This is a genomic window from Nostoc edaphicum CCNP1411 (assembly GCF_014023275.1).
Taxonomy (GTDB): Bacteria; Cyanobacteriota; Cyanobacteriia; order Cyanobacteriales; family Nostocaceae; genus Nostoc; species Nostoc edaphicum_A.
Genome location: NZ_CP054698.1, coordinates 4,208,282 through 4,438,967, shown reverse-complemented (window position 1 = coordinate 4,438,967; position 230,686 = coordinate 4,208,282). Strand labels below are relative to the sequence as shown.

Genomic DNA, 230,686 nt, shown 5'->3' with positions numbered 1-230,686 from the left:
ACTGATAGTTTTGCTCAAGTACTCGATCAGATGTTGGCAGATAGGCCTAACAAGCGATACCAAACAGCCAAGGAAGTTATCACAGATTTACAGCGTATTGGAGAACCACAAGTGGCAATGTCTCCTGCAATTATGTTTGATGATTTACCTGCCACGGTATTTAATCCGGAATTTCAGGCTATGTCGGCAATATCGCAGTCATACAACCAACCTGGAGAAACAATTTTTAGTTCACTTAGTTCACCTACTAGTCCACAAACTGGGCGAATTGAACAACAACAACCTTCCCTCCAACCAGCATTTATCAAAAGTTGTCACCAGGGGTTAGCCTACCACATCGGCCCAATGGCAAATGTGATTATAGAAGAAATATTAGATGAAAATCCTTATATCTCGCCTGAACAGTTTATTGAACTTATAGCTAGGCAAATTCCTGACTTTCAAGCAGCTATTGAATTCAGAAAAAGATTATTCTCATAAAGATTTCAAGGGGATAATATTTAATTTTGGATTGTTTAGTCCCCTGTACTTCCCTGAGTGCGTTTGATTCTTTTCATTGCCATTTCTAAACTTAACTGCATCCGTTTAAAGGCTTTAGCTAAATTACCGATTTCATCATTAGACATCTGCTCGAATTCAACTTCCATATGTCCAGTACTAACTTCTTCCGCTATGCGAGTCATGCGTTTGAGAGGCATAACAACTTGTCGATTCAAGAATAAGTTGACTAATAAGATAGTCACTATAAATATAGTTGATACAATTAGGATAATTAGTAAAGAAGACTGATTGGCTTTGTTAATGACATTATTTGCAGGTACTGATATAATCTGAGCGCCAACAATCTCATTAAGCTTCCACCCAAATCCATTAGCTGTGCCATAGAGATTAATCATACTTTGAGGTGCAACTTCGGGTATACTATGACACTTCAGACAGCTACCTTCAGAAACTGGTAAGGGACGAGCAATATAAAAGATATCCCCAGCAGGAATTGAACGAAATCCACTCACTTCTTTAAGGTCTGATTTATTTCTGAACCTTTCTACAATTTCCGTCTCAAAACCGTCAGCCTTATCTCGAAGATTAGTGGGATTGAGAGTTGCTTCTTTGTAAGAGAACTCACGGTAGTCTGTCGTTTTCCGTAAAATATCAAATACTTCCCGTGCTGAGTATGCAGGCACACTTTGCGGCAAAAACTCAGTAGCCAATTTATCGGCTAGCTCTGGATTCACTTGAGTACTAGTGTATTTACGAACAGAACTCATGGTTTCCATGAGCATGACACCTGTTGAGCTAATATCTTGTTTAGCATTCTCCCTAAGTAGAGAAGACAGAGCAAATCCACTCAAGCTCAGACCGAATGTCAAAATTATCAGTAGCAGAATTGTAAACTTTTGTTTCAGATTCAGATTCTTTAGCATAATTTTAGATTACCTACAAGTCAAATTATTATGAACAAATATGGCTAAAGTTACCGTTTACTCTAGCATGAGCAATTAACTTTCATATTTTGGTGTAAAGGCATAGTTTAGCTAAAACTATTAGGGTATATCCAACTTTATACTATTAGTAATTATTGAGGTTAATGAAAATGTTCTCTAAGTAACTAAGCTCCAAAAAGCTACAACAGCAATTCAAATGGAATTCCTAAAAATTCGTGTTGGCTGTTCTGATACCGTGCCAAAATAAATACCAGCAATTGTCAAATATTACTAATGGTGTGGAATGCAGGAAAGTCTTTATTCGGGGGACGCTACATTATCGAAAGCCAACTAGGTGAAGGTGGAATTGGCATTACTTATCTTGCCAGAAATCAACGGAATCAACAGCGAGTGATTAAAACCCTCAAAGAAGAAATCCTGAATCACCCCGCCTGGATACTTCACCGAAACAAGTTACGGCAAGACTTTCGTGATGAAGCAGTTCGGCTGGCTGTGTGTCACCATCCTCATATAGTACAGATAGAAACCATCTTTGATGAGGGAAATTTGCCCTGCATGGTGATGGATTACATTGAAGGCGAAGACTTAGGACAGCGCTTGAAACGGATAGGGATGCTATCAGAAGTAGAAGCGCTGTTGTACATCCGGCAAATTGGCGACGCTTTGACCCTAATCCATTCTAAAGGACTGTTGCATCGGGATCTCAAACCACGCAACATAATGATCCGCATTGATAAATCAGAAGCAGTGCTGATAGATTTTGGCATCGCTAGAGAATTTATTCCTAATATGATCCAAAGGCATACTGTGTATCGTACCCCTGGTTTTGCCCCACCTGAACAGTATGAATCAGAAGCGCCACGAGGAGAATACATTGACATCTATGCCCTAGCCGCTACTTTGTATAATTTACTTACCGCAGTTGTACCAACAAGTGCAGATGATAGACGTCACAATATCAATTTAGAACCACCACAATATTTTAATCCCAACATCAGCAACAGGGTAAATCAGGCTATTATGTGCGGCATGGATTTGGAGTCAACCTATCGTCCCCAGTCTGTGCAGGAGTGGTTGGATTTATTAGGCCCTGATAGAGGGGAAGATGTAACAGCAACATCATCTACCTTAGTGATAACGCCTAGACTTAAACTACCTCCACCTGTTTTACCACTTGTTGTATTAGATCAGCAGAACTGGCAATGTATACAGACCCTCAAAGGTCATTCTAGTATGGTTCATGCGATCGCCATTAGCCCAGATGGGCAATTTATTGCTAGTGGCAGTAATGACAACACCATCAAACTTTGGCAAGTAGGCACTGGCAAGTTAGTGCGTCAACTAGGTCGTTGGTCTTCTAGTCATTCCAATATGGTTAATTCCGTCGCCTTTAGCCCAATCTCTTCAAACCTTTCTTATCAAGGTGATTCCGGTAAATCTGCGGGAGTTGTAGACCTGAATCGCAGAATTTTAGCTAGCGGTAGTTGGGATAACACCATCAAATTGTGGGATGTCAACACAGGCAAAGAAATTCGTACTCTCATTGGTCATGCTAATTGGGTGAATTCCGTTGCCTTTAGTCCAGATGGTAAGTTTCTGGCTAGCGGTAGTGCTGATTGTACAATCAAACTGTGGCAGGTACACACAGGTATAGAAACCCAAACTTTCAGAGGTCATTCCGACTCAATTTCGTCAGTTGCCTACTCTCCGAAAACGCCTGCAACTAATAGCAAGGATAGACAGCTGGTGGCTAGTGGCAGTAATGATTACACTATCAAACTGTGGCAAGTATACACAGGCAGAAACATTTGCACATTATTAGGTCATTCCTTCTTCGTCAACTGTATTGCTTTTAGCAAGGACGGAGAAATTATTGCTAGTGGCAGTGGCGACAATACGATTAAACTGTGGCACGTACACAGTGGCAGAGAAATTCGTACTCTCATTGGTCATTCTGATTCAGTTTGGTCAGTTGCCTTTAGCCAGGATGGGCAATTTCTCGCTAGTGGCAGTTGGGACAACACTATCAAACTGTGGCACGTACACAGTGGCAGAGAAATCAGCACACTTACAGGGCATTCCAACTATGTTAGATGTGTTGCCTTCAGTCCTGATGGACAAACCCTAGTTAGTGGTGGTGATGATGACACTATCAAGATTTGGCGAAGAGGGTAGTCAATAATTCGTAATGATGTTCTCTACGAGAGGTTGCGCGTAGATTGCTTCCCTGTAGGGGTACGCGGACTCGCTAACATAATTTTGAATTTACATATCTCTGTGCTGAGTGTAGTTCGATACTTTTAAATCTACAGATAGAACTGCGATCGCACCAAATTTGCGACAATAATGACGGCAACCGTGATTCTTGAACAATAAATTAATATTATATGGGTTTTGGTATTGGTGATTTATTCTGGATTTTCCTGCTTCTGACTTCTTTGCAACCCCTTTGGCAAAAACGTCAAATAGAATATCGGCGCTTGCGTGCTTTGCAAGAATTCCAGCAGGAACGCGAAAGTCGGGTGATTTTGCTGATTCACCGCCAAGAGTCCATTAGTTTCCTGGGAATTCCCATATCTCGCTACATTACTATCGAAGACTCAGAACAAATATTGCGAGCAATTCGCCTCACACCCGCAGATGTGCCGATTGACTTAATTTTGCACACTCCTGGTGGCTTAGTTTTGGCTACAGAACAAATCGCCAGAGCATTAATTCGCCACCAAGCAAAAGTCACAGTCTTTGTACCCCACTACGCCATGAGTGGCGGTACTATGCTTGCCCTCGCCTCTGATGAAATTATTATGGATGCTAACGCTGTCTTAGGGCCAGTTGATCCCCAATTGGGTAATTACCCAGCAGCAAGCATCCTGAAAGTAATTGAAGATAAACCCATCAGTGAGATTGATGACCAAACTCTAATTATGGCCGACCTCTCACGCAAAGCAATACAACAAGTACAGCGGTTTGTACGAACTCTGCTGAAAGACAGTATACCCAAACAAAAAGTTCTGCCAGAAAATATCGAACCGATTATCGAAGCCTTAACAACTGGGCGCGTTACCCACGACTATCCCATCACTATTGAAGAAGCAACAGAAATGGGGCTGCCCGTAACCGTCGGACTGCCCCATTCCATTTATAATCTCATGGATCTTTACCCACAGTCACAAGGAGGACGACCCAGCGTGCAGTACATTCCTATGCCTTACAATGACCGCCGTTCAATTCTACCTACACCCAAAGGCAGACCCTTAGAAGAACCAAATCAGATGACTTGAGTCTTTGAGGTAGGAATTTTTTCTGATGACTAAGGTGTAGCTGTTGGTGTAGCTGTTGGTGTAGCTGTCGGTGTAGATGTTGGTGTAGCTGTCGGTGTAGCTGTCGGTGTAGATGTTGGCGTAGCTGTCGGTGTAGCTGTTGGCGTAGCTGTCGGTGTAGCTGTTGGCGTAGCTGTTGGTGTAGCTGTTGGCGTAGCTGTCGGTGTAGCTGTTGGCGTAGCTGTCGGTTTAGCTGTTGGTTTAGCTGTCGGTTTAGCTGTTGGTTTAGCTGTCGGCTGACCCAAAAGTGTCTTTGCTTCTTGATCGAGCTTTTGCCGGAGCGCTAAATTAGCAATTCCGGTTTCTTGCAACTGATTTTTCTTCTGGTATTCCTTCACCGCTGCTTCCATTTGGGGACCATAAAAATGATCGCGCGGTAAGGGAGGATTTGGCTTCAACACTGCATTCAAATTTGATTGCAGAATTTGAACGATGTTGGCAGCAAAATCTTGGGTTTTTGGCCCTGCTATCCCATCAACAGGCTTTAGCTTATAACCTGTCTGAAATTCACGAATTGCCTTTTTAGTTTCCTCATCCGTCAAAGCAGTATTTGTGACCTTGACGTTATAGCCTAATCCGCGCAATACAGAACGGAATTGCTGGGGCGTATAGCTACGTTGAGGGGCTGCGAAACCTGTGTCTACAACTAAACTAGCAGTTATCAGGCAAGTAACAGCAAAGGTTGCGCTTGATTTTCCAAACCCACACCACATATTTAAAACTCCTTTGGATTAAATCAGCAGGATTATAAATGTTAACAGCTGCATTTTAAGTTTGTTTAATAACTTTTTTTGCGATTATTTAATGATTTTTGAACAATTTTTGATTTATTTTTGTCAATTTTAACTAGAATTACAAAAAAAAGTTTGTGTCATCCATCCAAAGAAGTATCTTTGATTAGCAGAAATACAGCAGTTATCATTTGAATCGAATACACCCTTTGAACAGTAAATTACAGTAGGAGGTGCAAAGATATTCGCCCCTACTGGGGTCTAATCAACTGCAAATTACCGTAATTGATTGGAAAGAGCCGAAAATTCATAAATGAAAGAGCTTATGTTTCCAACAAACAAGAAACGTATAATACATTACAAAAAATGAAAAATATAAAATATTCTAAGCAGCGAAATATTTGGTTTGAAAGATTTATGGCAATTGCTGCCACCGTAAATTTAGGTTTAGTTTTGTTTGATTTAAGTTACGTACCTTGGCGGGATTTCTACTTGCGAAAAATTCCCCAAATTATTCAGATTTATGATCCAGTAAAGGGTATTGAACCCTATCGAGACACGAAAAATTATTTAGAAACAGTCAAGGCATTAGAAGAACAAGTCAGCCAAACAGGTTTAGAGTCATCTGAGGTAAAGAGCAAGCTAGAAGAAATAAGGCGTCTTAGCAACGAGATGATTGACACTAACCCGTTTGCGGGAGTGAATAAGAGTGGTACTCTGGAAAAAATCAAAAATCGGATGCGCGATCGCATCGGTAACGAATCTGCAAAACAATCCTTCGCCACTTTTTGGAGTCAGCCTTACCTATCACAAAATGGCTGGGTTCAAGAAATTAATTTTTTCAACGATAGAATCAGCCCTTTAATTGCTACTAACTACTACCGCCAAATCGGTGAAAATGGCGATTTTGTTGATAACTTCTGGATTCTTGACTTACCCTTTGTGATTTTATTTGGCGTAGAATTGCTGGGGCGTACCTTCTTAATCAGACGCCAACATCCTGGTTTAAACTGGTTTGAAGCACTATTGTGGCGTTGGTACGACCTATTTTTACTACTGCCATTTTGGCGATGGTTGAGAATCTTACCTGTATTAGTCCGCCTGGATCAAGCGCAATTATTGGATCTCCATCCAGTGCGAAAACAAATTCATCAAGGAATTGTCGCCAACTTTGCCGAAGAACTCACAGAAGTTGTAGTGGTAAGGGTAATTAATCAGGTTCAGGGTTCAATTCAGCGGGGCGAGCTAACAAGTTGGCTCTCACAACAAGAAAATTTACGTCCCTACATAGATATTAATAATGTAAATGAAGTAGAAGCGATCGCAGGTCTTTTGGTAAAAACAATTGTTTACCAAGTGCTACCCGAAATTCAACCTGCGATCGTTGCCATTTTGCGCCACAACATCGAAACCGTCTTCCATCAAGTCCCCGTCTACCGAAATCTCCAGAACCTTCCTGGCGTGGGACAGGCCCAAACCCAATTAAGCGAACAAATGGCGACTCAAATCACAACTAATCTTTATAAAACTTTAGTTAGCGCAGTTGAAGACCCAGTTGGTGCAAAACTCACCAGTCAACTTGTACAAAGCTTCAGCGACGCTTTGGGATCTCAAATGAAGGAAAAACACGTACTTTCAGAAATTCAGAGTTTACTTTTTGACTTCTTAGAAGAAATAAAAATCAACTACGTCCAGCGTTTGTCCCAAGAAGACATAGACCAAATTATCGAGCAAACCAGGCAGCTAAGAACACAAGTATCAGTTCCAGCAGTAGTTGATAAAGGCACTACTTTCCCCAAAATACGGGAAGGGTAGAGGGTGAGATGAGGGAGATGAGGGAGATGAGAGGACAAAGGGACAAGGTTAAAGGGAAAAGGATAAAGAAACAAACCCTTTCCCCCTTCCCCCTTACCCTTTTTCATAATCTTCTATGCCCAATGCCCAATGCCCGACTATCCCATAAATGCGCTAAACTCGATTTAGGCGAATCATGATTGGTTCGTCACAAGACTTCTTGGAAGATATACCTATCGCAGGAAGTGGGTCGAAGCCCACTTTTTTTATTGAATTCTCTCATGGCTCATCCTTTAGTTCCACAAATTATTGATTTAGCGACACCAGTGGCAGAAGAACTGGGATTGGAAGTGGTTGGCGTGGTTTTTCACACCAACCAAAGTCCACCAGTGTTGCGGATAGACATTCGCAATCCTCAGCAAGAAACCGGGTTGAACGATTGTGAGAGGATGAGCCGTGCTTTAGAAGCCTCCTTAGATGCTGCGGAAATCGTTCCAGATAAATACGTCTTGGAAGTGTCTAGTCCTGGTATTTCGCGACAACTGGTAACAGACAGGGAGTTCATTTCCTTTAAAGGATTTCCTGTCATCATCTCCACTTCGCCACCCTACGACGGACAACAAGAGTGGATTGGTCAGTTGATTCGCCGGGATGAGACAGCACTTTACTTAAACCAAAAAGGTCGTGTAGTCGAAATTCCCCGCTCCCTAATTACTAAGGTGCAGCTAGACGAGCGCCGATAAACAAAGGGTTATGGCTCAGGAGTTATAGACTAGAGCACCTTAGCTCAAGGCTAGAGATTAGGAACTAAGGGCTAGAGGTTAGAGGCTAAGAGCTAGAGGTTAGAGATTCGTGTAAAGCTATTCTCTAATCCCTGGCTCTAATGTGCAGTTTTCCATCCCCAGTCCCCACTCCCTACTCCCCACTCCCTACTCCCCACTCCCTAATTTTTAAAGGAGATTGCTTATGTCAATGGTTACTTTACCTGGATTAAAAGAATTAATTGAAAGTATAAGTCGCGAGCGGAATTTACCCCGGCTTGCAGTTCAATCAGCTATTAGAGAAGCACTACTCAAAGGCTATGAACGTTATCGTCGCGCCCAAAATTTAGAGCGCAAACAGTTTGACGAAGATTATTTTGAAAATTTTGAAGTAGAACTCGATATTGAAGGAGAAGGATTTCGCGTTCTTTCCACCAAAACCATTGTTGAAGAAGTAGATAACACAGACCACCAGATTTCTCTAGACGAAGTTCAACAAGTCGCTCCCGAAGCGCAGTTAGGGGACTCTGTGGTGCTGGATGTTACCCCCGACCAAGGAGAATTTGGTCGGATGGCGGCGATGCAAACTAAGCAGGTATTGGCGCAAAAATTACGGGATCAACAGCGCCAGATGGTGCAAGAAGAGTTCCAAGATTTAGAAGGAACTGTCCTGCAAGCAAGAGTCCTACGGTTTGAACGGCAATCCGTGGTTCTGGCAGTTAGTAGTGGGTTTGGTCAGCCAGAAGTAGAAGCAGAATTACCGAAGCGGGAACAGTTGCCCAACGATAATTATCGGGCAAATGCCACCTTCAAGGTATATCTCAAAAAAGTTTCCCAAGGTCAGCAACGAGGGCCACAGTTGCTTGTGTCTCGTGCGGATGCTGGTTTGGTGGTTTATCTTTTTGCCAACGAAGTCCCAGAAATCGAAGATGAAGTGGTACGGATTGTTGCCGTAGCTAGGGAGGCAAACCCCCCCTCTCGTTATGTCGGCCCCCGGACTAAAATAGCAGTAGATACTCTTGATCGCGACGTAGACCCGGTTGGTGCTTGTATTGGAGCCAGGGGATCACGAATTCAAGTGGTAGTCAACGAATTACGCGGTGAAAAAATAGATGTAATTCGCTGGTCACCAGATCCAGCAACATATATCGCCAATGCCTTAAGTCCAGCACGGGTAGATGAAGTACGCTTAATGGACCCTGAATCCCGACAAACTCACGTACTAGTCGCTGAAGATCAATTGAGTTTGGCCATAGGGAAAGAAGGGCAAAACGTCCGTTTAGCAGCCCGCCTGACTGGTTGGAAAATAGACATCAAAGACAAAGCTAAGTATGACTTCGCAGGAGAAGATGCCAAATTTGCAGCCGTCAGAACAAAATATCAATCAGAAGAAGATGCAGAGGAAGATGATCTCGACTATGAAGAAGAATTAGAGGATGAAAATCAGGACGAATTAGAAGAGGAGGATAGTTTTGACAATAACGATGACGAATAATTGATTAATTTTGTAAAGTTTTGATACTGTAGATTGTAGTCTCAGGCTCAAGGATTATTTTCTCAAAAGCTACTTGGTATAAGTAAAAAATAGTAATAATAAACTTCTTTTTACATCCCAAATCCTGGACTGAGATCATCAAAAACCGATGAAACCAAATTATCGGCGCTGTATTAGTTGCCGCAAAGTAGGCTCAAAAGATGAGTTTTGGCGGATTGTCCGCGTCTTTCCATCGGGAAAGGTACAATTAGATCAGGGCATGGGGCGTTCTGCCTACATTTGTCCAGAAACAAGTTGCCTACAAGCAGCTCAAAAAAAAAATCGACTAGGGCGATCGCTACATGCATCAGTGCCAGAAACACTGTACCAAAGCTTGTCGCAACGTCTAGCCCGCAGTAATACCCAAAACCAAAACCAAATTTAATTGGAACAACTTTGTGACCTAATCTCCAGAGGAATTGTGTCGAAAGCCCAAATCGCGCTTTCATCACACTCTCTGTTGATCGTCAAGGTTAGTGCCAAAATAGTAAATGGGTGTAAAAGGCATTCGCTTCTCTAATAACAAGAGGGGCGAGGCAAGATTCCCAGAACAAGATGTAATCGATTGTGTTGTGGAAGACTCAGAATCAACAAAACAAGAAACTACAAAATGGCAACCTGGTAACGCTCAGGCGCAGTTCGGCGTCAAGGGTTCCTATAAAAATCTTTTATTTAAGAAATTTTTATGGGTATCCCTCAACCATCATTCCTGGTGGGGATGCCACTATTAAACCGAAACATCTCTCTTTCCTGATTGGAGGCACCGGCAAAAACTGAACGGCAACCTAAAAACAGTAATCCAAGGATGGAGATGTCGCAAACCAGGCAGCCATCCGCTAAAACTGTAAATTAAAGGGGAAGAGTGGATGAACAACGGCAAAGTTAGAATCTATGAATTATCAAAGGAATTGAATTTGGATAACAAAGAGCTATTAGCAATTTGCGAGCAGCTCAGCATCTCGGTCAAAAGCCATAGCAGCACGATTTCAGAATCCGAGGCAGAAAACATCCGGGCGGCAGCAGAAAAGCTTGCAGCTACGAATGTGTCAGCCAAAAAGGAACTAGGTACAACCAGCCATAAGCCAAATTCACCACCCAACGGCGGACGTAACCGACCTGCTGCACCCCACAAACAGCAAATTTTGGAAATACGCAAACCCAAAATATTGAGAAATACTACTTCCAACGCCCCAGAGGCGTCACTTGCTACCAATACCCAAGCTGCCTTGTCTGAAGCTAATCCTCCCTCTCCTCCACGGCCTTTCGCTACACCGGTCTCACCCATGAAGCCGACGGTACCAACTCGACCTGTACCCCGGACTCAATCTGAGACTCAAGAGCAACCCACGATCGCTGACTTGGAACAAACGCCTAATCCAAATCAGGCACCGGAAAAAATAGCATCCCAAAAACCGGAAAAAATAGTTCCACCCAGACCGAAATCAGAAAAACCGATCAAACCACAACTAGTTGCTCCTCCAGCCAGACCTGCGGCAGAAGAAGCCCAGGTAGCAGATGAGCCAGTCTCTCAGGCAGATAAACCAATCCTTAAGCGCGACCAACGGCTGCGACCAGTGGAAGGCGGCGATCGCGAGCAAATTAAGCCGAGAGTTGCTAAACTACCAACTGACCAGTCTCCACCAGGTGCACCACAAAGAACAAGTCGTCCTACTCCTTCACCCACCAGACCAGAGCAGAGGGGCAATAGACCATCTGCACCATCACAATTGGGAGAAGGGCAACGACCCAGACCAGCCCGCCCAGGTGAAGGTGTAGCAGCCGCAATGCCCATCGCTACTCCACCCAGACAGATGTCAGGAATAGCGGGTAAATCTCAAGGTTCTGGTGATGAACCAGTCACACCTGATCTCCTCGATTTGAAACGCCCAAGTCCGCCTCGCCCGACCAAAGGCGGCAAAAAGTGGGTAGAAGAGGAAATAATTGACGAAGTTAAAGAGAAGGCTAAAGCCGGCGTCAAAGGCAAGCGGATCAAACCCATACTTGATGATGAGTTTGAAGAAGATTTGCTAGATGATGACGATATAGATTCACCAGCCACAGTCCAAGTTAGCCTTTCCATCGCTCGTCCTCCCAAACCTAAAGCGACTCGACCTGTACAGATGCCAGGTGCAACCCTTGCTAGCGCCCCAACTGCAAGAGCGAGAAAGCCTGGTTCTAAATCTGGTTCCAAGTCTGGTTCTGGCCGCGACCATCATCAAAACCGTCGCCAAGAAGCTGAAACCAAGCGCGATCGCCCCGAAAAAGTGACGATCACAGGGCCGTTGACTGTGCAAGAACTGTCTGACGTTTTAGCTGTCCCTGATACAGAGATTGTCAAAATCCTGTTCCTCAAAGGCATGGCGGTGAGTATCACCCAAAATCTGGATATTCCCACAATTACCCTGGTAGGAAAAGAACTAGAAATAGAAGTCGAAACCGCCGAGCGAGAAGCAGAAGCTCGGAAAATTACAGAAATGGTCGGCGCAGAAGACCTAGAATATCTCCACCGCCGTCCGCCTGTCGTGACAATTATGGGTCACGTAGACCACGGTAAAACAACCCTGCTCGACTCAATCCGCAAAACAAAAGTGGCTGCTGGCGAAGCTGGTGGTATCACTCAACACATTGGTGCATACCATGTGGATGTGGAACATGAGGGTAAACCGCAGCAGATAGTCTTCCTAGATACTCCTGGTCACGAAGCATTTACAGCTATGCGGGCCCGAGGAGCGCGGGTAACAGACATTGCCGTATTGGTCGTGGCTGCTGATGATGGTGTGCGTCCGCAAACTATTGAAGCTATTAGCCACGCCCAAGCTGCGGGAGTGCCAATTGTTGTTGCAATCAACAAAATTGATAAAGAAGGGGCACAGCCAGAACGCGTTAAACAAGAACTGACCCAGTATGGTCTGACCTCAGAAGACTGGGGTGGTGAGACGATTATGGTTCCCGTGAGTGCCATCAGGGGTGAAAACCTGGATACGCTCTTAGAGATGATTCTGCTGGTAGCAGAGGTTGGAGAACTATCTGCCAACCCAGACCGTACCGCCAAAGGAACTGTTATTGAAGCACATCTGGACAAAGCCAAGGGAGCAGTTGCTACCCTGCTAATTCAGAATGGCACCCTGCATGTGGGAGATATCTTGGTAGCTGGCTCGGCTTTCGGTAAAGTGAGGGCAATGGTGGATGACAGAGGCAAGAGAGTAGACATTGCTTCTCCTTCCTTTGCTGTCGAGGTACTAGGTTTAAGTGATGTGCCAGCAGCAGGCGACGAGTTCGAGGTCTTCCAGAACGAAAAAGAAGCCAGAGCACTCGCTAGCGATCGCGCAGACAGACAACGCCTATCCCGCCTGTTACAGGGTCGTGTTACCTTAACAACTCTCTCAGCTCAAGCACAAGAAGGCGAGTTGAAAGAACTCAACTTAATCTTGAAGGGAGACGTACAAGGTTCAGTGGAAGCCATTGTGGGAGCGCTCAAGCAAATCCCGCAAAACGAAGTCCAAATTCGGATGCTGTTGGCTACTGCTGGGGAAATCACCGAGACAGATATCGACTTAGCAGCTGCCAGTAACGCTGTAATTATTGGCTTCAACACCACCTTCGCTAGTGGCGCCAGACAAGCCGCCGATGAAGCAGGTGTAGATGTCCGGGAATACAACGTCATCTACAAACTCCTAGAAGATATCCAAGATGCCTTGGAAGGTCTTTTGGAACCAGAGTTGGTGGAAGAACCCTTGGGTCAAACCGAAGTCCGGGCCGTCTTCCCAGTCGGTCGCGGTGCTGTTGCCGGTTGCTACGTTCAATCTGGCAAACTAGTTCGCAACTGCAAAGTCAGGGTGCGACGCAACGGTAAGGTGATCTTTGAAGGCGTCCTTGACTCCCTAAAACGGATGAAAGAAGATGCCCGTGAGGTCAACGCCGGTTATGAATGCGGTGTCGGCATGGATAAATTCAATGATTGGGTTGAAGGTGACATCATCGAATCCTATCAGATGGTTACGAAGCGCCGCACTCTCACCTTAACGAGATAGTGTTAAGGGTAAAATGGTTAGAAGTTAGGAGTGATAAATTAGGAGTTAGGAGTTAAAGGCTGCTAATTCCTAACTCCTAACTCTTAACTCACAACTTTTTATAATATGCATTCATTTCGCTCTGAACCTATTTTGTGGATTCATGTCGCTGGATTGGCGACGTTGCCTATTTTTTTATTACTCTGCTTATTGTTCTTGTCTGTAGGTGAGCCGTTTTTACCAGTCTGGATGGAGCTATTTTTAGTTGCCGCCATTGGTATTCTCCCTTTGCTATGGATGCAGTTGCGTCGACCTTTTTATATATTTGCTCTTTTAGGAATAGCCCTAAAGCCAGAAAATCTGACTGAGCGGCAGCGAAAAATTCTCTGTTTAATTAATACAAAGTTAAATCGTATCTTGGCATTAGTGGCAGCAGTATTGTCGGTTTGGGTGCTGTGGCATCTTTACCAAATTGCCCCATTAGTAGCAAATTCAGCGAAATTTCTCCCACAATGGCGCAGCCTAGCACTACTGCTTGCGGGATTAGCTTTTTTAGGCAGCAATCTATTTTTACAAATACCTGTGAGTGTAATGCGAGTTTTAGTGACTAATGACACAGAATTCGCTGGCATAGAGCCATTATCTTTAGAAAAGATTAAGCAGGATTTCACAATTTTAGGTGTACGGGTTAATCAAATCGTCCCCCGATTGTTGCAATCCTTGTTTAGGATTAATACAGATTCATAGCAGCCCCAAAAGTAATTATTTCACTTTAAAGGGCTACAAGTGAGGAGCAGGGGGAGAAGAATTAATAATCAATGCCCCATGCCCTATTCCCAATACCCAGTTACCGTTGAAGTTAAAATAAAGGAATGAGAAACTATGGCTCAAATTCCAGCTTCTAGCGATCGCCAATTTTCTGCTGATACTGAAATTTGGTATAGCCTCAAATGCGCGATCTCCACTAGTTCCGGTTTTCAACGCTGGCAACTAGAACGCGATGCTCAATTACAAGGAATTCGCTTGGAACAGCAGGTACAGCGGTATTTAAGGGAAACTTTAGAAACTTTAGCATACTAAAAATTAAGTAAATCTTGTAGGCTTGTTTGCAAGCGACGGAGTTGACGGTATGCACTCTCCAAGCGATTGCCATCAACTTCAACTTCATTTGTGGGATAATTCTTAATAATTTCAATCAGCGACACTTGCCCGTCTTGACTCGCAGAAAGTACCAATGCGGCTCGTAAAGCCTGTCGGTCTGCTCTCCGAGACGGTGTATAAATAACTTGACTAATTTTATCCAAAAAAATATTACCAATCTGACTATTTAGCACTCTATCTAGAAAAACAGGGTTTATCTTCACTGGCTCCGTTAAATACTGACGAGTAGCTTTGGGATCTTGTCGCGCCAAAGCTAAATTGACTCTTAATGAACGTGAGAGTTGACCAGTTTGGGCAAAGGTGGATAGTTCCTCTACAGAAAGTGATTCACGGAAGACGCCATACTTCAGCACTATTTGTTCCGCAGCAAAGGCAGGAGTGGACAAAAAGAGAAGACAGGTAGTGCCTACTAAAACTAAAATGCGACGCAGCCCCAAAAAATTAAAGTGCATTTCTCCCTATTTCTCACAGATTTGCTTTTATTGTGATGATATTCCAGCAATATTATTTGCAGCATCTAACTTTAGGAAATACAAGAAATAAATCAGCCAAGGCAGGATGAGCGCTTAGACAAGGCAACAAGAGACTTGTTGATAGAACATCACTTCATCCCGAAAGCCTCTGTAGAGCTTGGCGAAAATCTATCTATCATCTCAATTAACGTGAGTTCGACAAGTCTTATTTGACCTCTCCCCCAGCCCCTCTCCGACGCCCAGAGGGGAGCAAAAAGCGGAATTTTTCTTGCTCCTCCCTTTCCGTTTCCCAGAGGCAGACTGGGAGGCAGAGGTTCATCGAACTCAAGTTCAATTAACAAGGTTTGGGGTCTACCCTTAATAATTTGCTCAAGCAAATTGTTAAGGGTAGGCAAACTTCGGCTACAGTGTACTAGTAGAATTTTCTGAATAAAAGAATATAACTAATGTATAAGTTCTGTGATCTATCTAAGGAATTTAGCTGAATCAGCGCTAATCATCCAGTATAGTTTTGCATAGATTTTACAGCAGCTACAAGGCTGCTACCTTCAATCTTGTTCGACACACCATAATTCAGCACATCACAGACGGAAAAAATGAAATACCGGGGTTTTCACATTTCTCTAGCGAAAAATTTTCGCCTTCTTTCTAGCAGTCATCTCAGATATACTTTGCGCGTAGGAGCTGGACTAACGGCTTTGCTAGTTGTTTCCGGCGGGTCAATACTACTACCTGGTGAAGTTAATGCTGGTGCTACTCAAGAAGGTATTGCTCCAACTCTCACAGCGCAAGCTCCTGCAACAGCCGCAGTGATTTACGTTAATCCCGCAACTGGTGCAGATAGTGCTGGTGCTGGCGCAACCTCAGCAGCACCCTACAGGAGCATCAGTTTCGCTCTGAGTCAAGCTCAACCAGGTGCAGTTATTCAACTAGCACCTGGGAACTATAACCAAGAAAGTGGCGAAACCTTCCCACTGTTGCTTAAACCAGGCGTGACGCTGCGGGGTGATGAAGCTACTAAAGGTCAGGCAATATTAATTACAGGTGGAGGTTTCTACACTAGTCGCACCTTTGCCAGACAGGACATTACCATCCTTGCCGAGCAAGATGCCACGATCGCTGGTGTCAGCGTCACCAACCCAAATAGCCGGGGTACAGCGGTGTGGGTGGAGTCAACTAATCCCATTATCAAAAACAGTACTTTTACTAACAGTGTTAGAGAGGGTGTTTTTGTCACAGGTACAGGCAATCCCAAAATCGAAGGTAACCTCTTTGTGCAAAACAAAGGCAATGGAATTTCAATTGCTAGAGCTGCTCAAGGAGAAATTCGGAGTAACTTATTTCAGGATACTGGTTTTGGTCTAGCGATCGGTGGCACTTCCACACCCCTAGTTGTGGAAAATCAAATTGTCGAAAATCAAGACGGTCTTTTTATCTCAGAGTCAGCAAAGCCTGTATTGCGTAAGAATGTCATTCAGAACAATAAGCGAGATGGCTTAGTTGCAACTGTCAGCGCTCTACCCGATCTTGGCACCAACGAAAATCCTGGTGGCAATCTTATTCGCAATAACACTCGTTATGATGTGAACAACGCCACCAAAACCAGTACAATTCTTGCTGTTGGCAACGATATCGATCAGAAAAAGATTTTTGGCTCAGTAGATTTTGTTGCGGCAAGTGTTGATCCACCTGGAGGGCCTGTTGCCTTTAAGGATGTGCCAGCAAATTACTGGGCAAAAACTTACATCGAAGCTTTAGCCTCCCAAAATATTATTGCTGGCTTTCCTGATGGCACCTTTAAACCCAATGAACCTGTAACCCGCGCTCAATTTGCCACTATTGTCACTAAAGCCTTAACACCACCAGTGAAACGCGCAGGTATTCAATTTAAGGATGTAGCAAGCAATTTCTGGGCTTATGCTGCAATTCAATCTGCTTACCAAAGTCAATTTGTTTCTGGTTATCCTGATGGCACTTTTAAACCACAGCAGCAAATTCCGAGAGTGCAGGCGTTAGTAGCTTTGGCTAATGGTTTGGGCTTAACTGCGAGTAATCAGAATGTCCTTTCCTTTTACACCGATGCTGCCCAGATTCCTAGTTATGCGATCGCTCCTGTTGCTGCGGCAACTGCACGGCAACTAGTAATTAACTATCCCACAGCCAAGCAACTTAATCCTAATCGTCAGGCGACTAGAGCCGAAGTTGCTGCCTTTGTTTACCAGGCACTCGTCAATGCTGGACGTGCTCAACCAATTCCTTCATCCTATTTGGTAACAGTTCAGTAAATGCCTAGTTAGCAAATTGAAAGCGCCTTACTAATTAGTTAGTCAGGCGCTTTCAATTAATGTGAATTTTTTATTTTAGGGTTTTTTAAACATAAAACTTGGGGTCTTTAAATATAGACGACCCCATTTGAATGTTATTGGGTTTATGGTCAGGGTCTTTATATTGGCTGACCCCGTTTCAACGATTTCTAGTTTCTCAGAAATTTTTACTTTTTGGAATTTCCTAATATTTTTTTTATTTTTTCTCTGTTGATATTTTAATCTTCATAACACCATTAATAAATTTGAAGAATATAAAGATATGCAAAAGGAAAGCAGTAAAAAATTAACAGCTAAATTTCTCGCTTCAGGAATTAGGATTTTTACCCGACTGGGGGCTTGGTTGCCGCCGCTGTTCCCAGCGCCAGAGGAAGACCATTAGGGCAACGATCGCTACTTGGAGAGCTAAACTAGGCAAAGCGCTCTCAACATTGCGCCCGGCAAGCACTTGGAAAAAAAAGATAAATGCGCCAATGGAGCCAGAAGCACCGAAAGCAATATAGATAAATTGTCGTAAGCCACGATAAGGAGCGGCTATTTCTGCTTTAAGGCTGGCATATTGTTTAGGGTTAAGACGATTTTTGGAATTTTGGTTTATCATGACTAAATCATGTTATACTCTTAGATTGTGAACGCCGATGTGGCTCAGTGGTAGAGCAGCTGATTCGTAATCAGCAGGCCGTGGGTTCAAATCCCATCATCGGCTTTGATAAAAGTATTGCTCAATAGTCAAGTTTGACATAAATCAAGTGTAGAGTGACTAATTATTCCTCGTCGGTGATAGATTAATGTCGTAGTGACAAATTATTGTCATCAAACCTAGTAATTTGCTTCTATATGTATTGGTGAAAAATTATCAAAACATAATTCAGGAGTCAGGAGGTCACTGAGCGTAGTCGAAGTGAGCCAGAATACCCTTTCAGGGAAGCAAGCTATAGAATTGAATTCTGTGATTTAACACTCCTACTCCCATTTTCAAGCCAGGTGGATTATTGCAGCAGAGGAGTTGTGCCATTACCGTTAGTTGAGGCATTTGCAATTGCAGCTTGAGTAGGTTGAGTAGTAAGAACCGCTACAAGTGGAGTAACTTTTGAACTAGAGTGTTTACTTCGTTTTCGATTGGAGCCGCCAGCCTTGGAATACTCCATACTGTTTTTGCCGTAGACAGTTGCAACTCCACTTAGCATTCGTTCAGACATTTCGGAGAGAGCTTTATCCATCTGGGTTACTGTTTTACGCGATTCTTCCAGATTGGAAACCAGCGTATTATTAGCTTCTAGCACAGCACGGGTAGTGTTGATTAGGTGGTTGTAAGCTTCAATGGTTAACCCATGTCCTAAATCTAGATTTTCATCAATAGATTTAAGCAAGGCGAGACGAAGTTGGGCTTTTTCAATAGCAGCAGAACCACGAGTTTTTAAAGACATAGCACATCCTTTTTTAATAATTCCTTTTTCAACATAGTGGAGTATCCTTTTGCCTGAGATGGGTAGTTTTGTGGATTTATTTCATTAAAAGTTCAACGAAATAATTACGAGTTTGCCTGTGTTTTTACTCATTTTTAATATCAATTTATTGTTTGAGAATAAGTACAATCAGCAACAGCAATCACAAAATCAATAAATGCGATCGCCAAAATAGCAATTGCGTACCCCGAAATAACAAATGAGTACCCCGAAATAACAAATGAGTATCCCGAAATAACAAATGAGTATCCCGAAATAACAAATGCGTACCCCGAAATAACAAATGAGTACCCCGAAATAACAAATGAGTACCCCGAAATAGCAAATGAGTATCCCGAAATAACAAATGCGTACCCCGAAATAACAAATGAGTATCCCGAAATTGAGTTAGATGATTGTTTTGATTACGGAGAAGACCGTTGGTTCGGTATAGGTTTTCTCGGCAACGGTGTAGCCGTTGTAGTTTGGACAGAACGCAAAAATAATGTGATTCGGATCATTTCAGCACGAAGGGCAAATCGGTATGAGCGACAAAAACTTGAGAAATACCTCTCGTACTAACTGGACAGCATTGGAGTCAATGAACGATGAAGAAATTGACTACTCTGATATTCCACCATTGACAGAAGATTTTTTTCAGAAAGCTACTCTCCGAGTTCCCGCACCTCAAGCACAGCAATTGGTACAGATTGAGCCAGATATACTAGAGTGGTTTCAAGCTCAAAGCGGAGAATATAAAACCTTAATCAACTCTGTTTTACGTCGTTACATCAAAAACTGCGACGAACACAGAGCAGTGTAACAATTTAAAATTCAATATTACACCGGAACTTCCCCCTCGATTAGATGACAATTTATATCGGGGGGTATTGCTTGATTATTTACTCAAAAGCTTCTTAGCAAAACGCGATCGCATCTTTTGGAAATCAAGCGATCGCAAAATCACTATATTGTCTGTTCACAAGTAAAAAATACTTATCCACGAGGTTCTTTCATTGGCAGACATACATCACCTGTGATGAAAATCTATCCGTTTCTGGAATCTAGGGCGCTGGTGTTGAATTTCTTTGATAATAAAATATGTGCGACTCTCACGCCCTTATCCATGAACGAACAGCGTCAACAAGCCTATTTCAACCTTATTCAAAACCTGTTGAATTGTCATAGTGACGATGAAGTACAAAAAATTTTGGCTGCAAACCAAGATTTAATTGATGCTGGTCTAGTACAAAAGATGCTGGAAATCGCAAGGAATCTACTAAGGCAGGGCGAATTAGACCAAGCTAATGGTTTGATGAATATAGCAGGACAGCAACTTGGGGTTTATAGTAAATTATCATCGACTGCCACAAAAAAAGAATGGTTAGATTTCTTAGAGCAAGCACTGAAAGTAACAGCAGATAGTATAAATAAGGTGCAAGTAGTTTACCCAATACTTAGAGCAAATATAAAAAAACTCAATAGTATTTCTGCAACAGTATTCAGAGATTGGGCAGAAAATAAACTGAGACAAGTACAATTAGATAAAGGCAAGGGTATTGCATCAGATATTGTTGATTTAAGTAAATTAATTCAAGAATTCACTTTGGGAGATAAACCCAACAATATAGAAATTGCTATTGCTGGCTATAAAGCAGCCCTTAATGTGTTTAATTACAATATATTTCCCTTACAGTGGGCAATGGTACAGAATAATTTGGGTATTGCTTACTGTCAGAGAATACTAGGAGATAAAGTAGAAAATCAAGAATACGCTATCCAATCTTTTAAGAGTTCATTAAAAATAATAGTCTGCTCTAAATTTCCACAACAGTGGGCAATAACGCAAAGTAATTTAGGGAATGCTTATTTTTACAGAGTAAAAGGAAATAGGGTTGAAAATGTTGAATTTGCCGTTAAAGCTTATACCGCAGCATTGGAAGTTATAACCCGCTCAACATTACCGTCAGAATGGGCAATGGTGCAAAATAACTTAGGAAATGCTTACCTTGAACGACAAGGGAAAGATAAAGAGAACATCGAAAATGCCATCATTGCTTATACAGCAGCTTTAGAAATATATACTCGCTTTGAATTTCCAGAACAATGGGCAATAACGCAAAATAATTTGGGTAATGCTTACCTTGATAGAGTTCAGCTTGATAGAGTTCAGGTATATAGAAATGAAAATATTGAAAATGCTATCACTATCTTTTCTGCTGCATTAGAAGTATTTAGTCGCACTGAATTTCCAGAACAATGGGCAATGATACAAAATAATTTGGGGAAAGCTTACCGTCAAAAAATAGGAGATAGAGTAGAAAATTTTGAAAAAGCCATCGAATTCTGTACCAGCGCTTTAGAAGTATTCACCCACACCAGCTTTCCGCAAAACCATGTATCAACTTTATCTAATATTGGTATTATCTACCAAGAAGCACAACAGTTAACTGAAGCTTATACAACCTTGAATTCAGCCATCACAATAGTCGAATCGTTACGTGGAGAAATTATTTCTGGCGATGAAAGCAAGCGCAAACAAGCAGAAGAATGGAACAAACTTTATCGCCACATAGTAGAAGTTTGCCTGGAATTAGGAAATATAATAAAAGCGATTGAATATGTTGAGCATAGTAAAACTCGCAATTTAGTTGAACAAATCCTAGAACGTGACGCTAAAACCATCTTCCCCCCAGATGTTGTCACGGAGTTAGAAAAATACAGAGATGAAATAGCTACAGGACAATATCAAATCCAAAATGGTAAAGCTGAAAATCCAAAAGTCCTAGCACAACATCTTCAAGAATTGCGACAGCAGCGTAATGAATTGCAAAACCGCTACTTACCTGTCGGTTATGGTTTCAAATTCGACTTCTTCCAAGGTTCTTTGGATGAGCATACAGCCATTATCGAGTGGTATCTTCTCAACGATAAAATTCTGGCGTTTATTGTCACAAAAAAAGGAGAGGTAACTGTTTGGCAATCCCAACCAGAAGACCAACAAGCTTTGTATGATTGGGTAAATCAATATTTGCAGAATTACTATGGTCAAAAAGACCAATGGCAAAATAACTTAGGGAAAGCACTCAAAGAATTAGCTTCGATTCTGCATATTGATGAAATACTAACCCAGATACCAAAGCACTGCGATCAACTCATCCTAATTCCCCATCAATTCCTGCATTTATTACCCCTTCATGCAATTCCAATAAATCAAAATTCTGAAAATTCATATTGTCTTCTGGATTTATTTGCTGGTGGTGTCAGCTATGCACCCAGTTGTCAACTACTGCAACAAGTACAACAGCGCAAACGTCCTGATTTTCAATCTCTATTTGCGATTCAAAATCCCACAGAAGACCTGAATTATACCAATTTGGAAGTAGAAAGCATATTATCTTACTTTCCCTCCCATCAAGTATTATCCAAAAACCAAGCCACAAAAGCTGCCTTATCCCAAGCAGCAACACAATTAAAAGAATCAAATTATCTCCACTTCTCTTGTCACGGCTCTTTTAACTTAAATTCTCCCCAAAATTCTTTTTTATTATTAGCAGATGCCTTTGTTTCCCCTATTCCTGATGAAGCTAACCCAGAAAAATATCTCAAAGTTTCCGATACGGAAGCTGTAGATTTAAGTAAATGTTTGACATTGGGTAATTTATTTGAACGAACCTTCGACTTTAGTCAAACTCGTCTCGTGGTTCTCTCTGCTTGCGAAACAGGTTTAATTGACTTCAATAATACCAGTGATGAATATATCGGCTTACCTAGTGGCTTTCTCTATGCAGGTAGTAGCAGTGTTGTAAGTAGTTTATGGACGGTAAACGATTTATCAACATCCTTTTTAATGATTAAATTCATTCAAATTTTAAAAGATGCTATAGATATGTCAATACCACTTGCTATGAATCAAGCCCAGCGTTGGTTGCGGGATGCTACTAAAGAAGAATTGCAGGAATGGGTAAAAAAATTGGCGTTAGATAACACTAAGAAAGGAAAGATACGTCGTCAAATTAATAATATTACTGGAGAGCAACCATTCAACTCTCCCTTTCATTGGGCTGCATTTACTGCTGTTGGCAAATAGGAGAATAATAATGTCTGATTATAAAATAACTGTTAATATTTTTATCCATCTGCTGAATACTCAATCTTCTCTATTTTCAGCAGAGGATAGAATTACACTAATGAAATTGATTAATAACCAACCTGATGACATTAAATCTTTATCCGATGCTATCTCAGATTGGCTGTCAGAACATCCTGAAGTAGATGAAGCTTTAGCAGAATTTGAGGAAATAGGAACAAGAGCACCAGGCGATAAGCAAGCAAATACAAATATTCCCAAATACGAACTTGATAAAAAGAATATACTTAATGAAATTCAACAAAGTTCGTCATCTGCTAAGGAGACAAAAAACCGACTTCGACTTAGATCCCCGACTTTTTAAAGAAGTCGAGGATCTGAACACTGCGACATTTATCTTTAATTTAAAATGGATTATTTTTCAACAGGAAAGATAGCTTATCCCAAACTAACTCTTTATGCCTTTCATCTGAAGCATAGCCAGTCACAAAAACCTAAAATACCTGTAAAAAATGTCAACGATTTATGGTTAAAATGCCAGCAGCTTGGTAAACAACTTGGTATTCCTAAACTAGAAACTTTACCTGAACTGATTGAAAAAGCAAATAATAAAAAAACTAGCATCACTGGAGAAATACTTCCCGAACGTTTTTTAAAATTTACCGCCATCCAACATCAACAAAATCTACACTTAAACGGTGAAGCTAATCCCTTAGAAATTCACGATACCTACGCCCTTGATTTAACTCTACGTTATCCCGATCCAGAAGTAAAACTTGCTGATTTAAGAGGGCTAAATTCAGATGATTGCTTACTTTCTAAAAATATCAAAGCTTCTCTAGGACAAACCCTAGTATTTTTTGCTCAACCTGTAGGAAAAATAGATGATGAACAAGCGTTCGCTGATGCTTGTGTCAAAGCATTATTATCAGAAGAAACTGTCCAAAAACTAAATGTTTATCGTCAGCATCAAGGGCAATTATTAGGTAATCCGATATTTGAATATAACAATGATGCTGATTTTCCTGAAACACAGTGTCATTTATTAATTTGGTTAAATACTCATGACATTACTACAGAATTAGAAAACAAGGGAGAATATTATTATCCTTTAATTGACCTTCTTCTTTGTCGCAGTAAAATTATTTATGCTCGTTCTGAAGCTATATGGTGTTATGAACAAGCTAGATCAGCTAATTATGATCTGGAAAAGTATAAACAAGAATTTAAAGAGCAAAAGAATAACTTGATAGATTCAAAATTTGATAATTTCAATCAATGGCTACAGGAAATACCAGAAATTTCATTTAATTATGTTGATTATTTAAGAGATTTAGAACTGCACAGAACTACAATTCAAACTAATAGTAAAAACTATCGTTTATATCTTGACAAGCTAAATAAAATAGGCATTGACTCAGATAATTTAGAATTTTTGTCCAACTTCCTAGAACTGGCTGAAGATACCTTTGTCGAACAAATTAACACCAACTTAGCTTATCTTACCCCCGGTCAAAACCTCTTTGACCAGATGATTAGTACAATTCGCGGCATAGTAGAAATAGAACAAGCTAAACGCGATCGCTCTTTAGAACGCACCATCCAAGTATTAGGTATAGCCTTTGGTGGCGGTGCAATAGTTTCTGGTGTTGTCACCGGACAAATAGATAAACCCTTTGCACCACAGATAAATTTCAAGTATCCACTTCACCCCTTGGTATCATCTTTACTTTGGAGTGTTTTAGCTACGGTGATCTTTGGTATGGTGGCGTGGTGGGTTACTCAACCGAAACCCAAGAGAACTAAGATATGATTCGTAAAGAAAATCTTAGAGGATGTTTTAAAAGTCCTTTCGTCGGTAGCAAAACGTTATCGATCCCCCCAACCCCCCTTAAAAAGGCTACGGTGTACACACAAATCGAAAAAAGATCAATTTCTCATTGTTCTCTCGTTTATCTCGTTCCTATGCAGAGCAATAGGAATGCCTAATTAGAGGCTCTGCTAGTCAGATATTGAGTCAGAGACTCAATGAATGCATTCCCAGTCGGAGACTGGGAACGAGGAAATGCTTATCAAGCTAGGTTTTTAGGACTTGTGTGTACACCGTAGAGGGGGGTTAGGGGGGATCTAAAAGTGTCTCTCAAACTCAGTTTCACAGAAAGCTTTTAACAAATCGATACAATTAGCGATCGCTCCTAAATGAGCAATTTCGTATCCATGTGTATTTTGGGTGGGAAACGCTAAACAAGCAGCACGTCCAACATGGCCAAATTTCATCGCAATCGAAGCATCACTGCCAAATCCGCTGAGAGTTGTGAATTGTATTGGCATATCGAGTTGCTTTGCACTATGGCGCAATTGACTATTTAACCCCTCATCATATATTCCATAGGCATCTTGAGATAAAAGTACAGGACTTTCCCCATCTTTAACGGGATATTCCTCAGATAATGGACAAATTTCTAAAGCAATTAAGGCATCCAAACGCTGATTTTGGGTGAAAAATAGCGCCCCAATTGCTCCTACTTCTTCTTTAGCTGACGCTACTAAATAAACATCAACAGCAGGCTGTTTCAGGTTTTCAGCCAAAGCTAGCAAAATGGCAACAGAAGCTTTGTTATCCAAGGTGTAACCGGCAATATGATTCTTTAACCGAATTGGACGCTTGCGATGTTTGCCGATTACCATTCTAGTTCCAGGTCGAATGCCAGCTGCTTCTAATTCCGCAGATGTCAGCTTCGTTTCAATCCAGGCATTTTCCCACTTAACAGTTGTATCTTCTTGCTGCACTTTTTGGGGCGATTCGTGGGAAACGTGGCGGGAACCAAAGCTGAGAATACCGCTAATGGTTTCGTTATCTCCGATTAAATCGACAACACCTTCGCCATAAACCCACGGGAAAGAACCGCCAAGTTTGCTGACTTTGACACGGCCTTCATCACCAAGATTCTTGACAATTGCGCCAATTTCGTCTTTGTGTGCGGTGATGGCGATCGCTCCATCTGGATTTTTCCCTGGAATTTTCGCAATAATATTATCGGCGCGATCGCACCAAACTTCTACACCCAGCGCCGCAAATCGTTCCATCAACAACTGATTAATCTCAGCTTCTACACCACTCGGAGAATGGTGCATGACTAATTCTTCAATAATTTCAAATAAGCGATCGTAATCCCACATCAATACAGTTAGTTTAGTTTTCAACTGTTGTATGAGACAATTGTGCATCAACAACCCGCACTACTGATACAACTGCTGCTCTTTTTTGTTGACGCTTCAGCATTCCTAGCGCACCAAAAGCACCCAGAGCTAAAATTCCCAAGTTTATCGCAGGTTCCGGGACAGACTTAGCATTAATCGCCGCCAGTGCAGTATTTGCTATCGCCTTATGAGCAGCGGTGGTTGGGTGGAAATCGTCCCAGAGGAGAAACTTGTTGTTACCGGGGTCACATATATCTAGCCTAGAGAGACAAGACTCGGTTACATTCGTAAAACCTAAAGCACTTGCCTGATTAAATAGAGAAAAAATGTCAATAGAGATGATGTTGAGATTGGGGTCTTGGCTCAAAGCACTCACAGTTGTTGCTAAACCCAAGTTAAACTCACTAGTCGATTTGCTTAGGGTTGCAGGATTGCGATCATCAATTGTAGCGGCTGGTATCTGTCCCAAATCTGACAAGTTAAACACCAAAATATTTTTCGCGCCAGATCCTATCAAAGTATTCAACGCCAGGGATATATTACTGATTGGCGTGGTAGAGTCTTCGGGGTTAAGAAAAAGGAAATCATTCGCACCTCCCCACAATGTATAAAGTGCATCTGGGTTAGCAGTTTGATTATTTGCTTGCAGAGTTCCAGCAAAACCAAGAACTTGTTGGAGTACTCCCGGTAAATTTGCATTGGGAACGACAGCGTTACCTGAACCAGAACTAGCACCACCGAAAGCGAAGTTTATCCCTTGGGTAGGCGGCGTGGAAGGAATAGTAGTTAATAAAGTAGGGTTTAACCCTAACTGATCTCCGAGATAATCCACCCATAGTGGCCCATCGGTAAAACGCCCTTCAAAGTAAGGTGGGCTTAAAGGAAATGTTTGAAGAGTAGCATTATATACATTGCCTTGGTCGGAAAGACTATCGCCAAATACATAAAGCTGATTAAAACTCGCAGCCAAGACTTTGGTTGGCAACATGAAAGAGAATAGAACAAATCCTGCTGCAAGAGCTTGTTTTTTCATATTTGTTTTACCCGTGGTATTTGTTCGTTTTAGTTAATTTACGTTGTTTTACTTAACTATGCACCAAAAATTCATCAAACATGGGTAAAAACGCTGAAAATACTTAGATTTACATTCTCTTGATAAAAAATAGTTATTTCACAAAGAAATGACAAACATTACCACCTTTTAGAAGGTAATTGCTCACTTTTATGCTACGAGAGACTAACCGCCTTTTAATTTCAAAACCTCAGCAGCTGATACACCCTCACCCTGAGTGCCGAAATACCACAAAGCTGTAGCAGCCTCAGCACGAGTTACTGGTTTTTTGGGTTGAAACAAAGTCGTATAACCAAACACCCGCCGAATATTTGATTGTTCACCATTTTGATAATCAGCCAACACCGCTCTTAAAGCCTTGGGGTCAATTCGCGCTGCATCTTGGAAACCCCAGGTTTGTTTAACTGCATCTAAGTTAGCAGAGGGTAAAGCTTGGCGAGTATCTAGAGGTAATTTCCACAACAGCAACTGTTCACGCGTTAGGGGTGCATCAGGACGAAACAAAACTACTGTAGAATCTCCAGACAACGGACTAGGAATTAACCCAGCTTCGGCTAATCCCTGAATTGCTGGAAAATCAGGGTCTTTTGCCGACACATCACTAAAAGCTGGTTGAGTAGTTTCTGATGCCAAGCGAATTTGTTTAGCTGGATTGCTGATATGCATAGTATTGTTAGCAGCAATTAGCCAACGAGCATATTCCCGATGTGTAATGATTTTACTGGGTTCAAACTGGTTAGTTGTGGTAGTAGAGTTACTCTTAGTTGTCTTTGGCTCTAAAGACAAAACACCTAATGCAGCCAAGTCTTGGATATATTGCCGCCATTCTTGCGGTGCTTTGTTCAGATCGTTAAATTCCTGAGATTCAGGTGTCGCTGTAGGAGTTATTTGATTATTAGCCGTGCTTGGTGGCTGTGCTGCCAAGTTTGCGGGTGGTGTCGGGCCAATAAACTGTGGATCTACTGGTTGAGGAACGGCGTTAGTAGTTTCGTTAGGATTTGCAGTTGGGGTAGATTGTGCCGTTGCAGTACTATTAGGTGTGTATTCAATCAGTAATTCGGTTGCTGTTTGGGGTTGATTAGGTGTGGCGTTAGTAACTGATTTAGGCTGAATGGAAACCTTCAACAGCAAATCGTTACGACGTGCCTCAAAAGCACCTCCCGCATCATCTGTTGGCTGTTGTAAAATCTGCCAGTTATTTGTTTGAAACTGGCTGCGATAAAAGCTAGCAATAAAGTTACTGGGGTCAGAACTCAACCAACGAGTTGAGACTCTATTTTCTGAACCGTTAGCAGGTGTAACTTCCTCTAGTTTGGCATTGGAGTATAGGGGGATATCTTTGGGAAAATCAGGTGGTAACTGAACTGTTGATTCGTTTGGCTGTGCTTGCGGTTGGTTAGTCTGAGATTCTCCAAAGACAGCTGGATTGCTTTGCAGCTTCGGATCTGCCGCCAAAGATTGCTCAAGGTTTTTGGCGACTGGACTGTTAGCACAGGCTGTTAAGGAAGTGAGTAGAACAGCCCAAATTAGAAATACAGCTGGACGTTTGCAGGGAAGCACAGGAAATCACAAATTGAGTTTCAATTCCTACCCTAGCGCAGACTGTTCATTAAATGGGAATGGGGCATTGGGCATGGTTTTCTCTTTTTCCCCTTATATCCCTTATATCCCTTGTATCCCTGCTTTTTCTGCTCTCTGACTATTTGTATCACCAAAACGACACTACCGACTCACGGCATCTTCTTCGTAAATGTCTCTGTTGGTGATGATGATATCTCCAAAAATGAGTAAACGGTAGCAAAAGCTACCGTATTGTCTTCGTTTTACAGCCATTAGGTTTTGATAATTCCCATGCTTATTTATAGAATTCCCTAAAATTCTGGCAAACTAACATTTTTGAAAAAAAACATCAATAAATCTGGAATGCTTGCTAGATAAGAGTTTTGTCATTTGGGTGATCTAATCTAGGACTCCACCACAAGGATTATCACAAATTTTCAGAGAGTTTTGGAAATATTCCATTCTTAGAGCGGATAACTGATTGATAACTAGCTAAACCGTTCTTTAGCTAGTAAAAGCTTTAAACTTCTTCCAGATACACTATAATAAGATGCCTACGGCGGGCAAAGCCTACGCCAAGCAACTGAAGTGATAGACTAGGATTAAATTCCCTCTTAGCCTCACCCAAGGAGGGGAATAGATAGATAAAGTTCGCTAACGCTGGCTTACAATCGATTTTGGCAATTATTCATCTGACGATGGTAAGCTGAGTAAGGCAATAGCTGGAAAATGCCAGTTTTAAGCAATTCCAGGGATTTAGCGTAAGTTCGTTATTCTTGGCGGCTGAGGTTATAGGTAAAACAGTCAAGTGTCGCAGCAGTTTCCCTAGTATCTCTAAATTGATTTTCTAGGGAAAGTGCTACTTGTGCTGTGGTCAAGAGTTTCTTGGCAGCCTCGAAAGCAGTGAGTGCTTCCTCTAAAAGTGCGTAGTTTACCGCCGTAGGCATCGCCTCTATGTTATCCAAAGCTTTCTCTCTGGCAACCCATCCCCTGTTCATCTGGGATAGGGCAGCGGTTCTTTTAGGAAAGCTGGGCACAAGATGCGCTTCGCAAGTTATAGAGGCAGTGCATAGTTAGCTATGGCTGTTTTCACAATCATTAGTCGGATTGAGTAGAGGCAAAGAAGACACTTCATCCAATGCACTGGCGGTTGAGAAAACCCTCTACAAACTTGGTCTGAACAGTTAACAGCTTCCTGATAAATTAGATACAATTAGCATCTGCGTTTGTTTGGAGATCGCTTGTTCAAAGCGAGTACTCAAATTGACAAGCTGCTGCACTAACCGATTTGACATAGTAATAACGTTTTCAGCTGATAACTCTGGCGAAAATTTTTAATTCAGGGCAAATTAAGACTTATATCCAAGGGGCTTGGGTGTTTCTTGGAGATGAAGTTAGCCAAAAGGGGGCAAAAGGCTGAAAAAGATATGTCTAATGTCAAAAACGCAGATCGGATAGGAATATGAAAATCTAAAATAGATATTAAGAAGAAAAACAACGACCATCGACAACCGTCAGTCCATTTTACTTTCTGTAAAGCGTCACCGGGTTGTTACCAGTGCTGAAACACGATTACATGCAAGTTTCCCAGGATCAGCCTATTTATTCTGAGGCTCCCCTCCAGCTGTTACTGTTTGTCGATGGACGCCCCAAGTCCCGCCAACAAGTGCAGCGAATACGTGCTTACTTAAAAGAGTTGCAGGCTGAGTATAGTTTTGAACTTCAAACTATCGATGTTGGACAACAACCTTACTTAGCAGAACACTTTAAATTGGTAGCAACGCCAGCTTTAATTAAAATTCATCCAGAACCACGACAGGTTTTGGCTGGGAGTAATATCATAGCGCAATTGAAAAATTGGTGGCCTCGGTGGCAAGCTGCTGTAGACGCCTACTTAAAATTACAGGAAGACTTACAAGAACGGATAGACGACAATGTTAGGGTGACATCACCCAAATCCACTATCCGTTCAGTTGCTGTTTCTGCTGAACTAATCCGACTCTCAGACGAAATTTTTCGCTTGAAACAGGAAAAAGATAACCTCCAAGAGCAGCTACAGTTTAAAGATCGGGTGATTGCGATGCTGGCGCACGATCTCCGCAATCCCCTAACTGCCGCCGCGATCGCTATAGAAACTCTCCAATCTAATTACAATTTAGAGACAGGCCAATTCCAGCGTCTCAAACCATCCTTGACAGCGCATCTATTAAAACAAGCCCGTAATCAAACTAAAGTCATTGATCGGATGATTGCCGACCTTTTACAGGTGGGTCGTGGAAAAGATACGGAGTTTCCAATTTTACCACAAAAAGTACAGCTAGGTAAACTATGTTTAGATGTACTGGAAGAATTGTGCGATCGCTACACCGCCAAATCCCAAGAAGTAGAAACGGATATTCCCAATGACTTGCCCTATGTATATGCTGACCCAGAACGCATCCGGCAAGTGCTAGTGAATCTGTTGGATAATGCCATCAAATACACCCCAGAAGGTGGCAAAATTAGCGTCGCCGGATTGCACCGCACTACGCAAAAAGTTCAGTTTAGTATTGGCGATACTGGGCCTGGTATTCCTGTAGAAAATCGCGATCGCATTTTTGAAAATCACTTCCGACTGCAACGGGATGAAGGCACAGAAGGTTACGGCATTGGTCTTTGTCTATGCCAACGCATCGTGCTAGCACATTATGGTCAAATTTGGGTGGACTCTGCTCCCAATAATGGAGCATGGTTTCACTTCACACTGCCAGTTTATCCTTCTTAGGTATTGGGTATTGACAAATGACCAATGACTAATGACAAATGACAATTAAGAACTTGAGATAAAGCGATCGCGCCCCCCAGCCTTTGCTTGATAAAGTGCCTTATCTGCCATCACGATCAAATCTGAAGGTGAGGATTCCCAATTAGGAACAACAGTCGCTACGCCCATACTAAGAGTGACATATTGACTCACCGCAGATCCGTCATGAACAATTTGCAAATCTTTAACTCCGGCTTGTATCACAGAGGCAACATGAACTGCACCAGATGCAGGGGTGTGTGGCATAATCACAGCAAATTCTTCGCCACCATAACGCGCTACTAAATCCTGATGTTTTTGTACCTTAAGGCTTAAGACAGCACCGACTTTTTGTAAACAGACATCCCCAGCCGGATGACCATATCTATCGTTATAAAATTTAAAAAAATCGATATCACACAAAATCATTGACAAAGGAGATCCCTCTTGTGCGAGGTTAATCCACTGAGTATTAAGATAATCGTCAAAGCGGCGACGATTAGCCAACTCAGTTAAGCCATCTACATTGGCAAGGTGATGCAAAGCTTGGTTTGCCGCCTCTAATTGTTTGTATACTTGCGCTTGCTGTAGCAGTCGGCGCAACCGCTGGCGCAATACAGGCCAGTGAATTGGCTTAGTTACATAATCAGTCGCCCCAGCGTCAAAAGCACGATTTACAGATTCCTCATCATCCAAGCATGTGATCATCAAGATGGGAGTGCGCTCCCATATCTTGGATATAACCGTATTTTTAAGTGTCGAGTTAGTATCAAAATTTGCAAGGGCTGATATTAAATTATTTCTGGCAATTTGGAGCAAGTGCTTACAGCAGGTAAAGCCATCCATTACAGGCATTACAGCATCTAGCAAAACTATATCTGGTTTGATAGCCTCGTAAGCATCTAAACATTGCTTACCATCATTGACTTCGACCACTCGATAACCTTCTTGTTCCATAGCTTTACGCAACAACACTCGGATGGTCTTGTCATCATCAGCCACTAGAATCAGTGGCGGTTGCTTTGTAGAAAGAGGAAATGGGCTTATGCCTGACATGAGTTGCCTTCCACTTGCGGGACTATCCTGAAAAAGGCTGTGCAACTCGATCGCATGGGGGCGATCGCTATTTTCCTCAATGCCGGGATTTGCGACAAAGGTGTGTCTGGCCTCAAAATCAACTGTTTTTTGACAATGGACTGCTCAATGTTCTTGAGCCAAGCAAGCGGTAGATAACTAAGTTGCATAGACAATCTATAATTGGAGCACGAAGGCAATTGTTACCTTTTTGTTCAGCTATGGTTTTGAGAGAAAATTGTTACTTTTATATTTCCCCATTGTTAAAGTCAAATTACAATTTTTTTGAGAATTGCAAATACATACCTGAATTATGTAGTTCTGTAGTTAGTTTAGAAACTTAGTAAGGCAGAGCAATGCAATTGCCAAAATCCGCTTAGAAGATAGCTAATAGTAAATTATTAATATCACCTGACTTAAATTTATTTAGTCTATTCGGGAAGGTTTGCTGAGATTTAGTATAATTACATAAGGATCAGATAAAGCTTAGTGCAAAGCTTTATTATCTAGTGAATCTAGGTTAGCAAATTAAGTAAAAGTTCTTATTTAATTCGATTTAGTATATCTAGTAATACTTGACATAAATCCACCTAAAATCTCAATTAATTAGATATTTGACTCAAACAACTTTTTAAAGATAGGAAGATTTCTACTACAATATATTAGTCAACTAAAAAATCGGTTGTTTATTCTAAAATTACTAAATTAAAATTAATAAATTCTTCAAATCAACACATTAAACCGCCATCTTTTGGACTATACAAACAACCGGAAAATCTTACAAAAAATCTAACCCTATTTACATCCACCAAATTTTTAAAATGCCAGACTCATTAATGTATCAGCAGGATAACTTTGTTGTTCTAGAAACAAATCAACCAGAACAATTTCTGACACTATCAGAGTTATTAGACAAGCTAAAAACAACTCTCCAACAACTCATAATTCAAGATTTGCCGCCTGACTTGCAAAAGTTTGATACTTTGGAGGCTCAAGCACAATATTTACTCGACACTAGTTGCGAATTAGATATTGGCCCTGGAAAATATTTACAGTGGTATGCAGTTCGTTTAGAAAAGTAACTTTTTAGTCAGTGGTTAAGAGAATCACAAAAAATAACTTAAAAGCCATAAAGATATGGAGTCTGGGTAACAATAATTTTTTTCTTGAGAGGATGTTTTAAAAGTGGTCGGATGTAATTTTAGTCACTTCTATATCCTCCCTGACCTCGAAAAAAAAGGGAACCAGAATAAAAGTCCCCCTTAGAGGATGTTTGAAAAGTCCTCTTGTCGGTATCAAAAATTTTAGTTCCCCCCTAAACCCCCCTTTGCAAGCTATCCATTATAAACATCTTTCTTAACAGAAAATTGGACAAAAGCCAGAGATTGTGTATTGTCTATACGAAGAGCCGGAAGCATCGCAAAGTCAGCAAATGGAACAATGGATCACACAGGAACTAGAAAGAACCGAATTAGGTGACACCAGAAGAACCAAACGGTTAATCAAAATAGTCGAAAATTTAAGTGCGAAACCGGAAGCCAGTGTTTTGCAAGCAAGTGAAACATGGGCGCAAACGAAAGCCACCTATGACTTCTGGGATTCACCGTACATCAAACCATCCATGATTAGACAAGGACATATCGATGCGACAGTAGAGCGAATTACCCAACATAGAGTAGTCTTGGCAATACAAGATACCACAGAACTTAACTACACCAGCCACAAAGCTCTATCGGGAACAGGATATCTCGATAGTTCTTATGCCAAAGGGTTAAAAGTCCACTCAGTCTTCACTGTCTCCCCACAGGGAATACCATTGGGCATCATCGAGCAAGATGTGTGGTCAAGAAACGAAGAAGAACTAGGAAAATCTGAACAAAGGAAACAAAAACCGACAAAAGAAAAAGAAAGTCAAAGATGGCTTGATGCTTTGAAAAAAACTGACTCAATCATTCCCGAATCAGTACAAGTAGTGACGATTGCTGACCGAGAAGCCGATTTTTATGACTTATTTGCTGATGCTCGTCGTCCTGGGTCAGATTTTCTGATTCGAGCTACTCAAAATCGCTGTCTAGTTGGCAGTGAGCAGCATTTATGGTCAACTTTAGAGTCTGTTGAGTCGGTTGGCACAATGACAGTAGAGGTAAAACGCTCTGCGACTCAAACGCCAAGAACAGCCATCTTGAAGATTCGTCATGCCACAATTACCATTGCACCACCGCAGAATCGCCCCCAAAACAGAACTTCTAGCAACTAAGTGACATTGCAGGCTATTTTAGTCACAGAAGTTGAGCCACCACCAGAGATCGAGCCGATTACCTGGTTACTGCTGACTACCTTAGAGATTACCTGTCTGGAAGATGTTCGAGCTGTATGTGCGATGGTATAGTTATCGCTGGTTGATTGAACGTTATCACTATGTTTTAAAAAAGTGGCTGTGGCATTGAGAAGTTACAACTCGAAACTGCCCACAGAATCGAGATGGCTTTGGCTACCTACAGTATCGTTGCTTGGCGTTTGCTGTGGCTGACTTACTTAGCTCGTTTTCAGCCTGATGCTAGTTGTGAACTAGTTTTAGCCACTCATGAGTGGCAAGTCCTCTACACCACTATTCATCATCAACTTTATCCTCATACTACACCACCGACTCTGGCTCAAGTGGTCAATTGGATTGCTCGACTTGGTGGGTTTTTAGGTCGCAAAAGCGATGGCTCTCCAGGTGTAAAAGTTCTCTGGCGTGGATTAAGTCGATTACATGATCTGGTTGAGGGTTGGCTGCTTTGCCAGTCTTTCAATAATTAATTATTGCTCCATCCTATCGTCGGTTTCTGCGGTGTTTTCCTTCTTCCACTACCGATAATTAGTTTTTTACACCAAAGTTGCCATGCGAAAATTTCACTTTTTCAAACTCTGTTGATTCTCGTGCCCATTTTCTCCTGTCACTTGTGATTTTTTGGCTTCCATCCTTCCCTACATAACTACTCTTTTTTGTCAATGTTCTTATTAAGAAAGATGTTTATAATGGATAGCTTAAAAAGGGGGGAACCAGAATTAAAGTCCCCCTTTTTAAGGGGGATTTAGGGGGATCTAAAAGTGATAAAAGTCACAGCGAAACACTTTTCAAACAACCTCTTAATAAGGGAGACTTTGGGGGATCTAAAACGTTTTACTCCCGATAAAAGGACTTTTAAAACATCCTCTGACTATTGACTGCTGACTAGTGACTCTTTTTGAGTATTGATCAACGCTAGCTCAATTGTATTTTCAGATGGCTGTGTTATTTGAATCTCCAATCCAGGGCCAAAATAGTTGGTCATTTTTTCCTGCTTTTTTTGCCACGCATCAAATGGTATTAGCGGTGAATCAAATTCTAAAATTAGGGCATAGTTCCCATTAACTTCTGTTTCTCGCAACCCTGTGACTGTTGGCCGCTCCTGGTCTGTAGGACTCAAACCCAGAAAAGAAAGTGTTGTATCTAAATGAGCATCTTGACCGTAGCAATATCGGGTAATATCTTTGCGAATTTTATTTTGAGTATCAGTTGCTTGCTGCTGGCGTAGCATCAGTGCTGAAGGTGACGTAGTTTGGCTAAAGGGTACTGGCTTAAGTTCATTAGCTTTCAGCGCTAGTCCTCCCAACAAGAGAGGAATGCCGTAAAAAAATCCGACAAGATTGAGTGTGGCATTATTATCAGCATAGGCGATGAAGCCAATAACCGTTAATATGCCGCCGATAGTTAAACCGAGTGTTCCCAAAGAGATTTGGCGTAGCATGAGCTTAAATTAGTATAAAGTCTGAATACGTCAGTTTTATTATCATCGGCTATGAGTAACAAATTAGGGAAGAAGATCGTTCCCAGTTAAAAGGGCGTATAGTGTCCCAGAAGGCAGGATTTTGAGTTAACTTTAAACTTAAAGGTAGTTAAAGATAGGAAAAAAATAATGGATCTACAGACTATAAAAGAGCGAATTGTCGCAGTTCAAAATAAACGCGAGTACCTGTTAAGCCTACTGGAGCAACCAAACCTGGGAACTTTGAGAGTTGACGTAAATCAGGCTTTGGAAGAACTGGATGAATTAATTGATGAATTTAGACGCACCATTCCGGTAGAGTAGAAATCATTAAAAATAGCGTCGGTTTAACCCTTAACTTCAGGTTATACCGACGCTCCTCACTATTATCATGTGCTCAAACCCCCAGAATTGAACTAAGCCTGAGTTGACGAAGCAATATTGCTGTATCATTTATCCTGCAAATGAACCATCTCCTGCACGCTGACCTAACTGCCTAACTAGGGCAATAAGTTCGCTTGTAGGCACATCTTTCTTACAAACATCATCAAAGCTAGACATTGCCTTTGTCCCCTGAAAATTTACGTCTTCTACTGAGGAGTAAGCAAGAATCTGGGTGTTCGGAGATATAGCTTTAATGTGACTAGACGCACTCCAGCCATCCATGACAGGCATTTGTAAATCTAGAACAATGACATCAGGATGGCAACGTTTAACCATTTCTATCGCTTCTTCACCATTGCTGGCTAAACCTACTACTTGAATATTTTCCTGGCAAGAGAAAACCAATTGCAAGGTTAAACGAGTCAGTTCGTGGTCGTCAACTACTAGAACACGCAAGGTAGAAAGCTCACAGGATAACATTAACATTGAGGGGCAAGACGAAATTATTCAAAATAACCCCTCTAGTTTATGGGAACAAGTGCCAGCCCTGACTCTATCCTATGGTTGAATAACTTGTGTGAACCCATGAAAAACAACTTAGACAACTGCTCAGAAGATTAAATTTTTCTAAAAAAAACTAAGTTGAGCTAGTTGTCAAGGTACAAGTAACTTATTTTTTAATCAATCAGGTTTGAGGCTACACCAGTTGAGCGTAATGCCATGTTCATAAGAATTTTTTGGGAATTTGCTTCTGGAGAATCATCATAGGGACGACGTTGAATATAAGTGCCATCGGCTTGTAATTCCCAAGCTTGGCGATTATCTGCGAGCATAATTCCCATAATTTCTTGCAAATCTTTAGCAATATCTGGGTCTTTGACTGGGGTAATTACTTCGACTCGGCGATCTAGGTTGCGGCGCATCCAGTCGGCACTGCCAATATAGATTTCCTCCTGTGTATTGTTATGAAAATAATAAATCCGAGAGTGTTCTAAAAAGCGACCGACAATGCTGATTATGCGAATATTTTCACTAATGTCTTTGAGTCCTGGGCGCAAACAGCAAACGCCCCTAATAATTAAGTCAATTTGCACTCCGGCGCGGGAAGCTTCATATAGTGTGGCGATAATTTGTGGATCGACTAGGGAATTCATTTTGGCAACTATGCGCCCAGAAAACCCGTTTTGAACATTTTCGATTTCGCGGTGAATTAGTGACAAAAAGCGATCGCGCATATTCACAGGCGCAACCAGCAACTCTCGATAAGATTTTTGTAAAGAGTAGCCTGTCAAGAAATTAAATAAATCTGTGATGTCAGCACCCAATTCTTCACGGCAACTAAACAATCCCAAATCTGTATACAGTCGTGCGGTTTTGGGGTTATAGTTACCAGTCCCAATATGCACGTAGCGACGTATCCGGTCTTTTTCGCGCCGTACTACCATGACGGTTTTACTATGGGTTTTCAGACCCACTAAACCATAGACAACATGAACTCCAACTCTTTCTAGTCGTCTTGCCCAGTAAATATTATTCTCCTCATCAAACCGCGCCTTTAATTCCACCAGCACGGATACCTGCTTACCATTTTCAGCAGCAGCAATTAAGGCGTTGACGATGGGTGAGTCGCCAGAAGTCCGGTAAAGGGTCATCTTGATGGCTAACACATTTGAATCGTAGGCGGCATGGGTAATAAAGCGCACGACTGTTTCTGAAAAGGATTGATAAGGATGGTGTACTAGTAAATCCTTTTCCCGAATCACAGCAAAAAAGTCTTTTCCTTCGTCCGTTTCTAGAACATCTGGATCTAAACTCGGTTCCCTCAGTCTTTGCAACCGTATTGGTACAACAGATTGGCGTGGTGGATCTTTGAGTTCTGGCAGTGGTAAGGACATGAAATACATTAAATCCCGCAGTCCCAAAAGTCCGTCTACTTCGTAGAGATCGCTTTCTGTTAATTCCAAATCTTGCAATAATCGCGATCGCACTATGTCAGGAGTCTGAGACTGAATTTCTAGCCGGACTGGACTCCCACCTAGTCGCCGTTTTCGCAATTCCTGTTCGATCGCTAACAATAAATCATCTGCTTCATCTTCTTCTAAGACCAAATCGGCATCACGGGTAATCCGGAACGGATGATATTCTTGAATATTCATCCCTGGAAATAGAGATTCCAAGTTATGAGCGATCGCCTGTTCTAAAGGTACTCCAGTCCAGTGGGCAGGTTTTTCGCTGTTCTGATCTCCCAACTCAGGCGGTATCGGTAAAAATCGTGGCAGAACACTGGGGACTTTGACTCTGGCAAAGAATTCTTCTTCGGTGTCTGGATTTTTGACCACAACAGCCAGATTCAGACTGAGATTAGAAATAAAAGGAAAGGGATGACTCGGATCAACAGCCAGAGGAGTCAAAACTGGAAAAACTTGTTCCTCAAAATAACTGTCGAGATGAGTCCGCTGTTTTTGATTCAAATCTATGTAATTCAGGATATGGATGCCATGATTTGCTAGTAGCGGACGAAGTACTTCTTCAAAATGTTGATGCTCTTTCTTTACATGGGGAATGAGGGTAGACCTAATATCGTCTAACTGTTGTTGTGGTGTCCGACCATCGGGAGTTAACAGGCTGACTTTCGCTTCTACTTGTTGCTTTAAACCAGCAACGCGCACCATGAAAAACTCATCTAAATTAGAGTTGAATATTCCCAAAAACTTCAGGCGTTCCAGAAGTGGGGTGCGATCGTCACAGGCTTCATGTAATACTCTGCCATTAAATTCTAGCCAGCTTAACTCTCGGTTAAGATAATATTGTGGATCGCTGAGATTGATGGGGGTAGAGCTTTTCTTAGATTTTGCCATAATGACCTAAGCGTAGGCAGATGTAGCCCATTGAACTGGGGGACAATAAACATAGTAAGTTAAATGGTGCTTGAGCATAACGCTGAAGTAATTTTTGGCTATATTGATTCTCTACCTCGCTACTGGTATGAGACAGAATAATCCATCAAAAATTGATTTCTATTTAAATAATTTCAGTTAAAGACTAAAAAAACTTGTGTAGGCGCGAAGAAAGTTAAGGGACTTCCAAATAAAAAATATCCAATTAACTCCTGTGGGGTGGGCGACACGAGATCGCAGTTTATATGGCGGGCAAGATGCCACCCCACAATATTGGATAATTTATTTCTTGGAGTTCCCTAACATTACCAAGAAATTTTGGGATTTTGCCATCAGATCGCTTCTGGTGGGTGCTTTGTGCGATCGCATAGCCGTTTCTTTCAGAGAATCACTCTACCAACCTATAACTAGATTTTATAGCCGTTTTCAATTGTGTGGAATATGGTAAAGGCTTACAGTTGTGCGCCTTTACAAAATATTGTGCATCCATACGAGAATCGCAATCAGTCTGGAGGTTCAAATCGTTGCCCACAGCATATTACCCATGAAGATGCACTTAAGATTTGGCAAAGATACAGCATGGGTATTGCTCAAAATGTGTGACTAATTATTAAGCTGAGTTTACAGAGAATTATGATGCTGGAAGCAGTCTAAAGCCTTACTTCTAGTACTTTTGGGATTTGATTGTCAAAATCCGAACTTGGTAACTATTACCACAATTTTTATCACGGTATTAAGTAAATAGAAGCCTTGCAGAATCTATGTTTTTATAGCTATTTGACTGCTGTTGTTCAGGTCTATACCAACAATCTCTTCTATTAGATTTTTTAATTTATCACCTCCGAAATTTTGAATAATTTCAGTGTTGTTACTGAAATATTCCTCCAAACTCAAGGTTATATTGAAAACGCAAAGATGAAAACACAAGGAGATTGTGAATCATGAAAATTTCTGCGATCGTTAAAGGAAGCATCTGCGTATTAGGTTTGGTTGGTGTTGGTAATTTATTCGCTGCACCTGCAAATGCTGGAGATGCTGCTGCTCGTGGCGCTGTTACAATCGTTAGACCATCAGGTTCTTCTATCAGCGTCAGTGGTGAGATCACTGCACCTACTGGTACACAATTTCCTGGTCCATTAACTATCACACCTACACCTGGTGCTGGTGTTGTAGGTGGCAACGATGAAGATATAGAAAGTCTTGAAATAAACCCAGGTACAGTTGAAGCCTCAGTGGCTACAGCTGGCAGTGGCTCAATCGAATCAGCTATTGCAGAACTAATTACTACCGGCGCTTTTGCAGAAGTTCAAGACCTAGCTGCTCTTGTCAGAGCAGCTAGCGCTGGTGGTTTAGAATAGACTGATTGTTACTTGACAGAAAATCACGATGGTGTAAAAAACTATCGGCTTTTAGTCTAGATGTTTTCACACCTTGCGTTTATTTGCAATGTTTTCTTGAGTTTCGTTTGAGAACGTGTTGTTAGTAGTTGACAAAAAACAACTGTGACATACACACACTAGACATTTGCATCAAAGTATTTGGTAATTCCCTAATTAACTCTCTAACTTACTTCCCTTCATCCATATCTAGTATTTATGGAGAATAAGGTAGGTAGCAAGTGAGAGGTAACAAATTGGAGAGATAATACAGCTCCTTGAGTGTAGTTGAGGAGCAGTATTTTCAGAATTCTGTACTATATTACCATAATAAACCCGGTTTCTATAAGAAACCGGGTTTTTGATCTTTGGTTAAATATCACTTCACGAAATCTTTTTTACCTCGTTTCCAGTCTCCGATTAGGAATGTCCATTGGGAGGTTATAAGTCAATACAAGTTCAGATAAGACCAAAACACTTGTAGAGACGGCGATTTATCGCGTATCGAGAACCCACAATAAATAAATTTTCTTCCTTTCCTGATAAGCAAGGGAGGCGGAGGGCTAAGTTAGAGTAAAGGTTGTACACGACAGCTATTCATAAAGTAGCCAAGCTGCTGAATGAATATAAAATTAAAATTTATTAAAAAAAGTTCATGAAAGCTGGACACATTGATACAGAAGCTGTGAGGTTAGAAGCCCTCCGCCAGTATCAAATTCTTGACACCGAACCCGAAGAAGCTTATGACAATCTTGCTCAGTTAGCGGCATTTATTTGTGGCACTCCTATCTCTTTAGTAAATTTCATTGATGAAAATCGTCAATGGTTTAAGGCAAAAGTAGGTTTAAATGTATCAGAAATGCCTCGGAGTGTTGGGTTGTCTTATCTTTGCCAAGAGCAGCGTAATGTTGTTGTGGTTCCTGATACGCTAGCTGATGAGAAGTTGGCAAATAATCCAGTAGTGACTGGCTACCCATATACACGGTTTTATGCAGGTGTACCATTAATTACTCCGAAGGGAGATATGCTGGGAACTCTGTGTGTAATTGACCGAGTTCCACGGCAACTAAGCCAAAAACAAGTGGAGGCGTTTGTAGGTTTAAGTCGCTTGGTAATCGACCAATTAGAACTCAGACGTTATGTAACTGAAGTATCTCAAATTACTGAGAAACTGATGGCACATGAGCAAGCAGCCCGCACCCAATCTGAAGCCGCTAGAACTCGTATCACTAATCTTCTAGAAAGCATCACTGATGGTTTTTTTGCCTTGGATAAAAAGTGGCGATTTACTTATATTAATGGTCAAGCAGAACGGCTGTTACAAAAAACCCAGAATGAGCTTTTAGGTAAAAACATCTGGGAGGCGTTTCCAGAAATTATCGACACAACATTCTATCGTGAGTATCACAGGGCAATCTTAGAACAGGTTAGCGTAGAATTTGAGGAGTTTTATCCGCTACTAAACTGCTGGCTTCAAGTCCACGCCTATCCGGCAAAAGACGGCTTGTCTGTTTATTTCCAAGACATTACTGAACGACGGCGAACAGCAGAAGCACTACGGGAAAGTGAAGAACGTTGGCAATTAGCATTACATGGTAATAATGATGGTATTTGGGATTGGAACCTCAAGACTAATGAAGTGTTCTTCTCAACTCGATGGAAGGAAATGCTCGGCTATAAAGACCACGAAGTTTCCAACCGTTGGGATGAATGGACAAAACGAATCCATCCCGATGAGCGAGATTGGGTACTTCAAGCTTTCCAAGACCACTTTGCCAAGAAAACACCGTTTTACGTCTGTGAATATCGAGTCCAGTGCCAAGACGGCAGCTATAAATGGATTCTAGATCGAGGACAGGCACTTTGGGACGCATTGGGTGATATTGTACGGATGGTGGGTTCTTATACAGATATCACAGATCGCAAGCAGGCAGATGAAGAATTAAAGCGACAAAATCTGCGATCGCAATTATTCGCAGAAATCACCCTGAAAATTCGAGAATCTTTACAAATAAACGAAATTCTCCAAACCACGGTGACAGAGGTACAAAAGTTACTCCAAGCTGACCGAGTTTTGATTTTTAGGCTGGAAACTGACGGTTCGGGAACAGTGGTACAAGAAGCAGTACTACCTGGTTGGCCGGTAATTTTAGGAGAAAATATTTTTGACCCTTGTTTTAAAGAAGAATATATAGAAAGATATCGCCAGGGAAGAGTGAGTGCTATTGAAGACATTGAAGCTGCTCATATTCAACCATGCCATCGAAAATTTCTTCAACAGTTTGCTGTCAGAGCTAACCTGGTAGTGCCAATTCTTGTCAGGGATAGCATTTGGGGCTTGTTGCTGGCTCATCAGTGTGGTGCGCCTCGACAGTGGAATAACTTTGAAACGGAGTTATTACAGCAATTAGCTAACCAAATTGGAATTGCTTTATCTCAAGCGCAACTCTTAGAAAAAGAAACCCAGCAAAGTCAAGAACTTGCACGTTCCAATGCGGAATTGGAACAGTTTGCATATATCGCTTCCCATGATTTGCAAGAGCCGTTGCGGATGGTGACAAGTTATTTACAACTACTAGAGCGAAGATACAAAAATCAGCTAGATGCCAATGCCGATCAATTTATCAACTATGCAGTAGATGGGGCCCGCCGGATGCAGACCTTGATCAACGACTTGTTGAACTATTCTCGCGTCAGCACCCGTGGACAACCCTTTAAGTTAGTTGATTGTAGTGTTGTATTACAGCAGGCGATCGCTAATCTCCAAATTGCGATCGCAGATAGTCAGGCAGTTGTCACTTATGAGACTCTACCTCAAGTAATGGCTGATCCTACCCAATTGACACAAGTATTTCAAAATCTCATCGCCAACGCGATCAAATTTTGCCAAAATCGGCAGCCACGAATTCATATCGGCTTCACGATAGCAGATGGGGGAGCAGAGGAGGCAGGGGAGCAGAGGAGGCAGGGGGAGCAGGGGGAGGAAGAAGAACCAATGCCCAATGCCCAATGCCCAATGCCCACTCAAAAGGAATATTTGTTCTCGGTGCGCGATAATGGAATTGGTTTGGAATCCCAGTATGCTGAACGTATTTTTATAATTTTTCAGCGCTTGCACGGTAGAGACAAGTATCCAGGTACTGGAATTGGTCTGGCAATTTGTAAGAAAATTATAGAACGCCACGGCGGCCGGATCTGGGTTGAGTCGAAACCTGGTCAAGGCTCGACTTTCTACTTCACAATTCCAGATATAGCAGGTAAGCAATGGTGAGAACCATAACAGCGATTATGCCTATTGAGGTTTTGTTAGTAGAGGATAATCCTGGCGATGCCCAACTCACACGCATCGCCCTGGAAGATAGCAAAATCTCGATTCACTTAAATGTGGTCGAAGATGGTGTAGAGGCAATGGCATTTTTGCGAAAACAGGATAAATATGCTAAGGCAGCCCATCCAGATATTATACTGCTGGATTTAAACCTCCCTAGAAAAGATGGGCGGGAGGTACTGGCAGAAATTAAAGGAGATGAAAACCTCAAACGGATTCCTGTAGTCGTCCTGACCACTTCTCAAGCTGAAGAAGATATCCTCAAAGCCTATAATCTTTCTGCCAACTGTTATATAACTAAGCCAGTAGACTTCGATCAATTCGTTAAAATTGTACAATCAATAGAAAATTTTTGGTTTGCGATCGTAAAACTGCCACCGGAGTAGTGGAAATGGCAGGTAAAAATATTAAAGTCTTGTTAGTAGAAGATAACCCTGGTGATGTCTTTTTATTACAGGAGTTGTTAAAGGAAGTTAGCACAGTTGTAGTTGAGTTGATGCCTGTTGAGCGGCTTGCCGAAGCCCTCAACTACCTAGCAAAGGAAGTTTTTGATGTAATTCTGTTAGACCTCTCCCTGCCAGATAGCCAGGGATTGGAAACCTTTGTCATGGCTCACCTTCAGGCAAAAGCCACTCCAATAATTGTGCTGACAGGTATAGATGATGAAACCCTGGCAACTAGGGCAATGCAGCAAGGAGCACAGGATTATTTGGTAAAAGGGCAAGTAACTGGCGACTTGCTGGTGCGTTCTATGCGTTATGCCATTGAGCGTCAACGGGCAGACGACGCACTGCGTCATAGTGAGGAGCGATTTCGGGTTGCCCTCAAAAACTCTCCAATCTTTGTCTACAACCAAGATCAGGAGTTACGCTATACCTGGGTTTACAATCCCCCATCTAGAGTGACTGTTGAAGAAATATTGGGCAAACAAGATTTAGATATCATGCCAGTAGAAGATGCTCAACATCTCATCAAAATTAAACGTGGGGTGCTAACCACGGGCATAGGAACGCGAGAGGAAGTGTCAATAACCATCAAAGATATAACTCGATATTATGATTTAACTATCGAGCCATTGCGAAATGAGGCGCAAGAAGTTGTCGGCGTGACATGCGCCAGTATCGATATTAGCGAACGGCAAGCCGCACTGCGCGACCAGCAAGCTGCGCTACGCGATCGCAAATTGGCAGAAGAAAAAATCCGCGAACAAGCAGCATTACTAGATGTCACCACAGATGCCATTTGCGTCCGAGATTTAAACAATCAAATTATTTTCTGGAACAAAGGTGCAGAAACACTTTACGGTTGGCAAGCGACAGAGGCTTGGGGCAAAAATGCTAGTGAGCTTTTGTATGACGAACCTTCGCCAGAAATCGAAGCTGCTCTGTTACAAACTCTTAGTAAAAGTAAGTGGCAGGGCGAGTTAACTAAACTTAGTAAAATGGGCAAGGAAATTCTCGTTGCTAGTCGCTGGAGTCTAGTATGCGATGAACAGGGCAAACCTAAATCAATTCTCACCGTTGACACAGATATTACCGATAAAAAACACCTAGAAGCCCAATTGTTTCGCGCTCAACGCCTGGAAAGTATTGGCACTTTAGCTAGTGGTATTGCTCATGACCTCAATAATATCCTGACACCGATTCTAGCAGGAGCGCAACTGCTACCGCTGAAATTTCCCGATGCAGATGAGCGGACTCGTCATCTACTGGAAATTCTGGAAATCAACGCTAGACGCGGCGCTGATTTAGTCAAACAGGTGCTATCCTTTGCACGTGGTGTAGAAGGGAAGCGCATCACTTTGCAACTCAAACATTTGATTATGGAAGTTGCCAAGATTCTTAAAGAGACATTTCCTAAATCTATAGAAATCAGCACTGATGTACCGCAGGATTTGTGGATGGTTTCTGGAGATAGCACTCAACTGCATCAAGTACTGATGAACCTCTGCGTTAACGCCCGCGATGCTATGGCCAATGGCGGTAATTTGAGTATCTCTGCCGAAAATCTGTTGATTGACGAAAATTATGCTCGGATGAACCTGGAAGCCAAAGAGGGGCCTTACACAGTGATTACAGTCTCCGATACTGGAGTTGGGATTCCTAGAGAAATATTAGATAGAATTTTTGAGCCATTCTTTACCACAAAAGATGTGGGACAAGGCACTGGTTTAGGACTTTCCACAGTCCTGGGTATTATTAAAAGCCACGGAGGTTTTGTGAACGTGTATAGCGAACCTGGAAGTGGCACTAGCTTTAAGGTTTACTTGCCAGCAGTGGAGGGAATGGAAACACTTAGCCCCGAAAATTTGCCACCACAGACAGGACATGGAGAATTGATTTTGGTTGTGGATGATGAAGTTGCCATTCAAGAGATTACGAAAACATCATTGGAAACTCACAACTACAAAACCCTAATTGCCAGTGATGGCATTGAGGCGATCGCGTTATACGCTAAAAATAGGGACAAAATTAGTGTCGTACTGATGGATATGATGCTGCCTTCGTTGGATGGTTTAACTGCTATCCGTACCCTGCAAAAAATCAATCCCCAAGTCAGAATTATTGCCAGTAGTGGACTTATGTCTGACAATAAGCTCAGTGCAGCAGCTGCCATTGGTATTAATACGTTTTTGTCGAAGCCTTATACTGTCAACGAATTATTGCTTTCTTTGCAGAAAGTACTATCTTGAGTCTATACCGTAGCCTTGCCAAGGCGAGACTTATTATCTGTATCTTAATACGGCATTAGTATAATTACTTAAATTACTCCATAGCTGTGAGTACAAAAAGCTGCTTTATTGAATGGTGCGATCGCCTGGATTTGATATGATTGAGCATCGGCTAACACACATCTCTTACCGATACTCAGAGCTTCGCTAAATCAATATGTCTCGATTTCTTAGGTTAATTATAAATATAGTAATCTTGAGTGCATTGTTACTCATATCCCAGCAAGTTGGGGCGCAAGATTGGCGTCCGGTTCGCGGTGGTATCCCTTTCGGTATCAGTGGTATGGCTTTGATAGAGCAGCAAAGCAATACGCTCGATTTTCTGATTGTCCATGACAACAAACAAAAAAATCAAGGTCGTGTAGCAATCATCAGCATTAAGGGTAAAAACCAACCTGAATATTTCCCCTTGAACTGGCCAAATAATACAGAGTTGCCCGTAGATTTAGAAGCTTTAACATCTGTTCCAGACAAAACAAAATCTTCTTTTATCGCTATAAGTAGTTCTGGAAAAGCTTATTACATCAAGTTAGAGCCTGCCAATAAGACCATTTCAGTTCTCAAGGAATTCAATCTTCCAGGAATTATTTCAGGAAATAATTTTGAAGCATTTGGATTACAAAATATAGACGGCAAATTAGTTGCTATTTGGGGACACCGAGGTGAAGGAGAACAACCAGCAACTATTTTTTGGGGATTTTTTGACTTAGCTAAATATCAAATTACTCTTGAAGGTTCTGCCAATCTGAAAGTACCGTTTCCATCTGGAAATGTTCGTCATATTTCAGATATTAAGATAGATCCCGTAGGAATTGTGTACATCACCTCAGCAAATGATGCCGGAGATGATGGTCCATTTCAGTCAGCTGTGTATGTCGCTGGTTATTTAGGATTGGATGGTAACAAAATTGCATGGCGACAAAATTCTCAACTTGTTCCCCTCTACCGCTCTGATTACCACAAAATTGAAGGTATGGAACTTGTTCCTGGTGCAAAAGGCGGTGTTATTGTTGGTACAGATGATGAAAATTTGGGTTCCTATATATACGTTTTGGGTGGAAGTAGCTACTAGATTTTGAGGATTGCTGGTTTATTTGCGATCGCTAGCAAGTTAATATACATATATCGAATATTTTGTCAAGATTTACAAGTGCGATGCCTACGGCGGGCAAAGCCTACGCAACTTGGTGTGGGTTGACCATTATCTGATTGATAACGGTCACTGATTAATTACCCCTACACATTAAATCGGAACAACATTACATCCCCTTCCTGCACAACATACTCTTTCCCTTCACTGCGAACCAACCCTTTCTCCTTCGCAGCATTCATCGAACCAGTTGTTACCAAATCTTTATAAGCGACTGTTTCGGCGCGGATAAATCCCCGCTCAAAGTCACTGTGGATTACACCAGCAGCTTGAGGCGCAGACATTCCGGCATTAATTGTCCAAGCACGGGTTTCTTTGGGGCCACAAGTGAAATATGTCCGCAAACCTAAAAGTGTGTAAGTTGCCCGAATCAATGATTTCAAACCGCCTTCTTCCACACCTAAAGACGCAAGAAAATCAGCTTTATCTTCCTCTGGTAACTCTACTAACTCCGCTTCAACTTGGGCAGAAACTATCACAACTTGGGCATTTTCTGTCGATGCAATTTGCCGTACTGTTTCTACAAAATGATTACCAGTTGCCAACTCATCCTCAGATACATTGGCGGCGTAGATAATCGGCTTATAAGTGAGCAGTTCTAATCCTTTAATAATTTCTGTTTCTTCTTCATTCAAGCTTACCTGACGCACCGATTTCCCTTCATTTAAAGCCGCAGCTAATTTTTCTAAGACTGTGATTTCAAACTGTGCATCTTTGCTGGTACGAGCTAGTTTACGAGTCCGGTCAATTCGTCGCTCAATTTGTGCTAAATCTGATAAACCCAGTTCTATATTAATGATTTCAATATCTCGCGCAGGGTCAACAGAACCAGCAACATGGATAATATCGTCATTTTCAAAACAACGTACCACATGGACGATCGCATCAACTTCTCGGATGTGGGACAGGAATTGATTCCCTAGTCCCTCACCCTGACTTGCACCCTTAACTAAACCGGCAATATCTACAAATTCAACCCGCGCCGGGATAGTTTGTACCGAACTGGCAATCTTAGCAAGAACATTTAACCGCTCATCCGGTACTGCGACAACGCCGACATTCGGTTCAATCGTGCAAAAAGGGAAGTTAGCTGCTTCTGCTTTAGCATTAGCAACTACAGCATTAAATAAAGTAGATTTTCCGACGTTGGGAAGTCCGACAATTCCGGCTCTTAGCATTTTGGATTTTAGATTTGAGATTTTAGATTACATTACCAAGTTAATCTAAACAGGTTCCGGTATGGTTTGGGGAATTGGCGCTGGAACTGTTTGAGGAATGGGAGCAGGTACTGGTTCTGGTGCAGGCCCCGGTAATGGTTGGGGTATAGCTGGCCCCGGTACAGGTTCGGGACTCGGTAGCGGATTCGGCTCAGGATTGGGACTAGGTAGCGGGTTTGGGCCAGGCGTAGGAATTTGTGGTTCTGGTATAGAAATTGCAATGGGATTAATCATGAGAAGTCTAAACTAAATTATTCAACCTTCCCAAGGTAGATGACAACCTCATCTGTTGACATCTCCCCAAATAGCTATACCCACGAACATATCCTTTAATAATTTTGTCATTCTCTGCATCCCTCTGCGCTTCCCTTTGCGCTCCTCTGCGTTTAAACTCCAATCTCAATTCGCCACCATTTGCACAAACCTACTCCTCCTTAACCTTTTCTACCACCTCTGGCACGGGGTCGTAACCACCTGGATGAAACGGATGACAGCGCAAAATCCGCAGGGTTGCCATCCAGCTACCACGCAATACTCCAAATCGTTCAATAGCTTCAATAGCATACATCGAACAAGTTGGTTGAAAGCGACAACTCGGAGGAAACAATGGCGAGATAAACATTCGGTAGCCCCGAATCGGCCAAATTAATAATAGTTTCATTACAGTTACCTAAATCTTATAAATTAGTTATAGAGGTAAAAATTTTCGTTTTGTCGCATCTTTGTTAATCACATTTTCTGATTTCACCTCAATTCCGGTTTTATGGCTGCAAATTGCGTTGGCTGCAATTTGGGTGTTACTCATTCTCCTGATTGCATGGGTGGTAAACCGCTTTGCCGACAAGCCAGAAATCGTGCGGAAGATAGTTCATATTGGCACTGGTAATGTGATTTTAATCGCTTGGTGGCTCGATATTCCCGCTAGCGTCGGGATTACAGCTTCTATTTTAGCGAGTGCAATCACCTTATTATCCTATCGATTGCCCATTCTTCCTGGTATTAATAGCGTTGGACGCCAAAGTTTAGGGACATTCTTTTACTCTGTCAGTTTCGGTATTTTAGTTGCCTGGTTCTGGTACTTGCAACAACCCCAGTACGCAGCACTAGGAATTTTGATTATGACTTGGGGAGATGGACTAGCAGCCTTAATTGGGCAACGCTTTGGTACACACAAATATAAAGTTTTTGGGACAGAGAAAAGTTGGGAAGGCTCCCTGACGATGATGCTCGTTAGCTATCTCGTCAGTAGTTTGATTTTAGCTGGAACTCAAGGAAATAATTGGCAAACTTGGGCAGTATCACTTTTAGTAGCAGTTATAGCTACAGCTTTAGAAGCTGTTTCATTTTTGGGTATTGACAATTTGACAGTTCCTTTAGGTAGTGCAGCCCTTGCGTACTTTTTAAGTCAGTTAGTCTTGAGGTGAAAAGTCAGATTGACCCATACCATAATGTACAGCTTGTGGTTGTAGCTATCCAAAATATGTGAATATATATTCATTTACTGTAAATACCTTCAAAAACACCAAATATTGACCATACCTGCTCTAGCGCATTGATATATCTAAAACAAATACAGGATTTTATATCTATCTTGAGAAACAAAAATGCAATTTTGTTTTATGTCTCCAGGTTTATGAAATCCTGACAAACAATCCTTATAGTTGGGTCTTAGGTGGTCAACCCACCTAATTTCGTAAGTGAGGCTAACAATCATGTCACATCAAATAATTACATCTGAGTTGCTTAACGAGTTATCTGATGAGCAACAACAGATGCTAGTAGGTGGTGCCGACTTTGAGTTAAGCGGCAGCAATTTCGGTAGCAGACGGAGTGCTTTAATCGGAAGAACCACTTCCGGCCCTCGCGGTAGCAGCGCCACCTCCATAGGCATTAATAGTGCTGTCAATACAGCTGCACGAGACTTCTTGGGCTTAGGTGGAAATCTTCCTAGAGGAGTTGGAGCCTTGGGTGCGTCATCAGTTCGTGGTTAGAACGTTGCTGGCAATGGTCTTGGAGATGACGGAGCATAGATAGCTTGAAAAATCAGCTGTTACATCAAAGTACTTTGCAAATTTAGGTAGGGAATAGTAAGTGGGGTTCTCAAAAAGTCAAAAGTGAAAAATAAATTTATTTTTTCATCAAACTTGTTCTCTTTTGCTACTTTCCTACCTAAAATGTCCAACTTTGAACAAAATAGCTGATATTGCAAGAGTCATCTTGTTCAATTCTCGATACGGTACCGCAATCTCCGCTATCGTGATAGTGCTGAGTAATATGGGTGCTTAAGGTTTCCCTTTTTTGGGTGCTGGAAACAGCCCTAGATTCCAGAGCTTTTCTATGATTTTCCCTTTTGTACAGCCGAATTATCTGGTTAAATGCTTTAGGGAATACTATCTCAGCGAGTTAGCCTCTGGAATCTTTTATCAAAGAGGTGCGTAAGTGAGGCTAACAATCATGTCACATCAAAGAATCACATTAATTTGGGTGGATCTGTTTCCACTAGGGAAATTACAGGCTTACCTGTCGTTTCTATTCTTCAACCATTCCTACAAATAACCTGCAAAAGTTGTCACTTAAGAGCGCTTCACCAATAAATTTCGGCGGGGAATGGCGAGTATGGGTTTTGAAACAGTTAAGAATGATGATTTGTTTAGTCAAATAGCAAACTTGACTGGGCGATTTGGGTGGTGTTGAACAATTTCGCCACTCAAGGTTTCTTCTCATTGATTTGTAGAAGCGATCGCAGATTTTATAAATCCCCTGTCTACAGATGTGCTGTCTATATAACCCAAATATCTAAAATCAAGACTTTCCGCAAAACTACATCCACCAATCAATCTCTGTAATGGTGATTTTTCATTAGGATCATGCTAGTGAGGCTAACAATAATGCCACATCAAATTGTCGCATTTTTGGGAATAAAAGGGGGATGGAGGAGACTATTATGACTCGCTCAACGTAAGTGAGGACTTTGAGGGAGTTTGAGCGTTCTCCTACATTTTTTTTAACGCGTTGCACACGTTAGAAATTTGAGGAAGGTGATTCTGGCGCGTCGCGCATACCTTTCTCTTCCCCCTTTTTCGATTATAGAACATTGTAAAGCATGATGTTTGTCACTGTTAGCAGCATCTGTTACTGTTTCACTTTTTAGCAAAGTATTTTTAGCAGATAAGCCGTAAACACCTTATTTAGAGGGATTTATCAATGCCTTTGTGTCAACGCAACAGGCTTGACTTTTAGATCACCTGATTTTTTCATGTATCCATTCACAACAAAAGGTGCAATGCCGTGAAATCCTTACGCACAGTGGAGGACTCTTCTTGGAATAGGTTTAATGAACTTAATCCAGACCAACTTCATTTAGTTGAAGTTAACGAGTTTCTCCCTCATCTCGGTAAATGGACAAACTTTGGAGGAGGAATTCTGCTAACTATTTTTGTGGCAGGAGTGAGTCTTACATCAGTTCTGAATTACAACGTCACGGTTAAAGTCCCTGCAAGTATTCGACCTGTTGGAGAACAGCGAATTGTTCAGTCTGCGATGAATGGAATCATTCAAAAGATAGATGTTCAAGAAAATCAGGTGGTAACTAAAGGACAAGCTATTGCTTACGTTGATGATTCTCAACTCCAGACCCAAAAAAGTCAATTAGAAAGCAGTATTCAACAGAGTCAATTACAACTAAATCAAATTGATGCTCAACTCGGTGAAATGAATGTCCAGATTGCGGCTCAGACAAACTTAATTAACCGCACAATTATGGCTGCACAAGCTGAGTTTGGTGGTATTCAACGCAACTATCAAGATCAGCAAATTAAAGCTACAGCTGATATGACAAAAGCAGAATCAGCCTTGACCTTAGCGAAGGTGCAAAAAGAGCGATTGCTGCGAGAAAAAGTCTTAATAGCAACGGTTCAAGAGGCGGAAGCAGCTTTGAAATTAACTCGGCTACAAAGAGAGCGATTGCAGCCGATAGTAGCATCAGGAGCAGTTCCTCGTAATCTGTTTGAGGAAAAAGAACAAGCGGTTAAGTCTGCTGAAGCGAAGCTAGAAGAAGCTAAAGCTAGCGCGAAAAATCTCATGGAGGAAAAAGAATACGCTTTTAAGGTTGCACAAACGGACTTAGAAAAGGCTAGAACCGCGATCAATCCTAGTAATGCTGTTGTAACGGTGGCATCTGAGCGGATTAAGCAGGAACAAGCAAAAGGTGAGGCGACCTTAGCTGCTTTGAACAAAGAAAGAGAGACTCTTCTACAGCAGCGCCTTGAATTGCAAAAGCAACTCGATCGCAGTGGTCAAGAACTACAACAAGTAAAAACCGATCTAAATAAGAGTGTAATTCGATCGCCAATCGCCGGAACCCTGCTGCAATTGCATCTTCGCAACCCAGGACAGGTAGTGCAACCCAGTGAAGCGATCGCTCAGATTGCTCCCCTCAAAGCTCCTTTGTTAATTAAAACTCGCGTGCAGGCTCAAGATATTGACAAGGTAAAAGCGGGTCAAAAAGTCCAAATGCAAGTTTCCGCTTGTCCCTATCCAGACTATGGGACTCTCCAAGGAATTGTCGAAACAGTTGCACCAGATGCTCTACCAACTTTAAAAAACAACGTAGATCAGAATGTGGCGCAGGTACTCGCTTATCAGGTAACTATTCAACCGCAAAAACCATATTTGGGTAGAGGCGATCGCCAGTGTCATCTAAAGTCGGGGATGGAAGGTAGAGCAGATATTATTTCTCGCCAAGAAACGGTACTTCATTTCATTCTCCGAAAAGCGCGATTAATTACAGATTTTTAATTCAAAATTGCTCTGCTGACTTTGTGTACCAATTTTAAAGTTCGGTAAATATGTTTGATCTATTTAAATTCCGTAAAAATTATCAGTGTGTTTCCCAGTTGAGTGAAGAAGACTGTGGAGCAGCTTGTCTAGCTTCGATTTCCAAGCATTACGGGCATTTTTTAAGCATCAATCGCAGTCGAGAAGCGGTAGGAACTGGACAGCTAGGAACAACTTTGCTGGGTTTAAAACGTGGATCTGAGAATCTGGGTTTCAATGCTAGAGCAGTTAAAGCTTCGCCTGCGATCGCAGACAGAATCACAGAAATAAACTTACCAGCAATTATTCATTGGCAGGGACACCACTGGGTTGTTTTATACGACAAACGGGGTAAAAAATATGTTATTGCCGATCCAGGTGTAGGTATCCGTTATATCAATCGAGAAGAGTTAACAGCAGCCTGGAATGGCGTCATGCTCTTACTAGAGCCAGATCCGGATCGCTTTTTTAAGCAGCCCAAAGAAAAAGCAAAAGCCGGCTTGGGGCGCTTTTTAATGCGGATCTTGCCTTATCGGGGATTGCTGAGTCAAGTCTTGATGATCAACATTGTCCTGGGTGTACTCGCTCTCAGTAGCCCAATCCTCATCCAACTGCTGACAGATGATGTTCTTGTGCGCGGTGATACCCAGTTACTCACTGTTGTGGTTCTGGCTGTTATCGTCATGAGCTTATTCAGCAGTGGTCTGCAAGCATTGCAATCCATCATGATTGCTCATTTTGGTCAACGACTACAATTAGGGCTAGTCTTGGAGTTTGGACGAAAAATTCTCCAATTGCCTTTAAATTACTACGAAGCTCGTCGCAGTGGCGAAATCATCAGCCGACTGCGAGATATCAACGAAATCAACCAATTGGTATCACAGATTGTAGTTCTTTTACCAAGTCAATTTTTCATTGCAGTAGTTTCTTTCAGCTTCATGCTGTTTTATAGCTGGCGGTTGACACTAGTAGTCATCTTCATTGTCTTTTTAATGACTCTATCTACTCTGCCTTTCTTGCCCATTCTCCAGCAAAAGACCCGCAGTCTCTTGGTCTTGGGGTCAGAAAATCAAGGCGTTTTAGTAGAAACCTTTAAGGGCGCACAGGTAGTCAAAACCACAAACGCCGCTCCCCAATTCTGGGATGAACTTCAAAGTCGTTTTGGTCGCCTAGCCAATCTCACTTATAGTACTATCCAAATTGGAATTATTAACGGTACTGTTGCGAGACTCATTTCCAGCATTGGTGGCATCATCATCCTTGGGCTAGGGAGCATTCTGGTAATTCAAGGTGAATTAAGCATAGGTCAAATGCTAGCTTTTAATATTTTACAGGTTAACGTCCTGGCTTTAATTAACTCGTTAGTTGGTTTAATGGATGAATATATTCACTCTCAAACAGCAATCTCTCGCCTTTTGGAAGTTATTGATGCTACACCAGAAGTAGTTGGGAGTGGTCAAAGGCCGACTGCACAAATCTCTGAAAATGCAGATATTCGTTGTTCCCACCTCCAATTTCACCACGCTGGCAGAGTTGATTTAATCGAAAATTTTTCTCTCAAGTTACCTGGAGGGAAAGTGATTGCTTTGATTGGTGAGTCAGGTTGTGGTAAAAGTACTTTGGCAAAATTGATCGCAGGCTTATATCAACCGAATTCTGGTAATATCCGCATTGGTTTTTTTAACATCCAAGACCTTTCTCTTGATTGCCTACGACAACAAGTAATTTATGTCCCTCAAGAACCTCACTTTTGGAGTCGTTCGATTTTAGATAATTTCCGCTTAGGAACGCCTTATATTTCCTTTGAGGAAATTGTCAAAGCCTGTCAAATTGCTGATGCAGACGGCTTTATCAGTCAACTACCCAATCAATATCAAACTGTTTTAGGGGAATTTGGGGCAAATCTTTCTGGTGGACAAAGACAACGATTAGCGATCGCTAGAGGCATCCTTACTAATCCACCTGTACTGATTTTAGACGAAGCAACTGCCGGACTTGATCCGGTAAGTGAATCTCACGTGCTAGATCGGCTATTGGAATACCGAAAAGACAAAACCACAATTTTGATTACCCATCGTCCCAGCGTCATCAATCGCGCTGATTGGATCGTACTACTAGAGAAAGGTGAGGTGAAACTACAAGGGACTTTAGAGACTTTTTTATCTCAACAAGGAGAGCATTTAAAGTTTATATCACTGTGAAAATTTTGCTTAGTGCGAGGAGATAACACCATGTCTGAAGATTATACATTCAACAATCCTGAGTTATTTAGGGATCTATCTGAAGAAGAACAACAAAGCCTAACTGCTGGACAAAGTATAAATTACCCAAGTGAAGGGAATTTTTTCTTCCAGAAAACTAATATCCAAAGCACGGCAGACAGCACATTAAATCTGGGAGGTGCTGATGTCTCTTCACAAAACACCAGATATAATTTTTCACAGATTACCATAGGTTCTTCTATAAAACTTGGCTTGCCAATTTTTAGCCCAGATGGAAATAGATGGCAGAATTATATAAGTAAAATTTTAAATAAGCTATTTTCATAATTGTAGCTTTTTGAATTTAAAATTTGATTTGTGATAATTGCAAACTCAGATCCCCGGCTTTTTTGATAAGTCGGGGATTTTGTTGCTCATAAATTATTTATTCTTGCTATATATACATATATATTAATATAAATAAACAAATGATTTTTCAATCAAACTTTATAGGCTAAAACAAAACTATTAAGAAAAAAACTCTCCAAAAAAGATAATCATTAAAAAACTGATAAATAAGTAAAATTGTTCACATAATAAAAACTAGATATTTTGTAGTTTAATTATTAAAAATCATTCAACCTGGGATAGGATTAAACATAAATCAAAAGCTATAGATTTATTATTTATCTTTCTAACTTTAGGATAGTTTAATATTTTTAGACTCTCGCTATAAATAAAAGTATAGGTATTACGAAATCTATTGTTGATGCATAGTTTGTAATATCTATACATTAGTAAGTGAGGTAATTAATTATGTCGATTCAAACCATGAAATCTGATTTACTTGTGGACTTATCCACAGAAGAACAACAGCTTCTATCTGGAGGGGAAAATGGCTTTATTAGAACTAGGGGCGTTTTAAGATACGGTGAAAAGAGGTATCCTGTTCAACTTTTCGGCATTGTTAGAGGACTTCCTGAGTCCAAGGATGAAAACAACGGAGAAAACGGAGGAGGAAAAGATTAATTAGTGCAGAATAAGTCTCATATAACTTGCTCAATATCAATCAGATTTTGAGATAGTTTGGCAGTTTCTTATGTTTTGTTAAGGCGCTAAATCACCAGACCAGAGACAAGCAAGGAAACTGCTAAGATTAGTGTTTACCTTTCTGTTACCGTATTGCTCCAGATGCAAGTAGTTTTGACTACTTAACGAGTAAATTTTTTCCGGGAAAAACTCAAGACAAGGCTTTAGCCGTGATTTTGCATCCATGAAGATATTGTGTCATCATGGATGCCTACCTATTTTTAACAATAGTTATAATTAATCATTACGCATTCAACAATATATTCTGCTTGTTTAATAAATTAGGGATCTCCGATTTGTAATTCTCATAAATCAAATAGAATTGCTAGAGAAATGTAGTTTATTAATTTATAACTTTTGGATAGTTGAATCTTTAAAAAAAAATATGTAGAAGTAAAAGCATAAGTATTACTCACCTAAATTGTTTATGGACAGGTGTGTAAAACCTATATCCAAAAGTGAGGCAAATAATCATGTCAAATCAAATGATCACACACGATTTACTTGTAGAGTTATCCACAGAAGAACAGGAACTTTTATCTGGGGGAAGATATGGTTTTTACATAGTTCCTTTGCGTAGGCATCGCTTCTATAGACCTCGCTTCTATAGACGCCTCTTCTTCTGATCTAAATTAGCAAAGCCTAAAGACTGTATAATCTCTTGATTTCAACTTTGCAATTAATTGGGATAGTACAAAACTCACATAACTCGCTCAGGATAAATCAAGTTATGAGAGAGTTTAAGCCGTCTCCTATATTCTATTAATGCATTGGAATCAGGGACTAGTCTTAAGAAAGATAGATGCTATTTTTAGCATCTATTTTCTCTTTAACTTATTTCAGCAGAAGAATCAATTGTCAATTATGATGCGTTATAAAAAATTTTGAGTTAGCTCGATGTAAATTATGCCTCTAATTTTGCTGCGATCGCTCCAAAATCCAATCGAGTAAAATCGGATTGACTAACTCCGGCGCTTCATCCTAGGGACAATGCCTAATACCCAGCCCCTAATACCTAGACTGGCTATTGGTTATTCATCTTCATCGGGTTCTAAATCGTCTGCTGTCAGTTCTTGATGGGGAATTGCGGCGATAATTGCATCTATTACTTTAGATACTGGTAATATCTCAATATTCAAGTCGGGAAATTTTGTCCCTTTGGGGACGATCGCTCGTTTAAATCCCAACTTAGCAGCTTCTTTCAATCGCAGTTCCATTTGGGAAACCGATCGCACTTGTCCGCCTAACCCAACTTCACCGATTAATACTGTACCGGGATCGACGATGCGATCGCGGAAACTGGCAACAATTGCGATCGCAATTCCCAAATCTACCGCCGGTTCTTCCACATTCAACCCACCCGCAGAAGCAACGTAGGAATCTAGCTTGGACATGGGAATTCCCACCCGTTTTTCTAAGACGGCGAGAATTTGCACCAGGCGGTTGTAATCTATACCAGTAGCAGCACGACGAGGGGAAGGGTAACTGGTGGGACTAACCAAAGCTTGCAATTCCACAACGATGGGGCGAGTGCCTTCACAAGCAACAACAATGGCAGTACCAGGAGCAGGATCGTCACGGTTGCCTAAAAATAGCTCTGAGGGATTGGAGACTTCCCGCAATCCATCTGCAACCATTTCAAAAATGCCGATTTCGTGAGTTGCGCCAAAGCGGTTTTTCACTGTGCGTAATAACCGATGAGAGGCAAAGCGATCGCCTTCAAAATACAACACTGTATCTACTAAATGTTCTAAAACTTTTGGCCCAGCGATCGCTCCTTCTTTAGTGACGTGCCCCACAATGAGCATGGTGACATCTTCATGCTTCGCCACCTTCATCAATGCTGCTGTACATTCCCGTACCTGAGCCACCGAACCTGGTGCAGAAGTCAGCGCCGGAAAGAACACCGTTTGAATACTATCAATCACCGCCACGTTTGGCTTAAGAGAATCTATTTCCCGTAAAATTTCTTCTAAATCTGTTTCCGGTAGTACATATAAATCTGCACCTATACTGTCAGGGTCTATAGGAAGTGTAGTATCTACTACTACTTCAACCTTCTCCTCATTAACCACGCTTAGAGTTTTTGATACTCCTAAACGAGAAGCTCGTAATTTTACCTGCTGTCCCGATTCTTCACCAGTTACGTAAAGGATGCGATATTTCTGTGCTAATTGATTAGAGACTTGCAGCAATAAAGTGGATTTACCAATACCCGGATCACCACCAATCAGCACCATAGAGCCAGGGACAACCCCACCCCCAAGCACCCGATCTAATTCTCCATAACCAGACTCCCAGCGGGCAATTTGGCGATCGGTAATTTGATCGAATGTCAAAGAGGCTCGCGCTTTAGCTGGTTTATTGTGAGATTTGCCATTGCCTTGAGCGGATTGCCAACTACTTACCCCCCCTCGACTGGGTACATCTACTGAGGATTGAATAGAAATTTGTTCTTCTAGAGAGTTGTAAGTACCGCAACCTGGACACTTACCAAACCACTGGGGCGATTCTGCTCCACATTCATTACAAGTGAAAAAGGTTTTTGGCTTTGCCATTCTTAAATCTTATTAAATAATCTTAATATTTACTTAATTCTTGAAAAAAACTAAAAACCAATAATAGTAGTATTTGGAGCTTTTTCCAAATCAATTGATGGAATGATATCTTAATAATATGGTATTAAAAATTAATCATGTAAATTTTTAGTCAAGGAGCGTTGAAAAACTTGGAAAGCCATAAAGAAAAAATCTTGGTGGTAGACGACGAAGCCAGCATTCGCCGGATTTTGGAAACGCGTCTTTCCATGATTGGCTACGATGTAGTGACGGCTGGCGATGGGGAAGAAGCTTTGGAAACTTTTCGCAAAACTGAGCCTGACCTGGTAGTTTTAGATGTAATGATGCCAAAGCTAGACGGCTATGGTGTATGTCAAGAATTACGAAAAGAATCAGATGTCCCCATTATTATGCTAACAGCCTTGGGTGATGTAGCTGATCGGATCACCGGTCTAGAATTGGGTGCTGATGACTACGTAGTTAAACCATTTTCCCCCAAGGAGCTAGAAGCCCGGATTCGCTCAGTGCTGCGGCGGGTAGATAAAAACGGTGCTTCTGGCATTCCCAGTTCTGGGGTAATCCATGTCGCTAATATTAAAATCGATACGAATAAGCGACAAGTCTACAAAGGCGATGAGCGAATTCGATTGACGGGTATGGAGTTCAGCTTGTTAGAGTTGTTAGTCAGTCGCTCTGGAGAAGCTTTTTCTCGTTCGGAAATTTTGCAGGAAGTTTGGGGTTATACACCAGAACGTCATGTGGATACCCGCGTAGTAGATGTACATATATCCCGTTTGCGGGCAAAGTTAGAAGACGATCCCAGTAACCCGGAATTGATTCTTACAGCGCGGGGTACTGGTTATCTTTTCCAGCGGATTATTGAACCAGGGGAGGAGTGAGGAGATGAGGCAGGGGGCAGGGAGCAGGGAGCAGGGGAAGTAAGGGAAGCAGGGGGAGAAGAACTTTAATTATTGTCCAATGCCCCATGCCCAATGACAAATGACAAATGACAAATGACAAATGACAATCGAGTTTTGCGGCGTCTACCCATTGTCGTGGGTGGGCTAGGCGCTGTGCTTTTGCTGATTAACCGTTTATTGACACCAGAATTAACTCAGTCTCAATCGCGTGGTGATGTGGTGGGCGTGATTTTGAGTGCGGTGTTAATTTTGACAGGTTTAATTTGGCAGCAAGTTCAGCCGCGATCGCCTGATATTGTAGAACTAATTGGAGAAGAAGGTTTTGTATTAGCAGCAGATTTACCAGATACAGTAAAAACAGAGCTAGCGTGGGCATCTCATTTATTGTTAACTAATACAGTCACGCGATCGCTTGTGGTTTTTTATCAAGGTAAAGTTTTGTTGCGTCGCGGTATTCTGGGTACTAAGTCTGAAGTTGTACCAGGAGTAATCTTAAAACAGGTACTCGAAAAACAAAAACCGATTTATCTAGTCGCTCTAAAAATATATCCAGGTAGGTTTGAATTTGATTATTTACCAGAGAATACTCAAGGTGTAATTTGTCAACCTATTGGCAACCAAGGTGCGCTAATTTTGGCAGCGAATGCTCCTCGTAGTTACACCAAACAAGATGAAAACTGGATTGCGGGAATTGCTGATAAATTAGCTGTTACTCTTAGCTCAACTTTATAGTGATTTCCAGAAACATAAAGTACACATCAAAACCTCATCTCCAGCCCCTCTCCTTACTAAGAAGAGGAGACATAAACCACAGATTTATAAAGGTGAGGTTAAGCTGTACCTCACTATACTAGGAAACATAAACACTTGTAGAGACGGCGATTTATCGCGTCTCAAAAACCCATGATTTTGTAGCGTCATTACGAATTACGAATTATTAAGTCACCAAGAAGTCAAAAAATTCCACCCTTCCTTTTCTTCTGGTGTCTTTTCTTCTTTTTCTTCCTTTTCTTCCGGTTCTTCGGATGTCTTTAAATTTGTCTGTTGAATTAAATTATTATATTCTCCTGAATCAACCCATTTTAATAACTCGCCAGCTCGCATAACTACCCAGGAAAGACTTGATTCTGTATAGCTTAATATTTTGGTGACTTTATCAACATTATCAAAGCTATTAGATGCAAATTCACGAGCTTGGACAAGGAAATCTTCAATTACAGCAGTAGTCAAATACTCATCTGGTAAACCTCCGAGTTTCATAAGTGTAGTAATTGCTACATCAATATCTTGACAAGCCAGTAAAGCAGCACGATCAGCAGTGAACCTAGCCATCATCCGCCAATTATACAAACCTAGTTCCATTCCACCAGCTACTAAGCCACCTACCCCCAGTGTGCCACTGCTCAACAAATTTTTTAAAGCTGGCATAACAATTGCCATTTGATGATAAACCATGTGCTGACTCTTGATGCGAGCGATTTCGTGTCCGAAAATGTAAAGCAACTCATCTGCGTCAAGCCACTCCATTGCATCTAAATTTATACCGACAAGGGATTTTTCCACCCCAACGATGTAGGTTTCAATATGACCTGTGCCTCGAAAGAGATACAATTCAGGAAGTGGAGCAACATCAAGAATTTGGCAGGTTTCTACAAATGCTTGATGTAATTCAGGAAAATTACGGGGCGAAATTCTGATTTCACTACCAAGGCTTTGCAGTCTGAGTAAGCGATCAATGCCGTATTCGTTAACTTTTTTGAGTAGCAAGGAGACACCAGGCATATTTTGCAAAGAAGCCAGGGCTTTGCGATCAAAGGGGTGTTCGTAGGCTTCTGAAATCAGTCCAGTTAATATTTTTCTCGTCATGGGGTTTGAGCTTTTAAATAGCAGTTTAGAAGTATTAGGCAAAGTTGTAACACTATGTACTAAGCATTTGTCGCTATCTTGCCCAGATAGAATATACAGTAGGTGCGTGCAGATGTGCGCCCATACTGAGAAATTTGGAAATTTACAATTGATCTATGCAAATTATTTATTGGTTATTAGTTGCTGTAATGGTTGTGGGTATTATTGGTGCTGTAGTTCCAGCCATTCCCGGTAGCAGCTTAATTTTAATTGCAATTATCGTTTGGGGAATCGTTAGTAGTTCCTTTGCAGCTATCAAGATTCCCCTAATTGTGACAATTGTCGTTTTATTCCTCAGTGTCGGAGTGGATTTTTTAGCTAGCTATGTGGGAGCAAAACAAGCTGGTGCTAGTAAGTGGGGGCAAATTGGCGCAATTGTTGGTTTGGTGGTGGGATTTTTGGGACTATTACCAACTTTGCCTTTTGGGGGCCCGCTGTTAGGAATTTTACTAGGGCCGCTTTTGGGAGCAATTATTGGTGAGTATCTTTACCGTCGTGAATTTGGGTTGGCGGTTAAAGCAGGTATAGGAATTGTAGTCGGGTCTTTGATTGGAAATTTGATTCAAGGGTTGTTAGCGATCGCAGCAGTTGTAGTTTTCGTTGTGACAACTTGGCCACAAGTATTTGGTTCTTAACATTTCAAAGGTCTGACACCTTTGAAAACAGCGGTAATAGTTAGCACTTAGCTAATTGTTACAAATATTCAATTTGAGACAATTAGCTATCCATACTAAATAGGACTTACGCAAACAATAGCCAAAACCCTGATTTGACGTTAGGGGCAATTCATGAATTGCCCCTAACGTATGTAGTTTTGCGTAAGTCCTACTAAATAAATGCAGCGGTTCCTTTTAATTATTCTCCGAGAGGAACCATTTCACTAAAGATTAGTAACTGAAGACAATAGATACACTGCATACTCGATTTATCTCAAAAATAGTTGAGCAGTGATAAGTGTCAAAAAGCACTTTAAAAGCGTTATACGTAAATCACTTTTCTTCAAGTCAGAGCTATTGCCAACAATTTAAAGCTTGTTAAATGAAAGATATACAAAGCGCAGATATATAAGGAATTAAGATTTCATGAAGGATAGTAATGCGTTGAAGATGTGATGAAGACCACTCAGTAAATATTGCAGGCTCTAAGTCTATGTGATTTTATGGAGATAAGAAATGCATTACGCAATTTTTGCTTTCACTGACAGTATTTTTCATAAATTACTGAGATTAAAAGTAAAGACATTACTCTGACTTACGGTTATTACTAGGAGCCTAAAACAACAATGATTGGTTTTAAATCTAAATTACTAAATGCAACTTTAGCTATTACTGCTGCACTACCCTTAGCTACTGCTGGGTTGTTCACCTCTGCTGGATCTGCACAAGCTGCTGCACTCATTGGTGAGATTCAGTTTAAGGGTGGCTTTACTGCTCCCTCTGGTAGTAGCCAAATCACATTTTCTCAAGATGCGCTAACTTTTACTCCTCAGCCAATCACTCCAATTGGAATTGATTCTACAACAGGAAACTTTTCAGCGTTTAACTCAGGCAACATAGGTAACATCATCTCATTTTCATCAAAAGTTGCAGACAATCCATTTATTGACTTTGGCTCTCTTACTTATCCTGGTTTCATTTTACCTGGAGAGAATACTAGTTCCATAACAGATGGATTGAATACTTTTACTTTGACATCTTCTAGCTACAAGCTAAATGAAAGCGGTCTTAATGTTGGTATAGATGTTGCACTTTTCGGATTTTTTACCAGTGCAACTGGGGAAATATCTAATGGAGGAGGAAACTTAACTTTCCAAGTCAACAATACGAGTGTTGCTAGCGTAAATACAATACTCACCGGTGGTGGTTCAATTAGTAATTTAAGTTTTTCTGGTGGTACATTTGCTACTGTTCCTGAACCAGCGGCTTTATTAGGCTTGGGTGCAGTAGGTGGAGTAATGGTTATGTCTCGCCGCCGCAAAAGTTTCGTTAAATAGACATATCCTGAATATAAAAAAAGTTACTTTTAGTTGCTAAAAGTAACTCTAATTTATCAATTCGACCTGGCTGGAATGCAAAATTTACCAACCAGGTCGAATTTTTTTATCCTGTAAGACAAATCTATTTAAGGGTGAATTTTCTTAACCTTAGATAAACTTAAACTGATTGCAAAGATTGTTTCGCTTCATTGGCGATCGCATCTACTTCATCATTAGCCAAAGTTTCTAAGATAGATTTGGCTTCTGCATTACCCAAACGAGCCAAGGCTTGTACAAGTCTATAACGAATTTGCCAATCTGGATTGGTAGCATAGGGAGCCAACAGCGGAACTGCTTGTACATCTCCCAAGTCACCCAAAGAACTAATAGCAGCAGTTTGGACTAATTCGTTTTCTGATGAGAGTGCCTCTTTGAGTAGTTCAAAGGCTCGTGGATCGCCTAATTCTCCTAATGTAGCAATGATACTGAATTGTATGAGCCATTCACCGGTTGTATGATAAAGTTGCTGCAAATCTTCAAAAGCTTCACGTAACTTCAGAGCGCCCAAACAGTCTGCTGCTGCTGCTTGTACATCTACTTCGGAGTCATTAAGCAAGCGATCGCGCAAGATATCCAAGGATAACTGTAAATCCTGCGTTCCGAGTGTATCCATTTGACTCACCGCTGAGTAACGGACACGGGAATTGCGATCGCCAATCGCACTTTGAATTAATTCAAAGCCAATGGCAGGTTCCAGTTGGCGAATTTGATTTACTGCACGTAAGCGATCGCCTAAATCCTCAGAACTGAGCAATTGCTTAACAGACTCCGGAGTAATACTCATTTAGTTATCCTTGATTTTCAAAGCTGTAAAAAACAGTCAAAAGTCAACAGTTAAGTGTTAAAAACTCTTGACAAATGACTAATGACCAATGACTAATGACAACTGACTAATCTTGACTAGCTGCCATAGCCCGAATAATATCACCACGAGTGAGGATACCAATCACTTGACCAGTGCCCTCAAGTACTGGCAAGCGGTGAACGCTGCGATCGTGCATGATTGTAGCTGCTTCTTTTAAAGTTTTATCAGGGGAAATAGCGATCGGGTTTTTACTCATCACTTCCCCAACAGTTTGCCCTAGTGCCTTGTGCAAATCACGTTCATAGGTAGCAGGGTTTTTTAAATAGATAACACTATCAAGAAACATAATGTACGCCGGTGGAGTAACACCAGTTTCTTGCCACATCAAATCGGTTTCCGAAATAATACCAACCAATTTCCCGACATCATCCACAACAGGTAGCCCGCTGATGTGGCGTTCTGCGAGAATTTGGATAGCTTCCTTCAGTGGAGTTTCCGCGTGGACGACAATCGGATCGCGGCTCATCACATCGGCAACGGTTTTAGGCATTTATTTACTGATAACTTTAATCAAAGTCCCTGCGCCTATTGTAGAAAATTGCGGGACTCAACCTGATGCAATTAATAGATTGTTACGGGATTAGTCATTAGTCATTGGTCATTTGTCATTAGGCATTGGTTATGAATTAACGCGATGTGCGACTTAGTTCTTGAAACCCCTCTCCAAACCTCTCCCCGAAACGGAGAGAGGCTTTGATTCTTGCTCCCCTTCCCTTGTAGGGAAGGGGTTGGGGGTTAGGTCTGAGAGAAAGTCGCACACGGCGTTAATTATGGTTCTACCGCTCCCTTTGCTTCTTTCCTAGCCCTGACTCCCTTTTAAGACAGCAATAATTTGAGTATTTGCTTTCGGAAAAGTAAACTGCTCCAGTTCTTCCAAAGTTACCCAGCGAATTTCATCGGATTCCAAAGGTTGGGGAACACCTGTAAGATGGCGGCAGTGATGTACTGTGAGGGTAACACGCAAGTTTGTATAGCTGTGGTCAATAGTAATCAGATGCTCTCCCACTTCAATTACTATTCCCAGTTCTTCAGAAATTTCCCGTTGAATACATTCTTGGATAGTTTCACCAGGCTCAATTTTACCACCAGGAAATTCCCACAAACCACCCATCCCTCCCTCTGGACGACGACGATCGATTAAAATTTGCTTTTGGTCATTCCAAATTACTGCAACACCAATAATTTTGTGGGGTGGGAAAGAACTGGTTTCACTCATAGTTGATTGGGGAAATAGGGAGTGGGGAGTAGGGAAGAATTATTGACTAATAACAAAACTCGGCAGACTAGTTGTAACTCTGCCGAGTTTAGATTTATTGCGAAGTTAGTCTACTGCTGTTAGTTTATCCACAAATGTATATTAATCATTTATAAACTCCGCGCTAGCCTCTGCATTCCTACCCTGTAGGAAGGCGTACCCCTACGGGGAAACAAGCTACGCGTAGCGTCTCGTAGAGAAGTGCCTATGGTTTAAACTTCAACCTCAATTTGTAACTATTTTGGATATTAAAAAAATTAGTTGATGCATGATTGGGAATTAGCGGCGAAGATTTCACAGAGGCTTATTTTCAATTCCTATCGCCGCGATTGTGATGAGCTATCAGCCCAATAATATTAAGTTTCCCAAATTTTACATTTCTAGTCAGTTTCGCTGTTGTTGGTTTCAGCCCCTTGTAGGGCAATTTCAAAATTCATTCTCTGTTCAGCGTTACGTAAAAAATAACCACTAATCATAGCAGAAGCCAGAAGCCGACCTAGACTTTCCCGACTGGTGCTTACGGTGATGCCAAAGTGTTCTGAAGGTAAATTACCCAATAGTCCTGTAATATTTCGTTCCATCACCTGAAATACTTCAGCAGATGTGGGTTTAGATAGCTGGGTAACTGTCTCTGGACTCAACGATTTAACGTACTGCCATAGTAAATCGTTAGTTTCTGATTCGCTATTAAAAAACTCTGAGACACGATTGGATGGGTTACTCATTTTTTAGCTCCTTAACTACCACTACTGGCTGCGGTGCTTGTGATTTGAATATTAAATGCCTGTTTTGGATTTGACTTAGTTATTTTGTCTTCCTGTCAACTAATGTAACAGCCTAGCTTGAGAGTGGAAGTAGGTGTAACCGTACCAAAGTCAGCGTATTTTCTCACCCATCGCTCATTAGTGATTGGTCACTCGTCCTTTGTAAATAACTAATAACAAAGGACTAATGACTAATGACTAACTTGCCAAATATTCATCCATGTTGGCTTTAGATTTGCGAAGTTTGGTTAAGGCTTCGCGCTCAATTTGCCTAACTCGTTCTCGGCTGATGTTTAGTATTTCGCCAATTCTAGCCAGAGTCAGCGCTTGCCCATCAGTTAAGCCAAAGCGTAGCGTGATTACTTCCCTTTGTTGTGGCGTTAGATCACCCATTAGGCGGTCTAAGTCATAAGATAGGGAAGATTGCATGACAAACTCTTCGGGAGATGCTCCTGGATCTTCCAGCATTTCTCCAAGTTCGGTATCGTAGTTATCACCCAGCCGCAAATCCAAGGAAAGAGGCAAACGCGCCTTTTCTAGATACTCTCGGACTTGTTTGGGGGTCAATTCCAATTCTTCAGCTAGCTCACCAGCTGTAGGAGCGCGTCCCAATTTTTGAGACAATTGACGCTGTGCTTTTTTAATCTTATTTAATTTTTCAGTAATATGGATAGGCAGCCGAATGGTGCGAGCTTTTTCGGCAATAGCACGAGTTATAGCTTGCCGAATCCACCAATAGGCATAAGTAGAAAATCTATATCCTTTGGTAGGGTCAAACTTTTCTACGCCCCGTTGCATACCAATACTACCTTCTTGGATCAAGTCCAGTAAATCGACGTTGCGCTTGATGTATTTTTTAGCAACGGACACTACCAGCCGCAAATTGGCTTCTACCATCTTGCGCTTGGCAATTTCGCCATCTGCGATCGCTTCGTTCAATTCTGTTGGTTCTAGGTTTGTCGCTTTGGCCCACTCTTCTAGAGTCGGTTGACGGTCTAGCTGGGTGGCAAGACTTTCCCTTGATTCGTGCAAAGCGCAGGAACGTTGCACTTGTTTACCATAGAAAATCTCTTCCTCGTGGGTTAAGAGTGGCACACGGCCAATCTCACGCAGGTAAGTCCGCACGAGGTCTGTGGCTGTCTGAGCGGTCTTCATGGCGCTACTCTTTGGTAATGATGGGGTTGGCGGTAGGGTCATTAACGGATAGATGCTTTATTTATTAGGGTGCTACCCAGTCTGGCTGGGAACCCATGCTATGGTTTGCAACTTACGCGCCCGAGAAACTCGGCTGCTCATAATAATCAAATTTAGGCTTCTTAACTGCTAAAACTACAGTTATTTCCTATTTTTCACAAGTATCTACAGTTAGATAAAAGGTCGCTTTTTAAACATTTTTCTATTGGAGCCTTGTTAATAATTGTAACATTTATGAGAATGTTTTGGCTAGATGGCGACATTAAATTTCCTGGTTGTTCCAGTTCATGCAACGTCGCCCTCTATCTTAAGGCTGACTAAAAGTCAATTTAAGAAATTATCTAGTTAAAATAATTTTCCTCATATTTGTTAAAGTATCTCAATGAGAACTATAGTCATTCTCTTATAACAATTACTTAATTTTCTTGGGCATTGGGCATTGGGCATTGGGCATTGGGCATTGGGCATTGGGCATTGGGCATTGGGGACTGGGGACTGGGTATTTGAAAAACTTTGTTCTAGTCCCAACCCTTAGTCGCCAATCCCTACTCCCTATTCCCTACTCCCTATTCCCTACTCCCTACTCCCTATTCCCTACTCCCTCACAATCGCGCAGTACTCTTGGATGGTTTTTACGTCCAAAGTCGTATTTTGTAAGGAACGGATGGCGGCGACGGTAGCTTTCGCGCCGGCAATGGTAGTAATGATGGGAATTTTGTAGGCTAAGGCTGTGCGGCGGATTAACCTAGCATCAGTCTGAGCTTCTTCCCCGGAAGGTGTGTTGATAATAAGTTGGATTTTTTGATTTTTGATTGCATCTAGGACGTGGGGACGACCTTCATGGAGTTTTAGGACTAATTCAATATTTAGCCCCTGTTCCAGAAGAACTCGGCGTGTACCAAGGGTAGCCATCACTGTAAAGCCCAAATCGATAAATTCCTTCACCACACCACTTGCAGCAGCTTTATCGCGATCGCTCATTGATACAAATACAGTTCCCGTCAGTGGTAAACGCTCCCCAGCACCCAATTCCGCTTTGGCAAAGGCCCGGCCAAAGTCGCTATCAATCCCCATTACCTCACCAGTGGATCTCATTTCTGGGCCCAATATTGTATCAGTTCCTGGGAATTTATTAAAGGGTAATACAGCTTCTTTTACTGCAATATGTGTGGGGATGATTTCCTCTGTGAAATTTAGCTCCTCTAAGGTTTTGCCCGACATAATTAAGGATGCTAATTTTGCTAACTGTACCCCCGTTGCTTTAGATACAAAGGGTACTGTGCGTGAGGCACGGGGATTAGCTTCCAGAATGTAAACTTGGGGAGAATAGCTACTTGCGCCGATAACGGCAAATTGGATATTCATCAACCCCACAACTGACAACGCTTGCGCTAGCTGCACTGTCCACGTGCGAATTTGATTGAGAACTGCTGGTGATAGGGAAATGGAAGGTAAGGAACAAGCAGAATCTCCTGAGTGAATCCCTGCTTGCTCGATGTGTTCCATGATGCCACCAATCACTACCCGTCCTGTGTGATCGGCGATCGCATCAACATCCACTTCAATGGCGTTTTCTAAAAACTTATCAATCAAAATCGGATGTTCTGGTTCCACTAGTACCGCAAAGGTCATGTAGCGTTCCAACTCAGCATCAGAATAAACGATTTCCATCGCCCGTCCCCCCAACACATAGCTGGGACGCACCACCACCGGATAGCCAATGCGTTTGGCGACAATCAGCGCATCTTCGTAACTCCGCGCAATCCCATTAGGCGGTTGGGCAATATTTAACTGTTGGAGAATCTTTTCAAACCGTTCCCGGTTTTCCGCCATATCGATGGAATCTGGCGATGTACCCCAAATTTTAGTGACCAGTCCAGAAGTGTTATTGGTAAGAAACTCTTGTAATGGGATAGCCAATTTTAGCGGTGTTTGTCCGCCAAACTGGATAATTACCCCAACTGGATTTTCAGTTTCGATGATGTTAAGGACATCTTCTTTTGTTAAAGGCTCAAAGTAAAGGCGATCGCTAGTATCGTAGTCTGTCGAAACTGTCTCTGGGTTCGAGTTGACCATAATCGTCTCATACCCCGCATCCTTCAAGGCATAAGCGGCGTGACAACAACAATAGTCAAACTCAATTCCCTGTCCAATGCGGTTGGGGCCACCACCCAAAATCAAAACTTTGGGCTTAGTTGCTGGCAAAACTTCTGTTTCTTCTTCGTAGGTAGAATAGTAGTAGGGCGTAAAGGCTTCAAACTCAGCCGCGCAGGTATCTACGGTTTTGTAAACTGGGATAATCCCTAGTGACTTGCGGTAAGCGCGAACTTCATCTTCGGTGGTTTTGGTGGCATAAGCAATTTGGCGATCGCTATATCCGTCCCGTTTCACTTCATAGAGTTGCTCTTTTGTCAATTGCTGTAAAGGTGTCCGCTTGAGGAATTTCTCGACATCTAGCAGTTGTTGCAATTTATCCAAGAACCATCGGTCAATACCAGTGAGTTCATAGATTTCCTCAATGGTCATCCCTTGCTGCAAGGCATGACGCACGGCGAAAATGCGATCGGGGTTAGGTGTCCGCAGTTGGGCGCGGATTTGTTCACCACTGGGCAATTTTTCGGCTTTGTCACAACCCCAACCAGCGCGTCCTGTTTCGAGCGATCGCAGTGCCTTTTGGAAGGATTCGTTGAAAGTCCGTCCAATAGCCATTGCTTCCCCGACAGACTTCATTTGAGTTGTCAGTACTGGGTCGGAACCGGGGAATTTTTCAAAGGCGAAGCGGGGAATTTTTGTCACCACATAGTCAATTGTCGGCTCAAAGGATGCGGGAGTTTTCTTGGTGATGTCATTTTTAATTTCATCCAAGGTGTAGCCCACAGCTAGCTTTGCTGCCATCTTGGCGATAGGGAAACCCGTCGCTTTGGAAGACAAAGCCGAACTGCGGGAAACGCGGGGGTTCATCTCAATTACAACCACATCACCATTCAGCGGATTGACGGCAAACTGGATATTAGAACCGCCAGTTTCCACACCGATCTCGCGGATGATTTTAATTGCCATATCCCGCAGCCTTTGATATTCTTTATCAGTGAGGGTTTGCGCGGGAGCGACGGTAATTGAGTCCCCGGTGTGAATGCCCATAGGGTCAAGGTTTTCGATGGAACAGATAATCACCACGTTATCTGCCAAGTCACGCATCACTTCAAGCTCATATTCTTTCCAGCCGAGTAAAGACTGGTCAATGAGAATTTGCGAAACAGGGCTGGCATCTATACCTACCTGTGCCATTTCTTCAAATTCTTCTTGGTTATAGGCAATACCGCCGCCGCTTCCACCCATTGTGAAAGCTGGACGAATAATTAGGGGATAACTACCAATTTGGCGGGCAACAGCTTTGGCTTCTTCCAAAGTTTCGGCTGTGTCGCTGGGACACACAGCTACCCCAATCCTTGCCATTGCCTCACCAAAAAGTTTTCGATCTTCGGCTTTTTCAATGGCTGGTAGTTTAGCGCCGATTAACTCAACGCCGTATTTTTCCAACACCCCATTTTTGGCTAAAGCAACGGCGAGGTTGAGGGCGGTTTGCCCTCCCATCGTTGGTAGTAAAGCATCGGGGCGTTCTTTCTCGATGACTTTTTCGACCAATTCCGGTGTCAGCGGCTCAATGTAAGTGCGATCGGCCGTTTCCGGGTCGGTCATAATCGTTGCAGGGTTGGAGTTGACCAAAACCACTTCATAGCCTTCTTCTCGGAGCGCTTTGCAGGCTTGAGTGCCAGAGTAGTCAAACTCACAGGCTTGTCCAATCACAATTGGGCCAGAGCCTAACAGTAGAATCTTCCGGAGGTCATCACGGCGGGGCATAGTCGTTGCCTTGGAGTACGAGAATACAAATCCTGATTATTTTAAGGGTCTTTACCCCCTGTCGTGCTTTTTATTATTAAGTTTTCTAAGTTTGATGACAGAAAGAGGCAGAGGGGCAGGGAGCAGGGGGCAGGGGGGCAGGGAACAGGGGAGGCAGGGGGAAATGAGGGAGATGAGGGGGACAAGGGAGAATTATTGAACAACTTTCTTCCTTGTCTTTTCCCAATGCCCAATGCCCAATGCCCAACAATTATTTTGTATTTCTAATTTTATTTAATTGTGATGCTCAAATTTTTAAAGCTTTTGCAAATCTTTGTTATTTAAGCTGATGATAACTTTCAACAATTGGTGATTTATTTTGGCATATATCTATTTGCTTATTCAGCACAAATAGATTACTTAGATAAAAATCTATCTTAACTAGCTAATTGCTAAAGGTTTTCAATATTAAATATTATATAAATATGTTTACTTAGATTAAAAATGGCAGAGAAATAGGGATACCATTCTCTGCCACTTTTAATAATATTTTAAGAGTTGGTGCTGCCAACTTTTTCTTTCAGTCTAGGTAGAAAAATCTAGATTATGAGAGTTTTAGCTTTGAGCAGCTTGGACAAATCCTAAAGTTAAGCTGTCTTTGGCGAGGAAGTGAGACAAATGATATGCACGTTCCTCAGTTTTCAACAAAATCTTTTCGTACAGATAGCGTGTGCCCCGATCGCCTAAACTCTCTGCCTGAGCAGCCTGACGACGAATTACGCCAATGATTGCTTGTTCGGCAGCGAGGTCATTTTCCACCATTTGGCGAGAAGAATATACGCCTTCGGATTCTTGCTCAAAAACAGTTAATTCTGCTAATTTGCTAAAGGTAGCTACTGGCACACCACCCAATCCATCCAAACGTTCTCCAATTTCATGGATGTGGTCTTGTACTTGGTTGTAGCTTTCGTTAAAAAACTCATGCAGAGAGTAAAATTCTGAGCCTTCAACTACAAAATGATGCTTTTGGTACTGCAAGTACAGTGCCTGGAAACTAGCTAATATAACGTTGAATCCTTCTGTGACTGGAGCAGTTACGCTGTGATCCAGCAACACGGGATTGTCATATACATGACCAAAATTCCGTAACAAAGTTTGCGTTTCAGACATTGTGTTCCTCTCTTTTCAACAGTTATAGATTTTAACTGCTTATTTTTAACATATTAACATTTTAATAATAAGAGCAAGCCAATTTGCCATCACAAGATTTTGTATTTTTACTTACAAAAAGTCTCAAGTTTATTGTTTGCTGAATGATGGCACACCCATGAAGTTGCATAAATATCTCATTAATATTGACATCCCAGTATAAATATGCATATTTTCCAACAGGAGCGGGGAGTGGTGAAGAAGCAAGGGAGCAGGGGTCAGGATGCAAGGGACAAGGGAGAGAATAAAAAATAAAAATTACCTCTTTCCCCTCTGCTCCCTGCTCCCTGCACCTCTGCCTCTTCCCCCTCTGAATATGGAATAGGTGTAAAAGTTTGATTTTTTTTCCAAAATTAATGAGAATTGTTTGCACTTAAGGTATGCTGGTTTTAAGAGGTTAGACTCCTAAGACTTTCAAAAAGCAGAAAGTTAAATCGCGGTAGTTACTGCAAGTTTGTTGCACTTTGAGGGCAATTTTCTTGAAATCGTTTAGTTCAGAATTAGAAAGCAACCACCTTGTAGAGGTGAATTGGGCAGACCGCTGGCAAGTCTATCAACGCCTAAAGGAGTTAGACATTCCCTGTAGTTGTAAGGCTAACCAGCCATTAGAAGTTGAAATTGGCTCTCCTATGACAGCTGTTCAACTTTGGAGTGTGATCCGGCGATTAACAGCTTCCCGTCAAGACCAGATTTTGACTCTTGAGTGCTGCTGGAAAAACCGCTACTAACAGTTCTAATCTTTGGCTGCTGAGAATATCTCGCTTGATAGCTTGTATTAGTTAAAAGGAGGTTAAAAAATGGGTGCATCTCACAATATGGAAATATCACAATTTTGTCTTGAAGGCAGGTTTATAAATTTTGTTATTAAAGATGGCTATAAGCTGAAAGGTTTATTGCTAGGTACTCATGAGGGTGAATGTTACGTTAAACTTGCTAAACATTTACGGGCTGCTTTTGACTTGCGGCTACCAGCCGGTACTTGGTTACAAGTTGTTGGTTATAAAGAATACGATATAAAAAAAGACAAAGTTACACTGAAAGCTGAACGTGTGATGGCGGCGCGTTCTGAAATGGCGGCAGTTAAAACCATCGCGGCACCACAAAAACCCCCATCGATTGATAATGTCAAGGTAAAACCAGCTAAGACTAAATCCACGATTTTGGTGTGTCAAAAGTCTGATTGCATGAAACGCGGTGGTAAAGCAGTTTGTCAGGCGTTGGAGGCAGCTTTAAGCGATCGCGGTTTAGAAGACCAAGTTACAATCAAGGGCACTGGTTGCATGAAAAACTGTAAAGCTGGGCCTAACTTAGTAATGCCAGATAAAACGCGCCATAGCCGGATTCAAGCTGCACAAATCCCCGCGCTGATGAATCAGCATTTTGGTGACAAGAGTTTATCAGCGCAGCCTGAGAATTTAAGGGAAGTGGCGATATATAATAGCAAGCTTTGCTGATGTCAGTAGGTAAGGATGAATAAACTTTACTATGCAACAAAATGTAACTTCGTTGAAATTTTGGTGATTGCTTTTCGGCGAAACGCTTTGCGTAGCTTGCTTCTTTGCAGAAATACGTTTTACTAGCAATGAGATAGTTGTGGATTTTTCTACCCATCTACTTCGCGAAATCTTGACATTTCAATGAGAAAGCTTAATAATATCTTCTCAAGTGTGTTCCATTAATTAATACTCGGCATTAGACTTTTGCCCAGTATTTGCAAGAGTTTTAAATTAAGCGATCGCCTACGGTTTGTCATGAGTAAGACAAAGTAGTAGTTGCGATCGCTTAATGTTTGTAGGCAATTGGGTTTAGCGATCGCATTGTCATGAGCAACCTCAGCATTCAGCTTCCTGACTCTTTGTACAAAAGTTTGCAGGAACTTGCCAAACAAGACGGGATTTCTATCGATCAGTTTGTGGCGACAGCAGTTGCGGAGAAAATCGCTGCACTCACAACTGAAATTTATCTAGGGGAGTTAGCAAAGCGAGGTAGTCGAGAAAAATACGACGCAGTTTTAGCGAAAGTACCAGATATTGAACCGGAATCTTGCGATCGATTACCCACAGCTTAACAACAAAGCGATCGCCTACGGTTTGTCATAAGCAAGACAAAGTAGTAGTTGCGATCGCTTAATATTTGTAGGCAATTGGGTTTAGCGATCGCCTACGGTTTGTCATAAGCAAGACAAAGTAGTAGTAGCGTAGGCGTAGCCCGCCGCAGGCATCGCTTAATGTTTGTAGGCAATTGGGTTTAGCCGCCAGTCTCCCGAAGGCAAGTTAGCTCGGATTTTGCGCTTACCTGTTTGTCCGCCAGAGATTGAAATCTCAGGCTCATAGCGCAAGTCCACTCAAGTGGACTGAAACCCTTTTCTAGTTTTGTTTAGAAGATTTTAGATGTAAGAGAGAGAATTGATTCTCAGGCGGTTGTTGGGACTTGTGGGTTTTCTGGCGGGTAGGTTGGAAATTACACAACCTAAGTTAGAGAAGACTGCAACAACTGTCGCATGGATTTAGCCTGCACATGGTCAGGGAACACGGTTAAAAAGTCATTTAGGTCTTGGATAGCTGCATGGATAAGCTCTAAGGAAGCACCTTGAGATAAAACATAGCGATATAACTGCTCTGCTGGTTGATTATATTGAGCAACTAAATAGTAAAGGGCTAAGTTAAAGGCATTATTCCAGTCTTTAGCATCTTTTTCGTAATCTTCTTTAGCAAGCTTGATAGCAAGTAGTAAATCAGCCCGTGCTTTATCTGCTTGGTTAAGAGCTAGGTAAGCTAAAGCGCGATTATACAATTTCCAATTACTGTCAGAATCTAAGTTAATAGCCCGGTTGAAATCTGCAAGAGCCTCATTATATAGCTTAAGCATCAAGTAAGTTTGACCGCGATGTACGATCGCCCAGTCATATTTGGGGTTAAGTTCAATCGCACGGTCAAAATCTTTTAGGGCTTCTGGGTAACGCTCCATTGATTGGTAAGTTTGAGCGCGAAGTACGATCGCCCAGTCAAATTTGGGATTGAGTTCAATAGCGCGGTCAAAATCTTGTAGGGCTTCCCTGTAAAACTTCATTCGGTGGTAAGTCCGAGCGCGATGTGCGATCGCCCAGTCAAATTTGGGATTGAGTTCAATAGCGCGGTCAAAATCTTGTAGGGCTTCCCTGTAAAACTTCATTCGGTGGTAAGTTTGAGCGCGAAGTACGATCGCCCAGTCAAATTTGGGATTGAGTTCAATAGCGCGGTCAAAATCTTGTAGGGCTTCCCTGTAAAACTTCATTCGGTGGTAAGTCCGAGCGCGATGTGCGATTGCCCAGTCAAATTTGGAATTGAGTTCAATAGCGCGGTCAAAATCTTGTAGGGCTTCCCTGTAGCACTTCATTTTGTGGTAAGTTTGACCGCGACATGCGATCGCCCAGTCATATTTGGGGTCAAGTTCAATCGCGCGGTCAAAATCTTGTAGTGCTTCTGGGTAACGCTTCATTAAGCGGTAAGTTTCACCGCGCCAACCTAGAGCAATTGGTTGCCATTTAACCTCAATCCTAGAATTCTGTAAGACTGCGGTAAACATTTCCAACGTAACTTGATAAACGTCCTCCTCATAAGCTTTTAACCCATTTGCTAGTTGCTCACCCCAACGCTGAACTTCAGAAGAATCGACATCTTTACCAGCCTGAAGCATTATTTCTGCATATTGTTGGGCAAATTTGCGTTGATTTTTGAGTGCAGCAAGAAATTCATTGAGAGCTACAGATAAATTCTTTTGCGGTGACTGACATAAGTTGTGGTACAACACGTTTAATGTGTGACTTTGCCAGCTAGGATCGCGCTGTTTTTCTTCTTCCTTTAATTGCAGATCATTCCGCAGGCTGTCATAATATTCTGCCAACTTACCATGTATATCAGCCCAACTTTGCGGTGATAAAAGGCGCTTGTGGCGTAACATTTGGGTTTTAACAACATCATGATAAGCCCAGCCGTCGGTACGTTCATTGACAAAGGATGTTTCTTTTAGCCAAGTAAATAACTCGTCAGCTTCTTCTTCTGCTCTCAATTTAGCTATAACATCCCGATTCAAGCACCGAGGAATAGCACCATCAAGCGCCACTTGTCGCCGTTTGGGATCGTCAATCCATTTTAAAAAGCGTTCTACAGCACTGCTGCTAGGCTCAATTACCTGATTGGGGTCATTGGGATGAGTATCTGCTAGCATTCCCACTAGCAGGGGTAAGTTTCCAGAAAGGTGTAAAATCACTTCAACAACGCGATTGTCTGTAATGCCTTTGCGAGTTAGATATTGTTGGGCTTCTTCTTCTGTAAATGGTTCCAGAGGGAAACGAGCTATTACCCCCTCATAAGATGCCCAACAATATCTAATTCATGCCGACCGGCGATGGTTATTAATATATTGAAAGATAATTCACCGTGACGACCCTCCAGAATTTCCCGTAGCCAGTTATCTAGAAATTCTCCGGTGCGTTCATAAGTATCAAAAAACAAAACAACACCAGTTTCTTTAGCAATTTTAAAAATATCTTGCAAAAATAGCGGAGTCAGAACTTCTTCAGGTTCTTGAACTAAACGCACCTCATCTTTATTTGTTATTTTCTTTGCAACATAAGAAGCCCATTCTCCAGCTTGGGTAGCAAAAGCATCCTCATCTACAAAGTCAAATACAGCACCGCCAACGGGAACTCGACGCGCTAGACGCACACCAGTTTTTGCCATAGTTTTCCCAACAAAAGCCGAAAAGCCTTGAGGAGCTTCTGGATCGGTTTCTAATTCTTGGCGCTTTTGACGGTAAACTTTGTAGCGTTCTGTAAACTGCGTTAGTTTATGACCTTGCCGTTCTAAATCCTCAGCTAGACGGCCCATGACTTCTGGTATAGTTTTTTCAGCTTCATCGATGTAAGCCGAAATGATTTTTGCTTCGTCAGCAATTTTACGAAACTGTCGCAGCAGGGTACTTTTTCCAACTCCGCCTTGACCCCAAACGTTATACAAAAAACGACGGCGATCGTCTTCTGGGGGGAATGCTAAATTTTGGCGAAATTGGTTTACTTGGTCTTCACGACCCACAAAACCTGATTGTTGACGCTGCTTAAGAATATCTTGTAGACTCTTGGGCTTGTTTTGTGGGTTCATTACAAGATTCAATTTTGAGGTGCTAATGTTTACAGAATAACTACTAAATATAAATGCTGTATTTCGGAATTTACCAGACTTTTTCTAGGTAATTTTTATGCGTTGACCTTCTGAGGCTCAATGTTGACCTTCTGAGGCTCGACGTTGACCTTTTGAGGCTCAATGTTGACCTTTTGAGGCTCAATGTTGACCTTCTGAGGCTCAATGTTGACCTTCTGAGGCTCAATGTTGACCTTCTGAGGCTCGACGTTGACCTTCTGAGGCTCGACGTTGACCTTCTGAGGCTCGACGTTGACCTTCTGAGGCTCAATGTTGACCTTTTGAGGCTCAATGTTGACCTTCTGAGGCTCGACGTTGACCTTCTGAGGCTCGACGTTGACCTTCTGAGGCTCAAAAATGCCCAGGTGACTCGATGAAGTCCAATACAGACCTAACCCCCAGCCCCTTCCCTACAAGGGAAGGGGAGTAAGATTCCAAGCCTCTCCCCTTGTAGGCTAAGGTGTACACACATATTGGTAATGAAGCCCAAACCCTGGATTTACCCCCCTTAATCCCCCCTTGCAAAGGGGGGAAATATCCGGTTCTCCCCCTTTGCAAGGGGGAGTTAGAGGGGGTCAAAAGGACTTGTGTGTACACCGTAGCCCTTTGTAGGGGAGAGGTTTAGAGAAAGGTCAAAGTGTATTTTAGATAAACGAGATGCGCTATAAAAATCGTAACTATACAAACAAAATCTCCCTCGGCGGGTTTAAAAAATCTTTGGATACAAAGCGCGAAAAGGGCATAACAATGTTATGCCCCTACAAATGACGTGTATTTTACCAAGTTTACAACTGGTATAATTTTCTATTGCAAGCTTTAGCTAACTGGGACTTCGGATTGCTTTTTCTTAGAACGGCGGTAAAACCTGCGTCCCATCTCATCAATTACTGCATCTAAACCTGTGACATCACCGCTAGCTTTGGCATAGCTATAAACTGCTAATGCTGCTGCATAGGCTTCGCTAGCAGAAGCTATACAGGTATCATCTACTAATTCTTGCAGTTGCGTTAGAGACAAAAGCACTGGATACAAGGCTTCAAACAGTGCCAAATCTCGGCGCATCTCTTCTAAATCAAAAGAACGGGGCAAAAAATTAGGGTTCTGTGTCGCCACTTCTAAGGCTTTGCTGACAAAAGCCCGACTTTTATCTCCCATCTTCAACATTGTTCGCCGTTCTTCGGTAGTCAAATCAACCAAAAACGGTAATTTTTCTCTAATTGTAGCGATCGCTTGCATGACTGCTTCTTTATCTGCTGGGGCTAGACTAGCACTGATGCGATTTTCTGCCATTTTTAATACTCCTCTAGGGTACTTAGTTTCAGTATTCCCAAAGTTCTAGAGGCGATCGCATTTGCTGAGAGGTAATTAACAGAGTTTTATATGCACTTTACAGCAAGCCAAAAAACGTCTTGATATTTTCTTATCTCAGTTAACAAAATTTATGGCTTTACTCTTCATCTGACTCTGCAAATAAAGATTCTAAATCTTGACGACCGCTGACAACGCGCAAAATTTTAACCCCATCATCAATTACTTGGTAGAGAATGACATATCCATCTAGCGGTAAGCCACGTAATGAAGGTTTAATATGAGCATAGCTGCGTCCCATATTTGGAAACACCGCTAAATTTTGACATTTATTGTTAAACTCTCTAAATAGTTTTTCTCCTGCTTCTAGGTTGCGGATTAAAAAGTAATCAGAAATTTCATTTAAGTCGCGACTAGCAGATAGTGAAATGACATAGCGGCTCATTACTAAGCCTCACGCGCCTTTTGGAATTTTTCTAGTATCTGCATCACTACAGTTTCGCCATCCAAAACTTCCCCTCGTTCAATTTCAGCAATTGCTACATCAACTTTTTGCCGGGTTTCTTCCACCCATTGCACATACTCAGAATTTAATTTATCTAGCAGATGAAATGCTACATCAATTACTTCATCTGCATTTGTAAATTTTCCACTAGCAATTTGGGCTTGGATAAATTGCTCATGTTCAGGTTTCAGTTCAATGTTCATGATTTATCTCTCTGAAATCAGCTTTAGCAATGATTCTATTTCCTCTAACCGCTAATTACAGCGATCGCATCAATTTCTACCAACACATCTTTAGGTAAGCGCGATACCTGCACACAAGCCCGTGCTGGGGCTGTATCTTCCGGGAAATATTTTGCATAAATGGCATTCACTGCCGCAAAATCATTCATATCAGCTAAAAATACAGTGGTTTTCACCACATCTTGGAAAGTCGCCCCGGCTGCGGTGAGGATGGCTTCAAGATTAGCTAATACCTGCTCAGTTTGCTTTTTGACATCATCAGTGTAGACGACATCACCAAGGCGGGGATCGATGGCAATTTGTCCAGCTATGAATAAAAATTGACCTGAAGCTGCGATCGCTTGATTATAAGGGCCCACGGGTGCGGGTGCGTTATCAGTATTAATTACTTTACGGGTCATAGATATTACTTTCTCCAACGATGTTTCCTGTTTACCGATTTCCATCTCAGAGGCGATCGGTTTGTAGACTTCTCCATCTGGCATTATCGCATCAGTTAGGTCAGCATCTTTAAAGGTTGCTCCATAGATATTTGCTCCAGTTAGATTTGCCTTCTTCAGGTTTGCTTCATCGAAGTTTGCCATCATCAAGTTTGCATCTGAAAGACAAGCTCTTTCTAGATTTGCTCTTTGCAGACAGGCTTTGTTGAGATTTGCTTTTTCTAAGCAAACCCTAACCAGATCAGCCTCAGCTAAATCTACCTCTGATAGATTACATTTATCCAAAGTGACACCCCTGAGTATGGCTTTCTGGAGATTTGCCCCATGAAAATTTACTTCAGTTAGTTTTATCTGAGTAAAGTTTGCGCTAGTCAAGTCTGCCCCACTCAGATTTGCATTACTCAAATTTGCACAACTTAAGTCCGCACCGCTCAAGTCTGCCCAACTAAGATCAATTGAAGAACCTTCTATTCCACTCAAATTTGCATTTGTTAAAGATGCTCTACTAAGTCCTGCATTATTAAGGTTCGCTTTGGTCAGGGTTGCCTCACTTAAGTCTGCTCCATTTAAATTTGCTTTGCATAACTTTATCCCACTTAGGTTTGCACCTTTGAGGTCTACTCCTCCAAGATCGGCAGAATCAAAGTTCCGGCATTGTCCGGCGTAGTTCTCCAAGAGTGTCTCAGCATCCATAATGCACCTTTAAATACCACTGACACAGTATAATCACAAAAACTTTGTGTCATAGATATTCCTCTCCCATCCTCTCTTTACGCCTCTGCGGTTCGTTCCTCCTACCCCAACCTAGAACGTATCCGCAGAATGCCGCCAAGTCAGCATCGCGATCGCACTCGTATAATACTGTTACGACAGACTGCAAAATATCATTGATGAATATTAAAGAACTACTACTCCAAGAAATTGAATCATCCTCAGATGTTTTACTAGCTGAAACACTAGATTTTTTGCGTTTTCTCAAGACAAAACCAGGAACCGAGGAAATATCTCTTGACCTGTCAACGGAAAAAAATGATGATACTTCCAATCAGACAACAAAACCGGAAATACAGGAAGCAACACCAATTATTAGAGGCTCTAAAGCAGAAGACTTACTAAAATTTGCTGGAACCTGGCAAGGGGATGATTTTGAGGAGTGCTTGCAGCTTGTTTACGAAACTCGTTCCCCGGCTGAATTTTAGTGATGTACCTCCTAGATACCAACCATTGTAGCCGAATCATTTTTGGAGAAACAAACGTCATTCGTCGGTTACAAGAACATATCGGCTTAGGCGTTGCAACTAGCGTTATTGTGCAAGGTGAACTCCTTTACATGGTGCAAAAGTCTTCTCAACAAGCAGCAAATCTTCGCTTTGTCAGAACTTTTCTGCAAACCATTGACCTTTATCCCATTAGTGGAGGAGTTGCAGATGTTTACGGTAGCCTCAAAGGAGAAATTGTCGAAAATTTTGGCCCCAAAGACAAAGCAAAGCGTAGAAAGTTTACAGTTCAAGATTTGGGTTTTAGCGATAACGACTTGTGGATAGCATCAACTGATTTGCACTATAACCTCACCGTCGTCTCAGGGGACAGCGATTTTCAAAGGATACAACAGGTGCAAGCCTTAGCGTTAGAATCTTGGCTTTGACATATTCCTGCGGAACGTTTACCCAAACTCTATGGTATGGAATTACAGATATTCTTCTCCCCTCTTACCCCAACCTCGGACGTATCCCATAATGCCGATATCGCCAATAATCGCGCAGAATGCGATCGTGGTCAAAACATAAGTTACCAGGGACACGCCAAGACTCAAAAATTCCTACACCCTTAGCATCATCCCCAGCCACAGGTTCTCCCGTCGCTGTCGCTAAAAATACAATACTAATGGTATGCTGACGCGGATCGCGATTGGGGTCAGAATACACCAGTAATTGTTCAATTAATTCCACCTGCAAACCCGTCTCTTCCTCAGCTTCTCGCCGCGCCGCCACTTCCACCGCTTCACCATAATCCACAAAACCACCAGGAATAGCCCAACCTAAGGGTAGATTATGTCTTTCAATTAACACTATTGGCCGATGAGGTCGATCTACTAGTTCAATGATGATATCAACTGTCGGTGCAGGGTTTCGGTAAGTCATAGTTATTTAGTCATTGGTCATTGGTCATTGGTCATTGGTCATTGGTTATTGGTCATTGGTTATTGGTCATTGGCTATTGGTCATTGATCATTCACAAAGGACAAATGACAAATGACAAATGACTTTACCTACAAATACTGTTCCGTGATAAATTCGATGCGATCGCACAGCGTGTCCATCAGACAATTGCTCCTTCACATAATTCAGGTTAAATATGCCTTTTCCTAGATCCAGTGGCATTTTGCTGCATCCTACTTCCTTTCCTAGCCGATTTGGCGTTGGGGATTTAGGCTTAGAAGCCTATCGCTTCATTGATTTCCTTAAAGATAGCCATCAACAATATTGGCAAGTTTTACCTTTAGGTCCCACTGGATACGGCAATTCCCCGTATATGTGCTACTCGGCAATGGCAGGAAATCCTCTGCTAATTAGCCCAGAAAAACTCTTAGAAGAGGGTTTGCTATCTGAAGAAGACTTTGCTAATTTACCAGGATTTCCAGGAGAAAAGGTAAACTTCGACCAGGTTGTGCCAATTAAGATTGGGCTACTCAAAAAAGCCTGTGAAAATTTTAGAGTGAATGCTACGCCTATCCAACAAAAAGAGTTTGCAGGTTTTTGCGACAGCAAAGCTTACTGGCTAGATAATTACGCTTTATTTATGGCGCTGAAAGATGCTCACAATGGCGCAAGCTGGCATATATGGGAAACAGAATTTGTCAAGCGGGAACCGGAAGCATTAGCTCAGGTAGAGCGTCGCCTCAACGGAGATATTTTCTATTACAAGTTTGTCCAATTTGAGTTTTTCCGGCAGTGGTCAGACCTGAAAAGCTACGCTAATATGCGCGGCATTGACATTATCGGTGATATCCCCATCTACGTAGCTCATGATAGTGCCGACGTGTGGGCACATCCCGACATCTTTTGCTTAGATGAAGAGACGGGAGAAGCTGCCCAAATGGCAGGAGTTCCACCGGATTACTTTAGCGCCACCGGTCAATTGTGGGGAAACCCGGTTTATAACTGGGAGGAATTGCAAAAACAAGACTTTAAGTGGTGGGTACAACGCTTTGAGGCAATGCTGGATTATGTAGATATAATTCGCATTGACCACTTCCGGGGTTTCGAGGCTTATTGGTCAGTACCCAAAGGTGAAGAAACTGCCATGAATGGCGAATGGGTGGAAGCACCTGGAGATGCTTTTTTTGAAGCGATCAAACAGAAGTTGGGCAAGCTACCCGTCTTGGCAGAAGATTTGGGAGTAATTACACCAGAGGTAGAAGCCCTGCGAGACAAGTATGAATTTCCTGGGATGAAGGTTTTGCAGTTTGCCTTTGGTTCTGATCCCGGTAATCCATTTTTACCGTTCAATTACCCGCGAAATGCTGTAGTTTACACTGGCACTCACGATAATGACACAACTGTAGGCTGGTTCAATTCAGCTAATGACAACGAAAAGCATAACTTATGGCTTTATTTAGGTTGTATCAGTTCTGAAGGCATTCAATGGGATTTGATTCGCCTAGCTTTGAGTTCCATAGCCAACCAAGCAATTATTCCTTTGCAAGATGTCTTGGGATTAGGAAACGAAGCGCGGATGAATTTTCCTAGTGTTGCAGAGGGTAACTGGGAGTGGCGCTATCAAGCAGGAGCGTTGAGAGACGAATTGCGCGATCGCTTGAAAGTTCTTACAAGACTCAATGGACGCGCCCCGCAAGAACAATAAGGCAGGGAGGGGCAGGGGAGGCAGGGGGAGATGAGGGGGACAAGGGGGACAAGGGAGAATTATTGAATAAGTTTCTTCCTTGTCTCCCCCCTCTTTCTTGTCTTCCTTGTCTTTGCCCAATGCCCCATGCCCCATGCCCCATATTTCAAAACTTAGGCTTGGCAGCAATCCTCACTTCTTCCTCTTTCCCTGGCTCTCCCATTTCTTTAGCTTTCTCTTGATTGACGCTCATCAAAACACCACCCGCATTATCAGTTTTCACTGTCAGCTGCTCTTGGGCTTTCCAAATTCGGTGAGTTCCCTCTGGGAGAATACCCTCAAACTCGATTTTGCCATCGGCTACAACGCGAATCCAAGATGATGCTTTCAAGGTGACACCAATCTGTAAAGTCTGTCCCTGTTGAATGCCGTTAAGGGTATCGCTGACAGGTTGAACTTTTAATGACTCTTTTGGTTGGGTTGGCTCTGGTTTATCAATAGACTTTTGTTTTAGGTATGGCTGATTTTGGCTATTACTTGCTTGTAGTACTGCGTTATTTAATAACTGAGATAAGCCATTTACAGAGCATACAATTAGCAATATGTAAAGAAAGTAAAGATGAATCGGACGTAGTTGATCAAGGCGTGAAGTATTCCCCATACCTTGGGGGTTCAGTTGTGCAGAACTGATCGGAAAAGTGCCAGAAAATTCGACTCCATTCAGTCCTAGTGCATCGGCAAATTGCCTAATCAAACCCTGAATATAGACTGGTTCTGGCAGATCGTTTAAATTACCTTCTTCGATTGCCTGCAATAATCGCCGGGGAACCCTGGTTAATACAACCACTTGCTCTAGAGATAAACCCTGTTCTTGCCGCAATGCCCAAAGTTGAGCGCCCATTTCTGCCAACTTTTCGGCTCGTTGTTGCTCTAATGAAAGTGATGGCTGGTGATTATTCTTCTTTCTTAGCCATTTCATGCCTACTGACACTCCTTAACTCCACTGAATCTTTAATAGGTTGCGTTATTTGCTCTTGCAAAAAGTGAATCTCATCATCTGTGAGGGAACGATATTGACCCTCTGACAAAAAGGGTGCTTTTAGAGTTTGTAATTGAATTGTGCCGATCGCAGTCCGATGTAGTTGGATTACTGGATATCCTAACTGTTTAGCTATACGGCGAATTTGACGATTTCTTCCCTCCTGCAACACTATTTCTAACAAGCTTTGCTCGGTACGACGTTCTACAAGGTGTACCTTCGCAGTCCTGGTTTTTTTTCCCTCCAACATCACACCCTGACGCCACATTTGTAGAACTGCTTCTGGAGGATGTCCTTTGACCAAAACATGATATGTCTTGGAAATACTGTGGCGGGGATGGGTTAGTCCAAATGTCAGATTTCCGTCATTGGTCAGGATTAATGCTCCTGTAGAGTCTGCATCTAGACGCCCCACTGGGTGAATACCTGAACCCTCTCGTAATTCTTTCGGTAGTAGATCCAGGACTGTTGATCTGCCGTGAGGGTCGTAGCAAGTCGAAACTACGCCCACTGGTTTGTGCAGCAATAGATATATTAAAGCCGGACGCTGCTTTTCGGATACAGGTTTACCATCAATTGCGATCGCATCTTTTTGGGGATCAACCTTTTGACCTAAATGGGCCAATACCCCATTAATCCGCACCCGTGAGTGCCTAATCATTTCCTCGGCTTCACGACGTGAGGCGATACCCCATTGAGCAAGAATTTTTTGTAACCGTACCTCCATGTGGAAATTGCTTATTTACTGTTAACAATTAAATGATATTTGCATTTTGTAGCGAGTAGGCATAAATGTTACATTTAAAGCTTGTTTAATTTCTATTCGGTTGTTGAGCAAATACTCATACATAGATTGGTTAGTAGATGTCAGAGCAAAATTCACAAACAACAAATGCAAATAAAATCCGCATAATTACGCAGGTACTTACAAAAGCACTAAAGCTTTGGTTGAGAACACAAGTGAGCCAAATATCGGAATTAGAAGTGGAGATAAAAGCGAGCGATCGCCAACTTTTCTCTGGACGCATTCCTTTAGTATCTATCTTTGCTAGTCATGCAGTTTATCAGGGCCTCCTCATTACAAAAATTCAATTAATAGCAGAAAATATTCGGATAAATATCGGCTCCGTACTCAAGGGAAAACCCCTGCGACTGTTAGAAACAGTACAAGTAGGTGGCAATTTAATCGTAGACGAGAAGGATCTCAATGCTTCTCTCTCATCTGATTTATTATCAACTGCTTTGAGTGATTTATTGGTTAAGGTTTTACCAACACATTACCCACAGTCACAACCAATTAATTGGCAAGAAATTCTGATCGGGAACAACCAAATTATACTGCGAGGTTTGAGAGTAACCAATAGTGAAACAACGCCTCTAGAAATTTGTCTGGGGTTACAGTTACTCAGTGGGCATGAGTTGCAAGTAGCACAGATCCAAATCAACCACGAGCAAGGAAATATATTGGAAGACAATCATGAGTACAATCTGGATCTTGGCTCAGATGTCGATATCGAAGAGCTAACGCTGATCCCAGGAAAGCTGGTGTGTCGTGGGCGGATTAACGTTAATCCTTGATGATGATGGATTAAAAATATTAGTACCTTATTTTAAATAATATGGCGGATATTGGGTAGTAGGAAGTTGGGTCAGAGGGGAACAGAGGAAAATAACCAATGCCCAATGCCCAATGCCCAATGCCCCATGCCCCATGCCCAATTCCCAACTAACTATTTACTAAGTAGCGGCAAAAGTAATGTCACAAAATAATAAACCAAAGGAGCAGTGAAAATATAGCTGTCGGTACGGTCTAAAATACCACCGTGACCGGGGATTAACTGTCCAGAATCTTTGACTCCAGCATCCCGCTTGAGTAGAGATTCCGTTAGATCCCCTAAAAGACTAGCAATGCCAATCAGTAAACCTAATGCTAGACCAGTAAAGGGGGATCTGGGCAAGTGGAGATAATAGGCTCCTGCTATAGCTACGGCAATACTTGAAGTAATACCAAAGACAGCACCTTCTACAGTTTTTTTCGGGCTAATATCAGACAGACGGGTTTTACCAAAGAATTTACCAATGGTATAAGCACCAATATCGGCTGCCCAAATACACAAAAAAGTCAGCAGTGTTGCTGTAAAACCTTGTGATAAAGAAGCGGAATTTGCCTTTTCCCAGAAATCTGTCCAGGTTGCGGGCCAGTATCCTCCGAAAGGGAGATTGCTAAAAGCAGCACTATCAATTGCTCGTAACCGCACCCAGTAACTCGGCAAATAACCTACGTAAAATAGCCCCATAATAGAAGCGGAAACATCAGCGATCGTGGCAAACTTTGGCTGAAACAGCAGGTAAAAACAAATAAGTGTGCCAGCTATTGGCATTACAGCGTCAGCTAAACTGCCATCCAGGGTACAAATCGCCAGCAATATTTGGCTAACAGCCATAGTGGTTTTTGCGGCAGGAGCGATGCCTCTGGCTCGCACCAAATTAAAATATTCCTGTTGACCCAAAAAGATGATGACCGCAAAGATGATGGTAAAGTACCAACCCCCCAAAAGGGTTGCTGAAAGAGCAAGAGCGATCGCAACAATTCCACTTATAATCCGAGACCAAGGCATAAAAGTATTAAATATTGGGAATGGGGCATTGGGCATTGGGAATTGGGAATTGGGCATTGGGCATTGGGCATTGGGCATTGGCGCAGCTTCTTGTAGAGAAGTATTAGGCATTAACTTAGTTATTCTTTCTTCCCCTGTTTTCCCTGCTACCTCTATTTCCTCATCTCCGTTTTACTCCTTCCTTTGCCCCCTCTTCCAATGCCCCATGCCCCAATCCCCATTCCCTAATCCAGTTTCTCACCACTGAGGATAAAAATGGGATCAACGGCGGTAAAGGTTTGAGAAAAGCCTCGTGTCTCTAGGCGGTTAACCGCAGACTGGACGACTTCGATATTTCTAGCCCTCAACAGAGAAAAGCTTTGGGAAATAGCATACAGACTTTCTAGATTAGCAGCTGTGGCTACAACCCGACCGGATGGCGGCAAATAATGCCAAGCTGCTTGCAGAATTTCCTGAATGGGTCGGCCTCCCTCGATACAAACACGGTGAGGGGTAATTTTGAGATCATGTAAACACTCTGGGGCACTGCCTTCAACAACTTCGACATTTTTCACATCAAAGCGATCGCAGTTACGCTTAATTAGATTAGCTACTTCTTCATCTCTTTCTATAGCAATAATCTTTCCACCTGGACACAATAGCCCCACCTCTACCGGAATTGTACCCGTCCCTGCGCCAATATCCCACAACACGGAATCTGATTTTAGTCGCAGTTGAGAAATTAATAGCAGTCGGACTTCTCGCTGACTCAGGGGAATTCCTGGCAAATGTTCAAACAATTCATCGGGAATACCAGGGGTAATATAAGGCCAAAGTTGGGAGGGCATAGAATTACGCAATTATACTAAAGATATCGATTTGCCAAATTGAAAAGCTATAAGCTATAAAACTTTTCAACCGTAGCATTACAAGAAACCATAATGATTGGCGAAATATTAAGCGATCGCTATGAAGTTCAGCAGCTATTAGGAAAAAAAGCAGGGCGGCGGACGCTATTAGCTCGTGATTTGCAAACTCAGGAATTAGTTGTTATCAAGTTACTCTCTTTTGGTAGTGACTTTGAATGGGATTCACTCAAGCTGTTTGAGCGAGAAGCCGAAACTTTAAAAAACCTAGCACATCCCTCAATTCCTGGCTATTTAAACTATTTTGAGGTAAATTTACCAACCATCAAAGGATTTGCTCTAGTACAAACTTATATCCCTGCACAAACCTTAGAGCAATGCTTACAAACTGGGCGGACTTTTACAGAAGCTGAAGTCAAATATATAGCCAAAGCACTTTTAGAGATTCTTGTTTACCTACATGGGCTGTATCCGCCTGTGATTCACCGTGATATTAAGCCTAGCAATATTTTATTGGGCGATCGCTCTGGTAATAGTATCGGTCAAGTTTATTTGGTAGATTTTGGCTCAGTGCAGACAGTCCTGGCTACCGAAACCGGGACAAGAACTGTGGTAGGAACTTATGGCTATATGCCACCAGAGCAATTTGGCGGACGCACTGTTGCAGCATCAGACCTTTATAGTTTAGGTGCAACCTTAATTTATTTAGTTACGGGCAATCACCCAGCCGATTTACCTCAAAAGGATTTTCGGATTCAGTTTGAACAACTGGCTAATCTCAGTCCCAGCCTGACTAGTTGGTTAAAGTGGATGATTGAACCTAGTTTAGAACGGCGTTTGAGTTCTGCTGAAGAAGCGATCGCAGCTTTGGAGAAACCACAACCAACAAACTTGCCTACTTTATTTGTTGGCAAACCAGACGGGAGTAAGATTCAACTAACGAAAAATGCAGACTCTCTAGAAATTATCGTTCCACCAGCTGGTTTTGATCCATCAATAATATTCACAGGTTTATTTGCGATCGTCTGGAATTCATTTATCCTCTTTTGGACAATTGGCGCACTCTCAGCGCCTTTTCCTGTCAACATCCCCTTTGCCTTGTTCTCAGTTCCTTTTTGGGGTGCTGGCTTTATGATGGTGTATAAACTTTTCTTTAATTTGTTTGGACGCATCTGTTTACGCTTAAATCCCGAACAAATTGCCTTAACCTGGGAGTTGTTTGCTTGGAAATTTTATCGTCCTCGCGCATCGCCAAGACAAAGTATTACTAAGTTGGTTTATATTCCAAAACATTTTACTAAAGACTCAGAAGGGACTAGAATTGCCGTTCCAGCACAATTGGATATTTGGGTAGGAGTAAAAAAATATCAACTTGGTAGTTTTGGTGGTGCGATTAAATCTGAAGCGGAACTGGAATGGCTAGCTGAGGAATTAAGCGATTGGTTAGATTTGCCAATTACCAATCCAATTAGAAGTTAGTTGCACTCATCGGATTTGAGCCATCAATGTCTATATTTAATTACAGAAGCCTTAGAGGAAATTTATATGTTTGGACTGGGATGGCCAGAAATAGCTGTAATTAGCATAGTTGCTATTCTAATTTTCGGCCCAAAAAAAATTCCCGAACTGGGAACTGCACTGGGCAAAAGCCTACGAGGTTTTAAGGAGGAGATGAAAACCCCCAGCGAGGAAACCAATCAGGAAGAAGAAAAACAGTAATTAAAAAAGTCAGAAGACAGGAGTCAGCGCACTGCTTCCTCCTGATTCCTGACTACAGCAAGGTATTCACAACAGAAGAAGGTGTGATTCCATTTTGGGAATCGATGACAGTTGTGCCAGGATTTTGTTGGTGTGTCTCTTCTTTCGCTAAACCACGCAGCTTAATTAACTTAATAGCCCTAGTCACGCTTTCTGGTAAAATCACCACCAGACTGTTATCAGGAGCCATGTCTAGACCTTTATTTATCGCTTGGGTTTCATCCAGAATTGATTCATAGCGGCTATCAGGCTTAACTTCGGTGATGCCTTGAATAATCAATTGGGCGGCTGATCCCCGTGCCCGTCCCCGTGTGTCATCGTCTTCTTTGATGATGATGTAATCAAAAATTTGTGCTGCTAATTTGCCCAAAGTAACAAAGTCTTCGTCACGGCGATCGCCTGGGCCACCAATTACGCCAATTCGTTGTCCTGTAGTCCAGTTCCGCACAAAGGAACCGACAGCTTCATAACTGGCTGCATTGTGGGCATAGTCCACCAAAGCATGGTAGTTTCCTAAATTAAATAGATTCATTCGTCCCGGCGTTTGACTAACTGAAGCCCGGAAGGTCTTCAAACCAGCCCGAATCTGTTCAATTGTGACGTTTTGCACGAATGCGGCCAAACTTGCAGCTAAAGCGTTGGCAATCATAAACGGCGCACGTCCGCCCATTGTTAAAGGTATATTTTCGGCTCTTTCTATGCGGTGTGTCCAATCACCTTTAACAATTGACAAATAGCCATTTTCATATACTGCCGCTACTCCACCCTTTTGGATGTGCTTTCGCACTAGTTCCGAGTCGGGATTCATCGTGAAGTAAGCAATATTAGCCTTAGTTTTTTCTGACATGGCGGCGACGCGACGATCATCCGCATTTAGTACCGCATAGCCATCCGGGAATACGGCTTCTGCTACTACACTTTTGAGGTTAGCTAACTGCTCAATGGTATCTATATCGCCAATTCCTAAGTGGTCGGAGGCTACATTTAAAACCACGCCCACATTTGCTGCTTCAAAGCCCAATCCAGAGCGGAGAATGCCACCGCGAGCCGTTTCCAGTACCGCTACTTCCACTGTGGGATCTTGGAGGATGACGTGGGCACTTTGAGGGCCTGTGTTATCACCAGCTTCTACTAAGTAATCACCGATATATGTTCCATCAGTAGTAGTATATCCAACTACTTTCCCAGTCTGTTTATAAATATGTGCTAGTAGTCGGGTAGTAGTGGTTTTGCCATTAGTGCCTGTGACACTGAGAATCGGAATTTGGCTAGATTGCTCGTTAGGAAACAGCATATCCATCACTGCGCCAGCAACGTTACGGGGAATACCCACGCTTGGAGCAACGTGCATCCGAAAACCGGGAGCGGCGTTAACTTCAACAATTACGCCATCGACTTCCCGCAACGGACGGCTAATATCCGTAGTGACGATATCGAGTCCGGCGATATCTAAGCCGATAATCTTAACTACCCGTTGTGCCAACCAAAGATTTTCTGGATGAATTTCATCAGTACGGTCTACAGCACTACCACCTGTACTCAAGTTTGCCGTTGCCCTAAGATAACAAATAGTACCCTTGGGTGGCACGCTATTTAGGGTGTAACCTTGCCTTTCTAGCAACTGGTAGCTAGTGCGGTCTAGTTCAATCTTTGTGAGGACGTTATCATGTCCTTCACCCCGATTTGGGTCAAGGTTTGTTTCCTCAATTAGTTCGGAGATGGTGGATCTACCATTGCCAATAACGTGAGCCGGTACGCGCTCGGCTACTGCTACTACTTTGCCATTTACCACCAATACTCTGTGGTCACGCCCAACGTAATATCTTTCGACAATAATTGATCGGGAAACCTGTCTAGCAGCTTCGTATCCGGCTTCAGCTTCTTCCCAAGTTCTGATATCAATGGTGATCCCGCGTCCGTGATTACCATCCAGAGGCTTGATAACGATGGGATAGCCGCCAACGTATTCAATGGCTTGTTCCAAATCGTCTAAGAAGTTGATCACCGTACCTCTGGGAACTGGCGCACCAGCGGCAGCGAGAATGCGTTTAGTGGCTTCTTTATCGCAAGCTAGTTCTACGCCCAGAATGCTGGTGTTGTCGGTCATTGTGGCCTGCATTCGCTTCTGATTCACGCCATAGCCTAGCTGAATCAAAAAGCGGGCTTCCAGAGACATCCAGGGAATACCTCTTTTTTCTGCTTCTTTAACGATCGCTTCCGTAGAAGGGCCCAAGGAAGCATCACGGGTGAAGTCTTTCAGGTCTTGGATATCTTGCTCTAGTTCTGCCTTGGGATAACGGCCTCGATCAACGATACTCTGGCACAGCCGGACTGCGGCTCGCCCAGCGTAACGTCCCGCTTCCTCATTCAGGTACTCGATCACTACTTGGTAAATTCCGGGTGTGGCAGTTTCGCGGGTGCGGCCAAAGCCGACATGCATACCAGCTAATTCCTGGAGTTCTAGGGCTACGTGTTCCACTATGTGACCGATCATAGTGCCTTCTTTCACTCGCATCAAAAAACCACCACGACAGCCAGGTGAACAATAATGGCCTTCCAGACTCGGCAGCGCCTCAACTAATCCTTCATAAAAGCCAGGGATTTCATTCGAGGGCGTCTCGCCAAGGGTTTCTAAATCGAGGCGCATGACGATCAGTTTGTGGCGTCGAATGCTCCAATAGTTTGGGCCGCGTAAGGTCTGGATCTTGAGGATTCTCATGGGAATAGGTAGATGGAGATTCGGAACCAAAATTCTAGTTTCTTACTGTAATTGACCGCTAAACTGTTCATCACAAACAGTTTTTTCTCTTTACATGGTATTCTTATCATTTTTCTACGGTAAGAAATAAATGTGCGGTCAACTCAGTGTAACCTCAGATACTCTATCCCGTCAGCTGGAGATTCGGTGTACAGCAGGCAATACAGTCCGCTGGTACAAGTGGAAGCGATCGCCGTAGCTGAGGATATGGAGACGTAAATTATGCACGGTTAACGGTTCATTAGCACCGACATGGGGTTCGTTGGTGTGGGTAAGTTCAGTGGGATCAACAATGGTGACACTGCCTTTACCCATAACTTGTAGCCAACCATCGCGTTCAAACACAGCACAAGTATCTTCGTCAATGCCAATACCTAAGCGATCGGGATGAGCTGAGATCGCACTAATCAGTCGCCCCATCCGATTACGGTTGTGAAAGTGTTGGTCAACGATGACTTCAGGAATAAATCCCAAACCCGTTGCCATATCAACTAGGGAACGATTGGGCGACTCTCCACTACCGCCGCCAGCAATCATGTGATGCCCCATTACTGCCGCTCCTGCACTGGTGCCTGCTAACGTAAGTTGCCCCGCCCTCACCCGCTGACGAATAATTTCCATTGCTGGCGTATCTGCCAATACGCCACAAAGACGCAGTTGGTCTCCTCCTGTCAAAAATACCCCACTACAGGCTTCTAAGGATGCTTTGATCTGGGAGGCTTCACACTGTTCCCGTTCGCGGATGTCTAAAATCTCTACCTTCTGAGCACCCATTTCTTCAAAAATGCGAATATACCGACCACCGATGATAGCGGGTTCGCGAGAGGCAGATGGAATAATTGTAATATAAGCCTTACTAGCACCGGCACGTCCAAAAAAAGTTCGTAGGATTTCGCGCCCATGAACTTTATCTTCAGCACCTCCGATAACCAGAACGGCGGTTTTAGTTGCTTGGGGTGTCCTCATTTCTAGCGATTTAGCTTGTAATTGCGGCATTGTGTTTCTCCTGTCAACAACTCTCAGGTGAATTAAACAAGGCTCAGTTGCCTGATGATCTTTGCGCTTTGCTTTTTTGAGAGGACACTTTTTGGAAGTTTGGAACTGGGTCAGCCACTCTCCAAATTCTCGCTTAACGCTCGCGTTGCCTCAGTCTAAACGTGTTCGTTCCCTTTTCTCAAAGCCAGCGCCTTGTTTTTCACCTGTCCACTTGCAGCAGGGCAAAATAGTCTTTATGGGGCTAGATTCCCACTCTAGGGTTGGGGACGAGCAGTTAAGACTACGCTTTTTTCTGAGGCTGGCTCGATGCATCCTGGAAGTTGTTAACTTGATATGATTATTAATTTAAATGTAGTTGTGACAACATTTAAACATAAATTAAGTAATTAGAAAAACTTTTGATCCCATCTAAAATCCAAGAGGTCTGGTAGTTTTAGATACTATTGATAAAGTTTAACTGGAGTTTGCCCCGACCTTGGCTTGCTGATGTTTGCTAGACATTCAAATTTAAGATTAGTGTCCTCGAATACGAATAACTGTGCGCTTTGATATAGTTACGCTTTTTCCTGACTGTTTTAACTCTGTTCTCAATTCTGGGCTGCTAGGTAAAGCTTTAGCCAAACAGATTGCCGAAGTGCATCTGATTAACCCACGAGACTTTACCACTGACAAGCACCGAAAGGTAGATGATGAACCTTATGGTGGCGGCGTTGGGATGCTAATGAAGCCAGAACCTATTTTTACCGCTGTCGAGTCGCTGCCAATTCTACCCCGAAGAGAAGTAATTTTGATGAGTCCACAAGGTCAAACAATCAATCAGCCTCTTTTGAAAGAATTGGTGACAAATTATGACCAGTTAGTAGTTATTTGCGGGCATTACGAAGGAGTGGATGAGAGGGTGCTGCATTTGGTAACTCGTGAAGTATCTTTAGGCGATTTTATTCTCACTGGTGGGGAAATTCCAGCAATGGCTTTGATTAATGGCGTGGTGCGGCTAATACCAGGAACCGTGGCCAAAACGGAGTCCCTCACAGCAGAAAGTTTTGAGGAAGGGTTATTGGACTATCCTCAATATACTCGTCCTGCCAATTTTCGCGGTTTGAAAGTGCCTGATGTTTTGCTCAGTGGGAATCACGCAGCGATCGCAAAGTGGCGTTACGAACAACAAATTCAAAAAACCCGCGATCGCCGCCCCGATCTTTTGGAGAAATTGCAGCAGGGGGAGAAATTGCAGCAGGGGGAGCAGGGGAAGCAGGGGAGCAGGGGAGCAGGGGAGCAGGGGGAGAATAATAATTTCTAGCTCTTGACTAATGACCAATGACAAATGACTAATGACAAATGACTAAAATTCGTATTGGTAACGGCTACGATATCCATCGATTAGTGAGCGATCGCGCTTTGATTTTAGGTGGAATTCAAATTCCCCATGAACTGGGTTTATTGGGGCACAGTGACGCTGATGTGTTAACACACGCGATTATGGATGCCATGCTTGGGGCATTATCTTTGGGCGATATTGGTCATTATTTTCCGCCTAGCGATCCCAAATGGGCGGGAGCAGATAGTTTAGTACTATTAACTCAAGTACATCAACTGATTCGGGATCAAGGCTGGCAGATCGGAAATATTGACTCGGTGGTAGTAGCAGAACGTCCAAAATTAAAACCACATATTCACAATATGCGCGACAAACTAGCGGCGGTTTTAGAATTACAACCAAATCAAATTGGTATCAAAGCTACTACCAACGAAAAATTAGGACCTGTTGGACGTGAAGAAGGTATATGTGCTTATGCTGTCGTCTTGTTAATTGCTTCAGAGTAACTTTTGTTTTAGCCCCTGATTAACGATATTCAAGACTGAATAGGATGGAAATAAATTTGAGATTATGAAATTTTTTAGCACAATATTTCTGGCAATTAAACATTTTTGGTTGCCAATAATTTTGACTTCAGCAACAGCACTTACACTTACCGGCTGCAACCCTACTAACTTCAAAAGTTCAGCCGCTCAAGTGCCGCAATTGGTAAGTGCCATTCTCAGTGATCCTAAAACTTTTAACTACCCTCTCAGCCAGGAATCTCCCAATGTTTTTCCTCTGATTTATGAAGGATTAACTACTGAAAATCCCATAACTGGCAAAATCGAGCCTGCCTTAGCAGAATCTTGGGAAATTGCTGATGATAAATTGCGGTTTGTTTTTAGCCTACGTCAGGGATTGAAATGGTCTGATGGAGAACCCTTAACAGCAGATGATGTAGTATTTACCTTCAACCAAATTTACCTGAACGAAGCTATACCCGCAGATGCTAGAGATGTGTTACGGATTGGTGAAAGTCGAGCATTACCAAAGGTACGAAAAATCGATGCTCAACGGATTGAATTCACAACTCCAGAACCATTTGCACCGTTTTTGGGAACTTTAGGACTGCCAATTTTACCTGCCCATACCCTCGAACCATTTATCAAGACAAAAGACCAAGAGGGTAAGCCCATATTTTTGTCAAAGTGGGGCGTTGATACGCCTCCAGATCAAATTATCGTTAACGGTCCTTACAAGCTAGAACGCTACGACACAAGTCAGCGTGTAGTGTTCAGACGTAACCCCTACTATTGGCGCAAAGGCCCGAAAGGAGAATCTCAACCTTATATTGAACGGGTTATCTGGCAAATTGTAGAATCAACAGATACATCTTTGCTACAATTTCGTTCTGGCGGATTGGATACTGTGGGAGTTTCACCAGATTATTTTTCTTTGCTAAAGGTGCAGGAAGAACAAGGGAATTTCAAAATTTTTAATGGTGGGCCAGCAACTGGTACGACATTTGTTTTATTCAATTTAAATAAAGGTAAAAGGAATGGAAAACCGCTGGTTGATCCAGTTAAATCGCGTTGGTTCAATACTGTAGAATTTCGGCAGGCTGTAGCCTATGCAATTGACCGACAAACAATGATTAACAACACTTTTCGTGGTTTAGGTCAACCACAAAATTCACCCATTTCTGTACAAAGCCCTTATTATCTGTCGCCTAAAGAAGGACTAAAAGTTTATAACTACAATATAGAAAAGGCGAAGGAACTGTTACTAAAAGCAGGATTCAAATATAACAACAACCAACTAATTGATGCTCAAGGAAACCGCGTCCGCTTCTCGTTACTTACCAATGCTGGTAACAAAATCCGCGAAGCAATTGGATCGCAGATTAAACAAGACTTGAGTAAAATTGGTATTCAAGTTGATTTCACTCCTCTAGCATGGAATACTTACACAGATAAGCTGTCAAATTCATTAGACTGGGAAGTTTCTATGTTGGGTCTGACTGGTGGTTTAGAACCAAATGATGGAGCTAATGTCTGGTCGCCTGAAGGTGGATTACACATGTTTAATCAGAAACCTCAAGCTGGACAAAAGCCAATTGAAGGTTGGGAAGTGGCTCCCTGGGAAGCAGAAATCGCTAAGTTATACATTCAAGGAGCAAGGGAATTAGACCCAGCAAAGCGGAAAGAAATTTATGCCGAAACCCAAAGGATTACCCAAGAAAACTTACCGTTTATTTATCTAGTTAACCCCTTATCAATGTCAGCAGTTCGTAATCGCTTTGAAGGTATCCAATACTCTGCATTGGGTGGCGCATTCTGGAACATTCATGAAATCAAAATAACAAATTAGTCATTAGTCATTAGTCATTACTTGCAGAGAAAAAATCAATGACAAAAAACAAATGACAAAGGACAAAGGACAGATGACAAATGACTGATGAAAAAATATTGCGATCGCTCCTCGAAGCGGTTGCCAATGGTAAAGTTACCCCAGATACGGCATTAGACTCACTCAAAAACTTAACTTATGAATCTGTGGGTGAATTTGCCAAAATTGACCACCATCGCCAGCTAAGAACTGGTTTCCCAGAAGTGATTTGGGGCCCTGGCAAAACTCCCGATCAAATTGCTCAAATTATGGAGGTGATGCGCCTTCGCAACCCCGTGGTGATGGCGACTCGCATTGAACCAGCAGTTTATGAGGCACTCCAATCAAAAGTTAGCGATTTGCGATATTACCAATCGGCGCGAATTTGTGCGATCGCTCCCCTTACCATCGAACCACAATTCCAAGGTGAAATTGGTATTCTTTCTGCTGGTACTGCCGATTTACCCGTTGCCGAAGAAGCCGCTGTCACCGCTGAACTTTCTGGTTTTCAGGTACAGCGCCTCTGGGATGTTGGCGTTGCTGGAATTCACCGTTTATTAAGTAACCGTCACCTGATTGAGTCAGCATCGGTGTTGATTGTAGTGGCGGGGATGGAAGGCGCTTTACCTAGCGTTGTCGCTGGTTTAGCGAGTTGTCCAGTAATTGCTGTACCCACCAGCATCGGTTATGGTGCAAGTTTTGGTGGTTTAGCGCCTTTATTGACAATGCTCAACTCTTGTGCGGCGGGAGTAGGCGTAGTAAATATTGATAATGGTTTTGGTGCAGCAGTGTTAGCGGGGCAAATTTTGCGGACTGCCGAGAAATTGCGGTTGGCATCGGCTGTATCTTGAGTTAAGACATTGAAGTTATATTCAATATTTCAGTAAATATCAGTATTTAATGTAAAAAATAAACTGATACTGGAATTTGCCACCCTTAACTTCTTAAGCACTAAATATGAGCCACTACAGCGATTTGACATCTCAGTTACTTTGGCATTTGCCCGTAAATTGGACAGCCCTAGCACAAACAATTACAGATCCAGACTTGATGGGTCAGATTCAAAAGTCTTGGAACCACTTTATACAAACAGGTCAAGTGTGGGCATTGTTGATTGGTTTAGTCATTGGCTATATGATTCGGAATCTAACTAGCTACGGTTAAAGTAATTTTGAATTTTGGATTTTGGATTAATCATCAATCCAAAATCTAAAATCTAAAATTGATGCCCCTTCCCTCATAATTTATGACCGAAAAACAAACTTGGAGCCAGCGGTTTGAATCAGCATTGCATCCAGCGATCGCTCGTTTTAATGCCAGTATAGGTTTTGATATTGAATTAATAGAATATGACCTGACTGGTTCTCAAGCTCATGCCAAAATGCTCGCTCATACGGGCATTATCTCCCCAGAAGAAGGAAAGCAACTGGTTGCCGGTTTAGAACAAATTCGCCAAGAGTACCGCCAAGGTAAATTTCAGCCTGGTGTCGATGCTGAAGATGTACATTTTGCAGTTGAACACCGACTGACAGAAATTGTCGGCGATGTGGGTAAAAAAGTGCATACGGCGCGATCGCGTAATGACCAAGTTGGCACTGATACCAGACTTTACCTGCGCGACCAAATTCAACAAATTAAAAGCGAATTGCGAGAATTTCAAGGTGTTTTACTAGATATAGCCGAAAAGCACGTTGAAACCTTGATCCCAGGCTATACTCACCTACAACGCGCCCAACCCGTGAGTTTAGCTCACCACCTTTTGGCATACTTTCAAATGGCGCAACGTGACTGGGAACGCTTAGGAGATGTTTCTCGCCGTGTGAATATCTCACCTTTGGGGTGCGGTGCTTTAGCGGGAACTACTTTCCCCATCGATCGCCACTACACAGCCAAACTATTGAATTTTGATGATATTTATGCCAACAGCCTCGATGGAGTGAGCGATCGCGATTTTGCGATCGAATTCTTGTGTGCTGCTAGCTTGATTATGGTTCACCTCAGCCGTCTTGCAGAAGAAGTCATTCTTTGGTCATCTGAGGAATTTCGCTTTGTCACCCTCAAAGATAGCTGTGCTACTGGTTCCAGTATCATGCCCCAAAAGAAAAACCCTGATGTCCCAGAATTGGTACGGGGGAAAACAGGACGTGTATTCGGCCATCTGCAAGCAATGTTGGTGATTATGAAGGGGCTACCCCTGGCATATAACAAAGACTTACAAGAAGATAAAGAAGGTCTATTTGATAGCGTTAACACAGTCAAAGCCTCTCTAGAAGCGATGACGATTTTGCTCAGGGAAGGCTTGGAATTTCGTACCCAGCGGTTAGCAGAAGCTGTGGCGGAAGATTTTTCCAATGCTACCGATGTAGCAGATTATCTGGCAGCACGGGGTGTTCCTTTCCGGGAAGCTTATAACCTTGTGGGTAAGGTGGTAAAAACTAGTATTGCCGCAGGTAAACTGCTGAAAGATTTGAAATTGGAAGAATGGCAAAAACTACATCCCGCATTTTCAGAAGATATTTATGAGGCGATATCCCCCCGTCAAGTTGTAGCAGCCCGTAATAGTTACGGTGGTACTGGCTTTGCACAGGTAAGTAAAGCACTCATAGCCGCTCGCGCTCAAATAGATCGATAGAGGGAATGAGGATTAGGGGCAATAGGGAATTGAGAATAGTTTTCTTTGCCAATGCCCAATAATAAATAAAGGCGTACATTTGTACGCCCTAAAAGATAAATAATCTAAATAAAAAGGATTTAAGTAGACAGCTTAGTCAGTGTCAGCTGCTGTTGCTGCGCCTTCTTCTTCTTCACTCTTGGGTGGTCTTTGTTGGAACCTTCTCTGCATTCTTCCTGTCGTAGTTCGTTTACGAAACTTTCTGGCATACGCCTGGTTACGTAGCGCCTTTTCTTTTTTCGGGTTACGGCGCTTGGCCATGTTCACCTCATTAATAAACAACAAAAAAGTATCAACTAGGCATCACGTAGGCAATATCAGCTACCAATGTTATTGATATACCTGTAGCCCAGTGCAGCAATAAATACGCTTTAAACAGTGTACTAGTCTACCGCATTTAACCTAGTTATGTCAATAATAATTCATAATCATCCCCACCAGCTAGACTAAAAATACCTTTTCTTTAGATTTTCATCTGTCAAATAGATTGTAAATTTAGATTGTAAATTAGCTAACTAGTTGTTGTTCTCGAAACAAACCAATCTTATCAAGAAAGAATAAAGGCGTTAGTCGTCAAAATTTATTTCGCAACTTTATTTAATTGTCTCTTCTGACTTCTTATTCTTACTATTTTTTTTAATGTGTACTGAAAAACTATTAGCGGTAGCTAGTTTCAGCAGCACTAATACTAGCTATAAACTGAAAATTTTCCTGAGCTAATGAATATTATGTATATATAAATACAGTGCTTCTATTGAAACTTGATGTTAGAATCAATAATATTCTACGTAAATCGTAAGAATAAAATCTCAAACCACAAACATTTTTTGTATAAAGCAAAACTCAACCAAAACTTTATTAGTTGAGTCTATGTAAGTGGTAGAGAACTATAGAATACAACACAGAAATTTTGAAGATTGAACGTTATTGCTTTTTTTCCGGCAGCTGTCCAGTCCACACGTAGCTTATGGCGTATTGGACAAACAGTATTGGGTATAATATTTCGTCATCCCATTACTGGCACTAGTATCATCCCAATTTTACCCGATGGTCGGATAGTACTGATCCGGCGGCGTGATGATGGTCTTTGGGCATTGCCTGGAGGAATGGTGGATTGGGGAGAAGATATTCCCAACACAGTCCGCCGGGAATTGATCGAGGAAACCGGACTAGAATTGGTGAAAATTAACCGTTTGGTAGGAGTTTACTCTGCACCAGACCGTGATCCCAGAATCCATTCAATTTGTATTGTGGTTGAAGCCGAGGTACATGGGACAATGGAAATTCAGGATACTTTAGAAGTTATGGAAATCCAAGCTTTTTCTCCCAGTTTCCTACCTTCAGGACAGATGTCTCACGACCATACTCGGCAGTTGCAAGACTACTTGAATGGCTTGACAACACTGGCATAACAATATATTTAGTCATTAGTCATTAGTCCTACCCTGTGGGAAACTGCTGGCGTATCTATGTCATTTGCTGCCAAAGTTATGATCTAAGGAAATCTCTCTTCTCTACTAGAGGCTGCCCCAAAGAGAGGCTACGCGAACGGTTCAAACTTCTCTGTTTGTAATTGTCCAAAACTAATTGTTAATAACCAATGACCAATGACAAATGACAAATGACTATTTATTATGATGCTAAAAGTTAACTACTAAATTAAAATGGATACACTATTCCGTAACTCGCGGAGAAAGCTCTCTCAAGGGCTATTATTCTGGCGTGAAGTCGGTGAAAAAACTCCTATAATTTTTTTACATGGTGCTTGGAATGAGAGCAGTCAATGGTTATCTGTGATGGAGTCTCTTGCACAAGATTTTCATTGTTTTGCACCTGATTTGTTAGGGTTTGGTGAATCAGAGAATCCAAATATCCACCATTCGATAGATTTACAAGTAGAGTGTTTAGCGGAGTTTTTGCAAGCTGTAAAGCTAGAAAAGGTGTATTTAGTAGGGCATTCTCTTGGGGGGTGGATTGCTGCTAGCTATGCTTTAAAGTATCCAGAAAAAGTTGACGGTGTGGTACTGCTAGCACCAGAGGGTGTAGAGATACCAGGACAAGAACAGCATTGCCGAAAGATGCGGCGATTATTGAATTATCCACCACTAATAGTTAAATTGTTGCGATCGCTAATTCCCTTGACTAAAATTCTGGGTTGGCATGAAAAAATTGCGCAGGATTTGCAATTACGTCAGGAATTGTCGCGTTACCCGATAGCTTGTCAGTTACTTTTCAAACGACGACAAGTAGAAATTGAGGCGGAATTAGTGCAAAAGCAGCTTTATATGATAGATGCCCCAGTTTTTATCTTACAAGGTGGCCAAGATACACCAGATGCTTTAGCCAAGAGCCGGGTTTATGCTCAACTGATGCCAAAAGTCGAGTTGAAAATGATTGCCCATGCCGGAAATGACTTACCAGAATCTTGTGCTGGGGTTGCGGCGATCGAGATTCGGGAGTTTATTGAAGGTATTTTAAAAAGCCATAATTTGAACGAATTAAATTAGCTCATTCAGAGTTTGCTGCCAATCCACTACACGTATTCCTTCGCTCTAAAACCGTGATATGTGTTTCAAGTTTTTGTCACAACTATGACCAAATTAAAACTATTCTATCGCCCAAAAATTCACGGATTAACCACCATTTATTACTATTTCCCGCATTCCCCAAAATATTAAATTTGATTCCATAATCAAACGTGCTGCAATCTCAGGATACAAAGCTTGCAGATAGTTTAGGAATAAAGTGCGATCGCCACCTTTAATTGCAATTTTCCCATCAGGACATAAATGCCACCACGCCTCAATAAAATCTTTGATTCCAGCTATTAATGTGTAAATTACTCCACTTTGAATTGCTTCTGTAGTATTCAGCCCAAAACGTGGTACTAGAGAGGCAATATTGTGCATTTCTACTAATGGTAATTGTCCTGTCTTTTGACCGAGAGTCGCAAACTGTAAACCTAATCCCGGCAGAATTGCGCCTCCAAGCAGACATTGGTTAGCATCCGCAGCTGTAAAAGTTAGCGCTGTACCAGCATCTATCACCAACATTGGAAAACCCCAAGCTTTCCCCGCACCCCACAAAGCTAAAGCGCGGTCAATTCCTAGTGTGGGATACACACCTGTTAGTGGTATTTGGTCTAAGGTAATAACGCAAGTATTTGGATAAGTTTGCCAAATAGCAGTTTGGCTAGGAACTACGGAGGCTAGTAGGAGAGGGCACAGAGGTAGAGTTTTTGTTAGAGATTCAGCTTGCTGGCTGGGCAGAAAAATTTTCTCTAGTAAATCATCTAGGGTTTGATATTCAGCTAGGTGTTGTATGACAGACTCAGGAAGATAGTCAGTATCCCAAGCGGAATAGAGTGTTTCGCCTAGAAACAATGCCCAATGCAGTCGGGAATTACCAATTTCCAACGCTAACCAAATTTTCTCTCTGTTTTCTCGCTGCCTCTGCGGTTTCACACTTTTAAATTTTTTAAGTCAACCATCAATTATTTAATAAAAATTAACATTCAAGGCGTGTCACAATAAAAGAAGAGGAAGAAATACTCATTGTGTTAAGGAGGGGAGTTATGGTAGCGCTCACCGAAAAAACTGAAAAACGGCTCACCATACAGACTGTGGACATTGCTCAAGAGACGACGGCTATTCGCTCTTTGGACTGGGATCGCGATCGCTTCGATATTGAGTTTGGCCTGCAAAACGGTACTACTTATAACTCGTTTCTTATTCGCGGGGAGCAGACTGCCTTAGTTGACACCTCCCACGAAAAGTTTCGTCAACTATATTTTGATACGCTTACCAGACTAATCAACCCAACAGATATTGATTATTTAATTATCAGCCACACTGAGCCAGACCACAGCGGTTTAGTTAAAGATTTACTGCAAATGGCTCCAGAAATTACCGTTGTCGGTTCTAAGGTGGCGATTCAGTTTCTAGAGGATTTGGTACATCAGCCATTCAAACGGCGGATTGTGAAAAATGGCGATCGCTTAGATTTGGGCAATGGTCATGAATTTGAATTCGTAATTGCCCCAAATTTACATTGGCCGGATACAATTTTCAGCTTCGATCACAAAACCAAAGTTCTCTACACCTGCGATGCTTTTGGTTTGCACTATTGCTCAGATAGCACCTTTGATGAAGACTTAGCGGCGATCGAAGAAGACTTTCATTACTACTACGATTGCTTGATGGGGCCAAATGCACGTTCAGTTCTCTCTGCCCTGAAGCGAATGGCGGAACTGAAAACCATCGATATGGTTGCTACAGGACATGGGCCATTACTATCTCACAATGTTGAGGAACTAATTGGACGTTATCGCACCTGGAGCCAAACCCAAGCCAAGCCAGAAACGGTAATTGGAATATTTTACGTTTCCGAATACGGATATAGCGATCGCCTGGCGCAAGCAATTGCCAACGGTATCGGTAAAACCGGTGTTGCCGTGGAAATTGTCGATTTGGGATCTGAAGTCGATTTACAAGAACTGCGCGAACTAGTTAGCCGTTGTGCTGGATTAATCGTTGGTCTACCTCCGGCTTCTGGCGCTGCGAACATTCAATCTGCACTCAGCACAGTTTTAGGATCAGCTAAAGAAAAGCAAGCCATCGGTGTTTTTGAAGCAGGTGGTGGCGATGATGAGCCAATAGATCCTTTGCTGAGTAAATTCCGCAATTTGGGTTTGACAACTGTTTTTCCAGCGATTCGGATTAAACAAACGCCTACGGAAAATACTTACAAGCTGTGTGAAGAAGCAGGTACAGACTTAGCTCAATGGGTAACACGCGATCGCAGTATCAAAGCCATGAAATCCCTTAGTGCTGACTTAGATAAAGCACTAGGTAGAATCAGCGGCGGACTATATATTATTACTGCTAAAAAAGGCGATGTTTCCAGTGCGATGCTAGCCTCTTGGGTGAGTCAAGCTAGCTTTAAACCTTTGGGATTTTCCATTGCAGTAGCCAAAGATCGGGCAATTGAATCACTCATGCAAGTAGGCGATCGCTTTGTTCTCAACGTTTTAGAAGAAGGCAATTTCCAACCACTCATGAAACACTTTTTAAAACGGTTCGCCCCTGGTGCAGATCGCTTTGAAGGTGTGAGAACTCAGTCAGCCGAAAATGGTGCGCCTATTCTCAACGATGCCCTCGCCTACATGGAGTGTGAAGTCATCAGTAGAATGGATTGTGGCGACCACTGGGCAGTATACAGCACAGTCTACGCCGGACGGGTTTCTAAGCCAGAAGCTTTGACTGCTGTACATCACCGTAAAGTCGGTAATCATTATTAGGGACTGGAGACTTGGGACTGGGGACTGGGAAAAAGTTTCTAAATACCTAATCCTCATTGACCCTTATCTCCTTTAGGTACGCCGAGTTCCCCAGTACCCAATCCCTAATCTTCAATCCCCAATCCCCAAGAAAGCTATGTCAAAAAATAAACCCCGTGACGTTCAAGTTTATCCAATAGCTACAGATACAAGAATACTGCGATCGCGCAGTTGGTCAAGGCTCAGATTTGAAATTGAATATGCTCTTGCTAAGGGTACAACTGCTAATTCTTATTTAATCGAAAGCGATAAAAACGCAATTATCGATCCTCCAGGGGAAACGTTTACGCAAATTTATTTAGAAGCGTTACAGCAACGTTTCCATCTCGAAGACCTAGATTATGTAATTTTGGGACACGTAAATCCTAACCGCGCCGCAACTTTAAAAGCTTTGTTAGAAATTGCCCCACAAATAACCTTTGTGTGTTCTAATCCAGGGGCGATAAATTTACGTGCAGCGCTAGAAAATCCAGATTTGCAAATTCTTGTGATGCGGGGCGAAGAAACCCTAAATTTGGGTAATGGACATAATTTACAATTTATTCCCACCCCCAATCCCCGCTATGCAGATCAACTCTGCACCTACGATCCGCAAACAGAAATTCTGTATACAGATAAGTTATTTGGGGCGCACGTTTGCGGAGATCAGGTATTTGATGAAGGCTGGGAAGTATATAACGAAGATCGGCGCTATTATTTTGATTGCCTTATGGCTCCCCACGCCCGTCAAGTTGAAACGGCACTTGATAAACTTGTCGATTTTCCAGTGCGAATGTACGCCAATGGACACGGGCCTTTGGTGCGCTATGGCTTAATCGAACTGACTAAAGCTTATCGAGAATGGAGTCAACAGCAAACATCTGCTGACTTGACAGTGGCATTAATTTATGCATCAGCTTATGGGAATACAGCAACCTTAGCCCAAGCGATCGCTCGTGGCATTACAAAAGCTGGCGTCGCTGTAGAATCGATTAACTGCGAATTTACTGAACCAGAAGAAATCCGGGCGGCTGTGGAAAAAGCTGGTGGTTTCATTATGGGTTCTCCTACCCTTGGCGGTCATGCACCAACACCGGTGCAAACAGCTTTAGGAATTGTCCTATCCACCGCGACTAATAATAAACTTGCTGGTGTTTTTGGTTCTTTTGGCTGGAGTGGGGAAGCAGTTGATTTAATTGAGGGTAAATTGAAAGATGCTGGTTATCGGTTTGGTTTTGACACCATCCGCGTGAAATTCAAACCCAACGATGCCACCTTACAATTATGTGAAGAAGCCGGAACCGACTTTGCCCAAGCACTCAAAAAAGCTAGAAAAGTGCGATCGCCAAGCCAACCTGCAACAACTGTAGAACAAGCAGTTGGGCGGATTGTAGGCTCTCTTTGCATTCTCACAGCCAAAGAAGGCGATCGCTCCAGTGCCATGTTAGCTTCTTGGGTATCTCAAGCCAGCTTTAATCCACCTGGTTTAACCATCGCCGTCGCCAAAGACCGGGCAGTAGAAACATTGACGCATACAGGAAATAAATTTGTCCTCAATATTCTTAAAGAAGGGAATCATTTGGGATTGATGAAGCACTTCCTCAAACCTTTTGGCCCAGGACAAGACCGATTTGCTGATGTAGCCGCCCAAGAAACTGAAAGCGGTTCTCCCATACTTACAGATGCCCTAGCATATGTCGAATGTTCTGTACAAAATCGGATGGAATCTGGCGACCACTGGCTGGTTTATGCAACTGTCGAGAGTGGCAAATTGCTAGATAATGATGGTGTTACAGCCGTGCATCATCGCAAGTCGGCAACTCATTATTAATTGGGAATGGGGAATGGGGAATGGGGCATTGGGCATGGGGCATGGGGCATTGGTTATTAATTCTTCTCCCTCACTCTCTAATCCCCACTCTTCTTTAAAGAACTCAACTCTGGCGTTTTTATCTCGACACTTCGAGTTCCGAACTCGGTGTTTCGTGTTCTGAGGTAAAAAGTAGAAGCTTGGAGAGCGATCGCGTATCATCTTGTTTTTACGAATCGTCTAATAATTAGCTTATCTGGAGAGACGCGATCGCCTAGTTCAAGAATTTATTTGTGACTGTATCTTTTAAAGTGTTGTGAGTGAAAACAGAATACAGGCTTTCAGATTTGCTCATAAGCAGACAAAAAATCCTCTCTTGAGATACCTGCTTGAGTACAGATGGATCTCAGCGTTGAACCTTTAATTTGAGAATGGTTAGGCATAGTCAGTGGAGTTTTCGTTCCATCTTCGTTTTCTCGCTCCATAACAATATGTTCCCGCTCTCTAATAACATTAAATCCCAGAAATTCTAATGTATTCTAATGTCTTAATTACTTTAGTTTTAGGTGCATCTACTGGAAATTTAACCATTAAATAGGAACCTCAGCTTCTGCCACAAAAGCTTCTAGGACTGTTGATTCCTCTTCTAAAACCTCTTGACCAAATGTCTCTATATGGCAGTGGATAGCAGATTTAACATCAGCTAGTGCTTCCTCATAGCTGTCACCTTCGCCAACTACAACCCCCTTGATACCCAAGGGATAGGCTATGTAACCGTCGTTATGTTTTTCAACAATAATTTTGATTGCTCTCATTGTCATATAAAAGAATGGCTAAAAAGTTCGGGGGGAATGTAGGACTTACACACAATAAACCCTCCAACCCCCTTAAAAAGTTGACTCTTCGGAAGGCGGCTATTTGCTAAAGCTGTAAATTTGCTGCGTCTCCAAGCGATCGCTAATCGATGAAGGCAGCGTACCATCCGCGAATGTCTGCCGATCTAGTTGGACTTGTAAATTACTCAAAGGATCACAACCCGAAGAAATCAGAAATTCTAGTTTCTGGATGTATGGCACTGTTGCTAGGTTGTCCAGAATTTGGAAGATAGCTTGTATATAAGGATGACCATTCTGGCGATACCAATCACAGCTAGCAACTTTTGCCTGATCAAAACCCAAGTGTACTGTTAGAGATGGCTCGTCAAATATAGCGATCGCTAACGGACGCGCTTCTTCTTGTAACAATAGATCATTACTTCTCGCTAAATGTCGCAGTTTCTCTAAGCGTTCATAACGTTCTGTGACAGCTTCCGGGTCATCTTGCCAGTGAATTGCTACTGTCACCAGATAAGTCTGTAACAGCATGTGACCTAGCTTTTTCGCCTTTGTCGCCAGGTAATAAGAATTGTAGTCATTTGCCTCAATCAATAACGGCAAGCGGTCAACTACTTCCAACCCATAGCCCTTGACTCCGGCAATTTTGCGGGGATTATTGGTAATCAGGCGAATCTTTTTGATGCCCAAGTCCATGAGCATTTGTGCCCCCATACCGTAGTCTCGCAAGTCGGCGGGAAATCCTAAGCGCTCATTTGCCTCGACTGTATCCAGCCCCATATCCTGCAACGAGTAGGCTTTCAACTTATTAATCAAGCCGATTCCCCGTCCTTCTTGGCGCAGGTATACAACTACACCTTGACCAGCAGTCTCAATCATTTTCAATGCAGCTTGTAACTGCATTCGACAGTCACAACGTAAAGAACCCAAAGCATCACCAGTTAAGCATTCTGAGTGCATCCGCACCATTATAGGCTCGTCTTTGAAGTTCGCTGGATCACCCTTGACAATTGCAACATGTTCTGTATTGTCTAAGGTGTGGCGGTAGGCGTAAATTTCAAACTGACCGAATTGGCTAGGCAGCTTAGTAACAACTTCCCGATATACTAGGCGATCGTGCTGTAGGCGATAACTGATTAAATCCGCAATACTAATAATTTTTAAATTGTGACGTTTCGCATATTCAACTAACTGCTGCAACCGCGCCATTGAACCATCAGGGTTTTGAATTTCACAAATTACCCCTGCTGGGTACAGCCCTGCTAGTCGAGACAAGTCCACAGCTGCTTCCGTATGTCCTGCGCGTTTGAGTACGCCTCCAGCCTTAGCCCGAATGGGAAAAATATGTCCAGGACGACGTAAATCAGTAGGTTTTGTGGCTGGGTTGAGAGTAACCTGGATAGTGCGGGCGCGGTCTTCTGCTGAGATGCCTGTGGTGACACCCAATTCTGGCCCAGCATCAATACTGACAGTGAAGGCAGTTTGGTTGGTATCTGTAATATTACTTACCATTAAGGGTAAGTCTAACTCGTCTAGGCGATCGCCTGTCATTGCCAAACAAATCAGTCCTCTCGCTTCCACCGCCATGAAATTAATCGTGTCGGGTGTGGCAAATTGAGCAGCACAAATCAAGTCGCCTTCATTTTCTCTATTTTCATCATCTACCACTACAATCACACGACCAGCTTTTAGGTCTGCTAAGGCGGCATCAATCGAATCAAATTTAAAAGCTTGTGTAGTATTAGGCTGTGACACAGAAAGATTTCCAGCTACCAACGTAAATTTTTTTAACAATTTCTTCTTCTAGATTGTAGCTCCTTTATAAGGCAGAGAAGTAGACTAGCAATGATTTGATAATGATTTGATATTAAAAACGGAGTTGAAGAAGGCAGGAGGCAGAGGGCAGAAGGTTCAATTTAGAAGGGGATTCAACACCGTACTTAAATTGGGGCCACCAAATTTTTTCAATTTGGTGGGGGCCTTAAACCGCAAGTTCGATGATTGTCACGGGCTTCAGTGCTGAAAACAGTATTCCAACTGAGCCTCCTGCCTTCTGCCCTCTGCCTTTCTTGATAAAGTGCGGCGACAGTCAAGAATGAGGGGGATGAGGAAGAATAATAATCGTTTGTTTGCTCCTCCATCTCCCTCATCTTCCAAAACAAAGTGGAGGGGTTTGGGGCGTTTTGTACGCTGTGCGTCTAGTCGCTGATATTGTTGATAGCTGAGAACGAATTAACTATTCATGGGATAAGGATTTCAGATCATGGGCAAATTTAGACGCGTACCCGTTGGGATTGTTGGCGCGTCGGGCTATGGCGGAGTACAGTTAGTACGACTACTGATGGATCATCCAGAAGTCGAACTGGTTTATTTAGGAGGTGAGAGCAGTATCGGGAAATCTTTTGGGGATCTTTACCCACATCTGGCTCATGCAACTAACCTGCTAATAGAGGCGGTAGAACCAGAAATAATTGCTCACCGCTGTGAAGTAGTTTTCCTGTCTTTACCAAATGGTCTGGCTTGCCAAATCGCGCCCAAACTATTAGAAAAAGGATGTAAAGTATTAGATTTGAGTGCAGACTATCGATTTAGTGATTTGACAACTTATACAAATTGGTATGGTATTGAGAGAAGCGATCGCACAATTGCAGCTACAGCAGTTTATGGATTACCAGAACTTTATCGCGATCGCATTACCGAAGCTCAACTTATTGGCTGTCCTGGTTCCTATCCCACTGCCAGTCTCCTTGCACTTTCGCCACTCTTAAAGCAAGGCTTAATCAGACCAGAAACAGCTATTATCGATGCCAAGTCTGGCACATCTAGTAGTGGACGGCAAGCTCAAACCAACTTATTACTAGCTGAAGCAGACAACTCCATAGCAGCTTTCAATGTCGGTCGTCACCGTCATACCCCAGAAATTGAGCAAATTTGTAGTGACTTAGCTGGTCACGAACTCATGATCCAATTTACACCGCACCTTATCCCAATGGTACGCGGTATTTTGGCAACGGTATATGCCACAATGAGCGATCCCGGTCTAGTGCGAGATGACTTAATCACAATTTTCTCAGCCTTCTACCGCAACTCTCCTTGGGTGAAAGTCTGCGGTAGTGGCGTTTATCCCCAAACCAAGTGGGCTAACGGCAGCAATCTTTGTTACATCGGTGTAGAAGTTGACCCGCGCACAGGTCGCGTGATTGTCATGTCAGCAATTGACAATCTAATTAAAGGACAGGCGGGACAAGCGATTCAGTGTCTAAACTTGATGATGGATTGGGATGAAACCTTGGGGTTGCCGAAGTTGGGGTTTTATCCTTGATTAGGGGAAAGGGGACAGGGTACAGGGGACAGAAAATACCTGTAACCTGTAACCTATTCCCTATTCCCTACTTAGGCCCTAACCCCACAGCGCCAGCATAAACGGCGCGATCGCCTAGTTCATCTTCAATTCGCAGCAAGCGATTATATTTTGCTACGCGTTCACTGCGACAAAGGGAACCTGTTTTGATTTGACCGGCACGGGTTGCTACAGCTAAATCAGCGATCGTTGTGTCTTCAGTTTCACCAGAACGATGGCTAATTACAGAACGAATACTGTTGCGAGTTGCCATATCAATCGTTTCCAAGGTTTCGGTAAGAGAACCAATTTGATTGAGTTTAATCAAAATGGCATTAGCGGCTTTTTCTTGGATGCCTCTTTGCAAACGAGTAGCGTTAGTCACAAATAAATCATCCCCTACCAATTGCACCCGCGAACCTAACTTCTGGGTCAGCAATTGCCAACTTTGCCAATCTTCTTCATGTAAACCATCCTCAATTGACACAATTGGGTATTGGTCAACCAGTTGTCCTAAATAATCAATAAACTCAGCCGGGGCGTGAGGTTTACCATCGTAAACATACTGACCATTTTTGTAAAACTCGCTAGCAGCCACATCCAAAGCTAAAGCTACTTCTTCCCCTGGTTTATAACCAGCTTTCTTAATGGCAGCAACTAGCAATTCCAAAGCCACTTGATTAGATTCTAGGTTCGGGGCAAAACCGCCTTCATCGCCTACACCAGTGAGCAAACCTTTTTCATCTAATACTTGACTGAGGGTAGCAAATACCTCTGCACCCCAGCGCAATGCCTCCCGAAAAGAAGTTGCGCCAATTGGGACAATCATAAACTCTTGAAAGTCCACGTTATTTGATGCGTGTGCGCCACCGTTAATCACGTTCATCAACGGCACTGGGAGCAAATTCGCTAAAGGGCCACCCAAATAGCGATATAGAGGAATATCTAAAGATTCAGCACCAGCTTTGGCTGCTGCTAAGGAAACCCCTAAAATCGCATTCGCGCCCAAATTGGATTTGTTAGGAGAACCATCTATGGCGATCATCGTGCGGTCTAGGAGTTCTTGGTTGAGGGCATCCAAGCCTAGTAATTTTGGTGCAAGTGCTTCTTTGACGTTTTGTACTGCCTTGAGTACGCCTTTGCCCCCATAACGGCTTTTATCGCCATCACGCAGTTCGTGGGCCTCAAAAGTGCCAGTTGAGGCACCACTGGGAACCTGCGCCAGTCCGACAACACCGTTGGCTAAATGCACTTCGGCTTCAATTGTTGGTCTACCGCGTGAATCAAGAATTTCACGGGCTGCGATCGCCTCAATGGCAGTATCTAGAAATTTACTCATCTGTACTTTATCCTTTATTCGAGTGTGTTACGCATCCAGTCCAGTTGCCTAACCCAATCGCTAGCTTATGCTGTTAAGAGACTTTATTGGCTGAGATTAAAGAAGATTTCCATTGTATGGATAGGGAGCAACACCAAAAACGGGTAAAGGAATGTTTATTTGGTTCTTTCCCTGATGGCATTTCTACCTGAAGACTTCAGCTAGGTAAAATGTTGGCAGAGAATAACACTAAATCAATTACAGAGAAAAGGTCAATATGCGATTACTACATACAATGCTGCGGGTGGGCAACCTGGAAGAGTCGTTGAAATTCTACTGTGAACTTTTGGGTATGAAATTACTACGTCGAAAAGATTATCCAGGGGGAGAATTTACCCTGGCTTTTGTGGGCTACGGCGATGAAAGTCACAACGCAGTGATCGAACTAACCTACAACTGGGGCGTGGAAAAATACGAATTGGGTAATGCTTATGGTCATATCGCCCTTGGCGTTGATGATATTTACGCTACGTGTGAAGAAATCCGCAATCAGGGCGGTAAAGTCGTGCGCGAACCAGGGCCGATGAAACATGGTTCAACAGTAATTGCTTTTGTGGAAGATCCAGATGGGTATAAAATTGAACTGATTCAATTAGGATCTCAAGGATCGGCAGCCAAACAGGAATCACAAGAGCAACTTGTGAGTCAGTGATTCTTATAAGGGATTTCCAAAAAAATAAATTATCGTTAGGGTGGAATTTCACTTACTTAAGCTGAATTTAGATCCCCGACTTCTTCAAGAAGTCGGGGATCTGAGCAGCAAGTTTTGCTTAAGAGTGAGACGTGCGATACTTTTCGCTTTTTGCCTCCGTTTTTTAGGCGGGTTAGGGGATATCCTCTGCGTAAATCCTATTAGTGTATCCGTATTCCTAAGAGCGTAGGCGTAGCCGTCATAGGCATCGCTCCAATAACACCATCTGGCAAAGTCCGTTCAGAACAGTGTTTTCGTTTTAAATTAGGAAATAGGTAATGAATTAAGCTATCACCAATTACCAATCCCAAATTGCCACCGGAGATACACGCGGATATCCGCTGACAATGTTTGGATAATTAGGGACTGAGGACTGGGGACTTAATTTTCTTACCAATCCTTAATACCCAATTCCACTCCATAAACAACTAAAAATCAAAATTCCAAAATTCTAAAGATGCAACCTACAGATCCGAATAAATTTACTGATAAAGCCTGGGAAGCAATTGTTAAATCTCAGGATATAGTCCGTGCTTATCAACAACAGCAACTAGATGTTGAACATTTAATTATTGCCCTGTTAGAAGAACCCACTAGTCTAGCTATACGTATCCTGGCTCGATCTGAGGTAGATCCAATGCGCTTGCAGCAACAGCTAGAAGCCTTTACCCAACGCCAGCCCAAAGTTGGTAAAAGCGATCAGCTTTACCTTAGCCGCAATTTAGATATTTTACTAGACCGAGCCGAGGAAGCTAGAGCTAGGATGAAAGACTCCTACATTTCCGTGGAACACATACTTTTGGCCTTTGCTGAAGACGATCGCCTTGGACGAAAGATTCTCAAAGGCTTTAGTGCGGATGCAGCCAAACTAGAAGCTACTATCAAAGCCATTCGCGGTAGCCAAAAGGTGACAGATCAAAGCCCAGAATCCCGCTATGAAGCCTTACAAAAATTTGGTAGAGACTTAACAGAACAGGCAAAAGCTGGAAAACTCGACCCGGTAATTGGACGGGATGACGAAATTCGGCGGGTAATTCAAGTATTGTCTCGTCGTAGCAAAAATAACCCAGTTTTGATTGGTGAACCTGGGGTAGGTAAAACTGCGATCGCAGAAGCTTTAGCACAGCGGATGGTAAATGGTGACGTTCCCGAATCTCTGAAAAACCGCCAACTCATCTCTTTAGATATGGGCAGTTTGATTGCTGGGGCAAAATACCGGGGTGAATTTGAAGACCGTCTGAAATCTGTTCTCCGGGAAGTTACGGAATCTAATGGTCAAATCGTCCTGTTTATTGACGAACTGCATACGGTAGTTGGTGCAGGTTCCAACCAACAAGGAGCAATGGATGCGGGAAATCTGCTCAAACCAATGCTGGCGAGGGGAGAACTGCGTTGTATTGGCGCTACTACCCTAGATGAGTTTCGCAAACACATTGAGAAAGACGCTGCCCTAGAACGCCGCTTTCAGCAAGTATTTGTGGATCAGCCAACTGTGGAAAATACTATTTCCATTCTTCGGGGATTGAAAGAACGCTATGAAGTGCATCACAACGTCAAAATTTCTGATTCGGCTTTGGTAGCAGCAGCAACTCTGTCAGCACGTTATATTAGCGATCGCTTTTTGCCAGATAAAGCCATTGATTTGGTGGATGAAGCAGCAGCACAGTTGAAGATGGAGATTACCTCCAAACCAGCGGAATTGGAAACCATTGATCGCCGCCTCATGCAGTTAGAAATGGAAAAGCTATCATTAGCTGGCGAGGAAAAGGGGACTCCCCAAACGAGAGAACGTTTGGAGCGAATTGAGCAAGAAATTGCCGATTTAACTGAAAAACAGCAAATATTTAATGAGCAATGGCAAGGTGAAAAGCAGCTATTGGAGGCTATAAGCGCCTTAAAGAAAGAAGAAGATGCGCTGCGAGTGCAAATTGAACAGGCGGAACGTGCTTATGACCTAAATAAAGCTGCCCAACTGAAGTATGGCAAATTAGAAGGAGTACAGCACGATCGCGAAGCCAAAGAAGCAAACCTTTTAGAAATTCAAAACCAAGGTTCCACTTTACTTCGAGAACAAGTCACCGAAGCCGATATTGCCGAAATCGTTGCCAAGTGGACAGGAATCCCTGTTAATCGCCTGTTGGAATCGGAACGGCAAAAATTATTGCAACTAGAAAGTCATTTACATGAACGAGTCATTGGGCAAGAAGAGGCTGTAGAAGCAGTCGCAGCGGCAATTCGTCGCGCCCGTGCGGGGATGAAAGATCCTTCTCGTCCCATTGGTTCATTTTTGTTCATGGGCCCCACAGGTGTGGGCAAAACCGAACTCGCTCGTGCTTTAGCTCAGTTTCTCTTTGATTCTGATGATGCATTGGTGCGCTTAGATATGTCTGAATATATGGAAAAACACTCAGTTTCTCGGTTAGTGGGAGCGCCTCCAGGATATGTAGGATATGAAGAAGGCGGTCAACTTTCCGAGGCGATTCGCCGCCGCCCCTATTCGGTGGTGCTGCTGGATGAAGTAGAAAAAGCGCACCCCGATGTGTTCAATATTTTATTACAGGTGTTAGACGATGGGAGAATTACTGACTCTCAAGGAAGGACAGTAGATTTTCGTAACAGCGTTATTGTGATGACCAGTAATATTGGCAGCGAACATATTTTGGATGTATCTGGTGATGATTCCAAATATGAAACAATGCGAGTTAGGGTAATGGAAGCTTTGCGATCGCATTTCCGCCCCGAATTTCTCAACCGCGTTGATGATATTATTCTCTTCCATACCCTCAGCCGCATGGAAATGCGGCATATCATCCGCATACAACTTAAGCGGGTAGAAAATCTCCTCCGCGAGCAAAAAATCTTCTTTGAGATATCCCAATCAGCCTGCGATCACCTTGTCGAATCAGGTTATGACCCAGTTTACGGTGCCCGCCCACTCAAACGAGCAATTCAGCGAGAAGTAGAAAACCCCCTCGCCACCAAGTTATTGGAGAATACTTTTATCTCTGGAGATACGATTATCATTGATAAAAATGAAAACGGTCTGTCTTTTAGCAAAAAAATACTGGTGAAAGTGTCAGTACCACAAATTGCTACATAGCACCAGATGAATTCGATTGAAACCCACATCCGTGGGTTTTGCCTGTGGGGACGCGGTTTATAAACCAATACAATTACAGAATGAGCAACAAAACCCTCATGTAGAGACGCGATTTATCGCGTCTTCTTAGACTAAACCAATAACCCTTAACTCAAGCGTAGTGGTTTATAACCACCCTTTTTAACTTTATAAATGACCTCTTAATAAAGGTAATGTAAACAACAAGATTCCCGACTTCTCTAAGAAGTTGGGAATTTTGGCTGAACATCTGATTATTTTGCACCCACCTGATATTTTTCCTTTAGCCGATGGGTATTATAAGCTTACTCTGCTAACAACATCTTCATAAATTCGCTTTCAAATAAAATACATTTCCGCAATTTTACTGTGAAGTCATGCTCCTGTTCTTTATAAGACTTGAATTAAATAATTATGAGAAAATCAGTGTTTACCGGATAAAATCAACAATTCATCAATGATATAACTTTAAATAAATTGTCTTTTGTTGTAGCTACATTATTTGGAGTTTATTAAAACCAGATGCAGTAGTTAAATAAATAAAATCTCATTCATGCCTGTATTTTTTTATAGGTATGAATGAAGATGCCAAAAAAACTAGAAAATCCACTTGACAGGAAAGCAGCTATGTCTCGAAAACGTCAGCTATTCAAGGCGATTAAAAAAAACTTCGCACAAATTAGCAAGCAGTTTTTATCTGCAATTAACAAGCAAATTATTTGGCTTTTACGGGCTTGTTTTGGCACTAGAAGAAGACGCGGGTCAGAAAATGCTGGGTTTTTGTTACCGACAGTGGCAATGGTTTTGATAGTAGTCGTCTTATTGACCACTGCCATTTTGTTTCGGTCTTTTGAACGTTCCAAAAATGCTAGTAATGTCCGGGTGAACGAGGCTGTGCTTAACGCTGCGACACCAGCTATTGACAGAGCTAGAGCAAAATTAGACAAGCTATTTGAAGACCGTAGATTACCACGAGCTACACCGTCAGATACAGCTTTGGAGAGTGCCTTAAAAAATTATTTGAATGAATATACTTTTGGGGATGAAACTCAGCTAAATCTTAACTATACCAGTCAAACAGCACTACCAACTGCATGGATGTTCCCCATTGATACCAATAACAATGGGAAATTTGACAGCTATACTCTTTATGGAATTTATTTCCGAAATCCGCCTATAACTGGTGGTACATACAGTCGCGCTAGAAATCCTCTAGAAGCCAGAACTCCCCCCATGACCTCTGGTAGTATAAGCAACGGTTGTGAAGATACTCTAGGAACAAGTGCTACTTTAGTTGGGAGTACTGGCTGGTTTAATATTGCTGGTAAGCTCAAAAAAAGCTTTTTTGTCTACACTGCTAATGTTCCCATTACTAACCTACCAACGGCTGATCAAGATAAATACGAAGTTTTCACAGGGAATAAAGGTTTTTCGGGTTTAGAGTATCAACAAGACCGTATACAACTACCGCTAGTTAACAATGCGGTGGTTTATGAAGATGATATAGAACTTACACCTGGACCAACATTTAACCTAAATGGACGGATCTTGACTAATAGTAACTTACTGACTGGTAGCGGTTTTCAATTTGTTACGCTTTATCAGGTTAGTAGTAGAGATTCTTGTTTTTATGATGATGAAAATGCCAAAATTATTGTAGGTGGCAATTTAGCAGCAGGTCTTTTCACTGGTGATGACGATTTAAATAACAGTACTGGAGTGCATTTATTCCAAGGCAAAGGAGTTAATCCCAATACCGCTTCTGGTGTTAAAGATAACAAATCAGTTAATGGAATACCGAAAAATATTGCCTATAATAGTCTAGCTTATGTACAGCGTATCAATCTCTTAGTGCAAGCGCAGACGGCTAATAATGCATCTACTGATCCACAGGAAGTCAAAGATGGCATTACACAGCAACTAAAAGTCTTAAATCTAACTGCTGCCACTGCCTCCACAGAGCAACAAGCTACTATTCGTAATAACCAGCTAGGACTTTACTTTAAAAAACGTACCCGCCGTGTACCTTATAATGAAGTTGCCTTTGGTATAGATGCAGTAGGAACTTATACTACTGCTACAGTACTACAAGGAAGTGGTGAGTCGCTGCGTCCACCGGACACCTGGGTTTATCCCTTTGATCCCAGTGATGGTAAAACTAGGACTAATTATGCCAATTTAACACTCAAACCTAATACTTCTGATAATACTAAGTTGTTACCTAGCGCTACAGAGCCAACTAAGCAGCAACAAGTAGGTAAAGAACAATACGTTGGCGATCGCATTTTGCTTGGTAACAATCTACCTGCATTGTGGTGGAATGGGACAACATTTATCGGTTCAAACAGCACAGATACCCAAAATATTACAGGTATTAACTGGGACGATCCGTCAACTGTAAATCGCAATCGTCGCAGTCGTGTACAGCAACTAGCCGATTTAGGAACTGTTGAGCGAGATGGAGATTGGGAATCAGCAGCTTCTAAAATACCAACTACTCTCCAAGATCCTGTAGGCGGCTTACGGGTAGTGACTGGTGCAGGAATTTATTTACCTGAAGATTTCACTGTTAGTACTGTCAAAGCTGACTTGGACAAGGCTTTAAACTCAGCTTTTGGTGGTACAAATAGAATTTGGTCAGATTTGATGCCTGTGCCTAATACTATTGACATTAATGCTGGTGATAACTCAATTCAAGATACCCGAAATAGCAATATAGCATTACCAATCATTACTCCTCCGTCTCCTACTCCTCCACCTCTTAAGCCTTATACGCCGTATTTACGGATGAGGGCTACAGCAGTTTATCACTACCAAAAGAGTGGCTACAATGCGCTAACCCCTGCACCCATTGCTTGCATAAGTAACTTCTACGACCCTACAAGTTTCACGACAGCTAAGAACCTCAATAGTCTTCCATCTGCGTCTGGGACAGTTTTTATACCAAATTTTATCTATGACAAAGCCGCAGGTGGTAAATCTCATAATGGTATTGTCTACGCACCTCCGACAAAGGCTGTTTCTGACTATTCAGATTTACTAAACTATCAAGCTAGTTTAAGGTATCCCAATGGGCGGTTGGTAAATGAAGTACTGAGCAAAGCTCTGCCAAAAGTAACAGCAGGTTCCTCTTTGACACTCTCAGAGCAGTCTGCTATTGATGCTGCTATTTGTGCCATTCAAATATTAGATGGTACTATCGGCAATCCAGATAATAGTGTCATCCCTCACGGCGCAATTTACGAAACTGCCTTTTTAGATGCAAGGCAGATTAAGGCAATTCACAAAGATGTAGATGCAACAACTCTTCTCAGCACCCCAGGTGTACAAACATTCACCAACGCCGATGGTGTCAATGGAGATGGGACTGGAACTGTAGCAAACCCGAATACACAATACGAACTCGCCAAAGAAACCCGCCAACCACTTGAAATTCGCGCCACTGTCTTAGACTATAATGCGCTACGGCTAAAGGCTTATGGTAGTGCAACACCACAGGAATACTTAATTCCCAATAGCGGTATTATTTACGCTACACGGGATGATGCCCTTTTAGATTTGAGTGCTAATTCTAGTAATGGTAAAGACGTACAAAAATCAAATAGCTCGGTAGACTTTAAACTTGATCCAACTCGCCGTCCCAATGCCATTATGTTGAGAAACGGCGACCCCACTGGCAACCCCAACGGAAGTCTCTGGCGTGTTCAGACTTACAGAGATGTAGAAAAAGGCTTGATTTTAGCCTCTAACTTGCCTGTATATATTAAAGGCGACTTTAATAAACATACTCAAGAAGAGTTTACTACAGCTCTAGCTAGTGATTTGAGCAATTTCTACTCTCGCACGGCAGCAACCCGTAATAAAAACTTTGCTTGTCGTACTGGTGACGCTAGACTACCAAACTGTACCACTGGGGACGCATGGCGACCTGCTAGCGTTTTGTCAGATGCGATCACACTTCTTTCTAATAACTTTGAGTTGGGCTACCGCAACGATGGAGACTATGACCTAAATAATAACCTGGGGGACGCTAGTTCCATTATCGGTAATGCAACTAGTACTCCCGTTATTCCCGGATTTCAGAAAAATGGGTTTGCTACCAACAACACTAATGTCATCAATGCTTCTTGGTATGGTACTGACGGCTTACCCAAAGACCTTGATACTACTAAAACTGGTACTCAAGGTAGTTCTTACCTCAATAATTTTGTTACACCAATTCAGCGAAGGAAAAATGCCCCAGAGTATTTAATGGAGGTATGTCCGAAACTACCTGCTTCAGCTTGCGACCCGGCTACTGATTGGTGGGTAACACTACCTGGCGATGCTACATATCCAGGAGGTATTAGAGCCTCTGATACTACCAACTCTCTCGGCTTGACATTTGACATTACTAAGCATAAGGCTGCTACAACAGCGGTGTCACCTAATGCCAATTATCTGAGCTATCCTCGCCGTGTTGCCTTTCTCCGTGATACAACATCTGGAGTACTCACGGTTGATGGTAGTAATAAACCAACCATTATAGGTATCAAGGGTGGCACAATAACTCAATTTCCACTGAGTAGTTTTAATTCTACCAATAGGCCAGATTCCAAAGATAATGCTCTATGGTTCCAAACAACTACTGCTAATGATGATACTAAACCGCCAAAGTTTACTCTAGGCTCAGGTACAAGCGATCAACCAATTTTATCGCCAGTTTTGCAAATTCAAGTGGCTTTTGGCACTGATGAAACTATATCACCAACATCAACTAGCAGAATAGGCCCTAGCAATACACAAGATAGTTATTGGATACAATGGGCAACACCTACCACCTTTAACCTAGCCGCAGCAGGCGGAGACACCCCAGCTCGTCCTACAGAAGATAATGGTGGTTTACACAACTTTGTCCGCTTCCTGGAAAATTGGAACCCAACTGGCGACTTAAACGCAGCTGTTGCAGCTATAGTTAACGGCTCTTTTATCCAAAGAACTCGTAGTGTCTACGCTACTGCACCATTTGTAGCATTCTTAAATAATTCCCCCACTATTACCAGTAGTCCTCCTACTGTATATCCGATCGCTAATGCTGGTGGTCAAATACCTTTTTATCAAGCTCCTAAACGGCAGTGGGGTTATGATGTCGCTTTGCTGTCGCAATCACCAGATGCATTTTCGCAAAAGTTAGCGATAACACCAGATGACAAACCCAATGAATACTTCCGGGAAGTTGGTCGAGATGACGTATGGGTGCAAACGTTGTTATGTGCCAAAAAAGCCTCAGACAACACTAATGCCGTCGATACCAGTCAACTTCCTACCTCTGGCTGTAGTTAATCTTTAATTCCTAGAAACGGTGAGTAACTATGATTAAGCACAAACAACAGCAAGTAAGTCAACCATCTGGTGAGTCTGGTTTCACAATTATTGAGTCGTTGGTAGCAATGCTAGTAGTTACTATTTTACTGGCAGCGATCGCACCTACAATCGTCATTGCAACAGCAACTCGTGTCCAATCAAAACGCGTAGAACAAGCCACACAAGCTGCCAGAACTTTCATTGATGGTGTGAAAACGGGAGCCGTGACAGCCCCTACTACCACTATTGAACCCAATGGAACATTAGCTGGCAATTTACTTACCACCACAAATATGCCAGTTCCTGGACAAGCATCAACACCACTAACATCGCTATATTGCGTGAGAAAAGATGGAAACAACAACCTAGTTATTATTGACCCTGACTGTACAAGCAATACAGACAAGATATTTTACATTCAGGCTGTAAAAATTGTAGTAACAGGAAGCAACCCAATTGATAGCACAGGTCTACCAAAAGATGGTTATCGTCTGGGAATTCGGGTTTATCGGTCAGATATTGACCTTACTAAAACTGTCAAAGCTAGCGATGCTAGTATTGCAGGCCAGTCCAAAACAACACAAAACACTTTCACTGGCTCTTTGGGCGATCGCCAATCTCCACTAGTGGAAATGACCACTGAAATTGGCTCTAGAAACACTTCCTTCAATGCACTGTGTCAGCGTCTTGTTATTACTAGTAATACTACTAGTAACAACACTTGTAATTAATGACTTCCAAATAAAAAAATACTCAACTACTTTTTGTGGGGTGGGCATCTTGCCCGCCTTTGGCTACGGTCAGGTAAGATGCCCACCCTACAAGATTAGATATGTACACCACCATTCGCTAGATATATTTCTATCACTAAGGGGCAGACCGTAGTTATGAAGAATTTACTCAGATTTCTTCTCAGCATTCAGCTGAAACACTCTAAGTTTGTTCAGCAAGTTAATGGTTTTACCCTGATAGAACTTTTGGTAGCCTTATTGCTGGCATTCCTGGTAATTACACCACTGCTAGGATTCATGGTTAATATTCTCAGTACAGATCAGAAGGAACAAGCAAAGGCAAATTCTGAACAAGAAATCCAGACGGCAGTTAATTACATTGCCAATGATTTACAACAAGCTGTCTACATATATAATGGAGCTGCACTGACTAACAATTCAAACACTGTCCCAGCAAGCTCAGGAATTCAAGACCAAATCCCGCCTGTGAAAAACGCTGGTATTTGTGATTCTTCTAATAATACTGTTACTTGTAAACCTATTTTAGTGTTTTGGAAACGCAAATTTATCCAACGCGCCACAACAAGCACAGATGATACTTTTGTTTACTCACTAGTTGCTTACTATTTAATAAAAGACAATAGTACTACTTGGTCAAAAGCGGCTCGTATTGCCAGATTTGAAATTAGTGATGGAATTCTGGCTTCTGGCGGTGTCAGTTGTGGTACTGACTATCCCAATGATAAATATCTTGACGCCAACAACTGCCCCAATCCAGGTTTTCAGCGTTTTAACCTGAATCTGCCAGGTGCCGCAGGTATAAAACAGCAAATGAATTCATGGAAAAAAGTCTCGTCAGCTTACACTCAACAACCTTTAGTACTAATTGATTTTATCGATCAAACCCCTATTACTTCAACAACTCTTCCTTGCACGGAGCAACCACTTAACTCAACCATAAATCCAACACTTAGCTCAGGTACTTTTATGGGCTTTTATGCTTGTGTTGATACTGCCAATACAACAGCACAGGTGTTTTTACGAGGCAATGCACTAGCTAGGTTGCAAAATAGCAATTTTGATTACTCTTCAAATAACCAAACTTACTTTCCAACAGCAAGTGTCCGCGTGCAGGGACGTGGATATTTATATACTAAATAAACTTCAGAATAGACAACACAACTAATAGTGGGGCATTATGGGCAACCTAACTTTAAAGTTATTCCACACTAGGATGTGTGATAAAAACACCAAAGAGCGATTTCATTCTCAAGACGATACTGGTTTTACTTTAATAGAAGTGATTGTAGTGGTGCTAATAATCGGAGTTTTAGCAGCGATCGCAGCTCCTGGTTGGCTAGCCTTTGTAAATCGACAACAAGTAAATAAGGCTAATGATGCTGTTTTTGCTGCACTACAAGAAGCACAGCGCGAAGCTAAAAACAAAAAACTTAGCTACAGTGTTAGTTTTCAAAAAAATAGCACAACTCAAAATGTAGAGGTTGCTGTTTATCGTACCGATATTGGAATCAGCACATGGAAACCTTTAGGGACAGATGTGGGAGCCGATTCTAAGAAATTACTGCTGGGCGGAAATCTTAATAGTAGTATTGCGAATACTACTACTAATTCTTCTGTATCTTACCCTTTAAATGCATCAGCAAAAATTACCTTTGACTACATGGGGACTTTACCAAATGCAAACTTTGGAACAATTATTGCCCCATCGACAGAGCCACCTGGGTTAAAAATAGTGGTAGCTATACCAAGTTCTGCAAATCCTACATTGGCTAGTAGCGTAAAGCGATGCGTCGTTGTGAAAACTCTCTTAGGCTCAATGCTCACAGCAAAAGACGAAAAATGCGATTAAGTAACTTAGTGTAGCAACTTTTATTAAAAAATACGTAATAAGACTGTACATAAAACTGCACGTTGATAGCAAAATTGAAACATCACGTGCATTTTTAATGTTTGATACATCTATTTAAAAGCCACTGATAAATTAGCCATTGGCTGAACATATAAAAAGCGCCCTAATTACAATATCAAAATGTAACTTTTGTCAAATGACTGAAAACCTTGATATTACTGTAGCTATCCCAACTTATAACGGTGAAAGTCGTTTGCCTGAACTACTAGAACGACTACAAAACCAACTTCACACCGAAAATTTATCTTGGGAAATTATAGTTGTAGACAATAATAGTACTGATAACACAGCTAAAGTTGTTCAAAACTATCAAAATAGTTGGCAGTGTACTTACCCTTTAAAGTATTGCTTTGAAGCAAAGCAAGGCGCTGCTTATGCCAGAAAAAAGGCAGTTGCAGAAGCTAAAGGTAAATTTATAGGTTTTCTAGATGATGACAACTACCCAGTATCAAATTGGGTATTTGCCGCTTATACTTTTGGTGAGAAATACCCCAAAGCGGGAGCTTATGGCAGCCAAATTCACCCGGACTGGGAAGTAGAACCACCGGAAAACTTTAAGCGGATTGCTCCATTTTTAGCAATTACAGAGCGGGGCAATCTACCGCTATTATATGAAGCGTCTAAAAAATTACTGCCACCCTCTGCCGGACTTGTTGTTCGTAAACAAGCGTGGTTAGAAAGTGTGCCAGATAAGTCTATTTTAACTGGAAGAGTTAAAGGCAATATGCTTACCAGCGAAGACTTAGAAATGTTGTCTTATATCCAAAAAGCTGGATGGGAGATTTGGTATAACCCAGAAATGGAAATTTCTCATAAAATCCCAGAATCTCGTTTACAAAAAGATTATTTAATTCCGTTTTTTCGAGGTATTGGACTTAGCCGTTATGTAACTAGAATGGTTAATATAAAACAGATATATAGACCAGTAGCTCTTTTATCTTATATGATAAATGACCTGCGTAAAATTTCTTTTCATTTATTAAAATATCGAACTAAGCTAAAACAGGATTTGGTAGTTGCTTGTGAAATGGAACTTTTTGTAAGTAGTTTAATTAGTCCTTTTTATCTTTGGAAAAATGGATATTTCAAGAAATAAATTATCAACATATTAGGTATTATGACTGAATTAGCAGTTGAAAATTTAGATGTTAGCATAGCCATACCTGCATATAATGGAGCAACTCGATTACCTAAAATTTTAGATAAACTCTTATCCCAGACAGGAGTAGAAAATCTTAATTGGGAAATTATTATTGTTGATAACAATAGTTCTGATAACACATCTGAAATCATCCAGAATTACCAAAACATATATGATGGGAACTGTCATTTAAGATATTTTTTAGAATCCGAACAGGGAGCAGCTTTTGCACGATTGAGGGCTGTACGTGAAGCTAAAGGGCAGCTAATCGCATTTTTAGATGATGATAACTTACCTGCACCTGATTGGTTAGCAGAAGCATATAAATTTGGCTTAGAGCATCCTCAAGCAGGTGCTTGGAGTGGACAGATTCATGGTGATTTTGAAGTAAAACCACCAGAAAATTTTGAAAAAATTCAAGCTTTTTTAGCTATCAGGGAACATGGTTCAAATCCACATTTGTTTGATGCGGATAATTTAAGACTTCCTCCTGGTGCGGCGCTTGTTGTTCGGAAAGAAGTATGGCGCAAAAATGTACCACAACGACCTAATTTAAGTGGCAAGCTGCCTGGTATTTTGGTGCAAGGTGATGACTATGAACCATTGCTTTACATACATTATGCAGGCTGGCAAATTTGGTATAACCCTACGATGCATACTTATCATCAAATACCACATTGGCGACTTGAGAAAGATTACCTCCTAACTCTGGCACGCGGCTGTGGCTTGTGTATTTTCCAGTTACGCTTGATAAATACCAAAAATTGGCAAAAACCAATAGTGTTTATAAAAACTATTTTAGGAAATTTACGCCGAGCATTACAGCACTTGATTCAGTATAGAGGGCAATTTAAAAGTAATCTAATTGCTCTTTTTGAGATGGAGTTTTACTTAGCTAGTATGATGAGTCCTCTTTACTACTTAAAATGTCATTTTGGCAGAGTATTAAAAAATAAATTAGCCCTATAAAATTATGAAAACCAGCAAAAAATTGGCAAAAATCTCTGTAATTATCCCTGCTTATAATAGTGAAAAGACTATTAAGCAGACAATTCAATCTGTTTTAAATCAAACTTTTACTAACTTAGAATTAATTGTAATTAATGATGGTTCACAAGACTCAACTTTAGAAGTTGTTACACAAATCCCAGACTCAAGAATAAAAGTATTTTCCTATTCCAATGCTGGCGGAAACGTCAGCCGTAACCGAGGGCTACACCGTGCAGTTGGAGAATTTGTTAGTTTCTTAGATGCAGATGATCTTTGGACACCTGATAAACTTCAGTCTCAGTTCAAGGCTCTGCAAGAAAATGTTACTGCAAAAGTTGCTTACAGTTGGACTGATTATATTGACACAAATGGTAAATTTCTACTTTCAGGTAAGCGGATTAATGTAAATGGAAATGCTTATGATCAGTTGTTATTAAATAATTTTCTAGAAAATGGTTCAAATCCCTTAATTTCTAGAAAAGCTTTAATTACATTAGGTGGCTTTGACGAATCTCTCAATGCCGCCCAGGATTGGGATATGTGGCTGCGATTAGCCTCTAAGTTTGATTTTATATGTGTACCATCTATACAAATCTTATATCGTATAAGTGCTAATTCAGTTTCCTCCAACCTTGTTAGGCAGGAAAAAACCTGTTTGCAAGTGCTTGAGAGAGCGTATAAAGAAAGACCTTCTCTACCAGAAGCTACGCGAACAACACTTAAACAAAGTTGGAATATAAGCCTAGCAAATTTATATAAATACCTGACCTGCAAAGCCTTACAAGAACCGTTTAATCGGCAAAAAGGTCTAGCAGCTGCTAAATTTCTGTGGAAGTATTTTCTTAACGACCCCTCAAGAATTCAGAATATAAATTTCACCTTAAAATTGCTGTTGAAAATTGTCATAATTTTTACTTCGCCCACCTTGCTCTACAGTATTCTTAATCGGCGCGAAGTCAGAAACCAAGAAGCTGAAACATTGCTCAACATCTGGGTAGCTGAAAATCGACCAGAAAGCAAAAATGGATACCCAGGTGCATTTACGATCTCTAGTTAATGCAAAAATTCTCTGCAACAAGAACTCTAACAGTGGTTTTAGCTTACCAGAGATGTTAGTAGTTCTTCTATTAATTGGTATATTAGCTACGATCGCAATACCCAACTGGCTAGCTTTTGTGGAGACTCGCCGTCTCAACACTGCTCAAAACGAAGTCTATTATGCTATGCGCCAAGCTCAAAGGCAAGCCACCAAGGACAAATTGACTTGGCAAGCCAGCTTTCGTGAACAAAACGGCATCGTTCAATGGGCGGTTCATCCTGCTACATTAAACCCATCTAATGCTAACTGGAATAACTTAGATACCAATGTTCGCTTAGATTCTGAGACAAACTTTCAATCATCACTCAGTACTGTACAAGAAGTTAGATTTGACTACAGAGGTAACGCTAAAGATTTAGGACGGATCGCGCTATCGATTAAGTCTGGTGGTAAAACTAAGCGTTGTGTGATTGTTTCTACGATTTTAGGAGCAATGCGAATGGGCAAAGATAATTCGATAGCTAAAGACAATAAGTATTGCTATTAAGATATTATTAGTTCATTCAAACAAGGTATTGTGTGCTGAACTTACCAGCAAACGCAAAACAACACCTGATTATTTTTACTCGCTATCCAGAACCAGGTAAGACAAAAACCCGACTGATACCTGCTTTGGGAACTGTTGGTGCTGCCAATCTTCAACGCAAGATGACAGAACATACAATATTTCAGGTTCAAGAATTGCAAAAAGCCATTGACATATCTGTGGAAGTGCGTTTTGCAGGTGGCGATTCGCAACTCATGCAAGACTGGCTGGGCTTGGATTTAGTTTACCAGTCTCAAGGTGAAGGGGATCTAGGTTTGCGGATGGCGCGATCGCTTTTCGATGCCTTTCAATCTGGTGCAGAACAAGTAATTATCATTGGTACAGATTGTCCTGGAGTGAATCCCCAGATTCTAGGAACAGCCTTTGAGAAGTTACACACCTTTGATCTTGTACTTGGCCCTGCGATCGATGGTGGATATTACTTAATTGGTTTGTGCCAACCTATCCCAGAATTATTCGTTAACATCGAGTGGGGAACTGCTCAAGTTTTCCAGAAAACTGTGGACATTGCCCAGAAACTTAATTTATCACATGTAAACTTGTTGCCTTTAGCAGATGTTGACCGACCGGAGGATCTACCGATTTGGGAACAAGCCCTTGCAAGGGATATGGAAAAATGAGGAAGAAGTCTCCAAACTGGAGAGAGTTCCGTTTTCCTGCACCTTCTTGACAAAAGTGCAATTATCTCAGCCTATTACAGATGAATTGTAGGAAGTATTTTAGTAAACATTTCTGCCAATGTAGCAAATAACTTTTCAACAGATTTACTTATGGCTAAAAAATCTCAACCCAATCTGGAACAATACCAAGATGTCAGATTATCTGCTACTACAAGAATTTGGGTCATTACAGTAGCTATTCTCGGAGTTTGCGTCCCCCTGTCAGCAGTTACTAGAAGTGGTGTTATTCTTCCTTTAGTTGCTATTGGTGGTGCAGCTGTTGGTACAGTTGCTGTTTGGCGTTCTGATGAGCAAAAATCAAAAACTAACTATTTGCAACAACAGCAAATAGAACTGTTAGAGCAGAGATTAGCGAATTTAGAAACAATTGTTAGCAGTGATGACTTGAACCTGCAAATGAAAATTAAACAGATCGAAGCAAGGGATACTTTCGGTGACTCCTCTAATGTAAGTACTACACCCAGACAACCAAAACGTAAAGGTTAAAATAATTCGTAATCACGTTCATTCCTCACTAACGCTGCGCTACGGTAATTCGTAATTCCTGTACCGCAAGGGTTTCATGGATTTGGAATGGGGAGTTTACTACGCCAAGCTGTACTCGGTTATTTTTGTGTGGGTATTTGTTGATTTCACGTTACCGTAACCCTTGAAATCTCTCTCACATCAAACTTTCCTTTGCAGCTAGAAGTGTTTCCCTAGAAACAGTATCTCTTTGTCCATCTCCGTTAGAATTAACAGACATCATCTAATTTTATATATCTCAGTTGCATCAGTTCATGAAATGTCTAAGTGCTATCCATCTATCTCTTTCCCGGAAACATCTGCCGATAGTTGTATTTTATTAGACTGCTAACATTACTGAATTTTTAATTAACTAAGGTTATAAACTTGAGTAATTGCATTGGTATAGCTTACCGTAGGTATGCAATAGTTTGCCGCAGGAATGCAGATGGATTGGATTAGCTTGCTCAAAGCTCAACAAACTGACTTCCTTCAACGTGTGAAAAAACCTAAAACTTATGACTTATCTTTGCTAGAAAGTCAAGTCAAAGGTTGTCACACTGAGATTATGGCCTTTTGGGGCGAGCCTTTGGCTAGACTCCAAGAACTTTCTCGCCAACAAGCAGAAGTTCTCGCCAAAAACCCGCCGCCGACGCCGCCTGAATATCCTGAGCCTCCCGACTGGACAATACCTTTTCCCAAATACTTCCAAGGACAAGCGGAAGATTATCTTTTACGGGAGCATATTGTTGACCGGGTAATAACTGAACGCTTGGGCAAATTGCTAAAAAAGGTGTCACAAGATACCTTGCAAAACATGATTTTAGATGATGAGGGAAATTTGTGTGGCGAAAGCAAATTCTCTTATGTACTAAAAGATAATCCTCAGCTAAGTGTTCAAGTTTACGTTGCTGATGGAGAAAGTTTTAATGGTATTAAGAAAGACAAAATTAGATGGTCGGTTACTCAAGAAGATTTGAAGAATCACCAAGTATTAATTTTTCTGTGTTTGTTTTATCCATCTACAGGTAAATTAGGTTACGAGAAGCAAAGTGTAATAACAGGTTTTTTACCGACAAATCAACTTGAATTTACTGAACCAAAACTCTATATCACTCCGAGTAATTTGTTGTATGCAGGGGGATTGAGTTGGTATTTAGAATCACTTATTGGTAAAAATGACACATCGCCAGTAATTAATGAGAGAGCGATCGCAGCTACAATACAGACTCTACCATCAGAGCATTGCCTTAAGGGTATAATCGGCGACTGGGAATGCTGGCAAACTTTGCAAGGACACAACAGAGGCATTAATTGCCTAGCTTTCAGTTCCGGGTGTAACAATGGCAAAGCCTTACCCATATTGGCAAGTGGTAGTCGTGGAGAGACGAAACTCTGGGATTTAAGCAAGGGTGAATTAATAGAGACATTATCCGAGTATCCTTGGGTAATATCCGGGCTGGTGGATGAAGTGAATTCCCTGGCTTTTAGTTCAGATGGACAGACTTTAGTGAGTTGCGGTGCAGACTCCACAATTAAGCTTTGGCACGTAGGCGCTTTAGACTTAATAGATATTTTACACAAACATAATGGGGTAGTGCGGTGTGCTGCCTTCACCCCAGACGGCAGAATGTTAGCTACCGGTGGAGATGATAGAAAAATTCTATTTTGGGATTTGATGCATCGTCAGGTTGCGATCGCACTCTCTTTAGATGATACAGCTGCTCATTCCCTAGTTTTGAGTCGAGATGGGGAAACTCTGGTTACAGGTAGCTATCGCAAAATCAAAGTTTGGCGCACATCACTTTTGACAGGGGTCAAAAGTTTAAAGGACATACAACCACTGCACACCCTCATGGGTCATTCTCACATCGTTCGTTCCTTAGCAATCAGTGCAGATGGTAAACTGCTGGTGAGTGGTAGCTGGGATCAAACGATTAAAATTTGGCAATTGGAGACTGGAGAGTTACTGCATACTCTGAAAGGACATAGAGATAGAGTATATGCGATCGCTTTAAGTCCCAATGGTCAAATTATCGCTAGCGGTAGTGCTGATAAAACCATCAAATTATGGCATCTCCAAACCGGGGAATTGCTGGGTACCTTCACAGGTCATGGAAATATAGTCACAGCATTAGCCTTCACAGCTTCCGGCGAGATGTTGGTTAGTGGGAGTTTGGATAAGACTATTAAAATTTGGCAGCGAAGTTAGTAGAGACGCGATTAATCGCGTCTGTTCATCCATTTTGAACTCCGTTGACGAGTATTTGAACTGGATTAATCCACCTTTTATCTCCGTTGACGAGTATTTGAACTGGATGAATCCACCTTTTATCTCCGTTGACGAGTATCTGAACTGGATGAATCCACCTTTTAGCTCCGTCAACGAGTATTTGAACTGGATGAATCCACCTTTTATCCCCGTTGACGAGTCTTTGATACTCGTAGACAAAAAACTCTCAAAACTCTCTGCGCCTCTGCGTGAAATTTAAAACTCTGCTAACAGCGTTTCCAAGCAGCGAGTGAAATTATATACAATAGCTTATTAGTTGCCTACATTCACTGATACCGAGTTAAAACTGACAGTTAAACAAGTTTATTAGCTGGTTGAATTTGAGTTAAGTAATATGGCGGTTCTCAGTTGAGTGCAATAAAGACCTAACCCCCAACCCCTTCCCTACAAGGGAAGGGGAGTAAGATTCAAAGCCTCTCTCCTAAAAGGAGAGAGGTTTGGAGAGAGGTCAAAATCTCTTGCATACAAACGATAAACGCTATACAGGCGCATTTTTACCAAATTGATGGTATTGGAGAATAGTCTATGGCGATGACGAAACTCTGGAAGTTTTTGCGAAACATTCAGGATTTGAACTGGGGACAAGGCGTAGAGGTAACAAAGACTGGAGCCGAAGCTGCTAAAGCCGTCCTTGATTTAGCAAAAGCCATTAAAGAGCAAAAACCCAATGTTCAAAACCTCAAACCTTATCTAGAACAGATTTCATCGCTATTAGATGTATTTAATTCTCCTCTCGGTCAAATTACCAAAGAAGTAATTCCCTTTGCACCCATCGCCATTACTATCCTAAAGTTCATTATTGATGCAACCCACAAAGAGCCAAGTTTAGAAAACTGTGTCCTACTAGTTAGTCAGGCTGCCTACATAGATAGCTTTCAGGATATTCTCAAACAAGATTCCGAATTACTGAATAAAATCGATCCAAACCTTCCTGCGTCTCATGCTTTAGCATTGCAGATTCAGAAATTAGGTGAGCAAGAATTTGATGAGCGGGAAGTCAAAAAAGCCATTCTCTATTTCCATGAATCTCAACTAGCAGAATCATTTAATCAGATTTTACAGCAACGCTTGCAAGAAGCGGGATTATCCGAGACAGAAGCAAAAACCTTAACTGAACGGGTAGCGCGTCACACCGATGACAAGATGCAAGACGCATTGGTAGAAGTCGGAGAGAAAGCGGACAAACTTTGGAAATGGTACAGCGCTGGAGGCAAACAAAAGCTAGAGAAAAATCTGAATATTGAAGATTATTTGGAACAGGTAATTAAACCAAAGCCAGAAGAAAAGATTTTTGATGAAACCGATATTACCTTTCGGGATTTGTATGTACCTTTGCAAGTCAAAGAACTAGATGGCAAAAACAATGCAAGTCCGGAACTGGAAGCGTGGGTTAAGGCAATACTGAATGACCCAGACCCGAAACACAAACAAGTTTTGTTTATTCAGGGCGAAGCCGGACGTGGTAAGAGTGTCTTTTGCCGGATGTTTGCCGATTGGGTACGGCGAGAATTACATCCCAGCTTTACCCCAATTCTGATTCGGTTGCGGGATTTGCGAGTCTTAAAAGATAACTTAACTGATACTTTAGAGAACTATTTACAACTCTTTGATTTTGTCACCAGTGATTCCGGCTGGCTGACAGATAAAAATACTCGCTTTTTATTTTTACTGGATGGCTTTGATGAGTTATTACTAGAAGGACGAGCAACTGGCGGCTTGAAGGAATTTTTAGAACAGGTGGAACAGTTTCAAAAAGACCGCTTTTGCCATCATCAGTTTTTGATTACTGGTCGTCCCTTAGCGCTGCAAGGAATTGAGCGCGTGCTTTCACAAACTAAAAGCTTGAAGCGCGTCGAACTTCAGCCAATGGATGACTCGCTTCGGCAAACATGGCTGGATAAATGGGCAGTTGCAGCTCAAGTTAACAAGAGTGAGTTTGAAGAATTTTTGCAGGCTTGCCCTAATGAAGTCAAAAATAAACTAGCACGAGAACCCTTACTACTTTATTTATTGGCGCGGATGCACCGAGAGAACCATCTCAACGTCCAAATGTTTGCAGGCGCAGATGCTATTAAGGCAAAAATCCGCATCTATGATGAATCGGTGAAGTGGGTACTAGAAAAACAGCGTGACACTGAAAATCAGAATGATAACTCCCGCTTGACTGGATTTGAGAGCGAAGATTTAAGGCAGTTTCTCACCGAAGCCGCTTTGTGTGTCGTGCAGTCTGGGAATGAATCTGCCAGAGTGACGATGTTAGAAGCACGGCTCAAAGATAGCAACAACCCAGCAGCAAAGTTAATTCCGCAAGCCAGACAGGAGAATGCCTCGGAAAAAAATCAACAAGATAAGCTACTCAATAATTTGTTGACGGCATTTTATATTAAACCTGCTTCCGGCGATAAAGGCGGCTCCGTTGAGTTTGTTCACAAGAGTTTTAGCGAGTTCTTATTCGCGGAACGTTTACTAGAAAGCTTTGTGGATTGGACAACGAAGGTAAGCAAGCGTCAGCGCGAAGAAGACTTGGTTAGCACAGCCGTAATGGATTGGCAGATTTACGATTTATTGGGCTATGGCAATTTAACGCCTGAAATTGTGGAATATTTGATGGGGTTGTTGGCTGAGGGTTCAGAATTTCATGACCTAGAACGCTTGTGTAGACTGTTCCAAAGATTAGAGCAATCCTACTTCCGTTGGTGCGATGGAGAATTTATTGATGCAGACGATGTAAACCTGCCTCAGATCAAGAAAAAACAATTGCGAGAGCAATTACCAGAGCGAGAAAATCACCTGGGATTGCGTCAGGTAGATGTGTCTACAGGGCTGAATATGATGATTGTTCTGTTAGAGTTGCATCGCTATGCCCAAACAAGAGACGACCTAAAAGATAAAATCAGCTTTCACCCCTGCGGTAAACCTGATACTGATCAATTTGACTCAGAACGCTTGCTCAGAATTATCGGCTATAGTCACTGCTTGAGCATTTATGCCTTTAACAATAACTTAGGATTATTTCTTAGCGGTGCTAACCTTGGCAATGCTTACCTCAGGGGTGCCGACCTCAGGGGTGCTGACCTCAGGGATACCAACCTCAGCGGTGCCAACCTCAGGGGTGCCTACCTCAGCGGTGCTAACCTTGGCAATGCCAACCTCAGCAGTGCGTACCTCAACGATGCCTACCTCAGTGGTGCCTACCTCAGTGGTGCTTATCTCAACGATGTTAACCTCAGGGGTGCCGACCTCAGCGATGCCGACCTCAGTGGTGCCGACCTCAGCGATGCTAACCTCAGGGGTACTAACCTCAGGGATGCCTACGTCAGGGGTGCCGACCTCAGCGATACTGACCTCAGGGGTGCGTACCTTAGAGGTGCCGACCTCAGTGATGCCGACCTTAGCGATGCCTACCTCAGGAGTGCGTACCTCAGGGATGCCGACCTCAGGGATGCCGACCTCAGGGGTGCCGACCTAGAAGCAGTTGTATGGAACAGTGATACAAAGTGGCTCAATGCCAGGGATCTACATCAAGTAGTAGGTGTATCTCTAGAGTTAGCCCAAGACAAAGCTTTTGCGGCTGCGGTTTCCTTGAGTCAGGGCATCAGTTGGGTGAGAGAAGGCAAAATTCAAGAAGCACAAGAAGCTTTCAAGAAAGCCCAAATTTTTGACCGTAGTTTGAGTAACTCTGCTGGCTTTTGGAATAGCATTTGCTGGGTTGGTTGTTTACACGGTTATGCTAAAGCTGTTCTCCGCTTTGGTGAAAAAGCAGTTACTCTAGACCCTGACAATAAAAACTATCAAAATAGTCGGGGGCTTGCTAGAGTTTTGACTGGCGACTTGGTAGGGGCATTAGAAGACTTTCAAGCTGTTGTAGACAGTGGCGCACTTGATTACTCAAACTATGTGAAGTGGCGACGGCTACGCTGGATAGAAGCACTGAAGTCAGGAAATAATCCCCTCACGCCAGAGGAGTTGGAGGAACTGCGACAGGTTGAGGGCTAGGCTAATTCGTAATTAGACAAAGACGCGATAAATCGGCGTCTCTACAAAGGACTGATTATTGTCAAGACGCCGATTTATCGCGTTTCTTGCCTTAACCGAACTGTATTAGGCGATCGCACGCCCATAATAAAATTATCCCCTCTATGCTATTTGCTTATGGCGATCGCAACTCAACCCCAACTAACTTTAGACGAGTTCCTTAAACTGCCGGAAACTGAACCAGCATCAGATTTTATCAACAGGGAAATCATTCAAAAACCAATGCCTCAAGGTGAACATAGCTTGCTCCAAGCTACTCTTTGCGAAACAATTAACGGCATAGCTAAAAGTCAAAAAATTGCCTTGGCTTTCCCAGAACTGCGCTGTACCTTTGGCGGCGCTTCTATCGTCCCTGATGTGTCTGTGTTTCGCTGGGATAGAATTCCTAAAACTCCATCTGGCAGAATTGTTAATCGCTTTGAAATACATCCCGACTGGGCAATTGAGATTCTTTCTCCAGACCAAAAGTTAAAAAAAGTGTTGAGTAAATTATTGCATTGTTCGCGCAATGATACTGAACTCGGCTGGTTAATTAACCCTGAAGACGAAAGTGTGCTGGGGATTTTTCCTGGACAGCGAGTGGAATTATACGAAAGTGCTGATAAATTACCCATCCTTGAGGGTATCGAATTAGAACTAACTGTAGAACAGGTTTTTGGCTGGCTGAGTTTGACGTAAAAAAGCATTCCGCAAGGTTGCCTAGAAAAAGTTGGAAAGGATTGTATCTGTAGGTTTATTGTAGAAACTGGGCGGTACAACGCAGATTCGTGTGTACCATAAAAATTTGTATGCCGTAATTTTATGGAAAATCAACTAGGATTGGTTCTAAAACTGCTTTTACTCTCGGCTTTGTTATCGGTATTGATTAAGTATGCAGGGCCAAGTCTATCAATTCCGGTGACAGCAACCAACGCGCTAATTATAGTATTGTTGCCGATTGTAATAATGGCGATCGCACTACTGTGGCGATTCCAAGCCCAGAAACAAAATTAACTCAAATCATCTACACACAAGTTACTAAAATCAGCTAACCTAGCTGAATTACAAGAAAATTGCATCTCGCCAACCGTTGGGAGTCAGCCTGTGAACCTCGGTCAATGGATCGGCTTAATCGCCATAGTTCTTTCTTTATACATCCTGTGGCAAATTCGGGAAGTGCTTTTGCTAATGTTTGCCGCAGTTGTCTTAGCCACCACCTTAAATCGGCTAGCGAAACGCTTCCAAAGCTTTGGGATGAAACGTGGATTCGCCGTCCTCCTAGCAGTAGCTATCTTTTTGGCCGGCGTCGTGGGTTTTTTCTGGTTAATTGTGCCGCCATTTGCACAGCAATTTCAAGAACTAACTAATCAGGTTCCTAAAGGGTTTGAGCGCTTTAATGGTTGGCTTGACGCCCTGAGAACTCGTATTCCTGATGAGTTAGTTCCTTACATTCCAGATATCAATAGCCTCATCCAACAAGCACAGCCTTTCGTGAATCGGGTACTGGGAAACTCCTTCGCCTTTGTATCTGGCTCTTTGGAAGTAGTCCTCAAGATTTTGCTAGTGTTGGTTTTAACAGGAATGATCTTAGTCGATCCACTAGCTTACCGCAAAGTCTTTATACGGCTTTTCCCCTCATTTTATCGGCGGCGGGTAGAAGGGATTTTAAATAAATGCGAAGTCTCTTTGGGTGGATGGATTACAGGCGCTTTCATCGCCATGTTTGTAGTGGCGCTGATGAGTCTAGTTGGCTTATCAGTTTTGGGTATAAAGGCAGCACTAGCTTTAGCAATTTTGGCAGGATTTTTGAATTTAATTCCCAACCTTGGTCCAACGATGAGTGTAGTGCCAGCAATGGCGATCGCACTATTAGATGACCCCTGGAAAGTTGTTGCTGTCTTGATTCTGTACGTTGTTATTCAACAGGTTGAGAGCAGTTTTATCACCCCAATTGTGATGGCACAGCAAGTTTCTTTGCTGCCAGCTGTAACCTTAATTGCCCAACTATTTTTCGTGACTTTCTTTGGATTTTTAGGATTATTTCTGGCGCTACCTCTAACTGTTGTCGCTAAGATTTGGTTGCAAGAAGTGTTGATTAAAGATGTTTTAGATGAATGGGGGAATAATCATAGAAAGGAAACTGAGTTTGTCATAGTTTCTGAATCTCCTGGAGCAGATGATAATTGGACATCAGAAAATTCAGATATTAATGAGAAGCCGTCGATTGATGATGATATCTTGAAACAAGAAGATTAGTCACTCGATTATCTAGCCATTTAAAATTATTCGTGAACAACAAAATCCCCGACTTTTTTAAGAGGTCGGGGATTTTGCAACACGGCTCAATTTAAAATGCAAAATTCAAAATTAATTGACTGATTCGTGACGGTAATCAGTTCATCAACTATCCTTCTGCTTCGTTACCTCTGTTCCTGGTTTGTTTGACTCATTCGATGAAGCTGATTCTGTCTTCTCTGATTGCGTCTCACTAGTCTGTTGCAATTGGTTGAGATGAATATTATTCACTTGAACAATAAAGTATTCTAATGCCTGACTTGCCTTTTGTTGCTGTTGGCTTTCATCGGACACATCATAGCAACGATAAGGCGGAGTCACGCCCAATATAAATTTCTCTTGTTCAGCTTCTAATAATTCAACGGCTGTATTAGCAGCAAGCGAATTCTTCTGAAAAGGAAAAGAGGTAACTATACTAGCGACTATAGAAGCAATCGCAGGGCAAAGCACGGGTAGCCACTTGAGCCAAGCTTGTCCTGCTTCTAATTTGTCTACCAGAACTAAAATTGGTGTGACTCCTGACAAAATCACTGTCGCAATTTGCAAACTATAGTAAAGGTTTCTTGATATACCCCTAATTCTTTTATAATCGTCAATCAAATCTTGGCTGTATTGTAAAGCCTTTCCTCTTGTCAAAGTCAGCGTATCTTTATCCCAGGAATTAGGATTGGTCAATAGATAACTATAGAGTTCAGCTTTTTTGGTGAGTTCAGACTGATAAGCGGCCTTCTTATAGTTCTGAAATACTTGTCTATTGATGAGCAACAAAAAAAGCAAAAAAGTTAGAGATACCGCTCCAGAAATTACAACTGTTTTATCATCTGAAAGAAAAATAATAAGGAGTCCAGCAGAGACAAAAGCTGCGAGTAATAAATACTCAATCACCTTCAAGTTAAACAACTTTTTTTCATCTGATGGTGAGGATAAATTTTCAACCCTATTAGAAACCTTACTTCGGTTTTTTTGCTCAAAATTAGTTAATTCAGAAGTAGTCATTGCCTCTTACTCAATTTATTATTGGGTGAAATGTAGCAATAAAATCAATAGCAACAAGTAGAATTGCTTTGAGAGGGTATAAGTCAGGATAAGTTCGCCAGAAAGCAGCTTCACCATAGCATCTGCTTTTAGCTCCCACTTTGCGATTGACTATTTGGTTTAGAATGCTTTACCACAGCCAGAAATGTTTCTTTCGGCTGACGTAAAATTATTTAAGTCCAGTAAGTCTAATCAATCCTAACCATACATACATTTGATTGATAATGCAAGGCTTTGTTTATAGTAAATTTACGTAGATAGAAAGAACATTTTGGACATAGCTAGCTTGCCCCAAAAAATAAATATATGATTTGGACTTTGCAATACTTGAATTGTTTTTGGGGAATTTGAACCCTATCCAGGGTGTTAAGCTGTCGCGCAGAGATTAGCGACAACATTTCGAGACGAAATTATGTAAGAGTCACCATAATCTGCGCTCACAAGGAGCAATGAAACTTTCTTTTCCCTATTCACCATTCACCAGGAAGCCCTAGCACTGATAAGATGCGAACAATTGCAGAAATTAACGAGAAAATCAGCCGCCAACGTGCGGTAGTGTTGACAACTGAAGAATTAAAAGCACGAGTTGTAGAAATCGGTGTTACTAAAGCTGCTAAAGAAGTTGATGTAATTACCACTGGCACTTTTGAGCCAATGGAATCAAGTGGTGCAATTATCAATCTGGGACACACTGACCCCCCGATAAAAATTCGCCGCTGCTGGTTAGATGGTGTACCAGCATACTCTGGTTTTGGGGCAGTAGATTTATATTTGGGTGTGAGTTCTGCTGTAGAGACGACGGACGGGGAAGAAGTCCGAGAACGCGGCGGCGGTCATGTAATCGAAGATTTGATTGCTGGTAAATCTATACACGTAAAAGCGCAAGGACAAGTAACAGATTGTTATCCCAGAGCAAATTTTGAAACTACCATTACCAGTGACACAATTAATCAGTTTTATTTATTCAATCCGCGCAATCTTTATCAAAATTTTATTGTTGGTGTAAATGGTGGCGATCGCCCCCTCTTCACCTATCTCGGCCCTTTACAACCGCGTCTGGGAAATGCCGTTTATTCTAACCCCGGTGCTATTTCCCCCTTACTCAACGATCCCGATTTGCAACTCGTTGGTATAGGTACTCGAATTTTTTTAGGTGGCGGTATTGGATATGTCGCTTGGGAAGGCACTCAGCACTTCCCCTTACAAAAGCGTTTAGCTAATCGTACACCGATTGGGCCTTCTGCCACTTTAGCTTTAATTGGTGATGCCAAGCAAATGGATGCTCATTGGGTGCGGGGGTGTTATTTCAAAAGTTATGGGCCCTCATTGATGTTAGGCGTTGGTGTCCCACTCCCTGTATTAAATGAACAAGTAGTTGAACACTGTGCCGTCCAAGATCAAGACTTGGTAGCCCCAATAGTGGATTTTTCCATTCCCCGGCGCGTCCGTCCCACCTTTGGTTTGGTGAGTTACGCCCAACTCAAATCTGGGCGGATCACCATTGAGGGCAAAGCAGTACGCTCTGCCCCCTTAGCGAGTTTGTTTTTTTCTAGGCAAGTCGCTCTAGAGTTGAAAAAGTGGATCGAAGCAGGTACGTTTACCCTCACAGAACCAGTTTCCCCAATTCCGATGGAGCGATCTTTTCTACCCCAAGACCGTCGGACGGATTTTTGATGTCGGGGACTGGGGAAGAAGCAAGGGAGCAGGGAGCAAGGGAGAAAAGTTTTCCCCTCTGCCCCCCGTCCCTCTGCCTCTTTTCAATGCCCCATGCCCTATGCCCTATACCCTTACTCTTGAGTTGGTTTTGGTCGCTTGATGGGTTTAGGAGCAGGTGTTCTTGGGATAGGTTTTGACACCACAGAGGTGTCGCTGCCTGCGCCTGTTTTTTTGATAGGACGAGGGGTTTCACCACTGCGTCTGGGGGGGAATGGTTTTCTACCACCAGCACCACCACCACCGCCAGCACGAGGCCCACCTTTGAATGGTGGTCTGCGTTTTTTGGGCAAGTCAGCGATCGCCTCAGCTTTTTCTACTACCAAAACGTCAGCTTCCCGTTTGGCTTGGAAGTCCCAGAATTTTCCTACTGCTTTGGTGGTCAGCACACCCCTCAATTTCAACTTAAAATATTTGGGTTTATCAGTTGATTTGCGTGGAGCCTGCCTAATTTTGACTACCAAGCTTTTAGCATCAAAAGACTGGTATACCACTTCACCACGAACAGAAAAACCACCATCTACAACTTCTGATGAGGGTTTCAGAGCAATTGTACTTAATTCAGAGTTTTCGGATAAGCCATCATCGGGTTTCTGTAACTCTTGCAACTCAAAATCTGACTCGTCCTCATCTGTTGAGTTTTTAGCCAGATTTTCTGGCTCCCAAACTCCGACGATTTGAATATGCAAGGTATCATTTTCTTGTCTTGTACGTGGATATACTACCCACAAGTGTTCTTTTTCTAAGTCTAGGTGATTCTTGACTAAGCTCATAATCCGCCCTAGGAGGACGGCATTGAGTTCTACACCATCTGTGGTCAGCAGCGTACCTTGAGTAAATTGTTCGCTGCTAGCATGATATCGACCCCGGACTAACCCGATTGCTCGGTACTGCATCGGTTCGCTGGGAGGCGGAATCGGTTGCTGTCGGTTGGCGAACCCATCATTGGAGTCAGTCTCGCTGGGTTTGACAGGCAAATTTTCAGGTTTAGAGGACTGGGCTGCTATATGAACATTAGCGGCTGCCTCTACGTTAGTTGGGCCCTGGTTAGAGGCAGAAGAATTGGAGGATTCAGGCAACGGCATCAGGTCGGAATTCATAAAAACTCCTTGCGGCGGAGACACATCCCATTGTGGGATTTTACAAAGGCAGCTGGAAAGAGCATTTGTGCGACTGATGAAAGTATATTGGCTTTTAACAAAGTCACACTAGGTTACTCTACACAATCCTAAAGGCGCTAAATTTAGTGTATAAACACTAAATGTGTAATTTAGCGCCTTTACACTAGTTTCGGAAGCATATCATAGCTACAATTCTGACGGCTCCTCCTAAAGTCATCACTTACTTTAGCAGTGTAGATAGTTAATTGTTATAAAATTCACAGGCAATTGGCGGTATTCCGCAAAGTTTTGGAAATTTTTAACTTTACGATTTGTGTAAATGATAATGTCATTAAAATTCAGGAGAAAGACAAAACTGTGTCTCAACCGCGCAATCGTTGGATAGTTCGAGTCGTCTTGGCAGTGGCAATTCTTGCTTTTGTGGGTGTTTCGGTGATTCCTATAATTGGAGCATTTAATAATACGCCACCCTCAAGCCAGAATACCGCTAGCACCAGAGACAGTTTGCCCTCCGCTGACCAAAAATCAAAATTGGAAGACGTAGTACGGGGTTATGAACAGGTTTTGCAAAGGGAACCAGAAAATCAGACTGCGCTTGAGGGACTATTAAAGGCGCGGCTGCAACTACTGAGTCAAAAAGATAAAAGTGAGGTTAAACCAGCTGATATCCAAGTCGTTATTGAACCCCTAGAAAAGCTAGCGAAGCTGAATCCCGAACAGTCAGAATATTCAGTGCTACTGGCTCAAGCCAAACAGCAAATTGGCGATCGCGAAGGAGCCGCTCAAGCTTATCGTTCGATTTTGTCCACGAAACCGGGCGATTTGAAGGCTTTGCAAGGAATGGTGGCTCTGTTGATCAGTCAGCAACGCCCCGAAGCAGCCATTGGTTTGTTGCAAGAAACCCTCTCTAACGCAGCCCAAGCAAATACAATTCAACCTGGAAGTATTGATACAGTAGCGGTGCAGGTATTATTAGGTTCTGTTCACGCTTCCCAGAAACGCTACGCTCAAGCTAGCTCTGTTTATGACCAGGCAATTAAGAAAGATCCCAAGGATTTTCGCCCCGTTGTGGCAAAAGCAATGCTCCTGAAAGAACAGGGCAAAGACGCAGATGCAAAACCTTTGTTTGATAGTGCCGCAGCTTTAGCACCTGCTCAGTACAAAGACGGAATTAAAAAGGCGGCAACGGCTTCCTCCACGCCTAATCCGGCTCAATCTCCCGCACCTTCGCCGGAAAGTACGCCTAAGTAATGGATGTGGGGCATTGGGCATTGGGCATTGGGCAAAACAGTTCCGAGTTCCGAGTTCTGAGTTCTGAGTAAAAAAGTGATATGCCCCACTCAGCACTCAGCACTCATGACTCAGCACTCTTGAGGGGCGGTTATTAATTCTTCTCCCCTGCTCCCTGCTCCCTGCTCCCCGACTTCTTCCCCTTACGCTCCCTCAATGGCAGCGAGGACACCAAAGACTAAAAACAGGCATCCGCCAATAAAGGTGATCTGACGCTCAGAAATGCGTCCGGCTATCATTTTGCCGCCGATAACTGCGATCGCAGCACAAATGGCATGTCCTAAAATTGCACCTATTGTCACTCCAATTGGATTATTACCTGCTGCTAGGGCAATCGTGGCAATTTGGGTGCGATCGCCCCACTCTGCCATAAATGTCAAAACAAAGGCTTCTATGATAATTGCCAAGGAAGTCTTTTGCTTTGGTAACTGCAAATCTGCTTTTTTCACCGCAGCTTCGGCTTCTTCTACAACTTCCGTATCACAAGCAGCAGCGGACATCTTACTAGCGTCATACAGCAGCTTGATACCAAAGGCAATAAATAAAGCTATTTCAGCGTAATGAATATAAACTTTTGGCAACAAAGACACCACTTGTCCAAATAGCACCGAAAGGATTGTCATCGCCGCTAAAGCAGATGTCGCACCTATAAATACCAGCCGCCGCGGGTGGTGCATTGCCAAAATCACAGCAATAAAAAATGTTTTATCGCCTAGTTCTGAAACTGTAATTAGTAATAAACCTGCGGTAAAAGCTGTTAACACTCTCTCAAGCTCCTGAAGAATCGTTTACCGATGTGAAGCTTGATGAGAACCAAAAGACCTCACCAAGTTTACACTTTTCGGTGTGAACTTAGTGAAGGTCTCGCTTTCAAATATTTGATTACTTGCCATCTGAACCAGGCTCATCGCCAGTATGTTGATTCAGATGTACTGGCTTTCAAGTTTTTTTGCCAGCAGCTACTCCCCTTCTATTCGAGATGAATTATACATTTTTTATAAGTATAAGTCAAGAGTAGGGAATGAAAAGCCTCAATAATTGAAGAAGAATTCAGAGGTCAGAATTCAGGAGTCAGAATCAATCAGTGGGGGATTCAGACCCGCCACTGTCTTGTTGACCACTAAATCTTCGATTTAGTGGGGGTGCAAAAACACCCTTGCTTGATTCATCCGCCAGTCGCAAAAAATTCATTCTGAATTCTGGCTCCTGACTCCTGAATTCTGTTTTGATTAATTACCAACTCAATAAATAAGACACTATTTCCTACTTTTCTACTTTCTAGAAAAGCCCACATATTTTAAATTTTCTGGCAACCAGTTAAATAAATCTACCAATAAAGTCAGAGGTGACTTAAATAATCACCTCAACTATTCTTTACTTGTACATGATGCCAATTCAAAAAAGTGGATTGATGAATCGATAAATCATGCACAAGGTAACACCAAGTCCTGTGTCATCACGCAAGCCCAACCAATTTTGCGCTTAGTTCCCACATGCGATCGCCTTTGTCGTCATCGCGGGCTTGAGGAGAGACTTTTTGCACGAAAGACTTGCCATCTTTCTTCTGGCGATTTCCCCAACTCCAATAGACACCGGATTGATTATACTCAAGATCGGCAACCACATCTGCAACCCGTTCTCCCGCCAACTCCTGAGACACATATCCTCCAGTGATGTACTTCTGGAATAAGGGGAAGATTTTCTGAAACAGGGGATAGTGGTTTCTAAATAGCGGCGTTTCTGCAACACATCCCGGATAGAGAGAATTGAAGACGATACCGGTTGACTCGTGATAGCGCTCATGCAGTTCCCGCATAGTTAGCACGTTGCAAACCTTACTGTCCTTGTAAGCTTTGACTGGCTCAAATTTCTTGCCATCAATCATTGCGATCGGCTCTTTAAACCCTTCTGCAAAGCCATTTAGTTCGCCCAAATCGGGACGGGGTGGAATCTTCCCACCCAGTTCGTCTGGATTGTGTGTGACGGTTCCTAAAATAACCAGCCTTGGCTCTAAAGATGACTTCTTCAGATCCTCTAGCATCAGGTTGCATAAGAGGAAATGACCCAGATGATTGGTAGTGACAGTTAATTCGTAACCTTCTGGACTGCGTAACGGCTCCTTAATTAAGGGCATATAAATTGCGGCGTTGCATACCAAAGCATCTAGAGACTTTCCACTGGCTCGGAAGTTTTTCACAAACTGGCGAACACTTTCCAAGGAGCCAAGGTCGATATGTATACTGGTATAACTGTTGTAAGGGATTTCCACAGCTTGGGCAGCTTTTTGTGCCTTTGCTAAATCCCGACAGGCCAGCACCACATACCATCCCCTTTCAGCAAGAGCTTTTGCAGCATACAGACCCACCCCCGAAGAGGCACCCGTAATTACAACCGTTGGCTTCTGATGTTGTTCCATTCTGTTCGGACTCCATTGACTGTCTCTAGGATCTCACACCAGTGAGCTATGATTATCACCAGCTTTTCAAAGCTGTATTAGGCTGCACTAACCTCGTACTCCAAGTAAAATTGACTAATTTTTAAAAGAAAAATATATAATTATACAAATAATATTCCAAAAAATATATAAATATAGTAATTATTGTCATGTATTGATAAAGCTAAAAATTGTATCAATGCAATTTTCAGCTTTTCTGTTTTCAAGTATTTTTTCAGATGTATTCAGATGTATATTATTACTAGTCAAAAAAGTATAAGTAAATTTCCTAGCTGTTTAACAATTTATACGCTGTGGATGAGCTTCTACAATCTGTAAAAAAAATTCTGCAAGACAAGCCTCTCGGTTCAATTCAGTGGTTTGTGCTCTATCAATCATGGTTGGGCAAAACTTACGGTGAAATGGCAGAGGCATCAGGCTATGGTAACAATTACATCAAGGAAGTTGGCTCTGAGTTATGGCAAGACCTTTCCATTGCACTTGGAAAAAGAGTAACGAAAAAAAATTTGCATTTAGCCTTGAAAAAACACCTGGAATACGAGATAGCTGATCCGGAAAATCAGATCCAACAAAAGTTCGGCGAAGAATCTAACTTAGAAATGGTTTCTCCAGACTTTTTTTCAGCAAACAAGATAGAATTTCCTAGCGGCCCTGTAGCACTGGGTTCTCCTCTTTACATCAATCGCCCTCCCCTGGAAGAACTTGTTTGTAACGAGATTTTACACCCTGGTTGCTTAATCCGGATCAAAGCACCTAGAAAAACCGGAAAAAGTTCCCTGCTCAATCGGATGATTGCTTATGCTAGGGAGCAAGATTATCAAATTGTCTATTTGGACTTTCAAGAAGCTGATCAAGACGTTTTTGCTTCCCTGGATAAATTTTTGCGTTGGTTTTGTGTCAATGTCAGTAGGCAGTTAAATCTCCTTCCCTGTCTCGATGATTTTTGGGATACGGAAATGGGCAGCAAGGTAAGCTGCAAAATCTATTTTGAAGCATATCTTTTGCAATATATTCATGATAGTCCTGTCGTTTTGGCTTTGAATGAAGTCCATCGGGTTTTTGAACATCCCAATATTGCCCAAGATTTTCTGCCAATGCTGCGATTTTGGCATGAACAAGCAAAGCAAGATCAAACTTGGCAAAAACTGCGGATGGTGGTGGTTCACACAACAGAAATTTATATTCCGCTCAAGCTCAACCAATCACCTTTCAATGTAGGGATAACAATTACACTGCCGCCATTTACCCTCAAACAGATACAGAATTTAGCATTACGTTATGGACTAAATTGTGCAGCAGACTGCGAAGGTGCAAAACGCCTTGCACCCCTACAAGCAATGGTAGGAGGACATCCCTATTTAGTGAGCCTTGCATTTTATCATTTATGTCAAGGTGAAATGACGCTGGAAGTGTTACTAGAAAATGCATCTACACCAGTAGGAATTTACGGTCAGCATTTACGAGAACTGTTGAGCTTACTGCAAAAAGAGTCAGAATTAATGTCAGCTATGCAACAGGTAATTGCAACAGATGAAAAAGTGGAGTTAGACGCGATCGCTGCTTATAAGCTAGAAAGCATGGGTTTGGTTCAACTCAATGGCAATCAAGCTAGCGCCATGTGTGAGTTATATCGTCTTTATTTTAGCCAACAGTTTGGTAAGCAAAATAATGGTTGGTAGTAAGCACTTTAGTGCTTATATTTTACTGCTTATATAAAGAAGGACTAAAGTCCTTACTACGAACTTTGTTATATGAATTTTATCAACTGTTCCAAGACAAGTTTTTTGATTTAGATATAGAACGAATTTAAAATAAATTAAATGAACAATTATCGATACCAAGTTGGTGGCACGCTTACCAGTGACGCTCCTAGCTATGTTGAGCGCAGAGCAGATGTGGAACTTTACGAAGCCTTGAAACAGGGTGAATTTTGTTACATCCTCAGCTGTAGGCAAATGGGTAAATCTTCACTTATGGTAAAAACAAAGCACCGCTTACAACAAGAAGGCTTTAAATGTGCCACCGTTGACATGACTAATATTGGTTGTGAAAATATAACACCAGAACAGTGGTATAAGGGAGTTGTCGGGGACATCTGGTTGAGTTTCAAACTGTTAGGAAAAGTCAATTTAAAAACTTGGTGGCAAGAACAAAATGATATTTCTCTGGTTCAGAAACTCAGTCGGTTTATTTCGGAAAATCTATTAGCTAAGTTTCCGAATGAAAGACTATTTATTTTTATTGACGAAATTGATAGTATTCTCAGCCTAAATTTCTCTGTTGATGACTTTTTTAACTTGATTCGATTCTGTTATAATCAACGAGCAATTGATCCAGAATATCATCGAATTACATTTGCAATTTTTGGTGTGGCGACACCTTCAGACTTAATTCTAGATCGAAATCATACTACCCCATTTAATCTTGGTAAAACCATCCAAATAAATGGTTTTACTTTTGAAGAAGCTCAACCACTATCTTTGGGACTGGATATTAAAGACAATCATCCCCAGAAAGTTTTGAAAGAAGTATTAGGTTGGACAGAAGGACAACCATTTCTTACCCAAAAACTGTGTCGGCTACTTGTAAGTTTATCTCAAGATGATACGGGTAGAAAGCTCAAAATTCCCCCTGGCACAGAAGAATTTTGGATAGAAAATGTGGTGCGATCGTACATAATCGAGAAATGGGAATCGCAAGATGAACCGGAGCATTTGCGAACCATTCGCGATCGCATCCTCAGAAACGAACAATTTGCCGCCAGATTGCTAGGAATTTATCAGCAAATTCTCCAAGGAGTAAAAGTACCAGCCGACGATAGTCGAGAACAGGTAGAACTGTTGCTGTCTGGTTTGGCGATCAAAAAGCAAGGTTTTCTTCAAATCAAAAACCGAATTTATCAAGAAGTTTTCAATTTAGAATGGGTTGGAAAAAAATTAGCTTACTTGCGTCCCTACTACGAAACCTTCAATGCATGGGTAGCCTCAGAGGAAAAGGATAAATCTCGCCTATTGCGCGGACAAGCTTTGATTGATGCCCAAACTTGGGCACATGGTAAAAGCTTAAGCAACTTAGATTATCGATTTTTAGCTGCTAGTGAAGAATTAGATCGACGAGAAGTGCAGCAAGCCTTAGAAGCTGAACGTGCTAAAGAAATCGAAGCACGACTTGCAGAACAACAAAAAAGGCTGGCTCAACAAAAGAAAGCTGCCACAATAGTGACACTTTTGCTCGTGGGTATGACTATCAAGTTGGTGATTTCTATAGTGTGGGGAGTGTCGCTTTTACGAAAGATTGATGCTTTAGAATCACAATTAAAATGTACCCAGATAGGGCATCAGGGCAAAGTAATAAATGCAAATTCTCGCTTAGATGGATGCTGAGTGAATTTTAGATTTTGGATTTTAGATTAAAAGTATGATTATTAGAGAACGCGGTAGAGTATTCCTTGGAAAAGCACTGCTGCAAGCAGATCGTTGATCTTATAGGTTGGCTTGAAGAAAGTACGATCGCCCCAGAGAAACGCAGTTCTTCCTAAAGCTACCGATGATGTGAGTTAAAATCCTGATATCTTCAATAATTACTCACGCAGACAGCCACCGAAAAAGCGATCGCTATGCTTCAGTATCCACATCTCGAACAAGCGCTAAAATATCACTTCGGTTATGACCAATTCCGGCCCGGACAACGGCAAATTATCGAAGATGCGCTGCAAAATCGAGATTTAATGGTTGTGATGCCGACTGGTGGGGGGAAATCTCTGTGTTTTCAGCTACCAGCGTTGTTGAAAAATGGACTAACAGTGGTGGTGTCGCCGTTAATTGCTTTGATGCAAGACCAAGTAGAAGCACTACGAAATAATAATATTAACGCGACATTTCTCAATAGTAGTTTGAATGCTTACAAGGTGCGATCGCGGGAAGAAGCCATCCTCAGCGGTAAAGTAAAATTACTCTACGTCGCCCCTGAACGTCTCCTCAGTGAAAGGTTTCTCCCATTTCTCGATTTAGTTAAAGAAAAAATCGGTATTTCTAGCTTCGCTATTGATGAAGCGCACTGCGTTTCGGAATGGGGACACGATTTTCGTCCAGAATATCGCCAGTTGAAATCTCTGCGGAAACGCTATCCTGATGTTCCTACCGTCGCCCTCACCGCCACAGCAACCGATCGCGTCCGTAGTGATATCATTCAACAACTAGGACTAAAGCAACCTAGCATTCATCTTGCCAGTTTTAACCGTGAAAATCTTTATTACGAAGTTCGTCCTAAAACTAAATATGCTTATGCTGAATTATTAGAACTAATTCGAGAAACTGAAGGTTCGACAATTATTTATTCTTTAACTCGTAAAAAAGTTGATGAACTCACTTTTAAACTACAAAATGATAAAGTTATTGCTCTGCCTTATCACGCCGGATTAAGTGATGAAGAACGTAGTAGTAATCAAACGCGATTTATTCGAGATGATGTCCGAGTGATGGTGGCAACAATCGCCTTTGGAATGGGAATTAATAAACCCGATGTCCGGTTGGTAGTTCACTTTGATCTGCCCAGAAATATAGAAAGTTATTATCAAGAATCGGGTAGAGCAGGTAGAGACGGAGAACCATCTCGGTGTACAATATTTTTCAGCTTTGGTGATGTTAAAACAATTGAATGGAGTATCGATCAAAAAACCGATCCTCAAGAACAGTTGATTGCCAAACAACAACTGCGGCAAATGATCGATTACGCTGAAGGCACTGATTGTCGGCGAACGATTCAACTGGGTTATTTTGGCGAAAGGTTTCCTGGAAATTGCGGTAACTGTGACAATTGTCGTCATCCCAAACCCGTGCAAGATTGGACAATTGAAGCTATGAAGTTTTTATCTTGTGTGGCGCGTTGCAAAGAAAGATTTGGGATGCTACACATAATCGATGTGTTGCGAGGGGCAAAAAAAGACAAAATTCTCCAGTACGAACACGATAAACTTTCTACTTATGGTATTGGTAAAGATAGAACTGTAGATGAATGGCGAATGTTGGGGCGATCGCTTTTACATCAGGGGTTAATAGAACAAACTAGCGATGGTTACTCAGTTTTAAAACTAAATGCCTTAAGTTGGGAAGTAATGCGAAAACAGCGTACAGTTTCGCTAGCTGTAACCACAGTCCAAAAAATTACCTGGGAACAGGGGAGTGAAAAAGCAGAAGTCGCAGAAATATTATTACAGAAGTTGCGATCGCTACGTAAACAATTAGCTGATGAGCAATCTGTGCCACCTTACGTTATCTTTCACGATTCCACTTTAAAATTGATGGTACAGGTGCAACCCCAAAACTTAACTGAATTTGCCAAACTTTCTGGTGTTGGTAGTCATAAACTCGCTCAATATGGCGAAAAGTTTATTACAGAAATTCGCGCCTACCGCCAAGAAAAAGGTTTGCAAAATAAATCTGTTACTTCCGTATCCTCTCCCAACTCATCTTCTTCTTACACCGAATTACAGACATTACAATTGCATCAACAAGGTTTAAATATTGCTCAAATTGCCAAAAAGCGGAACCTTAGTCCGGCAACAGTTAGCAATCATTTAGAAAAATTAATTGAGAAAAATCAGCCAGTTGATTTAAATCAATTAGTACCTTTAGAACATCAACAAAAAATTTGGCAAGTTTTAGAAGTACTCGGTGATATTTCCCTCACTCCCATCAAAGAACAACTAGGCGAAAGCTACACTTTTGATGAAATTCGCCTAGTACGCTGTAAGTGGCGGCGCGAAAATCGCAAGTGATAATTTGCTTATACCAATTCTCTATGAAGATGCACATCATAATACCCCCCTGTAGTCCCCCCGATGCCTTGGGGGGACGGCGATAGCTGGTATATGTCAATACAGTTCAGATAAGACCAAAACACCAAAACACTTGTAGAGACGGCGATTTATCGCGTCTTGAAAACCCACAATTTTGTACTATTAGCCCTTAACCCATTTTGAAGCTAATCGTACCACACCTGGTTTCCTTGTTTTCAGCCTAAACTGCTTTGACTCTACTTTCTTAGTTTCTCACAATAATTTGGTTTATTTACGCCGTACTGTACTAGGTTCATCCAATAGGATGAATTGTCATTTTCACCACCAAGTGACAATAGGGTAGTCAAGTAGAGGATGAAAATATGTCATCTGCTCAAGCGCCCTCCCTAGCACCGCTGATTCCGCGCGAAATTCTGTTTGGGAATCCCGAAAAAACTAGCCCACAACTCTCGCCTGATGGCAAGTACTTGGCATATATTGCCCCTGATGAGAAAAATGTCTTGCAGGTATGGTTGCGAACTATAGGACAAGAAGACGACCAGATACTAACTGTCGATAAAAAGCGGGGTATCCGCATTTTCTTCTGGACTTATAACGCCGACCAGTTAATTTATATGCAAGACTCGGATGGCGACGAGAACTTTCATCTCCACTTGGTTAATATTCACTCCAAGATTGTGCGTGACTTAACGCCATTCCAAGGTGTAAAAGCCGAACTCGTGGAACTGGAACCTAAATTTCCAAATCAAGCGCTGGTAGCGTTGAACTTGAACAATCCCCAAAAGTTTGACGTTTATCGCATCAATCTAAAAAATGGTGCGGTTGAGTTCGACACCGATAACCCCGGTAACATTATCAGTTGGACATCTGATGCCGAGTTTCAAATACGCGCAGCAACAGCTAGCACACCCGATGGTGGTTACGATTTGTTATTGCAGAAACTAGATAAACAGTGGGAAACTCTCCGCCACTGGGGGCCAGAAGAGGAAGGGAATTCTGTTAGCTTCTCAGATGATGACAAAACCCTTTACATTCAAGGGAATCACGATGCTAACGCTAAACGTCTGCTAGCTATTGACCTAGACACCCGTCAAGAAACTGTCATTGCTGAAGATGAACAGTATGATGTCGTGGGAATAATCATTCAGCCATTAACGCGAGTTATCCAAGCAGTTTCTTTTTACAAAGACAAGCAGGAATGGCAGGTAATTGACCAAAGTATCGCTGCTGATTTTGAGAAAATCGCTAAGGTGCGTCCTGGAGAATTCTCTATAATTAGCCGCGACTTGGAAGATAAAACCTGGTTAGTGGCTTATAGAACTGACAATGGGCCAGTTTATTACTATGCATATAACAGGGAGTCCAAAACTAGCACTTTCCTTTTTAGCAACCAACCCAAACTCGAAGCGTTGCAGTTAGCTTCAATGGAACCGATTTCCTACGAAGCGCGGGATGGTTTGACTATCCACAGTTACCTAACAACCCCTGTGGGAATACCTACGCAGAATCTACCAACAGTACTGCTGGTTCATGGTGGCCCTTGGGCGCGGGATGTTTGGGGTTTCTCTCCCACAGCGCAATGGCTAGCTAACCGTGGTTACGCTGTTCTGCAAGTAAACTTTCGCGGTTCCACTGGCTACGGCAAAGCATTTTTGAATGCTGGAAATCGGGAATGGGCTGCTAAAATGCACGACGATTTGATTGATGCTGTTAACTGGCTAGTGGAACAAGGTATTTCTGACCCGCAAAAGATTGCGATTATGGGCGGTTCTTATGGCGGTTATGCCACCCTAGTGGGGTTAACTTTTACACCAGAAGTTTTTGCTGCTGGTGTGGATATTGTCGGGCCGAGTAACCTAATTACGCTGATAGGAACTATACCGCCTTATTGGGAACCGCTGAAGGCAATGCTTTACCATCGTGTCGGTAACTTGGAGACAGAAGAGGAGTTTTTGAAATCGCGATCGCCTTTATTCTTTGCTGACCGGATTCAAAAACCTTTGCTTATCGGTCAAGGTGCAAATGATCCGCGAGTGAAACAATCAGAAAGCGATCAAATTGTTAATGCAATGCAGCAAGCTGGTTTACCAGTGCAATATGCACTTTACACAGATGAAGGACATGGTTTTGCCAGACCAGAAAATCGGTTGCACTTCTTTGCGATCGCAGAAGAGTTTCTAGCCAAATATTTAGGCGGCAGATTTGAACCTTTAGCAGATATCCCTGGTCATTCAGGAATAGTTAAATAAAGTTTCACGCATGGTGGTTAGTGTAATTCACTGACCACTTTTTAGCGGCAAATATTTGAGAAACTTAGATTTCTCACGCTTCCACATCTGCTTAGACAGAAGAATCGAGTCCTGTCGTCATAAGTTTACTAATACTTATGAGGCTGCTTTGAAAGTGGAATAAAAAAATCCCACAATGCCCAGCGCGATATAAGCGAAAATGAAATTCTAAGTGTCGCAAAAGCCTTGCCTAATGGATGGACGAGAGTTCTACTCAAGCTTAATTCGGCTTCACATTCTGCATCATGCAATTCAGGAGCCAATTTTTGGGCTAGGCATTATTGAAGAACTGGCACGTCACGGCTATAAACTCAGTGCCGGAACACTCTATCCAATGTTGCATGATATGGAGCGCAAGGGATACCTATATTCCGTTGAGCAGAGATCGGGACGGCAAAGCCGACGACTCTACCGAGCTACCGATTTAGGAAAAATGACTTTAGAGGATGCTAAAGAAAAGGTACGGGAATTATTTGGCGAATTGTTCGAGGAGTCATGATGAGTGCTGAGTGCTGAGTAGGGAGTAGGGAGTAGGGAGTAGGGAGTAGGGGGAGATGAGAGAAATGAGGGAGTAGGGGAAAACTTTTAACTGCTAACTGCTAACTTCTAACTCAGCACTCTTCAGGAGAGGTTTTCTAAAAACTTCTGGAGATAAGGTTGATCTGGGTTGATATCAAGTTCTTTTGCTCTTGCTAAAACCTGTTCACGGTTCAGCTTTTGTTGAGTTGCAAAGGCAATAAGCGCTAAGGCACTGGCTCGTCCACCGGCACCACAATGAAAATATACAGGAGTCGGCAATCCCTGTAGTTCTGAGAGAACTGTTGCAGTCAAGTTGTCGTTGGCTGAATTTGTCTTGAGTGGAACATTAACATATTCCAGACCTACGGCTTTTGCTTGTTGCTGTTCGTCTACTAACGCTCCAGTTTCATCAAGCGATCGCAGATTAACCACAGACTTATACCCTTCATCAGCAAGCTGTTTTAATGTCTCTGGGGTTGGCTGTCCACCTGCCGAAAACTCATCGCTCACTTTCTTGACATTACTCATATATACTCCGTAATCTCGATTGTATTACCGTGTTTTTGAGCCAATGGCATAGTATCACAAATTAATTTCTAAGTATATAGATTTTCGTTATCGAAATTCGATATCCTAATTTTGTCATCATAATTAATCAGGAAAACTATAGTGACGCAAGAAGCTGAGGATATCCAGAAAGAGCAAGAAGTGGTTTCCTATAAAGTTTTGACTCCCAAACAACAGAAGCAGCGATTAACAGAACTGGCGGCGGTGTTTTTGCGATTGGGGGCGATCGCTTTTGGTGGCCCTGCTGCTCACATCGCCATGATGGATAATGAAGTGGTGAATCGCCGTCAGTGGATGAGCCGGGAGAAACTGCTAGATTTACTGGGAATTACGAATTTGATTCCAGGCCCCAACTCGACGGAATTAGCCATTCACATTGGCTACGAACGAGCCGGATGGCGTGGTTTAGTAGTTGCGGGTAGCTGCTTTATTCTACCTGCGATGTTGATTGTTTGGGCATTAGCCGCCATTTATGCTCGTTATCAAACAGTTCCCCAGGTAGAATGGCTGCTCTATGGAATTAAACCTGTAATTATTGCGATCGTGATTCAGGCTGTGTGGAATTTGGGGAAAAAGGCAGCCAAAGACATGCCTACGATCATTGCCGGGGTGGCAGCAATCATAGGGTATCTAGCTGGCTTGAATGAAATTTTGGTACTGATTTTGCTAGGTATTGCTGTCATGCTACTCAAGAATTGGCAAGCCAGAGGACATACAAGCGGAGCATTCCTGTTACCTATGTCAGGTATTCTGGCGCAGGTTGGTACTACAACAGCAACAGTTACATCAGTCAGTTGGATTAACGTCTTTGTCTTTTTTCTCAAAATTGGATGTGTTCTATATGGTAGTGGCTATGTATTGCTGGCATTTCTGCAACGTGATTTAGTCGAGCGCAATCAGTGGCTCACATCACAACAGCTTTTAGATGCCGTAGCGATCGGTCAGTTTACACCGGGGCCTGTTTTCACCACCGCAACATTTATTGGATATTTGCTAGCAGGAAATGCTGGGGCGATCGCTGGTACAATCGGCATTTTCTTGCCAGCTTTTATGCTGGTCTTGCTGGTTAATCCTTGGGTTCCTAAGTTGCGTCAATCTTCTTGGGCAAGTGGGTTTTTGGATGGTGTAAATGCAGCTTCTCTAGGATTAATGGCAGGAGTCACCTATACATTAGGACAAGCCGCACTGGTAGATTGGTTAACAATTATCATGGCAATTTTGAGTGCGATCGCTGTATTCAGATTTAAAATTAATTCAGCCTGGTTGGTGCTAGCAGGAGGAGCGATTGGATTGGCTTCACACATATTATTTAGCTGAAGATAGCGATACAAAAGCAGTTAAGCTGTTACGCAGCTAAATTTAATAAACAGCATTACCTTTATTTTTAATTTTGCGTTCCCATTTAATAATAAGACCTCCTTCATTTAACAATTTATTTAACAACTCTTCTAGCTGTGATACTGACTCGAACAATCTATGAGCTATATATTCTTTTGCTGAATGCCAAACCAATTCAATCAAATTATAATCTGGACTATAAGGTGGTAGAAATTCCAGGATAATATTTGGCATTTCTGCCTTGATACGAACTAAAATATCTTTTCTTTTATGGAAGCTGGCATTATCTAAGATAATCACTATTTTCGCAGAACATTTATTGAAAGTCTCAATTCTATTTCCTTGCTCTATCCATTCTTGCAATAGAAAATTATTCAAAGATTGAAGCTGCTCATAAAATACATCGGCATTTCCTTTTTTAATCACAAAATTCATTCTCTTCTTGTCGTGATAACGTAACCCTCCCATAATATTTACTCTTCCTCTTCTTCTTTGACCTGTGATTTGTTTCCTTGTACCTTTCTTACCCCAGTTTTTTTCTTCTTATCACTCTTAAACTAAATCCACTCTCATCCCAAAACCATACCTGTAAACGCTCTGGGGGCTTCCTTTGTTATTCTTAAGTATTCTGACAATTTTTCTTTAAATGCCTTACGCATTTCAGGATTCTGTTTGTCCTCTAGGCTGTATTTTGCCCAAAGGTAAACGTACTTTTTTTCGCTCTAATATTCTCCCAACTTGTGAACCACTTAACTTAATTCCTGTTATCTTTTCGAGGTATGTAGCTAGTCTTGCTGCTGTCCAACGACCAAATTCATACCCATACTCTAGTGGCTCTTTTTCAATTATTTCTAATAATAAATCCTCATATTCTTTGGTAACTTTGCGGAAGTTCCCTTCTCTTCTTCCATCTAAAAAACTTTCTAGGTTATCTGGATCGCCGTGAACTGCCCAATATGCTACTGTTGGATATGCAATATCTAAAAACTTACTAATCTCTTGATAAGTTTTTCCATCATTCATTAATAATAAAATCAGAATCTTTTCTCTTACGTAGGGATTTTCATGCTCTTTTAGCGTTTTTAGTAGCCTTTCCTTCTGCTCTTGGGAAAGATGATTTTTTGCTGGCATAGATGGCTGATACTAAATTAATTACTTAATCTAATATTATACAATCTAGCTGCGTAACAGCTTATAAACCTTTTTTGATGAGTGAATTTTAACTTTTTACTTTTGCCTTGCTGGGTATATTGCTTTCTCCGGCTTGGAGTAATCGCTGTGCGGTGTAAATCTGGGAGGATAGTAGAAGTGATCGCAGAAGAGTTTCTCGCCAAATATTTAGGTGGAAGATTTGAACCTTTGGCAGATATTCCAGGTCATTCAGGAATAGTTAAATAAAGTTTCACGCATGGTGGTTAGTGTCATCTACCGACTACCTTAATATTTTTAATGGGGAAGGATTTTGCCAGTAGTGATCATCTTCAAATGTCAATGTTGCACTTTTAAAAACCTGAGAAGCATCTACAAAATCAAATGCAATGTTCGCCTAAATTTAATTGGCACTTATTTTTATTTTAAAGCGATGAGATAAATGTACTTGGGCAATAATATTGTTTTGTAGACGCACAATTATCTATCTGATTACGGAAATTATCGATTATTGCTACTACTTCTCCGTGTAATTCATCATACTGTTCTTCATCTATATCAAGGTAATTTCCGTGAGCAATCATATTTCTTTTCTTTAGTAATTTTTCATCTATTAGTACTTCTTTTGATTCATATAAACTGTAATCTAGACCTAGCATACATACTATTTCTTTAAAAACTGATGATGATAAATTAGATGTAGCAATTCTATTTTCGTATTTGATGACACTTCGCTCTGTCAGTTTTGTTATAAAAAATTCTGCGACTTCATTGTATATAGTTGCTTTATTTGTTTGATTTGCTTGTTCTAACTTATCTTTCATTGCCAATGCTATAAAATTGTTGGAAAGTTTATTATAAGGAAGACCCTGCATAGCAACAAATTCTAAATAAGTATTGGCTGCTACTTTGATAAATCCTTCCCAATGAGCATAAAGCATAGTGATTCCACTACGAAGTAACGCATTTTTTTTTCCTGGCGAGAATGACTTTAAATCAATTAGGGCTTTCAATGCTGAAAGTTCTATTTTTCGCCATGCAAGTTCTTCTGCCAGCTTATCACTAAGCTGCTCTACAGTACGTATTTTCATGGCTGAAACATTTGACGACCAAAGGGAACTAGTTTTGGTACTCTTCGCTGTGCAGTAGTACCTGAGCCTGAAGAATTTGTGTATTCAGGATTTGTCCAAATTTGTTTTACTTTTTCGCTTATATTGATATGTGAATGAGATAACTGTTCGTAGTTGTAACCAATTCCTAAAGCAATTACCTCATAAGCAGAAACTAAAAATCCTCCTAAAAACTTATCTTTGTTAGGCGCATATCTACGAAAACTATCACTTCCCATTTGTTCATATAAAATTTCAAATGTTTTATTAAATGCAGCTTCTTCTTCAGTATAATTAAACTCTTTATTCTTAGCAATTTCTACCATCTTATCCGTTAAAAAGCCACTTAAATCATTACCTATTTTTTTCATTTCTCTTTCTTCAAGAGTACGGAACACTAAAAACCTGATTAGTAGCTCAATATCATATTGTTCTTCAATAGGCCTCTCACTTAAAGCTATACACTCTTTAAACATTTCATTTTGACTTAACTTTTTAACCCAATGGAACATTTCTCTATTAAACATTACTAGAATGCAACTTCTAATCTCTTGCGGAGTCGCTATTGATCCCCCATTATTTAATCTCTGAAATAACTCATATTTTGCAATTTCATCACTTTCTTTTAGAAGAATAGTTGCATCAATCTTTGCTCTTTTGATTAACAATCTCTGAACTTGCGTTAGAGAATTTGGTATATCGTATGGATCTTCCCACTTTTTACCTTCCAGATTTGGCAAATATTTAGTTTTGTCAAGAACCAATGGGTCTAGAGGATTTTTATCTTCATCCTTTAGTTTTCCAATAAACTCATATATCGTTGATAATCTTTGAAGACCATCTACAACATCCCATACTCCATCCTCACGTTGAGAAACAAAAATTGGTGGAATAGGTATACCTAGTAAAATTGATTCTATCAAGCTTGTCTTTTGACTCTTATCCCAACGAAAAAACCTTTGATACTCTGGATGTATATCAATTTCTGCATTTTCATATAGGCTGATCCATTCCCCAATAGACATGGAATAGTGATCGGCTCTAATCTCTTGTCTCATTTTGTCGATTTCTTCCTGAAGTCCCATGTTTTTACTCCAATTTTGTTGAGAATATGGAAATTTTTGCCAGTTTAGCCAGTTTTTCATTTCTGTCTTTCAGGCTGAGACAGTTAACTTTTGATCATCATCAAGCTGCGATAAACAAAACTAAACTGTCAGAACTAAACAATAAAAAGCTTCAAAAGCCTGCAAAAACAAGCAGGCTTCTCGGTGTAATCCTAAGTTTATAGTCTTAGGATAATTAGTGACTTATGCAATTAGCCCATTCTATCTTTGCCATCAATTACTTAAAATTGTTGCAAAAACCGCAAATCGCTAGCATACAAGCGACGAATATCATCGATTTGGTGTAACACCATTGCAAAGCGTTCTACACCAAAACCGGCAGCAAAGCCTGTATAAACTTCTGGATCATAACCCACAGACTTAAGTACATTTGGATCGACCATACCGCAGCCCATCACCTCCAGCCAGCGACCATTCCACTGCAAATCCACTTCAGCGGAAGGTTCGGTAAAGGGGAAATAACTGGCGCGGAAGCGAATTGGCAAATCGCCAAATATTGCTTGTAAAAATACCTTAATTGTGCCTTTGAGGTCTGTAAAAGTTAGTCCTTCGTCAATGGCTAAAAGTTCTATTTGATGGAAAACAGCCGAGTGAGTCGCATCTACATTATCTCGCCGATAAACTCGCCCTGGAGCCACAACCCTAATCGGTGGTTCTTCTCTTTCCATGTAACGAATTTGTACTGACGAGGTATGAGTACGGAGAAGATTCCCATCTGGCAGGTAGAAGGTATCCTGCATATCACGGGCGGGGTGGTCAGGCGGGGTGTTGAGAGCCTCAAAATTATAATAATCTGTTTCCATCTCTGGCCCTTGAGCTACGGTGTAACCCATACCAACAAAGATATCCAGTGCCCGATCGATAATGCCATTGAGGGGATGAATGCGGCCTTGGGGGCTGTAAATTCCCGGCATAGTTACATCTAGGGTTTCCGCCTCTAGCTGTAGTTGAATTTGCGCGGATTCCAGGGTAACGCGTTGCTGGTCTAGACTAGTTTGCAGGGATTCTTTGACTGTATTAGCGATCGCTCCAATTTTTGGTCGTTCCTCTGCACTCATTTGCCCCATACTTCGCAACAGTGCCCCCAACTCGCCTTTTTTACCCAGATAGTTAACTCTGAGTTCCTCTAGACGTTCTAGGGTGTCGGCGGCTGCGATCGCTTTTTCTCCTTCCTGCCGCAGTGCTAAAAGTTGAGCTTCTAAATTGCTAGTCATTAGTTATTAGTCATTGGTCATTTGTCATTAGTCTATAGTCAAAAGCTGTGAACTGGTCGATAAATAAACCTACAGCTACACCATTAACATCAGCCAAAGGCGAGGGTCAAAACCAAACCTTTAGAGACAATTGGGGTAGTAGAGCGGGCGCGTAAATCCAGCTAACATCTCAATTAACAAAGACTTGATGATAGACAAGGGGATTGAACAACTTGTTAAAGGTAGGCAAACTTTCGCCACAGTGTACTTAGTGAGTATAAATATTTTTTTGCCCCTTGTGACCTCAGACATTGACAAATGGCTAATAACAAATAACTAATAACTAATAACGAATGACCAATGACTAATGACTAATGACCAATAACTATGAAATTACTAATTAGTAACGATGATGGCATTTCTGCTTTGGGGATTCGTACCCTAGCCAATTACTTGGCAGAGGCAGGTCATGATGTCAGTGTAGTTTGCCCAGATCGAGAGCGATCGGCAACTGGACACGGGTTAACTTTACACCAACCCATTCGCGCCGAAATTGTTGAAGGGATTTTTCATCCTGCTATCAAAGCTTGGGCTTGCGATGGTACGCCTTCAGATTGCGTCAAATTAGCGCTGTGGGCTTTGCTCTCGACTCCCCCCGATTTGGTTCTCTCTGGCATTAATCAAGGTGCAAATTTGGGAACTGAAATTCTGTATTCCGGCACTGTGTCTGCGGCAATGGAAGGTTTAATTGAAGGCATTCCCAGCATAGCGCTAAGTCTTATGAGCCACACATCTAAAGACTTTCAACCTGCTGCTAAGTTTGCCAAAATTCTCGTAGACCAGTTAGCCCAAAAACCGCTGCCAGATTTAATGTTGCTCAACGTCAATATTCCGGCTGTGAAGTGGGAAGAAATTGCCGGCGTTACTCTTACCCGTCAAGGAATACGGCGTTACATTGATGTATTTGATAAACGAGTTGATCCTCGTGGAAAAACGTACTACTGGCTAACTGGAGAGGTAATGGAGGATGTGGAACCCCCAACCGGATTAAATCTGCCTGAAAATGTACCTACAGACGTGCAGGTTGTACGTAAAAACTACATCAGTATTACCCCGTTACAATACAATCTGACTTACGCAACTGGACTAGATAAATTGTCTGAGTGGGAATTCAATATTCCGTGAATAATTTGATTTATCAGGACAAAACTGAGGTTATTTAAATACATTAGAGAAAAATGTAGGCTATAACGTAGGGGCACTCTTGAAATAACTGATACACATCACCCGAAATTCTGGAAAATTTTAACTGACAGTATTTCATCAACATTTACACAATCAGCCAGAAACAGGGTATGCTGTTTTACCAAGAAATCCTCCCCCTAATAAAATTGGCGAGACAGCATAAACTTAGACAAAATAAGTAACAATTTTTCCAAATATCGCCCGCTCAGTCCAGCAAGCAATACACATGTCTAGGATAGAGAACCAATTTACCGTACAATTTTGGGGCGTTCGCGGCAGCATCCCCAGTCCAGGGCCACACACCGTTCGTTACGGCGGTAATACCCCTTGCATATCAATGCAAGCGGGCGATAAACGCTTAATTTTCGATGCTGGCACGGGACTACATGTTTTGGGGCAATCTTTGTTGCGCCAAATGCCGTTAGAAGCTCACATATTTTTTACCCACTCTCACTGGGATCACATGCAGGGTTTTCCCTTCTTTACCCCAGGGTTTGTGAAGGGTAATGACTTTCATATCTACGGTGCGATCGCACCTGATGGTTCTACCATAGAACAGCGCCTCAACGATCAAATGTTACACCCGAACTTTCCCGTACCCTTGCAGATTATGCAAGCCAATTTAAACTTCTACGACATTCGACCGGGGCAACCAATCCACATTGATGACGTTACCGTAGAAACAGCACCTTTAAACCATCCAGGTGAAGCCGTAGGATACCGCGTCAATTGGCGTGGTGGTGCTGCTGCTTATATCACCGATACCGAACATTTTCCCGACCGACTCGATGACAATGTGCTGTGGCTAGCTCGTAATGCCGACATCTTAATTTACGATTCTACCTACACAGACGAGGAATATCATTGCCCAACATCACTGAAAATTGGCTGGGGACATTCTACCTGGCAAGAAGCGGTGAAAGTGGCACAAGCTGCTAACGTCAAAACTTTGGTGATTTACCACCACGACCCCGCCCACAATGATGACTTTTTGGATCGTGTAGGCAAACAAGCCGCTGAAAAATTTCCTGGCGCTATTATGGCACGAGAAGGAATGGTACTTCAGATTCCCACCTCAGTTGCCTTATCAGAATCTTTTCCTGTTAGTAAGTTTTCTACCTAGAGATTGCGATCGGAGGAATTGGAGATTTTAGATTAGATTGGTGATCAGAAGCTTTCAGCAGTCATTGGTCATTGGTCATTAGTCATTAGTCATTGGACAAAGCGCAAAATCTGTAGCAAGATCCCGCAGGGTGCGCCGACTTCCGGCGATAGAGTAGCGATTCGTCGAGTCCGCACCCCTGGGGAAAAGCAAGCTAGCTACGCACATCGTCTTGTAGAGAGCGTCTGGCAACTCTTAGAGACGCTCTTGCTAGCTTGCTTAAGAGTAGAAATTTTGTAAGAGAGAACAAATGACAAATGACAAATTACAAGTTGCTACTAGAAAACCTGTACTCCTCAAGGCGGTTTACTATAAGGTAGCTTCCTGCTGATAGCTAAAATAAACCTAAAATCTCAGAATCCACGTGCTAAATTTGTCTCAAAATGGGTGTTCTGTGTGGGTTGCTTCTTCAAGTGAAGGGCTACTAACGCCGACTGCTGTTGCCCTTGGCAAGTTTGATGGTGTTCATCTTGGTCATCAAAGGGTAATTCAGCCAGTCTTGCACGCTGGTAGTCACTTGTCAGTAGCCAGTAGTCCGCAGTCAAAGGAAAATCAACTGCCAAATCAAGAATATATCTACTCAACAGTTGTCACCTTTGACCCCCATCCACAGGAGTTCTTTACAGGGCAACCCCGGACTTTGTTAACACCACTGGATGAAAAAGTCCAACAATTGCGATCGCTTGGTGTAGAACAACTAGTGTTACTACCCTTTGACAAAGAGTTGTCTGCTTTAACTCCCGAAGATTTCGTCGAAAAAATTCTTGTGCAACAACTGCAATGCCAGCAAATTAGTATCGGGGAAGATTTTTGTTTTGGTGAAAAGCGTAGTGGTACTGCCAAAGATTTGCAATTAATCGCCGCCAAGTACAATATCCCTGTGGCGATCGTTCCTTTACAAACTTATACAGGTGACTCCCCCACCCAAAGTAGTTGTGTTAGTACTACTCCGACTCAAGATGCCCGCATTAGCACTTCATTGATCCGCCAAACCCTTGAGCAGGGAGACATCGAAAACGCAAATCTACTACTAGGACGCCCTTACACCCTCTTTGGTGATGTCGTTCAAGGTCAACAATTAGGCAGAACAATTGGCTTTCCCACCGCTAACCTCCAACTACCAAAAGAAAAGTTTTTGCCCCGCCAAGGAGTCTATGCTGTCCGCGTTTTCACTCTCACTGAAACATCAGATGTTGCTCATAGTGAGGGCTTGGGTGTAATGAATATCGGTAATCGCCCAACTGTAAACGGTACTTATTCATCTGTGGAAGTACATTTATTAGATTGGTCTGGTGATTTGTATGGCAAAAAACTGGCTGTGCAGCTAGTTAAATTTTTGCGCCCTGAACAAAAATTTCCTTCTTTAGAAGCCCTGAAAACACAAATTCAACTTGACTGTGTTGTTGCTAGAGAAGTTTTGGGTGCTTAGTGGGAACAATAGATAGGGAATAGGGCATGGGGCATGGGGCATGGGTAATTGGAAAATTCTTCCCTAGTCCTCAGCACTTAGTATCTGCTACCCAGTCCCCACTCCCCACTCCCCACTCCCCACTCCCCATTCCCTACAACGCATGAGAGAAAAAATCGACGCTTTAACACAAAATCTAGCTCTTACCATCGTTGGCAAAGCTGAGGCGATACGCTTAGTGCTAGTCGCCTTATTAGGTGGTGGTCATGCTCTCCTAGAAGATGTCCCTGGTGTTGGTAAAACCCTCCTCGCTAAATCTCTAGCTCGTTCACTGGATGGCAAGTTTCAACGGCTACAATGCACTCCCGATTTACTGCCAACAGATATTACTGGCACCAACATCTGGAACCCAAAAAGCGGCGAATTTACTTTTCTTTCTGGGCCAGTTTTTACCAACGTATTGCTAGCTGACGAAATCAATCGCGCTACACCCCGCACTCAGTCGGCATTACTGGAAGTTATGGAAGAACATCAGGTAACAGTTGATGGTGTCTCTCGTCCAGTTCCCCAACCTTTCTTTGTCATTGCCACTCAAAACCCTGTTGAGTATCAAGGTACTTTTCCCCTGCCGGAAGCGCAAATGGATCGGTTTATGTTGTCGCTGAGTTTGGGCTATCCTTCCGAGACAGAAGAACTCCAGATGTTGCAAAATCTCCAAAATGGTGTGAAGGTTGCTGATTTGCAGCCTTGTATTACCTTGGCAGAAGTACAAGAATTGCGTTACCTCTGCTCTCAAGTAAAAGTGGCAACTTCCTTGCAGCAGTATATCCTCGAATTAGTGCGGGCAACACGCCAAGATGAGGAAATTGCCCTTGGCGTCAGTCCACGTGGCACATTAGCATTACAACGAGCTGCCCAAGCGTTAGCTTTTCTATTAGGGCGTGATTATGCGATTCCTGATGATGTGAAGTTTCTCGTCCCTCACGTTCTTTGCCATCGCCTTATTCCTAGAGGAGGACGCAATGCAAGGACTGTTGTTGAGCGATTATTGCGATCGGTTTCTATTCCTTAAGAACGTGAGTTCGATGAACTCAAAAATCGCTATCCGAGGTGGTGGTAACTGCATTTCTTGCTGAGGAAAATATTTTTTTACGCTTTTACTCCGGTTTTTTCTGCGTCAGTTTGCACATTGCGTATCAATTCATCCAAACTATCAGGGAAATTTCCTCGCACCACCATTTTAGTAAATACCTCATCATGGTCAGACTTGACTGAACTTAAGTTTCCCGATCCTGCTGGAATTTGAGCATGTTAGGATATCCTACAAAATTAGGTAGACAATAAATGAAAGCGATCGAAGTTACCGGCAGGATTGATTCTCAAGGAAACCTAGTTCTAGATGAGCCGATTCAGGGAAACACTTATCCTCATCAGGTTCGGGTAATTGTGTTGGTTCCAGAACAAGCAGAAGCAGAAGAGGTTGACCCTGACGATACACCCGTTGAGGAAATTAAAGCTAGCTTGAGGAGAGCCTTGCAGCAAGCAAAAGCTGGTCAAACCAGACCAATTAGCGAGCTATGGGACAGGATTGATGCAGAGTGATAATACGGTTTTAATTCGATTTTCTGATGAGTTTGAGCAGGAACTTTACAGGCTATCAAAAAGATTTCGCAATATTCGCTCTGATGTTCAACCGATTATTGAGCAATTACAACAGGGGAGTTTTGTCGGCGCTCACATTGCGGGCATTGGTGAGGAGTATATTGTTTATAAGGTGAGAGTTCGTAACAGTAATATCCAAAAAGGTAAGAGTGCTGGATATCGATTGATTTATCAAGTTGAGTCACCTACAAGTATTTTACTACTAACGATTTATTCAAAATCTGACAGGGAAGATATTAATGTAAATGAAATCCGAGATATTATGGCTGATTTTTATAGTAGGGAAGATTAAAACTGTTAGGACATTTTTCCTTCCATAGTCAGTGGTGTACTGTTGTGGATATGGTGGATATGAAAGATGTGTTGCTTGCCAAAACTACTTACGCAAAATCTGAAACACTGATAATACTGCGTAAGTCTTATGATTAGCAGAAGCGCCACTTCTAAATATCTGGGAATGTGAGGAATGTCAATTTTTGTTAAGCGCAAATCCCGCGATCGCGAAAAGCACGAGCCTGATAGCGACCGCCAAGCACTACAGCAAAGCGCCGAACGTGAATTCAAACGCCAATTTTTCGGTTTACTTTTGGTAATTGTAATGTGGAGTTTAGCTATGGGCTGGCTTCTAGCTTTGGCGACTAACGCCCAAAGTGTTACTCCCACCGCTGAAATTGGCACTGTTGACGTAGTACCTGCACAATACCAACTAGGGCAAGAACTGTATTTGGAAAACTGCGCCACATGCCACATCGGTATACCACCAGCAGTTTTACCCACCCAAACTTGGAAAAATCTCCTACAAGACTCGCAGCACTACGGCGCACAACTCAAGCCTTTAGTCGATCCGCCGCGTATCTTAGTGTGGAAATATCTTTCGACTTTTTCCCGTGTGCAGCTAGATGACGAAGAAACACCCTATCGCCTCAACAACTCACGTTATTTCAAAGCTTTGCATCCAGGAGTTCAACTACCACGTCCTGTCCAGATTGGCAGCTGTGTCAGCTGTCATCCCAGTGCTAGTGATTACAATTTTCGCCGCTTGACCGCAGAATGGCAGTGAAGAGTGAAGAGTTAGGAGTTGAAAAATTCCTCACTCCTAACTCCTAGCCCTATTCCCCCACTCCCTCTCTGGCCCCATCTGAGGGCAAAATGATACTATGAAGAAAGACTAAATATAAGATAAGAGTTAAAACCAATCAGTTTACTAAGATGATTGGCTAATTTTTCTCCTGTTTTTGAGTTAATTCTCATTTCACACCCATCCACGACCAAGACGGTTGGGCTGGGTTAAATGTTTATAATCAATGCCGACCCTTTAATCCCCATCCCCCTTGATTCAGTTCTATAATCTGCCATGCTAAAACTTCTGTTGGGCGACCCCAACGCTCGTAAGCTTAAAAAATACCAACCTTCTGTTACTGAAATTAACCTTTTAGAGGAAGAAATTAAGGTTCTTTCCGATGATGAGTTAAAAGGTAAAACCGTCGAATTTAAACAACGGCTCGCTAAAGGTGAAACCTTAGATGACATATTGCCAGAAGCTTACGCCGTTGTCCGGGAAGCAGGACGGCGAGTCTTAGGCTTGCGGCACTTTGATGTCCAACTCCTTGGCGGTATCATTTTGCACGTGGGGCAAATTGCCGAAATGAAAACAGGTGAGGGTAAAACTCTGGTCGCCACCTTGCCGAGTTATTTAAATGCTCTCACTGGTAAAGGTGTACACGTCATCACCGTGAACGATTACCTGGCTCGTCGGGACGCTGAATGGATGGGACAGGTGCATCGGTTCTTGGGGCTGAGTGTGGGGCTAATTCAGTCAAGCATGACTCCTAGTGAACGCCAGAAAAACTACGACTGCGATATCACTTATGTTACCAACAGCGAGGTCGGCTTCGACTATCTGCGGGATAACATGGCGACATCAATGGCAGATGTGGTACAGCGCCCGTTTAATTATTGCGTAATTGACGAGGTGGACTCGATTTTAGTTGATGAGGCGCGGACACCACTAATTATTTCTGGGCAGGTAGAAAGACCTACAGAAAAGTATCTACAAGCCGCTGAAATAGCATTCACACTCAAAAAAGACGAACATTACGATGTAGATGAAAAAGCTCGTAACGTTCTATTGACAGATGAAGGGTTTGCGGAATCGGAAAATCTTTTGGGAGTCACAGATTTATTTGACCCAGAAGATCCTTGGGCGCACTTTGTTTTCAATGCAATTAAAGCTAAAGAACTTTTCCTTAAAGATGTAAATTACATCGTCCGCAATGGTGAAGTAGTAATTGTGGATGAATTTACCGGTCGGGTGCTAGCCGGTCGGCGTTGGAGTGATGGATTACACCAAGCGATTGAAGCGAAAGAACACGTAGAGATTCAGCCAGAAACTCAAACTCTAGCGACAATTACTTACCAAAATATGTTCTTGCTGTATCCAAAACTAGGTGGAATGACAGGAACGGCAAAAACCGAAGAACCAGAATTTGAAAAAATTTATAAACTCGAAGTTGCGGTAATTCCCACCAACCGCGATCGCAGACGGGAAGACTTGTCTGATATGGTGTTTAAGACAGAATCAGGTAAGTGGGGAGCGATCGCTAGAGAATGTGCCGAAATGCACGAACTTGGCAGACCTGTATTAGTAGGAACCACTAGTGTAGAAAAATCTGAACTTCTGAGTAGGCTGCTGAAGGAATTGGCGATTCCTCACGAATTACTTAATGCCCGTCCGGAAAACGTCGAGCGTGAGGCGGAAATCGTCGCCCAAGCTGGACGCAAAGGTGCTGTTACCATTGCTACTAACATGGCTGGTAGAGGTACAGACATCATCCTGGGTGGTAACTCCGAATATATGGCACGTCTGAAGTTGCGGGAATACTTTATGCCCCGGATCGTCATGCCAGAAGATGAAGATAGCTTTGGCGTACAAAGAGCAGCCGGATTGCCTACAGGACATGGCGGTGGTCAAGGCTTTGTACCTGGTAAGAAAGTCAAAACTTGGCGGGCTTCGCCAGAAATTTTCCCGACTCAGTTGACAAAAGAAACTGAAAAACTACTCAAAGATGCAGTAGAAATTGCCGTGCGTGAGTATGGCGAACGTAGTTTACCGGAACTGGAAGCAGAAGACAAGGTAGCTGTAGCCGCAGAAAAAGCTCCCATCGATGACCCTGTGATTTTGAAATTGCGGGAAGCTTACAATCGGGTTAAGCAGGAATATGAACAATTTACTACCCGCGAACATGATGAAGTAGTGGGAATCGGCGGTTTGCACGTAATTGGTACAGAACGCCACGAATCACGGCGGATTGATAACCAGTTGCGGGGACGTGCAGGAAGACAAGGCGACCCTGGAACCACGAGATTCTTCCTCAGTTTAGAGGATAACCTACTGCGGATTTTTGGTGGCGATCGCGTTGCTGGGTTAATGAATGCCTTCCAAGTGGAAGAAGATATGCCTATCGAATCTGGGATGCTTACCCGCAGTTTGGAAGGCGCACAGAAAAAAGTTGAAACCTATTACTACGACATTCGGAAGCAGGTATTTGAGTATGACGAGGTGATGAATAATCAACGTCGTGCTATTTATGCCGAACGCCGCCGGGTGTTAGAAGGTCAAGATTTGAAAGAACAGGTGATTAAATACGCTGAAAAAACGATGGATGACATCGTTGACTACTACATCAACATAGACTTGCCCTCGGAAGAGTGGGAGTTAGAAAAGTTGGTTGAGAAAGTCAAAGAATTTGTCTATTTGCTAGCGGATTTACAAGCGAGTCAATTAGAAGATATCACAGTCAGCGAGATTAAAGCCTTCCTCCACGAACAGGTACGAATTGCTTACGACCTCAAAGAAGCGCAGATTGACCAAGTTCAACCCGGACTGATGCGCCAAGCGGAACGCTTCTTTATCTTGCAACGCATTGATACATTATGGCGGGAACACCTGCAACAAATGGATGCCTTGCGCGAATCGGTAGGATTGCGTGGTTATGGGCAAAAAGACCCGCTAATTGAATACAAGAGCGAGGGTTACGAACTCTTCTTGGATATGATGGTTAACATTCGCCGAGATGTGGTTTACTCGTTGTTCATGTTCCAGCCGCAGCCGCAGCAGATGGTGCAGGCATCATCAGAGATGGTTTGATATTGAGATAGAAAATAATCTCACGCAGAGACGCAAAGACGCATAGTCGTTTTTGCGTCTTTGATTTATTGAATAAATATCAATTCAAGAAAATCTAAATAATATTAAGCTTTTAAGAGTTTGTCATCTAAAATACAAATGTACTATAATATTATTTTCTAGTTTCTTCCAGTTATTAATAGTATTTTATGGCTAAAACTGTCAATGCAGCTTTTAATGATTTTTTGAAAAATTATGTCAACTTAGATCCAAATGATACTATTCAAGCAAGAAAGAGCAGAGATTGGCTAGTAGAAGAGCAAATACATTCATTTCCGGAAAAAGACATATACTTTCCCACGCTGTATTCAGAAAAAGATATTTACTTTGGCTCTTTTGCTAGACGTACAAAAAAAAGAGAACTTGATGATATTGATATTATGATTGTTTTAAGTGGTGAAGGAGCGTCCTACTATGAATATATAGATAATGTAATTGAGATATATGTACCTGATTCTGCTTATAAATTAAAAAGACTTTATTTTGATAGTACAAACAAACTAAATTCACGAAAAGTTATTAATAAAATTATAGCTTTAATGAATAAAGTGCCACAGTATGAAAAAGCTGATATCAACAGAAACTTAGAAGCTGCTACACTCAAATTGAAAAGTTATTATTGGAATTTTGATATTGTCCCTTGCTTTTTTACAAAACCCGACTTTTCTGGAAGAACTTATTATTTAATTCCAGATGGCCAAGGTAACTGGCAAAAAACAGATCCAAGAATTGATCGAGATCGAGCAACTCAAGTAAATCAGTTCCATGATGGCAATATATTCAATTTAATAAGATTAATGAAATTTTGGAATAAAAGACCAACGATGTCATCAATGTCCTCATATTTACTTGAAAATATGATATTAGACTATTATTCAGATAATATTTATAGAAAAGCATCTAGTTATGTAGATTTAGAAGTTCCAAACTTATTACAATATATTAGAGATAATATTTTTAATTCAGTTAATGATCCTAAAGCAATTCAGGGAAATATTAATAATTTAGAACTAAAAGAGCGATCTAGTATTTGGACTAGAGCGCATATAGATAATATAAAAGCCTTGGAGGCTAGACAATTAGAAAGTGAAAATAACCATAAATTATCAATTAGTAAATGGCGCGAAGTCTTCGGCATAAACTTTCCTATTTATAGTTAAAAATTAATTCTATTAATGAATTCTACAATACTTACACTAAGATTAAAATAATGCTTAAAAATTTTTGGTTAAATTTAAAATTTGAAAAAGTCTTTATATCTATAGCTATTTCCTGATTATTTATGAACAAAATTCCCCAAGAACAGAATATACAACTTCAGTTGGAGCGTTTAGCAGCACAACGACAACTCTACTCTGATGCTAAAAGTATACAAAATGCCAGCATGATTCTTAGCATTCCCCTAGTAGTTGTATGGTCTATTTTTATTGCATTGCTCCCTAGATTTCAAGTTTATGCTGCTTTGTGGGGAATAGCTGTAACATTTTTAGATATTCTTATACTTAGTCGTTGGCAGAAATATCTTCAAGAAAAAGCTGCAAAAATCCAACAACTTTTTGATTGTGATATTCTTCAATTAGATTGGACAAAACTAAATTCTGGAAGCCGCCCTGAACCAGAAACTATCATTGATAGCTCTGCTAAATATAGACATAAATATACAAATTACTCAAAGCTTGAAAACTGGTATCCGATTAATGTTAGCCAATTACCAATTTACCAAGCACGTATTATTTGCCAGCGTTGTAATATTTGGTGGGACGCTAACCTTAAGCGACGTTACTCTAATTTGGTAATTGTTGTATTAATTGCAATAACAATTATTGTCTTTTTAGTCGGTTTGATTGGAGGTTTAACCTTAGAGAAATTTGTATTAGCAACTTTGACCCCACTAGTACCTACATTCGTTTTTGGATTACGCCAGTATATTGATAATAATGAAGCTGCAACTCGACTTGACAGACTTAGAGAAAATTCTGAGAGTATCTGGCAGCAGGTCGTCAATGGTAGAATTGCTCCTCAAGAACTTGAGACAGAATCATATAATTTGCAAAATCAAATATATGATAACCGTCGTCTTAGTCCATTAATTTTTGATTGGATATACTATCGATTGCAGCGAAAAAATGAAGAAGAAATGAATAGGGGTGCTGAAGCCCTGATTCAGGAATTGCGTCAGTCTCCTTAGTAGGATTTTTTAATGAATAGTCAGCGATCATCAATGAAAATCATTCAATTTCTTGAAGCTTAATAAGATATGTTGGTTTATATTTGGCATAGTTTTGGGGTTGTCTGTGGTGCAATCACAGTAAGCTATTTTACTTTAATAACTAGGCAACCAGAGACAAGCTAGCCTATAAAGTAGCTGATATAATATGAATAGCAGTCAAGAGGCCTGACTTTTCAGATCGCGGAAGCTAGGTCTTCCCTTGACTGATTTTTATTGTCTAAGAATATAGAATAGCTATGTATTTGCTGTATACAGATTAATTAATGAAAAAGCTTTTATTTATCTGTAGCCAGAATAAATTGCGAAGTCCTACCGCCGAGGCTGTATTTTCTGAATATGAAGGATTTGAAACAGACTCGGCAGGTTTAGATCGCTATGCTGAAGTACCATTATCAACGGAGGCTATTCAATGGGCTGATATTATCTTTGTAATGGAAAAATCGCATAAAAATAAACTATCCAAAAATTTTCAGCCCTTCCTGAAAGATAAAAAAATTATCTGTTTAGATATACCAGATGACTATGAATATATGGAACCAGCTTTAATTGAATTGTTAAAACAGAAAGTTTTACCTTTATTAAAAATAAAAAAATGAATATTCAAGAAGCTTTTAATATTGCCGCAGGAGATTATGATAACTTACGTCGTGTTTTAATTCCCTGTTTTGATGACTTTTACAAAACAGCTGTTGAAATTATCCCAGGCGATTGCAATGCACCGCTGAAAGTTTTAGATTTGGGGGCTGGTACTGGACTTTACTCAGGTATGGTTCAGTCCATATTCCCGAATGCAGAGTTCACATTGCTTGACTTAGCCCCTGAAATGTTAGAGAAAGCTAAGTTAAGATTTAGCAAAATGGGTAAATCTCCCAATATCTTAATTGGTGACTACATTGAGACTGATTTAGGTGGTTCATATAACCTAATAATCTCTGCCTTATCGATTCATCATCTGTCGGATGTTGACAAAGAACTTCTTTATCAACGGATTTATGAAGTTCTCAATCCTGGAGGGATATTTATCAACGCCGATCAAGTTCTCGGTAAAACGCCTGATTTAGAACAACTTTACCGTCAAAACTGGTTAGATTCTGTCCGCGCGAAGAATATCTCAGAAGAGGATCTCAAAGCTGCACAAAAACGTATGGAATACGATCGCATGGCAACCCTTGATATTCAACTTCGCTGGTTAGAAGCGGCTGGGTTCCAAAATGTGGATTGCTGGTACAAAAATTTTAGCTTTGCTGTTTTTGGTGGTTATCGACCAACTCAGAAATGTTGAATGCTGATACAAAACTTTACATAAATAGTTACACTAACTCTAAAAAGGCTAAATTAGTCAACATAACATCATCTCCTCAAACCAATGAACATAGCTGATTTTCTGACACATACAAGATTGCAAATAGCGGAATTTATCTAATAGTGTATGTCCCCATTGTGCGGGAATAGATAAAAGCTGTAAAATCAGATAAGCTATTAAACTAACGTAAATTTGTATGGTGATACCGTTGACGTTTTTGGTAATTAATTTGTCAAGTTTTAAGTGCATCTTTAAAAACTTCCACAAGAGTTCAACTCCCCAACGTAATCGATAAATATCCCTAATTTCATCATCATTAACAGCTGCATCTCCCGACTTTGGTAAATTAGTCACTAAGCGGAACTCAGTTTTCGTTTCTAAATCACAAAAATTAATGACTCTATAGGCAATAGCCTCATCAGATGCACCTACTTTGACTAATCCAGTTGCATCCTCAAATTCTAGTAACGAAATTGTTTTTAATCCGCAAAACAAAATATTTGTTTTCTTGTACCAATTCTTGAATGAATTTTAATCCCGCAAAGCCTCTATCCATTACCCCTACAGCATTAGTTGGGAGACTAGACATCATCTTGGAACCAAATTTATAATCATGATCATGTCCAAAATTGATCAAGTTATCTTCTGGGCTACCTGTAGCTAAATTCAAAGAACTAAAAAGTTTGACTTGATGATGACCCAAAACCCATAACAATTTACTTGTCAGGGTAATAATTGTTGAATCAATAGGACAAATAGCATATTTATCGTGTAATTTTTTGTGAATTTTCTTCTGTACTAATTCATTTAATTTTTGGTAAATTCCTTGAAATTGTTTTTGGCTTCGATGTAAATTTGCTTTAGAAAAAGTAGAAATATCTACCTCAAATCCTGTATTGTTTAATCTCTTAAATAAATCTCGCATACTTGTTAAGCTATTATCCAGAGCATAGGATAGCCAGCACTCAAAGAATAGACGACTATTCAATACTGGATAATCATTTTTTGGCAGGCTTTTCAAGATATCTTTGACAATTTTGGGAAATGAATTTATAATCACAATCAAACTAATATAGTTTAAGCCTTCGCCCAAAAATACCATATTTTGGGCTATTTTTATCGGATTTTTCTTACCGTTCAACACTTCTGCGACCAACTATTTAACCGCTATTTATGCATTGAGATTCCAGGCAGAGGAGAATGGATTATTTGCCAGAACAGTAGCTATTAATTTCCTTGACTATTGAACTTTCTTCACTACTACTCTTTTGCAGAGATACCAAAAAGCCCTTTGCTGCTGGTAGATTCTTTTTATCTATAGCTGCTGCTGCATTATTTAATTCCTTGCTGATGTTCTGATAGAGTGTGAGAAAACGTCCTTGAAAACCTTGGAGTTTCTCATCCTTAACTTCTAGTGCTTTCATCTCTGTGGCAAGTGGATCGATCTTACCAGCAAGTTCAGTCAAGGCTTTGGAACCTTGTGCCGGATTAGAATTTTTACCGAATTCCTGACCTAGAGTAGATGCCTGATTGGCAACCTTTATGACTTTGTTACATTGAGCAACTTTACTTTCTCCACAACCTGCAAATAATAATGCGATCGCAGTAGTTGCTGAAAGTATAAAACTTCGTTTAAACACGCATTGCATAATGTTCTATTATCTCCGACGATGTTTCACTCAAGTTGGGCAGAGGAAACGGATGGTCAGCAAAAATACGTTTTTCTCAAAAGAATCTTTATTTCTGTTTCTAACTTTCTTTCTGCCCTGTTACTTTATACTTCATTTTTCCTAAATAGTGTATGTAATTACACTTAATTAACTAAATTTAAAATTGCATAGCCAGCTTGCCCTCCAATACTACTCGGTTAAACATTTTGAACCCAAAGTTTGGTTTTGGGAAAGGGTTAAAGGTTTTTAATTTCCCTTTCCCCCCGCCCCTTATCCCCAGAGGGGGCCCCACCTTCCCCTTTCCCCCTTAACCGACAAGTATTGGCTTGCCCTCTACTCTCGCAATTTGGGAACGAACTTCAATGTCACAGTGGTGTTATTTGCAACAGACTTCTGTTCCCAAAGCATCTGGTGATATTCAATCTTGCGCCAAGGTTCAACCATATCGTTGTAGTGACTATGGAAAGCATGTCCTGATTGTCCAGGGGTGTGAATTGCTACTGAGTTATCTAAATTTCCTAAATCTACAATCATCCGCAGTGAAGGAATATCAGTCACTTCAAAGGATTTATTTGCTCTCCAACGGTTAGCATTCACTGTTTCGCCGTTACCAGATGTGGCAAAAGCACCACGATTAAATAAAGCTTCAATCGGTGGAACCCCAGATTTACCTAAAGTGGCATTCCGAAAAGTAATGGTATGCAGCTTGCCCCAATTCCAGTTTTTCGGGTCTTTGCTTTGAATTCGTTCTAGTTCATCCACGGCTTCTATGAAGGATTGTCGCAGGATTTGGTCGCGGCTCTCAACTTTTGGAGTGTTGCGATTGTCCCACCAAGAACTATTGGGCTGTTTGACCAGATTTGCGATTACAGCATACCAGCGATCGCCTCCATGCGGAAAGTACTTTTCAGGTAACTGATCGTGAAACGTATCTGCCAGTAAGTGTTTCCAGAAGACTTCAAACAAAGCAGCAACAGGCGATGTCATTCCTAACTGCAAATTCCAATCTTGCAGAAGTTTTTGGGCTGCCTGCAATCGGGGGGTATCAACAGTGATAGATTGCAGTAGCGGTACTAATGTTTGTGCATTCAGATTGCGATCGTCTCCCTGTATCTGCTGCACACCTTTCAGGGAAATCGGCTGTGTTTGTTGTGAAATCATCTCAACGATGCGCTGTGCCCGATAGCCATAAACCCAGTCTGCGGTAATTAGATAAGGATATTCACGCATAACTAAATTATTAGCAGTAGCAATATAACCTTGAGGTGGATTGAAACTTTTGGGTAACTGCTCAAAGTCAATATAGCCTTGCCATTCATATTCATCCGTCCAACCAGGAACGGGATAACGCCCATCTCCCTGAGCGCGGATGGGGAATTTACCAGGCATTTGGTAGCCAATATTGCCATCAATGTCAGCGTAGACCAAGTTTTGAGCCGGGACATCATAATTGCTGGCAGCAGTGCGGAATTCTTGCCAGTTTTGGGCGCGATTGATTTGGGGAACGGCATACCCTAGTTTGGAAGGTTCTAGGGCTGTCCAGCGCAGGGCTACGGCGTAGTTTTGCGGTAATTCTAGCGACTGACTCGGCTGGAATTGCTTTAGATTGGGCGAAACATCAGAGAGAATTGGCCCATGTCGGGTATAGCGAACCGTTTGGACAATCGGTTGACTTCCGGCGACTTGAATCGTCTCTGGCACGAGTTGCATATTAACCCATTTACCATTGACTTCATACTGGTTAGGATTTTTCGGGTTGATTTTCTCGATGTATAAATCCATCACATCAGATTGTACATTGGTGACACCCCAGGCAATGCGATCGCTATGACCGATAATTACCCCAATCATTCCCGCAAAGGAAAAGCCAGAAACGTTGTAGGGACATTCTGTACTCTTCGGTGTACAGTGCAGACCAACCTCATACCAGATAGAGGGAATTTGCACACCTAAGTGCGGGTCATTCGCCAAAATTGGCTTACCTGTAGCTGTCCGCTGACCAGATATCACCCAGTTATTCGAGCCAATACCTATTCCCGTGGGCCCTATAAGTTGTTCCAAAGCCATCATCGGCTTAGTAATTGACTCTAAAGCAGGTAATACATCTGGAGAGTCGAGAAGTGAAGAAGATGCGGGGAAATAACTCTGCGTGTTCCCCTGTCCCCCTGTTCCTGTGTCCTCTTTTTTCTGGAACTCAGGTAAAATAACTGGCAAGTCTTGAGGGTATGGCGGAAAAAGTTCCTCTACTTGATTAGGGTTAAGGGTTTTGAGCAAAATAGCACGTTCAATTTCGCTCTGAAAATTTCTGCCCAAATCATAAGCCATTACCTTACCCCAAGTCAAAGAATGCAGTATTTGCCAAGGTTCTGGCTGATACCCAGGATTGAGAAACTTTAGCACAGTGTATTCTAGACTCAGGGCGCTGCCGTGATGCTCTGTCAGATAAGCATTGACACCATCGGCGTATGCTTCCAAGTATGCTTTCATCTCTGCATTAATTTCCTGAATTTCTTGCTGCGCCACCCTCGCCCAACCCATTGTCCGCAGATATTTATCAGTGTCAACCTGAGATGAACCAAACATTTCTGAAAGTCGCCCAGAACCAATGTGTCGCCAAAAGTCCATTTGCCAAAAGCGGTCTTGGGCGTGGATATAACCTTGCGCCATAAATAAATCGTGGGAGTTGGCAGCATAAATATGGGGAATACCCCATTTATCGCGTTGAACGGTTACTTCAGCTTTCAGTTCAGGTAGTTGAATTGTGCCACTCTCTTGTGGAAAGGATTGGCGTACAGTGTAGGTGACAAATCCCACTAACAATAGCCCCAGCACTAACAGGAAAATCAGAGTAGTTTTGAGTCTTTTACGTAACCAACCTTTCCTGGAATTTTTCATGTGAGCTTCTTGTGGCATTGTTTAGTGAAATTAGGCAATCCTACAAAGTATTAAATCAGAATCTTTAGAAAAGTGCGATCTGTCCATTTAAAATACACCTGAGTACACAGCTAAAATTCAGGGTAAGCTGTTACGTATAGAACTTGCATTATCAGGGCGGGCAAGATGCCCACCCCACAATCATATTGGAAAAATATTAGTGCAAATTAAAGGCGCAATAGCTTACTAGCTGCCAGTAGAACAATAGTATCGCTCTCCTATTTTCCAAAGCTGGAGCGCAACTATTAGAAAGATAATACCTGCGATTGGCGAGACATAACAAAACCACAAAGGCACTAAAAAAACATCTTCTTTTTCAAGTACTGCAAGCAAAGGAAAATAACTGACGCAAGCAAGCGGTATCAAGAAAGTAAAGAATCGCTGAAACCACTTGCTATAAATTGCAAGAGGGTACTGAGCCGTTTCCACCCCTCCATAAGTGAGGATATTCATAATTTCGAGAGATTCAATAGTCCAGAAGGTGATGGTTGCTTGCATAATGACAATGCCAACAAAGAGCGCAACTCCACCAAAAAATGAAGTACCTAAAAGCCATAAGGTTTTAAAAGTTAAAGGTATGTGGAGTGATGAAAGTGACCAACACATAACAAAAATTCCTTGAAATAATCTTCCGATTCGTTTCAAAGTAAACTCTTTACCTAAAAGCTGAAGTGCTGTGGTGCGTGGACGAACAAGTAAACGGTCGAAGTCTCCACTTTTAATTATTGTTGAAAATGAGTCAAAGCCTTTTCCAAGGGCATCAGCACAAGCAAAAGAAATATTAATTATTCCATAAAATAGAGCAACTTCATTTAAAGTCCATTTACCAATACTATTAAAACGACTAAAAAGTGCCCAGACTCCAAAAAATTCAACAGCAGTTCCTAAAAGCTGCCCTATGAATTGCAGCCAGAAAGAAACTTTGTACTGCATTTGCGACTTGAAAGATACAGAAATATATCGAAGGTAAAGCAAAAAATCATTCATATCGCTTTGTAATTTTTATCTAAAATAAATTACCTAATACCGTTTCTTTGTGAAGCTGCATATAATTAACCCCCTCTAACTCCCCCTTGCAAAGGGGGATAACCGGATATTTCCCCCCTTTGTAAGGGGGGATTAAGGGGGGTAAATCAAGAGTTTGCGCTAACCTATCTCTTGCTTAAAAAATTACGAATTACGAATTAAGAATTATTTACTCATCCCCCCTGAATTACAAGCTTTCTGATGCCATATTTCACAAGGACTCGCCCAAGGATAATAATGACAACTATCCAGAAAGCTTGATATAGCAAAACATTAAACAGGGCGTTTGGTTGAAGATTGCCAGTAAAAAGACGAAAAGGTTTGTCGATTAGTCCTGAGAAAGGAAGTGCATTCAAAAAAGGCTTGCTCCACTCAGGAAAAAGTGGCAAAGGAACAATCATTCCAGAGAATATAATAATCAGAGTGGGTAGAACACTATTAATTCCCTCGCCAGAAATTGTCCACATCATTGATACAGTAAGAAGCATAGTCAATGCAGACGAAAGTAAAATTGCGCCAAAAAAAGAGAGAAGAAAGGCAACAAAAGAAGCAACGGATGGTGGAAAAGAAAGCGACCATTCATCAAGCCCCAAAAGGGGAAAAATCAAAATTGTCACACAAAGAAGCGGAATAGCACGAAGTATCAGGGGCGTTGTGCGAAACGCCAAAGCGCGAGTAAACCAAAAATTATAAAGGTCTGTAGGTCGGAGAAGATCGTATCCTACAGCACCAGTTCGGATGAGTTCTTGAATATCTCTATCACCTCCCCAAGGGACAATCGCCATTAGAAATGCCTGTCCCAGCCACACATATCCTACAGCCTCCTGAAAAGTCATCGGTTGAGCAGAGGTTGCATGAGTAAAGAATGCCTGTAAAACCATTACTTTCACGAACCCCCAGAAAAGCTGAGTTACAACACCGGCCAAAGCAGCAGCACGGTATTGCAGCAGCAGTGTAAATCTAGCAACAAATAGTGACCAATATGCTTTCATGGGATAATTCCGGCTGAAATTGCATAAAGTTCAGCAACTATTTCCTCAATGGGTGGATTTTCCACAAAAAGATCCTCTACTTCGTGTTGCGAGGTAACTTGGCTAATTAAAGACGCAGCAGAAAGCTTTGTGGGATCGAAGGCTATAGTTACAGTGCGACCTTCTTTAGAGATAATACTGACTCCTTCTTGCTCAAAAAAGAAATCATCGTTTGCTAGGTCGATTCTTAAGTACCGACGCGAAGAAACTTGAGAACGCAGTGCTGCTAGAGTTCCATCACAAAGGATTTCACCTCCACCAATAATAATGATGCGATCGCACAATGCCTCGATATCATCCATATCATGGGTAGTCAGGATGGTGGTTACTTGATGAGTTTTATTCAGCGCTTTGATAAATTTTCTGACTGCAAGCTTGGAAACTGCATCAAGTCCGATGGTGGGTTCATCAAGAAAAAGAATTTCCGGTCTGTGAAGCATTGCGGCTGCAAAGTCACATCGCATCCTTTGACCAAGGCTTAACTGTCTCACCGGAGTCGAGAGAAAGCTGGCTAGACCAAGTAAATCAATCATTTCTTCGCGTGTCTGGCGATATTCTGATTGGGGAACGCGATAAATATCTCGCAGCAAATCGAAAGACTCAATTACTGGTAAATCCCACCAGAGTTGTGTTCTTTGACCAAACACTACACCGATACGATTAACGTGCTTAATTCGATCTTTCCAAGGAGTTCGTCCGCCAATTAGGCATTTTCCACTAGAAGGTACGAGAATACCGCTTAAAATTTTAATAGTGGTCGATTTACCAGCCCCATTTGGGCCAATGTATCCTACAAGTTCTCCCCGTTCCAGGGAAAACGAAACTCCTTTGAGGGCATAAACTTCTTTAGTTTTTCGCTGCACAAGCCCTCGTATTGAACCGAAAAGCCCAGAGGAACGTTCAGACACAAAGAAAGTCTTCCTGAGATTTTCGACCAGAATGTGAGACATATTTTGTTAGTCTGTTATCACGAAGAAAGGCAGGGGGCAGGGGGCAAGAGGCAGGGGGCAGGAGGCAGGAGGCAATAAAATGGGCTTGGCGGATTAAGATATTGTGTTGGTAGAGGTAGCTGGGGTGAGTAATGTCGGAGCGATCGCCAGAGTAATGATATATCCGAGATATATCATTTAATAATAGTAAATTGCCAATGCAATCCCCATGCCAAGAATTACCCTAGAAGTATCAGAGGAATTATCTCAACAACTAGCACAAGTAGGCGATCGCTTACCTGAACTACTTGCTTTGAGTCTCCAACAACCAGCTGTACCAGCACAAGTTTACCGATATATCCTAGATTTTTTGGCTAGCAGCCCTACTCCCGAACAAATTGCTGAATTTAAACCCACTCCCGAAATGCAAGAACGGTTGCGTACCTTGTTAACACGCAGTAACGCAGGTGAACTTACACCCACGGAGTTGAAAGAACTAGATGAGTATGAACGTATTGAACACTTAGTTGTGATGATTAAAGCAGGTAACTTATCTTATTTGACCAGCTGACTGTGAGTGCAACCTATATTCCGGTTGTTCTTCGCCGACTGGTAGAAGAACGCGCAAACTACAGATGTGAATATTGCCAATTACCCGCAGGAGTTGCTTTTTTTTCCCATGAGATAGATCATGTTATTGCTCAAAAGCACGGTGGCGCAACAAATGCTGATAATTTAGCCCTCACCTGCTGGCGATGTAATCGTCATAAAGGCACTGACTTAGGATCTTTCGATCCAGATACAGGGGCTTTTAGTTTTCTCTTTAACCCACGCACCCTGAAATGGGCTGAACACTTCACATTTTCAGAACTGAATCTAGTGGGATTAACGCCTATGGGACGCACAACGATTAGATTACTACAAATAAATAGTGACGAACGACTAGCTGAACGGCAAAGATTGCGCTGAACTCTTCAGACCTGACGCAGCCATTCACTTACACAGGTAAAATGATTTCAAGGAAACTCTTCAGCAGAACCACGACGCTGAAAATTAGCCTGTAAGTATTATCTGGTGCGATCGCAGGAGGCAAAAAATGGGCTTGGCTGGATTAAGAATTGTGTTGGTAGAACCAGCTGGGCCGATAAATATCGGCGCGATCGCCAGGGTAATGAAAAATTTCGGTTTATATAATTTAGTATTAGTGAACCCCCAATGCGATCCGCTATCGACGGAAGCTTTGATGATGGCTGTTCACGCTCAGGAAATTATCGAATCTGCGGTATTAGTGGCAACCTTACCAGAAGCATTGCATGGATGTGTCAGGGCGATCGCTACCACTGGTCGCGTTCGCAGTTGGGAAACTCCCTTAGAAAACCCCCGCACTGCCCTACCCTGGCTACTGGAGGAACCAGAAAAACCCACAGCACTGATTTTTGGCAGGGAAGACCGGGGATTAAGCAATGAAGAATTAAATTATGCACAGCGGTTTGTTGGCATTCCCACAAGTAAAGATTATGTCGCCCTAAATTTGGCTACCGCCGTGGCAATCTGTTGTTATGAATTGTCACAATGTGCCCAACAATCTGACACTCAGCCCTTACCCCAAACTGAACTTGCACCCTTAGATGTTGTGGAAGGATACTATCAGCAATTAGAATCACTATTACTGAAGATTGGTTATGTGTATCCCCATACGGCAGCTAGTCGCATGGAAAAATTTCGCCAAATGTATAATCGCGCTCACCTGAAAACAGGGGAAGTATATATGCTCCGAGGAATTTTGCAGCAGGTAGAATGGGCCCTTAAAAACCAAAGAGATGGTGAAAACTTGTAATAATTCGTTTAATATATACGCAATCATCCCCCCAAAATATTTAACATAGCTTAAACTAAACGTAAAAATGCTACTTAGTGGCAAAGTGAAATTTGAGTATTAATATTGCTTAAAGATTAAGTTTTGGGTCAGGAGTCTGCAAGAAAACAGTCAAGTGGGTCACAAGGAGTAACGGTGTCAGAGTCAAGTGACGAACTAACAGCTTTCTCGCGGCGTCAACCCTTAAATCGCCGCCAGCGGCCACAAAAAGTTCAAAAAGTGGCACAGAAGAAAGTTAAAGCCAACAGCCAGCAGCAAACTGTCAGTGGACGACAAGCGGCACTAACACGCCCAAAAAATCAAATCAGTCCTTCCCCAACCCCTGGTGCTACACGTAGGGTCAAATCGGGGTTAGTCATGCCAACGGCAGTAAAACCAATGCCTAGTGTCAAGGGGAAAATTCCTCCCTTTCGACCGGGTGCTGTGATGGTGAAAACAGTGCGGATGGAAAAGCCAAAAATGGGTAGGCGCTCATCGCGGAAAACGCGGTTAAAGCCAATGGCCAAAACTATACTGTATGTTTTACGGTTATTGATTGTGGGTGTTGGCATGGGTGCAATTGTGGGCACGGTGTTGTCAGTATTAGACCCAGCTAATCGCATCAGCACATCGGCGTCCCCATCTAATAGTAATGTTGTGGTGCGATCACAGCCACAACCCACCCAAACTCCCCCAGCCGCAGCTGCGAGTATGTATTTATCTCAAGAAATTACCTCTTTGAAAAGTGCCGTGCAAAATTTGGCGGACACCAACCCAAATCTCACACCGGGAGTTTTCTTATTAGATTTGGATACTGGTAATTATGTAGATGTCAATGGCTCTACCAGTTTTCCGGCAGCTAGCACAATTAAAGTGCCAATTCTGATTGCCTTTTTCCAGGATGTGGATGCAGGGAAAATTCGTCTGGATGAAATGCTGACCATGCAACAGGATATGGTCGCTGGCGGTTCGGGAAATTTGCAATACAAACCAGCCGGAACCCAGTACGCTGCTCTGGAAGTCGCCACCAAAATGATTACAATCAGCGACAACACGGCGACAAATATGCTGATTGCCCGACTCGGAGGCATAGACGCTTTAAACCAGCGTTTCCGTACTTGGGGATTGACAGCCACAATAATTCGCAATCAACTCCCCGATTTGCAAGGGACAAACACCACAACTCCCAAGGAACTAGGGAATTTGATGGCGATTGTGAGTCAAGGAAATTTAGTCAGTATGCCATCACGCGATCTCATGCTCGATATCTTGCGTCGTACTCAAAGAGACTCTCTGCTACCATCGGGTTTAGGGACAGGCGCTAGAGTATACCACAAAACGGGCGATATCGGCACAATGTTAGCAGATGCAGGTTTAATAGGTGTTCCAACTGGTAAGCGCTATGTAGCTGCTGTCATGGTACAACGCCCTAATAATGACCCTCGCGCCGAAAAATTGATTAGCTCAATTTCTCGTGTTGCCTACCAAGAGTTTAGCCAGATTCCTGTCACACCTAACAGTCCTACAAGCACTATACCTACAAACGGTTATCAGCCCCAGCTTGTGAATCCTGCTTTACCCAACGGAACAACAGGCACCGTACCGATGAGTGTTTATCAGCCTCCTGTTGTGAGTCCTGTACCCAACGGTATGGGAAGTACTGTACCCACAAACGGTTATCAATCTCCAGTTGTAAATCCCCAGTATTATCCTCCGAGATAATTCATAATTAAAAATCGTTTATTGAAGAAGAATTCAGGATTCAGGAGTCAGAAGGAAAACAGTCTTGACGCAAAGGTTTGAGACTTAGATTGTGTACTTCACTTTCCTTGAAATTCGCTGTAAGTCTTTAACCAGAAACGATATTATTCATCCGCCAGTTGTACAGAATTCATTCTGAATTCTGACTCCTGACTCCTGAATTCTGTGGTGACAAAATACTACATTTGCGCTTCAATTTGCCTGACTACTGTTAGCGCTGAGTAACTCACCCCAGCGGTACCTTCTCCTGGATGGGTGGAGTCACCAACTAACCACAGATGTTGGATGGGTGTGCGATTTGCAAAGCCAAAGGGGCCAAAGGTGGGTATTCTTTGACCAATACCACCGACTATACCGCGATCGCGGGCTGTGAAATGAGCAAAGGTGCGGGGTGTTGCAGCTTCTTGATAGATAATAGTTTCTGGTTTGAGATAAAAGTATTGAGCTAGACGAGCGATCGCTTCTTGGGTAAACTTTTGTTTTAGTCCTTCATAATCATCAGTCTGCCACCACTCTGTAGGATCGACAAATGAAGAAGCGATAATAGTTGCTTTCCCCTCCAGTGCGCGACCGTCTCCAGGATGACTGACGGAAACAAATAGGGAATTATTCTCGCCAATCGGGCCATCAGCATCGTACAGAAATTGGAGATGGGGAGGACACCCAGGCGGAATCGCACTTGCATCCACACCCAAATACACCACAAAAGCACCCGATGCTTGGGGTAGTTTTTCCACCCGGTTTTTATAACCAGATGGTGCTTGTTCTCCCAACAACTGCACCAAGTTTTGCACGGTGACGTTACTAACTATGTGGTCGGCTGGTTCTGTCCAGACTTCGCCAGTTTTCTGATTTCTAATTACTACAGCACTGGCTTTGCCGTTTTCTACTTTGATTTGTTCTACAGTGTGGCGCATCAATAACTTGCCACCATCTCTTTCTAAGGATTGTACCAAGCGATCGCTTAATACTTGCATACTTCCCTGGAGGTGAAACAATCCTTGGGGCAATTGAGATACACTCAACGCCGTCGCTGCATAAAGTAATGCTGTTTCTTCTGCATTGACTTGGGAATACAACTTCAGTTGCAAATCCAAAAAAGTCCTCAATCGTCGGTCATTACCTAATCCACATAACCGCAAAGCATCTCCTACCGTAAACAAAGTGAAAGGTACGGTAATTAATGTACTCGGACGCACCGCCTGAGCTAACTGCCACAAATCCCATAAATTACGCGGTGGTAGCACCGGGTCGCGTCCTTGAAATTCCCAACTCGCATCAAACAAAGTTGCCATCAACTGCCAAAACGGTTCGCTACCGGGGAATTGTTTTTGCCGTTCCTCTTGCCATTTCTCTTGGTCGCGCCAAACGTTGATGGGTGTGCTTTCCCCAGGTAAATACACTGCACAAGCAGGGTCACAAGGCGTTGCTGCTGGTAAATCTATTTCTAATTCTGAGAAAATGCGGTGGTGAATTCCCCCTGGTTCTAACCCTGCAACTTGAGTTGCTCCCACATCAAAGGTAAATCCCTGGCGTTTAAACGTCGAAGCACAGCCTCCTGGTACGAGGGCTTGGTCTAGAATGAGGACGCTGTAACCTCTATGAGCTAATAATGCCCCAGCAGTCAGTCCACCTATTCCTGCACCAATTACGACTACATGAGATTTACTTTTGTCAATAGAAATGCTGGACATCGATATTTATTTTTATAATTCTTAACATTGCTATTCATAATTTTACAGCGTGATCGAGATTAATGAGTTCATGGCTAAAGAAAGTAGTCAGCATACGGAGATGTGGGGAGGGGATACGGAAAAATTCTTCTTGGCGTTCTCTTCTTGATGCGTTCGCAGTGCTTATTTGAAGTCGCAGATAAGATAAAGAAGTAATATCGCTCCTCACACACAAGTAGCAATGACCTCAACCCTACGGAAATTTCCCCGTCTTAATGCTCCGACACTGCACTACTTGCCCAATGGTTTGACAATCATTGCCGAGCAAATGCCAGTTGAAGCCGTAAACCTCAATTTGTGGATTAAAGTTGGCTCTGCTGTAGAACCTGATGCCATTAACGGCATGGCTCACTTTTTAGAACACATGATTTTTAAAGGAACAGAAAGACTAGCTAGCGGCGAATTTGAACGTCGAATTGAAGAACGGGGTGCTGTTACTAATGCTGCTACTAGCCAGGACTATACTCATTACTATATAACTACTGCACCCAAAGATTTTGCCGAGCTTGCACCACTACAAATAGATGTAGTATCTAACGCGAGTATTCCTGATGATGCCTTTGAACGTGAGCGATTGGTAGTTTTGGAAGAAATTAGGCGTTCAGAGGATAATCCCCAGCGGCGGACATATCGGCGAGCGATGGAGACAGCCTTTGATGAGCTACCCTATCGCCGTGCAGTATTGGGGCCAGAATCGGTGATTGCCGAACTTAAACCCCAGCAGATGCGAGATTTTCATACTAATTGGTATCAACCGCAGTCAATTACTGCTGTAGCTGTGGGTAATTTACCCGTGGAAGAATTAATTGCAACTGTTGCTGAAGGATTTACAAAAGCTACTAAAACTCAGGACTCAGCACTCAAGACTCAGCCCTCACTACTCAGCCCTGAATCACCATTTACAGAAATTGTCCGTCGAGAATTTATCGATGAAAGTCTGCAACAAGCAAGGCTAGTGATGGTTTGGCGGGTTCCCGGAATGACCCAGTTAGATCGCACCTATGGTTTGGATGTTTTAGCAGGAATTTTGGGACACGGACGGACATCAAGACTAGTGAGGGATTTACGGGAAGAACGGGGATTGGTTACTTCCATTTCTGTGAGCAACATGAGCAATCAGCTGCAAGGGATATTTTATATTTCAGCTAAATGTGCAGTGGAAAATTTAGCAGTTGTAGAGGATGCGATCGCTCAACACATTGGTAAACTACAAACAGAGTTGGTAACAGAATCAGAAATTGCCCGTATACGGCAGCGAGTAGCTAACAGATTTATATTTGGTAACGAAACACCAAGCGATCGCTCTGGGTTGTATGGTTATTATCAATCTTTGGTGGGAGATTTGGAACCCGCCTTTAATTACCCAGCGATAATTCAGAGCCAAGATGCAACAGACTTAATGCAAGCAGCTAAAGAGTATCTTTCCCCAGATGCTTATGGTGTGGTTTTTGTAAAGCCGTAAATTAAAAATTGGGAATAGGGCATGGGGCATTGGGCATGGGGAAGAGGAAAATAATTAATAATCAGTACCAATGCCCAGTTATTAATCCAAAATCCAAAATCTAAAATCCAAAATTGCATCATGTGGACTCAAATCGACACCCATATTAGCCAGGTAACTGGCGAAAAATTTCAGAGTCAGCAACGGCGATCGGTTGGTGGTGGGTGCATCAACCAAGGTTATGCTGTTTCCAATGGTGAGATAACCTACTTCGTCAAGCTTAACCTTGCATCCCAAGTTGCGATGTTTGAAGCTGAGGCGTTGGGTTTAAAGGAAATGCTAGCAACAGCTAGTATTCGCGTCCCCAAACCAATTTGCTGGAGTACTGCTGATAATTCTAGCTACATCGTCCTGGAATGGTTGGAACTTAGTCGCGGTAACAGCAACTCATGGGAAGAGATGGGGCGCAGGTTAGCGGCGATGCACAAAGCTAGCAGCAGTCAAGGTTTTGGTTGGAAAATTAACAATACCATTGGTTCCACACCCCAAATTAATACTTGGACAGCAGACTGGACGGAATTTTATATTAAACATCGTTTGGGTTATCAATTTCAATTGGCAAGGCGGCGGGGAGGTAATTTTCCCCAGCAAGACAAGTTACTAGCAGCGATTCCTGAACTATTGGCAAATCGTGAGGTGCAACCTTCTTTAGTACACGGCGATTTATGGGGCGGAAATGCTGGGTGTACTGCGTCGGGAGAACCTGTGATATTTGATCCAGCAACTTATTTTGGCGATCGCGAAGTTGATATCGCCATGACAGAATTGTTTGGTGGTTTCCCAGCAGCATTTTATCAGGGTTACAACCAGGTATTTCCGTTAGATGCAGGCTATGAACGCAGAAAAACGCTCTATAATCTGTATCACATTTTGAATCACTTCAATTTATTTGGCGGCGGTTACGATTCGCAAGCCAACCGGATGATTGACCAGATTTTGCGCTAAGTAAAGGATTGCAGAAACCTGCATTCTAGTGGTCTGTCCCATTAGTTCTGAAGGGTTATAAAAGTTTGTAGTAAGGACTTTAGTCCTGGATTTTTAAGCACTTAAGTGCTTACTACAAACCTTGCAGATTTTGTGCTAAATAGGTTTTGCAGAAAGCTCCATGTCTAGTACAACACGGCGGAAATAAACCAATCATTCCAAATCAACAAAACCCTTACGCTGTCTTAATTTTTAATTTTTAATTTTTAATTCCGCCTTGCGGTACTAGGCTGTTGACTTTGTGCCTTTTTGGAGGGTAAAAGTTTATGCAGTTTTTGTGTCGTCAATGTTGGTTGAAAATAAAGTTGTATGAAATAATTTTGTCTTAAAACCAACAAAGTTAACAGCCTAAGCGGAGTCTACACAACTTGGCAGTTTTATGATACAATTGTACTATAAAGAGATGAATATCCGCTGAGTATGCAACGCGAAGTACAAATTTACCTCAGTCCGTAGTGAATAGACTCAAACAAACTTTGCGCTCCTTTGCGTTTAAACTTAAACCCTCAGCTAACCGCAAATATACAAAACTTTGTACAAAGTTTCGTAATCAAATTATTGTGTGTTTACCCTTCAATTTTACACAGTTGTAAAAGCTGATTTTGTCAGAGCAATAAACTTCAATAACCGTGGCTTTACAAGATTCTTAACCTTTATCTGTAGGGTGGCAATATGACAAAGAATCAAATTTCTCTGGTAGAACTAATCCAAATTTTTGCACAACATCGCAACAATATTATTGTCAATATCAAGCACCTGCAAGAAAATTATCAAAGAACAGGTATCAAACGTGTTAGAGGTGTTAGGAACGAAAACGGGGAACTGCTCCAACCTTGGTTGCAAACAGAATATATGGATAATGCTGAGTATGTCGGTATGGGCAAGTTTCAGTTTAACCGCAATACTGCTACTATCAATATGCTTGTCAAACGTAAAGTAAAACTTGCAAAATCTGAAGACAAAACTCCCACTCTTGAAGTAGCAGGTTTGCTAGTAAATGACCTCAATAATTTTAATAATTACACGATTGTAAGTGACGGCAAAATCAACGTAAAGTCATTACAAGTCAAAATCAGCAGCAAAAAAGTATTTGACTTACTCAAAGAAAAAGGCATTCTAGATGCGGAAAAATTCGACTTTCGGGCTGAATATACCATTCAGTTAGATAGCTTGCCACTTGTAGCTGCTAATAGTATTTACAGCAGTATTGATGGAGTATTCAATGAACTAGCAGAAATTAAAGTACTGACTAGTATTATTGGCGCTCACTTGAGAAAGGAGTCAGATGTATTTATAGAGACGCAGTTAGATGAGTTTCAAAAGCACTATCTGTCCAAGAATATTTACATCAACTTTCCTACGACTAACGAATACATTGATATCAACGAAGCTTTAGCTAATGGTACTATTGAATCAAAATTTAGCTATAAAATCGATATCGGCAGTCAAGATATTTTGAACTTGGGTAAGTTACCTTCTGCTAACAAGTTTCTCAATAGAATGTATCGTCTTTATGACAAAGAAACTGGAGAAATTATCATTAAGCCTAGTTTTGAAATGGCATTTAATGAGAATCTCGCTGTTAGGCACAGGTTATTGTCATCACGCACTAAAACTAGCAAAGTTGACGAGTTGATGAAACCAATTTTTGATGATTTTCTTGGGCTTGAGCAAAATGGTATTGTTGGAGGTATTCTTAAGAAAGTTGGTGCTGATAGTTTGGCGCAGTTATTACAGGATAAACAAACTGGTAAACAGATCAGCAAAGAGGAAATGGTTACAGCTTTAACGACGGCAAATCACAAGCTAGAAGAATATGCAGAAAATATCTACCAAGATAAGATATCTCCCTTGGTATTTTACATTGGTTCTACTGGACTATTGCCAAAACAAATGGAAGCAAAAGCCATGACATCTGACGAAGCTGCTGCTAAATATCCAAATTTGAAATTTTCTAAAGATGAGCAAGAAGGTACTTTTTTTGTAGTTGGCGATAGTATTATCAGCATCTATGCAAAAACTGAATATTACAGCAAACTTATTTCTGTAGGTGTAGACAAATAGATTGGATATGCTAATATAATCTAATCTAATTTGATTTGTGAGAATGCAAATATTATAATCCCGACTTATTTAATAAGTCGGGATTCAATACGGTTAGGTTAAGGTTTTTGATGAAAATTATAGATCGCAAATATCCGATAAATCATCACAAAGACGGCGATTCATCGCGTCTATTGTCTTAACCGAAAAGTATTGAGTCGGGATTCTTATCTCTCACTAATTATTTAGAATCACTATAGTAATTCTAATTACTACTATGGTTTCCCTAAGATACAGCTAGAGCTTGGATGAATTGTAGAAGCAATTGAACTGGTGGGTGAAGACATTAAAACAATAACGCTACCTATAATCTGTAAAGACAGTAGCAAGAAAATACTATAATAAATTATTTTTAAATCTTTATTAATGATTTGAAAATAACGTTCTACAAAGGAAGAATAACCTGCGATTCCCACAGAGCCAAAACTTCCAATAATCAATAATCTCATCAATAATTCAATAGAAGAGATAAATGGCGATCGCTCTTGATTATAACAGGGTAAAAAGTTATATTTTTCAATTATTAAATTCCCTGATACATAGTTAAATGTCACTGGTTTTACAACCATTAATTGTTGACTTATTTCGTGGGGATATTTGACTAAATGGTTACTTACAGAATGATTATATTGATCTACAGCTAATATGTTCGCCATTGATTCTTCAGATGGAATAAGCACAACAGCAATACTCAAGGTAAGGCTAGTAGCAGCAACTACAAGTTTTGTATTGATTTTCATTCAACTTTTCCTTTTTATTCGCATAACAATTGTTGTTTACATCCCCAATCCTGACCGGATAAATAAATCAGCAATGCTACCAAGTCCTATCCCAAAACCCGGAATTATAAATAGAAGCATCATGGCAAATAATCCGAATTGGCTATATTGCAGTGGCTTTAGCTGAGGAAAAATTTCACTGAAAATATGAAAGCCATCGAGTGGTGGAATTGGCAGCAGATTAAACAGAAATAACGTCAAATTAATCCGAGCCGCTAGGTAAAGAAATTCGACACTCAAGAGTCCTGAAAGACTAGGGTTAAAGAAAAGTTTGAGCAGCACAACAAATAGAATTCCTAAAGCCAGATTTGACAACGGCCCTGCTGCTGATACCAAAATATTGCCTAACTTTCCAGAACGAAACTTAGATGGGTTGACGGGCATTTGTCCCCAAGCTATACCCATGAGACAGAGAAAGATGAGCGATTCTTTGCCCATGTGAACTACAGGATTCAGTGTCAAATGACCGGTTTGTTGTGGAGTATTATCTCCCTGACTCATCGCAGCCCAGCCGTGAGCAAGCTCATGCAAAGTGATGGAGAATATGACAATAACAACGATTCTGAAAAAATGAATCGGCTCTGTGATAAGTGTTTGGATAAACATATATTCTGGCTCGTGGTATGTTTGAAGCTGAAATCTGCCCTTTCCGAAGACACGCATGAAAAATTTACCCAATTTCAAAACTACAAGTTTTGAGAAATAAGTGCGATCGCAAATAAATTAGGTAAGTTATTTTTGTGCGACTTCCAAGACTAGTTCAAAAATCTATGGAGACGTTGGTTGTTGAGAATGAAGCGAATCGGTTGCTTGAGATCAGCATAGGCTAGCCCGTCGTAGACATCGCTTTGCAAAACGCCTCGCTAAAATCAGTTTTTTCTCACCACGAAGATATAAGTTCTCATCTATACCGACTGCAATGCCTCGGAAAGCTGAGTAAGACAGTATTTGTATCATAATTTACTATATTTTGGTAATGCCCCATATCTGTAATAACAAGCTCGTTACCAAAATGTTATTAAAATAACTAAGTAAAAGTCCGTAGTAATTACTCGTATATTTTGTAATCAAATTTCGTTCGTCTTTCTGAGTACTAATTGCTTATATAGCAATCAAAAAATGCCTTTTAGTATTTAATAGCCTTATTATCCTACTGGTTAACACGGATTAAAAATTAAAGCTTCTGTATATAAAGCTATTGTATTACTAATGAGTTATTGCATATTTCAGCTTGATTAACCAACATATTTTAATAACTGACCAGATGGTAATTCTCAATCAGCTATTACTTAGCAATATTTAATACACCAAAAATAAATATTGTTTACTAAATAATTTAAAAATTAATACAGTAATTAGACAGGATAATAACGGCTTATTGGTATTATTTTGATGCACTAACGCAATGATGATGAACAACAATGGATGAAGATCAGCGCCGTTCTTATTGGCGTGCTAATACTACTTTAATTCGTAATCTTTTAATTGTCTGGGCATTGGTTTCCTTAGTTTTCAGTATTTTGTTGGTTCAACCTTTGAATGCAATCCGGTTTTTTGGCGTACCTTTTGGCTTTTGGATGGCACAACAAGGATCAATCTTGGTGTTTGTAGCCTTGATTTTCATTTATGCCTTCCAAATGGACAAGCTAGACCGCAAATACAATCTCGGTAAGCAAGACCAAAAATACAATCTCAAGAAGTGAGGAAAAACCGTGTCAGTTGAAATTTGGACTATTGTATTAGTTGGACTTTCCTTTGCTGCCTACATTTATATTGGTTGGCAATCACGAGTCGAAAATAGTAAAGACTTCTTTATCGCAGGTCAAGGGATACCTTCAATTGCTAATGGTGCAGCCACCGCCGCCGACTGGATGTCCGCAGCTTCGTTTATTTCAATGGCGGGGCTGATTTCTTTTTTGGGTTATGACGGTTCTATTTATTTGATGGGGTGGACGGGTGGTTATGTACTGCTGGCATTATTGCTGGCTCCCTACCTGCGGAAATTTGGTAAGTATACAGTGCCAGATTTTGTAGGCGATCGCTATTACTCTAATATCGCTCGTTTGGTGGCAGTAGTTGCAGCCATTTTTGTCTCCCTCACCTACGTTGCTGGACAAATGCGGGGCGTGGGCATTGTTTTTAGCCGCTTCCTCCAAGTAGATATCAATACAGGTGTGATCATCGGTATGGTGATTGTGGGCTTTTTCTCTGTGTTGGGCGGGATGAAAGGCATCACCTGGACACAAGTAGCACAGTACTCTGTGTTGATTTTTGCTTACCTGATTCCAGCGATCGCGATCGCCTGGTTTCTCACTGGTAATCCTGTTCCTCAGCTAGCATTTACCTTCAGTGATATTGCTGACAAACTCAATAAAATTCAGGTTGACTTGGGGTTTAAGCCGTATACTGAGCCATTTGTGAACAAATCGATGCTAGATGTGCTGTTCACCACCATTGCCCTGATGGTGGGCACTGCTGGCTTGCCCCATATTATTGTCCGATTTTACACAGTTAAGAGTGTGCGTGCAGCCCGCTTTTCTGCTGGTTGGGCATTGCTATTTATCGCTATTCTTTATACAACTGCTCCAGCCCTCTCCATGTTTGCCCGCTACAACCTGATCGATTCCCTGCACAATCAGACGGTTGCAGAAGTGCAGCAGCTAGACTGGGCAACCAAATGGGAAAAAACTAAACTGTTGGCTTTTGATGACATCAATAAGGATGGGCGTTTCCAGTTAACCCCAAACAAAGACACCAATGAAATCAAGATTGACCGGGATATTATTGTGCTTTCTACCCCAGAGGTAGCTAACTTGCCTCCGTGGGTGATTGGCTTGGTAGCGGCTGGCGGTTTGGCTGCTGCTTTGTCTACAGCATCAGGTTTATTGCTGGTAATTTCCAGTTCCATCGCCCACGATATCTACTACCGGATCATCGATTCATCAGCCTCAGAAGAAAAACGGGTGTTTGTCGGGCGGATTATGGTAGGTTTTTCCCTCGTCCTCGCCGGCTATTTTGGGGTGAATCCGCCGGGATTTGTGAGTGAGGTGGTAGCTTTTGCCTTTGGTTTAGCTGCTGCTAGTTTCTTCCCGGTGATTTTCCTGGGGATTTTCGACAAGCGCACCAATTCCGAAGGTGCGATCGCCGGTATGTTGACGGGTTTAATTTTTACGATTATTTACATTGTCGGCGTCAAGTTTGGCGGTATGCAACCCTGGTTTTTTGGGGTTTCTCCCGAAGGAATTGGTACTTTGGGGATGCTAATTAATTTCGCAGTTACCCTAGTGGTTTCGCGCCTAACGCCACCTCCTCCAGCCGAAATTCAAGCGATGGTAGAAGACCTCCGCAGCCCATTGATTGAAGAATAGGGCATTGGGCATGGGGGATTACGAAAAAGGGTAAAGGCTACGGTGTACACACAAGTCTGAAATAGCTGAAAAACCCAAGGTTTTACCCCACCCTAATCCTCCCCCAGCCCCCCCGCCCCTTATCCCCAGAGGGGGCCCCACCTTCCCCTTTTCCCCTTAACCGACAAGTATTGATATTTGCCCTAGTACAGCACGGCGGAAATAAACCACCCATTCCCAATCAATAAAACCCTTACGCTGTCTTCATTTTTAATTTTTAATTTTTAATTTTTAATTCCGTCTTGCGGTACTAGCTCTAAATTCTCATTTTTCAACAGATATTTGTGCAAACAAAGTTAATTACATCTGCAAGTCCAGACTGAGTTTTTAAATTAGTAAAAATAAAAGGTTTATCGCCGCGCATTTTTTTAGCATCTCGTTCCATCACACTTAAATCTGCACCAACATAAGGTGCAAGGTCAATTTTGTTAATCACTAACAAATCAGATTTAGTAATACCGGGGCCACCTTTGCGGGGAATTTTATCACCAGCCGCAACATCGATGACATAAATTGTTAAATCCACCAATTCTGGACTAAAAGTAGCAGCCAAATTATCACCGCCACTTTCCAAAAAGACCAAATCCAAATCGAGAAAACGTTCTTCTAACTGTTCAATTGCTGCCAAATTCATCGAAGCATCTTCGCGGATAGCAGTATGAGGACAACCACCAGTCTCTACACCCAAAATGCGATCGCTAGCCAACGCCTGAGAACGCACTAAAAACTGAGCATCCTCCTGAGTATAAATATCATTCGTCACTACCGCAATCTGATACTGCTCACGCAATCCCTTACACAAAGCATCCACCAAAGCGGTCTTCCCCGAACCCACCGGGCCAGCAACTCCCACTCTAAATGTATTCATTCTCATTTGTCCTTTGTCCTTTGTCACTTTCGCTTGGTAGATGGTTATTAGTTATTAGTTATTAGTTTTTGACCAATGACCAATGACAAATGACTAACTCCTAAACAACCTTGTATACTGCGTTTCATGCTGCATACTTGCCAGCGACAAACCCCAACTACAACAGGCGAGTTGATCATCCTCCAACGCTAGAATTTCCAATGCCGCAGCACTGAGTAATGGTTGCAAATCTAGCAATAACTGCTGTCCTGCTGTTTGTCCAAGAGGGATAAGTTTCACGCCAGCAGTAATCAAATTACTTGCCCAACTGTGCAGATATCCAAGTAATGCAGCTTTGATATTGATTTGCCAATGGGCAATGGCAATGCCAAAAGCGATCGCATAATTGCAAGGATTACCTACAGCATTGGCAATAGGTACAATCTGCGGTTCTAGTTTACCAAGTAATTGGATGAGCGATCGCCCCATCTGCCAACTAGAGGCGCGTAATTCTTCTGTTTCTCTAGCGGCGGATAACCAGAGATTCCAACGGCATAGCGACTCTGCATCATTCATTTTTGCGGATTGCTGCGATCGTACCATCACCGCCGCCTCTAAACGAATTGCCCCGCAGAGCAACTCTGCTTTTAACCAAAGTTTGAGATGTAAGGCGTCGGCAATAATACCATTTTCTACGAGCGTTTCCAAGCCTTCAGAATAACTATATGCTCCCACAGGCAAAGCGGGGCTAGCCAATTGTAAAATACTCAAAAGATGACTATCAGTGAGCATGATGGTGTTGTCCATAAGCTCCTAATTCTGGCTGAAATGGTAAAATTTCCTCTTTAACTTCTAACCCTAATTGTTCCAACATTGTGCGTAAAACTGAGTCTGAAGACAAGCGTAAATAAGTTGGAGTAATTTCTACAGGTACATGACGATTTCCTAGATGGTATGCCGCCCGTAATAAAAGTGGTGTTTGGGCAAAAGCAGTCAGTACTAGTTCTGGTTTAGCAGCAATTCTGATTAAACTGCTATGGGTTTCTTCTTGCAGAATATCGCCATCGTGTAAAACAGTTCCTCTGGGTAAATGTAAAAATATAACTTTACCATCTTCAGTTTCAAAGCGATGACGACTGCGAGTGCGTTCTTCTGCTGTCAGCGCCAGAGTAAAAGTAACTGCGGCATCGTGATTAGGTGGTTTAAGTTGGGTAAATGTCAGCATACAAAGTTTTGCTTGATCTGTGCTTTTCATTATGGTTCTAATTTAAATACCATAACTGCCTTGCCCAAAGGAAAGATAAATTCAAGGCGTGCGTGAGTATTGGATTGTCGATCACTTTACTAAACACGTTGAAGTTTATCGGCGGGAAAAAGCACAGTTGGTTTTAGTTGCTACTTTGTTAGGCGATGATGAAATCACATCGCCACTTTTACCCTGATTTTTTTATCAAGAAAGGCAGAGGGCAGGAGGCTCAGTTGGCAGAAGGGAATACTGCTTCCAGCCCTTATTAGAGTGACCGAAACGAACACAGGGTCTAAAATCCCGCCGAAAACAAAAGCGCAAACAACATTGGGCGTGCCACAAGGGTTTCAGAGCAAATAAATTTATTTATGCCCAAAAATAAAATATTTATTTCGAGATGCACAGCACGAGAAATAATACGTCCTTAGTTCAGAGCAACTACATTTATGTATGGGGTTCTCCCCCCTGCCCCCTGCCCCTTGTCCTCTTCTCTGACTTTTGGGGCTTTTCTTTTTAATCCCCTTGGGTGATAAAATCAACAAGAAAAAATTAATTCTTTGTCGCGATAAAAAAGCAAAATTAAGCTACTAAAAACCTTATTTAGTAGTAATACTATAATTCTTCTCTATTGCCTATTTTTCGCTGTACCTAGTCCAGATTTTTCTCTATAAAATTTTATTTTGTGGAAATATGCACACTCATTATTTTCCGAAAACACAATGTGAATAATTTCCCTTAAGATATCGCTTTGCGCCAATAGCTAAATTGTCTCGTCATCAAAGCGATATCTAGATAAAATTAGCTTATATTACGAAAAACTGGGGATTTCAGAGTTAGAATCTTTTGATATCGCAGTAGACAGCGATGGTGAAGTATTTTGGCTTTTTGCAGACAGAGTTGCTAGCAATTTAGGCAGTGCAAGGCAAGCAACAGTATTGAGCAGCGTCAGTAATATACCATCGATTAAACTCATGTGCGATCGTCCTTATTTCAAAATTGGTGTTTACTATATTTTTAGTTTGAAGCAAAATTAGTACAATTGCTTCAAAGCAGTATTTGAATTTCTTTTATCGGTTATAAGCTAACTAAATATATTCTGATAATTTAAAGTTGACTAGTAAAATATCTTTTTTCTCTCTGTGTCACGCCAGTTGCGACAACGGGGAACCGGCTTACAGTACTGGACTCACTGCAACACACTGGCTTCTCTGTGGCTATACAATGAATTGGTCATTAATTTAACCACAGAGATATAGAAAACACAGAGATAAGAGGTTGATGTCTAAAATTATTATCCACCTTGAGAGGGCTAATCTTAAATATTATTTTCTTGACAACCTGAAATTAATTACTATAGTCTATTAATTTACACGTTTTTCAGTAGAACAAATAATAATAAGCATGAGCAAGAGAATTAGCATTTTGCTAGTAGCAATATTGGTTACAAACTCTACAGCAGTAAAGCCTTCCACTGCGACAGAAAAGAATCTTACTTTCCTTGTTAATAATATTAACTCTATAGCTTTGGCTCCAATTAAAATAGGACAAGCTATAGAACCTAGAGTTATAAAGCTTCGTCTAGCAGATTCTGGGGTTTCAGTAGGAAGTGTTTTGTCTTGGGGATTTGCTGGTTTGATTCAAAAAAGATCCACTGATTGGGTTCGTTTAGAAATAACTGATAATCAAGTAAAAGTAGTACATACAACAAGAACAACTAATTGGTTAACTCAGGTTTCTAAATGGTGGGATCATCCTGTTAGAAAAATTGCTTTTAAGCCAGATTCTTGTCAAGTAGATAACGTGTCAAATCAAGGCGGCTCAAATATAGAAAACCAATTAAGAGATATAAAAAAGTTATACGATTCTAAATTAATAACAGAGCAACAGTATCAAGAATTACAGCGTAAAGTTATTAATCAAATAAATACAACGCCAAATCAACCTTCCACTAGCAACTCTGAGTGTGTTTTATTAGGAGAAAATGCGATAGTACAACTGAAAGATATTAGTTTAGTGACTAAAGGAGAATTTAAAATTGAATATTTAGAAGGTAATGAATGGAAATATGCAGCCTTTAGAGTACCAGAAAAAGAATATCGATAGTAGTCTGCAATCAAGAAATTTTCCTACCGATAAATTGGTGTTTAGACTCGGAAGTTCGCCATGTGGGAAGATTCTTATTAGAAGAAGCTCAATTGAAGCCACACCAAAGTCGGTACTGGCTGACTCCCCCCTGGATGAAAAATTTGATGCAAAAGTTGAAGATATTACAGATTTGTATCAGTAATTTCTCTTGGCAAACAGTCCATCAATTCGGAGAACACTTGGCACAGAAATCAGGACTGAATTTACAAAATTGACTACCTGTTACTGGGTAAGCTGTACAATAAGGAAAACTGGTAAGTTCAATTTTGGCTGTTTGTAATTTGGAACCATTCGGCAACACTTCGGTAAGTTTGGTTTTCTCAGCCGAAAGGATAGTTAAAATTTTAGGTAATGCTATGCAAGCAGCAATATTGAGCAGCGTTAGCAGTATTGTGTCTATAAAATTCATAGGTAATCATCTCCTGTGAAAAATAGGCGTAGGCGTAGCCCGTCGTAGACATCGCTGTTCTTAGATGCAAACACAATCCATTGCATTCACTCTATGTAAATTAACTTTACCATAAATTTTTGTAAATATAAACGTGGAATTCCTGGAATTATCATACATAGAAGGGAATGTAGATAATAAGGATTGATATTGTAGCGTAATAACAAAATAAGTTGGAAAATAATCAGTTTACGATACTTAGGTAAGGTGTTATGTCAAAAACCCAAACCGCGTCTTCTTTTTTATCTAACATTAGTGAACGAGAACGCCAAGCATTAAAGCGGGTGGTAGATTACACAAATGTGGAATCGCTGCCAGAAATTTGGCCTTTGGCAGCTCAACAATTTGGTAATATTGTCGCCCTTCACAACCCTCATGCTAAACCAGAAGTAGTGATTACTTATACCCAGCTAGCAGAGCAAATGCGACTATTTGCTGCTGGGTTACAAGCGTTGGGAGTAAAAGTAGGCGATCGCATTTCCTTAATTGCTGACAACAGTCCTCGCTGGTTTATTGCCGATCAAGGCATAATGACCGCTGGAGGAGTTGATGCAGTGCGTAGCTCCCAAGCGGAAAAGGAAGAACTGTTGTTTATCATTGCTAATAGCGGCAGTACAGCGATCGTAGTTGAGGATTTAAAAACACTTAAAAAACTACAAGACCGCCTCAACGATTTACCAATTCAAGTGGTCATCTTACTTTCCGATGAAGCACCACCTACAGGCGAAACCCTAAAAGTACTGAACTTTTCTCAGTTGATCGAAATTGGGGTAAATCATAATTTCGTGCCAGTCAAGCCAAATCGTGACGCCCTAGCAACACTAATTTACACCTCCGGAACTACGGGTAAACCCAAGGGTGTAATGCTGTCTTATAACAACTTGATGCACCAAGTGATAACTTTTGGGACAGTATTGCAACCAAACGCGGGTGATATGGTTCTTAGTATCCTGCCTTCGTGGCACAGCTATGAACGAACTGTTGAATATTACCTACTATCTCAAGGTTGCACACAAGTTTATACCAATTTGCGCTCCGTAAAAGGGGATTTGAGACAATTTAAACCCAACTACATGGTCGGTGTACCCCGCTTATGGGAATCGATTTATGAAGGAGTGCAAAAGCAGTTCCGCGAACAACCAGCCAAAAAGCAACGCCTAATTAAATTTTTATTGGGCATGAGCGAAAAATATATTAGAGCGCAGCGAGTTGCTCAGGGATTGGATTTAAATAATCTTCATGCTTCAGGCATCGAACGATTAGCAGCTAGGATAATCGCAGCGGCTTTATTACCCCTCCATGCCTTGGGAGAACGACTGGTTTATGCCAAGGTGCGGGAAGCCACAGGAGGACGAGTTAAGCAGATGATTAGCGGCGGCGGTGCGCTTCCTAGACATATAGATAACTTCTTTGAAATTATTGGTGTGCAGATTTTGCAAGGCTATGGCTTGACAGAAACCTCTCCTGTTACCCATGTGCGGCGTCCTTGGCGAAATTTGATTGGCGCATCAGGACTACCACTCCCCGCTACAGAAGCTAAAATCGTCGATCCTGAGACAAAAGCACCTTTGCCAATAGAAAAGCGAGGCTTGGTATTGTTGAAGGGGCCGCAGATTATGCAAGGCTATTACCAAAATCCGCAAGCGACAGCGAAAGCAATTGATGCTGAAGGTTGGTTTGACAGCGGCGATTTGGGTTGGCTGACACCACAAGACGACTTGGTGCTGACTGGCAGAGCAAAGGATACGATTGTATTGACTAACGGGGAAAACATCGAGCCACAGCCGATCGAAGATGCGTGTTTGCGATCGCCATACATCGATCAAATTATGCTCGTCGGCCAAGATCAGCGCAGCCTGGGAGCCTTAATTGTCCCCAATATCGAAGCCTTAGAAAAATGGGCAGTAAGTCAGAATTTGATACTGGATACGCCCAATGATCAGGTAACTTCCTCAGATAGTCAAAAAATTGACTTCGAGAGTAGAATGATCCAGGATTTATTTCGCCAAGAATTGAATCGGGAAGTCCAAAATCGTCCAGGCTATCGACCGGATGACCGCATCGGAGCGTTTAAACTCATCCTGGAACCGTTTTCCATCGAAAATGGCTTGATGACACAAACACTGAAAGTTCGCCGACATGTCGTCACGGAACGCTATCGCGATATTATTGACGGCATGTTTGCCTGATGATTCCACCTGCTAACTGTAAAGAGTGAACGTGAAATATTTATGGATGTCTCCAAGTCTAATTTGCTTCTGAAACGCGTCGTCAACGTCAAAGTCATTGTGACTCCTCTCTGGAAAGAGGAAGTACAACAGCAGCTGCAAACGCAGATCAATCAACTTGATCAGCAATTGCAACAGCTAGACGTTGAAGGACAAAGAGCGATCGCGGCAATTCAAAAGCAGAGTCTGCAACCACCAGGCCCCCAGACCCTCCAACAAATTGACAATATTCAACTCCAAGTCAATCAAAAGAAAAGTGAATTTCTAGAGCAGAAAAATCAGTTGCTGCAAAACCTCCAGCAAGTGCAGTTTCTCCAGCAGGATCAGGAAGTTAACCAATTTCAAATGGAAGGCTTTTTCCGGGTAGAAACCGGTGATAACCTGATTAGCAAAATGCAGGTCGAAATCGTTCTGCGCGATGGCGTTGTAGAAGAAATTCGCGGCGACATTTAAATTTGTCATTTGTCATTTGTCCGTTGTCATTTGTTTTGTGACCAATGACTAATGACCAATGACCAATGACTAATCACAGATGTGATTTAACTTTGTTTGGGAGCGGCTTCCAGCCCAACATTCTCTCTGGGAGCCAGCCCAAACAATTTGCCAGACTGGGGGTGAACTGATAAAAAGCGATCGCCCAAAGGTGGTCATCTCAACTCGATATTTAATACCAACTGAATCATCACCCTGTTTGATTTGTGTAATCGTCACTAAGGCCTGATTTCGTTGCGGATAAGCTACCTCTACTTTTCGTGTTCCTCCCACTGATGCTATGTCCTCAAAGGCATTCAGGGCGAGGGTCGCAGGATCACTACCTTGGAGAGATGAGTTGATCTTTTCTAGAGGTATAGTTTTATAATCGGAACGGTCTAAATATGCCACAAGTTCTTGAGACTGATGTATTGCTCCCACCTGCTGGGCTTGTTCGTTACTAGTCTCAACAATCGGTACAGATGGCTGGCGCTGGGTAATATAAACTCCAGCACCAGCACTGGCAAAGATACCAAGTATCACAATCAAAAAGAATTTTAACTTTGCCGACATATAAGTAAACAGGAATTTCAAATAGGTTTATTACCAATTTTGAATTCGAGATGGAACTTCATCTTATATTCTCTACTTGTGAAAAGCTCCTGTATCTTAAGCAGTAGTTATGAGGAATATAAATAGCAATCCCATGTAATCTGTGAGAAACTCGTGGTGGTTTTTGCAAGTCAACGACTAAAACAACATTGAGATATTAGCCAACCATTGAGGATAGCTCTGTATTATAGACCTCTAAGCCATATTTAGGTTCCTAAAGTCAATTGATTAGTTATTAGTCAAAAGTTAATGCCCAATGCCCAATGCCCAATGCCCAATTCCCAATGCCCAATGCCCAATGCCCAATGCCCAATGCCCAATTCCCAATGCCCAACCTAAAATATAAACAGTCCAAAACTCTCCCGCCAAGATACAATTCGATCTGATAAAAGCTGTTAAAGTCCATAAACCATTGATTCCCAAGCCACCCTATGAGCATTCACGAAGTATTTATGCCGGCTCTGAGTTCTACCATGACCGAAGGCAAAATCGTCTCCTGGGTGAAATCGCCAGGTGACAAAGTGGAAAAAGGCGAAACAGTGGTGGTTGTAGAGTCAGATAAGGCAGATATGGATGTAGAAACCTTCTATGAGGGATTTCTTGCCCATATCATAGTTGAAGCTGGTGAAACTGCCCCGGTAGGATCTGCGATCGCCTTCATAGCCGAAACGGAAGCTGAAATTGAACAGGCCAAATCTCTTGCCAATTCCGGCGGCATAGCTGCTAGTGCTACCTCATCCCCTGAACCAATCCCCGTCACAGCCTCAGCTGCAACACCTGCCTTAGCGTCTCAAAACGGGTCTAACCACAAAGAAGGGAGGCTTGTAGTTTCACCCCGTGCCCGCAAGTTAGCCAAAGAACTCAAAGTTGATTTAACTACACTCCAAGGTAGTGGCCCCCACGGTCGCATTGTCGCCGAGGATGTAGAAGCATTGTCCAATAAGGGCAAGCAACCCGCCCCTGCCCCAGTTGCCCCACCCGCACCTGTACCAACCAGTGCCCCATCTGCACCCCCAGCAACTCGCACACCAGCACCCGCACCGGTAGCGGCTGTTCCTGGTCAAACCGTGCCTCTAACTACCTTCCAAAATGCCGTAGTGCGGAACATGGTAGCCACCATATCCGTGCCCGTTTTCCGTGTCGGTTATACAATTACCACCGATGGATTAGACAAACTTTATAAACAAATTAAATCCAAAGGTGTGACAATGACAGCGCTACTGGCGAAAGCTGTAGCGGTAACATTGCAAAAACATCCACTTTTGAATGCCAGCTACTCAGACCAGGGTATTGTTTATCATTCTGATATCAACATTTCCGTAGCAGTAGCGATGGATGATGGCGGATTAATTACACCTGTGCTGCAAAATGCAGACGCAGTGGATATTTATTCTCTATCGCGTACTTGGAAGTCTTTGGTAGAACGTGCGAGAGCAAAACAATTACAGCCCCAAGAATATAACAGTGGTACTTTTACCCTGTCGAACTTGGGGATGTTTGGCGTAGACAAGTTTGATGCGATTTTGCCACCTGGGCAAGGTTCAATTTTAGCGATCGGGGCATCCCGTCCGCAAGTGGTAGCAACACCTGACGGTTTATTTGGCGTGCGGCAACAAATGCAAGTCAATATTACTTCTGACCACCGCATTATTTATGGTGCCCATGCTGCGGCGTTCTTGCAAGATTTAGCGAAATTGATTGAGACAAATCCTCAATCTTTGACACTGTAGTTTTGAAAAGACACCAAATTTAAATGTTAGCGCTATCAGCGAGCATTAGTTTGTCATAGAGTAGCGCTAACAATAAACAATACCTAAACTTAAATTTTTTTATGGACAAACTATGTAGAGGTGTGGCGATATCACGTCTCAACATTAGTTTCTCTCCAAACTGATATCACAGTGACATACGACAACACTCTTAAATATCTGGTTGAGCAGTATCCAGAAGATTTTATCCGCTACTTACTTGTATCTGAAGCAACGGATATCCAGATTCTCAAAACAGAATTAAATCAAGAACCAATTCGTCAGTTTTTGAGGAGAGAAGATATGAGAGAATCTGCCATTTATCAAGAAATTCTCCAAGAGGGACTTCAAGAAGGGAGACAACGAGGCATTGAACAAGGCATTGAACAAGGCATTGAGCAAGGCATTGAGCAAGGAAGACAATCAGAACTGAGGCTAGTGATGCGTCTATTAACTCGTCGGCTCGGTTCAATTAATTCTCAATTACAATCTCGGTTGCAAGATTTGTCCCTGGCTCAGTTAGAAGACTTGGGTGAAGTACTACTAGATTTCGCCAGTGAAGATGATTTGATGAATTGGCTGAATAGAGTCCAAACTTAGAGCGATTAATCACTTACAAGCTACAACAAAATTCTCCTTTTGCTCAGTCGCACACTAATCTTACTTGCTTCACGCCTTTTGGCAAGTTACAAAAAAAGTCAGATTTTCGTACCAAGATTTTTGCTCAGTCGCCTCTGCTTCAATTTTTTGACGATACTCTGCTTTTAATTCTGCCATTTGCCCTGATGAAACTTGTAACAATGGGTTTTCTCTAGGATGAAACCATCCTCCATTCCATTCTCTAGCTTGATCTAGATTGCGGTAGAAACCTAATTGTTGTGTCTTGACTTCAATATCTTTAAAACCAGCTTCTACAAGCAGATTATGACACTTTTCGGGAGTGCCTGTCGGCTCATTGATATTTGTCAGAAAAATATCATGTTTGCCACAAATTTCCATTATGAGTGGCGCTCCACATGATTGCTCAGAGCAACAAGAAAAACTCACAACTCCCCCTGGTTTGAGAAAACCATACCATTTACGTAGAGCAGCAAGAATATCTTTAAAATACACTATCGCTGTAGAGCAAAGAATTACATCAAAACTTTCATCATTGAAATTTATGTATTCGGCATCAGCTTCAATTAGTTCGATATTTTGCAAACCTAATTCTTCAATTTTCTGTTGTGCTTGAGCTAGCATACCTGAAGAAAAATCTACTCCAGTTACTTTTCCTTCAGAACCGATAATTTGTGCAACAGCAATGGCAATGATACCTGTGCCAGTTGCCATATCTAATACTTTTTGTCCCTTTTGCAGTTGAACTAAATCTAGTAGAGGTAGAGCGCGATGAATTGTGTAATCGTTGTCGTAGCTATTTCTGCTATCAAAGAAATCAATTACTTTTTTCTTATATTGCTGTTCGTATTCACTATTTTGCATGACAAGTCTATTTACTTAAAAAAATCATTTATTCTTCAGCGGATCTTTACGTTTAAAAATGAAAAAGGCGGGCACTACCCACCTACAAATTTATCCCTTAACACAAAGAACTTGCTTGAGTGTTGCTACAACTTCAACTAAATCTGCTTGATTTGCCATAACTTGCTCAATCGGCTTATAAGCACCAGGAATTTCATCTAACACACCCTCATCTTTACGACATTCTACGCCATTTGTTTGCTCTATCAAATCATCAAGTGTGTAGACATTTTTTGCCTTATTTCTAGACATCAAACGCCCTGCACCGTGAGAACAAGAACAGAAGCTGTGGGCATTACCTTTACCTTTAACGATGAAAGACTTCGCCCCCATCGAACCAGGAATAATCCCATAATCTTCAGTCTGGGCGCGGACTGCACCTTTACGAGTAACATATACATCCTCGTCAAAATGCACTTCTTTTTCGGCGTAATTGTGATGACAATTAACTTGCAATAAAGGTTTAGTTGCTTTCCCACCGACTAAATGCTTCTCAACTATGTGCTTAAAACGCGCCATCATCACATCGCGGTTGACACGCGCATAGTTTTGTGACCATTGTAAATCGTGCCAATATGCCTGGAATTCTGGCGTACCTGCGACAAAATGAGCTAAATCTGGGTCAGGCAATTTATTACCTGCCATTTTTGCTAATTCTCTAGCTGTGTGAATATGACACTGGGCAAGTTTATTACCAATGTTACGCGAACCAGAATGCAGCATCAGCCAAACTTGATTCTCTGTATCGAGGCATACTTCTATAAAGTGGTTTCCTCCACCCAGAGAACCCATTTGTTTCATTGCTTTACCTTGTAGGTCTTGCACGCCGCGATGTAAGTCTTTAAAATCATCCCAGTGTTGCCAATTGCTGACGGATTTTTCAACGTCTTTATTTTCGTTGAATCCAGTTGGAATTGCTGCTTCAATATCCAGGCGAATTTTCTTCAATTTACCTTCTAGTTGTTCGGCGGAAAATGATGTTTTGATAGCGCTCATACCGCAACCAATATCCACACCGACAGCCGCTGGTATAATTGCCTCTTTGGTTGCAATTACAGAACCCACTAAAGCACCTTTTCCTAAGTGAACATCTGGCATTAATGCCACGTGCTTAAATACAAATGGTAATGATGCCACATTCTTGGCCATCTTGGTTTCTTCTGGCCCCAAAGAGTGATTTGCCCAAGATAAGACGGGTGCTGGTGTGGTAATTTCTAACTTTTCGTAGGGCATAATTGTTTCTATTTTGGATTTTGAATTTTATATTTTCGATTGGGTCTATGTCACTAATAAGTATCGGTATGACCTATAACTCATTATCGATAGGACTAGTACCGCAAGGCGGAATTAAAAATTAAAAATTAAGACAGCTTAAGGGTTTTGTTGATTGGGAATGGGTGGTTTATTTCCGCCGTGCTGTACTAGTTAGTTGTAGCAATTTAAATGTCATATTGTCTTTCATTTTGTTCACTCTATTTTCGTGAAGCTGAAGAACTACTTTTAGAGAGTAGCCTCTTTATACTACAAATGTAACTAAAACTATTACAAACGTCAAGCCTATACCACAGACAGAAAGCAGATGTTTTATAAATGTATTAAAATTTGTAAAGAAAATTACTTTACTTAAGTAAACTCTTAAAGTTCTGACACAATATGACAGTGCGTCAAGATACAATCTGGGAACGTTTTTTATCCCCTATAGTGCGTCTTTTGATTGATGAAGACGGGTTACGGCGTTACGCTGATAGTATTGACTGGGAGAAAGAGTGCGATCGCTTCCAACGAGATGATGTGATAATTCCGGCGTACTACAGTAGTCAAAATTTTCATGGTGTTACAGGCGGATATCTCAATTCCAGTGCAGCAGTTACTTACGATCCGATTACCCAATATGTTCTGCCACCGAATGAAAGTATTGTCCGTCAGGCTTTAATTGATGCCGTCAAGGTGAAACCACGACGCATACTTGATTTAGGTTGCGGCACAGGTTCCACAACTTTAATGTTAAAACAGGCTTTCTGGCAAGCAGAAGTTATCGGTTTGGACTTATCACCCTATATGCTGGTAAGGGCAGAAGATAAAGCTAGAAATGCCGATTTAGATATAGTCTGGCGACATGGAAATGCGGAAAAAACGGGTTTGAGTGATGCAACATTTGACTTGGTGACGGCTTCTTTGCTATTCCACGAAACACCAGATGCGGTGTCACTAGCAATTTTGCGGGAAAGCTTCCGGTTGCTGGTAACTGGAGGGCAAGTATTGATTCTAGACGGCAATCAGAAGACTCTGCGTCAGCTAGAATGGCTCAATGATGTTTTTGAGGAGCCATATATTCGTGAATATGCAGCTAGTAGTATAGATGCGAATATGGGTGCAGCTGGATTTGAAGCAGTGCGATCGCAGGATGTATGGTGGATAAATCAGGTAACCAGCGGCGTTAAACCAATCAAAACCGAAAATATTCGGCGGTATGCTCCCACATCAATAGATAATAATGATTTGGAGGGACTTGGTTCTCCAGCGTTTGGCATAATGGCATGAGTTTAAAGGCAGTTCTCTTTGATTTTAATGGTGTGATCATTAACGATGAGCCAATCCATCTGCAACTGATAGATGAGATTCTCATTGAAGAAAATCTCCAACCCCAAAAAGTGAGTGAGCGTCAAGCTTCTTTGGGACGTAGCGATCGCGCTTGTTTTCAGCAATTACTCGCGAATCGTGGTAGAGTAGCCAACGAAAACTATTTAACTCAGTTGTTGTACCGCAAAGCCCAAGCTTATACGGTGGAACTAGAGAAAATAGAGAAACTGCCTTTATATTCAGGTGTAGAAGACTTAATATTTCAGGTGCGATCGCGGAATCTGAAATTAGGACTAGTCAGTGGCGCTATTCGCAAAGAAATAGAATTGGTACTCCACCGAGCTAAACTAGCCGAGCATTTTAAAATTATCGTAGCAGGTGATGACATCACCACCAGTAAACCAGAACCCGATGGTTATCTACTGGCAGTGAAACACCTAAATAAAGAATATCCGGAATTGAATCTTCAACCACACGAATGTCTGGCAATTGAAGATACTCCAGCTGGTATCGAGGCGGCGAAGCGATCGCAAATGCAAGTTGTTGGTGTAGCAAATACTTACCCATTCCACATGCTCCAACGCTGCTGCAACTGGACTGTTGATTATCTCAGTGATTTAGAACTCGAACGGGTGCAGAAGGTTTATTCTCAAAAAGAGCCTCAGCCATCGGTAACTGAGTGTTAGAATACTCTATGGTGATAGTGGATTGAGTTAAAGAGTGATATTACTCTTGACTTGATACCGATCAAGGGGAATTAGCTCAGTTGGTAGAGCGCTGCGATCGCACCGCAGAGGCCATCGGTTCAAATCCGTTATTCTCCATGTGTACATTAAATAATTATTGTCACTTTTAAAGAATTAATGTCCAGTTTTCCAAGTTCAGGGGCATAAGTTACGTATTTTCGGGGCTTTCAGCAATCAAATCAGTTTTAAATAATTATTGTCCAGAGTTGAAACCAGTTTTAAATAATTATTGTCCAAAATCAGCCTGTAAAACTCGGCTATATATATATGTTTTCTAATTTAATTTATATAGAGCAAGCCCAAGGCTCTTGAATTACAGGGTAGCTTTAAAGCACTTTATTTGCAGTCTAATTACAAAAATTTCCTACCTCTTGTTTTACTGTTTTCACCGAAACAGAGGCTTCGCTACTATCTAGCTGCGTTTTACGTGCGATCGCAGCACTCCTTTCAAACCACCCTAATACAAAATTATATAACCAAAGCGCCTACTTCGGGGATCATAACTTTCAACCCACCACCTAACGAGAGGGCTTTGGAAACCGCACCCGTGAAAACTCTTGCCAACAATGGCTTCTGAAGGCAAAATTGACAAGCCTCCTTCAATTCCTATTTTCTACAGCCAATGAATAAAATTTTATTCATGACTAAAACAGTAATACCCAGTGCCTGGAGTTTAGACTAAATACGAGCAAACGGAAGATAACACCAACAGACTTACGGAGCTAAAAAATCACACTACAAATAAAGAACAGAAACCTCTCGAAAAAGAAAAAGTGGTCAGTCATGTTGAACTAACCACTTTTTGGTCAATGCTGAAAAGAGGAAATATCTTACAGCTTGACCATGACATTAGATAAGCTTAAACAATTCCGCACAGGAATATACACCATCCTGGGCAAAGCCAAAGATGCTTTATTTGACCTGATGGATGCAGTGTTGGTAACACGTAGTGTTTATTCATTTGCAGAATTATCGGTAAGTCCAGTATTTAGAAGAAAGTGGTCTAGTACCTATGAAGCAATACAAGACGGTGAGCCACCCAGAACAGAATTAATGAAGTTGTATATAAAACAACAGTCAGTTAGAGAACAAATAGTCTTAGCAGGAGATCATACAGCTTGGGCAAGACCTGATGCGCGCACACTTCGAGAACGAACTTTTGAGCATCAAGCCCATCCAATGTCAGGGGCAAAACCAGTAACAATAGGACAAGGTTACAGCACCATAGCAATAATTCCAGAAACAGAAGGCAGTTGGGCATTACCGTTATTACATGAACGGATTACAAGTTTTGAAAACCCGATTCAAAAAGCTGCGGCACAACTAAAACTTGTTTGTGAAAATTTGCCAACACGTCCGATTAGCTTGTGGGATGCGGAATATGGCTGTGCAAGTTTTGTCAAACAAACTGCCGACATTGCCGCAGATAAATTAATGCGCGTGCGTTCTAACTGGAGTTTAGACTAAACGCATGACAAAGTAACTCAGGATAACTGAGTCACAAGCATTACACCCCAAAATTGAAAAATCAAAGAATTAAGCAGATTGTGGCACTTGTTTTTTTTGTTTTGCAGTGCTTTTTTTGACAGTTGGATAACGAATTCTACGAGTGCGAGTTTGACCTTCTGTCCATCCAGGGGATTTTCCACGAGGTTTAGGAGGAACAGCAGGTGTCCCAATTGCCGCGAAAATTTCTCCCATCGCTTGAGCTACTCGTCCGGGACTCAGCTTGGGTTTTGGTTTTTGCCAGGGTAAAGGGTTGTCGGTGACAAAATCGCGTGCTAACCATAATTGCCAAGTCATCAGAGGTAAAAGATCACTCCATCGCTCACACTGTTCAGGAGTGCTGAGATTTGGAAGCGTCCAATGTAGTCGTTGCTTGGCAAATCTATACCAATGGTCAATCGCAAATCGGCGAAAGTAAAGTCGCCATAATTGTGATAAAGCCGGCATTTCAACTCCAACCCACACTAACCATAAAGGTTTTGTCTTCGCCTCCCCCAATTCATCAGTTCGCTGGATTTGAATCAGATTCATTGAGTGTTTAGCAGACTGTTGAAAATGCAGATTACACCACAGACGGATGCACATCTGCCCCATTTTGGAATCATTAATCTCTAAACTTTGGTCGGGTGTCCACCATGTAGTTGAGTCGTTCACCTTGAACTTATCACCATGAATCCTCGGACGACCATGACCTCGATAAACTGGCGGCGCACCATAGAGTAGTCGATTAGAACGCACGCGCATTAATTTATCTGCGGCAATGTCGGCAGTTTGTTTGACAAAACTTGCACAGCCATATTCCGCATCCCACAAGCTAATCGGACGTGTTGGCAAATTTTCACAAACAAGTTTTAGTTGTGCCGCAGCTTTTTGAATCGGGTTTTCAAAACTTGTAATCCGTTCATGTAATAACGGTAATGCCCAACTGCCTTCTGTTTCTGGAATTATTGCTATGGTGCTGTAACCTTGTCCTATTGTTACTGGTTTTGCCCCTGACATTGGATGGGCTTGATGCTCAAAAGTTCGTTCTCGAAGTGTGCGCGCATCAGGTCTTGCCCAAGCTGTATGATCTCCTGCTAAGACTATTTGTTCTCTAACTGACTGTTGTTTTATATACAACTTCATTAATTCTGTTCTGGGTGGCTCACCGTCTTGTATTGCTTCATAGGTACTAGACCACTTTCTTCTAAATACTGGACTTACCGATAATTCTGCAAATGAATAAACACTACGTGTTACCAACACTGCATCCATCAGGTCAAATAAAGCATCTTTGGCTTTGCCCAGGATGGTGTATATTCCTGTGCGGAATTGTTTAAGCTTATCTAATGTCATGGTCAAGCTGTAAGATATTTCCTCTTTTCAGCATTGACCAAAAAGTGGTTAGTTCAACATGACTGACCACTTTTTCTTTTTCGAGAGGTTTCTGTTCTTTATTTGTAGTGTGATTTTTTAGCTCCGTAAGTCTGTTGGTGTTATCTTCCGTTTGCTCGTATTTAGTCTAAACTCCAGAATTTATTTATGCCTAGATACTGAATGGTAAACGAGTTGTTTAACTTATCTTATTTTTTAGCAAATTTTAAAACTTGACCAGGTAAGTTACATTAGCACCTGCAATATATTTAAACAGCAGTTAAAACAGGCTGAAAAGGTTGCAATAAAATACCTAAAAGTTTATCAACTTCTTTAATATAGTATTCAGTCGAATCTATATAAACAGTCGTCTCTTCTAAAAATAAAAACTTCCAGTTAGTTCCACTAGTAACCGAGCCGTAAATTCGCCCAACTTCATTGCCTTGATTTTGATTGAACAGTTGCGCTGCAATCATTGCCGCTACACATTGACCCAGACCGCCGATAATATCTTCTTTTTTCGCTTCAAAAATAAACATTACCGGAGCAGAAAGAAATAATTGTTCTTGGGAATTGCTGATGATGTAATCGCAAAAGCCTTGTAAGCCTTGAGTTGCATCAACATTAAATTCATTTCCAGAGAACAGTGATATTTTATTATTTAATAATCGTCTGACTTCTGCGAGGATTGGTGCAATTAAAAACTCTGACCTTGCTTTTTCGGTTGAAATTGCAGTTGCTAAAGGAATGTAATCTATTAAAATCGTTCTGAGTGTTTCTGATGGTGTAACAGGTTTTGTATCAACAAATAAATTCCGAGTTTCATCGAGTGTTAAATCAAAACTCTTTTTCACCTTAGCGAGACTAAAATCGCTGTATGCCATCCTTCCACCTTGTGATTATTTATAGCAGTTCTCGAATGGAAGCAACACTTTTAACCTCTCTTCAAACCTCTCTCTTAAGAGGAGAAAGGCTTTGAATCTTACTCCCCAACGCTAGCAGGGAAGGGGCTGGGGGTTAGGTCTTACTTAGCTTGATTTGCTAACTCTTTCGCTCTCGCCTGGGAATCAAACTTTAATTTATTATCCCACTGCTGTGCTTTGCCAAACTTTTCAACAGCGCCATTAATATCATTATTTCGCGCTAACTTTTCACCTTGGATGACTAACACTGTTGCACCTTGCGTCAAACGAGATTGAGTTTGGCATGTTTGCAACTCTTCTAACACTTCTGGATGGGCAATGAGGTAATTATTCAGCAAATTGCAACCACTGAGTAATAAATTATCGAAATCCAAATCCCATAAAATTATCGTTTTGTCATAACCACCAGAAACTAACTGTTTTCCATTGGGGCTGTAGCCGACGCTAAAAACCTCACTCCTATGACCAGTCAGGGTTTTGAGTAGTTTACCACTGCTGACATCCCAGATTTTGATCGTCTTGTCATAACTAGCGGAAGCTAACTGTTGTCCATTGGGGCTGTAGGCAATACTTCTGACCCCACTGCTATGACCAGTCAAGGATTTGAGGAGTTCACCACTGTTGATATCCCAGATTTTGATAATGTTGTCTTCACTAGCGGAAGCTAACTGTTGTCCAGCGGGGCTGTAGGCAACGCTATAAACTGTACTATTATGACCAGTTAGGGATTTAAGGAGTTGACCATTGCTGACATCCCAGATTTTGATGGTATTGTCACGACTAACGGAAGCTAACTGGTGTCCATTAGGGCTGTAAGCGATATTATTTACCGCACTGGTATGATCAGTCAGGGATTTGAGGAGTTGACCACTTTTGGCATCCCAGATTTTGATAGTCTTGTCTTCACTAGCGGAAGCTAACTGTTGTCCAGTGGGGCTGTAGGCAACGCTATAAACTGTACTATTATGACCAGTTAGGGATTTAAGGAGTTGACCATTGCTGACATCCCAGATTTTGATAGTGTTGTCAGCACTAGCAGAAGCTAACTGTTGTCCATTGGGACTATAGGCGACGCTATATACATTACTGCTATGACCAATCAGCGATTGGCGGAGTTGACCACTGTTGGCATCCCAGATTTTGATGGTCTTGTCACTACTAGCAGATGCTAACTCTTGTTTATTGGGGCTGTAGGCGACACTAATAACCCAATTACTATGACCAGAGAGGGATTTGAGGATTTTACCACTGCTAACATCCCAGATTTTGATGGTCTTGTCACCACTAGCAGAAGCTAACTGTTGTCCATTGGGGCTATAGGCGACGCTATTGACCCAACTGCCATGACCAGTCAGGGATTTGAGGATTTTAGCACTGCTGACATCCCAGATTTTGATAGTCTTGTCAAGACTAGCGGAAACTAAATCTTGTCCGTTGGGGCTATAGACGATGTTCTTGACTACACTTCTATAACCATTCAAGGATTGGCGGAGTTTACCACTGTTGATATCCCAGATTTTGATGGTCTTGTCACCACTAGCAGAAGCTAACTGTTGTCCATTGGGGCTATAGGCGACACTATAGACCGAATTGCTATGACCAGTCAGGGATTTAAGGATTTTACCACTGTTGATATCCCAGATTTTGATGGTCTTGTCACCACTAGCAGAAGCTACCTCTTGACCATTAGGGCTGTAGGCAACGCTATTTACCGCACTGCTATGACCAGTCAAAGATTTGAGGATTTTACCACTGCTGACATCCCAAATTTTGATGGTCTTATCCCAACTAGCAGAAGCTAACTGTTGTCCATTGGGGCTGTAAGCGACGCTAATAACCGCACTGCTATGACCAGTCAGGGATTTGAGGATTTTACCACTGCTGACGTCCCAGATTTTGATGGTTTTGTCAAGACTAGCAGAAGCTAACTGTTGTCGATTGGGGCTGTAGGCGACGCTAATGACCCTACTACTATGACCAGTCAGGGATTTGAGGAGTTTGCCACTGCTGACATCCCAGATTTTGATGGTTTTGTCATCACTAGCAGAAGCTAACTGTTGTCCATCGGGGCTGAAGACGACGCTATTGACCCAACTGCTATGCCCTTCTAAAGTATTCACCTCGATCGCTCGATTTTCTTTCTTCTCGTTTGGCTTTAAATAAACCGCTTGCTGTAAAGTTGCCACAGTTAGCATTGAGATATCACTTCTGTGCTGTGCCCAAAGTGTATGCTTGAGTTTGCTACTTGCCCTTAAGGCCGTTATTAAAGCATCTGGATATTGTCCAGAGACAGCAAAGGCTTCAGAAGAATTATTGATGGCGTTAATTTGACTAACATTTGCCTCTATTGCCCACTGGAATGTTGCCGCAGCTAAAACAGCAAATCCTAAACCTGCGGTTATGGAACCAAAAAGGGCGCGTTTGAAAACACGATTAAGTTTTACTTCACTTTGTTTTCTTTGTTCTCGTTCTTTTTCCAGTTCCGCCATCACCTGTTTTAACTTCGGTTCCTGTTGCTGGCGGATAAAGGCGGCAATATAGTCATGTACCAGTTGATAACGGTCGGCGAAGTTTTCTGGTAGCAAAACCACTAAGCCGGATTGGACAAGAATCTCCAACACTAAATCTAATTTACTAATTTCAGAACCTTGTTCCGCCCTAGCTTCTGATCCCCCCGCCTTCGGCGATCGCCTTAAAAAGGGGATAGAAAGAATAAAGCCCCCCTTTTTAAGGGGGGTTGGGGGGATCTCAGAGAAATAAGGCATCAAATCGCGTTCTAACTCAGCGCGAGTCTTCAAAGGGCGAGTTCCTTTTTCATCCGTCAGCAAATACATTAATATGTCTGCTGTTTGCTGATTTTCTTCACCACAATCATTAACAACTTCATCCAAATAACGCTTAACCAATTCGTCCTTAGTGCCACGTTGCAGATATTCCGCCAAAGTTGTAATATTCTCCGTTTGCAGTTGTGCCCCCACAACCTGCAACTCAATGGGACGAACTTCACCCAATTCTCCGGCTAAATCCAGCACCATTTGTTCAACTAAAGCAGGTTCTAAGCGAAAACTAGTATTTTCAATTAAACGCTGAATAATTGACTTCGCATCAGCAGGTGAGAAGTTCCCCAACTTGTAAAGCACATTATTGCTGAGAATATCATTGCCAATAATCTTGAGACTGGACAAATCATTGCACTCTAGCAAGTAATGGATGTAATCTACCCGCAGTGATAAGATTACTTTCACTGATAGAACATTCAGACACTCTCCCAGAAACTCAAAGAATTGCTTCCTTTGTAGAGGTTCGGTGTAAACAAAGAAAAATTCCTCAAATTGATCAAAAATTAACACCGTGCGGAGGTTGCGCTGTTCGTTTTCTTTGAGTTTGGATATTAAATATTGCGGAGTTCCGAGTTCTGAGACTCGAAGTTGACCTTCTGAAGCTCGACGTTGACCTTCTGAGGCTCGACGTTGACCTTCTGAGGCTCGATGTTGACCTTCTGAGGCTCGATGTTGACCTTCTGAGGCTCGATGTTGACCTTCTAATCCTCCCCCATCCCCCTCATCCTCCACCCTGCGAGAAGCTAAAGCTACATCCCCCTCATCTCTTCCCAAAAGATTCCCCAACTCTTCCACCCAGTTGGTATAAACACGCATTACTACCGACAAATAATCTTGAGTACCGATCGCTTTATTCTTTAAAGCTGGCACTAATCCCGCATTCACCAGGGAACTTTTGCCGACACCCGATTGCCCATGAATTACTATCAACTTATAATCAGGGCGACCCATGCGTTCAATCAAACGTTCTACATCCAAGAGGCGACCAGATGCAGCAATTTCTGGGGCAATGTTTCCTTGGGGAGAGTTTGAGCGCAATGTCTCGACAAATGCCTGTTTGGTAGCTTCTAATCTACCTGCACCAATAAAAGCCCGCAAACCAAATTGCTGTTCAATAGAACGCTGTTGCTGTTTGATTTTGTATGCTTTGAGATATTCTTTCTGCTCAAAGTAAAGCTGCTGCAAAAATCTGAGAATATCCAAGTAAAGTCTGACATCTTCTAGGGGATTACCTACATTCCTAGCAGTTTCTAAGCTGAGAGTTGCCTGTTGAGTTTGACTTAATTGGTATTGAGAACGGCCTAAAATAAACTGATATAAACTCAAATCTTTTGATTTTAAATCTCTTTCGGGAATATCAGATAAAATCCCTGATGTATTTGCTGATTCCAGATTGGGAATCGTAGAAAAAATCTTTAAGGCTTGCTGAACAAGCTGATTTGCTTTGACCCAGTTTTTTTGAGCCAAAGCTACCTCAGCTAAAAAACCGTAATCTTTAGCTAATTCTCTTAGCTGGTTGTTATTTTGATGGATTACTAAAGCTTGTTCGGAAAGACTCTGCAAGGTTTCCCACTTTTGCAAGTCTCGCAAGATATCACCGAATTTAACTACTGAATTAGCAATTAAATTTGGACTTCTCAATCGGCTAATAAAATTTATATACTCTTGAATATAATGCCAAGTTGCTTGCCAATCTGGATGATTGATATCTTGATGTTTAAAAGCTTTTAAATAATAACAAAAGCCAATCTCACTAAGGATTTTTACCTGTCGTTTCATGGAATCGGAAAAACCTCTCTCCAAACCTCTCTCCTGCAAGGAGAGAGGCTTTGAATTCTCCCCCTTAACTTGTAGGGAAGGGGGCTGGGGGGTTAGGTTTTGAGGATGAGGTGAAAACTCAGGGACTTTTGCCTGTCGTTCTAAATTATGACTTTGCTGCCAGAGTTTATCAGCTTTGTGATAATGCTCTAACGCCGAATCTGTTTGATTATTTATCTGTTTGATAAAACCTAACAAAGATTCTAAATTAGCTTCAATTTCTAAATTATAAACATCTGGCTTTTTAAGTAATTCTCTTTGCGCCGCTTCTAACTCATTTTCCAGTTTGATATATACATCTACGCTAAATTTGAAGTTATTACTAAACCATTGATTAGCTGTTTCGATAATAAAATCTACTAATTCTTGTGTTGATATGGCAAAATCTCTCGTAGTTGCCCAACTTTCCAAATCAGGCGCAAGTTGTATTAGTTGCTTGTAGATTTCATCGTCAATCCACAACACTAAGGGAAAAGCAAAATTCTTGCGAAACTCCTCTCTCACTTGATTTGCAGAAGTTAACATCACAGACAAATTCTGCACTGATTCCAAACCCACAACCATCACACAGGCTGGCATTTCTGCGCCGAATTCTTCCTGAATTGCAGTATAAAGAGTCCTGTTAGATTGCTGCACTGCCAAGACACGAATTTCAACTTGACAAATTTCCTGCAATTTGGAGATTAAGCGATCGCGCAAGCTAGCATAATTACACCGTGCCAATATCAGCTTAAACTGTCCCACAGAGGATTCGATCGCCCAAGCTAATTGTTTCAGAGAGCGATTGCTGCTTACACGATCATCTTCTGGTGATTGCGAGTCTGTCATAAGCTTATGTGCTTTTCAGGTGCGAATTTTGACTATATGTTTTGACGTTGAGTCAACATATCCCGCCTTGCACTTAAGTGCAAGGCTAATAGCTGAAGTCCACTTCAGTGGACTAGTAGACTGGAAGTAATTATTAGTCCTCTTAAGAGGACTTTAGCTATTAGCCTGGGATTTTAATCCCTGGCGGGTGAGTGGGTAAGTGAAAGATACTTCACTGCAACTCCTTCGCTTCTGCCAAAACCGGATTAACATCAAACCAAGACTCGCCACTATCCCGATATTCAAACACAAACCGACTGCGAATCAGTTTTTGATATCCGTGGTCATCACTCACCTTTTTTCTTTCCTTGACGTGACGTAACAATTGCCACTCAACCTCAGAAATCGGCAACATAATTTCATTCCGCCGAGAACGAATCACTTGCTCTAAGGTTTCACGGGTTAAGGGAAGACTCATCTCTTCCATAATCCAGGTATTCAGCAGCCTTAACACATCTCGCACATGACCACCGCTCATTTTACATAAGCGTTCTAGGCTAGCAGCACTATCAAAAATTTCGGTAACTTTACTTAAACGCTCCTCTGGTGTCAAGTCAGGAAAAGCTCTAGCTAGTACCATCTGCTGCATGAGTGCCATTCCCTGTGTATGAACACTGCCATCAGACCATTGTACAGGTACCATTGGTAACACCTTGGGATCTTCTGGGAAACGCTGGGTTAGCATTCCGTAATCATTGGAAAACTTCAAAGATAAGGGCATGGTGTAGATGAGATGACAATTCAGCTTCGTCAAAAACTCACCCTGATCGACAAATAAATATTCTTGCTGCGGACGACCCCAAGGTTTGGCACGATTATCTATGCGGTCAAGATTATCGACAATTACCACCAGACCATTTTTACCTTGCTGTTTGAGTTTAGCGATCGCAGGTTCCAATAATTCTTGATTAATCGCTTCCAGCAGTTTCGTTTTCTGCGGTGCTAAATACTGATTGAGTTTTTCTCGCAGTGTTGGGTCATTTTTCATCTTCGCGGTGATTTCACCAATGCCCACAGACAGAGACAACTTTTCTTTATCTGCGGATAAACCGACATCACCAACCACCGGAAGCTTAACTTTTCCCGCTGTCACCTCGGAGTTTAAGACCTTCCAAGCACCTTGCAGCAACTCATTAAATTTGTTAGGTGACTCCAGAGTAATTTTATCAAGACTTTGACTTACACGACGAGCGATCGCTAGCAGCACATCAGCAATATCGACATCGGTCATTTCCAGGTCGTCACTGGACTCAAAATAGACCACATGGAAACCTAACTTTTCCAGTTCTGCCTGTAACCGTAATAGTTCTGTCGATTTCCCACAACCAATATGCCCAGTAAATAAAGTGCAAGTGGGTTCATTTGGCTTAAAAAAAGTAATTTTCTGCTTCAGCTTGCCCAGAATATCACCACCTCGTACCGAGGAAAAATCTATGTAATATTTGCCATCAGAGCTATTGTTGACAAACAGAGTTCTGCTGGGATCGCTAGCCTGATAAAATTCCCGTAAATCTATGGGCATAACCTGGTAGTGCAATTATCTCGTATTGTCTTAACACATCCTTGTGGAAAAGGATAAAGTTATTTACATCTTTGCATCTCAATATTTCGGAGAATTTTCGCATTTACTACCTCAAAGGCGATCCAATCACATCACAAATTCTCTGCGTACCTCTGTGCGACGGCAGTCGCTACAACGGAGGGAACCCCCGCAACACGCTGCCCATTGGTGTCAACTTAAGCTAGAAATAGCTGCGCTACGGGCTTCATAACCCGCCAGAGAATTCATTCTCTGGCTCATAGCTAAAGTCTACTGAAGTAGACTGAATATTTTTGGGGATATCTAGTCATCTTCAGATGACTTTAGCTATGAGACAGGGATTTACAATCCCTGGCGGACGTGCGGTTTCGCGTTAAGTTGACACCAATGCGCGCTGCCTCCCCTCTGCGTTTAACAATATTTAAGTTATCTGCCAAAACCTAGACTATTTTTTGATACTATTTAAGACCGGACTCTTTAAATACTGATTGACGTATGAGCAAAGGTACCCTGTTTGACAAAGTTTGGGACTTACACACCGTTGGTACACTTCCCTCAGGGCTGACACAACTATTTATTGGGCTTCACCTAATTCATGAAGTCACCAGTCCCCAGGCCTTTGCTATGTTACGCGAGAGGGGTCTAAAAGTACTGTTTCCACAGCGGACTGTCGCCACGGTCGATCATATTGTGCCGACAGAAAACCAGGCGCGTCCCTTTGCCGATACCTTGGCAGAGGAAATGATTCAGGCGCTCGAAAATAACTGTCAAGAAAATAACATAACTTTTTACAATATTGGCTCTGGTAGTCAGGGTATAGTTCACGTCATCGCTCCAGAACTTGGGCTAACCCAACCAGGAATGACGATCGCTTGTGGAGATAGCCACACTTCCAGTCATGGGGCATTTGGTGCGATCGCATTTGGTATCGGTACTAGCCAAGTCCGGGATGTTCTCGCTTCCCAAACTCTCGCCCTTTCCAAACTGAAAGTCCGCAAAATCGAAGTTAACGGCACTCTCAACCCAGGAGTTTATGCCAAAGATGTCATCCTGCATATCATTCGCACCCTTGGCGTGAAAGGTGGTGTGGGTTATGGCTACGAATTTGCAGGGACGACATTTGAACAAATGAATATGGAAGAGAGGATGACTGTCTGCAATATGGCGATCGAAGGCGGTGCACGTTGCGGCTATGTCAATCCCGATCAAGTCACCTACGATTACCTTAAAGGCAGAGATTTTGCTCCCAAAGGTGGAGATTGGGATAAAGCAGTAGCTTGGTGGGATTCCATCAAGAGTGATGCTGATGCCCAATACGATGATGTGGTGGTATTCGACGCTGCGGAAATTTCTCCTACCGTCACCTGGGGGATTACTCCCGGTCAAGGTATCGGCGTCAACCAGTCAGTACCTCAACCAGAAGAACTGCTAGAAGAAGACCGATTTATTGCCGAAGAAGCTTACCGTTACATGGATTTATATCCTGGTCAACCGATCAAGGGTACTAAAATAGATGTCTGCTTTATTGGTAGTTGCACCAACGGTAGAATTAGCGATTTGCGAGAAGCTGCGAAAATCGCCAAAGGTCGCCACGTTGCAGAGGGAATCAAAGCCTTTGTTGTCCCTGGTTCTGAACGGGTGAAGGAAGAGGCGGAAGCTGAAGGACTAGATAAAATCTTTCAGGAAGCTGGATTTGAATGGCGTGAACCAGGATGTTCTATGTGCCTAGCCATGAACCCCGATAAGCTGCAAGGAAGACAAATCAGCGCCTCTTCCTCCAACCGCAACTTTAAAGGCAGACAGGGTTCCTCCTCTGGCCGCACATTATTAATGAGTCCGGCGATGGTCGCTACAGCTGCGATTAAAGGCGAAGTCTCTGACGTGCGTGAGTTGTTGTAATTTTTTGGTCATTGGTCATTTGTCATTGGTCATTTGTAGAAATTAGGCTGTCATTGAAATGATAGGTAAATAAAGTTTATGGTGAGTGAAGTTAAAACAGTTTCAGGGCGCGGTATACCCTTAGTGGGCAATGATATAGATACCGATCGCATTATTCCCGCGCGATATTTGAAAGCCGTTACCTTTGATGGGTTAGGCGAAGGCGCGTTTATTGATGACCGGACAGCACTTAAAGGTGAACATGCCTTTGACCAACCCCAATACAAAGGGGCGAATATTTTAATAGTCAACCGTAACTTTGGCTGTGGTTCATCACGGGAACATGCACCCCAAGCGATCGCAAAATGGGGAATCCAAGCTTTAATCGGTGAAAGCTTCGCAGAAATCTTTTTCGGTAACTGTGTGGCAATGGGCATACCTTGTCTGACAGCTGATGCTGTTACTGTTAAACAACTGCAAGAGTTAGTCGCTGCCAATCCTCAAGCTGGCGTGACAGTAAATTTGGAAACCTTACAAGTGCAAATTGGTGATTACACAGCCCCAGTTGCGATCGGTGAAGGGACAAGAAGCACATTTATTTCTGGAACTTGGGACGCTTGCGGTCAATTGGTGGCGAATGCCGCCCAAGTTAAAGCAACGGCTGCAAAATTACCCTACGTCGGTTGGGGCAATTTAGTCGCGAGTTAACATTCTCTCATTCCCTGCCTAACAAGGCTACGGTGTACACACAAGTCCTAAAAACCTAGCTTGATAAGCATTTCCTCGTTCCCAGTCTCCGACTGGGAATGCATTCATTGAGTCTCTGACTCAATATCTGACTAGAGGCAGCAGCCCCTAATCAGGCATTCCTATTTCTCTGCATAGGAACGAGATAAATTGATCTTTTTTCGACTTGTGTGTACACCGTAGGCTTAACAAGGGAGGGAATGAGAATCAGATTAAAGTATTATATTTTACTCATTATATACATGCTTGCTTGAGAGTAAATGCAAAAATAAATGCTTCAGCCTTCAGCAAAAACCCTTTATTAGTAACAGTATGAATTGATTTTTAGTAGCTGCTGTTGTTTGCTGGCGCTTTTAAATACTTTGTATCAAGACTTACTATATTTTACAGATAAACATTTAGTTATTAATACTGCTCGAAGAATTAATGTCTTTGTCAGCAAAATAACAATATGAACACGGGTTAATATTTAAAATTGTCATTTATTTAAAGCTACTGACATTCGCTTTAACTTGAGCGAAAATGATTCAATCAGTTGAAAGCTAGTTTGGGCAAGGCATTGGCGAACCATTCTTTCTTTTCCACATGCCGAAAAAGTTGAAATGTACTAAGGACTGTCTGCAAATTTCATAGTCAAGAAGTTTTAGAAAAATCGAGATTCTGCATAAAAGAAGCAAGTATCTCTGAGTAATACTTAGCAGCTAAAAACCATAAGTTTTATAGTTCATAGACAGAAACTAGTACTTTCATATTCTCTTAGAAATGAAGTATTAGTACCTCGTTATTCTCTTAAAAATTAAGAATTGGGAGTATTGATCATGGCAATAAATTGGATTCCAGGGCCAGGGCCAACTAATGGAGCAGATACAGGTACTAGTGATGCCGCTTCTGATAACTTCAGTGGTTTGGATGGAAATGACACCCTAACTGGTGGCGCTGGTAATGACACCCTCAATGGTAGCGCTGGAAATGACCTGCTACGAGGTGGCGACGGTATCGACTGGCTATTTGGTGGGGATGGCAACGATACTGTAGTAGGCGATCGCGGCAACGACACCTTTAGTGGTGGAAACGGCAACGATCGCCTGATCTGGAACAACGGTGACGGTAGCGACAGAATCAGCGGGAATGCTGGCTATGACGTGGTTGAGGTCAATGGTGCGGGTGTCGGAGACAACTTCCGCCTCCAAAAGGACGCCCAAGGAAAAGCAATCTTTGATCGGCTGAACTTAGTTCCGTTCACCTTGACTGTAGATAGTGCAGAGAGATTTGAAATCAATGGTGGTGGTGGCGATGACATCCTCGATGTCAACGACCTCACCGGAACTGGAGTAAATGCAGTATGGTTCAACGGTGGGGCTGGAAATGATTTGCTTGATGCTAGTGGCACATCTACACCCTTAACTGCCTCTGGTGGTGATGGAAATGACACCCTAACTGGTGGTACTGGAAATGACACCCTCAATGGTGGCGCTGGTAATGACCTGCTACGAGGTGGCGACGGTATCGACTGGCTATCTGGTGGGGATGGCAACGATACTATACTCGGAAATCGCGGCAACGACACCTTTAGTGGCGGAAACGGCAACGATCGCCTGATCTGGAACAACGGTGACGGTAGCGACAAAATCAGCGGAAATGCTGGCTATGACGTGGTTGAGGTCAATGGTGCGGGTGTCGGAGACAACTTCCGCCTCCAAAAGGACGCCCAAGGAAAAGCAATCTTTGATCGGCTGAACTTAGTTCCGTTCACCTTGACTGTAGATAGTGCAGAGAGATTTGAAATCAATGGTGGTGGTGGCGATGACATCCTCGATGTCAACGACCTCACCGGAACTGGAGTAAATGCAGTATGGTTCAGTGGTGGGGCTGGAAATGATTTGCTTGATGCTAGTGGCACATCTACACCCTTAACTGCCTCTGGTGGTGATGGAAATGACACCCTAACTGGTGGTACTGGAAATGACACCCTCAATGGTGGCGCTGGTAATGACCTGCTACGAGGTGGCGACGGTATTGACTGGCTATCTGGTGGGGATGGCAACGATACTATACTCGGAAATCGCGGCAACGACACCTTTAGTGGCGGAAACGGCAACGATCGCCTGATCTGGAACAACGGTGACGGTAGCGACAAAATCAGCGGAAATGCTGGCTATGACGTGGTTGAGGTCAATGGTGCGGGTGTCGGAGACAACTTCCGCCTCCAAAAGGACGCCCAAGGAAAAGCAATCTTTGATCGGCTGAACTTAGTTCCGTTCACCCTGACTGTAGATAGTGCAGAGAGGTTTGAAATCAATGGTGGTGGCGGTGATGACATCCTCGATGTCAACAACCTAACCGGAACTGGAGTAAATGCAGTATGGTTCAGTGGTGGGGCTGGAAATGACTTGCTTGATGGTACTGGCACCGCTACACCATTGACCGGCTTTGGTGGTGAGGGGAATGACAGACTCTATGGTGGAACTGGCAATGATAGCCTTTATGGTGATGCCGGTAATGACATCCTTATAGGTGGTAAAGGTAATGATATTCTGACAGGTGGTGGTGCTAGCGATCGCTTCGTGTTTAACTCAGGTGCTCCGTTCAATACTGCTGCTCTGGGTGTAGATACAATTACTGACTTCAGCCGCACTAGTGACAAAATTGTTCTGGATCAGACAACTTTCGTTGGACTTAACAATCTGTCCCAAATTAAGATAGTAGCTAATGATGCAGCCGCTGCAACTAGCTCTGGACTCATTACTTACAGTCTTGGAACTGGCAACTTGTTCTTCAACCAAAACTTGACATCACCAGGCTTTGGAACAGGTAGTCTATTTGCCAAAATTGATAACGATAACAATCCATTCACAGTTCCACCAGTATTAGCAGCTACAGACTTTGAGATTGTTGCGTAATCATACAGGATCGAATGGCACTAAGATAAGCCCAAAGTCCTGTGTTGCCTCTGGTCAAGCGACTAGAGGCGGAGCCTCTCAGGATCGGTTTCCAGCCAGGGCAAGGGCTGTATCTTAACTTAGTGCCATTCACACAGGATCTAAGACATGTCTGCAAGCTTGCAGCTAGATCCCAATAGCCACAATCATCAGCATTGCTAATTAACGTGAGTTCGACAAGTCTTATTTGACCTCTCCCCCAGCCCCTCTCCGACGCCCAGAGGGGAGGAAAAAGCGGAATTTTTCTTGCTCCTCCCTCTCCAAAACGGAAAGGGAGGCTGGGAGGGAGAGGTTCATCAAACTCACGTTAATTAGGGATAGTTCAATCCTCCTCATACTTCAACTAAGGGAAGGATTGATAATTTAGACTATAACAATCAACACGGAAGAAAGAGGCTTGAAAATATTTTGTTGCCCGTATTTTCTTATTAATTTAATCTAGGTGTTCACGCAAGACTATTCAGCTAACTGCAAAGTAAATTTAATCAAAAGACAAGCTTTATTTAAACAAGTAAAACAATTAATATATTATGATTATTAGGGCTTTTCAACTAAATGGAACGATATGCATTTACCTATCATTATTAGTGCAGCAATATTGCTATCTCTAGGTCTAAACCTACCAGTGATGTCTGAAACTACCGTAGAGATATCACAACTTACAACGAATAATAACTTGAATCTAAGACGATTAAGATTTAATCGCCGTTTGTGGAATCAGGCAAATATTTCTAACTATCGATATACATTTAGCAACAGTTGCTTTTGTATACCAGATGCTAGAGGCCCAGTAGTCATTGAAGTACGTAATGGCCAAACAACTTCAATCACTTCTGTCGCTACAGGTCAACCCGTTAATCAGCAATTCTTTCAAAAATATAAAACAATTCCTAAGCTTTTTAATGTGATTCAAGATGCGATCAACCGTAATGCATTCAGCTTGGATATAGGCTACGATCATAAACTCGGCTATCCAACCCGAATTAATATTGATTACAACAGTCAAATAGCTGATGAAGAAATATTTTTGACAATTGAGAATTTTGAGAAAATTAAATAGATATTAAGCTAATTATTTCCGCTCAATCTCGACTAAAAATAGCGGTAAATTAGCAAATCAAAAAAAGATTTACCTCTAAAAAGATAAAAGCGATGCCTACGACATCGCTTTTAACAAAAATTAACAATTTCATGAAGTTATGTTGATTTTACAAGAATAATTCTCAATTATTCAACGAATTTGTTGTGTTTGATGGCTTGACTAAAAATAGTCATTTCTGATATCTTCAAATTACTCGATAAGATTAGCACTTGCTATAAATTTCTGCGCTACTTGTGAGAAAAGTCGCTTTACTAAACTGAAATTTAACTTATTGCAGACGGCTTGAAATCATACAGCCATTTGTGAAAATCATCATTCAAAGTCATTTGCCGCTGCTGCGTCTGCCCAGTAGATGCCACAGTGTCAAGGTCGTAGTAGCGCATCTCACCCAAGGCACTACGAGCTTGGATAATTTTTGTGCGTTCAATGCGACGTTGTTCGTAACTCGTTAAAGCTTCTTGGAGATTAGCTGAATCAGAAAAACACTCTCGCAGTTCATAAGCATCTTCAAAAGTGGTATTGGCTCCCTGTCCCATCGCAGGCGCCATTGGATGAGCGGCATCGCCTAAGAGAGTGACTCTGCCCTGACTCCATTGAGTTAACGGTGGGCGATCGCAAATCGGCCCTTCCCAAATTTGCTCGGCTGGTGTTGCTTCGACCACCGCCCGAAAGGATTCATCCCAATCAGCTAATTCATGGAGAATGCGAAACTTCACCTCATCGGCGCTGTG

196 protein-coding genes, 2 tRNA genes and 5 pseudogenes (2 of these 203 cut by a window edge) are annotated in these 230,686 nt (G+C 41.9%); 123 read left to right on the top strand and 80 right to left on the bottom strand.

All coding sequences use genetic code 11. The features are described from left to right. Positions 1-480 carry the 3' portion of a serine/threonine-protein kinase gene (locus tag HUN01_RS21180; protein WP_181927854.1) on the top strand. Its footprint begins 771 nt before the window's first position, so only the last 480 of its 1,251 coding nucleotides appear in the window; its start codon lies off the left edge, out of view; its stop codon occupies positions 478-480. Positions 481-515: 35 nt separating this feature from the next. Here the strand turns inward: HUN01_RS21180 and HUN01_RS21175 are convergent, their stop codons facing one another. After that, complete coding sequence (locus HUN01_RS21175) at positions 516-1,424, bottom strand: c-type heme family protein (protein WP_181927853.1); 909 nt, start codon at positions 1,422-1,424, stop codon at positions 516-518. Positions 1,425-1,718: 294 nt separating this feature from the next. Between HUN01_RS21175 and HUN01_RS21170 the strand changes: the two genes are divergently transcribed. Next, positions 1,719-3,620, top strand: a complete 1,902-nt coding sequence (locus tag HUN01_RS21170; protein WP_181927852.1) for a serine/threonine-protein kinase — start codon at positions 1,719-1,721, stop codon at positions 3,618-3,620. A gap of 212 nt (positions 3,621-3,832) precedes the next feature. Continuing rightward, the gene (locus HUN01_RS21165) at positions 3,833-4,726 is read left to right on the top strand and encodes an SDH family Clp fold serine proteinase (protein WP_181927851.1); all 894 of its coding nucleotides are present in this window, start codon (positions 3,833-3,835) and stop codon (positions 4,724-4,726) included. A gap of 29 nt (positions 4,727-4,755) precedes the next feature. Here HUN01_RS21165 and HUN01_RS21160 read toward each other — a convergent pair whose 3' ends face one another. Continuing rightward, on the bottom strand, positions 4,756-5,478 hold the full coding sequence (locus tag HUN01_RS21160; RefSeq protein ID WP_181927850.1) for a peptidoglycan-binding domain-containing protein: 723 nt from the start codon (positions 5,476-5,478) through the stop codon (positions 4,756-4,758). 384 nt (positions 5,479-5,862) lie between these two features. Between HUN01_RS21160 and HUN01_RS21155 the strand changes: the two genes are divergently transcribed. From HUN01_RS21155 to HUN01_RS21120, 8 genes are all read left to right on the top strand, one after another. Beyond that, on the top strand, positions 5,863-7,311 hold the full coding sequence (locus tag HUN01_RS21155; protein WP_181927849.1) for a hypothetical protein: 1,449 nt from the start codon (positions 5,863-5,865) through the stop codon (positions 7,309-7,311). Between the two features lie 260 nt (positions 7,312-7,571). Continuing rightward, the gene (rimP, locus tag HUN01_RS21150; RefSeq protein ID WP_181927848.1) at positions 7,572-8,033 is read left to right on the top strand and encodes a ribosome maturation factor RimP; all 462 of its coding nucleotides are present in this window, start codon (positions 7,572-7,574) and stop codon (positions 8,031-8,033) included. Positions 8,034-8,256: 223 nt separating this feature from the next. Continuing rightward, positions 8,257-9,546 (top strand): transcription termination factor NusA, encoded by a 1,290-nt coding sequence (gene nusA / locus HUN01_RS21145; RefSeq protein WP_181927847.1) that lies wholly within the window; start codon positions 8,257-8,259, stop codon positions 9,544-9,546. A gap of 148 nt (positions 9,547-9,694) precedes the next feature. Then, positions 9,695-9,970 carry a YlxR family protein gene (locus HUN01_RS21140; protein WP_181927846.1) on the top strand — a complete coding sequence of 92 codons (276 nt, stop codon included), beginning with the start codon at positions 9,695-9,697 and terminating at the stop codon, positions 9,968-9,970. A 106-nt stretch (positions 9,971-10,076) separates the two neighbouring features. Then, the gene (locus HUN01_RS21135; protein ID WP_181927845.1) at positions 10,077-10,316 is read left to right on the top strand and encodes a hypothetical protein; all 240 of its coding nucleotides are present in this window, start codon (positions 10,077-10,079) and stop codon (positions 10,314-10,316) included. Positions 10,317-10,451: 135 nt separating this feature from the next. Further along, on the top strand, positions 10,452-13,616 hold the full coding sequence (gene infB / locus HUN01_RS21130) for a translation initiation factor IF-2 (RefSeq protein ID WP_181927844.1): 3,165 nt from the start codon (positions 10,452-10,454) through the stop codon (positions 13,614-13,616). A gap of 105 nt (positions 13,617-13,721) precedes the next feature. Next, positions 13,722-14,342, top strand: a complete 621-nt coding sequence (locus tag HUN01_RS21125) for a low-complexity tail membrane protein (RefSeq protein WP_181927843.1) — start codon at positions 13,722-13,724, stop codon at positions 14,340-14,342. A 135-nt stretch (positions 14,343-14,477) separates the two neighbouring features. Then, on the top strand, positions 14,478-14,675 hold the full coding sequence (locus HUN01_RS21120; RefSeq protein ID WP_069073454.1) for a hypothetical protein: 198 nt from the start codon (positions 14,478-14,480) through the stop codon (positions 14,673-14,675). Here the strand turns inward: HUN01_RS21120 and HUN01_RS21115 are convergent. Continuing rightward, positions 14,672-15,208: an alpha/beta hydrolase gene (locus tag HUN01_RS21115; protein WP_181927842.1), complete on the bottom strand. Its 537-nt coding sequence runs from the start codon at positions 15,206-15,208 to the stop codon at positions 14,672-14,674. The genes HUN01_RS21120 and HUN01_RS21115 overlap by 4 nt on opposite strands. A 617-nt stretch (positions 15,209-15,825) precedes the next feature. Here HUN01_RS21115 and HUN01_RS21110 point away from each other — a divergent pair. Further along, positions 15,826-17,514 (top strand): DUF1565 domain-containing protein, encoded by a 1,689-nt coding sequence (locus HUN01_RS21110; protein WP_181927841.1) that lies wholly within the window; start codon positions 15,826-15,828, stop codon positions 17,512-17,514. Between the two features lie 346 nt (positions 17,515-17,860). On the opposite strand, the gene HUN01_RS21105 is transcribed toward HUN01_RS21110, so the two are convergent. Then, positions 17,861-18,154 carry a DUF3493 domain-containing protein gene (locus tag HUN01_RS21105; protein ID WP_181927840.1) on the bottom strand — a complete coding sequence of 98 codons (294 nt, stop codon included), beginning with the start codon at positions 18,152-18,154 and terminating at the stop codon, positions 17,861-17,863. Positions 18,155-18,187: 33 nt separating this feature from the next. On the opposite strand from HUN01_RS21105, the gene HUN01_RS21100 reads away from it, so the two are divergent. Next, positions 18,188-18,259: transfer RNA gene (locus tag HUN01_RS21100), tRNA-Thr, on the top strand. Between the two features lie 283 nt (positions 18,260-18,542). Here the strand turns inward: HUN01_RS21100 and HUN01_RS21095 are convergent. Both HUN01_RS21095 and HUN01_RS36645 read right to left on the bottom strand, forming a co-directional pair. Continuing rightward, positions 18,543-18,980, bottom strand: coding sequence for a hypothetical protein (locus tag HUN01_RS21095; protein ID WP_181927839.1), 438 nt, complete (start codon positions 18,978-18,980; stop codon positions 18,543-18,545). A 140-nt stretch (positions 18,981-19,120) separates the two neighbouring features. Continuing rightward, entirely contained in the window at positions 19,121-19,360 is a 240-nt protein-coding gene (locus tag HUN01_RS36645; RefSeq protein WP_420832816.1) for a hypothetical protein, read from the bottom strand. Between HUN01_RS36645 and HUN01_RS36395 the strand changes: the two genes are divergently transcribed. The 5 genes from HUN01_RS36395 (at position 19,254) to HUN01_RS21070 (ending at position 24,901) form a co-directional block, all read left to right on the top strand. Further along, a complete protein-coding gene (locus tag HUN01_RS36395; protein ID WP_420832815.1) occupies positions 19,254-19,580 on the top strand; it encodes a BrnT family toxin in 327 nt (108 codons plus the stop codon). The two genes, HUN01_RS36645 and HUN01_RS36395, sit on opposite strands and share 107 nt — an antisense overlap. Further along, positions 19,543-19,821 carry a BrnA antitoxin family protein gene (locus tag HUN01_RS21085; protein ID WP_181927838.1) on the top strand — a complete coding sequence of 93 codons (279 nt, stop codon included), beginning with the start codon at positions 19,543-19,545 and terminating at the stop codon, positions 19,819-19,821. Before HUN01_RS36395 ends, HUN01_RS21085 begins: the two co-directional genes overlap by 38 nt. A 216-nt stretch (positions 19,822-20,037) precedes the next feature. Further along, positions 20,038-23,088, top strand: coding sequence for a CHAT domain-containing protein (locus HUN01_RS21080; protein ID WP_238845518.1), 3,051 nt, complete (start codon positions 20,038-20,040; stop codon positions 23,086-23,088). A gap of 10 nt (positions 23,089-23,098) precedes the next feature. Further along, on the top strand, positions 23,099-23,452 hold the full coding sequence (locus HUN01_RS21075; RefSeq protein WP_181927837.1) for a hypothetical protein: 354 nt from the start codon (positions 23,099-23,101) through the stop codon (positions 23,450-23,452). 45 nt (positions 23,453-23,497) lie between these two features. Beyond that, entirely contained in the window at positions 23,498-24,901 is a 1,404-nt protein-coding gene (locus HUN01_RS21070; protein ID WP_181927836.1) for a hypothetical protein, read from the top strand. Between the two features lie 314 nt (positions 24,902-25,215). Here HUN01_RS21070 and HUN01_RS21065 read toward each other — a convergent pair whose 3' ends face one another. The 4 genes from HUN01_RS21065 to HUN01_RS21050 form a co-directional block, all read right to left on the bottom strand. Beyond that, a complete protein-coding gene (locus HUN01_RS21065) occupies positions 25,216-26,268 on the bottom strand; it encodes a M42 family metallopeptidase (RefSeq protein WP_181932766.1) in 1,053 nt (350 codons plus the stop codon). Positions 26,269-26,281: 13 nt separating this feature from the next. Then, on the bottom strand, positions 26,282-27,322 hold the full coding sequence (locus HUN01_RS21060) for an SGNH/GDSL hydrolase family protein (protein ID WP_181927835.1): 1,041 nt from the start codon (positions 27,320-27,322) through the stop codon (positions 26,282-26,284). Positions 27,323-27,526: 204 nt separating this feature from the next. After that, entirely contained in the window at positions 27,527-28,921 is a 1,395-nt protein-coding gene (locus tag HUN01_RS21055; protein WP_181927834.1) for an S-layer homology domain-containing protein, read from the bottom strand. Between the two features lie 770 nt (positions 28,922-29,691). Beyond that, positions 29,692-29,886: a hypothetical protein gene (locus tag HUN01_RS21050; protein ID WP_181927833.1), complete on the bottom strand. Its 195-nt coding sequence runs from the start codon at positions 29,884-29,886 to the stop codon at positions 29,692-29,694. A gap of 593 nt (positions 29,887-30,479) precedes the next feature. Here HUN01_RS21050 and HUN01_RS21045 point away from each other — a divergent pair. Further along, positions 30,480-31,685, top strand: a complete 1,206-nt coding sequence (locus HUN01_RS21045; protein WP_181927832.1) for a histidine kinase — start codon at positions 30,480-30,482, stop codon at positions 31,683-31,685. 45 nt (positions 31,686-31,730) lie between these two features. Here the strand turns inward: HUN01_RS21045 and HUN01_RS21040 are convergent, their stop codons facing one another. Further along, the gene (locus tag HUN01_RS21040; RefSeq protein WP_181927831.1) at positions 31,731-32,759 is read right to left on the bottom strand and encodes a response regulator; all 1,029 of its coding nucleotides are present in this window, start codon (positions 32,757-32,759) and stop codon (positions 31,731-31,733) included. Next, positions 32,747-32,947, bottom strand: coding sequence for a hypothetical protein (locus tag HUN01_RS21035; RefSeq protein ID WP_181927830.1), 201 nt, complete (start codon positions 32,945-32,947; stop codon positions 32,747-32,749). Before HUN01_RS21035 ends, HUN01_RS21040 begins: the two co-directional genes overlap by 13 nt. A 651-nt stretch (positions 32,948-33,598) precedes the next feature. On the opposite strand from HUN01_RS21035, the gene HUN01_RS21030 reads away from it, so the two are divergent. After that, positions 33,599-33,859, top strand: a complete 261-nt coding sequence (locus tag HUN01_RS21030) for a CRR7 family NDH-1 assembly protein (protein ID WP_181927829.1) — start codon at positions 33,599-33,601, stop codon at positions 33,857-33,859. Between the two features lie 350 nt (positions 33,860-34,209). After that, positions 34,210-35,579: pseudogene (locus tag HUN01_RS21025) on the top strand (IS4 family transposase). Between the two features lie 401 nt (positions 35,580-35,980). On the opposite strand, the gene HUN01_RS21020 reads toward HUN01_RS21025, so the two are convergent. Beyond that, on the bottom strand, positions 35,981-36,550 hold the full coding sequence (locus HUN01_RS21020) for a DUF2854 domain-containing protein (RefSeq protein WP_181927828.1): 570 nt from the start codon (positions 36,548-36,550) through the stop codon (positions 35,981-35,983). A gap of 168 nt (positions 36,551-36,718) precedes the next feature. On the opposite strand from HUN01_RS21020, the gene HUN01_RS21015 reads away from it, so the two are divergent. Next, entirely contained in the window at positions 36,719-36,892 is a 174-nt protein-coding gene (locus tag HUN01_RS21015) for a hypothetical protein (RefSeq protein ID WP_181927827.1), read from the top strand. A gap of 129 nt (positions 36,893-37,021) precedes the next feature. On the opposite strand, the gene HUN01_RS21010 is transcribed toward HUN01_RS21015, so the two are convergent. After that, entirely contained in the window at positions 37,022-37,438 is a 417-nt protein-coding gene (locus HUN01_RS21010) for a response regulator (protein WP_181927826.1), read from the bottom strand. Positions 37,439-37,629: 191 nt separating this feature from the next. Continuing rightward, positions 37,630-39,810 carry a polyphosphate kinase 1 gene (gene ppk1 / locus HUN01_RS21005; protein WP_181927825.1) on the bottom strand — a complete coding sequence of 727 codons (2,181 nt, stop codon included), beginning with the start codon at positions 39,808-39,810 and terminating at the stop codon, positions 37,630-37,632. Positions 39,811-40,063: 253 nt separating this feature from the next. Between ppk1 and HUN01_RS21000 the strand changes: the two genes are divergently transcribed. The 7 genes from HUN01_RS21000 (at position 40,064) to HUN01_RS20970 (ending at position 48,356) form a co-directional block, all read left to right on the top strand. Beyond that, a complete protein-coding gene (locus tag HUN01_RS21000; RefSeq protein ID WP_181927824.1) occupies positions 40,064-40,297 on the top strand; it encodes a hypothetical protein in 234 nt (77 codons plus the stop codon). Further along, positions 40,291-40,452: a hypothetical protein gene (locus HUN01_RS20995; protein ID WP_181927823.1), complete on the top strand. Its 162-nt coding sequence runs from the start codon at positions 40,291-40,293 to the stop codon at positions 40,450-40,452. Before HUN01_RS21000 ends, HUN01_RS20995 begins: the two co-directional genes overlap by 7 nt. 338 nt (positions 40,453-40,790) lie before the next feature. Further along, positions 40,791-41,207 carry a hypothetical protein gene (locus HUN01_RS20990; protein WP_181927822.1) on the top strand — a complete coding sequence of 139 codons (417 nt, stop codon included), beginning with the start codon at positions 40,791-40,793 and terminating at the stop codon, positions 41,205-41,207. A 673-nt stretch (positions 41,208-41,880) separates the two neighbouring features. Next, entirely contained in the window at positions 41,881-44,496 is a 2,616-nt protein-coding gene (locus HUN01_RS20985) for a GAF domain-containing protein (RefSeq protein WP_181927821.1), read from the top strand. Further along, positions 44,490-44,939: a response regulator gene (locus HUN01_RS20980; RefSeq protein WP_420832736.1), complete on the top strand. Its 450-nt coding sequence runs from the start codon at positions 44,490-44,492 to the stop codon at positions 44,937-44,939. The genes HUN01_RS20985 and HUN01_RS20980 overlap by 7 nt, the downstream gene beginning before the upstream one ends. Positions 44,940-44,944: 5 nt before the next feature. Next, on the top strand, positions 44,945-47,245 hold the full coding sequence (locus HUN01_RS20975; RefSeq protein WP_181932764.1) for a hybrid sensor histidine kinase/response regulator: 2,301 nt from the start codon (positions 44,945-44,947) through the stop codon (positions 47,243-47,245). A gap of 196 nt (positions 47,246-47,441) precedes the next feature. Then, positions 47,442-48,356: a hypothetical protein gene (locus tag HUN01_RS20970; RefSeq protein ID WP_181927820.1), complete on the top strand. Its 915-nt coding sequence runs from the start codon at positions 47,442-47,444 to the stop codon at positions 48,354-48,356. Positions 48,357-48,520: 164 nt separating this feature from the next. Here the strand turns inward: HUN01_RS20970 and ychF are convergent, their stop codons facing one another. From ychF to yidD, 3 genes are all read right to left on the bottom strand, one after another. After that, entirely contained in the window at positions 48,521-49,612 is a 1,092-nt protein-coding gene (gene ychF, locus HUN01_RS20965; RefSeq protein ID WP_181927819.1) for a redox-regulated ATPase YchF, read from the bottom strand. 45 nt (positions 49,613-49,657) lie between these two features. Beyond that, positions 49,658-49,885 carry a hypothetical protein gene (locus HUN01_RS20960; protein WP_181927818.1) on the bottom strand — a complete coding sequence of 76 codons (228 nt, stop codon included), beginning with the start codon at positions 49,883-49,885 and terminating at the stop codon, positions 49,658-49,660. A 190-nt stretch (positions 49,886-50,075) separates the two neighbouring features. Further along, complete coding sequence (gene yidD / locus HUN01_RS20955; RefSeq protein WP_181927817.1) at positions 50,076-50,312, bottom strand: membrane protein insertion efficiency factor YidD; 237 nt, start codon at positions 50,310-50,312, stop codon at positions 50,076-50,078. 61 nt (positions 50,313-50,373) lie between these two features. Between yidD and HUN01_RS20950 the strand changes: the two genes are divergently transcribed. The 7 genes from HUN01_RS20950 to HUN01_RS20920 all read left to right on the top strand — a co-directional run bounded on the left by HUN01_RS20950 (position 50,374) and on the right by HUN01_RS20920 (position 58,382). Further along, on the top strand, positions 50,374-51,075 hold the full coding sequence (locus HUN01_RS20950; RefSeq protein ID WP_181927816.1) for a diacylglycerol/polyprenol kinase family protein: 702 nt from the start codon (positions 50,374-50,376) through the stop codon (positions 51,073-51,075). Between the two features lie 288 nt (positions 51,076-51,363). Further along, on the top strand, positions 51,364-51,642 hold the full coding sequence (locus HUN01_RS20945; protein ID WP_181927815.1) for a CTB family bacteriocin: 279 nt from the start codon (positions 51,364-51,366) through the stop codon (positions 51,640-51,642). A 1,297-nt stretch (positions 51,643-52,939) separates the two neighbouring features. Continuing rightward, on the top strand, positions 52,940-54,448 hold the full coding sequence (locus HUN01_RS20940) for a beta-barrel domain-containing protein (protein WP_181927814.1): 1,509 nt from the start codon (positions 52,940-52,942) through the stop codon (positions 54,446-54,448). Between the two features lie 50 nt (positions 54,449-54,498). Further along, positions 54,499-56,667, top strand: a complete 2,169-nt coding sequence (locus HUN01_RS20935) for a peptidase domain-containing ABC transporter (protein WP_181927813.1) — start codon at positions 54,499-54,501, stop codon at positions 56,665-56,667. A gap of 30 nt (positions 56,668-56,697) precedes the next feature. Then, the gene (locus tag HUN01_RS20930) at positions 56,698-57,015 is read left to right on the top strand and encodes a hypothetical protein (protein ID WP_181927812.1); all 318 of its coding nucleotides are present in this window, start codon (positions 56,698-56,700) and stop codon (positions 57,013-57,015) included. Between the two features lie 468 nt (positions 57,016-57,483). Beyond that, positions 57,484-57,696 carry a hypothetical protein gene (locus tag HUN01_RS20925; RefSeq protein WP_181927811.1) on the top strand — a complete coding sequence of 71 codons (213 nt, stop codon included), beginning with the start codon at positions 57,484-57,486 and terminating at the stop codon, positions 57,694-57,696. Positions 57,697-58,229: 533 nt separating this feature from the next. Then, entirely contained in the window at positions 58,230-58,382 is a 153-nt protein-coding gene (locus HUN01_RS20920; RefSeq protein ID WP_181927810.1) for a hypothetical protein, read from the top strand. Between the two features lie 405 nt (positions 58,383-58,787). Here the strand turns inward: HUN01_RS20920 and radA are convergent, their stop codons facing one another. Continuing rightward, complete coding sequence (radA, locus tag HUN01_RS20915) at positions 58,788-60,314, bottom strand: DNA repair protein RadA (protein ID WP_181927809.1); 1,527 nt, start codon at positions 60,312-60,314, stop codon at positions 58,788-58,790. Between the two features lie 170 nt (positions 60,315-60,484). On the opposite strand from radA, the gene rpaB reads away from it, so the two are divergent. Together rpaB and HUN01_RS20905 are read left to right on the top strand one after the other, a co-directional pair. Further along, positions 60,485-61,213, top strand: coding sequence for a response regulator transcription factor RpaB (gene rpaB / locus HUN01_RS20910; RefSeq protein ID WP_012412029.1), 729 nt, complete (start codon positions 60,485-60,487; stop codon positions 61,211-61,213). A gap of 114 nt (positions 61,214-61,327) precedes the next feature. Continuing rightward, positions 61,328-61,966 carry a cofactor assembly of complex C subunit B gene (locus HUN01_RS20905; protein WP_181927808.1) on the top strand — a complete coding sequence of 213 codons (639 nt, stop codon included), beginning with the start codon at positions 61,328-61,330 and terminating at the stop codon, positions 61,964-61,966. Positions 61,967-62,176: 210 nt separating this feature from the next. Here the strand turns inward: HUN01_RS20905 and HUN01_RS20900 are convergent, their stop codons facing one another. Beyond that, entirely contained in the window at positions 62,177-63,100 is a 924-nt protein-coding gene (locus HUN01_RS20900; protein WP_181927807.1) for a M48 family metallopeptidase, read from the bottom strand. Between the two features lie 155 nt (positions 63,101-63,255). Between HUN01_RS20900 and HUN01_RS20895 the strand changes: the two genes are divergently transcribed. Both HUN01_RS20895 and HUN01_RS20890 read left to right on the top strand, forming a co-directional pair. Further along, on the top strand, positions 63,256-63,774 hold the full coding sequence (locus tag HUN01_RS20895; protein ID WP_181927806.1) for a DUF456 domain-containing protein: 519 nt from the start codon (positions 63,256-63,258) through the stop codon (positions 63,772-63,774). A gap of 647 nt (positions 63,775-64,421) precedes the next feature. Next, positions 64,422-65,132: a PEP-CTERM sorting domain-containing protein gene (locus tag HUN01_RS20890; RefSeq protein ID WP_181927805.1), complete on the top strand. Its 711-nt coding sequence runs from the start codon at positions 64,422-64,424 to the stop codon at positions 65,130-65,132. Positions 65,133-65,292: 160 nt separating this feature from the next. On the opposite strand, the gene nblB is transcribed toward HUN01_RS20890, so the two are convergent. The 7 genes from nblB to dpsA form a co-directional block, all read right to left on the bottom strand. Continuing rightward, on the bottom strand, positions 65,293-65,958 hold the full coding sequence (gene nblB, locus HUN01_RS20885; RefSeq protein WP_181927804.1) for a phycobilisome degradation protein NblB: 666 nt from the start codon (positions 65,956-65,958) through the stop codon (positions 65,293-65,295). Between the two features lie 106 nt (positions 65,959-66,064). Continuing rightward, on the bottom strand, positions 66,065-66,529 hold the full coding sequence (locus tag HUN01_RS20880) for a CBS domain-containing protein (protein ID WP_181927803.1): 465 nt from the start codon (positions 66,527-66,529) through the stop codon (positions 66,065-66,067). A 309-nt stretch (positions 66,530-66,838) separates the two neighbouring features. Then, on the bottom strand, positions 66,839-67,255 hold the full coding sequence (gene mutT, locus HUN01_RS20875; RefSeq protein WP_181927802.1) for an 8-oxo-dGTP diphosphatase MutT: 417 nt from the start codon (positions 67,253-67,255) through the stop codon (positions 66,839-66,841). 419 nt (positions 67,256-67,674) lie between these two features. Next, entirely contained in the window at positions 67,675-68,019 is a 345-nt protein-coding gene (locus tag HUN01_RS20870) for a DUF760 domain-containing protein (RefSeq protein ID WP_069073419.1), read from the bottom strand. A gap of 237 nt (positions 68,020-68,256) precedes the next feature. After that, positions 68,257-69,213 carry an RNA polymerase sigma factor, RpoD/SigA family gene (locus HUN01_RS20865; protein ID WP_069073418.1) on the bottom strand — a complete coding sequence of 319 codons (957 nt, stop codon included), beginning with the start codon at positions 69,211-69,213 and terminating at the stop codon, positions 68,257-68,259. 633 nt (positions 69,214-69,846) lie between these two features. Continuing rightward, complete coding sequence (carB, locus tag HUN01_RS20860) at positions 69,847-73,113, bottom strand: carbamoyl-phosphate synthase large subunit (protein WP_181927801.1); 3,267 nt, start codon at positions 73,111-73,113, stop codon at positions 69,847-69,849. 594 nt (positions 73,114-73,707) lie between these two features. Continuing rightward, positions 73,708-74,262: a DNA starvation/stress protection protein DpsA gene (gene dpsA / locus HUN01_RS20855; protein WP_069073416.1), complete on the bottom strand. Its 555-nt coding sequence runs from the start codon at positions 74,260-74,262 to the stop codon at positions 73,708-73,710. Positions 74,263-74,780: 518 nt separating this feature from the next. Here dpsA and HUN01_RS20850 point away from each other — a divergent pair. The 3 genes from HUN01_RS20850 to HUN01_RS20840 all read left to right on the top strand — a co-directional run bounded on the left by HUN01_RS20850 (position 74,781) and on the right by HUN01_RS20840 (position 76,369). Then, complete coding sequence (locus HUN01_RS20850) at positions 74,781-75,029, top strand: Asr1405/Asl0597 family protein (protein WP_181927800.1); 249 nt, start codon at positions 74,781-74,783, stop codon at positions 75,027-75,029. Positions 75,030-75,098: 69 nt separating this feature from the next. Then, on the top strand, positions 75,099-75,755 hold the full coding sequence (locus tag HUN01_RS20845; RefSeq protein ID WP_181927799.1) for a (2Fe-2S) ferredoxin domain-containing protein: 657 nt from the start codon (positions 75,099-75,101) through the stop codon (positions 75,753-75,755). A 368-nt stretch (positions 75,756-76,123) separates the two neighbouring features. Then, positions 76,124-76,369, top strand: coding sequence for a ribbon-helix-helix protein, CopG family (locus HUN01_RS20840; RefSeq protein WP_181927798.1), 246 nt, complete (start codon positions 76,124-76,126; stop codon positions 76,367-76,369). 401 nt (positions 76,370-76,770) lie between these two features. On the opposite strand, the gene HUN01_RS35545 is transcribed toward HUN01_RS20840, so the two are convergent. Both HUN01_RS35545 and HUN01_RS20830 read right to left on the bottom strand, forming a co-directional pair. Next, positions 76,771-78,549, bottom strand: a complete 1,779-nt coding sequence (locus HUN01_RS35545) for a tetratricopeptide repeat protein (RefSeq protein ID WP_238845516.1) — start codon at positions 78,547-78,549, stop codon at positions 76,771-76,773. An 89-nt stretch (positions 78,550-78,638) separates the two neighbouring features. Then, complete coding sequence (locus HUN01_RS20830; RefSeq protein WP_181927797.1) at positions 78,639-79,439, bottom strand: ATP-binding protein; 801 nt, start codon at positions 79,437-79,439, stop codon at positions 78,639-78,641. A 152-nt stretch (positions 79,440-79,591) separates the two neighbouring features. On the opposite strand from HUN01_RS20830, the gene HUN01_RS20825 reads away from it, so the two are divergent. Beyond that, entirely contained in the window at positions 79,592-79,855 is a 264-nt protein-coding gene (locus HUN01_RS20825; protein ID WP_181927796.1) for a hypothetical protein, read from the top strand. A gap of 439 nt (positions 79,856-80,294) precedes the next feature. Here HUN01_RS20825 and HUN01_RS20820 read toward each other — a convergent pair whose 3' ends face one another. From HUN01_RS20820 to HUN01_RS36325, 4 genes are all read right to left on the bottom strand, one after another. After that, positions 80,295-80,768, bottom strand: a complete 474-nt coding sequence (locus HUN01_RS20820; RefSeq protein WP_181927795.1) for a hypothetical protein — start codon at positions 80,766-80,768, stop codon at positions 80,295-80,297. A gap of 157 nt (positions 80,769-80,925) precedes the next feature. Next, positions 80,926-81,231 carry a type II toxin-antitoxin system RelE/ParE family toxin gene (locus HUN01_RS20815; protein ID WP_181927794.1) on the bottom strand — a complete coding sequence of 102 codons (306 nt, stop codon included), beginning with the start codon at positions 81,229-81,231 and terminating at the stop codon, positions 80,926-80,928. Between the two features lie 2 nt (positions 81,232-81,233). Further along, positions 81,234-81,494 (bottom strand): ribbon-helix-helix domain-containing protein, encoded by a 261-nt coding sequence (locus HUN01_RS20810; RefSeq protein WP_181927793.1) that lies wholly within the window; start codon positions 81,492-81,494, stop codon positions 81,234-81,236. A 44-nt stretch (positions 81,495-81,538) separates the two neighbouring features. Beyond that, complete coding sequence (locus HUN01_RS36325) at positions 81,539-82,666, bottom strand: Rid family detoxifying hydrolase (protein WP_181927792.1); 1,128 nt, start codon at positions 82,664-82,666, stop codon at positions 81,539-81,541. 197 nt (positions 82,667-82,863) lie between these two features. Between HUN01_RS36325 and HUN01_RS20800 the strand changes: the two genes are divergently transcribed. Both HUN01_RS20800 and HUN01_RS20795 read left to right on the top strand, forming a co-directional pair. After that, on the top strand, positions 82,864-83,172 hold the full coding sequence (locus tag HUN01_RS20800; protein ID WP_181927791.1) for a hypothetical protein: 309 nt from the start codon (positions 82,864-82,866) through the stop codon (positions 83,170-83,172). Between the two features lie 2 nt (positions 83,173-83,174). Continuing rightward, entirely contained in the window at positions 83,175-83,618 is a 444-nt protein-coding gene (locus HUN01_RS20795) for a type II toxin-antitoxin system VapC family toxin (RefSeq protein WP_181927790.1), read from the top strand. A gap of 64 nt (positions 83,619-83,682) precedes the next feature. Here the strand turns inward: HUN01_RS20795 and HUN01_RS20790 are convergent, their stop codons facing one another. Both HUN01_RS20790 and HUN01_RS20785 read right to left on the bottom strand, forming a co-directional pair. After that, positions 83,683-84,114, bottom strand: a complete 432-nt coding sequence (locus HUN01_RS20790) for an NUDIX domain-containing protein (RefSeq protein ID WP_181927789.1) — start codon at positions 84,112-84,114, stop codon at positions 83,683-83,685. Positions 84,115-84,201: 87 nt separating this feature from the next. Further along, the gene (locus tag HUN01_RS20785; RefSeq protein ID WP_181927788.1) at positions 84,202-84,354 is read right to left on the bottom strand and encodes a hypothetical protein; all 153 of its coding nucleotides are present in this window, start codon (positions 84,352-84,354) and stop codon (positions 84,202-84,204) included. On the opposite strand from HUN01_RS20785, the gene malQ reads away from it, so the two are divergent. After that, positions 84,329-85,837 carry a 4-alpha-glucanotransferase gene (malQ, locus tag HUN01_RS20780; RefSeq protein WP_181927787.1) on the top strand — a complete coding sequence of 503 codons (1,509 nt, stop codon included), beginning with the start codon at positions 84,329-84,331 and terminating at the stop codon, positions 85,835-85,837. The genes HUN01_RS20785 and malQ overlap by 26 nt on opposite strands. A 145-nt stretch (positions 85,838-85,982) precedes the next feature. On the opposite strand, the gene HUN01_RS20775 is transcribed toward malQ, so the two are convergent. After that, positions 85,983-86,795: a helix-turn-helix domain-containing protein gene (locus tag HUN01_RS20775; RefSeq protein ID WP_181927786.1), complete on the bottom strand. Its 813-nt coding sequence runs from the start codon at positions 86,793-86,795 to the stop codon at positions 85,983-85,985. Next, positions 86,770-87,582, bottom strand: coding sequence for a pseudouridine synthase (locus tag HUN01_RS20770; RefSeq protein WP_181927785.1), 813 nt, complete (start codon positions 87,580-87,582; stop codon positions 86,770-86,772). Before HUN01_RS20770 ends, HUN01_RS20775 begins: the two co-directional genes overlap by 26 nt. Positions 87,583-87,719: 137 nt before the next feature. On the opposite strand from HUN01_RS20770, the gene HUN01_RS20765 reads away from it, so the two are divergent. Then, the gene (locus tag HUN01_RS20765; RefSeq protein ID WP_181927784.1) at positions 87,720-88,433 is read left to right on the top strand and encodes an LmeA family phospholipid-binding protein; all 714 of its coding nucleotides are present in this window, start codon (positions 87,720-87,722) and stop codon (positions 88,431-88,433) included. Positions 88,434-88,585: 152 nt separating this feature from the next. On the opposite strand, the gene HUN01_RS20760 is transcribed toward HUN01_RS20765, so the two are convergent. Both HUN01_RS20760 and cbiT read right to left on the bottom strand, forming a co-directional pair. Continuing rightward, positions 88,586-89,473 (bottom strand): phosphatidate cytidylyltransferase, encoded by an 888-nt coding sequence (locus tag HUN01_RS20760; protein WP_181932762.1) that lies wholly within the window; start codon positions 89,471-89,473, stop codon positions 88,586-88,588. A 224-nt stretch (positions 89,474-89,697) separates the two neighbouring features. After that, positions 89,698-90,300: a precorrin-6Y C5,15-methyltransferase subunit CbiT gene (gene cbiT, locus HUN01_RS20755; protein ID WP_069072620.1), complete on the bottom strand. Its 603-nt coding sequence runs from the start codon at positions 90,298-90,300 to the stop codon at positions 89,698-89,700. Between the two features lie 93 nt (positions 90,301-90,393). Here cbiT and HUN01_RS20750 point away from each other — a divergent pair, with 93 nt between their 5' ends. Then, positions 90,394-91,797 (top strand): serine/threonine protein kinase, encoded by a 1,404-nt coding sequence (locus tag HUN01_RS20750; RefSeq protein ID WP_181927783.1) that lies wholly within the window; start codon positions 90,394-90,396, stop codon positions 91,795-91,797. Between the two features lie 66 nt (positions 91,798-91,863). Next, positions 91,864-92,037: a Sec-independent protein translocase subunit TatA/TatB gene (locus tag HUN01_RS20745; protein WP_181932761.1), complete on the top strand. Its 174-nt coding sequence runs from the start codon at positions 91,864-91,866 to the stop codon at positions 92,035-92,037. 52 nt (positions 92,038-92,089) lie between these two features. Here the strand turns inward: HUN01_RS20745 and cphA are convergent, their stop codons facing one another. Further along, positions 92,090-94,795 (bottom strand): cyanophycin synthetase, encoded by a 2,706-nt coding sequence (gene cphA, locus HUN01_RS20740; RefSeq protein ID WP_181927782.1) that lies wholly within the window; start codon positions 94,793-94,795, stop codon positions 92,090-92,092. 171 nt (positions 94,796-94,966) lie between these two features. Then, positions 94,967-95,830, bottom strand: a complete 864-nt coding sequence (locus HUN01_RS20735) for a cyanophycinase (RefSeq protein ID WP_069072616.1) — start codon at positions 95,828-95,830, stop codon at positions 94,967-94,969. 538 nt (positions 95,831-96,368) lie between these two features. Here HUN01_RS20735 and trmD point away from each other — a divergent pair. The 6 genes from trmD (at position 96,369) to argH (ending at position 102,150) form a co-directional block, all read left to right on the top strand. Then, the gene (trmD, locus tag HUN01_RS20730) at positions 96,369-97,130 is read left to right on the top strand and encodes a tRNA (guanosine(37)-N1)-methyltransferase TrmD (protein ID WP_181927781.1); all 762 of its coding nucleotides are present in this window, start codon (positions 96,369-96,371) and stop codon (positions 97,128-97,130) included. A 38-nt stretch (positions 97,131-97,168) separates the two neighbouring features. Further along, the gene (gene ispF, locus HUN01_RS20725) at positions 97,169-97,654 is read left to right on the top strand and encodes a 2-C-methyl-D-erythritol 2,4-cyclodiphosphate synthase (RefSeq protein WP_181927780.1); all 486 of its coding nucleotides are present in this window, start codon (positions 97,169-97,171) and stop codon (positions 97,652-97,654) included. A 64-nt stretch (positions 97,655-97,718) separates the two neighbouring features. Beyond that, complete coding sequence (locus HUN01_RS20720) at positions 97,719-99,500, top strand: ABC transporter substrate-binding protein (protein ID WP_181927779.1); 1,782 nt, start codon at positions 97,719-97,721, stop codon at positions 99,498-99,500. An 80-nt stretch (positions 99,501-99,580) separates the two neighbouring features. Beyond that, positions 99,581-100,369 carry a nickel pincer cofactor biosynthesis protein LarB gene (gene larB, locus HUN01_RS20715; protein WP_181927778.1) on the top strand — a complete coding sequence of 263 codons (789 nt, stop codon included), beginning with the start codon at positions 99,581-99,583 and terminating at the stop codon, positions 100,367-100,369. A gap of 106 nt (positions 100,370-100,475) precedes the next feature. After that, positions 100,476-100,682: a hypothetical protein gene (locus tag HUN01_RS20710; protein ID WP_069072611.1), complete on the top strand. Its 207-nt coding sequence runs from the start codon at positions 100,476-100,478 to the stop codon at positions 100,680-100,682. A gap of 82 nt (positions 100,683-100,764) precedes the next feature. Next, entirely contained in the window at positions 100,765-102,150 is a 1,386-nt protein-coding gene (argH, locus tag HUN01_RS20705; RefSeq protein ID WP_181927777.1) for an argininosuccinate lyase, read from the top strand. A gap of 132 nt (positions 102,151-102,282) precedes the next feature. On the opposite strand, the gene HUN01_RS20700 is transcribed toward argH, so the two are convergent. After that, on the bottom strand, positions 102,283-102,450 hold the full coding sequence (locus HUN01_RS20700) for a hypothetical protein (RefSeq protein WP_012412073.1): 168 nt from the start codon (positions 102,448-102,450) through the stop codon (positions 102,283-102,285). A 656-nt stretch (positions 102,451-103,106) separates the two neighbouring features. On the opposite strand from HUN01_RS20700, the gene HUN01_RS20695 reads away from it, so the two are divergent. Then, positions 103,107-103,601, top strand: coding sequence for an NUDIX hydrolase (locus HUN01_RS20695; RefSeq protein ID WP_181927776.1), 495 nt, complete (start codon positions 103,107-103,109; stop codon positions 103,599-103,601). A gap of 252 nt (positions 103,602-103,853) precedes the next feature. Next, a complete protein-coding gene (locus HUN01_RS20690) occupies positions 103,854-104,696 on the top strand; it encodes an alpha/beta fold hydrolase (RefSeq protein ID WP_181927775.1) in 843 nt (280 codons plus the stop codon). Between the two features lie 126 nt (positions 104,697-104,822). Here the strand turns inward: HUN01_RS20690 and HUN01_RS20685 are convergent, their stop codons facing one another. Continuing rightward, positions 104,823-105,653: a pantothenate kinase gene (locus HUN01_RS20685; protein WP_181927774.1), complete on the bottom strand. Its 831-nt coding sequence runs from the start codon at positions 105,651-105,653 to the stop codon at positions 104,823-104,825. Between the two features lie 110 nt (positions 105,654-105,763). On the opposite strand from HUN01_RS20685, the gene HUN01_RS20680 reads away from it, so the two are divergent. Beyond that, entirely contained in the window at positions 105,764-107,488 is a 1,725-nt protein-coding gene (locus tag HUN01_RS20680; RefSeq protein WP_181927773.1) for a diflavin flavoprotein, read from the top strand. Between the two features lie 136 nt (positions 107,489-107,624). Continuing rightward, positions 107,625-109,337: a diflavin flavoprotein gene (locus HUN01_RS20675; RefSeq protein ID WP_181927772.1), complete on the top strand. Its 1,713-nt coding sequence runs from the start codon at positions 107,625-107,627 to the stop codon at positions 109,335-109,337. A gap of 320 nt (positions 109,338-109,657) precedes the next feature. On the opposite strand, the gene HUN01_RS35540 is transcribed toward HUN01_RS20675, so the two are convergent. From HUN01_RS35540 to ribBA, 3 genes are all read right to left on the bottom strand, one after another. Beyond that, positions 109,658-109,801, bottom strand: coding sequence for a type II toxin-antitoxin system HicA family toxin (locus HUN01_RS35540; protein WP_238845514.1), 144 nt, complete (start codon positions 109,799-109,801; stop codon positions 109,658-109,660). A 105-nt stretch (positions 109,802-109,906) separates the two neighbouring features. Then, positions 109,907-110,131, bottom strand: a complete 225-nt coding sequence (locus tag HUN01_RS20665; protein ID WP_176727107.1) for a type II toxin-antitoxin system HicB family antitoxin — start codon at positions 110,129-110,131, stop codon at positions 109,907-109,909. Positions 110,132-110,230: 99 nt separating this feature from the next. Continuing rightward, complete coding sequence (ribBA, locus tag HUN01_RS20660; protein ID WP_181927771.1) at positions 110,231-111,904, bottom strand: bifunctional 3,4-dihydroxy-2-butanone-4-phosphate synthase/GTP cyclohydrolase II; 1,674 nt, start codon at positions 111,902-111,904, stop codon at positions 110,231-110,233. 508 nt (positions 111,905-112,412) lie between these two features. Here ribBA and argC point away from each other — a divergent pair. After that, a complete protein-coding gene (gene argC, locus HUN01_RS20655; RefSeq protein ID WP_181927770.1) occupies positions 112,413-113,471 on the top strand; it encodes an N-acetyl-gamma-glutamyl-phosphate reductase in 1,059 nt (352 codons plus the stop codon). Positions 113,472-113,538: 67 nt separating this feature from the next. On the opposite strand, the gene eno is transcribed toward argC, so the two are convergent. Further along, positions 113,539-114,828, bottom strand: coding sequence for a phosphopyruvate hydratase (eno, locus tag HUN01_RS20650; RefSeq protein WP_181927769.1), 1,290 nt, complete (start codon positions 114,826-114,828; stop codon positions 113,539-113,541). A 256-nt stretch (positions 114,829-115,084) separates the two neighbouring features. On the opposite strand from eno, the gene gloA reads away from it, so the two are divergent. The 18 genes from gloA to HUN01_RS20560 all read left to right on the top strand — a co-directional run bounded on the left by gloA (position 115,085) and on the right by HUN01_RS20560 (position 140,204). Next, positions 115,085-115,519 carry a lactoylglutathione lyase gene (gene gloA / locus HUN01_RS20645; protein WP_181927768.1) on the top strand — a complete coding sequence of 145 codons (435 nt, stop codon included), beginning with the start codon at positions 115,085-115,087 and terminating at the stop codon, positions 115,517-115,519. A gap of 496 nt (positions 115,520-116,015) precedes the next feature. Further along, positions 116,016-118,658 (top strand): ATP-dependent chaperone ClpB, encoded by a 2,643-nt coding sequence (clpB, locus tag HUN01_RS20640; protein ID WP_181927767.1) that lies wholly within the window; start codon positions 116,016-116,018, stop codon positions 118,656-118,658. A gap of 645 nt (positions 118,659-119,303) precedes the next feature. Continuing rightward, positions 119,304-123,998, top strand: a complete 4,695-nt coding sequence (hpsA, locus tag HUN01_RS20635; protein WP_181927766.1) for a hormogonium polysaccharide biosynthesis protein HpsA — start codon at positions 119,304-119,306, stop codon at positions 123,996-123,998. 29 nt (positions 123,999-124,027) lie between these two features. Continuing rightward, on the top strand, positions 124,028-124,750 hold the full coding sequence (gene hpsB / locus HUN01_RS20630; protein ID WP_181927765.1) for a hormogonium polysaccharide secretion pseudopilin HpsB: 723 nt from the start codon (positions 124,028-124,030) through the stop codon (positions 124,748-124,750). A gap of 156 nt (positions 124,751-124,906) precedes the next feature. Beyond that, positions 124,907-125,911: a hormogonium polysaccharide secretion pseudopilin HpsC gene (hpsC, locus tag HUN01_RS20625; protein ID WP_181927764.1), complete on the top strand. Its 1,005-nt coding sequence runs from the start codon at positions 124,907-124,909 to the stop codon at positions 125,909-125,911. A 37-nt stretch (positions 125,912-125,948) separates the two neighbouring features. After that, a complete protein-coding gene (locus HUN01_RS20620) occupies positions 125,949-126,620 on the top strand; it encodes a prepilin-type N-terminal cleavage/methylation domain-containing protein (protein ID WP_238845512.1) in 672 nt (223 codons plus the stop codon). 196 nt (positions 126,621-126,816) lie between these two features. After that, positions 126,817-127,776: a hormogonium polysaccharide biosynthesis glycosyltransferase HpsE gene (gene hpsE / locus HUN01_RS20615; protein WP_181927763.1), complete on the top strand. Its 960-nt coding sequence runs from the start codon at positions 126,817-126,819 to the stop codon at positions 127,774-127,776. 21 nt (positions 127,777-127,797) lie between these two features. Next, the gene (gene hpsE, locus HUN01_RS20610) at positions 127,798-128,790 is read left to right on the top strand and encodes a hormogonium polysaccharide biosynthesis glycosyltransferase HpsE (RefSeq protein ID WP_181927762.1); all 993 of its coding nucleotides are present in this window, start codon (positions 127,798-127,800) and stop codon (positions 128,788-128,790) included. A 4-nt stretch (positions 128,791-128,794) separates the two neighbouring features. After that, entirely contained in the window at positions 128,795-129,868 is a 1,074-nt protein-coding gene (locus HUN01_RS20605) for a glycosyltransferase (protein WP_181927761.1), read from the top strand. Further along, on the top strand, positions 129,834-130,397 hold the full coding sequence (locus tag HUN01_RS20600) for a pilus assembly FimT family protein (RefSeq protein ID WP_181927760.1): 564 nt from the start codon (positions 129,834-129,836) through the stop codon (positions 130,395-130,397). The genes HUN01_RS20605 and HUN01_RS20600 overlap by 35 nt, the downstream gene beginning before the upstream one ends. 32 nt (positions 130,398-130,429) lie before the next feature. Next, complete coding sequence (locus tag HUN01_RS20595; RefSeq protein WP_181927759.1) at positions 130,430-131,077, top strand: TIGR04282 family arsenosugar biosynthesis glycosyltransferase; 648 nt, start codon at positions 130,430-130,432, stop codon at positions 131,075-131,077. A gap of 150 nt (positions 131,078-131,227) precedes the next feature. Next, positions 131,228-131,623 carry a hypothetical protein gene (locus tag HUN01_RS20590; protein ID WP_181927758.1) on the top strand — a complete coding sequence of 132 codons (396 nt, stop codon included), beginning with the start codon at positions 131,228-131,230 and terminating at the stop codon, positions 131,621-131,623. A 460-nt stretch (positions 131,624-132,083) separates the two neighbouring features. Continuing rightward, complete coding sequence (locus HUN01_RS20585; RefSeq protein WP_181927757.1) at positions 132,084-133,853, top strand: WD40 repeat domain-containing protein; 1,770 nt, start codon at positions 132,084-132,086, stop codon at positions 133,851-133,853. A gap of 34 nt (positions 133,854-133,887) precedes the next feature. Further along, entirely contained in the window at positions 133,888-134,133 is a 246-nt protein-coding gene (locus HUN01_RS20580) for a hypothetical protein (RefSeq protein ID WP_181927756.1), read from the top strand. Positions 134,134-134,459: 326 nt separating this feature from the next. Continuing rightward, the gene (locus tag HUN01_RS20575; RefSeq protein ID WP_181927755.1) at positions 134,460-137,930 is read left to right on the top strand and encodes a pentapeptide repeat-containing protein; all 3,471 of its coding nucleotides are present in this window, start codon (positions 134,460-134,462) and stop codon (positions 137,928-137,930) included. A 156-nt stretch (positions 137,931-138,086) separates the two neighbouring features. After that, positions 138,087-138,647 carry a Uma2 family endonuclease gene (locus HUN01_RS20570; protein WP_181927754.1) on the top strand — a complete coding sequence of 187 codons (561 nt, stop codon included), beginning with the start codon at positions 138,087-138,089 and terminating at the stop codon, positions 138,645-138,647. Between the two features lie 123 nt (positions 138,648-138,770). Then, a complete protein-coding gene (locus tag HUN01_RS20565; RefSeq protein WP_181927753.1) occupies positions 138,771-138,962 on the top strand; it encodes a hypothetical protein in 192 nt (63 codons plus the stop codon). A 90-nt stretch (positions 138,963-139,052) separates the two neighbouring features. Next, positions 139,053-140,204 (top strand): AI-2E family transporter, encoded by a 1,152-nt coding sequence (locus tag HUN01_RS20560; protein ID WP_181927752.1) that lies wholly within the window; start codon positions 139,053-139,055, stop codon positions 140,202-140,204. Between the two features lie 144 nt (positions 140,205-140,348). Here the strand turns inward: HUN01_RS20560 and HUN01_RS20555 are convergent, their stop codons facing one another. Beyond that, positions 140,349-141,239 carry a DUF4231 domain-containing protein gene (locus HUN01_RS20555; RefSeq protein WP_181927751.1) on the bottom strand — a complete coding sequence of 297 codons (891 nt, stop codon included), beginning with the start codon at positions 141,237-141,239 and terminating at the stop codon, positions 140,349-140,351. A gap of 543 nt (positions 141,240-141,782) precedes the next feature. Between HUN01_RS20555 and HUN01_RS20550 the strand changes: the two genes are divergently transcribed. Next, positions 141,783-142,952: a homocysteine biosynthesis protein gene (locus HUN01_RS20550; protein WP_181927750.1), complete on the top strand. Its 1,170-nt coding sequence runs from the start codon at positions 141,783-141,785 to the stop codon at positions 142,950-142,952. Between the two features lie 113 nt (positions 142,953-143,065). Here HUN01_RS20550 and HUN01_RS20545 read toward each other — a convergent pair whose 3' ends face one another. Next, positions 143,066-144,091 (bottom strand): hypothetical protein, encoded by a 1,026-nt coding sequence (locus HUN01_RS20545; protein WP_181927749.1) that lies wholly within the window; start codon positions 144,089-144,091, stop codon positions 143,066-143,068. A gap of 378 nt (positions 144,092-144,469) precedes the next feature. On the opposite strand from HUN01_RS20545, the gene HUN01_RS20540 reads away from it, so the two are divergent. Continuing rightward, the gene (locus tag HUN01_RS20540) at positions 144,470-145,363 is read left to right on the top strand and encodes a tetratricopeptide repeat protein (protein ID WP_181927748.1); all 894 of its coding nucleotides are present in this window, start codon (positions 144,470-144,472) and stop codon (positions 145,361-145,363) included. A 182-nt stretch (positions 145,364-145,545) separates the two neighbouring features. Here HUN01_RS20540 and HUN01_RS20535 read toward each other — a convergent pair whose 3' ends face one another. Both HUN01_RS20535 and HUN01_RS20530 read right to left on the bottom strand, forming a co-directional pair. After that, complete coding sequence (locus tag HUN01_RS20535; RefSeq protein ID WP_181927747.1) at positions 145,546-146,166, bottom strand: TMEM165/GDT1 family protein; 621 nt, start codon at positions 146,164-146,166, stop codon at positions 145,546-145,548. 692 nt (positions 146,167-146,858) lie between these two features. Continuing rightward, positions 146,859-147,818 (bottom strand): protochlorophyllide reductase, encoded by a 960-nt coding sequence (locus HUN01_RS20530; RefSeq protein WP_181927746.1) that lies wholly within the window; start codon positions 147,816-147,818, stop codon positions 146,859-146,861. A gap of 332 nt (positions 147,819-148,150) precedes the next feature. On the opposite strand from HUN01_RS20530, the gene HUN01_RS20525 reads away from it, so the two are divergent. From HUN01_RS20525 to HUN01_RS20505, 5 genes are all read left to right on the top strand, one after another. After that, the gene (locus HUN01_RS20525) at positions 148,151-149,536 is read left to right on the top strand and encodes an AAA-like domain-containing protein (RefSeq protein WP_181927745.1); all 1,386 of its coding nucleotides are present in this window, start codon (positions 148,151-148,153) and stop codon (positions 149,534-149,536) included. A 141-nt stretch (positions 149,537-149,677) separates the two neighbouring features. Continuing rightward, positions 149,678-151,240: an AAA-like domain-containing protein gene (locus HUN01_RS20520; RefSeq protein ID WP_181927744.1), complete on the top strand. Its 1,563-nt coding sequence runs from the start codon at positions 149,678-149,680 to the stop codon at positions 151,238-151,240. 233 nt (positions 151,241-151,473) lie between these two features. After that, positions 151,474-153,633, top strand: coding sequence for a DNA helicase RecQ (gene recQ / locus HUN01_RS20515; RefSeq protein ID WP_181927743.1), 2,160 nt, complete (start codon positions 151,474-151,476; stop codon positions 153,631-153,633). 383 nt (positions 153,634-154,016) lie between these two features. Beyond that, on the top strand, positions 154,017-155,903 hold the full coding sequence (locus HUN01_RS20510) for a S9 family peptidase (protein ID WP_181927742.1): 1,887 nt from the start codon (positions 154,017-154,019) through the stop codon (positions 155,901-155,903). 211 nt (positions 155,904-156,114) lie between these two features. After that, a complete protein-coding gene (locus tag HUN01_RS20505; protein WP_238845510.1) occupies positions 156,115-156,441 on the top strand; it encodes a PadR family transcriptional regulator in 327 nt (108 codons plus the stop codon). 122 nt (positions 156,442-156,563) lie between these two features. On the opposite strand, the gene HUN01_RS20500 is transcribed toward HUN01_RS20505, so the two are convergent. Further along, entirely contained in the window at positions 156,564-156,989 is a 426-nt protein-coding gene (locus tag HUN01_RS20500; RefSeq protein ID WP_181927741.1) for a protein tyrosine phosphatase family protein, read from the bottom strand. Positions 156,990-157,130: 141 nt separating this feature from the next. Here HUN01_RS20500 and HUN01_RS20495 point away from each other — a divergent pair, with 141 nt between their 5' ends. Beyond that, the gene (locus HUN01_RS20495; RefSeq protein ID WP_181927740.1) at positions 157,131-158,345 is read left to right on the top strand and encodes a chromate transporter; all 1,215 of its coding nucleotides are present in this window, start codon (positions 157,131-157,133) and stop codon (positions 158,343-158,345) included. A 42-nt stretch (positions 158,346-158,387) separates the two neighbouring features. Here the strand turns inward: HUN01_RS20495 and HUN01_RS20490 are convergent. The 4 genes and pseudogenes from HUN01_RS20490 to pheS form a co-directional block, all read right to left on the bottom strand. Beyond that, positions 158,388-159,497 (bottom strand): annotated as a pseudogene (locus HUN01_RS20490) (IS630 family transposase). A 443-nt stretch (positions 159,498-159,940) separates the two neighbouring features. After that, positions 159,941-160,606, bottom strand: coding sequence for an MAE_28990/MAE_18760 family HEPN-like nuclease (locus HUN01_RS20485; RefSeq protein ID WP_181927739.1), 666 nt, complete (start codon positions 160,604-160,606; stop codon positions 159,941-159,943). Beyond that, entirely contained in the window at positions 160,603-161,769 is a 1,167-nt protein-coding gene (locus HUN01_RS20480) for a DUF262 domain-containing protein (RefSeq protein WP_238845507.1), read from the bottom strand. The genes HUN01_RS20485 and HUN01_RS20480 overlap by 4 nt, the downstream gene beginning before the upstream one ends. Before the next feature lie 200 nt (positions 161,770-161,969). Then, on the bottom strand, positions 161,970-162,962 hold the full coding sequence (gene pheS / locus HUN01_RS20475) for a phenylalanine--tRNA ligase subunit alpha (RefSeq protein WP_181927738.1): 993 nt from the start codon (positions 162,960-162,962) through the stop codon (positions 161,970-161,972). A gap of 366 nt (positions 162,963-163,328) precedes the next feature. Between pheS and surE the strand changes: the two genes are divergently transcribed. The 12 genes from surE to HUN01_RS20415 all read left to right on the top strand — a co-directional run bounded on the left by surE (position 163,329) and on the right by HUN01_RS20415 (position 176,116). Next, positions 163,329-164,126 (top strand): 5'/3'-nucleotidase SurE, encoded by a 798-nt coding sequence (gene surE, locus HUN01_RS20470; protein WP_181927737.1) that lies wholly within the window; start codon positions 163,329-163,331, stop codon positions 164,124-164,126. Positions 164,127-164,412: 286 nt separating this feature from the next. Then, on the top strand, positions 164,413-165,309 hold the full coding sequence (locus tag HUN01_RS20465; RefSeq protein ID WP_181927736.1) for an MBL fold metallo-hydrolase: 897 nt from the start codon (positions 164,413-164,415) through the stop codon (positions 165,307-165,309). 403 nt (positions 165,310-165,712) lie between these two features. After that, on the top strand, positions 165,713-166,777 hold the full coding sequence (locus HUN01_RS20460) for a bifunctional riboflavin kinase/FAD synthetase (RefSeq protein WP_181927735.1): 1,065 nt from the start codon (positions 165,713-165,715) through the stop codon (positions 166,775-166,777). A gap of 142 nt (positions 166,778-166,919) precedes the next feature. Continuing rightward, positions 166,920-167,828 (top strand): AAA family ATPase, encoded by a 909-nt coding sequence (locus HUN01_RS20455; protein WP_181927734.1) that lies wholly within the window; start codon positions 166,920-166,922, stop codon positions 167,826-167,828. A 272-nt stretch (positions 167,829-168,100) separates the two neighbouring features. Beyond that, positions 168,101-168,358 carry a type II toxin-antitoxin system RelN family antitoxin gene (locus HUN01_RS20450; RefSeq protein ID WP_181927733.1) on the top strand — a complete coding sequence of 86 codons (258 nt, stop codon included), beginning with the start codon at positions 168,101-168,103 and terminating at the stop codon, positions 168,356-168,358. Then, positions 168,348-168,710 (top strand): type II toxin-antitoxin system RelE/ParE family toxin, encoded by a 363-nt coding sequence (locus HUN01_RS20445; protein ID WP_181927732.1) that lies wholly within the window; start codon positions 168,348-168,350, stop codon positions 168,708-168,710. Before HUN01_RS20450 ends, HUN01_RS20445 begins: the two co-directional genes overlap by 11 nt. A 174-nt stretch (positions 168,711-168,884) precedes the next feature. Then, complete coding sequence (locus tag HUN01_RS20440) at positions 168,885-169,478, top strand: cytochrome C (RefSeq protein WP_181927731.1); 594 nt, start codon at positions 168,885-168,887, stop codon at positions 169,476-169,478. A 294-nt stretch (positions 169,479-169,772) separates the two neighbouring features. Then, complete coding sequence (gene secA, locus HUN01_RS20435; protein WP_181927730.1) at positions 169,773-172,565, top strand: preprotein translocase subunit SecA; 2,793 nt, start codon at positions 169,773-169,775, stop codon at positions 172,563-172,565. Positions 172,566-172,753: 188 nt separating this feature from the next. After that, positions 172,754-173,764 (top strand): nucleotidyltransferase family protein, encoded by a 1,011-nt coding sequence (locus HUN01_RS20430; protein ID WP_181927729.1) that lies wholly within the window; start codon positions 172,754-172,756, stop codon positions 173,762-173,764. A 122-nt stretch (positions 173,765-173,886) separates the two neighbouring features. Then, a complete protein-coding gene (locus HUN01_RS20425; RefSeq protein ID WP_181927728.1) occupies positions 173,887-174,792 on the top strand; it encodes an S-4TM family putative pore-forming effector in 906 nt (301 codons plus the stop codon). 305 nt (positions 174,793-175,097) lie between these two features. Further along, a complete protein-coding gene (locus HUN01_RS20420; protein WP_181927727.1) occupies positions 175,098-175,430 on the top strand; it encodes a low molecular weight protein tyrosine phosphatase family protein in 333 nt (110 codons plus the stop codon). Further along, complete coding sequence (locus HUN01_RS20415) at positions 175,427-176,116, top strand: class I SAM-dependent methyltransferase (RefSeq protein WP_181927726.1); 690 nt, start codon at positions 175,427-175,429, stop codon at positions 176,114-176,116. The genes HUN01_RS20420 and HUN01_RS20415 overlap by 4 nt, the downstream gene beginning before the upstream one ends. 57 nt (positions 176,117-176,173) lie before the next feature. On the opposite strand, the pseudogene HUN01_RS20410 reads toward HUN01_RS20415, so the two are convergent. The 6 genes and pseudogenes from HUN01_RS20410 to HUN01_RS20385 form a co-directional block, all read right to left on the bottom strand. Then, positions 176,174-177,197 (bottom strand): annotated as a pseudogene (locus HUN01_RS20410) (IS4 family transposase). A gap of 145 nt (positions 177,198-177,342) precedes the next feature. Then, positions 177,343-177,786: a hypothetical protein gene (locus HUN01_RS20405; protein ID WP_181927725.1), complete on the bottom strand. Its 444-nt coding sequence runs from the start codon at positions 177,784-177,786 to the stop codon at positions 177,343-177,345. 354 nt (positions 177,787-178,140) lie between these two features. Then, positions 178,141-180,702, bottom strand: coding sequence for a penicillin acylase family protein (locus HUN01_RS20400; protein WP_181932757.1), 2,562 nt, complete (start codon positions 180,700-180,702; stop codon positions 178,141-178,143). A 225-nt stretch (positions 180,703-180,927) separates the two neighbouring features. After that, positions 180,928-181,728 (bottom strand): ABC transporter permease, encoded by an 801-nt coding sequence (locus HUN01_RS20395; protein WP_181927724.1) that lies wholly within the window; start codon positions 181,726-181,728, stop codon positions 180,928-180,930. A 212-nt stretch (positions 181,729-181,940) separates the two neighbouring features. Beyond that, positions 181,941-182,759 (bottom strand): ABC transporter permease, encoded by an 819-nt coding sequence (locus HUN01_RS20390; protein WP_181927723.1) that lies wholly within the window; start codon positions 182,757-182,759, stop codon positions 181,941-181,943. Further along, on the bottom strand, positions 182,756-183,748 hold the full coding sequence (locus tag HUN01_RS20385) for an ABC transporter ATP-binding protein (RefSeq protein ID WP_181927722.1): 993 nt from the start codon (positions 183,746-183,748) through the stop codon (positions 182,756-182,758). The genes HUN01_RS20390 and HUN01_RS20385 overlap by 4 nt, the downstream gene beginning before the upstream one ends. 208 nt (positions 183,749-183,956) lie before the next feature. Here HUN01_RS20385 and HUN01_RS20380 point away from each other — a divergent pair, with 208 nt between their 5' ends. The 4 genes from HUN01_RS20380 (at position 183,957) to HUN01_RS20365 (ending at position 187,304) form a co-directional block, all read left to right on the top strand. Next, positions 183,957-184,298, top strand: coding sequence for a hypothetical protein (locus HUN01_RS20380; RefSeq protein ID WP_181927721.1), 342 nt, complete (start codon positions 183,957-183,959; stop codon positions 184,296-184,298). A 2-nt stretch (positions 184,299-184,300) separates the two neighbouring features. Beyond that, positions 184,301-184,696: an HNH endonuclease gene (locus tag HUN01_RS20375; RefSeq protein ID WP_181927720.1), complete on the top strand. Its 396-nt coding sequence runs from the start codon at positions 184,301-184,303 to the stop codon at positions 184,694-184,696. Between the two features lie 127 nt (positions 184,697-184,823). After that, positions 184,824-185,564 carry an RNA methyltransferase gene (locus HUN01_RS20370; protein WP_181927719.1) on the top strand — a complete coding sequence of 247 codons (741 nt, stop codon included), beginning with the start codon at positions 184,824-184,826 and terminating at the stop codon, positions 185,562-185,564. A 174-nt stretch (positions 185,565-185,738) separates the two neighbouring features. After that, a complete protein-coding gene (locus HUN01_RS20365) occupies positions 185,739-187,304 on the top strand; it encodes a serine hydrolase (protein ID WP_181927718.1) in 1,566 nt (521 codons plus the stop codon). A 218-nt stretch (positions 187,305-187,522) separates the two neighbouring features. On the opposite strand, the gene crtD is transcribed toward HUN01_RS20365, so the two are convergent. Beyond that, positions 187,523-189,037: a C-3',4' desaturase CrtD gene (gene crtD / locus HUN01_RS20360; protein WP_181927717.1), complete on the bottom strand. Its 1,515-nt coding sequence runs from the start codon at positions 189,035-189,037 to the stop codon at positions 187,523-187,525. Positions 189,038-189,257: 220 nt separating this feature from the next. Here crtD and HUN01_RS20355 point away from each other — a divergent pair, with 220 nt between their 5' ends. The 3 genes from HUN01_RS20355 to HUN01_RS20345 all read left to right on the top strand — a co-directional run bounded on the left by HUN01_RS20355 (position 189,258) and on the right by HUN01_RS20345 (position 193,625). Beyond that, positions 189,258-190,538, top strand: a complete 1,281-nt coding sequence (locus HUN01_RS20355; protein WP_181927716.1) for a M16 family metallopeptidase — start codon at positions 189,258-189,260, stop codon at positions 190,536-190,538. A 120-nt stretch (positions 190,539-190,658) separates the two neighbouring features. After that, positions 190,659-191,522 (top strand): fructosamine kinase family protein, encoded by an 864-nt coding sequence (locus HUN01_RS20350; RefSeq protein WP_181927715.1) that lies wholly within the window; start codon positions 190,659-190,661, stop codon positions 191,520-191,522. A 711-nt stretch (positions 191,523-192,233) separates the two neighbouring features. Beyond that, positions 192,234-193,625, top strand: coding sequence for a hypothetical protein (locus HUN01_RS20345; RefSeq protein WP_181927714.1), 1,392 nt, complete (start codon positions 192,234-192,236; stop codon positions 193,623-193,625). Positions 193,626-193,879: 254 nt separating this feature from the next. Here the strand turns inward: HUN01_RS20345 and HUN01_RS20340 are convergent, their stop codons facing one another. Next, positions 193,880-194,404: a hypothetical protein gene (locus tag HUN01_RS20340; protein ID WP_181927713.1), complete on the bottom strand. Its 525-nt coding sequence runs from the start codon at positions 194,402-194,404 to the stop codon at positions 193,880-193,882. Positions 194,405-194,440: 36 nt separating this feature from the next. Further along, positions 194,441-195,049, bottom strand: coding sequence for a site-2 protease family protein (locus tag HUN01_RS20335; protein ID WP_181932756.1), 609 nt, complete (start codon positions 195,047-195,049; stop codon positions 194,441-194,443). An 815-nt stretch (positions 195,050-195,864) separates the two neighbouring features. Here HUN01_RS20335 and HUN01_RS20330 point away from each other — a divergent pair. Next, entirely contained in the window at positions 195,865-196,146 is a 282-nt protein-coding gene (locus tag HUN01_RS20330) for a DUF4212 domain-containing protein (RefSeq protein ID WP_181927712.1), read from the top strand. A 9-nt stretch (positions 196,147-196,155) separates the two neighbouring features. After that, positions 196,156-197,811, top strand: coding sequence for a sodium:solute symporter family protein (locus HUN01_RS20325; RefSeq protein WP_181927711.1), 1,656 nt, complete (start codon positions 196,156-196,158; stop codon positions 197,809-197,811). 310 nt (positions 197,812-198,121) lie between these two features. On the opposite strand, the gene ureG is transcribed toward HUN01_RS20325, so the two are convergent. The 3 genes from ureG to ureE form a co-directional block, all read right to left on the bottom strand. After that, complete coding sequence (gene ureG, locus HUN01_RS20320; RefSeq protein ID WP_181932755.1) at positions 198,122-198,718, bottom strand: urease accessory protein UreG; 597 nt, start codon at positions 198,716-198,718, stop codon at positions 198,122-198,124. Positions 198,719-198,811: 93 nt separating this feature from the next. After that, positions 198,812-199,504, bottom strand: coding sequence for an urease accessory protein UreF (locus HUN01_RS20315; RefSeq protein WP_181927710.1), 693 nt, complete (start codon positions 199,502-199,504; stop codon positions 198,812-198,814). Then, a complete protein-coding gene (gene ureE / locus HUN01_RS20310; protein ID WP_181932754.1) occupies positions 199,479-199,922 on the bottom strand; it encodes an urease accessory protein UreE in 444 nt (147 codons plus the stop codon). The genes HUN01_RS20315 and ureE overlap by 26 nt, the downstream gene beginning before the upstream one ends. Positions 199,923-200,001: 79 nt before the next feature. Here ureE and HUN01_RS20305 point away from each other — a divergent pair. Beyond that, positions 200,002-200,139 (top strand): annotated as a pseudogene (locus tag HUN01_RS20305) (Uma2 family endonuclease); the annotation flags it as partial. A gap of 612 nt (positions 200,140-200,751) precedes the next feature. Here HUN01_RS20305 and HUN01_RS20300 read toward each other — a convergent pair. Continuing rightward, positions 200,752-200,916 carry a hypothetical protein gene (locus HUN01_RS20300; protein WP_181927709.1) on the bottom strand — a complete coding sequence of 55 codons (165 nt, stop codon included), beginning with the start codon at positions 200,914-200,916 and terminating at the stop codon, positions 200,752-200,754. Between the two features lie 428 nt (positions 200,917-201,344). Here HUN01_RS20300 and HUN01_RS20295 point away from each other — a divergent pair, with 428 nt between their 5' ends. Continuing rightward, a complete protein-coding gene (locus tag HUN01_RS20295) occupies positions 201,345-202,046 on the top strand; it encodes a hypothetical protein (protein WP_181927708.1) in 702 nt (233 codons plus the stop codon). A 205-nt stretch (positions 202,047-202,251) separates the two neighbouring features. Here the strand turns inward: HUN01_RS20295 and HUN01_RS20290 are convergent, their stop codons facing one another. After that, positions 202,252-202,497, bottom strand: coding sequence for a hypothetical protein (locus HUN01_RS20290; protein WP_181927707.1), 246 nt, complete (start codon positions 202,495-202,497; stop codon positions 202,252-202,254). Between the two features lie 251 nt (positions 202,498-202,748). Here HUN01_RS20290 and HUN01_RS20285 point away from each other — a divergent pair, with 251 nt between their 5' ends. Next, a complete protein-coding gene (locus HUN01_RS20285) occupies positions 202,749-204,725 on the top strand; it encodes an AMP-dependent synthetase/ligase (protein WP_181927706.1) in 1,977 nt (658 codons plus the stop codon). A 42-nt stretch (positions 204,726-204,767) separates the two neighbouring features. Beyond that, the gene (locus tag HUN01_RS20280; protein WP_069072569.1) at positions 204,768-205,217 is read left to right on the top strand and encodes a YlqD family protein; all 450 of its coding nucleotides are present in this window, start codon (positions 204,768-204,770) and stop codon (positions 205,215-205,217) included. Between the two features lie 69 nt (positions 205,218-205,286). Here HUN01_RS20280 and HUN01_RS20275 read toward each other — a convergent pair whose 3' ends face one another. Next, positions 205,287-205,808: a hypothetical protein gene (locus HUN01_RS20275; RefSeq protein ID WP_181927705.1), complete on the bottom strand. Its 522-nt coding sequence runs from the start codon at positions 205,806-205,808 to the stop codon at positions 205,287-205,289. A 285-nt stretch (positions 205,809-206,093) separates the two neighbouring features. Continuing rightward, positions 206,094-206,216 carry a hypothetical protein gene (locus HUN01_RS36195; RefSeq protein WP_257797987.1) on the bottom strand — a complete coding sequence of 41 codons (123 nt, stop codon included), beginning with the start codon at positions 206,214-206,216 and terminating at the stop codon, positions 206,094-206,096. Between the two features lie 62 nt (positions 206,217-206,278). Here HUN01_RS36195 and HUN01_RS20270 point away from each other — a divergent pair, with 62 nt between their 5' ends. Further along, positions 206,279-207,577 (top strand): dihydrolipoamide acetyltransferase family protein, encoded by a 1,299-nt coding sequence (locus HUN01_RS20270; protein ID WP_181927704.1) that lies wholly within the window; start codon positions 206,279-206,281, stop codon positions 207,575-207,577. Between the two features lie 171 nt (positions 207,578-207,748). Continuing rightward, positions 207,749-208,195, top strand: a complete 447-nt coding sequence (locus HUN01_RS20265; protein WP_181927703.1) for a DUF4351 domain-containing protein — start codon at positions 207,749-207,751, stop codon at positions 208,193-208,195. Positions 208,196-208,264: 69 nt separating this feature from the next. Here the strand turns inward: HUN01_RS20265 and HUN01_RS20260 are convergent, their stop codons facing one another. Together HUN01_RS20260 and HUN01_RS20255 are read right to left on the bottom strand one after the other, a co-directional pair. Then, entirely contained in the window at positions 208,265-209,077 is an 813-nt protein-coding gene (locus HUN01_RS20260) for a class I SAM-dependent methyltransferase (protein WP_181927702.1), read from the bottom strand. Between the two features lie 90 nt (positions 209,078-209,167). Next, positions 209,168-210,349, bottom strand: coding sequence for an RtcB family protein (locus HUN01_RS20255; protein WP_181927701.1), 1,182 nt, complete (start codon positions 210,347-210,349; stop codon positions 209,168-209,170). Between the two features lie 420 nt (positions 210,350-210,769). Between HUN01_RS20255 and HUN01_RS20250 the strand changes: the two genes are divergently transcribed. From HUN01_RS20250 to HUN01_RS20235, 4 genes are all read left to right on the top strand, one after another. Beyond that, a complete protein-coding gene (locus tag HUN01_RS20250) occupies positions 210,770-211,657 on the top strand; it encodes a class I SAM-dependent methyltransferase (protein ID WP_181927700.1) in 888 nt (295 codons plus the stop codon). After that, positions 211,654-212,382: an HAD family hydrolase gene (locus HUN01_RS20245; protein ID WP_181927699.1), complete on the top strand. Its 729-nt coding sequence runs from the start codon at positions 211,654-211,656 to the stop codon at positions 212,380-212,382. The genes HUN01_RS20250 and HUN01_RS20245 overlap by 4 nt, the downstream gene beginning before the upstream one ends. 65 nt (positions 212,383-212,447) lie before the next feature. After that, positions 212,448-212,520 (top strand) — tRNA-Ala (locus HUN01_RS20240). Positions 212,521-213,285: 765 nt separating this feature from the next. Then, positions 213,286-213,909, top strand: a complete 624-nt coding sequence (locus tag HUN01_RS20235) for a transposase (protein ID WP_181927698.1) — start codon at positions 213,286-213,288, stop codon at positions 213,907-213,909. Positions 213,910-213,978: 69 nt separating this feature from the next. Here HUN01_RS20235 and HUN01_RS20230 read toward each other — a convergent pair whose 3' ends face one another. The 4 genes from HUN01_RS20230 to HUN01_RS20215 form a co-directional block, all read right to left on the bottom strand. After that, positions 213,979-215,283 carry an NF041680 family putative transposase gene (locus HUN01_RS20230; RefSeq protein ID WP_181927697.1) on the bottom strand — a complete coding sequence of 435 codons (1,305 nt, stop codon included), beginning with the start codon at positions 215,281-215,283 and terminating at the stop codon, positions 213,979-213,981. A gap of 287 nt (positions 215,284-215,570) precedes the next feature. Continuing rightward, positions 215,571-216,185, bottom strand: coding sequence for a hypothetical protein (locus HUN01_RS20225; RefSeq protein WP_181927696.1), 615 nt, complete (start codon positions 216,183-216,185; stop codon positions 215,571-215,573). Between the two features lie 140 nt (positions 216,186-216,325). Further along, positions 216,326-221,710 carry a WD40 domain-containing protein gene (locus tag HUN01_RS20220; RefSeq protein WP_238845503.1) on the bottom strand — a complete coding sequence of 1,795 codons (5,385 nt, stop codon included), beginning with the start codon at positions 221,708-221,710 and terminating at the stop codon, positions 216,326-216,328. Positions 221,711-221,921: 211 nt separating this feature from the next. Next, positions 221,922-223,271, bottom strand: coding sequence for a P-loop NTPase fold protein (locus HUN01_RS20215; RefSeq protein WP_181927695.1), 1,350 nt, complete (start codon positions 223,269-223,271; stop codon positions 221,922-221,924). Positions 223,272-223,342: 71 nt separating this feature from the next. Between HUN01_RS20215 and HUN01_RS20210 the strand changes: the two genes are divergently transcribed. The 3 genes from HUN01_RS20210 (at position 223,343) to leuD (ending at position 225,875) form a co-directional block, all read left to right on the top strand. Next, a complete protein-coding gene (locus HUN01_RS20210; protein ID WP_181927694.1) occupies positions 223,343-223,495 on the top strand; it encodes a hypothetical protein in 153 nt (50 codons plus the stop codon). A 289-nt stretch (positions 223,496-223,784) separates the two neighbouring features. Continuing rightward, positions 223,785-225,188, top strand: a complete 1,404-nt coding sequence (gene leuC / locus HUN01_RS20205) for a 3-isopropylmalate dehydratase large subunit (RefSeq protein ID WP_181927693.1) — start codon at positions 223,785-223,787, stop codon at positions 225,186-225,188. Positions 225,189-225,266: 78 nt separating this feature from the next. Continuing rightward, the gene (leuD, locus tag HUN01_RS20200; protein WP_181927692.1) at positions 225,267-225,875 is read left to right on the top strand and encodes a 3-isopropylmalate dehydratase small subunit; all 609 of its coding nucleotides are present in this window, start codon (positions 225,267-225,269) and stop codon (positions 225,873-225,875) included. Positions 225,876-226,148: 273 nt separating this feature from the next. Here the strand turns inward: leuD and HUN01_RS36640 are convergent. Continuing rightward, positions 226,149-226,238, bottom strand: a pseudogene (locus HUN01_RS36640) (IS982 family transposase); the annotation flags it as partial. Positions 226,239-226,732: 494 nt separating this feature from the next. On the opposite strand from HUN01_RS36640, the gene HUN01_RS20195 reads away from it, so the two are divergent. Beyond that, positions 226,733-228,814 (top strand): calcium-binding protein, encoded by a 2,082-nt coding sequence (locus HUN01_RS20195; protein WP_181927691.1) that lies wholly within the window; start codon positions 226,733-226,735, stop codon positions 228,812-228,814. A gap of 604 nt (positions 228,815-229,418) precedes the next feature. After that, positions 229,419-229,913 (top strand): DUF6174 domain-containing protein, encoded by a 495-nt coding sequence (locus HUN01_RS20190; RefSeq protein ID WP_181927690.1) that lies wholly within the window; start codon positions 229,419-229,421, stop codon positions 229,911-229,913. Positions 229,914-230,218: 305 nt separating this feature from the next. Here HUN01_RS20190 and HUN01_RS20185 read toward each other — a convergent pair whose 3' ends face one another. Further along, positions 230,219-230,686, bottom strand: the final stretch of a protein-coding gene (locus HUN01_RS20185) for an FAD-dependent oxidoreductase (protein WP_181927689.1). It continues 747 nt past the right edge of the window; only the last 468 of its 1,215 coding nucleotides appear in the window; its start codon lies off the right edge, out of view; its stop codon occupies positions 230,219-230,221.

Coding starts and splice junctions, on each gene's coding strand:
- HUN01_RS20385 (WP_181927722.1), bottom strand. CDS start 183,748: ATGTCTCACATTCTGGTCGAAAATCTCAGGAAGACTTTCTTTGTGTCT.
- carB (WP_181927801.1), bottom strand. CDS start 73,113: ATGCCCCGCCGTGATGACCTCCGGAAGATTCTACTGTTAGGCTCTGGC.
- HUN01_RS20570 (WP_181927754.1), top strand. CDS start 138,087: ATGGCGATCGCAACTCAACCCCAACTAACTTTAGACGAGTTCCTTAAA.
- HUN01_RS21080 (WP_238845518.1), top strand. CDS start 20,038: ATGAAAATCTATCCGTTTCTGGAATCTAGGGCGCTGGTGTTGAATTTC.
- ispF (WP_181927780.1), top strand. CDS start 97,169: ATGACTAAAATTCGTATTGGTAACGGCTACGATATCCATCGATTAGTG.
- HUN01_RS20335 (WP_181932756.1), bottom strand. CDS start 195,049: ATGTTTATCCAAACACTTATCACAGAGCCGATTCATTTTTTCAGAATC.
- HUN01_RS20720 (WP_181927779.1), top strand. CDS start 97,719: ATGAAATTTTTTAGCACAATATTTCTGGCAATTAAACATTTTTGGTTG.
- larB (WP_181927778.1), top strand. CDS start 99,581: ATGACTGATGAAAAAATATTGCGATCGCTCCTCGAAGCGGTTGCCAAT.
- HUN01_RS20425 (WP_181927728.1), top strand. CDS start 173,887: ATGAACAAAATTCCCCAAGAACAGAATATACAACTTCAGTTGGAGCGT.
- HUN01_RS20990 (WP_181927822.1), top strand. CDS start 40,791: ATGAAAATTTCTGCGATCGTTAAAGGAAGCATCTGCGTATTAGGTTTG.
- HUN01_RS20220 (WP_238845503.1), bottom strand. CDS start 221,710: ATGACAGACTCGCAATCACCAGAAGATGATCGTGTAAGCAGCAATCGC.
- ureE (WP_181932754.1), bottom strand. CDS start 199,922: ATGCTGACATTTACCCAACTTAAACCACCTAATCACGATGCCGCAGTT.
- HUN01_RS20975 (WP_181932764.1), top strand. CDS start 44,945: ATGGCAGGTAAAAATATTAAAGTCTTGTTAGTAGAAGATAACCCTGGT.
- HUN01_RS20225 (WP_181927696.1), bottom strand. CDS start 216,185: ATGGCATACAGCGATTTTAGTCTCGCTAAGGTGAAAAAGAGTTTTGAT.
- HUN01_RS20845 (WP_181927799.1), top strand. CDS start 75,099: ATGGGTGCATCTCACAATATGGAAATATCACAATTTTGTCTTGAAGGC.
- HUN01_RS20340 (WP_181927713.1), bottom strand. CDS start 194,404: ATGAAAATCAATACAAAACTTGTAGTTGCTGCTACTAGCCTTACCTTG.
- HUN01_RS20900 (WP_181927807.1), bottom strand. CDS start 63,100: ATGACGAGAAAAATATTAACTGGACTGATTTCAGAAGCCTACGAACAC.
- HUN01_RS20620 (WP_238845512.1), top strand. CDS start 125,949: ATGGGCAACCTAACTTTAAAGTTATTCCACACTAGGATGTGTGATAAA.
- nblB (WP_181927804.1), bottom strand. CDS start 65,958: ATGAGTATTACTCCGGAGTCTGTTAAGCAATTGCTCAGTTCTGAGGAT.
- HUN01_RS20760 (WP_181932762.1), bottom strand. CDS start 89,473: ATGCCTTGGTCTCGGATTATAAGTGGAATTGTTGCGATCGCTCTTGCT.
- HUN01_RS20675 (WP_181927772.1), top strand. CDS start 107,625: ATGTCAAAAAATAAACCCCGTGACGTTCAAGTTTATCCAATAGCTACA.
- HUN01_RS21140 (WP_181927846.1), top strand. CDS start 9,695: ATGAAACCAAATTATCGGCGCTGTATTAGTTGCCGCAAAGTAGGCTCA.
- HUN01_RS20995 (WP_181927823.1), top strand. CDS start 40,291: ATGGTAAAGGCTTACAGTTGTGCGCCTTTACAAAATATTGTGCATCCA.
- ychF (WP_181927819.1), bottom strand. CDS start 49,612: ATGCTAAGAGCCGGAATTGTCGGACTTCCCAACGTCGGAAAATCTACT.
- HUN01_RS21070 (WP_181927836.1), top strand. CDS start 23,498: ATGGATTATTTTTCAACAGGAAAGATAGCTTATCCCAAACTAACTCTT.
- dpsA (WP_069073416.1), bottom strand. CDS start 74,262: ATGTCTGAAACGCAAACTTTGTTACGGAATTTTGGTCATGTATATGAC.
- HUN01_RS20785 (WP_181927788.1), bottom strand. CDS start 84,354: ATGCCACTGGATCTAGGAAAAGGCATATTTAACCTGAATTATGTGAAG.
- HUN01_RS20765 (WP_181927784.1), top strand. CDS start 87,720: ATGTCAGAGCAAAATTCACAAACAACAAATGCAAATAAAATCCGCATA.
- HUN01_RS20255 (WP_181927701.1), bottom strand. CDS start 210,349: ATGCCCTACGAAAAGTTAGAAATTACCACACCAGCACCCGTCTTATCT.
- HUN01_RS21125 (WP_181927843.1), top strand. CDS start 13,722: ATGCATTCATTTCGCTCTGAACCTATTTTGTGGATTCATGTCGCTGGA.
- HUN01_RS20430 (WP_181927729.1), top strand. CDS start 172,754: ATGGCTAAAACTGTCAATGCAGCTTTTAATGATTTTTTGAAAAATTAT.
- HUN01_RS21075 (WP_181927837.1), top strand. CDS start 23,099: ATGTCTGATTATAAAATAACTGTTAATATTTTTATCCATCTGCTGAAT.
- HUN01_RS20545 (WP_181927749.1), bottom strand. CDS start 144,091: ATGAATTCCGACCTGATGCCGTTGCCTGAATCCTCCAATTCTTCTGCC.
- HUN01_RS20600 (WP_181927760.1), top strand. CDS start 129,834: ATGGATACCCAGGTGCATTTACGATCTCTAGTTAATGCAAAAATTCTC.
- HUN01_RS20510 (WP_181927742.1), top strand. CDS start 154,017: ATGTCATCTGCTCAAGCGCCCTCCCTAGCACCGCTGATTCCGCGCGAA.
- HUN01_RS20920 (WP_181927810.1), top strand. CDS start 58,230: ATGTCAAATCAAATGATCACACACGATTTACTTGTAGAGTTATCCACA.
- HUN01_RS20455 (WP_181927734.1), top strand. CDS start 166,920: ATGAGAGAAAAAATCGACGCTTTAACACAAAATCTAGCTCTTACCATC.
- HUN01_RS21175 (WP_181927853.1), bottom strand. CDS start 1,424: ATGCTAAAGAATCTGAATCTGAAACAAAAGTTTACAATTCTGCTACTG.
- HUN01_RS20260 (WP_181927702.1), bottom strand. CDS start 209,077: ATGCAAAATAGTGAATACGAACAGCAATATAAGAAAAAAGTAATTGAT.
- HUN01_RS20735 (WP_069072616.1), bottom strand. CDS start 95,830: ATGCCGCAATTACAAGCTAAATCGCTAGAAATGAGGACACCCCAAGCA.
- HUN01_RS20300 (WP_181927709.1), bottom strand. CDS start 200,916: ATGAGTTTAATCGATGGTATATTACTGACGCTGCTCAATACTGTTGCT.
- HUN01_RS20945 (WP_181927815.1), top strand. CDS start 51,364: ATGTCACATCAAATAATTACATCTGAGTTGCTTAACGAGTTATCTGAT.
- HUN01_RS20330 (WP_181927712.1), top strand. CDS start 195,865: ATGGATGAAGATCAGCGCCGTTCTTATTGGCGTGCTAATACTACTTTA.
- HUN01_RS20405 (WP_181927725.1), bottom strand. CDS start 177,786: ATGCAATGCGTGTTTAAACGAAGTTTTATACTTTCAGCAACTACTGCG.
- malQ (WP_181927787.1), top strand. CDS start 84,329: ATGCCTTTTCCTAGATCCAGTGGCATTTTGCTGCATCCTACTTCCTTT.
- recQ (WP_181927743.1), top strand. CDS start 151,474: ATGCTTCAGTATCCACATCTCGAACAAGCGCTAAAATATCACTTCGGT.
- HUN01_RS21035 (WP_181927830.1), bottom strand. CDS start 32,947: ATGCAACTTAGTTATCTACCGCTTGCTTGGCTCAAGAACATTGAGCAG.
- HUN01_RS20245 (WP_181927699.1), top strand. CDS start 211,654: ATGAGTTTAAAGGCAGTTCTCTTTGATTTTAATGGTGTGATCATTAAC.
- nusA (WP_181927847.1), top strand. CDS start 8,257: ATGTCAATGGTTACTTTACCTGGATTAAAAGAATTAATTGAAAGTATA.
- rimP (WP_181927848.1), top strand. CDS start 7,572: ATGGCTCATCCTTTAGTTCCACAAATTATTGATTTAGCGACACCAGTG.
- HUN01_RS20250 (WP_181927700.1), top strand. CDS start 210,770: ATGACAGTGCGTCAAGATACAATCTGGGAACGTTTTTTATCCCCTATA.
- HUN01_RS20790 (WP_181927789.1), bottom strand. CDS start 84,114: ATGACTTACCGAAACCCTGCACCGACAGTTGATATCATCATTGAACTA.
- leuD (WP_181927692.1), top strand. CDS start 225,267: ATGGTGAGTGAAGTTAAAACAGTTTCAGGGCGCGGTATACCCTTAGTG.
- HUN01_RS20905 (WP_181927808.1), top strand. CDS start 61,328: ATGACAAATGACAATCGAGTTTTGCGGCGTCTACCCATTGTCGTGGGT.
- HUN01_RS20750 (WP_181927783.1), top strand. CDS start 90,394: ATGATTGGCGAAATATTAAGCGATCGCTATGAAGTTCAGCAGCTATTA.
- crtD (WP_181927717.1), bottom strand. CDS start 189,037: ATGTCCAGCATTTCTATTGACAAAAGTAAATCTCATGTAGTCGTAATT.
- HUN01_RS21030 (WP_181927829.1), top strand. CDS start 33,599: ATGCCAGACTCATTAATGTATCAGCAGGATAACTTTGTTGTTCTAGAA.
- HUN01_RS20710 (WP_069072611.1), top strand. CDS start 100,476: ATGAGCCACTACAGCGATTTGACATCTCAGTTACTTTGGCATTTGCCC.
- HUN01_RS20380 (WP_181927721.1), top strand. CDS start 183,957: ATGCCAAGAATTACCCTAGAAGTATCAGAGGAATTATCTCAACAACTA.
- hpsE (WP_181927763.1), top strand. CDS start 126,817: ATGACTGAAAACCTTGATATTACTGTAGCTATCCCAACTTATAACGGT.
- HUN01_RS20295 (WP_181927708.1), top strand. CDS start 201,345: ATGAGCAAGAGAATTAGCATTTTGCTAGTAGCAATATTGGTTACAAAC.
- HUN01_RS20815 (WP_181927794.1), bottom strand. CDS start 81,231: ATGAGCCGCTATGTCATTTCACTATCTGCTAGTCGCGACTTAAATGAA.
- surE (WP_181927737.1), top strand. CDS start 163,329: ATGAAATTACTAATTAGTAACGATGATGGCATTTCTGCTTTGGGGATT.
- HUN01_RS20840 (WP_181927798.1), top strand. CDS start 76,124: ATGAGCAACCTCAGCATTCAGCTTCCTGACTCTTTGTACAAAAGTTTG.
- pheS (WP_181927738.1), bottom strand. CDS start 162,962: ATGACTAGCAATTTAGAAGCTCAACTTTTAGCACTGCGGCAGGAAGGA.
- HUN01_RS21170 (WP_181927852.1), top strand. CDS start 1,719: ATGGTGTGGAATGCAGGAAAGTCTTTATTCGGGGGACGCTACATTATC.
- HUN01_RS20935 (WP_181927813.1), top strand. CDS start 54,499: ATGTTTGATCTATTTAAATTCCGTAAAAATTATCAGTGTGTTTCCCAG.
- HUN01_RS20700 (WP_012412073.1), bottom strand. CDS start 102,450: ATGGCCAAGCGCCGTAACCCGAAAAAAGAAAAGGCGCTACGTAACCAG.
- HUN01_RS20930 (WP_181927812.1), top strand. CDS start 56,698: ATGTCTGAAGATTATACATTCAACAATCCTGAGTTATTTAGGGATCTA.
- HUN01_RS20865 (WP_069073418.1), bottom strand. CDS start 69,213: ATGAAGACCGCTCAGACAGCCACAGACCTCGTGCGGACTTACCTGCGT.
- mutT (WP_181927802.1), bottom strand. CDS start 67,255: ATGAGTGAAACCAGTTCTTTCCCACCCCACAAAATTATTGGTGTTGCA.
- HUN01_RS20400 (WP_181932757.1), bottom strand. CDS start 180,702: ATGAAAAATTCCAGGAAAGGTTGGTTACGTAAAAGACTCAAAACTACT.
- HUN01_RS20280 (WP_069072569.1), top strand. CDS start 204,768: ATGGATGTCTCCAAGTCTAATTTGCTTCTGAAACGCGTCGTCAACGTC.
- HUN01_RS20485 (WP_181927739.1), bottom strand. CDS start 160,606: ATGAAAATACGTACTGTAGAGCAGCTTAGTGATAAGCTGGCAGAAGAA.
- HUN01_RS20565 (WP_181927753.1), top strand. CDS start 138,771: ATGGAAAATCAACTAGGATTGGTTCTAAAACTGCTTTTACTCTCGGCT.
- infB (WP_181927844.1), top strand. CDS start 10,452: ATGAACAACGGCAAAGTTAGAATCTATGAATTATCAAAGGAATTGAAT.
- HUN01_RS20665 (WP_176727107.1), bottom strand. CDS start 110,131: ATGAGAGCAATCAAAATTATTGTTGAAAAACATAACGACGGTTACATA.
- HUN01_RS21120 (WP_069073454.1), top strand. CDS start 14,478: ATGGCTCAAATTCCAGCTTCTAGCGATCGCCAATTTTCTGCTGATACT.
- gloA (WP_181927768.1), top strand. CDS start 115,085: ATGCGATTACTACATACAATGCTGCGGGTGGGCAACCTGGAAGAGTCG.
- HUN01_RS20775 (WP_181927786.1), bottom strand. CDS start 86,795: ATGAAATGGCTAAGAAAGAAGAATAATCACCAGCCATCACTTTCATTA.
- HUN01_RS20530 (WP_181927746.1), bottom strand. CDS start 147,818: ATGGAACAACATCAGAAGCCAACGGTTGTAATTACGGGTGCCTCTTCG.
- HUN01_RS20415 (WP_181927726.1), top strand. CDS start 175,427: ATGAATATTCAAGAAGCTTTTAATATTGCCGCAGGAGATTATGATAAC.
- radA (WP_181927809.1), bottom strand. CDS start 60,314: ATGGCAAAGCCAAAAACCTTTTTCACTTGTAATGAATGTGGAGCAGAA.
- HUN01_RS20605 (WP_181927761.1), top strand. CDS start 128,795: ATGAAAACCAGCAAAAAATTGGCAAAAATCTCTGTAATTATCCCTGCT.
- HUN01_RS21155 (WP_181927849.1), top strand. CDS start 5,863: ATGAAAAATATAAAATATTCTAAGCAGCGAAATATTTGGTTTGAAAGA.
- HUN01_RS20880 (WP_181927803.1), bottom strand. CDS start 66,529: ATGCCTAAAACCGTTGCCGATGTGATGAGCCGCGATCCGATTGTCGTC.
- HUN01_RS20690 (WP_181927775.1), top strand. CDS start 103,854: ATGGATACACTATTCCGTAACTCGCGGAGAAAGCTCTCTCAAGGGCTA.
- ureG (WP_181932755.1), bottom strand. CDS start 198,718: ATGAATACATTTAGAGTGGGAGTTGCTGGCCCGGTGGGTTCGGGGAAG.
- HUN01_RS21020 (WP_181927828.1), bottom strand. CDS start 36,550: ATGCTACGCCAAATCTCTTTGGGAACACTCGGTTTAACTATCGGCGGC.
- HUN01_RS20520 (WP_181927744.1), top strand. CDS start 149,678: ATGAACAATTATCGATACCAAGTTGGTGGCACGCTTACCAGTGACGCT.
- HUN01_RS20890 (WP_181927805.1), top strand. CDS start 64,422: ATGATTGGTTTTAAATCTAAATTACTAAATGCAACTTTAGCTATTACT.
- HUN01_RS20745 (WP_181932761.1), top strand. CDS start 91,864: ATGTTTGGACTGGGATGGCCAGAAATAGCTGTAATTAGCATAGTTGCT.
- HUN01_RS20465 (WP_181927736.1), top strand. CDS start 164,413: ATGTCTAGGATAGAGAACCAATTTACCGTACAATTTTGGGGCGTTCGC.
- HUN01_RS20500 (WP_181927741.1), bottom strand. CDS start 156,989: ATGAGTAATGTCAAGAAAGTGAGCGATGAGTTTTCGGCAGGTGGACAG.
- HUN01_RS20370 (WP_181927719.1), top strand. CDS start 184,824: ATGGGCTTGGCTGGATTAAGAATTGTGTTGGTAGAACCAGCTGGGCCG.
- hpsE (WP_181927762.1), top strand. CDS start 127,798: ATGACTGAATTAGCAGTTGAAAATTTAGATGTTAGCATAGCCATACCT.
- HUN01_RS20285 (WP_181927706.1), top strand. CDS start 202,749: ATGTCAAAAACCCAAACCGCGTCTTCTTTTTTATCTAACATTAGTGAA.
- HUN01_RS20270 (WP_181927704.1), top strand. CDS start 206,279: ATGAGCATTCACGAAGTATTTATGCCGGCTCTGAGTTCTACCATGACC.
- leuC (WP_181927693.1), top strand. CDS start 223,785: ATGAGCAAAGGTACCCTGTTTGACAAAGTTTGGGACTTACACACCGTT.
- HUN01_RS20575 (WP_181927755.1), top strand. CDS start 134,460: ATGGCGATGACGAAACTCTGGAAGTTTTTGCGAAACATTCAGGATTTG.
- HUN01_RS20770 (WP_181927785.1), bottom strand. CDS start 87,582: ATGGAGGTACGGTTACAAAAAATTCTTGCTCAATGGGGTATCGCCTCA.
- HUN01_RS20925 (WP_181927811.1), top strand. CDS start 57,484: ATGTCGATTCAAACCATGAAATCTGATTTACTTGTGGACTTATCCACA.
- clpB (WP_181927767.1), top strand. CDS start 116,016: ATGCAACCTACAGATCCGAATAAATTTACTGATAAAGCCTGGGAAGCA.
- HUN01_RS20555 (WP_181927751.1), bottom strand. CDS start 141,239: ATGACTACTTCTGAATTAACTAATTTTGAGCAAAAAAACCGAAGTAAG.
- HUN01_RS20445 (WP_181927732.1), top strand. CDS start 168,348: ATGCAGAGTGATAATACGGTTTTAATTCGATTTTCTGATGAGTTTGAG.
- HUN01_RS20195 (WP_181927691.1), top strand. CDS start 226,733: ATGGCAATAAATTGGATTCCAGGGCCAGGGCCAACTAATGGAGCAGAT.
- HUN01_RS20960 (WP_181927818.1), bottom strand. CDS start 49,885: ATGATTAATCCCATTGCAATTTCTATACCAGAACCACAAATTCCTACG.
- argH (WP_181927777.1), top strand. CDS start 100,765: ATGACCGAAAAACAAACTTGGAGCCAGCGGTTTGAATCAGCATTGCAT.
- HUN01_RS20235 (WP_181927698.1), top strand. CDS start 213,286: ATGACATTAGATAAGCTTAAACAATTCCGCACAGGAATATACACCATC.
- HUN01_RS20315 (WP_181927710.1), bottom strand. CDS start 199,504: ATGGACAACACCATCATGCTCACTGATAGTCATCTTTTGAGTATTTTA.
- HUN01_RS21040 (WP_181927831.1), bottom strand. CDS start 32,759: ATGTCAGGCATAAGCCCATTTCCTCTTTCTACAAAGCAACCGCCACTG.
- HUN01_RS20820 (WP_181927795.1), bottom strand. CDS start 80,768: ATGGCAGAAAATCGCATCAGTGCTAGTCTAGCCCCAGCAGATAAAGAA.
- HUN01_RS20440 (WP_181927731.1), top strand. CDS start 168,885: ATGTCAATTTTTGTTAAGCGCAAATCCCGCGATCGCGAAAAGCACGAG.
- HUN01_RS20680 (WP_181927773.1), top strand. CDS start 105,764: ATGGTAGCGCTCACCGAAAAAACTGAAAAACGGCTCACCATACAGACT.
- cbiT (WP_069072620.1), bottom strand. CDS start 90,300: ATGCCCTCCCAACTTTGGCCTTATATTACCCCTGGTATTCCCGATGAA.
- hpsC (WP_181927764.1), top strand. CDS start 124,907: ATGAAGAATTTACTCAGATTTCTTCTCAGCATTCAGCTGAAACACTCT.
- HUN01_RS20290 (WP_181927707.1), bottom strand. CDS start 202,497: ATGAATTTTATAGACACAATACTGCTAACGCTGCTCAATATTGCTGCT.
- HUN01_RS20980 (WP_420832736.1), top strand. CDS start 44,490: ATGGTGAGAACCATAACAGCGATTATGCCTATTGAGGTTTTGTTAGTA.
- HUN01_RS20970 (WP_181927820.1), top strand. CDS start 47,442: ATGTCTCGATTTCTTAGGTTAATTATAAATATAGTAATCTTGAGTGCA.
- HUN01_RS21060 (WP_181927835.1), bottom strand. CDS start 27,322: ATGAAAAAACAAGCTCTTGCAGCAGGATTTGTTCTATTCTCTTTCATG.
- HUN01_RS20800 (WP_181927791.1), top strand. CDS start 82,864: ATGAATATTAAAGAACTACTACTCCAAGAAATTGAATCATCCTCAGAT.
- HUN01_RS20870 (WP_069073419.1), bottom strand. CDS start 68,019: ATGAGTAACCCATCCAATCGTGTCTCAGAGTTTTTTAATAGCGAATCA.
- HUN01_RS20480 (WP_238845507.1), bottom strand. CDS start 161,769: ATGAAAAACTGGCTAAACTGGCAAAAATTTCCATATTCTCAACAAAAT.
- HUN01_RS21065 (WP_181932766.1), bottom strand. CDS start 26,268: ATGTGGGATTACGATCGCTTATTTGAAATTATTGAAGAATTAGTCATG.
- HUN01_RS21160 (WP_181927850.1), bottom strand. CDS start 5,478: ATGTGGTGTGGGTTTGGAAAATCAAGCGCAACCTTTGCTGTTACTTGC.
- eno (WP_181927769.1), bottom strand. CDS start 114,828: ATGAGTAAATTTCTAGATACTGCCATTGAGGCGATCGCAGCCCGTGAA.
- HUN01_RS20795 (WP_181927790.1), top strand. CDS start 83,175: ATGTACCTCCTAGATACCAACCATTGTAGCCGAATCATTTTTGGAGAA.
- HUN01_RS21105 (WP_181927840.1), bottom strand. CDS start 18,154: ATGATAAACCAAAATTCCAAAAATCGTCTTAACCCTAAACAATATGCC.
- argC (WP_181927770.1), top strand. CDS start 112,413: ATGGGCAAATTTAGACGCGTACCCGTTGGGATTGTTGGCGCGTCGGGC.
- HUN01_RS20390 (WP_181927723.1), bottom strand. CDS start 182,759: ATGAAAGCATATTGGTCACTATTTGTTGCTAGATTTACACTGCTGCTG.
- HUN01_RS20895 (WP_181927806.1), top strand. CDS start 63,256: ATGCAAATTATTTATTGGTTATTAGTTGCTGTAATGGTTGTGGGTATT.
- ppk1 (WP_181927825.1), bottom strand. CDS start 39,810: ATGGCAAAATCTAAGAAAAGCTCTACCCCCATCAATCTCAGCGATCCA.
- HUN01_RS20420 (WP_181927727.1), top strand. CDS start 175,098: ATGAAAAAGCTTTTATTTATCTGTAGCCAGAATAAATTGCGAAGTCCT.
- yidD (WP_181927817.1), bottom strand. CDS start 50,312: ATGAAACTATTATTAATTTGGCCGATTCGGGGCTACCGAATGTTTATC.
- hpsB (WP_181927765.1), top strand. CDS start 124,028: ATGATTAAGCACAAACAACAGCAAGTAAGTCAACCATCTGGTGAGTCT.
- HUN01_RS21110 (WP_181927841.1), top strand. CDS start 15,826: ATGAAATACCGGGGTTTTCACATTTCTCTAGCGAAAAATTTTCGCCTT.
- HUN01_RS20345 (WP_181927714.1), top strand. CDS start 192,234: ATGACAAAGAATCAAATTTCTCTGGTAGAACTAATCCAAATTTTTGCA.
- HUN01_RS20215 (WP_181927695.1), bottom strand. CDS start 223,271: ATGCCCATAGATTTACGGGAATTTTATCAGGCTAGCGATCCCAGCAGA.
- HUN01_RS20350 (WP_181927715.1), top strand. CDS start 190,659: ATGTGGACTCAAATCGACACCCATATTAGCCAGGTAACTGGCGAAAAA.
- HUN01_RS36325 (WP_181927792.1), bottom strand. CDS start 82,666: ATGGATGCTGAGACACTCTTGGAGAACTACGCCGGACAATGCCGGAAC.
- HUN01_RS20395 (WP_181927724.1), bottom strand. CDS start 181,728: ATGAATGATTTTTTGCTTTACCTTCGATATATTTCTGTATCTTTCAAG.
- HUN01_RS20355 (WP_181927716.1), top strand. CDS start 189,258: ATGACCTCAACCCTACGGAAATTTCCCCGTCTTAATGCTCCGACACTG.
- HUN01_RS21095 (WP_181927839.1), bottom strand. CDS start 18,980: ATGTCTTTAAAAACTCGTGGTTCTGCTGCTATTGAAAAAGCCCAACTT.
- HUN01_RS20190 (WP_181927690.1), top strand. CDS start 229,419: ATGCATTTACCTATCATTATTAGTGCAGCAATATTGCTATCTCTAGGT.
- HUN01_RS21135 (WP_181927845.1), top strand. CDS start 10,077: ATGGGTGTAAAAGGCATTCGCTTCTCTAATAACAAGAGGGGCGAGGCA.
- HUN01_RS20830 (WP_181927797.1), bottom strand. CDS start 79,439: ATGAACCCACAAAACAAGCCCAAGAGTCTACAAGATATTCTTAAGCAG.
- HUN01_RS20585 (WP_181927757.1), top strand. CDS start 132,084: ATGCAGATGGATTGGATTAGCTTGCTCAAAGCTCAACAAACTGACTTC.
- HUN01_RS20275 (WP_181927705.1), bottom strand. CDS start 205,808: ATGTCGGCAAAGTTAAAATTCTTTTTGATTGTGATACTTGGTATCTTT.
- HUN01_RS20985 (WP_181927821.1), top strand. CDS start 41,881: ATGAAAGCTGGACACATTGATACAGAAGCTGTGAGGTTAGAAGCCCTC.
- HUN01_RS21085 (WP_181927838.1), top strand. CDS start 19,543: ATGAGCGACAAAAACTTGAGAAATACCTCTCGTACTAACTGGACAGCA.
- HUN01_RS21165 (WP_181927851.1), top strand. CDS start 3,833: ATGGGTTTTGGTATTGGTGATTTATTCTGGATTTTCCTGCTTCTGACT.
- cphA (WP_181927782.1), bottom strand. CDS start 94,795: ATGAGAATCCTCAAGATCCAGACCTTACGCGGCCCAAACTATTGGAGC.
- HUN01_RS20590 (WP_181927758.1), top strand. CDS start 131,228: ATGGCTAAAAAATCTCAACCCAATCTGGAACAATACCAAGATGTCAGA.
- HUN01_RS21115 (WP_181927842.1), bottom strand. CDS start 15,208: ATGCACTTTAATTTTTTGGGGCTGCGTCGCATTTTAGTTTTAGTAGGC.
- HUN01_RS20450 (WP_181927733.1), top strand. CDS start 168,101: ATGAAAGCGATCGAAGTTACCGGCAGGATTGATTCTCAAGGAAACCTA.
- HUN01_RS35540 (WP_238845514.1), bottom strand. CDS start 109,801: ATGGAGCGAGAAAACGAAGATGGAACGAAAACTCCACTGACTATGCCT.
- secA (WP_181927730.1), top strand. CDS start 169,773: ATGCTAAAACTTCTGTTGGGCGACCCCAACGCTCGTAAGCTTAAAAAA.
- HUN01_RS20230 (WP_181927697.1), bottom strand. CDS start 215,283: ATGACATTAGATAAGCTTAAACAATTCCGCACAGGAATATACACCATC.
- HUN01_RS20550 (WP_181927750.1), top strand. CDS start 141,783: ATGCGAACAATTGCAGAAATTAACGAGAAAATCAGCCGCCAACGTGCG.
- HUN01_RS21010 (WP_181927826.1), bottom strand. CDS start 37,438: ATGTTAATGTTATCCTGTGAGCTTTCTACCTTGCGTGTTCTAGTAGTT.
- HUN01_RS20810 (WP_181927793.1), bottom strand. CDS start 81,494: ATGAACATTGAACTGAAACCTGAACATGAGCAATTTATCCAAGCCCAA.
- HUN01_RS21015 (WP_181927827.1), top strand. CDS start 36,719: ATGGATCTACAGACTATAAAAGAGCGAATTGTCGCAGTTCAAAATAAA.
- hpsA (WP_181927766.1), top strand. CDS start 119,304: ATGTCTCGAAAACGTCAGCTATTCAAGGCGATTAAAAAAAACTTCGCA.